The sequence below is a fragment of the Sulfurisoma sediminicola genome (assembly GCF_003865015.1).
GTDB lineage: Bacteria > Pseudomonadota > Gammaproteobacteria > Burkholderiales > Rhodocyclaceae > Sulfurisoma > Sulfurisoma sediminicola.
Genome location: NZ_BHVV01000003.1, coordinates 1 through 227,742, shown reverse-complemented (window position 1 = coordinate 227,742; position 227,742 = coordinate 1). Strand labels below are relative to the sequence as shown.

The 227,742-nt window shown below is 64.9% G+C and carries 214 protein-coding genes, 3 tRNA genes, 3 rRNA genes and 2 pseudogenes (1 of these 222 only partly in view); 85 read left to right on the top strand and 137 right to left on the bottom strand.

Going from position 1 to position 227,742, the window contains the following annotated elements; all coding sequences use genetic code 11:
• Together dxs and folE2 are read left to right on the top strand one after the other, a co-directional pair.
• Positions 1-571, top strand: the end of a protein-coding gene (gene dxs, locus EJE94_RS07445; RefSeq protein WP_121242417.1) for a 1-deoxy-D-xylulose-5-phosphate synthase. The gene continues 1,295 nt to the left of window position 1, outside the view; 571 of the gene's 1,866 nt are visible here — the last part of the coding sequence; its start codon lies off the left edge, out of view; it ends in the stop codon at positions 569-571.
• Positions 572-674: 103 nt separating this feature from the next.
• Positions 675-1,466 (top strand): GTP cyclohydrolase FolE2, encoded by a 792-nt coding sequence (gene folE2, locus EJE94_RS07440; RefSeq protein ID WP_121242806.1) that lies wholly within the window; start codon positions 675-677, stop codon positions 1,464-1,466.
• 124 nt (positions 1,467-1,590) lie between these two features.
• Here folE2 and rplS read toward each other — a convergent pair whose 3' ends face one another.
• The 6 genes from rplS to EJE94_RS07410 form a co-directional block, all read right to left on the bottom strand.
• Positions 1,591-1,959 (bottom strand): 50S ribosomal protein L19, encoded by a 369-nt coding sequence (gene rplS / locus EJE94_RS07435; protein WP_121242418.1) that lies wholly within the window; start codon positions 1,957-1,959, stop codon positions 1,591-1,593.
• Between the two features lie 18 nt (positions 1,960-1,977).
• On the bottom strand, positions 1,978-2,745 hold the full coding sequence (gene trmD, locus EJE94_RS07430; RefSeq protein WP_346252872.1) for a tRNA (guanosine(37)-N1)-methyltransferase TrmD: 768 nt from the start codon (positions 2,743-2,745) through the stop codon (positions 1,978-1,980).
• The gene (rimM, locus tag EJE94_RS07425) at positions 2,742-3,254 is read right to left on the bottom strand and encodes a ribosome maturation factor RimM (protein WP_121242419.1); all 513 of its coding nucleotides are present in this window, start codon (positions 3,252-3,254) and stop codon (positions 2,742-2,744) included. Before rimM ends, trmD begins: the two co-directional genes overlap by 4 nt.
• Complete coding sequence (gene rpsP, locus EJE94_RS07420; protein ID WP_121242420.1) at positions 3,254-3,508, bottom strand: 30S ribosomal protein S16; 255 nt, start codon at positions 3,506-3,508, stop codon at positions 3,254-3,256. Before rpsP ends, rimM begins: the two co-directional genes overlap by 1 nt.
• Positions 3,509-3,591: 83 nt before the next feature.
• A complete protein-coding gene (pyrF, locus tag EJE94_RS07415) occupies positions 3,592-4,314 on the bottom strand; it encodes an orotidine-5'-phosphate decarboxylase (RefSeq protein WP_121242421.1) in 723 nt (240 codons plus the stop codon).
• Positions 4,311-4,841, bottom strand: a complete 531-nt coding sequence (locus EJE94_RS07410; RefSeq protein ID WP_121242422.1) for a thioredoxin family protein — start codon at positions 4,839-4,841, stop codon at positions 4,311-4,313. Before EJE94_RS07410 ends, pyrF begins: the two co-directional genes overlap by 4 nt.
• A gap of 132 nt (positions 4,842-4,973) precedes the next feature.
• Between EJE94_RS07410 and EJE94_RS07405 the strand changes: the two genes are divergently transcribed.
• Positions 4,974-6,509: a cyclic-di-GMP receptor FimW-related protein gene (locus tag EJE94_RS07405; RefSeq protein WP_121242423.1), complete on the top strand. Its 1,536-nt coding sequence runs from the start codon at positions 4,974-4,976 to the stop codon at positions 6,507-6,509.
• Here EJE94_RS07405 and EJE94_RS07400 read toward each other — a convergent pair.
• On the bottom strand, positions 6,478-7,338 hold the full coding sequence (locus EJE94_RS07400) for a YihY family inner membrane protein (protein ID WP_121242424.1): 861 nt from the start codon (positions 7,336-7,338) through the stop codon (positions 6,478-6,480). The genes EJE94_RS07405 and EJE94_RS07400 overlap by 32 nt on opposite strands.
• A 40-nt stretch (positions 7,339-7,378) precedes the next feature.
• On the opposite strand from EJE94_RS07400, the gene EJE94_RS07395 reads away from it, so the two are divergent.
• Positions 7,379-7,780, top strand: a complete 402-nt coding sequence (locus tag EJE94_RS07395) for a DUF2069 domain-containing protein (RefSeq protein WP_243642555.1) — start codon at positions 7,379-7,381, stop codon at positions 7,778-7,780.
• Here the strand turns inward: EJE94_RS07395 and EJE94_RS07390 are convergent.
• From EJE94_RS07390 to EJE94_RS07365, 6 genes are all read right to left on the bottom strand, one after another.
• Positions 7,764-9,296 (bottom strand): 2-isopropylmalate synthase, encoded by a 1,533-nt coding sequence (locus EJE94_RS07390; protein WP_121242810.1) that lies wholly within the window; start codon positions 9,294-9,296, stop codon positions 7,764-7,766. The two genes, EJE94_RS07395 and EJE94_RS07390, sit on opposite strands and share 17 nt — an antisense overlap.
• A gap of 214 nt (positions 9,297-9,510) precedes the next feature.
• A complete protein-coding gene (gene pssA, locus EJE94_RS07385) occupies positions 9,511-10,278 on the bottom strand; it encodes a CDP-diacylglycerol--serine O-phosphatidyltransferase (protein WP_121242425.1) in 768 nt (255 codons plus the stop codon).
• Positions 10,279-10,330: 52 nt separating this feature from the next.
• Positions 10,331-10,975: a phosphatidylserine decarboxylase gene (locus EJE94_RS07380; RefSeq protein ID WP_243642554.1), complete on the bottom strand. Its 645-nt coding sequence runs from the start codon at positions 10,973-10,975 to the stop codon at positions 10,331-10,333.
• 1 nt (position 10,976) lies between these two features.
• The gene (ilvC, locus tag EJE94_RS07375) at positions 10,977-11,993 is read right to left on the bottom strand and encodes a ketol-acid reductoisomerase (protein ID WP_121242427.1); all 1,017 of its coding nucleotides are present in this window, start codon (positions 11,991-11,993) and stop codon (positions 10,977-10,979) included.
• 77 nt (positions 11,994-12,070) lie between these two features.
• On the bottom strand, positions 12,071-12,562 hold the full coding sequence (gene ilvN, locus EJE94_RS07370) for an acetolactate synthase small subunit (protein ID WP_121242428.1): 492 nt from the start codon (positions 12,560-12,562) through the stop codon (positions 12,071-12,073).
• A gap of 2 nt (positions 12,563-12,564) precedes the next feature.
• Positions 12,565-14,274, bottom strand: a complete 1,710-nt coding sequence (locus EJE94_RS07365; protein ID WP_121242429.1) for an acetolactate synthase 3 catalytic subunit — start codon at positions 14,272-14,274, stop codon at positions 12,565-12,567.
• A gap of 127 nt (positions 14,275-14,401) precedes the next feature.
• Between EJE94_RS07365 and EJE94_RS07360 the strand changes: the two genes are divergently transcribed.
• The 4 genes from EJE94_RS07360 to EJE94_RS07345 are packed head-to-tail and all read left to right on the top strand — an operon-like array spanning position 14,402 to position 16,360.
• On the top strand, positions 14,402-14,965 hold the full coding sequence (locus EJE94_RS07360) for an RNA polymerase sigma factor (protein WP_121242430.1): 564 nt from the start codon (positions 14,402-14,404) through the stop codon (positions 14,963-14,965).
• Between the two features lie 10 nt (positions 14,966-14,975).
• Complete coding sequence (locus EJE94_RS07355) at positions 14,976-15,359, top strand: DUF3619 family protein (RefSeq protein WP_121242431.1); 384 nt, start codon at positions 14,976-14,978, stop codon at positions 15,357-15,359.
• Positions 15,326-15,922: a DUF3106 domain-containing protein gene (locus EJE94_RS14940; protein ID WP_121242813.1), complete on the top strand. Its 597-nt coding sequence runs from the start codon at positions 15,326-15,328 to the stop codon at positions 15,920-15,922. The genes EJE94_RS07355 and EJE94_RS14940 overlap by 34 nt, the downstream gene beginning before the upstream one ends.
• A 9-nt stretch (positions 15,923-15,931) precedes the next feature.
• The gene (locus EJE94_RS07345; RefSeq protein WP_121242432.1) at positions 15,932-16,360 is read left to right on the top strand and encodes an RDD family protein; all 429 of its coding nucleotides are present in this window, start codon (positions 15,932-15,934) and stop codon (positions 16,358-16,360) included.
• A 16-nt stretch (positions 16,361-16,376) separates the two neighbouring features.
• Here the strand turns inward: EJE94_RS07345 and lptG are convergent, their stop codons facing one another.
• Together lptG and lptF are read right to left on the bottom strand one after the other, a co-directional pair.
• The gene (gene lptG / locus EJE94_RS07340; RefSeq protein ID WP_121242433.1) at positions 16,377-17,462 is read right to left on the bottom strand and encodes an LPS export ABC transporter permease LptG; all 1,086 of its coding nucleotides are present in this window, start codon (positions 17,460-17,462) and stop codon (positions 16,377-16,379) included.
• Entirely contained in the window at positions 17,462-18,595 is a 1,134-nt protein-coding gene (gene lptF / locus EJE94_RS07335) for an LPS export ABC transporter permease LptF (protein ID WP_243642552.1), read from the bottom strand. Before lptF ends, lptG begins: the two co-directional genes overlap by 1 nt.
• A gap of 57 nt (positions 18,596-18,652) precedes the next feature.
• Here lptF and EJE94_RS07330 point away from each other — a divergent pair, with 57 nt between their 5' ends.
• From EJE94_RS07330 to EJE94_RS07315, 4 genes are all read left to right on the top strand, one after another.
• Positions 18,653-20,149: a leucyl aminopeptidase gene (locus tag EJE94_RS07330; RefSeq protein WP_121242435.1), complete on the top strand. Its 1,497-nt coding sequence runs from the start codon at positions 18,653-18,655 to the stop codon at positions 20,147-20,149.
• A gap of 5 nt (positions 20,150-20,154) precedes the next feature.
• Positions 20,155-20,574, top strand: coding sequence for a DNA polymerase III subunit chi (locus EJE94_RS07325; protein WP_121242436.1), 420 nt, complete (start codon positions 20,155-20,157; stop codon positions 20,572-20,574).
• Positions 20,575-20,584: 10 nt separating this feature from the next.
• Entirely contained in the window at positions 20,585-20,989 is a 405-nt protein-coding gene (locus EJE94_RS07320; RefSeq protein WP_121242437.1) for a hypothetical protein, read from the top strand.
• A gap of 85 nt (positions 20,990-21,074) precedes the next feature.
• Entirely contained in the window at positions 21,075-23,873 is a 2,799-nt protein-coding gene (locus EJE94_RS07315; RefSeq protein WP_121242438.1) for a valine--tRNA ligase, read from the top strand.
• A 79-nt stretch (positions 23,874-23,952) separates the two neighbouring features.
• Here EJE94_RS07315 and EJE94_RS07310 read toward each other — a convergent pair whose 3' ends face one another.
• The 7 genes from EJE94_RS07310 to EJE94_RS07280 form a co-directional block, all read right to left on the bottom strand.
• Positions 23,953-24,825, bottom strand: coding sequence for a hypothetical protein (locus tag EJE94_RS07310; protein ID WP_243642551.1), 873 nt, complete (start codon positions 24,823-24,825; stop codon positions 23,953-23,955).
• 109 nt (positions 24,826-24,934) lie between these two features.
• Positions 24,935-26,404, bottom strand: a complete 1,470-nt coding sequence (locus EJE94_RS07305) for an OmpP1/FadL family transporter (protein WP_121242439.1) — start codon at positions 26,402-26,404, stop codon at positions 24,935-24,937.
• Between the two features lie 185 nt (positions 26,405-26,589).
• On the bottom strand, positions 26,590-27,192 hold the full coding sequence (dsrE2, locus tag EJE94_RS07300) for a sulfur carrier protein DsrE2 (protein ID WP_121242440.1): 603 nt from the start codon (positions 27,190-27,192) through the stop codon (positions 26,590-26,592).
• 165 nt (positions 27,193-27,357) lie between these two features.
• Positions 27,358-27,585: a sulfurtransferase TusA family protein gene (locus EJE94_RS07295; RefSeq protein WP_121242441.1), complete on the bottom strand. Its 228-nt coding sequence runs from the start codon at positions 27,583-27,585 to the stop codon at positions 27,358-27,360.
• Positions 27,586-27,749: 164 nt separating this feature from the next.
• Positions 27,750-28,733: a dimethyl sulfoxide reductase anchor subunit family protein gene (locus EJE94_RS07290; protein ID WP_121242443.1), complete on the bottom strand. Its 984-nt coding sequence runs from the start codon at positions 28,731-28,733 to the stop codon at positions 27,750-27,752.
• A gap of 11 nt (positions 28,734-28,744) precedes the next feature.
• Positions 28,745-29,476: a 4Fe-4S dicluster domain-containing protein gene (locus EJE94_RS07285; protein ID WP_121242445.1), complete on the bottom strand. Its 732-nt coding sequence runs from the start codon at positions 29,474-29,476 to the stop codon at positions 28,745-28,747.
• Positions 29,473-32,358, bottom strand: a complete 2,886-nt coding sequence (locus EJE94_RS07280) for a molybdopterin oxidoreductase family protein (RefSeq protein ID WP_121242447.1) — start codon at positions 32,356-32,358, stop codon at positions 29,473-29,475. The genes EJE94_RS07285 and EJE94_RS07280 overlap by 4 nt, the downstream gene beginning before the upstream one ends.
• Positions 32,359-32,491: 133 nt before the next feature.
• On the opposite strand from EJE94_RS07280, the gene EJE94_RS07275 reads away from it, so the two are divergent.
• From EJE94_RS07275 to EJE94_RS07235, 9 genes are all read left to right on the top strand, one after another.
• Positions 32,492-32,908, top strand: coding sequence for a hypothetical protein (locus EJE94_RS07275; RefSeq protein WP_121242449.1), 417 nt, complete (start codon positions 32,492-32,494; stop codon positions 32,906-32,908).
• Positions 32,905-33,111 carry a hypothetical protein gene (locus EJE94_RS07270; protein ID WP_121242451.1) on the top strand — a complete coding sequence of 69 codons (207 nt, stop codon included), beginning with the start codon at positions 32,905-32,907 and terminating at the stop codon, positions 33,109-33,111. Before EJE94_RS07275 ends, EJE94_RS07270 begins: the two co-directional genes overlap by 4 nt.
• The gene (locus tag EJE94_RS07265) at positions 33,108-33,623 is read left to right on the top strand and encodes a metallophosphoesterase family protein (RefSeq protein ID WP_121242453.1); all 516 of its coding nucleotides are present in this window, start codon (positions 33,108-33,110) and stop codon (positions 33,621-33,623) included. The genes EJE94_RS07270 and EJE94_RS07265 overlap by 4 nt, the downstream gene beginning before the upstream one ends.
• Before the next feature lie 203 nt (positions 33,624-33,826).
• Positions 33,827-35,125, top strand: coding sequence for a CoB--CoM heterodisulfide reductase iron-sulfur subunit A family protein (locus EJE94_RS07260; protein WP_121242455.1), 1,299 nt, complete (start codon positions 33,827-33,829; stop codon positions 35,123-35,125).
• Positions 35,126-35,127: 2 nt separating this feature from the next.
• Positions 35,128-37,377 carry a hydrogenase iron-sulfur subunit gene (locus tag EJE94_RS07255; protein ID WP_121242457.1) on the top strand — a complete coding sequence of 750 codons (2,250 nt, stop codon included), beginning with the start codon at positions 35,128-35,130 and terminating at the stop codon, positions 37,375-37,377.
• Between the two features lie 18 nt (positions 37,378-37,395).
• Positions 37,396-38,019, top strand: coding sequence for a 4Fe-4S dicluster domain-containing protein (locus tag EJE94_RS07250; protein ID WP_121242459.1), 624 nt, complete (start codon positions 37,396-37,398; stop codon positions 38,017-38,019).
• 20 nt (positions 38,020-38,039) lie between these two features.
• On the top strand, positions 38,040-38,939 hold the full coding sequence (locus EJE94_RS07245; RefSeq protein WP_121242461.1) for a CoB--CoM heterodisulfide reductase iron-sulfur subunit B family protein: 900 nt from the start codon (positions 38,040-38,042) through the stop codon (positions 38,937-38,939).
• 25 nt (positions 38,940-38,964) lie between these two features.
• Positions 38,965-39,597 (top strand): CBS domain-containing protein, encoded by a 633-nt coding sequence (locus EJE94_RS07240; protein WP_121242463.1) that lies wholly within the window; start codon positions 38,965-38,967, stop codon positions 39,595-39,597.
• A gap of 99 nt (positions 39,598-39,696) precedes the next feature.
• On the top strand, positions 39,697-40,902 hold the full coding sequence (locus EJE94_RS07235; RefSeq protein WP_121242465.1) for a methyltransferase domain-containing protein: 1,206 nt from the start codon (positions 39,697-39,699) through the stop codon (positions 40,900-40,902).
• Between the two features lie 118 nt (positions 40,903-41,020).
• On the opposite strand, the gene EJE94_RS07230 is transcribed toward EJE94_RS07235, so the two are convergent.
• The 5 genes from EJE94_RS07230 to aprB all read right to left on the bottom strand — a co-directional run bounded on the left by EJE94_RS07230 (position 41,021) and on the right by aprB (position 47,601).
• Positions 41,021-43,153: a nitric oxide reductase activation protein NorD gene (locus EJE94_RS07230; RefSeq protein WP_121242467.1), complete on the bottom strand. Its 2,133-nt coding sequence runs from the start codon at positions 43,151-43,153 to the stop codon at positions 41,021-41,023.
• On the bottom strand, positions 43,153-43,968 hold the full coding sequence (locus EJE94_RS07225; protein ID WP_121242469.1) for a CbbQ/NirQ/NorQ/GpvN family protein: 816 nt from the start codon (positions 43,966-43,968) through the stop codon (positions 43,153-43,155). The genes EJE94_RS07230 and EJE94_RS07225 overlap by 1 nt, the downstream gene beginning before the upstream one ends.
• A 9-nt stretch (positions 43,969-43,977) precedes the next feature.
• The gene (locus EJE94_RS07220) at positions 43,978-44,928 is read right to left on the bottom strand and encodes a YkgJ family cysteine cluster protein (RefSeq protein WP_121242471.1); all 951 of its coding nucleotides are present in this window, start codon (positions 44,926-44,928) and stop codon (positions 43,978-43,980) included.
• A 150-nt stretch (positions 44,929-45,078) separates the two neighbouring features.
• A complete protein-coding gene (gene aprA / locus EJE94_RS07215) occupies positions 45,079-47,106 on the bottom strand; it encodes an adenylyl-sulfate reductase subunit alpha (protein WP_121242473.1) in 2,028 nt (675 codons plus the stop codon).
• 21 nt (positions 47,107-47,127) lie between these two features.
• Positions 47,128-47,601 (bottom strand): adenylyl-sulfate reductase subunit beta, encoded by a 474-nt coding sequence (gene aprB / locus EJE94_RS07210; protein ID WP_121242475.1) that lies wholly within the window; start codon positions 47,599-47,601, stop codon positions 47,128-47,130.
• A 380-nt stretch (positions 47,602-47,981) separates the two neighbouring features.
• Between aprB and sat the strand changes: the two genes are divergently transcribed.
• Entirely contained in the window at positions 47,982-49,172 is a 1,191-nt protein-coding gene (sat, locus tag EJE94_RS07205) for a sulfate adenylyltransferase (protein WP_121242477.1), read from the top strand.
• Between the two features lie 48 nt (positions 49,173-49,220).
• Here sat and EJE94_RS07200 read toward each other — a convergent pair whose 3' ends face one another.
• A complete protein-coding gene (locus EJE94_RS07200; RefSeq protein WP_121242479.1) occupies positions 49,221-50,663 on the bottom strand; it encodes a beta-barrel assembly-enhancing protease in 1,443 nt (480 codons plus the stop codon).
• A 65-nt stretch (positions 50,664-50,728) separates the two neighbouring features.
• On the opposite strand from EJE94_RS07200, the gene moaC reads away from it, so the two are divergent.
• The 10 genes from moaC to galE all read left to right on the top strand — a co-directional run bounded on the left by moaC (position 50,729) and on the right by galE (position 59,952).
• A complete protein-coding gene (gene moaC / locus EJE94_RS07195) occupies positions 50,729-51,223 on the top strand; it encodes a cyclic pyranopterin monophosphate synthase MoaC (RefSeq protein ID WP_121242481.1) in 495 nt (164 codons plus the stop codon).
• A 106-nt stretch (positions 51,224-51,329) separates the two neighbouring features.
• Complete coding sequence (gene soxY / locus EJE94_RS07190) at positions 51,330-51,803, top strand: thiosulfate oxidation carrier protein SoxY (protein ID WP_121242483.1); 474 nt, start codon at positions 51,330-51,332, stop codon at positions 51,801-51,803.
• 48 nt (positions 51,804-51,851) lie between these two features.
• Positions 51,852-52,154 (top strand): thiosulfate oxidation carrier complex protein SoxZ, encoded by a 303-nt coding sequence (gene soxZ, locus EJE94_RS07185; protein WP_243642550.1) that lies wholly within the window; start codon positions 51,852-51,854, stop codon positions 52,152-52,154.
• 89 nt (positions 52,155-52,243) lie between these two features.
• Complete coding sequence (soxA, locus tag EJE94_RS07180; RefSeq protein WP_121242817.1) at positions 52,244-53,128, top strand: sulfur oxidation c-type cytochrome SoxA; 885 nt, start codon at positions 52,244-52,246, stop codon at positions 53,126-53,128.
• Positions 53,129-53,140: 12 nt separating this feature from the next.
• On the top strand, positions 53,141-53,755 hold the full coding sequence (gene soxX, locus EJE94_RS07175; RefSeq protein ID WP_121242487.1) for a sulfur oxidation c-type cytochrome SoxX: 615 nt from the start codon (positions 53,141-53,143) through the stop codon (positions 53,753-53,755).
• Positions 53,756-53,817: 62 nt separating this feature from the next.
• Positions 53,818-55,536, top strand: a complete 1,719-nt coding sequence (gene soxB, locus EJE94_RS07170; RefSeq protein ID WP_207855805.1) for a thiosulfohydrolase SoxB — start codon at positions 53,818-53,820, stop codon at positions 55,534-55,536.
• A gap of 129 nt (positions 55,537-55,665) precedes the next feature.
• The gene (locus tag EJE94_RS07165; RefSeq protein ID WP_121242491.1) at positions 55,666-56,928 is read left to right on the top strand and encodes an efflux RND transporter periplasmic adaptor subunit; all 1,263 of its coding nucleotides are present in this window, start codon (positions 55,666-55,668) and stop codon (positions 56,926-56,928) included.
• A 14-nt stretch (positions 56,929-56,942) separates the two neighbouring features.
• Positions 56,943-57,695 (top strand): ABC transporter ATP-binding protein, encoded by a 753-nt coding sequence (locus tag EJE94_RS07160; protein WP_370685658.1) that lies wholly within the window; start codon positions 56,943-56,945, stop codon positions 57,693-57,695.
• Positions 57,692-58,927 carry an ABC transporter permease gene (locus EJE94_RS07155; RefSeq protein ID WP_121242492.1) on the top strand — a complete coding sequence of 412 codons (1,236 nt, stop codon included), beginning with the start codon at positions 57,692-57,694 and terminating at the stop codon, positions 58,925-58,927. Before EJE94_RS07160 ends, EJE94_RS07155 begins: the two co-directional genes overlap by 4 nt.
• A 14-nt stretch (positions 58,928-58,941) precedes the next feature.
• Positions 58,942-59,952, top strand: coding sequence for a UDP-glucose 4-epimerase GalE (gene galE, locus EJE94_RS07150; protein WP_121242495.1), 1,011 nt, complete (start codon positions 58,942-58,944; stop codon positions 59,950-59,952).
• 50 nt (positions 59,953-60,002) lie between these two features.
• Here the strand turns inward: galE and EJE94_RS07145 are convergent, their stop codons facing one another.
• The 30 genes and pseudogenes from EJE94_RS07145 to paaN form a co-directional block, all read right to left on the bottom strand.
• Positions 60,003-61,706, bottom strand: a complete 1,704-nt coding sequence (locus tag EJE94_RS07145; RefSeq protein ID WP_124962413.1) for a hypothetical protein — start codon at positions 61,704-61,706, stop codon at positions 60,003-60,005.
• A gap of 8 nt (positions 61,707-61,714) precedes the next feature.
• Positions 61,715-62,665 (bottom strand): glycosyltransferase family 2 protein, encoded by a 951-nt coding sequence (locus tag EJE94_RS07140; RefSeq protein ID WP_165904777.1) that lies wholly within the window; start codon positions 62,663-62,665, stop codon positions 61,715-61,717.
• Between the two features lie 67 nt (positions 62,666-62,732).
• Positions 62,733-63,536 carry a methyltransferase domain-containing protein gene (locus EJE94_RS07135; protein WP_121242501.1) on the bottom strand — a complete coding sequence of 268 codons (804 nt, stop codon included), beginning with the start codon at positions 63,534-63,536 and terminating at the stop codon, positions 62,733-62,735.
• The gene (locus EJE94_RS07130) at positions 63,520-64,461 is read right to left on the bottom strand and encodes a glycosyltransferase family 2 protein (RefSeq protein ID WP_243642564.1); all 942 of its coding nucleotides are present in this window, start codon (positions 64,459-64,461) and stop codon (positions 63,520-63,522) included. Before EJE94_RS07130 ends, EJE94_RS07135 begins: the two co-directional genes overlap by 17 nt.
• Positions 64,461-65,195 carry a glycosyltransferase domain-containing protein gene (locus tag EJE94_RS07125; protein ID WP_165904775.1) on the bottom strand — a complete coding sequence of 245 codons (735 nt, stop codon included), beginning with the start codon at positions 65,193-65,195 and terminating at the stop codon, positions 64,461-64,463. The genes EJE94_RS07130 and EJE94_RS07125 overlap by 1 nt, the downstream gene beginning before the upstream one ends.
• Complete coding sequence (locus EJE94_RS07120) at positions 65,192-66,163, bottom strand: glycosyltransferase family 2 protein (RefSeq protein WP_121242507.1); 972 nt, start codon at positions 66,161-66,163, stop codon at positions 65,192-65,194. The genes EJE94_RS07125 and EJE94_RS07120 overlap by 4 nt, the downstream gene beginning before the upstream one ends.
• Positions 66,160-66,951, bottom strand: a complete 792-nt coding sequence (locus EJE94_RS07115) for a class I SAM-dependent methyltransferase (protein ID WP_207855804.1) — start codon at positions 66,949-66,951, stop codon at positions 66,160-66,162. Before EJE94_RS07115 ends, EJE94_RS07120 begins: the two co-directional genes overlap by 4 nt.
• Positions 66,952-67,124: 173 nt before the next feature.
• The gene (locus tag EJE94_RS07110; protein WP_165904773.1) at positions 67,125-68,378 is read right to left on the bottom strand and encodes a lipid II flippase MurJ; all 1,254 of its coding nucleotides are present in this window, start codon (positions 68,376-68,378) and stop codon (positions 67,125-67,127) included.
• 64 nt (positions 68,379-68,442) lie between these two features.
• Positions 68,443-69,591: a glycosyltransferase family 2 protein gene (locus tag EJE94_RS07105; RefSeq protein WP_121242513.1), complete on the bottom strand. Its 1,149-nt coding sequence runs from the start codon at positions 69,589-69,591 to the stop codon at positions 68,443-68,445.
• On the bottom strand, positions 69,588-71,147 hold the full coding sequence (locus EJE94_RS07100) for an NAD(P)/FAD-dependent oxidoreductase (protein ID WP_121242515.1): 1,560 nt from the start codon (positions 71,145-71,147) through the stop codon (positions 69,588-69,590). Before EJE94_RS07100 ends, EJE94_RS07105 begins: the two co-directional genes overlap by 4 nt.
• Before the next feature lie 6 nt (positions 71,148-71,153).
• Complete coding sequence (locus tag EJE94_RS07095) at positions 71,154-71,552, bottom strand: GtrA family protein (RefSeq protein ID WP_121242517.1); 399 nt, start codon at positions 71,550-71,552, stop codon at positions 71,154-71,156.
• Positions 71,553-71,562: 10 nt separating this feature from the next.
• Positions 71,563-72,459: an ABC transporter ATP-binding protein gene (locus EJE94_RS07090; protein WP_121242519.1), complete on the bottom strand. Its 897-nt coding sequence runs from the start codon at positions 72,457-72,459 to the stop codon at positions 71,563-71,565.
• Between the two features lies 1 nt (position 72,460).
• Positions 72,461-73,312, bottom strand: a complete 852-nt coding sequence (locus tag EJE94_RS07085; RefSeq protein ID WP_121242521.1) for a hypothetical protein — start codon at positions 73,310-73,312, stop codon at positions 72,461-72,463.
• A 6-nt stretch (positions 73,313-73,318) separates the two neighbouring features.
• Positions 73,319-74,119: an ABC transporter permease gene (locus tag EJE94_RS07080; protein WP_121242523.1), complete on the bottom strand. Its 801-nt coding sequence runs from the start codon at positions 74,117-74,119 to the stop codon at positions 73,319-73,321.
• A gap of 23 nt (positions 74,120-74,142) precedes the next feature.
• Positions 74,143-76,062: a hypothetical protein gene (locus EJE94_RS07075; protein WP_124962411.1), complete on the bottom strand. Its 1,920-nt coding sequence runs from the start codon at positions 76,060-76,062 to the stop codon at positions 74,143-74,145.
• Positions 76,063-76,179: 117 nt separating this feature from the next.
• A complete protein-coding gene (locus EJE94_RS07070; RefSeq protein WP_121242526.1) occupies positions 76,180-76,587 on the bottom strand; it encodes a hypothetical protein in 408 nt (135 codons plus the stop codon).
• A gap of 97 nt (positions 76,588-76,684) precedes the next feature.
• A pseudogene (locus EJE94_RS15020) lies at positions 76,685-76,781 on the bottom strand (prepilin-type N-terminal cleavage/methylation domain-containing protein); the annotation flags it as partial.
• A gap of 144 nt (positions 76,782-76,925) precedes the next feature.
• On the bottom strand, positions 76,926-78,962 hold the full coding sequence (locus EJE94_RS07060; RefSeq protein WP_121242530.1) for an O-linked N-acetylglucosamine transferase, SPINDLY family protein: 2,037 nt from the start codon (positions 78,960-78,962) through the stop codon (positions 76,926-76,928).
• 60 nt (positions 78,963-79,022) lie between these two features.
• The gene (locus tag EJE94_RS07055) at positions 79,023-80,642 is read right to left on the bottom strand and encodes an HD family phosphohydrolase (RefSeq protein ID WP_121242532.1); all 1,620 of its coding nucleotides are present in this window, start codon (positions 80,640-80,642) and stop codon (positions 79,023-79,025) included.
• 168 nt (positions 80,643-80,810) lie between these two features.
• On the bottom strand, positions 80,811-83,192 hold the full coding sequence (locus EJE94_RS07050; RefSeq protein ID WP_207855803.1) for a GspE/PulE family protein: 2,382 nt from the start codon (positions 83,190-83,192) through the stop codon (positions 80,811-80,813).
• Entirely contained in the window at positions 83,189-84,277 is a 1,089-nt protein-coding gene (locus EJE94_RS07045) for a cyclic nucleotide-binding domain-containing protein (RefSeq protein ID WP_121242536.1), read from the bottom strand. Before EJE94_RS07045 ends, EJE94_RS07050 begins: the two co-directional genes overlap by 4 nt.
• A 9-nt stretch (positions 84,278-84,286) precedes the next feature.
• Positions 84,287-85,054 (bottom strand): MBL fold metallo-hydrolase, encoded by a 768-nt coding sequence (locus tag EJE94_RS07040; RefSeq protein WP_121242538.1) that lies wholly within the window; start codon positions 85,052-85,054, stop codon positions 84,287-84,289.
• A gap of 36 nt (positions 85,055-85,090) precedes the next feature.
• On the bottom strand, positions 85,091-87,313 hold the full coding sequence (locus EJE94_RS07035; protein WP_121242540.1) for a CHASE2 domain-containing protein: 2,223 nt from the start codon (positions 87,311-87,313) through the stop codon (positions 85,091-85,093).
• A 60-nt stretch (positions 87,314-87,373) separates the two neighbouring features.
• Positions 87,374-88,144, bottom strand: a complete 771-nt coding sequence (locus EJE94_RS07030) for an FHA domain-containing protein (protein WP_243642549.1) — start codon at positions 88,142-88,144, stop codon at positions 87,374-87,376.
• Between the two features lie 23 nt (positions 88,145-88,167).
• Positions 88,168-88,998, bottom strand: coding sequence for a Stp1/IreP family PP2C-type Ser/Thr phosphatase (locus tag EJE94_RS07025; protein ID WP_207855802.1), 831 nt, complete (start codon positions 88,996-88,998; stop codon positions 88,168-88,170).
• 9 nt (positions 88,999-89,007) lie between these two features.
• Positions 89,008-91,590, bottom strand: a complete 2,583-nt coding sequence (locus EJE94_RS07020; RefSeq protein ID WP_121242542.1) for a CHASE2 domain-containing serine/threonine-protein kinase — start codon at positions 91,588-91,590, stop codon at positions 89,008-89,010.
• Positions 91,591-91,830: 240 nt separating this feature from the next.
• On the bottom strand, positions 91,831-92,784 hold the full coding sequence (locus EJE94_RS07015; protein WP_121242544.1) for an ornithine cyclodeaminase family protein: 954 nt from the start codon (positions 92,782-92,784) through the stop codon (positions 91,831-91,833).
• Between the two features lie 74 nt (positions 92,785-92,858).
• Complete coding sequence (sucD, locus tag EJE94_RS07010) at positions 92,859-93,746, bottom strand: succinate--CoA ligase subunit alpha (protein WP_121242546.1); 888 nt, start codon at positions 93,744-93,746, stop codon at positions 92,859-92,861.
• 12 nt (positions 93,747-93,758) lie between these two features.
• Positions 93,759-94,925, bottom strand: a complete 1,167-nt coding sequence (sucC, locus tag EJE94_RS07005) for an ADP-forming succinate--CoA ligase subunit beta (protein WP_121242548.1) — start codon at positions 94,923-94,925, stop codon at positions 93,759-93,761.
• 123 nt (positions 94,926-95,048) lie between these two features.
• Positions 95,049-96,722, bottom strand: coding sequence for a phenylacetic acid degradation protein PaaN (paaN, locus tag EJE94_RS07000; protein ID WP_121242550.1), 1,674 nt, complete (start codon positions 96,720-96,722; stop codon positions 95,049-95,051).
• Between the two features lie 140 nt (positions 96,723-96,862).
• Here paaN and paaI point away from each other — a divergent pair, with 140 nt between their 5' ends.
• The 7 genes from paaI to EJE94_RS06965 all read left to right on the top strand — a co-directional run bounded on the left by paaI (position 96,863) and on the right by EJE94_RS06965 (position 102,049).
• Positions 96,863-97,327 carry a hydroxyphenylacetyl-CoA thioesterase PaaI gene (gene paaI, locus EJE94_RS06995; RefSeq protein WP_121242552.1) on the top strand — a complete coding sequence of 155 codons (465 nt, stop codon included), beginning with the start codon at positions 96,863-96,865 and terminating at the stop codon, positions 97,325-97,327.
• A 4-nt stretch (positions 97,328-97,331) separates the two neighbouring features.
• Complete coding sequence (gene paaK / locus EJE94_RS06990; RefSeq protein ID WP_121242554.1) at positions 97,332-98,627, top strand: phenylacetate--CoA ligase PaaK; 1,296 nt, start codon at positions 97,332-97,334, stop codon at positions 98,625-98,627.
• 132 nt (positions 98,628-98,759) lie between these two features.
• On the top strand, positions 98,760-98,975 hold the full coding sequence (locus EJE94_RS06985) for a CopG family ribbon-helix-helix protein (protein ID WP_207855800.1): 216 nt from the start codon (positions 98,760-98,762) through the stop codon (positions 98,973-98,975).
• Positions 98,976-98,981: 6 nt separating this feature from the next.
• Complete coding sequence (locus EJE94_RS06980; protein ID WP_165904772.1) at positions 98,982-99,407, top strand: putative toxin-antitoxin system toxin component, PIN family; 426 nt, start codon at positions 98,982-98,984, stop codon at positions 99,405-99,407.
• Between the two features lie 14 nt (positions 99,408-99,421).
• Entirely contained in the window at positions 99,422-100,702 is a 1,281-nt protein-coding gene (gene paaK, locus EJE94_RS06975; RefSeq protein ID WP_121242558.1) for a phenylacetate--CoA ligase PaaK, read from the top strand.
• Between the two features lie 133 nt (positions 100,703-100,835).
• A complete protein-coding gene (locus EJE94_RS06970) occupies positions 100,836-101,063 on the top strand; it encodes a hypothetical protein (protein WP_121242560.1) in 228 nt (75 codons plus the stop codon).
• Entirely contained in the window at positions 101,060-102,049 is a 990-nt protein-coding gene (locus EJE94_RS06965; protein ID WP_121242562.1) for a serine/threonine protein kinase, read from the top strand. The genes EJE94_RS06970 and EJE94_RS06965 overlap by 4 nt, the downstream gene beginning before the upstream one ends.
• 67 nt (positions 102,050-102,116) lie before the next feature.
• Here the strand turns inward: EJE94_RS06965 and EJE94_RS06960 are convergent, their stop codons facing one another.
• Positions 102,117-102,320 carry a cold-shock protein gene (locus tag EJE94_RS06960; protein WP_121242564.1) on the bottom strand — a complete coding sequence of 68 codons (204 nt, stop codon included), beginning with the start codon at positions 102,318-102,320 and terminating at the stop codon, positions 102,117-102,119.
• Positions 102,321-102,551: 231 nt separating this feature from the next.
• Here EJE94_RS06960 and msrA point away from each other — a divergent pair, with 231 nt between their 5' ends.
• The gene (msrA, locus tag EJE94_RS06955; protein WP_121242566.1) at positions 102,552-103,100 is read left to right on the top strand and encodes a peptide-methionine (S)-S-oxide reductase MsrA; all 549 of its coding nucleotides are present in this window, start codon (positions 102,552-102,554) and stop codon (positions 103,098-103,100) included.
• 12 nt (positions 103,101-103,112) lie between these two features.
• On the opposite strand, the gene EJE94_RS06950 is transcribed toward msrA, so the two are convergent.
• The 3 genes from EJE94_RS06950 to EJE94_RS14935 form a co-directional block, all read right to left on the bottom strand.
• Positions 103,113-103,361 (bottom strand): hypothetical protein, encoded by a 249-nt coding sequence (locus EJE94_RS06950; RefSeq protein WP_121242568.1) that lies wholly within the window; start codon positions 103,359-103,361, stop codon positions 103,113-103,115.
• A 147-nt stretch (positions 103,362-103,508) separates the two neighbouring features.
• Entirely contained in the window at positions 103,509-104,537 is a 1,029-nt protein-coding gene (locus tag EJE94_RS06945) for a TRAP transporter substrate-binding protein (RefSeq protein ID WP_121242570.1), read from the bottom strand.
• A 32-nt stretch (positions 104,538-104,569) separates the two neighbouring features.
• The gene (locus tag EJE94_RS14935; protein WP_275540518.1) at positions 104,570-104,701 is read right to left on the bottom strand and encodes a hypothetical protein; all 132 of its coding nucleotides are present in this window, start codon (positions 104,699-104,701) and stop codon (positions 104,570-104,572) included.
• Between the two features lie 126 nt (positions 104,702-104,827).
• On the opposite strand from EJE94_RS14935, the gene EJE94_RS06940 reads away from it, so the two are divergent.
• A complete protein-coding gene (locus tag EJE94_RS06940) occupies positions 104,828-106,081 on the top strand; it encodes a hypothetical protein (RefSeq protein WP_121242572.1) in 1,254 nt (417 codons plus the stop codon).
• A gap of 16 nt (positions 106,082-106,097) precedes the next feature.
• Here EJE94_RS06940 and EJE94_RS06935 read toward each other — a convergent pair whose 3' ends face one another.
• Complete coding sequence (locus EJE94_RS06935) at positions 106,098-106,517, bottom strand: hypothetical protein (protein ID WP_121242574.1); 420 nt, start codon at positions 106,515-106,517, stop codon at positions 106,098-106,100.
• A gap of 10 nt (positions 106,518-106,527) precedes the next feature.
• Positions 106,528-107,298 carry a Nif3-like dinuclear metal center hexameric protein gene (locus EJE94_RS06930; protein ID WP_121242576.1) on the bottom strand — a complete coding sequence of 257 codons (771 nt, stop codon included), beginning with the start codon at positions 107,296-107,298 and terminating at the stop codon, positions 106,528-106,530.
• A gap of 53 nt (positions 107,299-107,351) precedes the next feature.
• Here EJE94_RS06930 and EJE94_RS06925 point away from each other — a divergent pair, with 53 nt between their 5' ends.
• Entirely contained in the window at positions 107,352-108,518 is a 1,167-nt protein-coding gene (locus EJE94_RS06925; protein ID WP_121242578.1) for a Do family serine endopeptidase, read from the top strand.
• 80 nt (positions 108,519-108,598) lie between these two features.
• On the opposite strand, the gene EJE94_RS06920 is transcribed toward EJE94_RS06925, so the two are convergent.
• From EJE94_RS06920 to EJE94_RS06900, 5 genes are all read right to left on the bottom strand, one after another.
• Complete coding sequence (locus EJE94_RS06920; protein WP_165904771.1) at positions 108,599-109,480, bottom strand: spore coat protein U domain-containing protein; 882 nt, start codon at positions 109,478-109,480, stop codon at positions 108,599-108,601.
• A complete protein-coding gene (locus EJE94_RS06915; protein ID WP_243642563.1) occupies positions 109,477-111,711 on the bottom strand; it encodes a fimbria/pilus outer membrane usher protein in 2,235 nt (744 codons plus the stop codon). Before EJE94_RS06915 ends, EJE94_RS06920 begins: the two co-directional genes overlap by 4 nt.
• Before the next feature lie 424 nt (positions 111,712-112,135).
• Positions 112,136-112,900, bottom strand: coding sequence for a fimbrial biogenesis chaperone (locus EJE94_RS06910; protein ID WP_121242584.1), 765 nt, complete (start codon positions 112,898-112,900; stop codon positions 112,136-112,138).
• A gap of 8 nt (positions 112,901-112,908) precedes the next feature.
• On the bottom strand, positions 112,909-113,349 hold the full coding sequence (locus EJE94_RS06905) for a hypothetical protein (RefSeq protein WP_124962409.1): 441 nt from the start codon (positions 113,347-113,349) through the stop codon (positions 112,909-112,911).
• A 65-nt stretch (positions 113,350-113,414) separates the two neighbouring features.
• Positions 113,415-113,921, bottom strand: coding sequence for a Csu type fimbrial protein (locus EJE94_RS06900; protein WP_121242588.1), 507 nt, complete (start codon positions 113,919-113,921; stop codon positions 113,415-113,417).
• Positions 113,922-114,275: 354 nt separating this feature from the next.
• Between EJE94_RS06900 and EJE94_RS06895 the strand changes: the two genes are divergently transcribed.
• From EJE94_RS06895 to EJE94_RS06875, 5 genes are all read left to right on the top strand, one after another.
• Complete coding sequence (locus EJE94_RS06895) at positions 114,276-114,758, top strand: spore coat protein U domain-containing protein (protein WP_121242590.1); 483 nt, start codon at positions 114,276-114,278, stop codon at positions 114,756-114,758.
• A 123-nt stretch (positions 114,759-114,881) separates the two neighbouring features.
• Positions 114,882-115,346 (top strand): spore coat protein U domain-containing protein, encoded by a 465-nt coding sequence (locus EJE94_RS06890; protein ID WP_165904770.1) that lies wholly within the window; start codon positions 114,882-114,884, stop codon positions 115,344-115,346.
• Between the two features lie 67 nt (positions 115,347-115,413).
• Complete coding sequence (locus EJE94_RS06885) at positions 115,414-116,175, top strand: fimbrial biogenesis chaperone (RefSeq protein WP_121242595.1); 762 nt, start codon at positions 115,414-115,416, stop codon at positions 116,173-116,175.
• A gap of 53 nt (positions 116,176-116,228) precedes the next feature.
• A complete protein-coding gene (locus tag EJE94_RS06880) occupies positions 116,229-118,763 on the top strand; it encodes a fimbria/pilus outer membrane usher protein (protein WP_124962408.1) in 2,535 nt (844 codons plus the stop codon).
• On the top strand, positions 118,741-119,226 hold the full coding sequence (locus EJE94_RS06875) for a Csu type fimbrial protein (protein ID WP_121242599.1): 486 nt from the start codon (positions 118,741-118,743) through the stop codon (positions 119,224-119,226). The genes EJE94_RS06880 and EJE94_RS06875 overlap by 23 nt, the downstream gene beginning before the upstream one ends.
• On the opposite strand, the gene tatC is transcribed toward EJE94_RS06875, so the two are convergent.
• The 10 genes from tatC to hisB all read right to left on the bottom strand — a co-directional run bounded on the left by tatC (position 119,223) and on the right by hisB (position 124,608).
• Positions 119,223-120,047: a twin-arginine translocase subunit TatC gene (tatC, locus tag EJE94_RS06870; protein WP_370685657.1), complete on the bottom strand. Its 825-nt coding sequence runs from the start codon at positions 120,045-120,047 to the stop codon at positions 119,223-119,225. The two genes, EJE94_RS06875 and tatC, sit on opposite strands and share 4 nt — an antisense overlap.
• Positions 120,047-120,463, bottom strand: coding sequence for a Sec-independent protein translocase protein TatB (tatB, locus tag EJE94_RS06865; protein ID WP_121242603.1), 417 nt, complete (start codon positions 120,461-120,463; stop codon positions 120,047-120,049). Before tatB ends, tatC begins: the two co-directional genes overlap by 1 nt.
• A 62-nt stretch (positions 120,464-120,525) precedes the next feature.
• Positions 120,526-120,753, bottom strand: coding sequence for a Sec-independent protein translocase subunit TatA (gene tatA, locus EJE94_RS06860; RefSeq protein WP_121242605.1), 228 nt, complete (start codon positions 120,751-120,753; stop codon positions 120,526-120,528).
• 2 nt (positions 120,754-120,755) lie between these two features.
• Positions 120,756-121,115: a histidine triad nucleotide-binding protein gene (locus EJE94_RS06855; protein WP_121242607.1), complete on the bottom strand. Its 360-nt coding sequence runs from the start codon at positions 121,113-121,115 to the stop codon at positions 120,756-120,758.
• Positions 121,112-121,438, bottom strand: a complete 327-nt coding sequence (locus EJE94_RS06850; protein WP_121242609.1) for a phosphoribosyl-ATP diphosphatase — start codon at positions 121,436-121,438, stop codon at positions 121,112-121,114. Before EJE94_RS06850 ends, EJE94_RS06855 begins: the two co-directional genes overlap by 4 nt.
• Positions 121,435-121,821, bottom strand: a complete 387-nt coding sequence (gene hisI / locus EJE94_RS06845) for a phosphoribosyl-AMP cyclohydrolase (protein WP_121242611.1) — start codon at positions 121,819-121,821, stop codon at positions 121,435-121,437. Before hisI ends, EJE94_RS06850 begins: the two co-directional genes overlap by 4 nt.
• Positions 121,818-122,576, bottom strand: a complete 759-nt coding sequence (gene hisF, locus EJE94_RS06840; protein WP_121242613.1) for an imidazole glycerol phosphate synthase subunit HisF — start codon at positions 122,574-122,576, stop codon at positions 121,818-121,820. Before hisF ends, hisI begins: the two co-directional genes overlap by 4 nt.
• A gap of 20 nt (positions 122,577-122,596) precedes the next feature.
• A complete protein-coding gene (hisA, locus tag EJE94_RS06835; protein WP_121242615.1) occupies positions 122,597-123,352 on the bottom strand; it encodes a 1-(5-phosphoribosyl)-5-[(5-phosphoribosylamino)methylideneamino]imidazole-4-carboxamide isomerase in 756 nt (251 codons plus the stop codon).
• A gap of 19 nt (positions 123,353-123,371) precedes the next feature.
• Positions 123,372-124,010, bottom strand: a complete 639-nt coding sequence (hisH, locus tag EJE94_RS06830) for an imidazole glycerol phosphate synthase subunit HisH (RefSeq protein ID WP_121242617.1) — start codon at positions 124,008-124,010, stop codon at positions 123,372-123,374.
• Between the two features lie 10 nt (positions 124,011-124,020).
• A complete protein-coding gene (gene hisB / locus EJE94_RS06825) occupies positions 124,021-124,608 on the bottom strand; it encodes an imidazoleglycerol-phosphate dehydratase HisB (protein ID WP_121242619.1) in 588 nt (195 codons plus the stop codon).
• Positions 124,609-124,684: 76 nt separating this feature from the next.
• On the opposite strand from hisB, the gene hisC reads away from it, so the two are divergent.
• Entirely contained in the window at positions 124,685-125,752 is a 1,068-nt protein-coding gene (gene hisC / locus EJE94_RS06820) for a histidinol-phosphate transaminase (RefSeq protein ID WP_121242621.1), read from the top strand.
• A gap of 3 nt (positions 125,753-125,755) precedes the next feature.
• Here the strand turns inward: hisC and EJE94_RS06815 are convergent, their stop codons facing one another.
• The 13 genes and pseudogenes from EJE94_RS06815 to EJE94_RS06755 all read right to left on the bottom strand — a co-directional run bounded on the left by EJE94_RS06815 (position 125,756) and on the right by EJE94_RS06755 (position 135,445).
• Positions 125,756-126,568 carry a CZB domain-containing protein gene (locus EJE94_RS06815; RefSeq protein WP_165904769.1) on the bottom strand — a complete coding sequence of 271 codons (813 nt, stop codon included), beginning with the start codon at positions 126,566-126,568 and terminating at the stop codon, positions 125,756-125,758.
• 115 nt (positions 126,569-126,683) lie between these two features.
• Entirely contained in the window at positions 126,684-127,982 is a 1,299-nt protein-coding gene (gene hisD / locus EJE94_RS06810; protein WP_121242625.1) for a histidinol dehydrogenase, read from the bottom strand.
• Positions 127,979-128,620, bottom strand: coding sequence for an ATP phosphoribosyltransferase (hisG, locus tag EJE94_RS06805; protein WP_121242627.1), 642 nt, complete (start codon positions 128,618-128,620; stop codon positions 127,979-127,981). The genes hisD and hisG overlap by 4 nt, the downstream gene beginning before the upstream one ends.
• 4 nt (positions 128,621-128,624) lie before the next feature.
• Positions 128,625-129,905 carry a UDP-N-acetylglucosamine 1-carboxyvinyltransferase gene (gene murA, locus EJE94_RS06800; protein WP_121242629.1) on the bottom strand — a complete coding sequence of 427 codons (1,281 nt, stop codon included), beginning with the start codon at positions 129,903-129,905 and terminating at the stop codon, positions 128,625-128,627.
• On the bottom strand, positions 129,898-130,140 hold the full coding sequence (locus tag EJE94_RS06795) for a BolA family protein (protein WP_121242631.1): 243 nt from the start codon (positions 130,138-130,140) through the stop codon (positions 129,898-129,900). Before EJE94_RS06795 ends, murA begins: the two co-directional genes overlap by 8 nt.
• A 2-nt stretch (positions 130,141-130,142) precedes the next feature.
• Positions 130,143-130,898 carry an ABC transporter permease gene (locus EJE94_RS06790; protein WP_121242633.1) on the bottom strand — a complete coding sequence of 252 codons (756 nt, stop codon included), beginning with the start codon at positions 130,896-130,898 and terminating at the stop codon, positions 130,143-130,145.
• 59 nt (positions 130,899-130,957) lie between these two features.
• Positions 130,958-131,626 (bottom strand): annotated as a pseudogene (locus EJE94_RS06785) (ABC transporter ATP-binding protein); the annotation flags it as partial.
• Between the two features lie 33 nt (positions 131,627-131,659).
• A complete protein-coding gene (locus tag EJE94_RS06780; protein WP_165904768.1) occupies positions 131,660-131,944 on the bottom strand; it encodes an STAS domain-containing protein in 285 nt (94 codons plus the stop codon).
• Between the two features lie 31 nt (positions 131,945-131,975).
• On the bottom strand, positions 131,976-132,593 hold the full coding sequence (locus EJE94_RS06775) for an MlaC/ttg2D family ABC transporter substrate-binding protein (protein ID WP_121242639.1): 618 nt from the start codon (positions 132,591-132,593) through the stop codon (positions 131,976-131,978).
• Positions 132,594-132,620: 27 nt separating this feature from the next.
• Positions 132,621-133,301, bottom strand: coding sequence for an MlaA family lipoprotein (locus EJE94_RS06770; RefSeq protein WP_243642548.1), 681 nt, complete (start codon positions 133,299-133,301; stop codon positions 132,621-132,623).
• Between the two features lie 49 nt (positions 133,302-133,350).
• Positions 133,351-133,830, bottom strand: a complete 480-nt coding sequence (mlaD, locus tag EJE94_RS06765; protein WP_121242643.1) for an outer membrane lipid asymmetry maintenance protein MlaD — start codon at positions 133,828-133,830, stop codon at positions 133,351-133,353.
• 2 nt (positions 133,831-133,832) lie between these two features.
• Entirely contained in the window at positions 133,833-134,621 is a 789-nt protein-coding gene (mlaE, locus tag EJE94_RS06760) for a lipid asymmetry maintenance ABC transporter permease subunit MlaE (RefSeq protein WP_121242827.1), read from the bottom strand.
• Positions 134,618-135,445, bottom strand: a complete 828-nt coding sequence (locus tag EJE94_RS06755; protein WP_121242645.1) for an ABC transporter ATP-binding protein — start codon at positions 135,443-135,445, stop codon at positions 134,618-134,620. The genes mlaE and EJE94_RS06755 overlap by 4 nt, the downstream gene beginning before the upstream one ends.
• A gap of 182 nt (positions 135,446-135,627) precedes the next feature.
• Here EJE94_RS06755 and EJE94_RS06750 point away from each other — a divergent pair, with 182 nt between their 5' ends.
• The 12 genes from EJE94_RS06750 to EJE94_RS06695 all read left to right on the top strand — a co-directional run bounded on the left by EJE94_RS06750 (position 135,628) and on the right by EJE94_RS06695 (position 153,579).
• A complete protein-coding gene (locus tag EJE94_RS06750; RefSeq protein WP_370685659.1) occupies positions 135,628-137,067 on the top strand; it encodes a sigma-54-dependent transcriptional regulator in 1,440 nt (479 codons plus the stop codon).
• Between the two features lie 43 nt (positions 137,068-137,110).
• Positions 137,111-138,607, top strand: a complete 1,497-nt coding sequence (locus EJE94_RS14930) for an ExeA family protein (protein WP_121242649.1) — start codon at positions 137,111-137,113, stop codon at positions 138,605-138,607.
• 85 nt (positions 138,608-138,692) lie between these two features.
• A complete protein-coding gene (gene mshL, locus EJE94_RS06740) occupies positions 138,693-140,561 on the top strand; it encodes a pilus (MSHA type) biogenesis protein MshL (protein WP_243642546.1) in 1,869 nt (622 codons plus the stop codon).
• Complete coding sequence (locus EJE94_RS06735; protein ID WP_121242651.1) at positions 140,558-141,928, top strand: tetratricopeptide repeat protein; 1,371 nt, start codon at positions 140,558-140,560, stop codon at positions 141,926-141,928. Before mshL ends, EJE94_RS06735 begins: the two co-directional genes overlap by 4 nt.
• A 96-nt stretch (positions 141,929-142,024) precedes the next feature.
• On the top strand, positions 142,025-143,737 hold the full coding sequence (locus tag EJE94_RS06730) for a GspE/PulE family protein (protein ID WP_121242653.1): 1,713 nt from the start codon (positions 142,025-142,027) through the stop codon (positions 143,735-143,737).
• A 91-nt stretch (positions 143,738-143,828) separates the two neighbouring features.
• Entirely contained in the window at positions 143,829-145,031 is a 1,203-nt protein-coding gene (locus EJE94_RS06725; protein WP_121242655.1) for a type II secretion system F family protein, read from the top strand.
• A 127-nt stretch (positions 145,032-145,158) separates the two neighbouring features.
• Positions 145,159-146,715, top strand: coding sequence for a hypothetical protein (locus tag EJE94_RS06720; RefSeq protein ID WP_121242657.1), 1,557 nt, complete (start codon positions 145,159-145,161; stop codon positions 146,713-146,715).
• On the top strand, positions 146,715-147,338 hold the full coding sequence (locus EJE94_RS06715; protein ID WP_121242659.1) for a hypothetical protein: 624 nt from the start codon (positions 146,715-146,717) through the stop codon (positions 147,336-147,338). The genes EJE94_RS06720 and EJE94_RS06715 overlap by 1 nt, the downstream gene beginning before the upstream one ends.
• An 11-nt stretch (positions 147,339-147,349) precedes the next feature.
• Entirely contained in the window at positions 147,350-147,793 is a 444-nt protein-coding gene (locus EJE94_RS06710) for a hypothetical protein (RefSeq protein ID WP_121242661.1), read from the top strand.
• A 10-nt stretch (positions 147,794-147,803) separates the two neighbouring features.
• Positions 147,804-151,472, top strand: a complete 3,669-nt coding sequence (locus EJE94_RS06705) for a hypothetical protein (protein WP_121242663.1) — start codon at positions 147,804-147,806, stop codon at positions 151,470-151,472.
• Positions 151,469-152,200 carry a type II secretion system protein gene (locus EJE94_RS06700; RefSeq protein ID WP_121242665.1) on the top strand — a complete coding sequence of 244 codons (732 nt, stop codon included), beginning with the start codon at positions 151,469-151,471 and terminating at the stop codon, positions 152,198-152,200. The genes EJE94_RS06705 and EJE94_RS06700 overlap by 4 nt, the downstream gene beginning before the upstream one ends.
• A gap of 59 nt (positions 152,201-152,259) precedes the next feature.
• Positions 152,260-153,579 (top strand): adenylate/guanylate cyclase domain-containing protein, encoded by a 1,320-nt coding sequence (locus EJE94_RS06695; protein WP_121242667.1) that lies wholly within the window; start codon positions 152,260-152,262, stop codon positions 153,577-153,579.
• A 19-nt stretch (positions 153,580-153,598) separates the two neighbouring features.
• Here EJE94_RS06695 and EJE94_RS06690 read toward each other — a convergent pair whose 3' ends face one another.
• Positions 153,599-155,329, bottom strand: coding sequence for an ATP-binding protein (locus tag EJE94_RS06690; RefSeq protein ID WP_121242669.1), 1,731 nt, complete (start codon positions 155,327-155,329; stop codon positions 153,599-153,601).
• Positions 155,330-155,492: 163 nt separating this feature from the next.
• Here EJE94_RS06690 and EJE94_RS06685 point away from each other — a divergent pair, with 163 nt between their 5' ends.
• From EJE94_RS06685 to EJE94_RS06645, 9 genes are all read left to right on the top strand, one after another.
• On the top strand, positions 155,493-156,179 hold the full coding sequence (locus EJE94_RS06685; protein ID WP_121242671.1) for a prepilin-type N-terminal cleavage/methylation domain-containing protein: 687 nt from the start codon (positions 155,493-155,495) through the stop codon (positions 156,177-156,179).
• A 58-nt stretch (positions 156,180-156,237) separates the two neighbouring features.
• On the top strand, positions 156,238-158,055 hold the full coding sequence (locus EJE94_RS06680; protein ID WP_121242673.1) for a hypothetical protein: 1,818 nt from the start codon (positions 156,238-156,240) through the stop codon (positions 158,053-158,055).
• 93 nt (positions 158,056-158,148) lie between these two features.
• The gene (locus EJE94_RS06675) at positions 158,149-159,144 is read left to right on the top strand and encodes a KpsF/GutQ family sugar-phosphate isomerase (protein WP_121242675.1); all 996 of its coding nucleotides are present in this window, start codon (positions 158,149-158,151) and stop codon (positions 159,142-159,144) included.
• Positions 159,144-159,683, top strand: a complete 540-nt coding sequence (locus EJE94_RS06670; protein ID WP_121242677.1) for a KdsC family phosphatase — start codon at positions 159,144-159,146, stop codon at positions 159,681-159,683. The genes EJE94_RS06675 and EJE94_RS06670 overlap by 1 nt, the downstream gene beginning before the upstream one ends.
• A gap of 7 nt (positions 159,684-159,690) precedes the next feature.
• Positions 159,691-160,266 (top strand): LPS export ABC transporter periplasmic protein LptC, encoded by a 576-nt coding sequence (gene lptC, locus EJE94_RS06665; RefSeq protein ID WP_121242679.1) that lies wholly within the window; start codon positions 159,691-159,693, stop codon positions 160,264-160,266.
• Entirely contained in the window at positions 160,263-160,889 is a 627-nt protein-coding gene (gene lptA, locus EJE94_RS06660; RefSeq protein ID WP_121242681.1) for a lipopolysaccharide transport periplasmic protein LptA, read from the top strand. Before lptC ends, lptA begins: the two co-directional genes overlap by 4 nt.
• A gap of 267 nt (positions 160,890-161,156) precedes the next feature.
• Positions 161,157-161,705: a phasin family protein gene (locus tag EJE94_RS06655; protein WP_121242683.1), complete on the top strand. Its 549-nt coding sequence runs from the start codon at positions 161,157-161,159 to the stop codon at positions 161,703-161,705.
• 561 nt (positions 161,706-162,266) lie between these two features.
• Positions 162,267-162,614 (top strand): type II toxin-antitoxin system RelE/ParE family toxin, encoded by a 348-nt coding sequence (locus EJE94_RS06650; RefSeq protein ID WP_121242685.1) that lies wholly within the window; start codon positions 162,267-162,269, stop codon positions 162,612-162,614.
• Positions 162,611-162,943 (top strand): helix-turn-helix domain-containing protein, encoded by a 333-nt coding sequence (locus EJE94_RS06645; protein WP_121242687.1) that lies wholly within the window; start codon positions 162,611-162,613, stop codon positions 162,941-162,943. The genes EJE94_RS06650 and EJE94_RS06645 overlap by 4 nt, the downstream gene beginning before the upstream one ends.
• Positions 162,944-163,200: 257 nt before the next feature.
• Here EJE94_RS06645 and EJE94_RS06640 read toward each other — a convergent pair whose 3' ends face one another.
• The 5 genes from EJE94_RS06640 to crcB all read right to left on the bottom strand — a co-directional run bounded on the left by EJE94_RS06640 (position 163,201) and on the right by crcB (position 169,373).
• Positions 163,201-163,713 carry a hypothetical protein gene (locus EJE94_RS06640; protein ID WP_121242691.1) on the bottom strand — a complete coding sequence of 171 codons (513 nt, stop codon included), beginning with the start codon at positions 163,711-163,713 and terminating at the stop codon, positions 163,201-163,203.
• A gap of 69 nt (positions 163,714-163,782) precedes the next feature.
• Positions 163,783-164,556, bottom strand: a complete 774-nt coding sequence (locus EJE94_RS06635; RefSeq protein ID WP_121242692.1) for a competence/damage-inducible protein A — start codon at positions 164,554-164,556, stop codon at positions 163,783-163,785.
• The gene (locus tag EJE94_RS06630; RefSeq protein ID WP_121242694.1) at positions 164,538-165,263 is read right to left on the bottom strand and encodes an EI24 domain-containing protein; all 726 of its coding nucleotides are present in this window, start codon (positions 165,261-165,263) and stop codon (positions 164,538-164,540) included. The genes EJE94_RS06635 and EJE94_RS06630 overlap by 19 nt, the downstream gene beginning before the upstream one ends.
• Entirely contained in the window at positions 165,256-168,993 is a 3,738-nt protein-coding gene (gene hrpA, locus EJE94_RS06625) for an ATP-dependent RNA helicase HrpA (protein ID WP_121242696.1), read from the bottom strand. Before hrpA ends, EJE94_RS06630 begins: the two co-directional genes overlap by 8 nt.
• Positions 168,990-169,373 carry a fluoride efflux transporter CrcB gene (gene crcB, locus EJE94_RS06620; RefSeq protein WP_121242831.1) on the bottom strand — a complete coding sequence of 128 codons (384 nt, stop codon included), beginning with the start codon at positions 169,371-169,373 and terminating at the stop codon, positions 168,990-168,992. The genes hrpA and crcB overlap by 4 nt, the downstream gene beginning before the upstream one ends.
• 100 nt (positions 169,374-169,473) lie before the next feature.
• Here crcB and EJE94_RS06615 point away from each other — a divergent pair, with 100 nt between their 5' ends.
• Entirely contained in the window at positions 169,474-170,070 is a 597-nt protein-coding gene (locus EJE94_RS06615; RefSeq protein ID WP_121242698.1) for an RT0821/Lpp0805 family surface protein, read from the top strand.
• Positions 170,071-170,159: 89 nt separating this feature from the next.
• The gene (locus tag EJE94_RS06610; RefSeq protein WP_121242700.1) at positions 170,160-171,917 is read left to right on the top strand and encodes a glutamine--tRNA ligase/YqeY domain fusion protein; all 1,758 of its coding nucleotides are present in this window, start codon (positions 170,160-170,162) and stop codon (positions 171,915-171,917) included.
• Positions 171,918-172,137: 220 nt separating this feature from the next.
• On the opposite strand, the gene EJE94_RS06605 is transcribed toward EJE94_RS06610, so the two are convergent.
• Both EJE94_RS06605 and EJE94_RS06600 read right to left on the bottom strand, forming a co-directional pair.
• A complete protein-coding gene (locus tag EJE94_RS06605) occupies positions 172,138-172,857 on the bottom strand; it encodes a hypothetical protein (RefSeq protein WP_121242702.1) in 720 nt (239 codons plus the stop codon).
• Positions 172,854-173,408: an RNA polymerase sigma factor gene (locus tag EJE94_RS06600; protein ID WP_121242704.1), complete on the bottom strand. Its 555-nt coding sequence runs from the start codon at positions 173,406-173,408 to the stop codon at positions 172,854-172,856. Before EJE94_RS06600 ends, EJE94_RS06605 begins: the two co-directional genes overlap by 4 nt.
• A 105-nt stretch (positions 173,409-173,513) precedes the next feature.
• On the opposite strand from EJE94_RS06600, the gene EJE94_RS06595 reads away from it, so the two are divergent.
• Entirely contained in the window at positions 173,514-173,933 is a 420-nt protein-coding gene (locus tag EJE94_RS06595) for a DsrE family protein (protein WP_121242706.1), read from the top strand.
• A gap of 49 nt (positions 173,934-173,982) precedes the next feature.
• Here EJE94_RS06595 and EJE94_RS06590 read toward each other — a convergent pair whose 3' ends face one another.
• Positions 173,983-175,185: a pyridoxal phosphate-dependent aminotransferase gene (locus EJE94_RS06590; RefSeq protein WP_275540517.1), complete on the bottom strand. Its 1,203-nt coding sequence runs from the start codon at positions 175,183-175,185 to the stop codon at positions 173,983-173,985.
• Positions 175,186-175,226: 41 nt separating this feature from the next.
• Here EJE94_RS06590 and EJE94_RS06585 point away from each other — a divergent pair, with 41 nt between their 5' ends.
• A complete protein-coding gene (locus tag EJE94_RS06585) occupies positions 175,227-176,183 on the top strand; it encodes an MBL fold metallo-hydrolase (RefSeq protein WP_121242708.1) in 957 nt (318 codons plus the stop codon).
• Positions 176,184-176,231: 48 nt separating this feature from the next.
• On the opposite strand, the gene EJE94_RS06580 is transcribed toward EJE94_RS06585, so the two are convergent.
• The 4 genes from EJE94_RS06580 to EJE94_RS06565 form a co-directional block, all read right to left on the bottom strand.
• On the bottom strand, positions 176,232-176,576 hold the full coding sequence (locus EJE94_RS06580; RefSeq protein ID WP_121242710.1) for an FKBP-type peptidyl-prolyl cis-trans isomerase: 345 nt from the start codon (positions 176,574-176,576) through the stop codon (positions 176,232-176,234).
• Between the two features lie 122 nt (positions 176,577-176,698).
• Entirely contained in the window at positions 176,699-177,550 is an 852-nt protein-coding gene (locus tag EJE94_RS06575) for an NAD(P)-dependent oxidoreductase (protein ID WP_121242712.1), read from the bottom strand.
• Positions 177,551-177,554: 4 nt separating this feature from the next.
• A complete protein-coding gene (locus EJE94_RS06570; protein ID WP_121242714.1) occupies positions 177,555-178,430 on the bottom strand; it encodes an NAD(P)-dependent oxidoreductase in 876 nt (291 codons plus the stop codon).
• A 23-nt stretch (positions 178,431-178,453) separates the two neighbouring features.
• The gene (locus EJE94_RS06565; RefSeq protein WP_121242716.1) at positions 178,454-179,050 is read right to left on the bottom strand and encodes a DUF4202 domain-containing protein; all 597 of its coding nucleotides are present in this window, start codon (positions 179,048-179,050) and stop codon (positions 178,454-178,456) included.
• 190 nt (positions 179,051-179,240) lie between these two features.
• Here EJE94_RS06565 and EJE94_RS06560 point away from each other — a divergent pair, with 190 nt between their 5' ends.
• The gene (locus EJE94_RS06560; protein WP_121242718.1) at positions 179,241-181,892 is read left to right on the top strand and encodes an ATP-binding protein; all 2,652 of its coding nucleotides are present in this window, start codon (positions 179,241-179,243) and stop codon (positions 181,890-181,892) included.
• Here the strand turns inward: EJE94_RS06560 and EJE94_RS06555 are convergent.
• The 9 genes from EJE94_RS06555 to EJE94_RS06515 all read right to left on the bottom strand — a co-directional run bounded on the left by EJE94_RS06555 (position 181,889) and on the right by EJE94_RS06515 (position 192,740).
• Positions 181,889-183,091 (bottom strand): PP2C family protein-serine/threonine phosphatase, encoded by a 1,203-nt coding sequence (locus EJE94_RS06555; RefSeq protein ID WP_121242720.1) that lies wholly within the window; start codon positions 183,089-183,091, stop codon positions 181,889-181,891. The genes EJE94_RS06560 and EJE94_RS06555 overlap by 4 nt on opposite strands.
• A 48-nt stretch (positions 183,092-183,139) precedes the next feature.
• Entirely contained in the window at positions 183,140-183,379 is a 240-nt protein-coding gene (locus tag EJE94_RS06550; RefSeq protein WP_121242722.1) for a YgaP family membrane protein, read from the bottom strand.
• Positions 183,376-186,621, bottom strand: coding sequence for an efflux RND transporter permease subunit (locus tag EJE94_RS06545; protein ID WP_121242724.1), 3,246 nt, complete (start codon positions 186,619-186,621; stop codon positions 183,376-183,378). The genes EJE94_RS06550 and EJE94_RS06545 overlap by 4 nt, the downstream gene beginning before the upstream one ends.
• A 14-nt stretch (positions 186,622-186,635) precedes the next feature.
• Positions 186,636-187,715 carry an efflux RND transporter periplasmic adaptor subunit gene (locus tag EJE94_RS06540; protein ID WP_243642545.1) on the bottom strand — a complete coding sequence of 360 codons (1,080 nt, stop codon included), beginning with the start codon at positions 187,713-187,715 and terminating at the stop codon, positions 186,636-186,638.
• A gap of 58 nt (positions 187,716-187,773) precedes the next feature.
• Positions 187,774-188,133, bottom strand: coding sequence for a sirohydrochlorin chelatase (locus tag EJE94_RS06535; RefSeq protein ID WP_121242726.1), 360 nt, complete (start codon positions 188,131-188,133; stop codon positions 187,774-187,776).
• A 110-nt stretch (positions 188,134-188,243) separates the two neighbouring features.
• The gene (locus EJE94_RS06530; protein ID WP_121242728.1) at positions 188,244-189,530 is read right to left on the bottom strand and encodes an MFS transporter; all 1,287 of its coding nucleotides are present in this window, start codon (positions 189,528-189,530) and stop codon (positions 188,244-188,246) included.
• 65 nt (positions 189,531-189,595) lie between these two features.
• Positions 189,596-190,948: a cation:proton antiporter gene (locus EJE94_RS06525; RefSeq protein WP_121242730.1), complete on the bottom strand. Its 1,353-nt coding sequence runs from the start codon at positions 190,946-190,948 to the stop codon at positions 189,596-189,598.
• A gap of 3 nt (positions 190,949-190,951) precedes the next feature.
• Positions 190,952-191,386: a hypothetical protein gene (locus EJE94_RS06520; protein WP_121242732.1), complete on the bottom strand. Its 435-nt coding sequence runs from the start codon at positions 191,384-191,386 to the stop codon at positions 190,952-190,954.
• A gap of 10 nt (positions 191,387-191,396) precedes the next feature.
• The gene (locus tag EJE94_RS06515; RefSeq protein WP_243642544.1) at positions 191,397-192,740 is read right to left on the bottom strand and encodes a citrate transporter; all 1,344 of its coding nucleotides are present in this window, start codon (positions 192,738-192,740) and stop codon (positions 191,397-191,399) included.
• A gap of 105 nt (positions 192,741-192,845) precedes the next feature.
• On the opposite strand from EJE94_RS06515, the gene EJE94_RS06510 reads away from it, so the two are divergent.
• Positions 192,846-193,340: a DUF3124 domain-containing protein gene (locus tag EJE94_RS06510; protein WP_121242734.1), complete on the top strand. Its 495-nt coding sequence runs from the start codon at positions 192,846-192,848 to the stop codon at positions 193,338-193,340.
• On the opposite strand, the gene EJE94_RS06505 is transcribed toward EJE94_RS06510, so the two are convergent.
• Positions 193,341-194,387, bottom strand: coding sequence for a potassium channel family protein (locus EJE94_RS06505; RefSeq protein WP_121242736.1), 1,047 nt, complete (start codon positions 194,385-194,387; stop codon positions 193,341-193,343).
• A gap of 64 nt (positions 194,388-194,451) precedes the next feature.
• On the bottom strand, positions 194,452-195,357 hold the full coding sequence (locus tag EJE94_RS06500) for an SCO family protein (RefSeq protein ID WP_243642543.1): 906 nt from the start codon (positions 195,355-195,357) through the stop codon (positions 194,452-194,454).
• Positions 195,358-195,478: 121 nt separating this feature from the next.
• Between EJE94_RS06500 and EJE94_RS06495 the strand changes: the two genes are divergently transcribed.
• The 3 genes from EJE94_RS06495 to EJE94_RS06485 all read left to right on the top strand — a co-directional run bounded on the left by EJE94_RS06495 (position 195,479) and on the right by EJE94_RS06485 (position 199,858).
• Complete coding sequence (locus tag EJE94_RS06495; protein ID WP_121242739.1) at positions 195,479-197,206, top strand: cation:proton antiporter; 1,728 nt, start codon at positions 195,479-195,481, stop codon at positions 197,204-197,206.
• Between the two features lie 151 nt (positions 197,207-197,357).
• Positions 197,358-198,554: a cyclic di-GMP phosphodiesterase gene (locus EJE94_RS06490; RefSeq protein WP_121242741.1), complete on the top strand. Its 1,197-nt coding sequence runs from the start codon at positions 197,358-197,360 to the stop codon at positions 198,552-198,554.
• Positions 198,551-199,858 carry an EAL domain-containing protein gene (locus tag EJE94_RS06485; protein ID WP_121242743.1) on the top strand — a complete coding sequence of 436 codons (1,308 nt, stop codon included), beginning with the start codon at positions 198,551-198,553 and terminating at the stop codon, positions 199,856-199,858. Before EJE94_RS06490 ends, EJE94_RS06485 begins: the two co-directional genes overlap by 4 nt.
• Before the next feature lie 42 nt (positions 199,859-199,900).
• Here EJE94_RS06485 and EJE94_RS06480 read toward each other — a convergent pair whose 3' ends face one another.
• From EJE94_RS06480 to EJE94_RS06460, 5 genes are read right to left on the bottom strand one after another with little or no spacing between them, the layout of a single operon-like run.
• Positions 199,901-200,557, bottom strand: a complete 657-nt coding sequence (locus tag EJE94_RS06480) for a LutC/YkgG family protein (protein WP_121242745.1) — start codon at positions 200,555-200,557, stop codon at positions 199,901-199,903.
• Entirely contained in the window at positions 200,554-201,504 is a 951-nt protein-coding gene (locus tag EJE94_RS06475) for a D-2-hydroxyacid dehydrogenase (RefSeq protein ID WP_121242747.1), read from the bottom strand. Before EJE94_RS06475 ends, EJE94_RS06480 begins: the two co-directional genes overlap by 4 nt.
• Positions 201,501-202,922 (bottom strand): LutB/LldF family L-lactate oxidation iron-sulfur protein, encoded by a 1,422-nt coding sequence (locus EJE94_RS06470; RefSeq protein ID WP_121242749.1) that lies wholly within the window; start codon positions 202,920-202,922, stop codon positions 201,501-201,503. The genes EJE94_RS06475 and EJE94_RS06470 overlap by 4 nt, the downstream gene beginning before the upstream one ends.
• Position 202,923: 1 nt before the next feature.
• Positions 202,924-203,334 carry a BLUF domain-containing protein gene (locus EJE94_RS06465; protein ID WP_121242750.1) on the bottom strand — a complete coding sequence of 137 codons (411 nt, stop codon included), beginning with the start codon at positions 203,332-203,334 and terminating at the stop codon, positions 202,924-202,926.
• A complete protein-coding gene (locus EJE94_RS06460; protein WP_243642562.1) occupies positions 203,331-204,047 on the bottom strand; it encodes a (Fe-S)-binding protein in 717 nt (238 codons plus the stop codon). Before EJE94_RS06460 ends, EJE94_RS06465 begins: the two co-directional genes overlap by 4 nt.
• 97 nt (positions 204,048-204,144) lie before the next feature.
• On the opposite strand from EJE94_RS06460, the gene EJE94_RS06455 reads away from it, so the two are divergent.
• Positions 204,145-204,936, top strand: a complete 792-nt coding sequence (locus tag EJE94_RS06455; RefSeq protein WP_243642542.1) for an IclR family transcriptional regulator — start codon at positions 204,145-204,147, stop codon at positions 204,934-204,936.
• Here EJE94_RS06455 and pbpG read toward each other — a convergent pair.
• The 3 genes from pbpG to EJE94_RS06440 all read right to left on the bottom strand — a co-directional run bounded on the left by pbpG (position 204,933) and on the right by EJE94_RS06440 (position 209,398).
• Positions 204,933-205,889 (bottom strand): D-alanyl-D-alanine endopeptidase, encoded by a 957-nt coding sequence (gene pbpG / locus EJE94_RS06450; protein ID WP_243642541.1) that lies wholly within the window; start codon positions 205,887-205,889, stop codon positions 204,933-204,935. The genes EJE94_RS06455 and pbpG overlap by 4 nt on opposite strands.
• Before the next feature lie 117 nt (positions 205,890-206,006).
• Positions 206,007-207,128, bottom strand: coding sequence for a patatin-like phospholipase family protein (locus tag EJE94_RS06445; protein ID WP_121242756.1), 1,122 nt, complete (start codon positions 207,126-207,128; stop codon positions 206,007-206,009).
• Complete coding sequence (locus tag EJE94_RS06440; RefSeq protein WP_121242758.1) at positions 207,128-209,398, bottom strand: NADP-dependent malic enzyme; 2,271 nt, start codon at positions 209,396-209,398, stop codon at positions 207,128-207,130. The genes EJE94_RS06445 and EJE94_RS06440 overlap by 1 nt, the downstream gene beginning before the upstream one ends.
• 175 nt (positions 209,399-209,573) lie before the next feature.
• On the opposite strand from EJE94_RS06440, the gene EJE94_RS06435 reads away from it, so the two are divergent.
• Positions 209,574-211,400 carry a phosphoenolpyruvate carboxykinase (GTP) gene (locus EJE94_RS06435; protein ID WP_121242760.1) on the top strand — a complete coding sequence of 609 codons (1,827 nt, stop codon included), beginning with the start codon at positions 209,574-209,576 and terminating at the stop codon, positions 211,398-211,400.
• A gap of 90 nt (positions 211,401-211,490) precedes the next feature.
• Positions 211,491-212,648 carry a pyridoxal phosphate-dependent aminotransferase gene (locus EJE94_RS06430; RefSeq protein ID WP_121242762.1) on the top strand — a complete coding sequence of 386 codons (1,158 nt, stop codon included), beginning with the start codon at positions 211,491-211,493 and terminating at the stop codon, positions 212,646-212,648.
• Between the two features lie 4 nt (positions 212,649-212,652).
• On the opposite strand, the gene EJE94_RS06425 is transcribed toward EJE94_RS06430, so the two are convergent.
• From EJE94_RS06425 to ispB, 8 genes are all read right to left on the bottom strand, one after another.
• Positions 212,653-213,099 (bottom strand): DUF302 domain-containing protein, encoded by a 447-nt coding sequence (locus tag EJE94_RS06425; RefSeq protein WP_121242764.1) that lies wholly within the window; start codon positions 213,097-213,099, stop codon positions 212,653-212,655.
• Between the two features lie 74 nt (positions 213,100-213,173).
• Entirely contained in the window at positions 213,174-213,791 is a 618-nt protein-coding gene (locus tag EJE94_RS06420; RefSeq protein ID WP_121242766.1) for a histone H1-like repetitive region-containing protein, read from the bottom strand.
• 553 nt (positions 213,792-214,344) lie between these two features.
• Positions 214,345-214,893 carry a 1,6-anhydro-N-acetylmuramyl-L-alanine amidase AmpD gene (gene ampD / locus EJE94_RS06415; RefSeq protein ID WP_121242768.1) on the bottom strand — a complete coding sequence of 183 codons (549 nt, stop codon included), beginning with the start codon at positions 214,891-214,893 and terminating at the stop codon, positions 214,345-214,347.
• The gene (locus tag EJE94_RS06410) at positions 214,886-216,247 is read right to left on the bottom strand and encodes a sigma-54-dependent transcriptional regulator (protein ID WP_121242770.1); all 1,362 of its coding nucleotides are present in this window, start codon (positions 216,245-216,247) and stop codon (positions 214,886-214,888) included. The genes ampD and EJE94_RS06410 overlap by 8 nt, the downstream gene beginning before the upstream one ends.
• Entirely contained in the window at positions 216,214-217,776 is a 1,563-nt protein-coding gene (locus tag EJE94_RS06405) for a sensor histidine kinase (protein WP_124962407.1), read from the bottom strand. The genes EJE94_RS06410 and EJE94_RS06405 overlap by 34 nt, the downstream gene beginning before the upstream one ends.
• A 54-nt stretch (positions 217,777-217,830) precedes the next feature.
• Positions 217,831-218,064 carry a PP0621 family protein gene (locus EJE94_RS06400; protein ID WP_121242774.1) on the bottom strand — a complete coding sequence of 78 codons (234 nt, stop codon included), beginning with the start codon at positions 218,062-218,064 and terminating at the stop codon, positions 217,831-217,833.
• Between the two features lie 81 nt (positions 218,065-218,145).
• A tRNA-Pro gene (locus EJE94_RS06395) sits at positions 218,146-218,222 on the bottom strand.
• A gap of 74 nt (positions 218,223-218,296) precedes the next feature.
• Positions 218,297-219,265: an octaprenyl diphosphate synthase gene (gene ispB / locus EJE94_RS06390; protein WP_121242776.1), complete on the bottom strand. Its 969-nt coding sequence runs from the start codon at positions 219,263-219,265 to the stop codon at positions 218,297-218,299.
• 167 nt (positions 219,266-219,432) lie between these two features.
• Between ispB and rplU the strand changes: the two genes are divergently transcribed.
• From rplU to proB, 4 genes are read left to right on the top strand one after another with little or no spacing between them, the layout of a single operon-like run.
• On the top strand, positions 219,433-219,744 hold the full coding sequence (rplU, locus tag EJE94_RS06385) for a 50S ribosomal protein L21 (protein WP_121242778.1): 312 nt from the start codon (positions 219,433-219,435) through the stop codon (positions 219,742-219,744).
• Positions 219,745-219,759: 15 nt separating this feature from the next.
• Positions 219,760-220,023: a 50S ribosomal protein L27 gene (rpmA, locus tag EJE94_RS06380; RefSeq protein WP_121242780.1), complete on the top strand. Its 264-nt coding sequence runs from the start codon at positions 219,760-219,762 to the stop codon at positions 220,021-220,023.
• Positions 220,024-220,083: 60 nt separating this feature from the next.
• The gene (gene cgtA / locus EJE94_RS06375; protein ID WP_121242782.1) at positions 220,084-221,121 is read left to right on the top strand and encodes an Obg family GTPase CgtA; all 1,038 of its coding nucleotides are present in this window, start codon (positions 220,084-220,086) and stop codon (positions 221,119-221,121) included.
• Positions 221,096-222,211: a glutamate 5-kinase gene (proB, locus tag EJE94_RS06370; protein ID WP_121242784.1), complete on the top strand. Its 1,116-nt coding sequence runs from the start codon at positions 221,096-221,098 to the stop codon at positions 222,209-222,211. Before cgtA ends, proB begins: the two co-directional genes overlap by 26 nt.
• A 91-nt stretch (positions 222,212-222,302) precedes the next feature.
• Here proB and rrf read toward each other — a convergent pair.
• The 5 genes from rrf to EJE94_RS06345 all read right to left on the bottom strand — a co-directional run bounded on the left by rrf (position 222,303) and on the right by EJE94_RS06345 (position 227,526).
• Positions 222,303-222,416: ribosomal RNA gene (gene rrf / locus EJE94_RS06365) — 5S ribosomal RNA — on the bottom strand.
• 110 nt (positions 222,417-222,526) lie between these two features.
• A 23S ribosomal RNA gene (locus EJE94_RS06360) occupies positions 222,527-225,407 on the bottom strand.
• 236 nt (positions 225,408-225,643) lie between these two features.
• Positions 225,644-225,719: transfer RNA gene (locus EJE94_RS06355), tRNA-Ala, on the bottom strand.
• Positions 225,720-225,853: 134 nt separating this feature from the next.
• A tRNA-Ile gene (locus tag EJE94_RS06350) sits at positions 225,854-225,930 on the bottom strand.
• 58 nt (positions 225,931-225,988) lie between these two features.
• Positions 225,989-227,526, bottom strand: a 16S ribosomal RNA gene (locus tag EJE94_RS06345).
• Together the 16S, 23S and 5S rRNA genes with 2 tRNA genes alongside form the textbook arrangement of a ribosomal RNA operon.
• Between the last annotated feature and the right edge of the window lie 216 nt (positions 227,527-227,742).

The following is a 227,742-nucleotide window of genomic DNA, read 5'->3' as shown; positions in this document are numbered from 1 at the left end:
TCTCTCCTACCTCACCTGCATCCCGAACATGGTGGTGATGGCCCCTGCCGACGAAGCGGAGTGCCGTCGCATGCTGACGACGGCCTACCGCATCGACGGCCCCGCGGCCGTACGCTACCCGCGCGGCCCGGGTCCCGGCGTGTCGCCGGTGCCGACTTTGGATTCGCTGCCCGTCGGCAAGGGCGAGATCCGCCGCCGCGGCAAGCGCGTGGCCATCCTCGCCTTCGGTACGCTGCTCGCGGCGGCGCTGGAGGCCGGCGAGCAGATCGACGCCACGGTCGCCAACATGCGCTTCATCAAGCCGCTGGACGCCGATCTGCTTCTCGAACTCGCCGATACCCATGAACTGCTGGTCAGCGTCGAGGAAAACGCCCTGATCGGCGGCGCCGGCGCCGAGGTCGCGCGTTGCCTCGAAGTGGCTGACAGCCAGACACGCTTGCTGCGGTTGGGCCTGCCGGACCGCTTCATCGAGCACGGCGAACAGGCGGCGATGCTGGCCCAGCTGGGCCTCGACGCCGCCGGCATCGTCCGTGGCATCATAGAAACCCCAAGGAAAAGTCGAAATAGTTGATTGATTTTGTCGGGATTGCTACTATCTGGGCTGACGACGTGACGGCAATGATCGCCACGCACCCCCAACCCCAGGAGCACAACCCGTGAACGCCAGAGACACCATGATCATTCCAGACGTCCAGAGCAGCGCCGATTCCCGCCAGTTGCCGATCAACAAGGTCGGCATCAAGTCCATCCGCCACCCGGTCAAGGTGCTCGACAAGAGCGGCGGCGTGCAGCACACCATCGCCAACTTCAACATGTACGTCGGCCTGCCCCACAACTTCAAGGGCACCCACATGTCGCGCTTCGTCGAGATACTCAACAGCCGCGAGAAGGAAATCTCGGTCGAGAGCTTCGAGGCGATGCTGCGCGAGATGGTCAAGAAGCTCGAGGCCGAGACCGGCATCATCGAGATGAGCTTTCCCTATTTCATCAACAAGGAAGCGCCGGTTTCCAAGGTCAAGAGCCTGATGGACTACGAGGTCACCTTCATCGGCGAGATCCGCGACGGCGGCGTCTACCGGCAGACCATGAAGGTGCAGGTGCCGGCGACCAGCCTCTGCCCCTGCTCGAAGAAGATCTCCGACTACGGCGCCCACAACCAGCGCTCGCACATCACCGTCACCGCCACCACCAACAGCTTCCTCTGGATCGAGGAGTTGGTGCAGATGGTCGAGGGACAGGCCTCCTGCGAGGTCTATGGCTTGCTCAAGCGGCCGGACGAGAAATACGTCACCGAGCGCGCCTACGACAACCCGAAATTCGTCGAGGACATGGTGCGCGACGTTGCCGGCGTGCTCAACGCCGAGCCGCGCATCGACGCCTACATGCTAGAGGCGGAGAACTTCGAATCCATCCACAACCACTCGGCCTACGCTGTGATCGAACGCGACAAGACGATCGGCGCCTGAGCGCCGCCAGGCTCGAAGTCCGCCTTCGCTCTGCGGTCCCACCCCGGCACCGCGAGTTCGAACGCTGAAAAAATACGGGGCTGCCGGTTTCCCGGCAGCCCCGCTCTGCTCACGCAGCGTCGGGTCAGGAAGCCGACTTGGCCGAGAGCTTTTCCTTGATGCGCGCCGACTTGCCCGAGCGGCTGCGCAGGTAGTAGAGCTTGGCGCGGCGGACGTCACCGCGGCGCTTGACTTCGATGCCGGCGATCAACGGCGAGTAGGTCTGGAAGGTGCGCTCGACGCCCTCGCCCGACGAGATCTTGCGCACGATGAAGCTGGAGTTGAGGCCGCGGTTGCGCTTGGCGATGACCACACCCTCGAAGGCCTGGACGCGCTTGCGCTCGCCTTCCACCACATTGACGTTGACGATCACCGTGTCTCCGGGGGCGAACTCGGGAAGGCTCTTGCCGAGGCGTTCGATTTCCTCTTTTTCGATCTGCTGAATCAGGTCCATGTCGTTTTTTCCTTTTATCTAGTTACGACCGCAGAGCTCTTCGGCTTCGATCTCGCCGAGGAGATGCTTTTCCTCCGCACTCAGCTGTCCGCTGTTGATGCGTTGCGCCAACAAGTCCGGGCGGCGCTCCCGGGTCCGCACCAGCGACATTTTCAGTCGCCAGCGGCGGATGTTCTCGTGGTGGCCGGAGAGCAAAACCTCCGGCACCGCTATTCCTTCATACACCTCGGGCCGCGTGTAGTGCGGGCAATCCAGCAGCCCGGCCACGAACGAATCCTCGACCGCCGAGGCGTCGTCGTTCAATGCGCCCGGCAATTGCCGCACGCAGGCATCGATCAACGCCATCGCCGCGATTTCGCCGCCCGAAAGGACGAAATCGCCGATCGAAACTTCCTCATCGACACAGCGCTCGATCAAACGCTCGTCGACCCCCTCGTAACGCCCGCAGAGCAGGATCGCCCCCGGCGTCGCCGCAATTTGGCGCACCCGCTCATGCGTGAGCTGCGCACCCTGCGGCGAGAGGTAAACCACCCTCGCGTCGTCGCCGCGCGCAAGCTTCGCCGCAGCGATCGTCTTCTCCAGCGGCCCCGGCAGCATCACCATGCCCGGGCCTCCGCCGTACGGCCGGTCGTCGACCGTGCGGTGGTTATCTTCCGTGCAGTCGCGCGGATTCCAGCATTCCAGCCGCCAGAGCCCACGTTCCTGCGCGCGCCGCGTGATGCCTGACTGCGTCAGCGCGGCGAACATCTCGGGAAACAGCGTGATCGCGTCAAAACGCAGCGTCACCAGTCAGCTTCCCAATCGACGCGGATGACCCGATTGGGCACATCCACCTCATTTACCACCTGCGCGACGAACGGCAGCAGACGCTCGCGTATCTCACTGCCCTCGCCTTCGCGCACCACCAGCACCTCGTTGGCGCCGGTTTCGATCAGCTCGGCCACCTGGCCGAGCCTCACACCCCGCGCGTTTACCACGTCAAGGCCGATCAGATCGGCCCAGTAATACTCGTCCTTCTGCGGCTTCGGCAACATCTCGCGCGGTACCGCGAAATAGCTGCCATCAAGCGCCTCGGCCGCGGTGCGATCGTCGACGCCCTTGAGCTTGGCGACCAGGCCCTTGCCATGTGGCTTGAGGACCTCAAGCTCATAACGGCGCCACTCCGTGCCGTCGGGGTCCTTGCCGAGCCACCAGGCCGGCATCGTTCGCCATGCGGCGGGATCGTCCCCCAGCGCGACCAGCTTGAGCCAGCCCTGCACGCCAAACGGGGCGATCACTCGCCCCAGGACGACCATCAAACGGCCGGTTTGGCGGCGATCTGCTTGACCAAACGAGCGGCGGTCGGCGACAGCTGGGCGCCAACGCCCTGCCAGTAAGCCAGACGCTCGGCATCGACCACGAGGCCCTTCTCGTTTTCGGCAGCCACCGGATTGTAGAAACCGATGCGCTCGACGAAGCGGCCGTCGCGGCGGTTACGCGAGTCGGTCACCACCATGTTGTAGAAAGGACGCTTTTTGGCGCCGCTGCGGGCAAGTCGAATGACGACCATGTGTCGTTCCCCAAGAATTCGGAAAAAGCTGGCGATTATAACGGTTTTCCGCAGGAAAACAATCGCTTCGACGATGGGCTCTGTCAGCCGAAGACGCCTGAGATGGTCGCCTGCACCGCCTCGGCGGCCGCACGTGGGTCCTGCGCCTGGCGGATGGGGCGACCGATCACGATGTAATCGGCGCCGTTGCGGAAGGCCTGGGCCACGTCGACAGTGCGCTTCTGGTCGTCCGCCGGCTTGTTCTCGACCGGACGTATCCCGGGCGTGACCACCAGCAGCTTCTGCCCGAGCTCGCGCCGGATCATCGGCGCCTCAAGGCCGGAGGACACGATGCCGTCCACCCCGGTCTGCAAGGCGCGGCGCGCGCGCGACAGGACCAGCTTGTCGACGTCGCAGGCGAAACCGAGGTCGTCGAGGTCGCCACGATCGAGGCTGGTCAGAACGGTCACGGCCAGGATCTTGAGCGCGCCCTTGTCGCGCACAGCTGCCTCCATGATCGCCTGGTTGCCGTGGACGGTGGCGAAGGTCGCGCCGCTGCCGGCCAGTGCGCGCACGGCGGAACGCACGGTCTCCGGCACATCGAAGAACTTGAGGTCGACGAATACCTGCTTGCCCTGCGCCGTCAGCCACTCGAGCAGTTCGAAATAGCCACCGGCCATGAACAGTTCGAGACCGATCTTGTAAAAAGTGGCGGCGTCGCCGAGCTGGCCGACCAGGTTGCGGGCCGCAGCGGCATCCGTCACGTCGAGCGCAACGATCAATCGGTCGCGCGGAGGAATGGGTTTGTCCGATAAAAATTCGTTCACGGTTTTCTGCCTTCGGATTGGGTGTTGCGGTAGAACTGCGTGAAGTCCTTCTTGCGCCAGTGGCCCTCGGCCACGAAGCGGCCGAGTTCCATGAATTCCCTCACATCGCGGGTGGCACCGACGTAGCGTGCCATTTCCCTGTCGTCGACGCCGACGAAGACGAAGGTCGGCGTGCCACGCACCCGCTGCGCCCGGGCGAATTCCTTTTCGGTGACACTGCGGCCGGCGAAGTCGGTCACGACGACGCTGCCGACGACATCGACGGAAAATATCGCAAAGTGCCGGCGGAAATAGTTCTGGACGTCGGCTCGGTTCAGAACCTGTTCCTTCATCCTGCGGCAATATGGGCATCCCTCGGCCTCGAACATCAACAGCACGCCAAGCTTGCCGCCTTTCGCTGCCGCCGCCAGCTCGCCCTTGAAGTCGCCGAGCGAGGGATCGAAGAACCCGCCCGCGTCGTCCGCCGCCGCAGCAAACGTCCAAGAGAGCATCGCCAGGAGTGCGAGCAGAACGAAGCGTCGAATCATCACTTGCGGGGCCTCCCGCATGAAATTTCCTGATGTTTGAGGCCTCGAATTCTACTAGAATCGAATGCGCTTCCCGCGGCGGGTGTCCGCCCCCGGACTCCCTGTCAGCAGTTGAACGCTAGCAATTGCTCGATGTCCCAAACGATCGACCCGACGGTTTCATCGCCTGCACTTGACAGCGCCCTCGCCTGGCTGGCACAGCCATCGGCAGAGGATCCGCTGCGCGACCTGGTGCCACTGCGCGGTCATCTTGCAGCCGTTGACGACATGGGTGTCGCGCCGCTGCAGCTGCTGCTCATCCTCGAGCTCTTCCAGCCGCGCGTCAACGCCGTCAATACTGCGCTCAAGCCGTTGCTGCGTGACGCTGCATTGCCGGTCGATCGCCGCCTGCGCACCATCGCGCAGGGATTGCTCGATGTCCATGGCCGCATCGCGGCCGCATACCGCAAGGTCATGCACGAGGCCGATGGCAAGCGCCTGCAAACCCTGCACCGCAATCCGACATCGCTGTGCGCGCTGGCACTCGGCAATCTCCTCCAGCAGATGGAAGTGGCGCTGCTGGTCTCCGCGGCGGCACCGCCCGACATGTGGCGGCATGCCCAGGCCGTCTATCACTGGACGATGGCGGCGGTACCGCACGACAGCACGTTGCCGGAAGGTGCGAATACCGTGCTGCGACAGTTCCAGACCATGCTGGCGCTGGCGGCGGCACAACCCGAGAGCTTCACACCGGCCGAGATCAATTTTCTTCTGACCTATCTGCGCGAGCATGCCAGCCAGGTGGAACTGGCCGATGCCCTGCCGACGACGGGCTCGAAGAAGACCTGGTACTGGGTGAACGAGGAGCGCGACTATGCGCCCTGCGCCGTCGTTCGCCGCTCCCCGCCGGAAGCCGCGCGCAACGTCTGCTTCTCCTGCCATGAACTTGGCCGCTCGGCGCTCGAACACGTGGAACTTCTCGAGGCCGGGGAGGCCCCGCAAGCGCTCGGCGTGGACGAGCGCGCCGCAGACCCGGCATTGCGTCAGGCGCTGCATCGCGCCGCCAGCCGCTGGATACTGCCACCGAAGCGACACACGACCCGCCGCGGCAGTACCAGTCGCGTCCAGGTCTGCACCGACCTGCCGGCCCTCTGGCGCTACCAGCGCGGCGCGGCCCCACCCGTCGCCAACGTGCTCGGAGTCACGGCCACCAACTGGATGATGCTCAACGAGAGTCCTGGCGGACTGGCGATCATGCATGTTTCCGGCGATATCCACGGCATCACTGCCGGCTCCGCGCTGGCGGTACAACCGACGGCGGATCAACCCTGGGGCCTCTACCTCGTACGCTGGGCCCGCAGCGACAACCCCGAACACCTCGAACTCGGGTTGGAACTGGTTGCCCCGGCTGCCGAAGCTGTGCGCCTGGTCCGCCACGGCAGCCGTGATGGCATGGCGGCCGAGGACGTCACGATCGAGGCTTTCCGCCTGCCGCCGCTGGCCGCTACGCAGCGCGGCGAAGCCCTGCTCGCCACCCCCGGGATTCACCGGAGCGGCACCTTTACCCTAGTCAGCGAGAACGCCGAGCGGATTCAACTCACCGACTGCACACCGGGTACATTGCTGTTGCAGACGGCGAGCGTCGAACTCTTCGAATTCACCCGCGATTTTTCGCCTGCGGGTCTCTAGCCCGCTTATCCGGCCCGGCGAAGACACGCGGCAATTCGGCCGTCACCAGTGCCCCCACCAGAATGATGCCCCACGATGCGGAAAGCCAGATCAGGAACACCGGCATCGCGGCGAAGGCCCCGTAGACGACCGTGTAGGTCGGCAGCTTCGCCACATAGAGGCTGAAGAGGCGCTGCATCAAGGTGAAGGCGGCAGCGGCGAGGAGGCCGCCGGTGATCGCATGCGCCGGGCGGATCGGGCGATTGGGGACGGCCCAATATACCAGCGCGAACAGTGCCGTCATGAATATGAAGGGCAGGAACTTGAAGACGAAGGTGTTGAGCCAGTTCGGCTCATCCACCAGTCCGAACGACACGCTGGCGATATAGGTGATGGCGACGAGGCTGCCGCCGAACACCAGCGGTCCCACCAGCAGCGCCACGAGGTGCATCGCCAGACGCCGGAAAAAGTGGCGCGCCGTCTTGATCTTCCATATGGCATTGAAGGCATGCTCGATGGTGAGCATCTGGATCAGCGCCGTGACGGCGAGGAACAGCCCGCCGATCAGGGTGACGCGTTCGGCACGATGCGCGAACTGGCTGACGTACTTGGCCACCACCGCGCCGGCCTTGTCCGGCAGCAGGTTGGTCAGCAGAAATTTCTCCAGTGCGGCGCCGAGTCCGCTGCCAAACGGCAGGTTGGATATGACGACCGCGCCGACTGCGAACATCGGAACCAGCCCGAGCAACGTCGCGAACGAGAGGGCGGCTGCCGTCTGTGCGCAGCGTTCCGAATGAAAGCGGCGCGCGACGTTGGCGACGAGGCGGAAGGGAGCAAGAATCAGGCGCATATAATCGACGGCATTCTATAGAAGGACGAAGGATGGACACGTGACCTCCGAGCACCGTAGCACCAGCGCCGACTTTTCGTCCCGGGCCAAGGTCGCCAACCTGTTCGCGACAATCAGTCTAATCGCGCTGACCGCGCTGTGCCTCGCCTGGGAATTGCGCCTCGCCCCGCTCAAGCCCGGTGGATCATGGCTGGTCCTCAAAACGCTGCCGTTGCTGGCGCCGCTGTTCGGCATCCTGCATGGCCGGCGCTACACCCACCAGTGGGCTTCGCTGCTCATCCTCGCCTACCTTGCGGAGGGCTTGGTGCGCGCGACGACCGACGCCGGCATGATGCGCGTGATGGCGGGACTCGAATCAGCGCTGGCGACGATCTTCTTCGTCGCCAGCGTCTATTTCGCCAGGATCACTCGACCTTCGGCACGATCTACAGCTGCGGATTGAGCTTCTCGCCCCCGGCGTGCAGCTTGTTCAGCGCATTGATGTAGGCTTTGGCCGAAGCCACCACGATGTCGGTGTCCGCCCCCTGCCCGTTCACGATGCGCCCGTCCTTCGACAGCCGCACCGTCACCTCGCCCTGCGCATCCGTACCCGTGGTGATGGCATTGACCGAATAGAGTAGCAGTTCGGCCCCACTGGGGATGACGTTCTCGATGGCCTTGAAGGTGGCATCGACCGGGCCGCTGCCGGACGATGCGCTCGGCCGTTCCTCGCCGCCGACCGACAGGACGAGTTTGGCCTGCGGTGCCTCGCCGGTTTCGGAATGGAACATCGACGAGACGAGACGGATATGCTCCGGCGGCATGCCGTCGTCGCTGACCAGCGCGAAAATGTCCTCGTCGAAAATCTCGCGCTTCTTGTCAGCAAGTTCCTTGAAACGGGCGAAGGCGGCGTTGAGCGCGTCTTCACTGGGCATATCGATGCCGAGTTCCTGCAGCCGCGTGCGGAAGGCGTTACGGCCGGAGAGCTTGCCGAGGGTCAGTCTGTTGGTGGTCCAGCCCACGTCCTCGGCGCGCATGATCTCGTAGGTTTCGCGGTGCTTGAGCACGCCGTCCTGATGGATACCCGACTCGTGGGCGAAGGCGTTGGCGCCGACCACGGCCTTGTTCGGCTGCACGGCATAACCGGTGATCTGCGACACCAGCTTCGAAGCCGGCACGATCTGCGTCGTGTCGATGCGCGTGTCGCAGCCGAAGAGATCGCTGCGCGTGCGCACGGCCATGACGATTTCCTCCATCGCCGCGTTGCCCGCGCGCTCGCCGAGGCCATTGATGGTGCATTCAACCTGGCGCGCGCCGTTCTGCACGGCAGCGAGCGAATTGGCCACCGCCATGCCCAGATCGTTGTGGCAGTGGGTGGACCAGATCGCCTTGTCGGAATTCGGCACACGCTCGCGCAAGGTCTTGAACAGGCCGCCCCATACCGAGGGCAGGTTGTAGCCGACGGTGTCGGGAATGTTGAGCGTGCGGGCACCGGCGTTGATAACCGCCTCGAGCACGCGGCAGAGGAAATCGACGTCCGAGCGGCCGCCGTCCTCGGGCGAGAATTCGACGTTGTCGGTGTATTGCCGCGCCCACTGCACGGCCTTCACCGCCTGCTCGAGCACCTGCTCCGGCTCCATGCGCAACTTCATCTTCATGTGGATGGGGCTGGTCGCGATGAAGGTATGGATGCGACCCGAGTTGGCCGGTTTGATCGCCTCGCCGGCACGGCGAATGTCGTTCTCGTTGGCGCGGGCGAGGCCGCAAACGGTTGAATCCTTGATCGCCTCGGCCACTGCCTTCACTGCTTCGAAATCGCCGACTGATGCCGCCGGAAAGCCGGCCTCGATCACGTCCACCCGCATGCGCTCGAGTTGGCGGGCGATGCGCACCTTCTCGTCCTTGGTCATCGAGGCGCCGGGGCTCTGCTCACCGTCGCGCAAGGTCGTGTCGAAAATCACCAAATGTTCTTTTGCCATCATCGTCTCCCGAGGGGATGGATACGGTTGTGCCTGCCGGGGGCTGGGGCCGCCCGGTGCGAAAAGCTCGAATTGTGGGGGTGTGTTTGCTAGCGCGCGCGGCGCAGCAGGGGCGAGGCCTTGGCGCGCAGCGCACGCATGGCCAAGAAGCCCGAGAGGAGCAGGAAGGCAGCGGAAGAGGCCGTCATCGCGATCATGGCTCGACTATATCAGACTATTCTGGACGCGCAAGCCTCTTGCGCCTATTGAGCCAATCGACAATAGCTATGACGTAGCCGGACAGGGCATAGGCGAGAAACAGGGCGAACAGAACGCCCGGGGGATAACTTGAGACCAGTGCGAAGCCGAGCGCCACCGCCGCGACCATGACGAAGGGCACGCTCTTCCTGAGGTTGATGTCCTTGCCCGACCAGTAGCGGATGTTGCTGACCATGGTCAGGCCGGCGAAGATCGTCAGCACGCAGGCATACCAGCGCACTTCCTCGCCGGTGAAACCCGCGTCAAGCGTCACCCAGACCAAGCCGGCGACCAATGCGGCGGCGGCCGGGCTCGGCATCCCCTGGAAATAGCGTTTGTCGACGACCTCGAGGTTGGTGTTGAACCGTGCCAGCCGCAATGCCGCGCCCGCGCAATAGATGAAGGCGGCGGCCCAACCGAGTTTGCCCATGCCGCGCAGCGCCCACTCGTAGATCACCAGCGCCGGAGCCGCGCCGAACGAAACCATGTCGGAGAGCGAGTCGTACTCGGCCCCGAAGGCGCTCTGCGTCCGCGTCAGCCGGGCGACGCGGCCATCGAGCCCATCGAGGACCATGGCGACGAAGATGGCCACCGCCGCCAGTTCAAAGCGCTGGTTCATGGCCTGGACGATGGCGAAAAAGCCGGCGAACAGCGCAGCCGTCGTCAGCAGATTCGGCAGGATGTAAATCCCGCGCCGGCGCAGTTCCGGATTCATCAGCGCCTTGCGGGGACGGGGTACCGGCATGGTCGAAGTGACAGGGATTGGCGACGGGGCTATTGTAGCCGCCCCGGCAGCGCTACGGCAGTTCGGCGAGAACGGTGCTGGTCGCGCTGACCTTGTCGCCGATGGCCACTTTGACGCGGACATCGGTCGGCAGATAGAGGTCGACACGGGAACCGAAGCGGATGAAGCCGTAGCGCTGGCCGCGCAACAACTGCGCGCCCGCCTCGACATAGCAGAGGATGCGCCGCGCGATCAGGCCGGCGACCTGGACGCAGGTGATGTCGTGCCCGGCCGTTGCGCGGATGTGCAGCGCGTTGCGCTCATTCTCGGTCGACGCCTTGTCCAAGTCCGCGTTGATGAACTTGCCGGGGTGGTACCAGCGCTGCTTCACCTCGCCATCGACCGGGCTGCGGTTCGAATGGACGTTGAAGACATTCATGAACACGCTGATCTTCAATGAATCGCGCTCGAGCCACGGATCGCGCACCGGCTCGATCGCGACGATGCGGCCGTCGGCAGGCGACAGTACGCTCTTCGCGTCTCCCGGCACCTCGCGCGGCGGATCGCGGAAGAACTGCAGGACGAACAGTGCGATCAGCCACAGCGGCAGAGCCCAAGCGAGCCCGGCCAGCACATGGACGAGCGCGGCAGCGACAACCGCACCGCCGAGGAAGGGCCAGCCTTCCTCGGCGATGATGGGGTGGGGATAGTCGCTCAAATCAGTTCTTCGACTTGTCGACCAGCGCCTTGGCATTGATCCACGGCATCATGTCGCGCAATTTGCCGCCGACCTGCTCGATCGAGTGCTCGGCCGTCAGGCGCCGGCGGGCGGTCATCTCGGGATAGTTGGTACGGCCCTCGAGGATGAAACGCTTGGCATACTCACCGTTCTGGATGTTGGCCAGGGCCTCCTTCATCGCGGCGCGGGCCTCGGGGCCGATGACGCGCGGGCCGGTGACGTACTCGCCATACTCCGCGTTGTTGGAGATCGAGTAATTCATGTTGGCGATGCCACCCTGGAAGATGAGATCGACGATCAGCTTTACCTCGTGCAGGCACTCGAAATAGGCCATCTCGGGCGCATAGCCGGCGTCGGTCAGCGTCTCGTAGCCGGCCTTGATCAACTCGACCAGACCGCCACAGAGGACGGCCTGTTCGCCGAAGAGGTCGGTCTCGGTTTCTTCGCGGAAACTGGTCTCGATCACACCGCCCTTGGTGCCGCCGTTGGCCGCAGCGTAGGACAAGGCAATATCCTTGGCCTTGCCCGACTTGTCCTGATAAACGGCGATCAGCGAAGGCACGCCGCCGCCGCGCAGGTACTCGGAACGCACGGTGTGGCCCGGACCCTTGGGCGCGATCATGATGACGTCGACGTCCTCGCGCGGCATCACCTGGTTGTAGTGGACATTGAAGCCATGGGCGAAAGCCAGCGCCGCGCCCTTCTTGAGGTTGGGCTCGACCTCGCCGTAATAAACCGCCGCGATGCTCTCGTCGGGCAGCAGGATCATGACGACGTCGGCGCCCTTGACCGCCTTGCCGACTTCCTCGACCTTGAGGCCGGCCTTTTGGGCCTTGGACCATGAGGCGCCGTCCTTGCGCAGGCCGACGGTGACCTTGACGCCGGAGTCCTTGAGGTTCTGGGCGTGGGCATGGCCCTGCGAGCCGTAGCCGACGATGGTGACCTTCTTGCCCTTGATCAGAGAGAGATCGGCGTCCTTGTCGTAATAGACTTTCATGGTGTTCCCCTATAGCGGTATTGGTATTCGGCGTGCCGCCAGCGCCGACTTTTCGGGCTGGCGGCAGAAAAGAAGAATCAGGCCTTGAGAATGCGGTCGCCGCGGCCGACGCCGCAGACGCCGGTACGCACGGTCTCGAGCACCAGCGAGCGGTCGATGGCTTCGAGGAAGGCGTCGAGCTTGGCACCGTTGCCGGTCAGTTCGATGACGTAGGACGACTCGGTGACGTCGATGATGCGGCCGCGGAAGATGTCCGCGACGCGCTTCATCTCCTCGCGGTCCTTGCCGGTGGCACGCACTTTCACGAGCATCAATTCACGCTCGATATGCGGCGCCTCGGACAGGTCGACCACCTTGACCACGTCGATCAGCTTGTTGAGCTGCTTGGTGATCTGTTCGATGACGTCGTCGGAGCCGACGCTGACGATGGTCATGCGCGAGAGCGAGGCATCCTCGGTAGGCGCCACGGTCAGCGACTCGATGTTGTAGCCGCGAGCGGAAAACAGGCCCGACACGCGCGACAGGGCGCCAGCTTCGTTTTCGATGAGGATGGAAATGATGTGGCGCATGATTACAGATCCTCCGCCAGAATCATTTCCGACAGGCCCTTGCCCGCCGCGATCATCGGGAACACGTTGGCCGTCTGGTCGGTGAGGAAATCAAGGAAGACGAGTTCATTCTTGTGCTTGCCGAAAGCCTCCTTCAGGGCACCTTCGACGTCCGCCGGCCTCTCGACGCGAATGCCGACGTGGCCGTAAGCCTCCGCCAATTTGACGAAATCGGGCAACGCATCGACGTAGGACTCGGAGTAGCGGTTGCCGTGGAACATCTGCTGCCACTGGCGCACCATGCCGAGGTAGCGGTTGTTGAGGTTGACGATCTTGATCGGCAGGCGATACTGCTTACAGGTCGACAGTTCCTGGATGCACATCTGGATCGAGGCTTCGCCGGTGACGCAGGCCACCGTGGCCTTGGGATTGGCGAAGCGCACGCCCATCGCGGCGGGGAGGCCGAAGCCCATGGTGCCGAGGCCACCGGAGTTGATCCAGCGCCGCGGCTTGTCGAACTTGTAGTACTGCGCCGCCCACATCTGGTGCTGACCGACATCCGACGTGACGAAAGCGTCGCCGCCGGTGACCTCGTAGAGCTTCTCGATCACGTACTGGGGCATGATGAGGTCGGTGCCCTGCTTGTACTGCAGCGAGTTCTTGCCGCGCCACTCGTCGATCTGCTTCCACCAGGCCGCGAGTCCCTTGGCGTCGGGCTTGCCGTCGGCCGCCTCGAGAAGTTTGATGATTTCGTCGAGCACGTCGGGCACGTTACCGACGATGGGCACGTCCACCTTCACCCGTTTGGAGATGGACGACGGATCGATGTCGATGTGGATGATCTTGCGCGGCACCTGGCCGAAATGCGCCGTATTGCCAATGACGCGGTCATCGAAGCGCGCGCCGATCGCCAGCAGCACGTCGCAGTGCTGCATCGCCATGTTGGCCTCGTAGGTGCCGTGCATGCCGAGCATGCCAAGGAAGTGGCGGTCGGTCGCCGGATAGGCACCGAGTCCCATCAGCGTCTGGGTAATCGGGAAGCCGAGCATGCGGGTGAGTTTGGTCAGCTTGTCGGCAGCGTCCGAAAGGATCACGCCGCCGCCGCTGTAGATCATCGGCCGCTTGGCCTCGAGCAGAAGCTGTACCGCCTTCTTGATCTGGCCGGAGTGCCCCTTCACCACCGGATTGTAGGAACGCATCGTGATCGACTTCGGGTAATGGAAGTCGCACTTGTGGGTGGTGATGTCCTTGGGAATATCCACCAGCACCGGCCCCGGGCGACCGGTCTTGGCCAGGTAAAAGGCCTTTTTCAGCGTAATGGCGAGATCCTTGACGTCCTTGACGAGAAAATTGTGCTTGACGCAGGGACGCGTGATGCCGACGGTGTCGGCCTCCTGGAAGGCATCCTGGCCGATATAGGCCGTCGGCACCTGCCCGGTAATGACGACCAGCGGGATCGAATCCATGTAGGCCGTGGCGATGCCGGTCACGGCGTTGGTCACGCCGGGACCCGAGGTCACCATGCATACGCCCACCTTCTGCGAGGAGCGCGAGTATGCATCGGCCGCGTGGACCGCCGCCTGTTCATGGCGAACCAGAATATGCTTGAACTGGTCCTGCTTGAACAACTCGTCGTAGATATACAACACCGAGCCGCCGGGATAGCCGAAAACGAATTCGACCTTTTCTTCCTGGAGGCACCTGATTACAATTTCTGCGCCAGTCAACTGCATGGTTATTTCCGCAAACAAAGGGCTCTGCCCGAAAACGCGTAACCATACTGGCTCGACCGTCTCAGGTCAAGGCGTTCGCAGCGCGTAAGCCGGGCGTAAGCCCTTATCGACACGAGGACTTCAGCCCCTGGCCACCCGCACGGAACTCTCCGATTTTCTCGCCGAAGTCGAGCGGCGCGCTTTCAAGCAGGCGGTTTACGCTGTCCGCGACGATGACGCGGCCTTGGACATCGTTCAGGACGCCATGATCAAGTTGGCCGACAAATACAGCGACAAGCCCTTGGGCGAGCTGCCGATGTTGTTCCAGCGCATCCTGCAGAACACCATCCGCGACTTCTACCGGCGGGCCAAGGTACGCTCGACCTGGACCACGCTGTTTTCCTCCCTGACCCCTGCGGACGACGAAGATGCCGACCCGTTGGAAACTTTGCAGCAAGAGGAAGGGTCGAAAACCAAGGAAACGCCGCACGGGCTCTTCGAGCAATCGCAAGTCCTTGGACTGATTGAGAAAGAGGTAGAAAAGCTGCCGCCGCGTCAACGCGAGGCCTTCCTGCTGCGTTATTGGGAGGAGTTGGACATCGCCGAAACCGCGGCGGCAATGGGGTGCTCGGAAGGCAGTGTGAAAACGCATTGCTCGCGGGCCGTTCATACATTGGCGGCCGCACTCAGGACCAAAGGTGTCACGTTATAGGCTTCGGATCATGAATCAGGAAACCGAATTCGGCTACAAGCTTCGCCAAGTCCTCAACCACGGGACAGAGAACCTCGACCGCGATATCACCCGGCGTTTGTATGCCGCGCGGTGCCATGCGCTCGAGCATCACCACGTTTCGGTGCGGGGCATGCAGTTGGCGGGGGTTGCCCACTTGTTCACGGACACCATGCTCGGCCATAGCCGTACGATTGTGGCGGTGCTTGCGCTCGTCGTCGGGGCAACCGGCACCTATGTCTGGAATCAATTTGAACAGGCGGCTGAAAACGAGGAGGTCGATAGCGCGTTGCTGTCGGACGACCTTCCCCCGGCCGCTTATCTCGACCACGGATTTCGCGCATGGCTAGAGCGTTCCTCGCCTTCATCTCAGTAACGCTCTGCCTGCTGCTGCCGCTTCCCGCTTCCGCGGTCGTTCCCCCGCTGTCCCAGCCCACTTGGGTGGAGCTGTCGCCGCAACAGAAGCAGATTCTCGCCCCGCTCGCGGGCGAATGGGACAAGCTAGAGCCGTGGCGCCGCAAGAAGTGGGTCGGCATCGCCCAACGTTATCCCGCCATGAAACCGGAGGAACAGGAGCGCATCCAGCGTCGCATGAAGGACTGGGTCAAGCTTTCGCCCGAGGAGCGCAAAGCCGTGCGCGAACAGTACAAGGATGTCCAGAAGGCCACACCGGAGCAAAAGGAAGCACTCAAGCAGAAGTGGCAGGAGTACAAGGAACTGCCCGAAGACGAGAAGACGCGCCTCAAGGCGGAAGCCGCAGCGAAACCGGTGTCCAAGGGCGCGGCCCGCAAACCCTTGGCACCGCGGGTACCGGCGCCAGCGACCGCGCCGTCTCGCGCCGCACCCGCACCCGCACCAACTGCGACCGGGGCGCCCACCAACCCCGCCGCAACCTCGGTACCGGCGCCGGAGCCCCCCGCTGCGGCGCCCGCGAAGTAGCCTGACACAATCCAGGCCGTGACCGCCGCTCCGTTGCCGGGCATCCGTAGACGACTCGCCAGCCTGCTCTACGAATCGCTGCTGTTGCTCGGCGTCTGGGCGGCGACTTTCATGCTGCCCCACCTTGCGTTGGGCCTGGCCTTCGGCGTCGCATTGCCTGGCCCTGCCCTGCTCCTGCACGTTTTCGCCGTATTCGGAATCTATTTCATCTGGTACTGGAACCACGGTGGCCAGACGCTGGCGATGCAGACATGGAAATTGCAGTTGCGCATGGCCGACGGCAGCAAGCCGCCGTTGTCGCGCCTACTGCTGCGTTATGCCGTGTCCTGGCCCAGCCTGCTGCTCTTCGGTGCTGGCCTGTTGTGGGCCTTCTTCGATCGCGAACGCCAGTTCCTGCACGACCGACTTGCGGGCACCCGCATCGAATTCAAACGCTGAGCCCGTCCGGCCCGGCTCAGCGGCGCTCCACCCACCAGATCAGACCCCAGGCGGCCAGCAGGAACATGGCACTCGGCGTTATCGCTGCAACTGCCGGAATCCAGCCGTTGATGACGCCCAGGCTGGCGAACAGGCCGTTCAATAAATGAAACGCGATGCCGAGCATGATGCCGGCAAACACCTTGACGCTGACCGCACCCATGCGATCCTGCATGTAGGCGAAAGGCAGCGCCAACACCATCATTACCAGCACGGCCAGCGGATAGACCAGTTTCTTCCACAGCGCGATCTCGTAGCGATCGGCCTTCTGCCGGTTCTCGCCGAGGTGTCGGATGTAGGAATAGAGACTGGCGATGGACATTCGCTCCGGAAACATCACCATCATCACCGTCAGGATATCGGGGGTCAGCGAGGAACGCCACAGCTGCTCCTGCGCCCGGGCAACGCGGGCGCGCTCCCCCTCGAACAGCGTCTGGACCACGTTGCCGAGCTGCCAGCTCTTCGGCGCCAGGTAGCGGCCCGTTTCGGCCTCGCTGATCGAGCGCAACTGGAAGGCCGAGTCGAACTCGTAGATTCTCACGCCGCGCAGGGTCGCATCGGGCAAGACCTCGCGCACGTTGACGAAGGAGTTTTCGTCTTTGACCCAAAGACCGGAGCGAAACTCCTGCGCGACTACTGACGACAGCGCCTGCAAACGCAGTTGTTGCGCCTGGCGCTCGGCTGGCGGGGCAATGAACTCGCCGAAGACGAAGGTGATCACGACCATCACGCCCCCGATCTTGACCAGCGCCCGCAGCAGGCCGCGCGTGGAAAGCCCGGAAGCCCTCAGCACGGTGATCTCGGAATGGCGGGCCAGCAGGGTCAGCGCGTAGAGCGTGCCGATCAGCACCGCTATGGGCAGAAGTTCGTACACCCGCACCGGCATGGTCAGGGCCACATAGGCGGCAAGATGCCAGAGGGTATAGCCGGCGCGGCCGACGCTGGGCAGTTCATGGAGGACGTCGAAGAAGCTGAACAGGCCGAGGAAGGCGACCAGGATCAGCGCCGTGGCCGCGTAGATCTCGCGCGCCAGGTAGCGTTCGAATACCCGGAATGACAGCATCAACGCCACAACCTTCCCCACGAGAACACCATCACGCGACGCGAGAACAGCAGAAGCAAGGCGAAGAACATGAACACATGAATCGCCCAGACGCCGACTCCGAAGCTGATCGTGCCCTGGATGACCCAAGCTTGGCTGACGCTGAGGAGATTGCTGTAGATCAGGTAGGTCAAGAGGGCGAACACCAGGTTGTTGGTGCGGCCGCCGCGCGGATTGGCGAAGGAGAGCGGGATCGCGAGCAGCGCCAGATTGAGGGCGGAAAGGGGGATGCCGACGCGCCACAACAGTTCGGCCAGATGGTCGGGCTGACGTTGCTGCAACAGCTCGAGAGTGGAAAGATGCTTGGGCGTCTTGGCGACGCCGCGCAACTCGCGCGACTCCGTGCGCACGGCATAGCGATCGAATTCCATCACCCGGTACTCGGTCGTTCCCGGGGTGCCCTCGTAACGCCTGCCTTTGCCGAGGACCAGGAAGCGGTCGCCATTGGCATGCGTCTCGCTGAACCCCTCGGCTGCGGCCATGACGCCGATACGGCCGTGCTGCACGGTGCTGATGAAAATGTTCCTGACCCGCCCATCCGCGCCAGCGCCACCCTCGACGAAAAAGACGCGCTCGGCGGTTCCGGACTCCTTGAACGCGCCCGGCGTAACCCGCGCGGCATCGTCGCGTTGATCCATCCGGGTTCGGTATTCGGCGCTCTTGTTCAACGCCCACGGCGCCAGAACCAGAGAAAACACCGCGATCACCGCGACCAGCGGCAGCGCAAAGCGCAACACCGGTCCGACCCAGGCGACCAGCGAAACGCCGCTCGACAGCCAAACGGCCATTTCCGAGTCACGATAGGCCCGTGATAGCGCCAGAAGCACAGAAATGAACAAGGTCAGCGACAGCAGGATCGAGAGGTAATTGAGGGCATTGAAGCCCATCAGCGCCACCACGGCCTCGGGAGCGACGCTGCCGCCCGCCGCATCGCCGAGGAGGCGAATCAGCTGGGTGGTGAGCAGAATGGCGAAGAGCGCGACAAATACCGCGACAGCGTTCTGGGTAAATTCGCGCTGGGCAGCGCGCCGGAAGATCATGCGGGCTTTGACGTTTGACAAAAAAACCGGAGATAATTGACCCGAGGCGTTCATGCCCCGGAAAACTAGGATTTCTCCGGATTTCAGACCATCCCAGCGAGGAAATGACCTGTGGAATTTAGCATAAAAAGCGGCAGCCCCGAGAAGCAGCGCAGCGCCTGCGTCGTCGTGGGCGTGTTCGAGCCGCGCAAGCTTTCCATTCCCGCCGAGCTCATCGACAATGCCGCCCGCCAACATCTCTCCGATCTACTCCGACGCGGTGACATGGAAGGCAAGGCCGGATCGACGCTGCTGCTGCACAACGTTCCGGGTACCGAGGCCGATCGGGTGCTGCTGGTCGGACTCGGCAAGGAAAAGGAATTCCGCGAGAAGGAATATCGCAGCGCGGTCGCCACTGCGATCAAGACCCTCAACGAAACAGGTGGCTTCGACGGCACCGTCTTTCTGACCGAACTGCCGGTGAAGAAGCGCGATGTCGCCTGGCGCGTACGGCAGGCAGTGATCGTCGCCCAGGAAACGCTCTATCGCTTCGACCGCCTCAAGTCGAAGAAGGACGACGTGCGCCGGCCACTGCGCAAGGTCACGTTCTGCGTCGAGCGCCGTTCCGAACTGGCTGCCGCCGAAACAGCCCTGCTGCAGGGCGATGCCATCGCCGCCGGCCAGGCGCTGATGAAGGATCTCGCCAACCTGCCCGCCAACTTCTGTACGCCGACCTATCTGGCCGAGCAGTCAATGAGCATGGCCGGCGAATTCGGCCTTGAGGCCGAGGTACTCGAGCGAGAAGACATGGAGAAGCTCGGCATGCACAGCCTGCTCTCGGTCGCGCGCGGCTCGCACCAGCCGCCGAAGTTCATCGTGTTGCGCTACAAGGGCGGCAAGGCCGAAGACAAGCCCGTTGTGCTCGTCGGCAAGGGCGTCACCTTCGATACCGGTGGCATTTCGCTCAAACCCGCACCCGAGATGGACGAGATGAAGTACGACATGTCCGGAGCCGCCAGCGTAATCGGCGCGATCAAGGCCGCCGCCATGATGAAGCTGCCGCTCAACGTCGTCGCCGTCGTTCCCGCCACCGAGAACATGCCTGGCGGCCAGGCCACCAGGCCCGGGGATGTCGTCACCTCGATGTCGGGTCAGACCATCGAGATTCTCAACACCGACGCCGAGGGCCGCCTGATCCTCTGCGACGCGCTGACCTACAGCGAGCGCTTCGAGCCCGACTGCGTCGTCGATGTGGCCACGCTTACCGGCGCCTGCGTCATCGCGCTCGGCCATGTGGTCACCGGTTTGTTCGCCAACGACGACGGCCTCGCCCGCGAATTGCTCGACGCCGGGCAGGAAGCCTACGACCGCGCCTGGCAGATGCCCCTGTGGGAAGACTATCAGGAGCAGCTGCACAGCAATTTCGCCGACATGGCCAATATCGGCGGCCGCCCCGGTGGCTCGATCACCGCTGCCTGTTTCCTGTCGCGCTTCACCAAGAAATATGACTGGGCTCACCTCGACATCGCCGGCACCGCCTGGCGTGGCGGCAAGAAGAAAGGCTCGACTGGCCGGCCGGTTCCCCTGCTCGCCCACTTCCTCATGGCACGTGCCGGCATCGGGGACTGACGCGCGTGACCAAGGTGCTCTTCCTCCACGGCGCATCTGATCGGCTTGCGGCAGCGGCACGCTGGCTGACCGAGGCGACGGTGACGCGCCGTACCGTGCTGGTCTATGCGCCCAGGGAGGAGACGGCCGAGCGTCTCGACCGTCTGTTGTGGACGCAGGCCGCGACGAGTTTCGTGGCGCACGCCCGCGCGGACTCGCCGCTGGCAGTGGAATCGCCCATCGTCATCACCTGCGACATCGGCGCCTTGCCCCACGACCAGGTGCTGTTGAATCTCGGCGACGAGGTGCCGCCCAATTTTGCCCGCTTCGAGGAACTGGTCGAAGTGGTCAGCGGCGACGACGAGGTGCGTCTATCGGCACGCGAACGCTTCAAGTTTTATCGCGAACGCGGCTATGCGCCGGAATCGCGCGACATCGGTGCCTGACATTGAAACCATGAGCGACAACGTCATCGACAAGGCCGATTCGCTGATGCGCCGCCACCGCCCCGTCCCCGCCGGTGATGCGGCAGCCACAGCGGCGAAGTCGGCAGATGTGGATGACCTGCCGGTTCTCACCGAGGTCGTCGCCTCGGCCGACGAGCCAGCACTGTCGCCCTCCATTCGCGATATCGAGGAACTGCTGCGCGAGCGGCTCGTCGCCGCGCTGCCACAGCAGCGCGAACTGTTGCGGCGGGAACTCGCGTCCTGGCTCGACGAGCAGCTGCCACAGCTGGTCATGCGCATCCTCGACGGCATCACCGACCAACTGGTCGCACAAATCAACACCCAGGCACGGATGACGCTGCTGCCCAAGCTACAGGCAGTGCTGGAAGCCGAGAACGAGAAGCCGGCTGACTAGGCGCTACGGAGTTGGCATCGCGGCCGAGGCGACTACGCCGGCGCTTATAATTCCGGGTTTCCCGCCTTCTTCCCCACGCCAACTCATGGAACTCGCCAAGAGCTTCGAACCCGCCGCCATCGAGCGGCGCTGGTACCCCGAATGGGAGGCACGCGGTTATTTCGCCGCCGGTCTCGACACCTCGAAGTCGGACAACTTCTGCATCCTGCTGCCGCCACCCAACGTCACCGGCACCCTGCACATGGGCCACGGCTTCAACCAGGCCATCATGGATGCCCTGACCCGTTATCACCGCATGCGTGGTGCCAACACCCTGTGGCAGCCGGGCACCGACCACGCCGGCATCGCCACCCAGATCGTGGTCGAGCGCCAGCTCGACGCCCAGGGCATCAGCCGCCACGACCTCGGTCGCGAGAAGTTCCTCGAAAAGGTCTGGGAATGGAAAGAATACTCCGGCGGTACCATCACCCGCCAGATGCGCCGGCTCGGCACCAGCCCGGACTGGACGCGCGAGCGCTTCACCATGGATGCCGGCCTGTCGAAGATCGTCACCGAAACCTTCGTCCGGCTCTATCGCGAAGACCTCATCTACCGCGGCAAGCGTCTCGTCAACTGGGATCCCAAGTTGCTCACCGCCGTCTCGGATCTCGAGGTCGTCAGCGAGGAAGAGGACGGCTCGATGTGGGAGATCCGCTATCCCTTCGCCGAGGGTGATGGCGCACTGATCGTCGCGACCACGCGACCGGAAACCCTGCTCGGCGACGTCGCCGTGGCGGTGAACCCCGAGGATGAACGTTACACCCATCTGGTCGGCAAGCATGTCCAACTTCCCCTGTGCGACCGGACGATTCCTGTCATCGCCGACAGTTACGTCGACCGTGAGTTCGGCACAGGCTGCGTCAAAATCACGCCCGCCCACGATTTCAACGATTGGCAGGTTGGCCATCGCCACAGCTTTGCGCCCATTTCCATCCTTACGCTCGACGCCCGCATCAACGAGCTCGGGCCCGAAAAATACCGTGGGATGGACCGCTACGACGCTCGCAAGGCCATCGTCGCCGACCTCGAGGCGCAGGGCCTCCTGGTGTCGACCAGACCGCACAAGCTGATGGTGCCGCGCGGCGACCGCACCGGCGCAGTCATCGAACCGATGCTGACCGATCAATGGTTCGTCGCCATGTCCAAGCCCTGCGCCGATGGCATGTCGATCGCCGGCAAGGCACTCGAATGCGTGGCCGCGGGCGAGATCAAGTTCGTGCCCGAGCAGTGGGTCAACACCTACAATCAATGGCTCAACAACATCCAGGACTGGTGCATCTCGCGGCAGCTCTGGTGGGGACACCAGATCCCTGCGTGGTATTCCGACGACGGCCGGGTCTATGTCGCCCACGACGAGGCGGAAGCCTACGCCCAGGCGCGCAACGACGGTTACACGGGCGGCCTCGAGCGGGACCCCGATGTGCTCGATACCTGGTACTCGTCCGCGCTATGGCCCTTCTCGACCCTCGACTGGACGCCCGAGTGGCCGGCAAAGTCGAACCCCGCACTCGACCTCTATTTGCCCTCTACAGTGTTGGTCACCGGCTTCGACATCATCTTCTTCTGGGTCGCCCGCATGGTGATGATGACCAAGCACATCACCGGCAAGATCCCTTTCAAGCACGTCTACGTCCACGGCCTGATCCGCGACGCCGAAGGCCAGAAGATGTCGAAGTCGAAAGGCAACGTTCTCGACCCGATCGACCTGATCGACGGCATCACGCTCGACGAACTGGTGAAGAAGCGCACCACGGGCCTGATGAATCCGAAGCAGGCCGAACAAATCGAGAAGCGCACGCGCAAGGAGCATCCGAACGGAATTCCCGGCTTCGGCACCGACGCGTTGCGTTTCACCTTTCTCTCGCTGGCCAGCCCCGGGCGCGACATCAAGTTCGACATGAGCCGCTGCGAGGGCTATCGCAACTTCTGCAACAAGCTATGGAACGCCACGCGCTTCGTGCTGATGAATTGCGAAGGCAAGGATGTCGGCCTCGACGATGCTGCCGATTTCGACTACAGCGACGCCGACCGCTGGATTGTCTCGCTGTTGCAGCGAGCCGAGGCCGAGGTCGCCAAGCACTACGCCGATTACCGCTTTGACCTGCTGGCCCGCGCGATCTACGAATTCGTCTGGGACGAGTACTGCGACTGGTATCTCGAACTGGCCAAGGTCAGCCTTCAGTCACCGAGTGAGGCGCGCCAGCGCGCAACGCGTCGCACGTTGGTGCGCGTGCTCGAGGCGACGCTGCGCCTGGCCCACCCCTTGATCCCGTTCATCACCGAGGAACTCTGGCAGTCGGTCAAGGGGCTCGCCGGGCAACAGGGCGAGTCGATCATGCAACAGCCTTATCCTGCAAGTGACGCGGCGCGGATCGACAGCGGCGCCGAAGCACGCATCCGGTTGCTCAAGGACTTGGTCAGCGCCTGCCGCAGCCTTCGCGGCGAGATGAACATGTCGCCGGCGCTGAAGGTACCGTTGATCGCTTCGGGCGATACGGCGACATTGCAGGCGATCGGACCCTATTTGGCTGCGTTGGCCAGAGTGAGCGAAGTCGTCGCGACGGATGTGCTGCCCGATTCCGAAGCGCCGGTGCAAATCGTCGGCCCGTTCCGCCTCATGCTCAAGGTCGAAATCGACATTGCCGCCGAGAAGGACAGGTTGGGGAAGGAGTTGGCGCGCATGGAAGCCGAAATCGCCAAGGCAGAGAAAAAACTCGCCACACCGAGCTTCGTCGAGCGTGCACCTGCCGCCGTGGTGGCGCAGGAAAGAGAGCGTCTCGCGGACTTTGCGGCAGTGCGCGAGAAGTTGGCAAGCCAGCTGGCGCGCCTGGAAGGAAGGGGCTAGCGAAAGCGGAGTTCGAGGAAACTCGGCGCTGGCGCCACGCCGCCCATGTGGCGGCGTGCGCACAGCGTCATCGGCGCGTTTACTTCACGCCGGCAACGTCTTCCATCATCTTTAGGGCCGTGTCCGGGTGGTCGCCGATGGACATGAACTGGCCCATGGTCAGCGACGGGAACGCCAGGGCGGTGCGGAAACGACCGTGCAGAGCCATGACCTTGCCGTCGACGATGAACACTTCCCACGGCAATGCGGCGATATGCTCGGCGCCGCCAACCTTGCCGATCCAACTGCCCTCGCCGTTAGTCTTGTCGTTCATGGCTACGCCGATGACGGCGATCTTCTTGTCTGCGTAGACCAGTTCATAGACCTTGCTCAGGTTGCCGGCCCCCTTGGCGAGGTTGTCGCGAACGGTCTTGAGCGCGGTGTCGAAGTTGCCCCAGTCCTTGACGGTCGAGCGGTCGTCGAAGCGCTCCATGCCGAACATGTACTTGTAGTTGGCCAGATCGTCGGCATCGACTTCACCACCAAAAGGCTTGCCCGCGCCGAACGCCTTTTCCAGCTTGCCGACCACGCCCTTGATGGCGCCCTCGGCCTTGCCGAAGCTCTTGCGCAGATAGGCGCGGCCCCAGTACTCGGGGTTGGCGTAGGACACCGTGCCGTCGGACTTGACGCCGACGCGGATCGGGATGGCGACGACGGCGGTGCCGCCGATGCCCTTCACGGCGTCGGTAAGGCCACTGTCGGTGACGACGATCACGCCGTGGCTGGGGATGCCCTGCGGCTGGTACTTGCCGACGACCGTGAAGCCGGCGCCGGTCAGCTTCTGCTCGGCTGCACTCATCGCGGCCTTGACGCCGCCGCCAGCGACCTTGGCGTCCGGATGAACGAAGGGTTGCAGCGCCCAGGCGGACATGGCGGCGAGCATCAGAACAGCACCCGAAATTAGTCGTTTCATGGAGTCTCCTTTGTTTTAGTGAACGATGATTTTCTTATAAAGCATCAGGCTAAAAAAATCGGCGACGCACAATGCGTCGCCGATTCTAGCGTCAATTGCAGTTCCCGGATTAGAACTTGTTGCTGTACATCAGCTGCCAGTTGGTCTGGCCGTGGCTGGTGGAAATCGCCGGGATCGGCGCTGCGGTGAAGGGAGCCGTGGCGGCCGCCTTGCCCGGGTTGGTGGCACTGACTTCCGGCGCAATGGTGAGCGAGAAATCGATTGCCGAAGACTTGCTCAAGCCATAACCAGCGCCGAACGTGTAGTGATTCGTGACCGTCGCGGGGAACAGCGGGTTCAGGTTGCCATCCGGGATCGGATTGTCGGCGAGGTTCGCACCAATGCGGAGGGTAAGAGCTTCGTCGAACTTGTAGGAGGCGCCGAACTGGAATACGTTCTGGTCGTCCCAGTTCTGGTTGAGACCGAAGTCGATGAACTGGCCGCCCGAGTCGAAGCGCATGGCGAACTTCTGCATCACCTTCGACCACTGAATGTTCTTGTAGTCGGCGGCGAGGAGCCACTTGTCGCTCGCCTGGTAGGACATGCCCACCGCGATGGTTTCCGGCCACTGGAAGTTGATCACGCGCATGTTGCCGCGCATGGACATCTGCTTCGAAGCGGTGCCGGGGCAAACGGCCGCCGAGCACTGGAGGGTCATGGTGGCACTGCCGGCCATGTCGTCCAGCTGGGTGCGTGCGTGATAGACGGCACCGACAGCCATCTGCGGGGTCGCCTGCCACTGGAAGCCGATGTTGCCGGCCCAGCCATTGGTCGTCAGCTCCTGCTGGAACTTGTTGGTACCCTCGGAGGCCGAGATGTGGGCATAGTCCAAGCCGGCAGCAGCCAAGGGGCCAAGGCTGGCGAGCATGGACGAGTTGCCGTTCACGTAACCGATGGCGCGCTTGTTGGCGTTGTTCATGTTGCCCGCCATGGCGGCAAACATGTTGCCGTCAACCGTCATCATGACATCGAGGCCACCCCAGACGTAGTCGATCGAGCCGCCGACACGGAAATTCGGAGAAAAATCGTAGGACAGCGGAAGCAGGAGGCGGCCGAACCCGAGTTCGGAGCGCTGCTCCTGGTTGGTCGGGCCAAAAAGCGCGCCGAGCGAGCTGAAGCCGCCCGAGCTGAGCACAGAGGTCCGCCCCCATTCGGTACCCATGCCGCCTTGGGACATCATGCCGGCGCCCCAGGTCAGGTTGCCGTCCTTGCGCACATAGCCGATCGCAGGCATGTAGTAGGCGTTGCCCGACGAATCGGAACTACCGAAGCTGCCCATGCCGGGGACGCTCACACCGACGCCGACATTGGGATGAAGGCCGCCGATCGCGATGTCGAAACGCTGGGTGCCGCTCTTCATCAGACCCAGGGTCGAGGGGTTGTTGATCATTGCGGCCGTGCCGTTGTCGTAGGCCATCGAGGCGCCGCCCATGCCGGTGGCGATCGGGCCGTAGCCTTCCATGTTCATGCCGTTGGTTGCAAAGGCCGGGGCCGCGAGGCCGGCGACAGTCAGCATTGCAGCGATCTTCTTGAGCTTCATATTTCTCCTCCCGCGACGCAGGGTTCGTTGGATCAATGGGTTACAAACCAAACCTAAACTAACAACTCAGTCCCGATTTCTGGACTGAGGGACTGTCCGAACTATAGTGGGGCAGTGGTCCGCCCGGCAACAGGAAAAGCGCCCCGTGATGGGGCGCTTTTGATTCATGTTGCAAAGAAACAACATCAGATGAAGAGCGTGACGTCGGCCTTCTGCGCCACCGGCAGGAAAGAGGCGGCACCGACGTAGTCCATGCCGTCGACGAAGTCCTCGTGATTGAAGCCGAAGAGCTCAACGGTCATCTGGCAGACGACGAACTTGACGCCGGCCTCCTGCGACAGTTCGCGCAGTTCCTCGATCTTGGCAACGCCGTTGTTGGCGATGGTCTGCTGCATCAACTTGGTGGCGACGGTTTCGAAGCCGGGGATGCCGGCCTGGATGACGTTGGGGATGTTCCAGTTGATGCTCTTAAACCAGTCCGGACCGAAGGGCATTTTCATCGGCATGCCGGGATTACCCAGCGGGCTGACCTTGAGGTCGGAAACATCCTTCTTGACCAGCTGCAGCCCGTAGAAGGTGAAAAAGATGGTGACATCCCAGCCCAGCGCGGCTGCGGTCGAGGCAAGGATGAAGGGCGGATAGGCCCAGTCCAGGGTGCCCTTGGTGGCGATGATGGCCAACGAGGGGGTCTTGGAGTCCTCGAGTTCCTGCAATTTCTGCGGCAGGATTTCGTCGAGGCGCTGGCGGATCAGATCGTCGATGACGGCAACTTCGGGGGTGGCGCCCATGGTGTCCTCCTTAGACATTCAGATTGACGCGGCTGTTGTGGAAATCGCCCGTCACGCGGTATTGCGGTATTGCAGGAAAATCCCGACGTTCGGGCGGATTATTCTTGGATCCCGATCGTGCGGCACGCTGGCCCGTGCCGTCAGACCCGGGCCAGCGAGGGAAAATTACTTGCGCTTGATGAAAAACTCGAATTCCTTGTTGTTCTCGGCGCTGGAGAGAAGCTCGTTGCCGGTCTGCTTGGCGAACGCCTGGAAATCCTTGACCGAACCCGGATCGGTCGCCAGGATGCGCAGGATCTGGCCGGGCGTCAGCTCGGCCAGGGCCTTCTTGGCGCGCAGAATGGGCAGCGGGCAGTTGAGGCCGCGGGCGTCGAGTTCTTTGTCGAAATTCATTTCGTTTCCTCGCAGAGTGTGTTGTGGGTGAAGGGTAAAACGAACCGTTGTTAGCGGCGCCGAGCCAAGCCGGCGCCCGGAAATTAAGTACGCGATGATATTCCGACGCGGCCAACCTTAGCAACCATCATCGCTGTTGCAATGCAGCAGTCGAGGCGGCCGAATCAACCGATGGCTTGGTAGTAGAGATTCTGCGGATGATTGGCTTGGGCAAAGAAGAACCAGCGCTCCGCCATCAGCCCCAGATACTGCACCACGAAGGCAATGAGCATCAGGCCCAGCGCGCCGACGCCGGTGAGGGCCGTGGCCAGGAGCAGCGCCGGAACGACAAAGGCCAGCAAGAGGAATATCCACTTGATCGAACGGAGGAAGCCGACGCTCTTGCCATGAAAGAATTCGCGGGTGTTGAAGGAACTGCCCATGAAGCCCTGTGCCTTCTGCACGATCTTGGGATGCTTGATGCCGATGGCCGACTGCAATGTCGACTTGGGCTTCAGGCGGGCATTGCGGACCAGCGACGCTGCGCGACTGACCAGGCCAAGCAGGGTGATGATGGCCGCCCAACCGGCGAAGAAGCGCACCAGATCGGGCGCGGCAGCGGCGGCGAAGACGGTCGCCAGCGTGAAGCCCGAGGCCCCGCCGAGCAGGATGTAGTTGATGACCGTCAGCGATGAATGCCATTCGCGCAGGAAACGCAGGCAGGCGTAGATCATGCCGGTGCAGACATAGAGCGCAAACGCCAGCACCCAACCGACAGCACCGATCACCACCGTGAGATCGATGGCGATGCCGCCGGGCAGCGTCGCCACCACCGGCTTGAAGTCGAACAGGTGCGCGATGCCGTAGAGAAACACTGTGCCCATGAAGGCCGGCAACACGATCACTTCGCGCGACAGCCACGATGTGCGCCATTGCGTCGCAGACCGCCATGCGCGCTCGGGTCGACCGAGATGGAAGAACGAAGCCACCAGGCCGCCGATCAGGAACAGCAGGGCGATGAGGCTGCCATGAGCGTAGAAGGCATGGCCATCCTGCTTCGGCAGCAAATCGAACAGGGCATAGGACTGGGCGGTGAACAGCGCCAGGAACAGGCCCTGACCGACACCGATGAGAGTAGTGAGGAAGATGACAGAGAATGCTGGATGCATGAAAACCTCGATTACCAGGAGGTGACGTCGTCGAGCGAGGGCTCGGACTTGCTCGGCTTGGGCAGCAGGCCGTCGATCTTGAGCGGGTTGTCGGCACGCTCGATTTCGTCGTGACGCAGGCGCAGCTTGGTCTTGCGCCGCGGCAGGTAGTGGTTGGCCGGGCTGGTGCCCCACTCCGGCATCAGCTGGTAGCCGCCGGCTTCGCGGATGGCGTGGCTGACCTCCGATTCCGGGTCATGGATATCGCCGTAGAGGCGAGCACTGGTCGGGCAGGCGCGCACGCAAGCCGGGCGACGCTCCTCCTCGGTCATGTTGGGATCGTAGATGCGATCGACGCAGAGAGTGCATTTCTTCATCACCTTCTGCGACTCGTCGAACTCGCGCACGCCGTAGGGGCAGGCCCAGGAGCAGTACTTGCAACCGATGCACTTGTCGTAATCGACGAGAACGATGCCGTCCTCCTTGCGCTTGTATGACGCACCCGTCGGGCACACCGGCACGCAGGGCGGATCTTCGCAATGGAGACAGGACTTCGGAAAATGAATGGTTTCGGTGTTGGGAAATTCGCCGACCTCGAAGGTCTGCACGCGGTTGAAGAAGGTGCCGGTCGGATCCTTGCCGTAGGGGTTCTGGTCGACCATGGGGCCGGCATCGCCGGATGTGTTCCATTCCTTGCAGTTGGTGACGCAGGCCTGGCAGCCGACGCAGACGTTGAGGTCGATTACTAGGGCGAGCTGAGTCATTTGTTTTTCCCCGCGAAGAAATTCCAGACGCTCTTGCGCTCGGGCTGGCCGGGATAGGGCTTCATGGTTTCAAACTGCGGCGAAGTCTGCTCGGGCTCGCCCGCCTCGGCCTTGTAGATGCGGACGCGCACGTCGTACCACGCCGCCTGGCCCGTGATCGGGTCGGAGTTGGACAACTTGCCCGGACCGGCCTTGTCGACGCTTGCCGGCAGCTCCTCCGAGATCACGTGATTGAGCAGGAAGCCGCGCTGCGACTCGTTGGCATCCGGCGTCAGGTTCCAGGCACCGGCCGCCTTGCCGATGGCGTTCCAGGTCCATACCGTGCCCGGCTCGACGGCCTCGGAATGTTTGGCCATGCAGCGCACCTTGCCCCATTGCGATTCGACCCAGATCCAGTCGCCGTCCGCGATTCCTGCGACGCGCGCCGTGTGGGTGTTCACGTACAGATAGTTGTGGGTGTGGATCTGCCGCAGCCAGGCATTCTGCGAGTCCCACGAGTGGTACATCGCCATCGGCCGCTGGGTCACTGCGCACAGCGGGTACTTGTGCTTGTCGGATGCCTGCGACTCCAGCGTCTCGTAGTAGAAGGGCAGCGGATCGAAATAGGTCTCGATGCGTTTCTTCAGGTGTTCCGGGGGCTTGCGCGTGGGGCCTTTGCCCTGCGCGGCCGTGCGGAACTTCTGCAGAACCTCGGAATAGATGTGGATCAGGATCGGTTCGGCGTAGCGGGTGACCCGGTTGCGCTGCGACCATTCGAGATAGCCCTTGTTCCAGTTGCGCATGTACTGGTAGCTCTTGGGCAGTTCGTAGTGGAAGACGCAGTCGTTCTTGGCGTACATCTCCCACTGGTTCGGGTTTGGCTCGCCACGCAGCATCTTCTCGCCGCCCTTGCCCCGCCAACCGGCAAGGAAGCCGATGCCCGAGCCCGGCTCGGTCTCGTAATTGACGATGAAGTCCGGGTAGTCGCGGTACTTGCGGCTGCCATCCTTGTTCACGAACACCGGCAGCTTGAGGCGCGCGCCGATCTCGATCAGCACTTCCTGGAACGGCTTGCACTCGCCGGTCGGCGGCACCACCGGGATGCGCACGGAATCGACCGGGCCGTCGAACTCGGAAATCGGTCGGTCGAGAATCGACATGACGTCGTGGCGCTCGAGATAGGTCGTGTCCGGCAGCACCAGGTCGGCGAAGGCCGTCATCTCGGACTGGAAGGCGTCGCAGACGACGAGGAAGGGAATCTTGTATTCGCCATCCTCACCCTTGTCGTTGAGCATCTTGCGGACCTCGACGGCGTTCATCGTGGAATTCCACGACATGTTGGCCATGAAGATCAGCAGCGTGTCGATGCTGTAGGGGTCGCCGCGCCAGGCGTTGGTGATGACGTTGTGCATCAGACCGTGCACCGACAGCGGATACTCCCAGGAGAAGCCCTTGTCGATGCGCACCGGCTGACCCTGCTCGTCGACGAAGAGGTCGTCGGGATCGGACGGCCAGCCCAGCGCCAGGCCATCGAGCGGGTGATTCGGCTTGACCGCCAGCGGGGTGTTCGGCGTGCGGGCACAGGGCGGAATCGGACGCGGGAACGGCACCTTGTGGCGGAAGCCGCCCGGGCGGTCGATGGTGCCGAGCAGTGACATCAGGATGGCCAGCGCGCGGATGGTCTGGAAACCGTTGGAATGCGCCGCCAGGCCGCGCATGGCGTGAAATGAAACGGGGTTGCCGGTCACGGTATCGTGCTCGTTGCCCCAGGAGTCGGTCCAGTTGATCGGCAGTTCGATGCGCTGGTCGCGGGCGGTGACGCCCATCTCTCGCGCCAGGCGACGGATGGTGTCGGCCGGGATGCCGGTGATGCCGGCGGCCCAATCCGCCGTGTAGTTCTCGACGCGCTCCTTCAGCAGCTGGAACGCAGGCTTGACCGGCGTACCGTCGCGCAGCGTGAACTCGCCGAAGAGATAGGGGTCGGCACCGGCCTGATGGGTGACGACAGCCTTGTCGGTATTGCGGTCCCACCAGAGCTTGTCCTGCGGGTCGTAGCAGGCCTCCTCTTCCGGCACCTCGGTGCGCAGGAACATGCCGAACTCGTCGCTGTCCTCATTGACGTTGATCAGTTGACCGGAGTTGGAATACTTGACCAGGAAGTCGCGGTCGTAGAGGCCGAGCGCGATGATCTCGTGAATGATCGCCAGCAGCAGCGCGCCGTCGGTGCCGGGACGGATGGGCACCCATTCGTCGGCGATGGCCGAGTAGCCGGTACGCACCGGGTTGATCGAAATGAAGCGGCCGCCGTCACGCTTGAACTTGCCCAACGCCATCTTGAGCGGATTGGAATGATGGTCTTCGGCGGTGCCGATCATCACGAAGAGTTTCGATCGATCCAGATCGGGCCCGCCGAACTCCCAGAAGGAACCGCCGATGGTGTAGATCATGCCGGCGGCCATATTGACCGAGCAGAAGCCGCCATGCGCGGCGTAGTTGGGCGTGCCGAACTGGCGGGCGAACAGGCCGGTGAGCGCCTGCATCTGGTCGCGGCCGGTAAACAGCGCGAATTTCTTCGGGTCGGTGGCGCGGATCTTGGCCAGGCGCTCGGAGAGAATGGTGAAGGCCTCCTCCCAGCTGATCGGCTCGAACTCGCCGAGGCCGCGCTCGGCGCCGGCCTTTCGCCGCAGCGGCCGCGTCAGTCGGGCCGGCGAATACTGCTTCATGATGCCCGAGCTGCCCTTGGCGCAGATCACGCCCTTGTTGAGCGGATGGTTCGGGTTGCCATCGATGTAGCGAACCTGCCCATCGCGAAGATGGACGCGCACGCCGCAACGGCAGGCGCACATGTAGCAGGTGGTGTTCTTGATCTCCGTAACCGGAGCTGGTGCGGGGGAGGCTTGCATGGGCGACGGGCAAACGGTAAATTAGAACCTAGCGATATTCTTACAAAATTTGATCCAGATCAACAAGCGGAAAGTTTTTATTTTCGGATAAGCTTCCCCATCCCTTTCCGCAAACAAGGTTAGAGGCCAACCCATGAACACAACCATCCCCGACTTCACGGAGCGGGAAAAACAACTGGTCAAACAGTGTCTGCGGGAACGCTACGGCCAGGACATACCCATTGAGGTTGCCGATGCCGAACTGATGCTCGACCAGCTCACCGAGGCGCTCGACACCTGCCCGACCGTGATCTGGGATCAACGCGGCGCCCACTTCGTCGTATTTAAGACCGGCGATAGCCGTTTCCGCTGCCAGTTCTATTACACCGAAGCCCAGCAGTTCGGCACCGGCAAGGACGAGTACGACAACCTGGGCGACTGCGTGATCACCCTGCTGCAGGTGCAATCCGACCACGAACGCGAAAAGGCCGGCATGCGTTCGGGCATGAACGCCGTCGATTTCAGCAAGGCCAACGACGGCGAGGAATACTTCGGCCCGCTGATCGTATGACCCTCGACCGCGCCCGCGAACTGCTCGCCCGCCAGGTGAGCTTCGGCGGCGGCTACCAGCGCAACGGCGCCCGCCTGGTGCTGGCCGAAGTTGCGCACGAACACGGCCAGGCCGCGGTGGATCGGCTGATCATCGAACTCGGCCTCGACAGCGTTTTCGGTTTCGCCGTTGGCGAGCACTTCACCATCCCCGGACAAAAATGAAAATCTGTATCGTCTCCGACAGCCACGATCGCGCGCAGCACTTGTCGGCCGCCGTCGCCGACGCCAAGGCGCAAGGTGCCGAAGCCGTGATCCATTGCGGCGACATCATCGGCGGCAACACCTTGCGTGCCTCGCTCAAGCTCGGCCTGCCGATGCACGTGGTCCATGGCAACAACCTCGGCGATCCCGTCGCTATCGGGCGGCTGGCCTGCAACTCCGACGACCTGCTGCACTATCACGGCCACGACGCCGGCATTACCCTGGGCGGGCGGCGCATCTTCATCACGCACTATCCTCACCTAGGCCGCGGCATGGCCTGCACCGGCGATTACGACGTCGTCTGTTGCGGTCACAGCCACGAAGCGCTGATCACCCAGGAGCCCAACATCCTCGGCGGCAAGACCTGGCTGGTGAATCCGGGCACCGTCGCCGGCATCGCCGGCGCGCCGGCGACATGGATACTCGGCGACCTCGACTCCCTGAGCTTCGAACTCTGCCGCACGCCGACCTGAGCGGAAACAAAGCGGCGCTGGCGCCACGGCGCACTGCATCAGGCGCCGCCAACCCCGCAAAACGCTCAAATTTGCGAGCCCTATCCGGCGATAGGAATTTTTTTCCAAAAAACTTGATTTCGGCCGGTTTGCCCACAGAAGGCCGAGAGTAGAATCGACGCGTTCAATCCGAACACCCGAACACTCTTCATCGGAGGCTCGATGTGACGGCTTCAATCGCTACAGGCCAGACGATCCTCGTCGTCGGCGGCGGCATCTCCGGCATGACCGCTGCCCTGGAGGCCGCTGAATGCGGCAAACAGGTCATCCTGGTCGAAAAGACCCCCACGCTCGGCGGCCGCACTGCCCAGCTCTATCGCTACTTCCCCAAGATGTGCCACCCGACTTGCGGGCTGGAGATCAATCTCAAGCGCATCAAGGGCAACCCCAACGTGCGCGTGATGACCATGACCGAGGTCACGGCCGTCGCCGGTAGTCGCGGCAACTACGCCGTGACGCTGAAGGTCGCGCCACGCTACGTCAACGAAAACTGCACGGCCTGCGGCGACTGCGGCAAGGCGGTGACCAGCGAGGTGGCGGACACGTACAACTACGGCGACGGCAAGACGGGCGCCAAGGTCAAGGCGGCCTACCTGCCACACGCCATGGCCTACCCGCAGCGCTACGTCATCGACCCGTCGATCGCCGGCACCGCCGAGGGCGAAGCCGCCAAGGCTGCCTGCAAGTACGGCGCGGTCGACCTCGGCATGAAGGATGAGAACGTCCAGCTCAACGTCGGCGCCGTGGTCTGGGCGACCGGCTGGCGTCCCTATGACGCCAACAAGATCCAGCCCTACGGCTACGACCGCTACGCCAACGTGATCACCAGCGTCGAGTTCGAGCGTCTGGCCGATCCCCATGGCCCCACCGGCGGCAAGATCCTGCGTCCCGGCGACGGCAAGGAAGCCAAGGACATCGCCTTCATCCAGTGCGCCGGCTCGCGCGACGAGAACCACCTGCGCCACTGCTCGCGCATCTGCTGCATGGCCTCGCTTAAGCAGACCCAGTACGTGCGCGAAGCCTACGGCGACGCGGGCAAGTCGACGATCTACTACATCGACATCCGCGCCATCGACCGCTTCGAGGATTTCTACCAGATGGTGCAGAAGGACGCGACCGTCAGCTTCGTCAAGTCCAAGGTCGCCCGCATCGCCGAGAACAAGGAAAACGGCAACCCGGTGCTGCATGGCGTCGATACCGAGGGCTACCATCGCTACGCCACCGAGCACGACCTCGTCGTGCTGGCCGTCGGCATGGAGCCGGAAGTCACCGGCGTCAAACTGCCTGACGACATCGTCCTCGACTCCTCGAACTTCATCGAGGGTTCCAAGGACGGCGGCATGATCGGCGCCGGCGCGGCCTCCAGCCCGCTCGACGTCAACCGCGCGGTGCAAAGCGCCACGGCGGCCAGTCTCAAGGCTATCCAAGTGATCCATAAAACTGCTTCGACGGAGGCCGCGTAATCATGGCCGACATTAAATACGCTGCATACATCTGCTCCGGCTGCGGCATCGGCGACAAGATGAACGTCGCCGGCCTGGAGAAGGTCGCCAAGACCGAAGGCAAGATGGCGGTGATCAAGAATCACCCCTTCCTCTGCAACGCCGAGGGCGTGCAGATGATCAGGGACGACATCGCCAACGATGGCGTCACCCACCTGTGCATCGCCGCCTGCTCGCGCCGCTCCAAGGCCGAGGCCTTCAGCTTCCCCACCGTCGCCGTCTCCCGCGCCAACCTGCGCGAGGGCGTGCTCTGGGTCGTGGCCGAAGGCGCCGACCATGACGAGGTCCGCCAGGAAATGGCCGAGGACTACGTCCGCATGGGCTGCGCCGAAGTCAAGAAGATGAAGCTGCCCGAGGGCAACCCCAACAAGGGCGACGCCCAGAACAAGCGCATCATGGTCGTCGGCGGCGGCATGTCCGGCATGACCGCGGCGCTGGCCGCGGCCGAAGCCGGCTACGAGGCCGTGCTGGTCGAGAAGACCGGCGCGCTCGGTGGTTTCGCATCCAAGCTGTGGAAGCGCGTGCCCTTCAGCAGCCCCTACGCCGAGCCCCAGGCCACCGGCGTCGAGGAGATGGTCGCCAAGGTCACCGGCAACGCCAAAATCAAGGTGCATCTGAACACGACGGTCGCCGAGACCGGCGGCGCGCCGGGCCGCTTCACCGTCAAACTGGCGCAGGAATCGGGCGCCGTCAGCGATGAAACCGTCGGCGCCATCGTCCAGGCCAGCGGCTTCACTCCCTACGACATGGCCAAACTGCCCGAACTCGGCGGCGGCCAGGCCAACGTGGTCGACCAGGCCGGGCTCGAAGCTCTGGCCAAGACGGCCAACGGCGGTGCCATCAAGCGTGCCGACGGCAAGGAAGTCAAGTCCGTGGTGTTCGTGCAATGCGCCGGCCAGCGCGACGAGACAGGTACCCACCTCTCCTACTGCTCCGGCCACTGCTGCGCCACCAGCATCAAGCAGGCGATGTACTTCAAGGACGCCAACCCCGACGTCGACACCGTGGTCATGTACACCGACCTGCGCGTGCCGGGTATGGGCGAGGACTTCTACCGCAGCGCCCAGCAGAAGGGCGTGATCTTCACCAAGGGCAAGGCCTCCAAAGTCAGCGGCGGCGATTCCTGCAAGGTCGACTTCACGGACCTGATCCTTGATGAGCAGACCTCGATCGATGCCGACCTGGTGGTGCTCGCCACCGGCCAGGTGGCCAACGCCGGCGTCAATCTCGATGCCTGGACCGAGGTCAACACCGCGGCCGAGGGCGGCAACGAGGAGGCCAAGGTCCAGCGTACCGAGATGAAGACGATTTCCGTCCTCAACCTCAACTATCGCCAGGGTCCGGACGTGCCGCAGTTCAAGCATGGCTTCGCCGACTCGCACTTCATCTGCTTCCCCTACGAGACGCGCCGCACCGGCATCTACGCCGCCGGCCCGACCCGGCGTCCGATGGACATGCTGCAGGCGACCGAAGACGCCACCGGCGCCGCGCTGAAGGCGATCCAGGCCGTCGAGAACGCTTCGCAGGGCCGCGCCGCGCATCCGCGCGCCTGGGACCTGTCGTTCCCGAGCGCACGTCTCGAAGGCTGCACCCAGTGCAAGCGCTGCACGGTGGAATGCCCGTTCGGTGCCATTGACGAGGATGAGAAGCGCTTCCCGGTCTTCAACGAGCAACGCTGCCGCCGTTGCGGCACCTGCATGGGCGCCTGCCCGGTACGCGTGATTTCCTTCGAGAACTATTCGTGCGACACCGTCGGCATGCAGATCAAGGCCGTCAATGTGCCGGACGAGGACGAGGAGAAGCCGCGCATCCTGGTGCTGGCCTGCGAGAACGACGCCTACCCGGCGCTCGACATGGCCGGCGTGCAGCGTCTGACCTACTCGGCCTACGTCCGCGCCATCCCCGTGCGCTGCCTCGGCTCGGTCAACACCATCTGGATCACCGATGCCCTCAACGGCGGCTACGACGGCGTGATGATGATGGGCTGCAAGAAGGGCGACGATTACCAGTGCCACTTCGTCAAGGGCTCGGAGATGGCCTCCTACCGCATGAGCAAGATCGGCGACACCCTGAAGCAGATGGGCATCGAGTCCGAGCGCGTGGTGACGCACGAAGTTGCCATCACCGACAATGCGCGCGTGGCCAAACTGATCGACGATTATGTCGCCGAACTCGACAAGCTCGGCCCCTCGCCCATGAAGGGCTTTGGCTAAGAAGGAGCGGATGACAATATGAGCAACGCAAACCAACAAGCCGTCGCGCGCTACAAGAACAACTTCCTCAAGGAAGTCGAGGAGCGCGTCGAAGAGGGGCACTGGGTCAAGATGTGCATGCAGTGCGGCGTCTGCGCGGGCTCCTGCCCGCTCGGCCCCGCCTGGGAGCATACGCCGCAGAAGATCTTCATGATGATCCGCGCCGGCAAGCGCGACGAAGTCCTGCAATCCGACTCGATGTGGATGTGCACCTCGTGCTACAACTGCATCGCCCGTTGCCCGCGCAAGCTGCCGATCACCCACATCATGCATGGCTTGGCCAACTACGCGCACCGCCTCGGCATCGCTCCCAAGGGCCAGCCGACGCGCGAGTTCGCCGTGATGTTCTGGAAAAACCTGACCAAGCGCGGCCGCACCAATGAGCTGATGCTGACCCTGTCGCTCTACTTCGCCAACGGCATCGGCCCCGGCATCCAGACGGCGATGAACATGCAGAAGATCGGTCTCGGCATGGTGCTTGCCGGACGCTTGAACCCGATGGAGATCTTCGGCGGCCATAGCGTCAAGGACCTCAAAGGCTTCCACGCCGTGCTGGCCAAGGCGAAGGAAATCGAAGACCGCAAGAAGGGCTTTGCCGCCTAAGACCCGACGGAGAGAGAGAAATGGCGAAAAAGGAATATGCGTTCTACCCCGGTTGCTCGTCGCAGGCCAAGTCCTCCGCCGCCAACTACCTGACCTCGGTCACCGCGATGTGCGACAAGCTCGACATCAAGCTGACCGAGATTCCCGACTGGAACTGCTGCGGCGCTTCCATCGGCTACGCCGAGGGCGGCGAACTGCCGCGGCTGGCGATCAACGCCCGCAACTTCGCCCTGGCCGAGCAGCACCTGCCGGGCCAGGACATCGTCGCCACCTGTGCCGCCTGCTGGCTCGGCGCGCGCGAGTCCAAGGAGCGTCTTGACCACACCGCGCAGTTGATGCAGGAAACCAACGAGGCGCTCGCCGCCGCCGGCCTCAAGTACGAAGGCAAGGTCAAGGTGCGCCACATGGTCGAAGTGCTGATCGAGGACCTCGGCTACGACGCCATCAAGGCCCCCGTGGTCAAGCCGCTCGAGGGTCTCAAGATCGCCGGCTACGTCGGCTGCCAGACCAACCGCCCCTTCGGCATCGACGGCGAATCCTTCGAAAATCCGAAGTATCTCGACAAGTTCATCGAGGTGCTGGGCGGCGAACCGCTCGAAAAATACGAGCAGAAGGTGGCCTGCTGCGGCGGCGCCCTCGCCTTCTCCGAGCCGGAGAAGTCGCAGAAGCAGATCCGCGACATCGTCGAGTCGGCGCTGGACCACAAGGCCGAGCTGATCGTCACGCCCTGCCCGCTGTGCCAGGCCAACGTCGAGGTCTACCAGTCCGAGATCAACCGCAAGCACGGTACCAACTTCGCCGTGCCGGTGGTGTATTACTCGCAGCTGATGGCCGTCGCCTACGGCAGCAGCGCCAAGGACGCCGGCCTCAATGGCCAGCTGATCCGCACCGAAGCGCTCGAAAAGATCGCCAACAAGTAAGCCTGCCCGCCAGCGGAGAGACACCATGGAAAAGTCCGCCTACAAGGCGCTGCCGATGCAGATCATCAAGGAGGGCACCAGCTACCTGCCCCCCGGCGGCGGCGTGCCGCGCCTGATCAAAATGGACTCGCCCGCAGTCGCCGTCATGACCGACCTGTGCCAGGTGCCTGCAGCCACCATCCGCCCGGATGCGACCGCTGCCCAGGCCACCCAGGCGATGATCGCCCGCGGCGTGCGCCTGCTGCTCGTCGTCGATGCCGCCGGCTTCGTCGAAGGTGTGATCACCGCCCGCGATACCATGGGCGAGAAGCCGGTCAAGATGCTCGAGGAAAAGGGCGGCAAGCACGCCGAATTGAACGTTGCCGATCTCATGACACCGCGCGAAAAGATCGAGGCGATCGACATGACCAATGTGCTCAAGTCGATGGTCGGCCACATCGTCACCACCCTGCGCGACTCGGCCCGCCAGCACGCACTGATCGTCGATCGCGACCCGATCACCGGCGAGCAGCGCATCCGTGGCATCTTCTCCGCCACGCAGATCGCCCGCCAACTCGGCATTTCGATCCAGACCTTCGAGGTCAGCAGCACCTTCGCCGCGATCGAATCCGGCGGCGCGCGCTGGGAGTTCGGCAAGCAGGTCGTCTCAAAGAACTGAGCGACAAACGCGATTGCTCGATGACGATGGCGCCTGCGGGCGCCATCTTTTTTCCACCCGTCTTAATCCGCATGCACACCACCGCCACGGAATGCCCCGATGACCCGGCGCATTGACCTCGAGCTCGCGGTGCGCTGGCAGGACCGCCGTGCGCACTATCGCGACCGCCGCATCTTCCATGGCATCGATCCTTCAAACATCCGGATTGGCGAGAGTTCCTTGCACTCCCAACCTAGTCTCGGTGCAGCTGCCACCGTCGCCGAAGGCATGCTGCTCGGCCCCGCCGATGCTCGACTTCGCATCGCGACGGCACGCAGCGACTGGCCGATCGCCCTGGGCGGGCAGCGCATCGAGCCGCGCCCGGGGCGCTGGTTTCCCCGTCTTGTCCTCGCCGGCCGCCAGGATTTCAGCGCGGGAGACCGCGCTCCGATGCGCGTCATCGACGCCGACGCGCAGACCGTCACCGTCGATCTCAACCCGCCGTTGGCCGGCCTGCCCCTGGCAATCGACGCGACGGTGCTATCGTCAGCATCGTCGCAGCCCGCTGCGGCAGCCGGCGACCTCCTGCCGCAGTTGCTGGCCAACGGCCCCGGCATGCAGGCAGTGCTGGCCGGGGGCGCGGCAACCTCGCCGCTGGGCGAGGACTTCGCCCGCAGCGATGAAGGCAGCGACGGCGACTTCTATGCCGCCCCGCGCTTCGTCGACCACCTCGATGCGACGGCCCTGGAACATATGCGCATACTGCATCGGCGCTTCCTTGCACCCGGCATGCGCGTGCTCGATCTCATGGCGAGCTGCAATTCGCACCTGCCGGATGACGCCACCGACATCGGCGTATCCGTATCCGGGCTGGGCATGAACGCCGACGAACTGGCACGAAATCCGAGGCTGGCACAACACGTCGTGCAGGATCTCAATGCCAATCCGACCCTGCCCTTCGCCGCGGCGGAATTCGACACCGTGCTCTGCGCTCTCTCGGTCGAATATCTGGTGCAGCCACTGGCTGTCTTCGATGAGGTCGCGCGGGTGCTCAAGCCGGGGGGTATCTTCCTCGCGAGTTTCTCGGAGCGCTGGTTTCCGCCCAAGGCCATCCGCCTGTGGAGCGAGTTGCATCCGTTCGAGCGCATCGGCCTCGTGCTCGAGTATTTCTCGCGCAGCGGGAAATTTTCCGATCTACACGCCGAATCGCTGCGCGGCCTGCCGCGCCCCCCGGATGACAAGTACTACCGCATGACGAAGCTGTCCGACCCGATCTACGCCGTTTGGGGAAAAGTGCCGCCTACGGCGTCCAACCAGTCAGGCTAGGCAAGCAATGACTTTGCCGACTAACGTCGGCGCGTTGTCGGCGTTGATGAAGCAACTGCGCTACAAGGCGGTCGAGCAAGAAATGCTCTCCTCGCGATAGCGGATGGCGGCACGGCGATCACACCGTGAGCCGGCGGTAGATGTCGGCCACCTTGTACGGCAGGCGCGCCACATCATCGACCACGGTGTAGCGCGCCGCGCCGTAGAGGTGCGGCAGGTAGTCGCGGGCTTCTTGGTCGAGGGTGATACAGAACGGCCGGATGCCGGCGCGGGTGGCTTCGAGCAGCGCGCGCCGTGTGTCCTCGATGCCGTACTTGCCGCGGTAGTTGTCGTGGTAGTCGTCGGGCTTGCCGTCCGACAGCGTGATCAGCAGGCGCGTCTTCGCCTCGACCTCGAGCAGCAGCTCGGTGGCATGGCGGATGGCGAAACCCATGCGCGTGTAGTCCTGCGGCCGCACGCCGGAGATGCGGCCACGCACCGTCTCGTCGTAGGGTTCGTCGAAGCGCTTGATGCGGAAAATCTCGCACTTCTTGCGCGTCATGCCGGAAAAGCCGTAGATGGCATAGCGGTCGCCCAGGGCCTCGAAGGCCTCGCACAGCAGGATCAACGCCGCGCGCTCGGCCTCGTTGATCCAGCCCTGGGTCGAGCCGCTCATGTCGATCAGGAACAGCGCGGCGATGTCGCGCTCCGATCGGTGCAGACGCGACAGCACGCGATCGTTCCATTCCTGTCCGGCGTGATGCTCGGCGATGCTCTCGACCAGCGCATCGAAGTCGACGTCGTCGCCCTCGGTCTGGCGCTTGTCGCGGCGGTCGGCATCGCGCATGGCCTCGAAGGTACGGCGCAGCTGGCGCGCATGCCCGGCATAGCGGCGCAGCACACCGGCGACGAACTCGTCATCCACCGCTGCCACGTCCTTCTCGCGCACAACGCACCAGTTCTTGCGATAGTGCTGGCGGCCGTAGTCCCACTCGGGGAAGAACATCGCGCCCTCCTCATGGTAGGTGCCCTTCCACACCTCGTCGGGGTCTTTCTGCTCGGGCTGGATCAGGCTCGGGTCATACTCGCCTGGGCCGGCGGGTTGCAGGTATTCCGGCGGAATCTCGCCGAGGTCGAGCTGGATCGATGTCAGCAGCTGGCGGATGTCCTCCGGGATCGGCACCGGCGCAGCATCGATGGTCATCTCGAAGCGCGGCAGCTCCATCACCTCGCTTTCCAGTGCCTTGAGTGCAATCTCCGGCGCCAGCGCACCGTCGCGTGGCGCCTGCTGACGTTCCTCGAGCAGGGTGTCGAGCTTCACCCGTAGCAGCATCTTCTCGCGCTCGATACGGGCGGCCATCAGCTCCGCCACCCTTTCGGGGAAGAGTTGCCCCTGCCACGGCGGCACGGCAGGCTCATCGGCATAGGCGCTGGCCAGGAGGTTCAGGGTGTCTTCGACCGTGCTCGCCGGCGCCGCCAGCCGTACCGCGTAGTCCAGCCAGGCCGTGTTCGGCGTCCCGCCAGCGCGCCCCGAAGGAAGTACCCCTGGGGTGCCGACTTTCATGCGGCGCATTTCGCGCGCCAGGCCGGGCAACTCGCGACCGATGCATGCCTCGAGGCGCAGGGTCTCCAGGGAATGGAACACCCGCTGCGCCCGCGCCGGGTCGGGAAAACGGGCACAGTGTGCAAGGACGTCGGCGCGGAAGGTGCCGAAGCGGGTCTGTGCCCAGAGTAGCGTGACCATCGCCTTCGCCAGCTGGAAATTGTCGGAGGCGCTTTCCATCTCGGCGACCACCGGCGGCAGGTACAGCGTCTCGCCGTCGGTCCACGTCGCGTCGCCCTGTTCCAGACGCAGCGCCCGACCGGCGAGGCCGCAAACGAAGCTGCGCAAGATGCCGGCAATGTCGTCGAAAACCGCGCCAGCCGCATGCTCGCGGCCAAGGCGGACGAAGCGCTGCGGGTCACGCAGCACCTCGAGCGCGGCCTTGAGTCCGTCGCGGTCGCAGGCGTCCATCGCCTGCATGATCCACGCTTCGACCGTGCGGGCATCCATGTGGGCGAGCATGGCCGGCACATGGCGCGCCACCATGTGCGCGACATGCACATTGACCGTCGCCGTGCGCTTGACCCAGTCCAGCGCGAACTCGCGCTGCCGCCGCGGCAGCGCGGCGATCGACTCGGCGAGCGGTGCAACCGGGTGGCGCGTGAATTCGGCCTCAAGCCAGCGTTCGAGCAGCGGCTCGATGTCTTGTGCCGTTTCCGGCGTCAACATTAGAAGATCGAGGAAGACATCTCGTGCACCGCCGCCAGCATCTCCGGCTCGTCGGTGACGGCCTGGGCGATGGCGGCGCGGCAGGCGGCCACCGGCGGCACCCCGTCGACGATGAGCTTGCCGGCATGCACCAGCAGGCGGGTCGAGGCCCCTTCATCGAGGCCGCTGCCCTTGAGATTGCGCGTCATCGCGGCGAACTTCACCAGCTTGGCGGCGACATCGGCACCGATGCCGGTCTCGCGGCTGACGATGGCCGCTTCCAATTCCGCATCGGGATAATCGAACTCGAAGGCGACGAAGCGCTGCCGCGTGCTCTGCTTCAGTTCCTTCAGCACGCTCTGGTAGCCCGGGTTGTAGGAGATCACCAGCATGAAGCCCGCGGGGGCATGCACCAGCTCACCGCGTTTTTCGATCGGCAGCACGCGGCGCGAGTCGGCCAGCGGATGGATCACCACCATGGTGTCCTTGCGCGCCTCGACCACTTCGTCGAGATAGCAGATGGCGCCGGCGCGCACGGCAGCCGCGAGCGGGCCGTCCATCCACACCGTCTGGCCGCCGACGATCAGGTAGCGGCCGACCAGGTCGGCGGCGGTGAGGTCGTCATGGCAGGCCACGGTAACCAGCGGCCGCTTGAGCTTCCACGCCATGTACTCGACGAAGCGCGTCTTGCCGCACCCGGTCGGGCCCTTGAGCAGTACGGGCAGGCGGTTGCGCCAGGCCGACTCGAACAGCGGCACCTCGTCGCCGACGGCGTGGTAGTAGGGCTCCTCGTCCAGGATCGCCAGTTGCGGCGAAATCAACTCGACGTCTTGCATGAGGGAACCTCAGTCGCGCGCGCAGCTGGCGCCGTCGTCGTCGCAGACGCCAAGGCCGGAATCTTCCTCGTTGAAGCCTTCCCGGGCCATTTCCTCGTCGAGCTTGGCGCGCTTCTCGGCGGCCTCGCGTTCGATCTCGATCTGGCGCGCCTTCCAGCTTTCCAGCCGTTCCTTGGCAGCTTCCTCGTTGAGCGCGATGCTCTGTTCGCCGAACAGCACCTGCCTGAGAAAGCGGAAGGAAAACTGCAACAACTCGACGTCGTCGGCGAGGATCAGCGTCCGCTCATCATCGGTCATCGCGAACAGCCTGGAAAAAGCCTCGCTTTCGACAAAGCTGTGAAAGGTGTCGATGTCGTAGCTGGCCATGAAGAAAAGCTGTCGGCTCTTGAGCGAAGGCGTGCCGATGGTGGGGCCGGAGGATTTCTTCTTCAGCACCAGTTGGCGCCAGCCGCGGGCCAACTCGTCGTATTCCGGCAGGCCCTGTTCCTTGCGGTAGTCGTCGACGCTGATGCTGCGCGCAACCTCGTGGCCCTTGCAGTGATCTTCCTTGACGATGGCATAGGACTGGCGATCGACATATTCGTCCTGGCGGCGCATCGACAGCAGGGCCACCGGGTAGTAGCGGCAGGCAGTCGGACGATCGGCGTAGACGCCGCAGCCCTCGGGCTGCATGAAGCGGCAGGCGGTACCGTTTTCGATGGGACGCAGCTTGACGCCGGCCATGCCATCCTTTTCCATCTCATAGGGCACGGTGTAGTCGCGCAGGAACTCGGTGGAACTGATGCCGAGGTGCTTCTTGAGGCGGACGATGTCGTAGGGCGTCAGCGAGATGTCGATGTTGGAACAACAGGCGTTCCAGCAGGAAATGCCCTTGTGGCAGGAAAACTGGATCGTGTGGTCGCCGTCGACCATGGTCGGGACGACGGGGCTTTGCGGAAACGGAACGTCGGGCTGGGACATCTCACACCTCTTTGAATCGGTCTGGTTTGCGAAGGACACCTCGCAGCTTACGCTTGAGGTCACCCCTTTGAAAACAAGGCCATCGCCATCGTGAAAAGAAAAACCGGACGCCCCTGCAAGAGGGACGTCCGGTCAGATGCTGCTGGCAGCTTAGTGCGGCGCGGCAGCCTTGAACAGCTTCGACTTGTCGATAAGATCGACGTGGGCACGCTTGAAGCAGGTCCACTTCTTCGACTTCTTGTCGTAGATCGAGTTCACGAAGCAGTGCCAGTTCTTCTCATCGACGAAGTTCTTGTCGGTGCGATAGTAGAAGCCGGGGTAACGGCTCTCTTCGCGGAACTGGATGTGCTTCATGTGGGCTTCGGCCGTCAGGATGCGATGGTAGTTTTCCCAGGCGCGCAGCAACTCGTGCAGATCCTTCGCACGCATCTTCTGGGCGTCTTCCTTCAGCATCTCGAGCTTCTCTTCCGCAACAGCCAACATCTTGTCGTTGGTGTTGTAGTAGGTGGCGCAACCGGCAACGTACTCGTCCATGATCTTCTGCAGGCGGAACTGCAGCATCTTCGGCGTGATGTAGTTGGGGTTGACGTCGATGGCGGTCGTGTAGTCCTTGAACTCGAGGAAGGTGCGGGCCGGCTTCCAGATCGCGTCGGCGATCTGTTCGGTCGTCTCGTCGAACTCCAGCTTGAGATCCGGGTTGTCGAGGCAGTACTTGACCATGGCCTTGGCAGCCAGACGACCTTCGGTATGCGAACCGGAGGAGAACTTGTGACCGGAAGCGCCCACGCCGTCACCGGCGGTGAACAGACCCTTGACGGTGGTCATGGAGCGGTAGCCCCAGTTCCAGCCCTTCGGCAGGTGAGCGGGCACGCCAGCTTCGGTCTCGTCGGTGGGGGCACCGACGTCGGTCGGGCCGGACACCCAGATGCCGCAGCAGCCGGAGTGCGAGCCGAGCAGGTAGGGCTCGGTCGGCATCAGCTCGGACATCTTCTTCTCGGGCTCGATGTTCTCGCCGACCCAGACGCCGCACTGACCGATACACATGTCGAGGAAGTCTTCCCAGGCCTCAGCTTCGAGGTGCTTGACCTCTTTCGGCGACAGGGTCTCGCGCAGCTTGGCCAGCGCGGTGACGGTGTCCATCCAGATCGGGCCGCGGCCTTCCTTCATCTCCTTGAGCATCAGGTGGTTGCGCAGGCAGGAAGCGGGAACGGCGGCCTGCCCGTAGGGCGGGTAGTCGTTCAGCATGTCCTTGTTCTTGGCCATGTAGTCTTCGCCGTAGGCGTTGGCGGCCTTGGCTTTGAACAGCAGGAACCAGGCACCGACCGGGCCGTAACCGTCCTTGAAGCGGGCGGGAACGAAACGGTTTTCCATCATGGTCATCTCGGCGCCGGCTTCGGCAGCCATGGCGTATGTCGAACCGGCGTTCCACACCGGGTACCAGGCACGGCCCGTGCCTTCACCAACGGAACGCGGACGGAAGATGTTTACGCAACCGCCGGCGGCCAGCATGATGGCCTTGGCCTTGTAGATGTAGATCTTGTTCTCGCGCACCGAGAAACCGGCGGCGCCCGCGATTCGGGTGGGATCGTTCTTGTCGTTGATCAGATGCACGACGAAGACACGCTCCTGGATGCGGTCGAGGCCGAGCGCCTTCTTGGCGGCTTCGGCGACGATCCACTTGTAGGATTCGCCATTGATCATGATCTGCCACTTGCCCGAACGCACCGGCTGACCACCGTCCTTCAGCGCGGGCAGGCCTTCCTTGATGGCATCGGCGCCGTCGTGGCGAACACCGGCGGCATCGGTTTTCCAGATGGGCAGGCCCCACTCTTCGAACAGATGGACGGAGTCATCGACGTTGCGGCCGACATCGTAGGCCAGGTCGTCACGGGTGATGCCCATCAGGTCGTTGGAGACCATGCGGGCGTAGTCGGCGGGGTCCTGCTTGTCGCCGATGTAGGTGTTGATGGCGGAGAGGCCCATCGCCACGGCGCCGGAACGGTCCAGCGCGGCCTTGTCGACCAGCTTGATCTTAAGGTCCTTGCCGGTCTCGGCCTTGACGGCCTCGGCCCAGCGCATGATTTCATAAGCCGTTCCGCAGCAGGCCATGCCGCCGCCGACCAGCAGGATGTCCAGTTCTTCCTGGACGACTTCCGGTTTGTCAAAAGTACCAGCCATTTTTTATTCCTCGATCAAAGATTACTTGCGGATCAGTTCGGCGGGGTTGCCGGCACGGAAACCACCCATGACTTCCTTGGTGAAGACGCCGTCGATGTTCAGGTCGGCGAGCTTCGGCATCGGCTTGCCGCCGAACGGATCGATGGAGCCCTCGGGGGTGGTGCGGATCGGGAACTTGAACCGCTTGATGTTGCCGTTGCGGAACTTGATGGTCCACATGATGGAATCGGAACCGCGCATCGGCTGCACCGAGCCGCCCAGCGGCACGACGTCAGCGTAGTGACGGCATTCGATGGCGCCCTGCGGGCAGATCTTGACGCAGGAATAGCACTCCCAGCACTGCTCCGGCTCCTGGTTGAAGGCCTTCATGGCGTGGCCGGTATCGGAACCGTCCTTGTCGAGCTTCATCAGGTCGTGCGGGCAGATGTACATGCAGGCGGTCTTGTCTTGACCCTTGCAGCCATCGCACTTCTCGGTACGAACAAAGGTAGGCATTACTTACTCTCCTTGCTAGCTAACAATCCGCTGTTCTTGTTTTTCAGCGGTCCATTCAGACCCGAACCCAACCTTGGCCGGCGGCGTATCGCGAATCCGCTTCCGGCGGGAACGGTGGCTTTGACTACATCATGAAACAGAGTGAGGCTATCACCTTACTCGCAACAGGATAATCCCGATTTTTGATTGGTGAATAAGGCGCACCAATTGTTTTTTGCGGAATGTTTGATCGAGATCAAATGGCTGGTTTTTTCCGCACTTTGCCCTTGACAACGCCAATTAGACATTGACACCCCCGAAGAAGAATATTTGATCGAAACGCCATTGGGCTTGTTGTATTTTGCCGGCTTCGAAGCCAAACATCGACGGGAGGATCAAGAATGATTAAGCCACACGGTTCCGAGCAGCTGAATCCGCTGTTCGTGTATGACGTAGCCGAGCATCAGGCGCTGACGCATAAGGCGGCGTCGCTGCCCTCGATGCTGCTTTCCTCTGCCGCCGCCGCCAACGCGGTGATGATGGGGTCGGGTTACTTCAACCCGCTGACCGGATACATGAATCTGGCCGACGCCCTTAGCACCGCGGAACACATGAAGACTACCAGCGGCCTCTTCTGGCCCGTGCCGGTCCTGAACCTGACCAAGGACATCAGCGCCATCAAGGGCCACAAGCACATTGCGTTGCGCGACCCCAACGTCGAGGGGAACCCAATCCTGGCGGTCATGGACGTGGAAGCGATCGAGGAAGCCAGCGAAGAGCAGATGCGCCTCATGACCGAGAAGGTCTATCGCACGACGGATCCGGAGCATCCCGGCGTGGCGGCCTTCAACTCCGCCGGTCGCTACTTGGTTTCCGGCCCGATCAAGGTCTTGAGCTTCAGCTATTTCCAGACCGAATTTCCGGATACCTTCCGCACCGCGGTCGAGATCCGCAACGAAATCGCCGAACGCGGATGGAAAAAAGTGGTCGCGTTCCAGACCCGCAATCCGATGCACCGCGCGCACGAAGAGCTCTGCCACATGGCCATGGAGCGCCTCGGCACCGACGGCCTGGTCATCCACATGCTGCTCGGCAAGCTGAAGAAAGGCGATATCCCGGCGCCGGTGCGCGATTCCTGCATCCGCAAGATGGTCGAGTTGTACTTCAAGCCCAACAGCGCGATGGTGACCGGCTACGGCTTCGACATGCTTTATGCCGGGCCGCGCGAGGCCGTCCTGCATGCCGTGTTCCGCCAGAACATGGGTGCCACGCACTTCATCATCGGCCGCGACCACGCGGGCGTGGGCGACTACTATGGTCCCTTCGACGCGCAAGCCATCTTCGACGATGTGCCCAAAGGCGCGCTGAAGATCGAGATGTTCATGGCCGACAATACCGCCTGGTCGAAGAAGCTCGGTCGCGTGGTGATGATGCGCGAAGCTCCGGGCCACACCAAGGAAGACTTCATCACGCTGTCCGGCACCAAGGTGCGCGAGATGCTCGGCCGCGGCGAAGCGCCTCCGCCGGAGTTTTCCCGCCCCGAGGTTGCAAAGATCCTCTCGGACTACTATCAGAGCCAGGATAAGGCCTGATGTGCATATCGGCTGCGGCATCCCCGCCGCAGCCGGCACAGCACGAACCTAGCGGCGGCGCATTTCCTCGGCCTGCTGGCGCTTGAGTTCGCGCAGGCGCGCGTCGATCTGCGCCTGGTCGTAGAAATCGCCGTCCCGTGCCTGTTGCGCGAATTGCAGCTGTTCGATGGCGGCGAGCAGCTGGCCGTTGGCGACATAGACCTCGGCCTGGGTGCGGTGCTGGCGCGCGACCTTGCCCAGCAAGGCATAGGTCTTCGCCAGCAGGCCGAGCATCCGGGTGTCGGAGGGATAGAGCTGGACATCGGCAACGCCGAGTTGCTGCGCCTCGTCCAGCCGCCCGGCGCCGAGCAAGGTCTCCATCAACGCGTAGGACACGGCGCGCTCCTGCGGATAGCGCTGCGCCGCGGCACGCAAGAGGCGAAAGGCGCCGTCGGCGTCTCCCTGCTGCCGACGCAACTCGGCGGCGAGCGTCTCGACCATCGGTGACGCCGCCTTGAAGCGGCGCGCCTGTCCCAGCTCACGCTCGGCCCCGGCCCAGTCCTTCAAGCGGGTCAGTGCCACCGCATAGCCGTAATAGGCGGCCGGCTCGGAGCTGAACTTGCGCTCCTTGACCAGGCTGGCGAAGTGGGTGACCGCTTCGCGCGCATCATCCTCCTGCGCTTTCAACTTGGCGCGCACCAGAAGGAAGTCGAGCGAGTCGGGAACCTGTCGGTAGGGCCGCTGCGAAATGCGGTTGCCCATATCGGCGATGCGCTCGGTCGTCAGCGGATGGGTGCGCAGGTAGACCGGCGCGTTGTTCTCGTAGAGCCGGCCGAAATTCTGCAGTCGCTCGAAGAAGCTGCCCATGCCGCGGATGTCGTAACCCGAATTTTCGAGCAGATTGATACCGAGGCGGTCGGCCTCGCGCTCGAAGTCGCGCGAGTAATTGAGCTGGCTCTGCAACCCCGCGGCCTGGCCCGCCATCATTGCCCCGGTGGCAAGCTCGCTGTTGCTACGCGCCGCGAGAACGGCGACGGCCAACGCCAGCATTGACACTAGCTGCGCCTGGCTCTGCTTGCCCACCATGCGGGCAAGATGATGCTGGGTGACATGGGAGATTTCGTGCGCAATCACCGATGCCAGCTCCGATTCGGACTGCGCCGCGGCGATCAGGCCGGTATGGACACCGATGTAACCGCCGGGCATGGCGAAGGCGTTGAGGGTGGAATCGCGCAGCACGAAGAACTGGAAATCCTGCCGCGCCTCACCGCTGTGCGCCACTAGGCGCATGCCGAGACGGTTGAGGTAGCCCGTAATCTCGGGATCATCGAGATAACTTGCCTCGCGCAGGCGGATGTCGCGAAAGATCGATGCACCGATCTGCTTTTCGGCCTGTGGTGACAGATCGACCTGAGCGACGTCCCCGAGGTCCGGCAAGCCCTCGGCAACCGCAGCGGGTGCCAGGGCCAGCATCGCGGCGGCGAGTGGTGGAATAAGCCAAGGAAGGCGCATGGCGGCTATGATAGCGTTTCGGGCCGGAAGTTCGCCGGTCGCCAAACACGGGGATTTGTAAGCGCATGTCACAAGCTGCCCTGACCCACTTCGACAAGGCTGGCCAGGCACACATGGTCGACGTCGGCGCCAAGGCCGAGACGGAACGTGTCGCCCGTGCCGCCGGCACCATCCGCATGCAGCCGGCGACCCTGGCTTTGATCAAGGCCGGCGACGCCAGGAAGGGCGACGTGCTCGGCATCGCCCGCGTCGCGGCCATCCAGGGCGCCAAACGCACCTCCGAGCTGATCCCGCTCTGCCACCCGCTGCCACTGACCCGCGTCGCCGCCGAGTTCGTCATCGACGACGCCAACAACAGCGTGACCTGCGAGGTTACGGCACAAACCGTAGGCCGCACCGGCGTCGAAATGGAGGCGCTCACCGCCGTCTCGGTCGCGCTGCTGACCATCTACGACATGCTCAAGGCCGTCGACCGCGGCATGGTCGTCGGCGAACTCCGCCTGCTCGAAAAAATGGGAGGCAAATCAGGCCATTGGCGTGCCGCCAGAGCCGACATTTGAGGTGTCGACTGGATTTTTTCATATCGTAGGGAATAATCCCCTACGTTGCTGCGTCTTACGCTACAACCATTTGCATTGATGAATGAATTTCAACCCAGGAGGAACGATGAACATTCTGCGTAGAACCGTGCTCAAGGGCGCCAGTGCCAGCGGCGTGCTGGCTGCCGCGCTCACCGCCGGCCTGCTCAAGCCCACCCAGGTGCTAGCCATGGAGTGGAACAAGGCCGCCTTCGAAGCCAAGGACACCCCCGCCGCCATGAAGGCCGTCGGCGCCGCCTCCACCGCCGAAAGCAAGGACCTCAAGCTCAACGCGCCCGACATCGCCGAGAACGGCGCCGTGGTGCCGGTCGATGTCACCAGCAACATTCCCAACACCATTTCGATCGCTGTCTTCATCGACAAGAATCCGTATCCCCTCTCGGCGGCCTTCAACTTCGCCAACGGCGCCATGGCCGACGTTGCATTACGCCTGAAGATGGGCCAGACCTCCATCGTGCGCGCCGTGGCCAAGACCTCCGACGGCAAGTACTTCACGGCCAGCAAGGAAGTCAAGGTCACCGCCGGCGGCTGCGGCGGCTGAGCGAACCCTCACGAATTCGAAAAGGAAAGAGACGCTATGGGAAGCCCAATGAAAGTTCGCGCCCAGATGAAGGGCGATTTTGCCGACATCAAGATCCTCATGAGCCACCCGATGGAAACGGGCCAGCGCAAGGATCCGAAAACCAACCAGACGATCCCCGCAGTGTTCATCCAGCAGTTCACCGTGGAAGTCGGCGGCAAGGTCGTGGTGCAGAGCGAGACCGGCACCTCGATTTCGACCAACCCGGTGTTCGGCTTCAAGGTCAAGGGCGCCAAGGCCGGCGACAAGGTCGTGGTCAAGTGGCAGGACAACAAAGGCGATTCGCGTACCGACGAAGCCACCGTCGCCTGATTCAACGCTGTACCAGAGGGACGGAGCCGCGACTCCGTCCCGATAACAAAATCAGGCGGGACACCAAGCCCGCCCCAATGGAGGAAGGAATGAGACAAGCGCTCGTTGCGGCCGCGGCATTCGCCCTGGCCATCAGCCCCGCAATCGCCCAGGACAAGCCGGCAGCCGCCGCCAAGCCCGCAGCTTCCAAGAAAGCCGCCAAGCCCTCCGCCGCCCCGGTCGAGGAAAAGGACGCGGCCACCCTCGAGTTCGAGAAGTTTCGCGCCAAGATGATCGAGGAAGGCAATCCGGCCGAACTGTTCGAGGCCCAGGGCGAGGAAATGTGGAAGACGAAGCGCGGCCCCAACAACGTCTCGCTCGCCGAGAGCTGCGACCTCGGTCTCGGCGTCGGCGTCGTCAAGGGTGCCTACGTGCAGATGCCGCGCTATTTCGCCGACGCCGGCAAGGTGATGGATGCCGAGCGCCGCATCGTCTGGTGCATGGTCGAGAAGCAGGGCTTCAAGGAGGCTGACCTCCACGCCAAACCCTTTGCCTCCGGTACCTATACGCCGGAACAGACCTCGCTGGTCACCTACGTCGCCGCCAACTCGAAAGACATGAAATTCGCCGTACCGATGAAGGATCCCCACGTCAAGGACGTCTACGAGGTCGGCAAGGAAGTGGTCAAGCACCGCGCCGGTCCCTACGACTTCTCCTGCAACACCTGCCACGGTGCCGATGGCAAGCGCATCCGTATGCAGCAGCTGCCCAACATCTCGACGCAGAAGGGGGCAGCAATGGCCGTCCTCGGCTGGCCCGGCTATCGCATGACCGGCAATGTCATGCTCACCCACCAGTGGCGCATGGGTGACTGTTTCCGCCAGCAGCGCTTCCCTGAGCCGAAATACGCTTCGGACACCGTCACCGCCCTGCTGACCTACATGACCGCCAACGCCAACGGGGTGACCTACACCGGCCCGGGCATCAAGCGCTAACAGGGAGACAACATGAAAACTACCGCACGCAATTCGCTGGTGGCGATGGCCATGATTGCCGCCGCGCCCGCAGCATTCTCCGATTCCGACCATCGCGCCAAGGCGCTGGTCATGATGAAGCAGGATTTCGTCACCAAGGGCCAGGCCACGGCCGACCGCATTTTCGAGGACGGACTCCAGGCCATCTGCAACCGTACCGGCAACCAGCCGCCGGCCGACATCACCAAGCGCCTCGAGGCCGACCAGATGGCAGGCGTGAAGTATCCCGCCGACGGCAAACTGATGGGCGACTGGAAGGAAGGCGAGAAGATCGCCCAGTCCGGTCGTGGCTTCACCTGGACCGACGAGCCGGGACTCCCGGTAGGTGGCAACTGCTACAACTGCCACCAGATCGCGCCGAAGGAGACGTCGTTCGGCACCGTAGGCCCCAGCCTGTTCCATTTCGGCAAGCTGCGTGGCAATACGGCGGACATGCAGAAGTACGTCTACAGCAAGATCTACAATGCCAAGTCCTACAACGTCTGCTCCGAGATGCCGCGCTTCGGCCATGTCGGCGCACTCAGGCCGGAGCAGATCCGCCATCTGGTAGCGTTGCTGCTCGATCCCGAGTCGCCGGTCAACAAGTAACACGCCGTCCGACAGGAAGCCTGGCCGCGGCCAGGCTTTTTTGACCCCAAGGAGTCCGTTCCATGTCCTCGATGAACCGCCGCGAATTCCTGCAGATTCTCGCCGCCGCATCCGCCGCCGGCTTCGCCCTGAACTCGCGCGACCTGCTCGCCGCGCAGGGCGCCGACAAGTTCTACGACCTGCCGCGCTACGGCAACGTGCATTTCCTGCATTTCACCGATTGCCATGCGCAGTTGCTGCCGATCCATTTCCGCGAGCCGAACGTCAATCTCGGCTTCGGCAGTGCGGTCGGCAAGGCGCCGCATCTCGTCGGCGAGCACCTGCTCAAGGCCTTCAACATCAAGCCGGGCAGCAGCGAGGCGCATGCCTTCACCTACCTCGACTTCGAGCAGGCGGCCAAGACCTATGGCAAGGTCGGCGGCTTCGCCCACCTCGCCACTCTGGTGAAGCAGGTCCGCGCCGGCCGTCCCGGCGCGCTGCTGCTCGACGGCGGCGACACATGGCAGGGCTCGGCCACGGCGCTATGGACCAAGGGCCAGGACATGGTCGATGCCTGCAGGCTGCTCGGCGTCGACCTGATGGCCGGCCACTGGGAGTTCACGCTGGGCCACGAGCGCGTCAAGGAGATCGTCGAGAAGGACTTCAAGGGGAAGATCGAGTTCCTCGCCCAGAACATCAAGACCACCGACTTCGGCGACCCGGTGTTCTCGCCCTATTCCCTGCGCGAGATGAACGGCGTCAAGGTGGCGGTGATCGGCCAGGCCTTCCCCTACACGCCGATCGCCAACCCGCGCTGGATGGTGCCGGACTGGACCTTCGGCATCCAGGACGAGAACATGCAGAAGGTCGTCAACGAGGCGAGGGCCAAGGGCGCGCAGGTCGTCGTCGTTCTCTCCCATAACGGCATGGATGTCGACCTCAAGATGGCTTCGCGCGTCACCGGCATCGACGCCATCATGGGCGGCCACACCCATGACGGCGTGCCCCAGCCGGTGCAGATAAAGAACGCCAAGGGCGTTACGTTGGTGACCAACGCCGGCTCCAACGGCAAGTTCCTCGGCGTGCTCGATTTCGACGTCAAGGGCGGCAAGGTCTCCGGCTTCAAGTACCGCCTGCTCCCGGTGTTCGCCAACCTCCTGCCGGCTGATGCCGAGATGGCCGCGCTGATCGACAAGGTGCGCGCACCCTACAAGGCCAAGCTTGACGAGAAGCTCGCCGTCTCCGAGGGCCTGCTCTACCGCCGCGGCAACTTCAACGGCTCCTGGGACCAGCTGATCCTCGACGCGATGATGGAGGTGCGCGGCGCCGAGATCGGCTTCTCGCCCGGCTTCCGTTGGGGCACCACCATCCTGCCGGGGCAGGCCATCACCTTCGAGCACCTGATGGACCAGACCGCCATCACCTACCCGACCTCGACGCTCTCCGAACTCACCGGCGACCAGATCAAGGGCGTCCTCGAGGATGTCGGCGACAACCTGTTCAATCCCGACCCCTACTACCAGCAGGGCGGGGACATGGTGCGCGTCGGCGGCCTGACCTACGCCTGCAACCCCAACGCCAAAGCCGGCAGCCGCATCAGCGACATGCGCCTCAACGGCCGGCTGCTCGACGCCACGCGGAAATACAAGGTCGCCGGCTGGGCGCCGGTCGGCGAAGGCGTCAGTGGCGAGCCGATCTGGGACGTTGTCGGGAAGTGGCTGCGCGACAAGAAGGTCGTGACACCGCGCCAGCTCAACCAGCCCACGCTCATCGGCCTGGAGAAGAACCCAGGCCTGGCCTGAGCGCCGCTGCGCCGCGCCGCCAGCGCCGTCCCAAGGGATACCGCTCCGCACAAATTTTTCCGGTGGCACGGCAACACGCCGTTACAGCTTCGTCCGCGTCACCCTATGGCCATCCGCTAGAATGGCCGCATGAATCGACGCAACCTCGTCATCGGACTCGCAGGCGTGCTGGTGCTCGGCGGCGGCCTCGTCGCCTGGAAGTGGCTGGGACCGAGCGCGGATGCAGCTCCCTACAAATTCGCCAAGGTCGAACGCGGTGCGCTGACGGCGGCAGTCGCCGCCACCGGCACGCTCAACCCGGTGGTCTCGGTTCAGGTCGGCTCGCAGGTCTCCGGGCAAATAAAGGAAATACTCGTCGATTTCAACTCGACGGTGAAGGAAGGGCAACTGATCGCCCGCATCGACCCGGAAACCTTCCAGCAAAAAGTGCGTCAGGCCGAGGCCGACATCGACGCCGCGCGCGCGGCCGTCAACGTCCAGCGTGCCCAGCAACTCCAGGCCAAGGTCAATCAGATGGAGGCCGAGCGCGATTTCGAGCGCAAAAAGACTCTGGTCGAGAAGAGCTTCATCTCGCCGGCCGAGCGCGACAAGGCGCAGACCACGCTCGATGCCGCCAAGGCCCAGGCGCAGGTGGCCGAGGCCCAGGCCAAGAACAGCGAGGCGCTGGTACGGCAGCGAGAGGCGCAGCTGGCACAGGCCAAGGTCGACCTCGATCGCACCGCGATCCGCTCGCCCGTGGACGGCATCGTCGTCAAGCGCAGCGTCGATACCGGGCAGACCGTCGCGGCGAGCCTGCAAGCGCCCGAGCTGTTCATCATCGCCAAGAATCTCACCGACATGCAGGTCGAGACCTCGATCGACGAGGCCGACGTCGGCCGCGTGCGCCTCGGCCAGAAGGCCACCTTCACCGTCGACGCCTTCCCCGGCCGCAATTTCGAAGGCGAAGTGATGCAGGTACGCAAGGCGGCGCAGGTCGTTTCCAACGTCGTCACTTATACGGTCATCGTCTCGGCCGCCAATCCGCAGCTCAATTTGCTGCCCGGCATGACCGCCAACGTGCGCATCGTCACCGCCCAGAAGGACGCGGTGCTCAAGGTGTCCAATGCGGCGCTGCGTTTCAAGCCACCGCAGAATGCCGAGGAGGCCAAAGCCGGCAACGCAAAGCCGGAACGCGCCGGCAAGGGCTCCGGCGAGCCGGGCAAGGGACGCAGCGGCAAGCTCTGGTTGCCGGGCAGCAATGACCAGCCCAAGGCCGTCGAGGTACGACTCGGCATCACCGACGGCACCGCCACCGAGCTGCTCTCCGAGGAAGTTGCCGAAGGGGCGCAGGTGATCGTCGGCGGCGGGCCGACGACGAAGGCGGCGACGCCGCCCGGCATGCGCCTGTTCTGACCGGAGATCGCGCCATGTCCCCGGCTTCCGGCGCGCCGCTGATCCGCACCGCCGGTCTCGCCAAGGAATACCGCATGGGCAGCACCACCGTGCACGCCCTGCGCGGCATTTCGCTCGAAATCGCCGCCGGCGAATTCGTCGCCGTGATGGGCCCGTCCGGCTCGGGCAAATCCACCTTCATGAACCTCCTCGGCTGCCTCGACCATCCGAGCGGCGGCGAATACTGGCTCGGTGGCGAGGAGGTCTCGCGCCTCAGCGCCGACCAACTCGCCGCCGTCCGCAACCGCAAGATCGGCTTCGTCTTCCAGCACTTCAACCTGCTCGCGCGCACCAGCGCCGTCGACAATGTCGCCCTGCCCCTGCTCTATGCAGGCATCCACGGCGCCGATCGTCACCAGCGGGCCGCCCACAGGCTGCGCCAGGTCGGCCTCGGCGACCGGCTCGACCACCAGTCGACGCAGCTTTCCGGCGGCCAGCAGCAGCGCGTCGCCATCGCCCGTGCCCTCGTCAACGACCCGATGCTGGTCCTTGCCGACGAACCGACCGGCGCGCTCGACTCGCGCACCAGCGTCGAGATCATGGCCCTGCTGCAGGCGCTCAACCGCGAAGGCATCACCATCGTCCTCGTCACCCATGAGCACGATGTTGCCGCGGCCGCCTCGCGCATCGTGAGCTTCCGCGACGGCCACGTCGTGGAGGATCGCACCAACGATGCCGTCGACGCTGCGGCGACGCTGGCCGCCCTGCCAGTCGTGGAGACCGCATGAATTTCCGCGCAACCCTGCGCATCGCCCTGGCCGCGCTGCGCGTGAACAAGATGCGCTCGGCGCTGACCATGCTCGGCATCATCATCGGCGTGGCGGCGGTGATCGTCATGATCGCCGTCGGCAACGGCGCCCAGGCGCGTGTCGAGGACCAGATCCGCAGTCTCGGCTCCAACATCATCATGGTCTTCTCGGGTGCACCGCTCTCGGGCGGCGCCCGCGGCAGCGCCGGCAGCCAGCAGACCATCACCGAGGACGACGCCTACGCCATCGGCCGCGAACTCGAGGAAATCGCAGCGGCCGCGCCCAGCCTGCGCGGCAGCGGTCAGGTCGTCGCCGGCAACGCCAACTGGTCGACCAGCTTCTTCGGCATCACGCCGGACTACCTTGACGCACGCGAGTGGCCGATCGGCGAGGGGCGGGGCTTCGAGCAGGCGGAAATGAACAGCGCCGCCAAGGTCGCCCTGATCGGGCAGACCGTGGCGAAGAACCTGTTCGGCGACGCCACGCCGCTGGACCAGGTGATCCGCGTGCGCAAGGTGCCACTGACGGTGATCGGCATCCTCGACAAGAAGGGCCAGAACATGATGGGGCAGGACCAGGACGACGTGATCCTGATGCCCATCTCGACCGCGCGCAAGCGCGTCCTCGGCGCTTCGGCCATGGCAAAGTCCCGCAGCGTCGGCTCCATCACCGTCAAAATCCGCCAGGGCACCGACATGAAGGCGGCCGAGGAGAAAATGCGCGACCTGCTGCGCCAGCGCCACCGCCTGCAGCCGGGCCAGGACGACGACTTCTTCGTGCGCAACCTCTCGGAAATCCTCCAGGCGCAGGAGGCCTCATCGAAAGTGCTGGCGATGCTGCTCGCGGCCGTCGCCTCGGTCAGCCTGCTGGTCGGCGGCATCGGTATCATGAACATCATGCTGGTCTCGGTCACCGAGCGCACCCGCGAGATCGGCCTGCGCATGGCCGTCGGCGCCCGCGGCCGCGACATCCTCTCGCAGTTCCTGGTCGAGGCCGTCACCCTCTCGCTGATCGGCGGCATCGTCGGCATCATCCTCGGCGTCGGCGGCTCCTTCCTCGTCGGCGAACTGGCCGGCTGGCGCACCGAGTTGTCGGTCGCAGCGATCGGCCTGGCCGTGGGCTTCGCCGCGGCGGTCGGCATCTTCTTCGGCTACTACCCGGCGCGCAAGGCGTCGTCCCTTCTTCCCATCGAGGCATTGCGCTACGAATAAGGCGACGTGACGACATGAAAATTCTTGTTACCGGCGGCGCCGGCTTCATCGGCTCGCATGCCTGCACGACGCTCGCCGAGGCCGGCCACGATCTGATCATCGTCGACAACCTCAGCAACAGTCGGGCGGACGTCGTGGACCGCCTCAAGGCCCTGACCGGTCGGGACATCGCGTTCCGCGAGGGTGACATTCGCGACGGAGCCCTGCTCGATCGCATCCTTGCCGACCAGGCGATTGAGGCCGTCATGCACTTCGCCGGACTCAAGGCGGTCGGCGAGTCCGTCTCCCGGCCGCTGGCCTATTACGACAACAATGTTCGCGGCACGCTCGAACTGCTCGGCGCCATGCGTCGCGCGGATGTACGGACCCTCGTGTTCTCCTCGTCGGCCACCGTCTATGGCGATCCGGCGGAAGTTCCGGTCACGGAGAACTCCCCGCGCTCCGCCACCAGCCCCTATGCGCGCAGCAAGCTCTTCATCGAAGATACGCTTTCCGACCTGCATGCCGCCGAGCCGGATTGGCGCATTGCATGCCTGCGCTACTTCAATCCGGTCGGGGCACACGAAAGCGGTCTGATCGGCGAGTCGCCCCAAGGCATTCCAAACAACCTGATGCCCTATGTCGCGCAAGTCGCGGCCGGGATGCGCCCGTACGTCAGCGTCTTTGGCGGCGATTATCCGACGCCCGACGGGACCGGCGTCCGCGACTACATCCATGTCATGGACCTCGCCGAAGGCCATCTGGCCGCGCTCAACTACCTCGGTCGCGAAGGCGGTCTGGTCACGGTCAATCTCGGTACCGGGCGCGGATACTCGGTTCTCGAGGTGATCGGCACCTTCGCCGCGGCAAGCACCAGGCCGGTTCCGCATCGCATGGTTGCCCGCCGGCCGGGCGATGTTGCCCGTTATTGGGCAACTGCGGATCTGGCACAACGCCTGCTCGGCTGGCAGGCACGACGCGACCTGCATACCATGTGCGCCGATGCCTGGCGCTGGCAACAGACCGTTCTGGCCAACGCATCTTAGTCAAGCCGCGGCGACTGGGGAGCCGCCGAGGCCACGTATCAGACGTCCGATCAGCAGGGTGACGGCTTCGATGTGGTAACCGATGGCTGCCGGGACTTGTCGCCGGGAACAGCGAACGTCCAGCCATGCCAGCCATCCGCATAAATGCAGCCGCCGGGAAGAAGCTTTTCCGCCACATCGATATCGACGTCCTTGCCGCGACTGGCGAACACCCAGGGCTGCGTCCGTAGCCACGGATCGTTCTGGACGAGGTCACGCGAATAGTATCCCTTGCCGACAAACACGATGGCCGGGCGGTCTTTCGGGTATGGCGGCAGTTGCGCCAGGTGATCGTTCATGAACGTGCCTATCTGCCAGGCGCGCAATCCGGTCGCCAGCAGCAGGCTCAACAAAGCCGCCTTGGCGACCAGCGGCAACAATGTTGCGTCGCGATTGCCTTGCGCTGGAGTGCTGCACATCCATGCGGCCGCGAGCACCGGCAGCACGCCGAAGGCCGAATGGCTATAGCGATCGCCCCAACCGTGTCCTTGCGTGACCGGCACGAGGAAATAGCCGAGAATCGTCAGCAGCAGGGATGCGCCCATCAGTTTCAGCAGCGGATTCCGCAAGCGATTCGCCGCCAGCACGGCCATGAAAAGGAGGAACGGCGCACTCCACAGCCAGAGCTTCACCAGGCTCGCGAGCCTCCGGCTCAGAGTGATCTCGTCGGGGAAGTGGAATGGACGCGTGAGCCCGATCGCCACCCGTACGAGCCATGGCCATTGCTCGGCCTGGGCCCCTGACGTCACGGTCGCCTGACCAAGCTGTCGCAGCGCGCCGAGGGTGGCGATCCAGCCCACGCCGAGCAGCAGCAGCAAGGGCATATAGCCGAGCGCGAGAAGCAGCGCGTTTCGCATCCCGCCGTCGCGACGAAATACCAGCCAGGCGAGCCATGGCAGGGAAAACAGGAGATGGGGGTAGGGATTGTGAAGGACGAGGGCGAAGGAGCCGACGACCCCGGCCAGGAAGACTCGTCCCGGCGACGGACGAAGCAGCAGCCAGACGAAGATCAGGTTGAACAGCAGGTGGGCCGGCATCGAATAGAAGGAAATGCCGTTGAGGGTGAACGCCGGCGACGCGAGCGCCAGGAGAATGGCCCAGCCGCGGGCGCTCTCCTGTCCCACGACCTCGCGTGCCAACTGGCCGGCCAACAACACGGACGCGGCGACGATCAGCGGGTTGCAGGCCCAGGGAATTCCCAGCCAGACGAAAGGGGCGAGCAGCAGCGCGAATCCCGGCCAGTAGGCCGACGCCAGATCTCCGGTCACACGGTTCACGGCAAAGAAGTGCCCCTGGAATTCGTCCGGAAGCACCCAGTCCATCAACTGCGGTGGCACGCGGCCGGCGAGGCTGCCGTTGGCGAATACCGCGGCCTGGAACGATGCCGCGTATTCATCCATCGACAGCGGATGGCTGTGATACAGATAGCGGCTTCCAATGCTCAGAAGAAGCCAGACCATTCCCGCGATCAGCCAGTGGTAGCGGGCCACTGCCAGCGCAATCGCGGTTGGATCGAGGGCGACGCGCTTCGACAGCGGCAGCAGCGCAAGCAGAAAAAGCAGCCCGATGGCCCCTGCCAGGTCGTGGCGATACAGCAAGCGATGGAATATCGGCCCGTCCGGCTCCGCGAACCAGTAGATGTAGGCCATCGCGGCCAGCGTGATGATGACGCTGGCCCGCAGAAAATCGCGACAGCCGTGTTCAGCAACCGACATCGCGCCGCCTACTCGAGCCGTCCCTGTCGCCCGGCCAGCCCGTCCAGCAGACCGCGCAACATGTACCGAATGTTCGCCATGCGCGACGGGACGAAGACAGCATGGAAGGCAAACCTCAGCAGCAGACGGAATCCGTCGACCAGTTTCCAGTTCAGGGCAATCCAGGGCTGGCGATAAAGCCAGAGCGGGTTGCGTATCTGATAGTAGTGCCGCAGCGGACTGTGCAGCGGCACGGACAGGCCGAGGAAATTCATGCGCCGGTCTCCCAGTGAATGACTGAGGCGCGCCGCCGGGACGCCGTACGACGCGAAGCCCTTCCACCGCGCGCGCAGACCCCACTCGATGTCGACATAGTCTATGAACATCGGGCCTGCCATCGGGCCGATGGCGGCCCAACTCTCCCGGGAAATCAGCGAACCCGAGGTGATCAGGAAGTCTGCTTCGACAGGTGTCGACGGCGTCGGCGCTTCGACCCGACGCAACCACAAGCCCTTGGTCGCCACGAACGGGGAAACATGGCCGGACCGCGGATCGAGGTACCGGGGCCCCACGGTCGCCACGCGGCGACCCTGACTCTCCAGGCGACGGCATGCGGACATCAACTGCGTTGTCATGTCCTCCGCCGGCAGGCTGTCCTGGTCGAACAACATCACGTGGGACGCGCCGGACGCGAACGCCGCCTCGATGCCACGGTTCAGGGCGTCAGCAACCCCACGGTTCCCGCCCATATCGAGACAACGGGCAAAACCTGGGGGAAGCTCGAGAAGGCACGCGTTGGCCACGCCATCGGAACCGTTGTCCGCGACCACCAATCCGTCGACTTGCGGCAGCAGGGAATCGACCAGGCGACGCAAGGCCACCGGATCCGGATGGAAGGTGACGATGATCGCCACGACGCGATCGTCCGGGCGCTCATGCGCGACATCGCAGGCCGTGGCGGAATGCGGGGGCGTGGCCACGATGCCTACTCAGCAAAAAGCTCGAAGCGTCTGCCGGGCCGGATCGACGCCATTGCAGCGATCCGCATCAGAGCTTGCGCAATGCCGCATGCATGTCCAGCCGGTCGGCATCGAAATGCACCAGTTGGTACGACAACCTGCCGGCGAAAAAGTCCAGGAACTGTCGGAACGAATCCGCCGTGAAGGTATGTGCATGGATGCTTCCCTGCTGCCGCCAACACGACTCGATGTGGGCATCGGAGGTATCCCGCACCAGCCCGTCCTCCCCATTCGTATTGACTATGTAGTCCCGGTAATGATCCATGGTGATCGACGCGGCATCGCTTTCGAACTCGTCGACGAAATGCTCGAGCGGGGTGACCTCGCGCCGACGGTCGAAGCAGAAGCGCTTGTCGGGAACGATCATGTAGACGATGCCCCCCGGACGCACGATCCTGAGCCATTCCTCGATCTGGCGCGGCGGATTGCAGGTGTGCTCGAGGACATGGCTGCTCACCACGAAATCGAATGCATTGTCGTCGATGAACGGATACCGGCTGCCGGGGGCGACCAGATGTACCTGCCCGATATGCGACACCCGCTCGTCGTTCCGGTAGATCTCGCGCAGCTCTGTCGTCTTCCGCACATCGAGATACAGGACACTGGCGACGAGTGGCAAGCGCTTGTGCAGGGACCCGATCTCGACTCCGGTCCCCCGGCAAAGCTGCACCGCCTTCCCGGCGAAGTACAGGCTGTGCCGGCCTACCGGGGAACGGCGCGACCTCGTCCCCGCATCGCCGAACAGGCGTTCCGACAGCAGAACGCGGCCATAGCGAACATGGGCCGCGGCAAGGCGGCCCGCAAAACGAAAGATGTCAGATAGCGTCATCATGTCCTGGCCTTGCCAATCTTCCGAGCGATGCTGCGACGAGCAGCCCAAGGTACCCAAGCGTGCTCTGGTGGAACACGCCGGAACGAATCAGCTCGACGCCGCGCCGCAGGCCGCGCGCCTTGCGCATCGCGCGGAAGCGGGCCAGCGTGGCCCGGGCCGCGTCACCGAGCTGGCTTTCCATGCCGCTCAACGCCACCAGATTCTCGTCCAGCCAGCCGCCATAGGTCCCGTCCGCAAGCAATTTCGAGCGATGCCGCCAAGCCCGCCACCCACCCCAGGGGCCCAGCGCATTTTCACCGTGCAGGCGGTAGCTTACACGCGGCACCGGATCGAATCGCACCTCGCCGCCACAGCCGGCGACGAGCAGGTACGCCCACCAATCGTGAAAGGGCACCCCGACCGCACCCGCCCCGGCGACGAGCCTGCGGGCGGCCTCGTTGAACACCATCGTGTTGCCGCTGGCGATGTTCTGAACCAGCGCGTTGCGGAAATCGGGCGGTCGCCGCCAATCCGGGGATGCGCCGAGGCGGGTTCCGTTCTCATCCACCAGTGCCGTTCGCGAACAATAGAGGGCCGGGCGATCGCCCGCAACGGTCGCCAGCCAGCCCACCGCGTGCGACAGCTTGTCGTCATGCCACACGTCGTCCTGGTCGCAGAACGCCCAGAATGACGCATCGAATCCGGGGTTCTCCAGCATGGAAAGAAAGTTGCGTGCGAAACCCAGACGTGGGCCGGCACGAACCTCCACCCTTCCCGGCCACGCCGCCGCGAAGGAATTCAGAATTTCGAGCGTGGCATCGACGGAACCGTCGTCGGACGCGAGCAGGCGCCAGTCGGCGCCGCTCTGACGGGCAACCGAATCCAGCTGCTCGCCCAGAAAGCGCGCGCCGTTGCACGTGCCGAGGACCACGCCGACGCGCGGCATCACCGCCCCAGCTCCATCAGCAGGCGATTGAAGATGCGCAGGAACCATTGTCGCGCCGGCACCGACCGATGCTTGTGGAGCGGCGTCATGGCGAAATGCTCCCGGTCGAATCGCGCGTCGCTGCGCCCGAGGTCGACGACATCGACCCCCTGCTTCCACAGCGCATAGGGCAGGGAGAGCTGGTCCCGACGTATGCCCGAGCGGTATTCGCTCCACCACAGCTCCATGGCGGCGATCAGCGTCGGATCGTGATGCCGCCGCATCAGCACGTTCGCCTCGACCAGCGCGACCGCGGGCGGCAATCCCTCCGCCGCGTAGCGGCGCATCAGGCGGCGGAAGCGCCAGAGGAAATCGTAGCCGAGCAGGGCGCACTCGTCCGCCTCGTCCGCCAGGCGGCTGCGGAAGGGATGCCGGTACATCGCCAGGCATCCCCGACGCAAGGCATCCTCGGCAAGCGCCACGATGCCGTCGAGGGCACGGACATTGGCGTCCACATAGACACTGGCGTCGTGATCCGGAAAGAGGCGATGCGGATGCATCTTGACGTAGCGGCTGGCAAGGCTGCCGTCATCCTGGAACTCGGGCAACGGCCGCAGCTGCCACCGCTTGGCATCCGCCAACGGCTGGTCGGTGAAGCAGAAATAGTCGGCCCCCGCTTCCGCAACCGCCGGCTGCAGCAAATCGTCGTAGTTGCCGGCGATGCAGGTGTAGATGGCGATCCGCCGCTGCGTCATCGCGGCCTCCGCGAGCGCGGCGCCACCGCGGCGATGCCGAGGCGCAGCAGGCAGCGCGGATCGAGCAGCAGGCGCCATGCCGTCGGCCGCTGCTCGCGCCACAGCACGGCGAGATACCGCCAGGCCGCCCCTGCTCCCGCACTGGCAAGCACGTCCGAAAAGCCGAGATAGGCGAAATAGGACATCGTCAGTGCCTGCACCCTCGCCGCCTCACTGCGGGGCAATCCCGCCTGCACCGCCTCCACGAAGATGGCCGGCCAGATCTGCAGATTGCTTGCGCGCGCACGCCAGTCGGCCACGCGGCTGGCGTTGGCCTCCCCGGCACGCCAGGCACCGACGATCCTGTCGACGAAGGCCACACGCCCATGTAAGGCAAGGCGGTAGAGCGATTCCCAGTCGCCGCTGATCAGGTCCATCCGGTAAAAGCCCAGTTCCATTGCCGGGGCCCGGCGATAGAGGGTCGTCATGTGCGGCAAGTGATACGAAACCGCCGGGAGGCCGCGCACGAGGTCGAGGCCATCCAGCCAGGGTGCCTCGGGAATTCGGGTCACGTCCACGATGAGGCCGTTCCGCTCGACCGTGCGGCGGGCCGAGACCATGACGACGGCGCTGTCGGACAGCGCGACCGCCATCGCGGCGCTCACGAACCCGGGATCGGTGTAGCGATCGTCTCCATCGAGATTGACCACCCACTCGCCCGTTGCCAAATCGTAGAGCGTGTTGCGGTAGTTGGCGACGCGGCCGAGATTCTCGCGGTTGCGGTGGTAGCGCAGACGCGGATTGCTGCGCCCCGCCACCACCTCGCACGTGTTGTCGGGCGAGGCATCGTCGGCGACGATCACTTCCAGGTTCGGATAGTCCTGCGCCAGGGCACTATCGATCGCCTGGAGCACCATGTCGGCCTGACCATAGGTAGGGATCATGATCGTGACCTTCGGCCAATCCCTGCCCGGCGTACCCGTACTCATGAGCCCTTGCCGTCCCTTCTCGCCAGGACCGTCATGCGTCCGGTCTGCCCCATGGCGGCGAGCAGCCACGCGATGGGATAAAGGATCAATGCCCACCGGCCGGCACGTTGCGGATAGCTGCGAAACATCCTGCTCAGGGCGAGTGGCGCCCCCCAGTCCTCCAACTTGTGGCCGATGCTTCCCATCAGATTGTTCAGCACCCGCTGGTGGTAGACATGTTCGACCCGCCATCCGCTCCGTTCCAGGAGCATCGTTATCGTCCGGGGCGTGAAATGGTACAGATGAGTTGGCAATTGAAGGGCGTAGCCGGCGCCCTTGAACAAGCGGAACTCCAGGGCCCCGGCATCGGGCAAGGATATCGCGAGCCAGCCCCCCGGGCGTGTCCAGCGGGCGAGCGTACCCAGGGTATTCATTGGATCATGAAGATGTTCGACGACCATCCAGCCGGCAATCAGATCGTAAGCGTGGGCCGGTTCCGGCGCCGCCGCGACCGTTCCGGCGAAGACGTCGTAGCCGGCGCCGCGGGCCGCCGCTGCGGCGGCGGGCGAGAATTCGATGCCACTTACCGTCCAGCCGACCGAGGCCATCTGCGCCAGAAACGACCCGCTGGCGCAGCCAACTTCCAGCATGCGCCCGGGTGGCAGGTCGGGTACCACATTGGTATTGAACCGGAATATGCGACGCAGCAACGGGTCAAGCACCTTCTGCCGGCGCGTCGGCACCTGGCTGCCGCCCGGAATCCGGCTGCCGATGTAGGGGCCGTAGTCATCGGGATAGTAGGCGCCCATCGCCTCCGCAGTAGGACGGGGGTCGGTCCGGATCAGTCCGCAATTGCGGCACCGGACGACCGGGAATTCACCCGGAACTCCGTGCAGCCGATCGCGCCCGACAAACAGCAATTCGTCGTCCGGCGGACAGCCGAACGGACATGGCCGGGATTCAGTCGTGCAATGCATCCCGGCTATCGCGTCCCGACCTTGTTGCGCAACCTGGCTGGAAGCAATCCGGCCAGAAAAAGGGTATTGACGGCGAAATAGCCGCTTGCAGCCAGTGCGACCCCGATGGCGCCGAATGACTGGAAGGCGAAATACTTGACTGCGACGAACAACGTGAAGCTTGCCATGCTCAGATAGGTCGGTGTCCTGGTATCGCCCAGTGCATAGTAGGCCCCTGCCACGAGCACGCCAACACAGCCGAACAGCAGGACTCCGCCCGAAGCCACCATGAGTTGCCACAGCGTAGCGATATCGCCCGCCGATGTCTTGCCGTGGCCGAGCAGCAATGCCAAAGCGGGCTGGCCGGCGATCAACAGCAGGATGTAGCAGGCGCCACCCACCAGGGCGAGAATCGCCAGCCGGCGGCGATACAGCCCGACAAAACCCGGCATATCTCCGCGCTTGGCGCATACGGCGAGATCGGGTATCGCCGTATTGCCCCATACCTTGCCGAAAAGGCCCGCTGCCGCGCCGTGGAACTGCTGCGCCAGGGCGAACAAGGTCATGTCGCCGGCACCGGCCATGGAGAGAAGATAGCGGTCGATCACGACATCGCTCTTGTGGTAGATGTTCCCCGCCAGAAGGGGCCTGATCCGCTTCCAGGCTTGGGACGCATTGCGGGCGGCCGAGCCCATTTGCCGAGGACGCCCGAGCGCGGGCAGCAACAGGAGCATCTGGAAAAGCGCGGTCAGTGTGACCGTCCACGCTGCGGCCACGATGCCGTGAATCGGCAGCGAGAAATAGAGGATCCCGGCGGAAGTCCCGACGACGAGCAGGGTGATGGCTTCGACCCGAACGAACTGGCCGCGCGCATAACACACCGCGACGAGAACCGAATTCATCGCCGCGAATGCCATGGAAAAAACCTGGATGCGGGCGAGGTCCGCGCAAAAACGGGCAGCGTCTGCGGAAAAGCCCGGGAACAGCCACCCTGCCCAGGAATCCGCCGTCAGGCTCAACAACGCTGCGGCAGCCAAAAAAATGGCACCGACGGCAAGTAGCAGAAACCAGCCATCGCTGCTCTGCTGCTCTCCGGACTCGCCGGCCAGCATCGGCACCAGAACGCTACCCAATACGGCCGAAGCCATGCCGGCCAGCATCTGCGGCAGCGTCGCCGCCGCCATGAAGGCATCGGTGGCGCTGCCCGGGCCGATTCGCGCGAGAACGACCAGCTGCACGAGGAAGGCCGCCGCCAAGTTCAGCGCCGCCAGCGGCAGCAACAGTCCCCCCGCCCCAGGCATCTTTGCTACTGAACGACGGCCCATCGCGCCCGGCACGAAATATTCACTTTCCTTCGTCGCGAATCATGTTGAACAGGAACGCCGCGAAAACGACATTGATTCCGAGCACCATGAAGGTCGAGGCGACAAAGGCGGAATGCACCGTATCCGACATGTCGCCGAAGCGACGGGAGACCCATTCGGAAAATATCCACGCGTCGACTATCAGTCCGCAAAAGAACATGGCTCCCCCAAGGACGATACCCCGCTCCAGCGTGAATTGCTGCAGCAAGCGTCCGAACAGCGATTCCGGACGTATCGGATTTCGCTTCGCATTGACCAGGCGAGCCACCAGGCCGAAGGCCGTGACATTCGTTCCGAGCAGGGCCAGGAGGCTGGCCAGCGCCAGGAAATGGATGCCCAGCCGAAAGCCGCCGCCGATGGTCGCCGGGCCGGTTGCGAGCAGCATCATGCCGGCCACTCCAAGCACCGACATGATCATCCCGGGGGCGAGGTAAAGGACGTCGGGTGCATAGGTCAGCATGAAGCGCAGATGCCGCCAGCCATCGCGGAATGAGCGCAGGTGCGGCGGACGATCGCGCTTGTCGGGATACAGGCGGGTCGGGATCTCGGCGATGCGCAGGCCGGCATGGGCGGCATTGACCACCATCTCCGTGGCGAACTCCATGCCCGAGGTGCGCGGCTGGATGCGCTCAAAGGCATCGCGCCGGAAAGCGCGCATGCCGCAATGGAAGTCGCCGATCGGGATGCGATACATCCATCGCGCGAGGGTCGAGAGCACGGGGTTGCCGAAATAGCGGTGCAGCGGCGGCATCGCTCCCGGCTCGATGCCGCCCTTGAAGCGATTGCCCATGACCAGGTCGTAGCCCGCATCGACCTGGCGCACGAAATCCCCGAGCGCCGCCCAGTCGTAGGAATCGTCCGCATCGGCCATGACCACGATACGACCGCGCGCCGCCGCGATCCCCGCCGTCAGGGCCGCACCGTAGCCCTTGCGCGCCTCGTGCACGACGCGGGCGCCGAGCGCCGCGGCGATCTCGACCGAGCGGTCGGTCGAGCCGTTGTCGGCGACGACGACCTCGCCGACGATGCCCAGGGCGCGGAACGCCCCCTGCGCCTTCTCGATGCAGGCGCCGAGGGTGCGTTCCTCGTTGAGGCAGGGCATCACGGCCGATACGGCGATTTCGCTCATCGCGGCGCCTTCGCCTCCTCGTGATATTCGTCGTCGATGTTGACGGCCCAGAGCGCCGCCTTGTCCCGGCTGCCGGCGAGGATATGCTCCACCGCCAGCCGCGCGGTCAGCATCGAGTGGTCCTGGTTGTTGTAGCGGTGCATGCCGTTGCGCCCGACGAGCCAGAGATTGTCGAGCCCGTCGAGCCACTGTCGCACACGCGGGAACTGTTCGTAAGCGCCGAAATAGGCCGGGTAGGTCTTCGGCACGCGGATCACCGTGCCGTCGAGTACATCGACGCTGTCAATCATGCCGATCTTCTCCAGTTCGCCCGCGGCGAAACGCAGCATTTCCGCATCGGGCCGGCACCAGAGGTCATCACCCTCCTGGCAGAAATACTCGAGGCCGAGCCAGATGCGATCGGCATCCGCGACCAGGTCGGGGCTCCAGTTGTTGAATACCTGCAACCGGCCGATGCGGACATCGGGTTCCTGCACGTAGATCCAGTTGTCCGGGGGCATGTGGTTCGGATTCACGCTGCGCGCCTGGTGGTTGGTCTTCATGCGCGACACCAACAGCCCGACGGTGATGAAATCGCGGTAGGGCAATGCCGCCGCGATGGCGGCGACATCCGCCGGCGCCGCGGGTTGCATGCCGGCGACGAGATCCTTGACCGGCATGGTCGAGATCACATGTTCCGCGGCAAGCTCCAGCGTCTCGCCATTCTCGTGAGCCGCGACGACGGCCGCCACCCGGTTCGAGTCGTGGCGGACACCGACGACCCGCCAGCCGAAGCGGATCTCGCCGCCCTGCTCGGCGACCCGCCGCGCCACCTCCTGCCATAGCTGTCCGGGCCCGAGCCGCGGATAGAGGAAATGCTCGATGAGGCTGGTCCGCGTTTCGCGGTGCTGCCTGCCCTTGCGCAACGCGTGGCGGATGGCCTCGACGACCGACAGCCCCTTGATGCGCTGAGCCCCCCACTCGGCGCTGATTTGCGCGCAGGGCACGCCCCAGACCTTCTCCGTGTAGTCCCGGAAGAAGGTCCGGTACAACTCGGCACCGAAGCGATTGACCAGAAAGTCCTCCAGCGTCCGTTCCGGCGTTCGGCGGAACGCCAGCGCCCACGCATAGCTCAGCCCGATGCGCGCAAGGCGCACGAGGCCGAGATTGCGCAGCGTATTGCCATTGATCTTGATCGGATAGTCGAAATACTTGCGCAGGAAATAGATGCGCGAAAGGCGGTTGCGCACCAGCATGACCAGTCCGTCCGCACGCGCCGCCGTGTCGCCAGCGCTGACTTTTCTGCGCTTGCCCTGATAGGCGATCTCGACCTCGCCGTCGGCCGCCGGCGGCAGGATCTCGCGCCACCAGTCCATCACCCAGTCCGACTTGGAAAAGAAACGGTGGCCGCCGATGTCCATGCGGTTGCCCTTGTACTCCACGGTACGGGAAATCCCGCCCACATCCCGTGAAGCCTCCAGCACCAGCGGCCGCATGCGGCCGTCGCGTACCAGTTCCAGCGCTGCAGTCAGGCCGGCCGGACCGGCGCCGATGATGACGACCAGGGGCTTGTCCACGACCGCCTACGTCCTGAACAGCGCGAACTTGCGCGCCGCGTAATTGAAGACGAAGGTCGCGACTGCGGCGGCGGCCTTGCCGATCAGCAGGGCCACGCCGAGAAAATCGACCATGAGGAATATCACCAGATTGTTCAAGCCGAGGCCGATGGCGCCGATCAGGACATAGGCGATGAATTCGGTGCGCGGTCGTCGCGCGAAGCGGCGCTGCGCGAACGCCCAGCGCGTCGCCAGGTAATAGCTGACCGCGGCGCCGACCACGAAACCGAGCGTCGCAGCCCACAGGTAATGAACGAACCAGGCCGCGACCATCAGCACACCGACGTCCGTCGCCAGGGCGATGAGGCTGACGGCGAAGTAGCGACCGAACTCCGCCACCGGCGGGCGATACGCGCTTGCCTGCATCGTCTCGGCCTCAGGCACCCTTCACCACGTGCAGGAAGGCCGCCTCGAGCGACAGCGCGGGCTTGACCTCGATCAGCGTGTGCCCGGCGGCCTCCAGCGTGCGCAGGGTTTCCCAGAGCGCGGGACGCGCGATCTCGACCGTCCAGCGGCCGCCCGGCTCCGCCTGCAGCCCGTCCAGCGCGAGCGCCGGGCCCTCCGTGCGCACCAGCACGCGCTCGTCCTCGCCGACCAGCTCGCCCGGCGTGCGCACCGCGCGCAGCTCGCCCTTGTGGATCAGGCCGAAGCGGTCCGCCAGGCGCTCGACATCGTGCAGGACGTGCGAGGTGAGAAAAATCGATCCGCCCTGCTGGCGGTACTCGGAAAGGATGTCGACGACCTCGCGACGCCCGATCGGATCCAGCCCGGACAGGGGCTCGTCGAGAATCAGCAGGCGCGGCTCGACGGCCAGCGCGTGGGCCAGCGCCGTGCGCTGCGCCATGCCCTTGGAAAATCCGCGCACCACCTTGTTCGCCACGTCGGCCAGCCCCAGGCGATCGAGCCACTTCATGCAATGGGCGCGGGCATCGGCAGGCTTGTGTCGATGCAGCTCGAGGCCCATGGACAGGATCTCGAACGGCGTCAGGTAGTCGGGCAGGCTCGGGTTCTCCGGGACATAGCCGAGGCCGCGCCGCGACTCGGGCGCACCGACATCGACGCCGAACAGCCGGGCCACCCCGCCGCTCGGCGACATCACGCCGGTGAGAATCTTGATCGTCGTGCTCTTCCCCGCGCCGTTGGGGCCGATGAAGCCGAAGGTCTCGCCGGCCTCGACGGTGAGCGTGACCCCCTTCAGGGCCTCGAAGGACGGCGACGCCCAGGTGCGCGAATAGGTCTTCTTTAGATCGGTGATGGAAATCGCGGCGGTCATTTCAGTGTTGTCCTTCGGGCGCCGGGGGCGGCGCGTTGCCCAGCACGACCTGGCCGTTTGCGTCGATGGCAAAGCCGAGACCGAACGGGTCCTGCGGAATTTGCGCCACCACGCCTGACGCCGCCAGCGCCTGCAGGGCCGCGGGCGGGCGACCGAAGCGCTGGCGGTAATCGGCGGCGGCGGCGCGCAGATCCTTCAGCATGCGCAGGCGGGTGACGCGCATTTCGAGATAGCGGCGGAAATCCCTGCGGCTGGCCTGCTTCGCCAGACCTTCGACGACGCGGATGGCGAGATCGAGATCCCCGGCCTTGTCCAGCCAGATCGCCGCGAGGTTTTGCATCTGCACGCGCTCGTCCCCCTCGGGCAGGTATTCCGCGGCCTCGCGCAGCCAGGCCGAGGCGCCGATCGCGTCGCCCCGAAAGTGCATCTGGTTGAAGGCGTAGTAGAAGGCGGGCTGATAGTCGAAACGGCGGGCCACCGTCGACCGGGCGAGAATCGCCTGCGCCGCGTCGACCTCGCCGGCCCAGGGCAGGATCGCCGCCGCGACGTAGTAGTTGTCCTCGTGCGCCGGGTTCAGCCAAGCGACGTCCTGCTGCACCTTGGCGAGGATTCCGAACTCCTCGGGTTTCATGTTGAAGCTGTTAACCCAGATGGCACGGATGGCCGCGATGTTCGCTGCAAGGAAACGGTCTCCCGCGGCCATCGCCACCTGGACGAATAAGGGCAACGCGACCTGCATTTCGACATTCACGATCTGTCGCGGCATGACCTTGAGCCGCTGCGCGGATGCAACGAACAGGGCCGCGGCGACGAGCGCCACGAGCAAGAGTTTCCCGTTGGCCGCGAGCTTCATCGCCGTCTATTCGAACTCGCGGCGGTTGAATGCGATTACCGCCAACGTCACCAGCAAGGCGACGTAGGCCAGCGCGACGATCGCCGCACCCGCCATCGCCGCCGCATCGGGCGCCACGCCGTACATCGGCCAGGCGCGCCAGTCCAGCCGCGACAGGTCCGGCAACAGCCAATGGATCTTGTCCACAACCGGCGCCAGCCGCATGATCTCCGCGTCGCCTTCGGCTCCCCGCGAGAGATACTCGGCGACGGCGCCGAGGCTCTTGCCGGCGACGGCGAACGCCAGTCCCAGCGCCAGCGGCAGCATCGGCACCGTTGAGAGGCTGGCGATCCAGAGCGCGAACGCCGTGACCACCGCCGCATCGGCCCAGAGCCCGAGGATGGTCAACCAGTAGGGCCCGCCCGGCGCAACGGCGAAAGCCTGTTCATAGCGGCCTCCGGCGTTGAGCACGACGACCCAGAGCAGCATGCCCAGCATCAGGGCCGCGAGGGCGAGCATGCCGAGCACCGCGAGATAGCGGCCGACCAGGTATTGGCCGCGCGCCACCGGATAGGTCAAGGCGAAAAGAACCGAGCGGCGCTGGATCTCGTGGGCCACCAGTTCCTGCACCCAGAAAAGCGCGAACAGCACCAGCGAGAAGCGTATGCCGGAGAGGCCGACGTCGAGGGCGACCGTCTTCGGCTGGCGCGGCGAAAACGCCGCGGAAAGGTAGGCGACCGCAACCAGCAGGACGCCGAACACCAGCACCGCCTGGATGCCGCGGCTGCGCAGGCCGGCGCGCAATGCGGAAAGCAAGAACGACAACATCGCTATCTTCCCCAGTTCACAGATTACCCCGCTGCCTTGGTCGAAAAAGTCGGCGCCTGCGGGACGGCGCGCAACCCGGCACAAGAGTATAGCCAAGCGCCCTGCGACTCCCCGGTCGAAATCGGGCGCAGCACCGGCTGTGCGAGCGGCCTCGGGGAAATCACCCAGTCGAGGGCCGGGTCCTCGCACGCGAAGAGCATGCCGGGACCGGTGAGATTGATCGGCCGCATGTAGCTTTCGTGCAGGTTGCCCTTTTCGTCGAGCCTTTCCCCGGTAAGCCGGCGGTAGCGATTCAGCAGATCCGACTGTTCCGCCGCCGACAGGGGCCACGATTCGGCCAGCGAAGCGATGGCGAGGCGCTGCCTGCGCCGCAGCAGTTCGAAGGTCTTCTCGCGCGAGAAGATGCCGCCGATCGCTTGGTCCGAGCTGCCGTAATTGGCCGTTCCCAATTCGTGCCAGACGCGCTCGGGTATGGCGTCCGGCCACAGCACGACCTCGCCGCGACGTATCGCACCGCCGAACAGCGGTGCAGCCTGGGAGGCTTCCCGCCCCTCCCATGCGCTGTAGCTGTCGCGGCGCTGGTCCCAATGCGCCGCGGCGAACACGAACAGTGTCGCGCTGCCGGCCAGCAGCAGGCCCGGCGCCAATGCCGAGGTCGCGAGCCAGGCGAGGAACAGCGCGCCGACACCCAATCCCCCTGCCAACAGGAAGCCGTCGAGCAGCGGCACGCCGCTCTGGAAATCCCGTGCGATGCCCCCGCCCAGAATCGTCAGGTCCTGGACATAGCCGGGAACCACGGCAACGAACAGTCCAAGGAGGAGAATCGGTGCGAAGCGGCGCGCGCGCGCGTCGATCCGGCGGGCGATGATCGCCGTGCGCTCGGCCAGCGGCGGATGGAGCAAGGCGCAGCTCGCGAACAGGGCGTAGCCGGCCCAGTCGGTCAGGATGTAAAGCAGCAGGCCGCCGATCGCCCACCAGATTCGATGCGGTCCACGCCACGCATGACCCAGCAGCTGCGCCAGCGCGAAGACCCCGAGGAAGACCGCGACCCACATCGCCCGCCAGGGCTGCGCCTGGACGATGAGTATCGCCGGGTAATAGTAGGACGCGATCTGCGCCAGCAGGAACCCCGACGCCCCGATGACCGCGCCGAGGCCGTACCAGCGGCCTACGGGCTGCGCTGCGAGCCGCCCGGCCCACAGCAGCAGCGACAGCCAGGCGAGAATCGCGTCGATGCGCGCGGTTCCCGCCGTGCCGACGAACAGGTCGCGGCTCGAGTGGCGGGCGATACTCTCCCAGGCCGGGTCCATGCGCTGCATCTGGCTCGCGCCGGCCCAGTTGAGCGCCAACGGCAACAGCGCGGCGGCGAGAACCAACAGGAGGATCGTTCGATCGGCCAGCCTGTGCGCAACGACGAAAACGAGCGGCCAGATACCGAGCAGGGGATGCAGCGCCGTGGCCGCCAGGGCGGCGAGGACCGCGCTGCGAAAATGTCCGTGCATGGCCAGGCCCAGCGAAAGCGCTCCCAACGGGAGGGCGATGCTGCGCGCGGTCGGGAAGCCTTCGTTGAGAACGAAGGTCGCGGCGTTCGGCGAGTAATTGAGGGAAAGGATCGCGCAGCACAGCAGCGCAAACGCTTGCAGCCGCCGGTCGTCGAGAACGGCGCGCGCAACTGTGGCCGCGGCGGCCACCCACAGCACCCCGCCGAGGGCGGATATCGCCAGCGCCGCATTGGCCAGCCCGATGCGGCTCGCCAGCAGGCCATAGAGCGGCGTGAAGGCGGAGTAGCGGTCTTGCGAGCCGAACAGGAAGAAGGGATCGCGGGCATAGGCTTCCGGGGAAAGCCAGTGAGCGACGAGGAGGGAATAGACCCGGGCGTCGTGCTCGACCATGCCGACGTAGGGATGGCTGATGCACCAGAGGCCCGCCGCGAGCAGGAGCACGGCCCCATTCGCCAAGTATGCGCGACGCGCGGCGGAATGCATCATGGTCCCGATTTTTCGGCTCCCCAAACGAAAAGCGCGCCCGCAGGCGCGCCTTCCGTTACGACAGTTCCCGAATTACATCGAGGAAGCGGCCGTCGCAGCGGTCTGTGCGTCGGACTGAGCGCACGGCGTGGTGGATTGGCCGCAGGCCAGGTGCAGCACCACGGCGCCGCCGTTGCTGCTGCCCTTGTAGCTCTGGTTACCCTTGGCCGAGGAGGCGCCGACCGTAAACACCGTGCCGGAGCGGTTCTGGAAGGTCACGAAGGTATTGGACGAGCACTGCACCGCAAAGCCGGTCTTGAGGAACGAGCCGGTCGTGGTGTAGGGCGAGCCGGGGCCGCCGGCGACGTTGTATTTGGCGGCGGTAGCGCCGGTGCAGACGTCACGGTTGGTGGCGCCCGGCGCCGGATCGGTGATATCCCCGGCCATGGCGGAAGTGGAGGCGACCAGCGCCAGCGCAGCGAAAGTAGCAAATTTTTTCATGTCTCAGCTCCTTAGCTTTGCGAGTTGGCGATGGCAGAGGTCAGGACGTTGCGCGCATCGGATTGCGCCGCCTTGTTCTCGGCTTTCTTGGTGTACTCGCTGAATTGCGGGATGGCGATCGCAGCGAGGATGCCGATGATCGCGACCACGATCATCAGCTCGATAAGGGTGAAACCCTTTTGCAGTGATTTCATCTGAAATTCTCCTTTGAATGAAGCCCGCCTATAGGCAGCCGGCTCGAACAGTAAAGCAAGTCTCAAGCCAGGGTGGCATCCCCGATATACGGGCGCTGTGGCATGCAAGAAGTGACAAAAATTGTCACTCTGGTGCAATTAGCGTCAATAGCCGCCCACGCTGATCGGGGCAGCCGACCGATCGCGACGGGCATTCCACATCGCCCGCAGCAAACGCTCGAAGTCCCTGGCGAAACGCCGGGTATCGAACAAGGCGCTGTTGGAACGTGCGCCCTGCAGTCTTTCCCGCAGTTCGGCCAGGCGATCGGGCGATTTCGCCAACCCGTCCGCCAGGGCCAGATATTCCTCCGCCGAGCCGACCACCAGTTCCGGCAGCCCGACCGCCCGCACCAGGCCGGCGGCCACCCGACTGGCGAAGGTGGGCCCGGCCCATGCGACCAAGGGCACCCCGGCCCAGAGCATGTCGCTTGCCGTGGTGTGGCCCCCATAGGGGAAGGTATCCAGGGCAAGATCGGCGAGGCCGAGCCGGTCCCAATGCCGTTCCAGCGGCGCCCAGGGAGCGAAGACGATGCGCGCGGCGGTGATGCCCTGGGCCGCCGCTTCGCGGCGCAGGCTTTCCTGCGCCGACTCGTCCTGAAAGCCGATCCAGAGCAGCGCGGCAGGATGCCGTCGCAACAACTCGCACCACAGGCGGAAGACCTGCGGCGTGATCTTCGTGCTCTGATTGAAGGAGGCGAAGACGAAGGCTTCCTCCGGCAGGCCTGCTTCCGCGCGAACGGGCCGGGGCCGCGGTGACTCCACCCGGCTGCTTGGCTGGTAGCTGTGCGGCAGCAGGGCCAGCCGTTCCGTGTAGTCCGCGGCACGTTCGGGGGGCGTGACCCAGGTGTCCGATATCAGGTAGTCGACGCAACCCGACAATCCCAGCGTACCTGGGAATCCCAGCCAGTGCGCGATGACGGGCGCAGGGCGATAGGCCGTGATGGCCATGCGGGACTGGCTGGTCCAACCCGCCATGTCGACGAGCACGTCGATGCCGTCATCGAATATCGCCCGCGCGGCGTCGGCGAACGAGAGGTGGTCGATGTCGCGGAACACGTCGAAGGCATTCTTCAGTCGCTGGCGCAGCGGGCCCGGATCGTCGGTTCCGTAGGCGTAGCCGTAGACGCTGAAGGCCGCACGATCGAAGGCCTCGAAGACCCCGACCGCGAGTTCGCTCACCGCATGGGCGCGAAAATCGGCCGAGAGAAAGCCGACGCGCAAGGGACGTGTCGCCGCCACGCCGGCGTCTGCTGAGTTATCGCAAAGCGGCCGCGGCAAGGCCCCGCCGAAGACGTTCGCCAGATAGGCCCGGCCGTAATTCTCGGCGCAGCGTCGCTGCGTTGCCGGGCTGATGTCCTCCACGTGCGTCAAAAAGAACGGTTCCGGTCCCGGCTCGACGCCACGCCCCACCAGGCCCGTCAGGACGGCGGGCAGTGCCTCGTCCGCGGTCCAGTCGCAGATCGCCCTCTGCGCGCGAAACATCAGCGGCAGCAGCAGGTCGCGCTCGCCGGGTTCGGCGTCGCTGTTGTCCAGCGCCGGGCGCATGCAATGAACGGCATCGGCGAAGCGTCGCAGTTCCAGCAAAGCGGTGATGAAATTGGTGAACACCTGTAGCGACTCCGGGCTGTTGCCCACCGCCACCGAAAACGCCTCGAGCGCCGTTTCCTTCTCGCCGGCGCGCAGCAGCGCGGCCCCGAGGGTATTGAACGCCTGCGGATGCCCGGGGTCTGTCGCAGCCGCCTGCCGCGCCGCCGCGATCGCTTCCTCGAGCATGCCGCGCTTCAGCAGGGCGTTGGCGAGATTGGCGAGGGGGTCGGCCTGGCCCGGCGCGATGCGCAGGGCACGCCTGAACTGTTCGATGGCCTCGTCGTGACGCCCGAGGTCGGACAGCACGATGCCGAGGTTGTTCCACATCTCGGCATCACCCGGGTGATGGGCGGTGCCCTGCCGCAGCAGGAGCAGCGCATCGCGCTGCTTGCCTTGGCCGATGAGGAACGCCGATCGCGCCTTGATGCCGACCGGATGCGCCCGATCCCGTTTCAGCAGTCGCGTCGCGGGTGCGTCAAGGGCGGCCAGATCGCCCCTGGCCATATGGGAAAGGATCGCGGCGACATCTGGATCCGTGGCACCCCGGTGCTTCATCTCACGCCCCACAGACTGCGGCAGCGCCCGTCGCCGTGGTGGCAGCGCCGACCTTTTCGCTCAATCGGGTGTGGCGACATCCGCCATATCGATCTGTGCGCCATCGAGAAAGCGTGCCGCGTACTTGCCGAAGACGCCCTGGCGCACGAAGACATCGAACAAGTCGGGATCGATGTGCCCGTTCTTCCTGAAATTCTCCATGATGGACATCGCCTGCGACAGCTTCATGCCGTGCTTGTACGGCCGGTCGCGCGCGGTCAGTGCCTCGAAAATGTCTGCGATGCCCATCATCCGTGCCTGCAGCGACATCTGCTCGCGCGTCAGTCCCTTCGGGTAGCCCTTGCCGTCCATGCGCTCATGATGGCCGCCGGCGTACTCGGGCACGTTCTGCAGGTGCTTGGGCCAAGGCAGCTGTTCGAGCATCTTGATCGTCGCGACGATGTGGTAATTGATGATCTCGCGCTCCTTCTGCGTCAGCGTGCCGGCGCGAATGCTGAGGTTCTCGATCTCGTCGGCGGTGAGGAAATCCGCCTCGACGCCTTCGACGTTGCGCCACTTGTGTTGCCGGCCGATGTCGCGCACGCGCTGCTGATCGGCCTCGGACATGGCTTCGACGCCGACATTCGACTTGCGCAGGAATTCGCGTTCATCCTGCAACGCGGTCAGTTCCGCCTGGTAACGGCCGCGGATCGCCTCCTCGGCGGCGGTATCGCGCCTTTCACGCAGGGCCAGTTGCTGGCGCAGCGCATCGATCTCGGCATCGCGCTTGAGCACCTCGAAACGGGTATCGACCAGATAGATGCGATCGAACAGCGTCTGCAGCTTGGTGGCCTTGTCGACGACATGCACCGGCGTGGTGACCTTGCCGCAATCATGCAACATGCCCGCGATCTTCAGCTCGTAGCGGTCCTTGTCGGTCATCTGGAAGTCCGCCAGCGGGCCGTCGGTGGTGGCATTGACGGCCTCGGCGATCATCATCGTCAGTTCGGGCACGCGCTGGCAGTGCCCGCCCGTGTAGGGCGACTTCTCGTCGATGGCGAGGTTGATGAGGTTGATGAAGGATTCGAACAGGGTTTCCAGCTGGGAGATCAACTGGCGGTTGGTCAGCGCGATCGCCGCCTGCGAGGCGAGCGATTCGGCCAGGCGCTGGTCGGCGGCGGAGAACGGTACGACCTTGCCGCTCTCCTGGTGTATGGCATTGATGAGCTGGAGAACGCCGATGATCTCGTTCTCGTGGTTCTTCAGCGGCACCGTCAGGAACGACTGCGAGCGATAGCCGGTGCGCTGGTCGAACTTGCGGGTACCGGAGAAATCGAACCCCGCCTCGGTGTAGGCGTCGGCGACATTCACCGTCGCGTCGTGGAGAGCGGCGTAGGCGGCGACGAGGAAATTGTTCGGTTTGCCCGCCTCGTCGTGGAGGGGCAGATCGGGAAATGTGATCGGCTTGCCGGTCGTACCGCCCAGCGCGATGTTCAGCGAATCCGTGCGCACGATCTCGAAGCGCAGCGCCTGGCCGTCTTCGGTAATGCGGTAGAGCGTGCCGCCGTCGGCGTGGGTGATGGTCTTGGCGGCGACCAGGATGTTCTCGAGCAGCCGATTGATGTCGCGCTCCTTGGAGAGAGCGGCGCCAATGGCGTTGAGCTGCTCGAGTCGGCGGAACAGGTCTTCGACCGAATCCATCTCAACCTCGCGGTACAGTCCGGCCGCAGGGCCGCCCCAAGGCCGGACGGCACGCGGCGAAGCCGCAATCCGTCCCGGCACCAGCACGAAGTGCCCCGTGACAGTTGAGCACAACGAGGACGCAGGCTCCCCCTCGCGAGAGGGGGCCGGGGGGAGCGGGCCGCATTGTCATTTGATGCAGACTGCGCGCACCTGCTTGAGATCGGTGACGCCCTGCAACACCTTTTCCATCCCGTCCATTTTCAGCGTCAGCATGCCGTCCTGCAGCGCCTGGGCGAAGAGCTGCGACACCCTGGCGTGCTCCTGTATCAGCTTCTTCGTCGGTTCGGTGCCGACCATCAGCTCGTGCAAGCCGACCCGGCCCTTGTAGCCGGACCCGCCGCAAGTGTCGCAGCCCTTGGCCCGGGGAAACTGCAGCTTGCCGTCCTTGCCGTAATCCTTGACCAGTCGCTGGTAGGTCGCCTCCATGGCCGCCCGCTGGTCCTTCTTGAAGTTGTCCGTATTCACCAGCTCGGAGCAGTATTCGGTCATGAACAACCGCACTTCGTCGGCATCCGGCGAGTAGAACTCCTTGCACTTGCACAGGCGCTTGGCCAGGCGCTGGGCCAGGATGCCGAGCAGGGCATCGGAAAAGTTGAAGGGATCCATGCCCATGTCGAGCAGGCGGATGATGGATTCCGGCGCGCTGTTGGTGTGCAACGTGGCGAACACGAGGTGGCCGGTGAGCGAGGCCTCGATGCCGATGCCGGTGGTTTCGGCGTCGCGCATCTCGCCGACCATGATGATGTCCGGATCGGCACGAAGGAAGGCCTTCATCACCATGGGGAAGTCCAGTCCGGCCTTCTTGTTGACCTGCACCTGGCGCAGGCCCTTCTGGGTGATTTCGACCGGGTCTTCCGCGGTCCAGATCTTGGTGTCGGGCGTGTTGAGGAAGCCGAGCACCGAGTGCAGCGTCGTCGTCTTGCCCGAGCCGGTCGGGCCACAGACGAAGAACAGGCCATAGGGCTTGGAGATGCATTCCTTGAGCTTGGTCAGGTTGATCGGCAGCACGCCGAGCTTGTCGATCGGAATCGGCTCGCCGCCCGCCAGGATGCGCATCACGATGTCCTCGACGCCGCCGGTAGTCGGGATGGTGGCAACGCGCAGCTCGATGTCGAGCGGGCCGAACTTCTTGAACTTGATCTTGCCGTCCTGCGGCTTGCGCCGCTCGGCGATATCGAGGTCGCACATGATCTTGAGGCGGGCGGCGATGGCGGCGCGGTAACTGGCGGGAATCTCGATGTACTTGGCGAGCGAGCCGTCCTTGCGGAAGCGGATCGAGACCTTGTCCTTGCCGATGCCGGGCTCGATGTGGATGTCGGAGGCGCCCTGCTGATAGGCGTCGACGATCACCTTGTTCACCAGTTTGACCAGTTCGTTGTCCGCTGCGGCGGAGACGTCCTCGGCGAGGCCCTCGCCCGACTCTTCACCCTGATCCAGCGTTGACAGGAGGTCGCCGACCGATGTGTCGTCGGTAAACGGCGTCGCCCCGCCGCCGCCGAAGAAGAGATCCATCGTCTGCCTGAACTCGCGGATGGTGGTCACGCGGTAGGCGATCTTGGCGCGGGAGAAAACGTTGTTGACGACGCGAGAACCCTTGACCTGCTCGGGATCCATGCACAACACCATGATCCCTTCGGAAGTCTCCTCGACCGGAAGCCACTGGTTCTGCTCGACATACTCGCGCCGCAGGTTCTTCATCAGATCCACGGGCTTGATGCGGTCATTGCGGAACGGCTCGTAGGGTACGCCGAAGAACTTGGACAGCGCGGCGCCGATCTTGTCGGGCTGCACCTGCATCTCGGTGATGAGAATCTCCTCGACGTCTACGTTCTTGCGCCGCGCCGTGCGGGTCGCCAGTTCGAGTTCCGGCGCGGCGATGATCGCATCCAGCACCAGATGGTCGTACTTGGACTTGGCCACCTGCGCCGGCTTGTTGCGCTGGCTGAAGGCGATCGCCAGCGTTTCGCAGAGGCCCTTGATGCCTTCCTCGGCCACCGCGGCGAAGGGCACGCCGGCCTTGTTGTTGATGATCTGGGCGACGCCCATGAGTTCGCCGTTCTGGAGATCGACGATCGGCGCCACCAGCATCTGCTTGGTGCGGTAACCGGTGCGTTTGTCCACTTCCTGCAGGAAGCGCAATTGCGGGTGGATCGCCTTGAGCTCGCCGTCGTCATAGACGTCGCGAATGTTGACGATCTTGCGCGCCAGCGCGACGTGCCCGGCGATGCTCTGGTCGGCGATCGGCAGCTTCAGGTCCTTGAAGGAATTGAGGCCGGTCTTGACCTTGGAAACGATCGAGGCCTTGTCCTCGCCGATGGAATAGATGGTCAGGCGATCGGCATTGAACAGGCTGCAGACGTCCTGCGACAGCTCCAGCATGATCTCGTCGACGTTCGACGTCGCGTGGATCTTGTTGGTGACGGTCTGCAGGTTCTTGAAGAAGGCCAGGCGGCTGCCGACATCGGAGAGGCCGCCCGGATCCTGTGGCGAGGACATTGTGGTGCTCATGTCAAACCCTTGTTGGAAGTGCTTGTGCCGCTGGCAAGCAGCGCTTTGAGGCCGCCTTCGAGCAGATGGGCATGCAGGCTGCGCTGTGACAGCAGGAAGGCGGCGGCAGAACTGCGCCGCCCGGTCTGGCAATAGACGATGTACTCCCTGGACGGATCGAGTCCGGCGGCGGCTTGGCGGATCTCGTTGACCGGAACATTGATGGCGCCGGCCAGGCCATCGCACTTGTACTCGGCCGGGAAGCGTACGTCGATCCATTGGGCGCCGGCAGCAATTCGCTGCTGCGCCTCTGTCGGCGACAGCCGTTGCAGCAACGGCTCGCGCAACAACTCCATGAAGTCGGCCTTGTCCAGGCGCAACAGCACGCCATCGGTCCTCATCGCCACCGTCGCATTGCGCACCGTGTCGGCAACGAGCGCCTCCTCGCCGAAGGAATCGCCCGCGCGCAATTCGGCCAGCTCGACGCGGGCGCCCGCCACTTCGCGCGTGACCGTGCAGCGGCCGCGTTCGATCAGGTAGTAGTAGTCGCCGGGGTCGCCCTGGCGGATGATCTGCTGGCTGCGCTTGACCGGGATGCGCTGAAAACGACCCAGCAGACGCTCGATGTTGGCCGGCGGCATCGACGCGAACACGCCCTGCGTCAGGCTCTGCACCGTGAACATGCCGGACATGGTGCGCCAGTTGGCAGCCTCGCCTTCGGCGACTTGCTGGCCGGAAGCGGCGATCTGGTCCCACGTCATCATGATGTCGACGAGATCTTCGTCGAAACGCAGCATTTCCACATCGGTGATCGCCTTGGTCGCTACCGGCACCAGCCGCCCGCGGCCGATGGGAAAGAGGGCGTCGCCCCAGCCGCCGACGATGACCTGGATCGCGCCGTCATCGAATTCCAGCTTGAGTTCGCCCTTGACCAGGTAGACCACCTGGCCCTGCCAGTCGCGCAACTGGAACGGGTCGAGGTTGCGCGTCACCCGTTCGCGATGGCAATGCGGTGCCAGCCCACGCAGGCTGTCGGCGCCGAGGGCCGCCAGCGGCTGCAGCCGGGCAAGGGTCGGAACGACAGTGTCGCTGCTGTTCGCACCCATCCGCCGGACCTAGAGTTCGAACACCTGATTGTTCTGCAGCATGCGCGGACGCAGCTCGCCCACGCCGTCCTCGATCTCCTGCATGGTCAGTTCGATCTGTCCCGGCTTGAGATGGGTGATGTAGATCTCGACGTCACGCTGCAGATAGGCCAGTTCCTCGACCAGCATGCTGGGGCACAGGTGCTTGGAGGTCATCGCCAGCCGCCGCTCGCGATTGGAGAAGGCGGTTTCGATGATCAGGTGGCGCAGGTTGTCGATCTTGTTGACGGCGGCCCAGAGTTCCGGACAGGGACCGGTGTCGCCCGAAAAAGCCAGGCTGGCAGTCCCCGAATCGAGCTGGTAGCCCACGGCGGGAACGGTGTGATTGGCCGGCAGGGCAGTGATGCGGCGCCCCTCGAGATCGACCGTCTCGCCCATCGCCAGGTTCTCGTAGCGCATGAAGGGCTTCGTCGGATTCGGAATCTCGCAGAAATCCGGCCATATCGCCCAGTTGAAGATGTGGGCCCGCATGATTTCGATGGTGGCGTCAGTCGCATGCACCGTCAGCGGCCGGTTGCGCATGTCGCCGACGGTGTCGATCAGCAGCGGCAGGCTGGCGATGTGGTCCAGGTGGCTGTGGGTCAGGAACACATGGTCGATCTGCGCCAGCTCGGCGATCGACAGGTCGGCAACGCCGGTGCCGGCGTCGATCAGGATGTCGTTGTCGACCAGTATCGAGGTCGTGCGCAGGTGGCGGCCGCCGATGCCGCCGCTGCAGCCCAGGATGCGAACCTTCATACCCCAGCCCTCATGCGCTCGCCTTCATCCACGTCATCACTTGGTCTCGAATGTCGTCACGCCGTCCCAGCCCTCGCCCGGGGGCTCCTTGCGGCAATGGGCGACACGCTTGGCGTAGAGATCATACAGGTAACACTGGTGGATGCGCGACAGGTTGAGCAGCATGACCTCGGCCTGGTCCCAGTCCTGGGAACGATAGGCCCGCAGGGCCTGGTTCCACAGCTTGAGTTCCTCCAGATCCTCCTTGGCAACCTGGCCCTCGAGACCGAGCGGCTCGTAGATGCCGACCGGCTCGGCCTTGCCCTTGACCCGCACCCGGTCGAGCTCGCGATAGACGAAGTCTTTCTTGGTCAGCTCGCGGGTACCCTCGCCGACGATGATGCCGACGCCGTACTGCTTGGTGATGCCTTCCAGCCGGGAGCCGAGGTTCACCGCGTCGCCCATCACCGTGTAGGCCTTGCGCACCGGCGAGCCCATGTCGCCGACGGTCATGGTGCCGGTGTTGACGCCGACGCCGATCTTCAGTTCGGGCCAACCCTTGGCCAGCAACTCGGGATTGAGGTCGTGCAGCGCCCGCTGCATTTCCATCGCCGTGATCACGGCGTTCCTGGCATGTTCGGCGTCGCCCACCGGCGCACCCCAGAAAGCCATGATGGCGTCGCCGATGTACTTGTCGAGCGTGCCGCGGCGCTTGCGGATGACCTCGGTCATCGAACCGAGGTAGAGGTTCATCAGGGTCGCCAACTGGTCCGGCTGCAGCCCTTCCGAGATCGTCGTGAAGCCGCGAATGTCGGAGAACAGCACCGTCAGTTCGGCCTTGCGGCCGTCCATGGTGTAACCCTCGGGGTTCTTCGCCATCTCGTCGACCAGTTCGGGCGGCACATACTGGCCGAACAGCTCGGTGAACTGGCGCTTGGCCTTCGATTCGACGAAATAGCCCCAGGACATGTTCAATGCGTAGAGCAGCATCACCAGCAGCAGGCCGGTGGCCAGCGGCAGGACCATGTTGCCGACGTGCCAGAAGGCAAGGTTCACCGAGAGCAAGAACAGCAGCACGATCAGGGCGACGATGCTGGCGCGGAAGGGCGAAAGCAGGGGCAGCAGGAAAGTCATCACCGCACCGGCGAGCAGTACCAGCACGACATCGGCGCCAAGCACATAGGCCGGACGGTACTTGACGGCGCCATCGAGCATGCCCGAGATCAGGTTGGCGTGGACCTCGACGCCGGGGTAGGTTGCACCGACCGGCGTGGCGCGCAGGTCCATCAGGCCGGGCGCCGTGGTGCCCATCAGCACGATCTTGCCCTGCAGCTGCTCGGCGGGAATGCGATCGGCGAGCACATCGGCCGCTGAAATGTACCGGTAGCTGCCCTGGAAGCCGCGGTAGGGGACCAAGGCCGCGACGTTGGCGTCGACCGGGACGCGCAGCGTACCGCGCGCGGTCGGCAATTCCAGCCATTCGAGGCCGGCATAGCTCTTGTCGCTACCCTCGGCATAGCCCGGCACGACCGGCGGGAAACCGAGCAGCGCCCGCACCATCGCCAGCGACAATGACTCGTAGTACGCACCGTTGTATTCGGCCAGCACCGGCACCCGGCGCGACATGCCATCGAAGTCCACCAGCGGGTTGAAGTGGCCACCGCTGGCGGCATTCTTCTGGAACTCCGGCAGGTTGCCCCCGTAGTTCGTCCAGCTGGTGAAGGCGATGTTGCGTCCGGCGAACGTTCCCGCCGGCAGGGTCGGCGGCGGCAAGGCGCCGGAGCTGGTGCCGCCCTCCTTGCTCGAGAGGTAGTAACCGAGGACGATGGCACGCTTCTTCAGCGACGCGGCGAAAAGCGCATCGTAGTCCAGCGTCGGCCGCAGTTCCTTCAGCACCCCCTGAATCGCGGCCGCCTCGCGCCCGTCCTTCTTCGCCAGCGACTCCAGCACCGGCAGGCCGGAACTGGCATCGCGTTCGGCAAAGACGATGTCGAATCCGAGCAGCGCGATGCCGTTGCGGTCGAACAGCTTGTTCATCAGCGTCGCCATGCGCTCGCGATTCCATGGCCAGCGCCCGACCTCGGCCAGGGCTTTCTCGTCGATGTCGAGGATGACCAAGCGGTCGTCGACATTGCGCGGCATGGTCAGCCGCACCTTGGTGTCGTAGATGATCGCGTCGAAGTGCTCGATGACGCCGATGCGATAGATGCCGGCCGCGTGGCCGAGCAGCACGGCCAGCACCAGCAATCCGAGCAGGAAGCGGGGCAGATTCTGTTTCATCGGGGACATGCCGGTCTGAGGCCGCTGCAGAAAGTCGGCGCTGGCGGAACGCCGCCGGCGTCAGGTCTTGATGAAGAACTGCATCTTGACCCCGGCCAGTTCGACCACGTCGTTGTCCTGGAGCTTGTGGGCTTCGACGCCGATGGCCTTGCCGTCGACGATGGGGAAGTTTGCGCCTTCGACATGGGTGATGAAATAGCCCTGCGGCCGGCGGGCGATCACCGCCACCTGCACGCCGGGCTTGCCCAGCGTCGTCAGGGTCTTGGTCAGTTCGAGCTCCTTGCCGGCATTGGCGCCGGAAAGAACCTGGATCGAGCCGAGCGGCAGTGATGGCTGAGCTACCGGCACAACCGTGGCGGCGGCTGCTGCGGCTGCGGCGGATGCGACGGCCGGTGCCGTCGGCGGATGCGCCTCCGCCATGCCGACCTGGGTGTCGCCCGCGCCCTTCGGAGCCGGGTGCTCCGCAGCCTTGCCCATCATCCCCGGGCGCATGATCATAGTCTTCTCGAAGTCGGCCGCCGGTGCCTGGTGCGCCACCTCGTTGATGTACTTGAGGCGGTATTTGCCGAGCTCGATGGTGTCCCCGTTCTGCAGGAAGTGCTTCTTCACCGATTGGCCATTGACGAAGGTGCCGTTGGTGCTGCCGAGGTCTTCGAGGAAGGAGTCGTTGAGCATGGTGACAATGACGGCATGCTCGCCGGAGATGGCGAGATTGTCGATCTGGATGTCGTTGTGCGCCTTGCGCCCGATGGTCATCCGCTCCTTGCTGAGCTGAATTTCCTTGAGCACCAGGCCATCCATGCTGAGTATGAGTTTCGCCTTGTCAGTCATCGCGATCTTCCTTCATAACTACGTCATTTTAACCATGCCAGCAACCGCGCCAACCAGGAAGCTATCCCGCGCGGCACGCCGAAGTCCCCGGCCACCTTGACGAGAATCACCGATACGTTGTCGCGGCCGCCGTTGTCGTTGGCCATCTGGATCAATTGCGTGGCACAGAGCTCGAGGTTGGCCGCCAGCGCGGAAAGCGTCATGCCGATCTCGCCGTCATCGACCATGTCGTTGAGTCCGTCGGAACAGAGCAGGTAGACGTCGCCGACCCGGACCTCGTAGTCGCGGATCTCGGGTTCGACCGTCGGATCGACGCCGAGCGCGCGGGTCACCAGATTCTTGTTCTGCGAATGCTTGGCCTCCTCCGGCGTGAGCATGCCGCTGTCGATCTGCTCCTGCAGCAGCGAATGGTCGCGGGTGATCTGCTGAAACTCCTCGCCGCGCAGTCGATAGAGCCGCGAGTCGCCGATATGGGCCACCGTGAGACTGTTGTCGTGGAACACCGCCGCGACCAGCGTGGTGCCCATGCCGGCGTATTGCGGCTGGCTCAGCGCCGCCTGGTAGATGGCGCCGTTGGCGCGGGCGATCTCGGCCTCGAGTGCGGCATGCGCCCACAGCTTGCCGCCAGCCACTCTTTCATGCGGCGGGCGCTGGGCGAAGGCCTTGTCCAGTTCGGTACCGAGCACGGTCGTGGCCATGCCGCTCGCCACCTCGCCGGCGTTGTAGCCGCCCATGCCGTCGGCCAGCACGACGAAGCCGCGCTGCGGGTTGGCGAAGACCGCGTCCTCGTTCTGCGAACGCACCATCCCCGGGTCGGTGCGGGCGACGATCTTGAGGGCCTGGGAGATGTCCATGAGCTTGGCCTAGATGGCGATATCCACGGCGGACGCAGTGGCAGAGGCACCGCCGGCGCCGCCGACCAGAGCGAGGCAGGCATGCAGATCCTTGGCCATTTCCCCGCCGGTCTGGTAGCGCTGCTCCGGGTCCTTGACCAGGGCGCGGTTGATGATGGCGACGAGGCAGTCGGGCACGTCGGGCCGGATGGTACGGATGTCGGGCGCGGAATCGTTGGTGATCTTGAACATCAGCTGGGCCATCGACTCGCCCTCGAACGGCAGCTTGCCGCAGGCCATCTGGTAGAGGGTGACGCCGAGCGAGAACAGGTCGGAGCGACCGTCGATCTTCTTGCCGGCCAGTTGCTCGGGCGACATGTAGCTCGGCGTGCCCAGGACCATGCCGGTCTTGGTCTTGGAGGAGTCGGTGATGCGGGCGATGCCGAAGTCGGTGACCTTGACCTGGTCCGATTCCGGCTCGTACATGAAGTTGGCCGGCTTGATGTCGCGATGCACGACCTGGTTGGCGTGGGCGTACGACAGCGCCTCGGCGACGCGGGCGACGATGCTCATCGCCTTGGGCAGCGGCAGCAGGTTGGCCGGCTTGGTGAAGGGCACCAGGTCCTTGCCCTTGAGGAACTCCATCGCGATGTAGGCGAGGTCGTGTTCCTCGCCGGCGTCGTACATCTGCACGATGTACGGATGGTTGAGGCGGCCGGCGGTCTCGGCCTCGCGGAAGAAGCGCTCCTTGACGTCCTTCAGCTCGTCCGCGTCGAACTCCTGCGACAGCGCCATGGTCTTGATGGCGACGACGCGGTTGATCTTCGGATCGCGACCGAGGTAGACGACGCCCATGGCACCCTTGCCCAGCTCCTTCTCGATCTGGTAGCGTCCCAGCATCGGCTTCTCGGTGCCTTCGACCATCATCATGGTGCCGCCGGGATGGGCCGTGGCGCCGCCGAGGATCACCGTTTCCGACATCTGCTTGGCGCGGTTGAGGCGCTGCTCGAGATCCTTGAACTTGGGGTTGAAGCCGGCCATGTAACGGAACACCGCCTCGGCCTTGTTGAACTGGCGCTTGCGCTCGAAATCGAGTCCAAGGTTGTACATGTTCTCCATCAGTTGCTCGTCGAGCGGGCACTTGCGGAACTTGTCGAAGGCCATGTCGAGCTGCCCCTGGCCCTGGAACGCGAGGCCCAGCATGCGGTTCGATTCGGCCGATTCGAGGTCCGACTTCTCCTTGCCGCGCTCGGTGACGACGAAGCGCTTGATCGTCAGCAGCAGGTGGCCGACCAGCAGCAGCGTCGCCGGCACCATCAGCTGCAGCCACATCAGCCGGGTCGTCATCAGACCGAAGTGGGCACCGATCAACAGCGCCAGCAACAGCAGGGTGACGCCGGCGGCCATGCCCGCCGACAGGCGCGGCAGCAGCGCGATCAGGTAGACCGCGACGAGCAGGAACACGCCGCTCTCGGCCCAGAAGCCCCAGCTCGGCGCGACGAAGAAATGTTCGGAAAGAATCGAAGATACGGCGTGCGCTTCCATCAGCACCGAGGGCATGCCCGGCGACACCGGCGTGACGAACAGGCTGCTGGCCCCCGCCGCCGTGGCGCCGATGAGCACGATCTTGTCGCGGTACTTGTCGAGCGGAATCTTGCCGCTCTTGACGTCGAAGAAGGAGTCGACGGCGAAGGCCGGCTGGCCCGGCGCCTTGTCCTGGTAGTAGAAGGTCATCATGCGCGCCATGCCGTCGGTACCGATGCGCAGCCGCCCGAGTTTGACCGCTTCGCCCGGGACGACCTGGATGTCGGCGGGCTTCAGGTTGAGGCTTTTCGCCGCGACCATCAGCGACAACGCCGGGTAGGTCTGGTCGAAGTGAGTCAGCACCAGGGGCTCGGTGCGGATCGCGCCGTCGACATCGGGCGTCACGTTGAGGTGGCCGACGCCCGCGGCGACCTTGCCCAGCGGCTCGATCACCAGCGCATCGGCATTCACGGTCGGGAAGCCACTGCCGGCCGGCGCGCCGATCCCGTCCTTCCTGACGAATTCAGGCAGCTCGCGGTCGGGGCGACCCTGCGGCTGGCCGAGGCGGAAGGAGATGGGCAGCACGACGTTGCCGGCCTGCGCGAAAGCCGCGGCGAGACGGCGATCGGTGTTAAGTTTCTTTTCCGCCTCGAACAGCAGCCCCGCCATCTGCGCCAGCAGCGGGTTCTGCGCAGCGAGTTCCTCCGGCGTGGCGGTCGACGGCAGACCGCCGGCCTGGGTATAGAGCTCGGTCAGCTTGTTGATGTAGGCGAGGCCCGGATCGAGCTGCGGCTCGGAGAACAGAATCACCGGGGCGATGACCTTCGCCTTGGCGGCGGCGAGCTTCTCCACCATGTCCGCCATCACGTCGCGCGACCACGGCCAGCGGCCGATGTTGGCGAGGCTCTGCTCGTCAATGGCGATGACCGCGACGCGATCGGACGGCGCGCGCGAGGTCATCCCCATGCCGAGATCGTAGGCCTTGCGTTCCAGGCTCTGCAGCAGTTCGCCGCCGGCAAAGCCCAGCACGACCAGGCTCACGACGAGGCCGAAGAACCAGTCAGTCTTCAGGAAATTGGCCTTGCTCAACGACGGGACTCCCCCTGTCCTTTCGACATCCGAGCCACCCTGTTTCGGAACAACTACTTAATAAAACAGGATCATAAGGTCAATTCTTACAGCCAAACCTCAACTACGTCAAATGATTTCTGCTCCCGAAGGGCCGCCCCGACGGAGCAGACGCCCCCTGCGGGGGCAGCGTCCACGAGGGATACCGCCGCCGGCGCGGCGCCGGCGACATAAACACAGTGAGCGTGAAGGCCATATTGCTCAATACGGCAATTCGCTGCCGAGGCCGTTCTGTCGGGCCAGCGCCACGAGCCGGACGGCCAGCGCGAGGTCCTGGATCGCCATGCCCTGCGATTCGAACAGGGTGATCTGGCTCGGATCACTGCGGCCGGAACGCGTACCCGTCAGCAGTTCGCCGAGTTCCACCAGTTGTCCCTCCTGCAGCCGGCCCTTTTCCAGCGCCGGCAGCAGGTCGCCGGCCTCGCGCAGCGCCGTGGCCCGGCCATCGACGCAAACGACACCGGCACGGCGTACCGTCTTCTCGTCGATTTCATGACGAATCAATGAATTGGAACCGGCCGCCGTGACATGAGCGCCCTCCTCCAGCCAGTCGCCGTCGAAGACGGGGTGCGAGGAACTGGTGATGGTGACGACGATGTCGCTGCCGCGCACGGCCTCCTCGGCGTTGGCGGCAGGAGCGACCTCGACGCCGAAGCGGCGCGAAAAGTCGGCGGCTCCGGCACGGCGCCGTTCCTCGTCCCGGCAATAGAGCTTGACCCGTTCGATCGGCCGCAGCCGGCACAAGGCCGCGATCTGGCTCTGCGCCTGCCAGCCGGCGCCGAATACCCCGACCGTGGCGGACTCGGGCCGCGCCAGGCAGCGCGCGGCGAGACCACCCGCGGCCCCCGTGCGCATCATGCCGAGGGCGTCGGCAGCAAGGACGGCGAGCGGCCGCCCGTCGGCGGCGTCGAACAGGTGGACCAGAAAGCGGTTGGCCTCCCGGCTCGTGGTGTAGGCCTTGTAGCCTGTCACCCCCTCCTCGAGCAGTGCCCCCTGCAGGATGTGCAGTGTCGACGTCGCCGTCCGCGTCCGCTGGCGCGGCATGTCGATGGCGCGGCCCGCCGCATGCGCACGGTGCGCCGACTCGACGGCTTCGAGCGCCAGGTCCATGGTCAGGAGTTTCCCGACCTCGGCTTCGTTCAGATAGAGCGCCATGCAAGGATTCTAAGGGCAAAAGCGACGATGCCGGCTCGCGCCGGCATCGTCTTGCCACGCATCGAAACCGGCTGCTACAACACCGTTCGCAACAGCTTGCCCATCTCGGCGGGATTCTTTGTCGTCCGGATGCCGCATGCCTCCATGACGGCGAGCTTTTCCTGCGCCGTGCCCTTGCCGCCGGAGATGATGGCGCCGGCGTGGCCCATGCGCTTGCCGGCCGGCGCGGTGACGCCGGCGATGAAGCCGACGACGGGCTTCTTGTTGCGGCATTCCTTCGAATACCACTCGGCCGCGGCCTCCTCGTCGGAGCCGCCGATCTCACCAATCATGATCACGGCATCGGTGTCGGGATCGTTCATGAACAGCTCGAGCACGTCCTTGTGCTTGAGACCGTTCACCGGGTCGCCGCCGATGCCGACGGCCGTGCTCTGGCCGAGGTCGAGGTCGGACAGCTGGCCGACGGCCTCGTAGGTCAGCGTACCGGAGCGCGACACCACGCCGATGCGGCCCTTCTTGTGGATGTGGCCGGGCATGATGCCGATCTTGATCTCGTCCGGCGTGATGATGCCCGGGCAGTTGGGGCCGCAGAGGATGGTCTTGCGGCCTTCCTTCTTCATGCGGTCCTTCACCGCGACCATGTCGCGCACCGGAATGCCCTCGGTGATGCAGATCACCAGGTCGAGGTCGGCCTCGACCGCCTCCCAGATCGCGGCGGCGGCGAACGGCGGCGGCACGTAGATGACGGAGGCGTTGACGCCCTGCTGCTGCTTCGCCTCCTTGACGGTGGCATAGATCGGGATGTCCTCGAAGCTCTCGCCCGCCTTCTTCGGATTGACGCCGGCGACGAAGCAGTTCGCGCCGTTGGCGTAGTCCTTGCACATCTTGGTGTGGAACTGGCCGGTCTTGCCGGTGATGCCCTGGGTGACGACCCGGGTGTCCTTGTTGATCAGGATGCTCATGGTCTGGGTTCCTTACTTGCCGGCAACGGCGGTGACGATCTTCTGGGCGGCGTCCGCCATGTCGCTGGCGGTGATGATAGGCAGGCCGGATTCCTTGAGGATCTGCTTGCCGAGATCCTCGTTGGTGCCGCGCATGCGCACCACCAGCGGCACGCTGAGATGGGTTTCCCTGGCCGCGGCGACGACGCCGTTGGCAATGGTGTCGCAGCGCATGATGCCGCCGAAGATGTTGACCAGGATGCCCTTGACCTTGGGGTTCGCCAGCATCAGCTTGAAGGCTTCGGTCACTTTCTCGGTGGTGGCGCCGCCGCCGACGTCGAGGAAGTTGGCCGGCTCGGCGCCGAAGAGCTTGATGGTGTCCATGGTCGCCATCGCCAGGCCGGCGCCATTCACCAGACAGCCGATGTTGCCGTCGAGCGAAATGTAGGAGAGGTCGAACTTCGAGGCCTCGATCTCGGCCGGATCCTCCTCGTCGAGGTCGCGCATGGCGACGATGTCCTCGTGGCGGAACAGGGCGTTGGAGTCGAAGTTCATCTTGGCGTCGAGCGCGACGACGCGGCCGTCGCCGGTGACGATCAGGGGGTTGATCTCGGCCAGGCTGGCATCGGTCTCCCAGAAGGCCTTGTAGAGGCCCTGCAGCACGGCGCGGCCCTGCACCACGCTGGCCTCGGGTATGCCGATCTGCCGGCAGACGGTGCCGGCCTCGGCATCGGTCAGACCGGCGACCGGATCGACGAAAACCTTGTGGATCTTCTCCGGTGTCTTCGCCGCGACTTCCTCGATGTCCATGCCGCCTTCGGAGGACGCCATCAGGCAGACCTTCTGCGTCACGCGGTCGATGACCATGCCGACATAGAGTTCGGCCTTGATGTCGGCGCCCTCCTCAATCAGCAGGCGCCGCACCTTCTGCCCCTCGGGGCCGGTCTGGTGGGTCTTGAGCTGCATGCCGAGGATCTGCCCGGCGTAGCCCTTCACCTCGTCGAGCGACTTGGCGACCTTGACGCCGCCGCCCTTGCCGCGGCCGCCGGCATGGATCTGGGCCTTCACCACCCAGACCTTGCCACCGAGGTTCTCGGCGGCCTTGACGGCCTCATCGACGGAAAAGCACGGCACGCCGCGCGGGGTGGCCACGCCGAATTTCCGCAGGATTTCCTTGCCCTGATACTCATGGATCTTCATCGGTTTTCCTCTTGGGGTTCAGCCTGTCGGAGGCCGCGGATCGTTACCCGCCGAGCGGGTGCGCACTGCGGCCAGCCATAACTTGTAATTATGGCCAGCAAACATTTACTGATTACTTACGCACTAGCCGGCATCGCGGCGCGTTTCGAGCACGTAGAAGCGATTGGTGACGAAGGCCGCATCGACCAGCGAGGCCGTGGCCGCCGGATTGGCGCCGGTGCCGAAGTAATCGGAGAACGCCGCCGACTGCGTCAGGGAAAGTCCGCCGGTGAGGTTGAAGGACAGAGCCACCGCGGCGCGCATCGCCGTTTCCTCCGCCAGTTGCTGCATCACCGGATTGGTCGAATAGACCGCGAAAGTGACGCCCCCTTTTTCGCGCATGGCGCGCTCGGCGACGGCGAGACTTTCCGAGTTCGTCGCCGTCTCGACGACGAAGCTGATCGGGCCGAAGCGCTCCTCCATGAAGACATGGTGGTCGGAGATCTCGGCGCGCAGCAGCAACGGCGTATGCACGCGCGCATCCGGCCAGTGCGGATGCTGCAGCGGGGAGGAATCGCGCAGGATCTGCCCCGACTCGTTGCCGAATTCGCGCATGGCGTCGATGCAGGCAACGGTCGCCGCGCCCTGGATGGCGCCGAGCACCTCGACGGCACGGGCGCTGTCCTCGACCAGCGTACCGATCGCCAGCGCGAGGTCGCGGCCGAACTGGTGGGCGTCGTGCGTGCCTTCCGGCGTCGTGATGCCCTCGCTCGAGACAAGGATCACCTGCGGCGCCATCGAGGTCTGCCCCGAATGCAGCGACAGCGTCACGGCGAGATTGCGCAGCATGCCCTTGTAGTCGTCGGTCGATTCGACGACGACGCAATTGACGCCCGCCTTGTGGGTGAACACCTTGGCCTGGCGGGCGTTGTCCTCGAACCACTCTGCGTACTCCGTGCGCCCGGCGCAATCGACCAGGCGGATGTCGGGGTTGACGGCCAAGTCCTTGGCCATCGGCGTGCCGGAGTCGTCGACGAGCAGGCTGACGAGATTGGCATCGAAGCCCGCATCCTTGAGCGTCTGTCGCGCCAGCGCCACGGTGATCGCCATCGGCAGGATCGCGCTCGGGTGCGGCTTGACGATCACCGCGTTGCCCGTGGCCAGGCTGGCGAACAGCGCCGGGTAGGCGTTCCAGGTCGGCGACGTGGCACAGGCGAGCAGCAGTGCGATTCCGCGCGGAGCCACGGTGTAGCGTTTCTCCACCACCAGCGGCGGATGGGCGCCCTGCGGCTTCTCCCAGACCACCGTCTCGGGCACGTTCTTCATTTCGCTCCATGCCTGCGCCAGCGCCTCGAGGCCGCGATCCTGCGCGTGGGGACCGCCGGTCTGGAAGGCCATCATCAGGCTCTGCCCGGTGGTATGCATGACCGCATGCGCGATTTCCATGGTGCGCGCGTTGAGCCGCTCGAGGATCTCGGCGCAGACCGCGGCGCGCAGGTCGGGACCTGCGCGCACCCAGGTCGGCATCGCGCCCTTGGCCGCAGCGATGAGCGCGTCGGGCGCGCAGCGCGGAAAGCTGATGTCGAGGTTGAGGCCGTAGGGCGACGGCTCGGCGATCACCCGCCCCATGACGCCCGGCTGGTCGAGATAGAAGGCCGCATCGAGGTAGGCCATGAATGCCTGGCGCCCCTCCTCGATCGCGTTCTCGCCGTAAGTCTTCGGGTTCTCCGAATAAGCGCTCCAGTAGGTCCGGCGACGCACGGCTTCCACCGCACGCTGCAGCAGGGACTGGTGCTTCTCGAACAGCGGATGTGCCATCGGTCAGATCTCCCGGGATGCTCGCCCCGCGCCTCGCTGCGGAGCGCCGCCCCTGCGATAATGCGGCGGCCGCCCATTCTAACCCCATGTCTTTTGCGGACACCACGCCTTCCCACGCCCTCTGCCCGGAGCAGCCAACGATGACATCGCCGACCCCCGAAGAAACCGCGCGCCGTTGCGCCGAGATCATGTGGCCCGAGGACCACGCCGCCCAGGGCCTGGGCATCGAGATCCTCGCTGTCGGCCCCGGCTCGGCCCGGGTGACGATGAGCGTGCGCCAGGACATGGTCAACGTCCATGGCACCTGCCATGGCGGCTTCATCTTCGCCGTGGCCGACACGGCCTTCGCCTACGCCTGCAACAGCCAGAATCACCGCACCGTAGCCTCGGGCGTCGACATCAGTTTCGTCGCACCGGCCCACCTCGGCGACAAGCTGACCGCCCACGGACACGCCCGCCAGCAGGGCGGGCGCAGCGGCGTGTACGACATCGAAGTGGAGAACCAGGACGGAAAGCTCGTCGCCCTCTTCCGCGGCCGCGCCGCCCGGATCAAAGGACATTTCTTCGAAATGCCGGATAATCCGGGGTCGCCAGAAGGGAGATAACAAAGTGGCTCAGGCCTACCAACCCATCGAAACCGCCAGCCGCGACGAGATCGCGGCGCTGCAGCTCGAGCGCCTGCGCCAGACGCTGCGCCACACCTATGCGAACGTGGCGCACTACCGCGCCAAGTTCGACGCCGCCGGCGCCCACCCCGACGACCTGAAGACGCTGGCCGACCTGGCGAAGTTTCCCTTCACCACCAAGCAGGACCTGCGCGAGAACTACCCCTTCGGCATGTTCGCGGTGCCCCGCGAAAAAGTGGTGCGCGTGCATGCCTCCTCCGGCACCACCGGCAAACCCACCGTCGTCGGCTACACGCAGAACGACATCGACACATGGGCCACGCTCATGGCCCGCTCGATCCACGCCGCCGGCGGCCGGCCGGGCGACAAGGTGCACGTGTCCTACGGCTATGGCCTGTTCACCGGCGGGCTCGGCGCCCACTACGGCGCCGAGCGGCTCGGCTGCACGGTCATCCCCTTCGGCGGCGGCCAGACCGAACGCCAGGTGCAGCTGATCCTCGACTTCGAGCCCGACATCATCATGGTCACGCCGTCCTACGTGCTGGCCATCGCCGACGAATTCCAGCGCCAGGGTCTCGACGCGACGAAAAGCTCGCTCAGGCTCGGCATCCACGGCGCCGAGCCGTGGACCAACGAGATGCGCACCGAGATCGAACGCCGCTTCGGCATGCAGGCCGTCGACATCTACGGCCTGTCGGAAGTCATGGGCCCCGGCGTGGCGCAGGAATGCGTCGAGAGCAAGGACGGCCCGGTGATCTGGGAAGACCACTTCTACCCCGAGATCATCGATCCGAACACCGGCGAAGTGCTGCCCGACGGCGAACTCGGCGAACTGGTGTTCACCTCGCTGACCAAGGAAGCGCTGCCCATCATCCGCTACCGCACGCGCGACCTGACGCGCCTGCTGCCGCCGACCTCGCGCTCGATGCGCCGCATCGCCAAGATCACCGGTCGTTCCGACGACATGCTGATCATCCGCGGCGTCAATGTCTTCCCGTCGCAGATCGAGGAGCAGATCCTCAAGATGGCCAAGCTGTCGCCGCATTACCAGCTGGAAGTCAGCCGCGAAGGACATCTCGACACCATGACCGTGAATGTCGAGATCAAGCCCGAATTCGCCACCGCCACCGCCGCCGAGAAGGAATACGTGGCGCACGAACTGCAGCACCACATCAAGTCCTATATCGGCATCAGCACCCGCGTGGACATCAAGGCCGTCGGCGACATCGAGCGCTCGCTCGGCAAGGCCAGGCGGGTCATCGACAAGCGGCCGAAGTAAGCAGGAAAAGTCGGCACCCCAAGGGTACTTCCTGCGGGGCGCGTTGGCGGGACGGCGATCACGGGACAGCCGAAAGTCAACTAGGCTCACGTGTGCTACGATGTAATACATTTTCACGACCCGAGACCGATCATGGCCACCCTGACGATGCGCATCGACGAGCCGATGGAAGCCGAACTGGCGCGCTTGGCCGAGGCGACCCACCGGACCAAGAGCGATCTGGCCCGCGAGATGCTGCGCCGCCAGCTTGCCATTCGCCGTTTCCAGGCACTGCGCGCCCAAGCCCTGCCCCATGCCGAAGCGGCCGGCTACCTCACCGACGAGGACGTGTTCAGCAGCGTTTCGTAATACATCGTGAAGGTTTTTCTGGATACCAACGTGCTGGCCAGCGCCCTGGCCACGCGGGGCTTGTGCGCCGAGTTGTTCGAATTCGTTCTGGCCGAGCATGAACTCGTCGCCAGTGCCGAACTGCTGGCGGAACTGGAACGGATACTGACTGCCAAGCTCCGGATTCCTGCCGCCGTGACGGCCGGCTTCATCAGCCTGATCGCCGAGTCGAGCGAGGTCGTGCGTGAGCCCGGCCCCATCCCCGACGGCATCCCCGATCCCGACGATGCCCCCCTGATCGCCGCCGCGCTCGCCGGCGGCGCCAAATGCTTCGTCACCGGCGACAAGGCCCTGCTCGACCTCGGCGCCGTCGCGGCCATGCCGATCCTGTCGCCGCGGCAGTTCTGGGAACGTACCCGGCTGGGCCAATTGCCTATCACCCACAATTCATGAGCCAAGGCTCGTCCATGGAAGCCATCGAAACCGCCAGCCGCGACGAGATCGCCGCGCTGCAGCTCGAACGCCTGCAGAAATCGCTGCGCCACGCCTACGCCAACGTCGCCCACACCCGGGCGAAGTTCGATGCCGCCGGCGTCCACCCGGACGATCTGAAGTCGCTGGCCGACCTGGCGAAATTCCCCTTCACCACCAAGTCCGACCTGCGCGACACCTACCCCTTCGGCATGTTCGCGGTGCCGATGGACGACGTGGTGCGCGTGCATGCCTCCTCCGGCACCACCGGCAAGCCCACGGTGGTCGGCTACACCCGGAACGACATCGACACCTGGGCCGGCATCGTCGCGCGCTCCATCCGCGCCGCCGGCGGCACCAGGAAGGACATCATCCACGTCACCCACGGCTACGGCCTGTTCACCGGCGGGCTCGGCGTGCATTACGGTGCCGAGCGCGTCGGCTGCACCGTGGTACCCGTCTCCGGCGGCCAGACCGAACGCCAGGTGCAGCTGATCCAGGACTTCAAGCCGACCATGATCGTCGGCACGCCCTCCTACGTGCTCAACATCGTCGATGAGTTCGAGCGTCAGGGCCTCGACCCGGCCAAGAGCAGCCTGCAGCGCGGCATGTTCGGCGCCGAGCCCTGGGGCGAGGAAATGCGCCGCGAGTTGGAGACGCGGTTGGGCATCGCCGCGATGGACCTCTACGGACTGTCCGAAGTCATCGGCCCCGGCGTGGCCTGCGAATGCATCGAGAGCCGCGACGGCCCGACCATCTGGGAAGACCATTTCTACCCGGAGATCATCGACCCCGAGACCGGCAAGGTGCTGCCCGACGGCGCACAGGGCGAACTGGTGTTCACCTCGCTGACCAAGGAGGCGCTGCCCATCGTGCGCTACCGCACGCGCGACCTCACCCGCCTGCTGCCGCCGAGTGCGCGGTCTTTCCGCCGCATCGGCAAGATCACCGGCCGCTCCGACGACATGTTGATCATCCGCGGCGTCAACCTGTTCCCCTCGCAGATCGAGGAGTTCATCCTCAAGACGCCGAAGCTGTCGCCGCATTACGTGCTCGAAGTCTCGCGCCGCGGCCACATGGACGACCTGGCGGTGCGGGTCGAGATCAAGCCCGAGTTCGCCGCCTCCGCAGCGGATCGCGAGGCCGCCGCCCGCGAACTACAGCACCACATCAAATCCTACATCGGCATCAACACCAAGGTCGAGGTCGCCGACGTCGGCGCCGTCGAACGCTCGACCGGCAAGGCGAAGCGCGTCATCGATCTAAGAACCAAATGAGAGCCCCCCACGCTCGCCCCCCAAGGGGACTTCCTTCGGGGCGCAAAAGCGGCTCGCTGCCCCCCACAGGGGGGCGCATGCCTCCTTGCCCTCCAACTCGGCGAGGGTCCCGGGGCGGCCCTGCGGAGGAAGCATGAAACCCCACCACTGGCCCTGGACCTTCCTCGCCTTCACGGCGCTGGGCATCGTCGCCACCCTCGTCGGCGTCGCCGCCCTCGCCGGCCTGATGGCGGGTGTGCACCCGATCTTCAACGACGGCACCGCAGCCGGGCTGGCGCTGATCGTCACGGCCATCGCGCTGTTCCTCACCGGCGCCTTTCCGCTGGTGCTGCGGCGCCTGGCCGAACGCGAAGGCGCGTGAGCGACCACCCGTACCAGCGGCTGACGCCCGATCTCGCGCTCGACGCGCTGGACAGCGTCGGCCTGCATGGCGACGGGCGGCTGCTGGCGCTCAACAGCTTCGAGAATCGCGTCTTTCAGTTCGGCATCGAGGACGCCCAGCCCGTCGTGGCCAAGTTCTACCGGCCGCAGCGCTGGTCCGATGCCGCCATCCTCGAGGAGCACGCCTTCGCCGCGGAACTCGCCACGAGAGAGATCCCTGCGGTGCCGCCGCTGCGGCTGAACGGCGCGACGCTGCACCATCATTCCGGTTTCCGCTTCGCCGTCTTTCCGCGCCAGGGCGGGCGGCCGCCGGAACTCGACCAGCCCGGCGTGCTCGAATGGCTGGGGCGCTTCCTCGGCCGCATCCACGCGGTCGGCGGCATCGAATCTTTCCACGACCGGCCGGCACTCGACATCACCAGCTTCGGCGAGGAACCGCGCGACTGGCTGCTCGCCCACGATTTCATTCCGTTCGAACTGCGCGACGTCTGGGCCGGAGTCGCCGCCCAGGCGCTGGACGGCGTACGACAGTGCTTCGAGCGCGCGGGCACGGTGCGCCCTCTGCGCCTGCACGGCGACTGCCACATGGGCAACGTGCTGTGGACCGAAGATGGAAAAACGCGCGGCCCCCATTTCGTCGATTTCGACGACGCCCGCATGGGGCCGGCGGTGCAGGACATCTGGATGCTGCTCTCGGGCGACCGCTCCGAGCGCACCCGCCAGCTCCACGACATTCTTGCCGGCTACGAGGACTTCGCCGAGTTCGACACGCGCGAACTCCATCTGATCGAAGGGCTGCGCACCCTGCGGCTGCTCCACTACTCGGCCTGGATCGCGCGACGCTGGAGCGATCCGGCCTTCCCCCTCGCCTTCCCCTGGTTCGACAAGCCGCGCTACTGGGAGGAACGCATCCTCGAACTGCGCGAGCAGATCGCGCTGATGGACGAGCCGCCGCTGCCGGCATAACGGCACCTGCCACAGACGAAAAAAAACCGCAGCCGAGGCTGCGGTTTCTTCTGGCGATGCGCCGAAATTACATCGGCTTGATCGCGGAGGCCTGTTTGCCCTTCGGGCCCATCTTCACCTCGAAGCTGACTTTCTGACCTTCCTGCAGGGACTTGAAGCCGCTGCCCTGAATTTCGGAGAAGTGGGCGAAGAGATCGTCGCTGCCATCTTCCGGGGTGATGAAGCCGAAGCCTTTAGCGTCGTTGAACCACTTGACGGTACCAGTTGCCATTGTGCTTTCCTTAAAAAAATATAAATCGGGCCGGGGCCCTGAATGCAAGCGAGAAAGGTAGATGGGACTGGTAAAACCGAAACCCTGAGGGCACGAACTACCGGACAACGACTGCCTGAATCGAATGCCCCGCCACCTTATGTCAAAGCCGGCCTCATGCCAAGGAATATTTTGCAGGCGGAGCCGCCCCGCCTATCATTGCCGCTCCCGACGCAACACAGGAATACCATCATGCAAGACTCTTCCCCGGCCGCGACGGCGACCCTCGGCGGCGGCTGCTTCTGGTGCCTGGAGGCGGCTCTGCGCCAGCTTGACGGCGTCGATTCGGTGATCTCGGGGTATTGCGGCGGCCACACGGCCGATCCCGACTATCGCTCGGTCTGCGACGGCCGCACCGGCCACGTCGAGGTCGTGCAAATCGCCTTCGACCCGGCCAGGATCGACTACCGGACCCTGCTCGAAGCCTTCTTCGCCATCCACGACCCGACCACGCCCGACCGCCAGGGCAACGACGTCGGCAGCCAGTACCGTTCGGCCATCTTCACCCACTCGGACGAGCAGGAGCGCATCGCCCGCGAATTGATCGCCGAACTCGATGCCGCGAAAATCTGGCCCGACCCCATCGTCACCACCGTGGCGCCGGCGCCGACTTTCTGGCCGGCCGAGGACTACCACCAGGACTACCTCGCCAACAATCCCCGCCAGCCCTACTGCGTCGCCGTGGTCGCCCCCAAGGCGGCCAAGCTGCGCGAGAAGTTCCGCGCCCGGCTGAAGCCGTGATCGTTGGGACCCTCAGGCTTCGCCGATGACGTCGAGCAGCTCCTCGACCGAATAGCTGCCGCCGTCGGCGAACTCGACGGCCTCGACGCTGCCGCCCATGGCGCCGTACATCGCGACCAGCGCGTCGCTGCAGGTGATCAGCAGGTATTGGCCGCATTCGCTGCGCGCGACCGCCAGGTCGCCGGGCCCGATGCCCGAGGCCAGGCGCACGGTGTCGCCGTCCTCGATGATCTCCGCCGTGTCGTCTGCGGTGTGGCTCATTGCGCTGCCCTCCTTGGCTTTGCCGCGCCATGCGCTGCGGCTGTGTCGCCGCGAATTTTCATGCGGTCATGGCGTCGGAGCGGATGCTAGCGCACTACATGTCCGATGTATATTCGACGAAAGTCATAGATGGGCAGGGCCCCCGCCTCACTTGCGGCTGTGGCGGGCGATCGCCTCGCGCGCGGCATCGAGCAGGGCCTTGCCGTTATGGCCGCGCTTGCCCACGTCGGCGACCCACTCGTCGTCGAGGCGGTCGGTGGCCTGCTTCCATTTCTCCAGTTCGGCGGCCGGGATGACGTTGATCTGGTTGCCGCGTTCCTGCACCAGCTTCCGCGACACCGGCGCGGCCTCGTCGTAAAGGCGGCCGGCGGTGGCCGAGAGGCCGATGCCGCTGTTGGCATCTACGATCTTCTTCAGGTCCGCAGGCAGGGATTCGTACTTCGCCTTGTTCATCGCCACCATGAACACCGAGGTGTAGAGGCCGGGCACTTTGGGGTCGGTCTCGGAGGCGAAGCGCGTCACCTCGTGCACCTTGATCGAGGGCACCACCTCGTAGGGCAGCAGCGCGCCGTCGATCACGCCCTTCGAGAGCGACTCGGTGACCTGCGGCACGGGCATGCCGACGGGAATGGCGCCGAGCGCGGCGAGCATCTTGTTGGTGATGCGCGTCGGCGCCCGCAGCTTGAGCCCCTTGAGGTCGGCGAGCTGGGTCACCGGCCGTTTGGCGAGGAAAAAGTAGCCCGGTTCGTGCACATGGAAGGCGAGCGGCTTGACGTCCTTGAACTCGGCGGCGGCATAGGTCTGGGCGTAGTCCCAGACCGCGCGGCTGGTGGCCTCGGCCGTGGTCATCATGAAGGGCAGCTCGAACACCTCGATCAGCGGAAAGCGGCCCGCCGTGTAGCCGAGCAGGGTCCATATCACGTCGGCGACGCCGTCCCGGGCCTGGTCGTAGAGCTGCCCCGGCGTGCCGCCGAGCTGCATCGAGGGATAGATCTGGCACTTGAGGCGTCCGCCCGAGTCCTTCGCCAGCTTGTCGCACCAGGGGCCGAGGATCTTCGCATGGGCCGTCGAGTTCGTCGGCAGGAAGTGGTGGACGCGGAGGATGATCTCCTCGGCAAAACTCGGCGCCGGCAGCACGGCGAGGGCGACAAGCAGGGAGGCAAGGAGACGTTTCATCGCAGGGTGGGATGGATCGAAAGGGCCGGATTCTAGACGATGCTCGCCTGCAGCCCGTCGAGGCCGGCGATGCGGCCGACGCAGACTATGCGGCGAACCGGGAAGCCGCCATCGCTGCCGACGACCGGCAGCAGGCGCCTGGTGAAGGAAAAGGCGGGGAGCATGGCGTTCTTCGGCCTTTCAAACGCGCGGCGCGCGGCTAGACTCCGCCAGTCTGCGGCAACTTTATCCTGCGCAACCTTCCAAATCGGCGAACCAGTGTACCGGGAACATCGTTGAAGCCCACTCTCATGCCACGCGCGGCCGGCCGGCGGAAGGCCGGCGGCGCCGCCAGTCCGGCGCGCGTACTGCTGACCGCCTGCGCCCTGATGTTGTGCCCGCCGCTGGCGGCGCACGCGACGACGCGCGAGCAGCCGCTGCGCCTGGACCCCGCGCTGACCTCCCCGGCCGAAGACTTCCCGCCGGACGAACGCGCGCTGCTACGGGTCGAGTACCAGGCGGCCCAGGCCCGGGCGGCCGAGGCGGACGTCCTCGGCGACATCCTCCTCCGGGTGCGCAACATCAACGGCATGATCAACGACATCCACGGCATCGTTGCGGCCTGGCCCATCGCCGGCGCGCCGTCGGCTGCTGCGCCCACCCGGAGTGAAGCCGTCGCCAGGGCCGCCCCCCTGCAGGCGGATGACGACATGTCTGCAACCGTTCCCGAGATGACCGTGCGGGCGCTGATGGCGGCGGTCATCGTCTTCCTTTTCTGGCTCCTCGGCAGACGCCATTTCGCGGAGCGGCGCCGCCTCGCGGCGTTGGCAGCGCCAAGTCCCGCCGCGACACCCACGGTGATCCCCGAGGACGAAGCGGCAGTCGCGCTGCCGCCGCCCGCGCGGAGGTCCCGCCAGACGGGTCAGGAGGCAGACCCCGGACATCCCCTGGCCGCGGCCGCCGCCGTGCAGGCCCAACCCGCTGTGCCCGCGCCGCCGGCAGCGGCAGTCGCCGCGGACCCCGCACCCGACCAGACCGTGGTGCTGGACGCGCTCGAATTCGAGCTCCCCGACATCCCCTCACCGCCGGCGGCGGCGAACGAAGCATCCGCGCCGAATGTCGCCGCCGGCGCCGACCAATCGATCGAACTCGCCGAGATCATGGTGTCGATGGGGCTGGCCCAGGGTGCCGCCGACGCGCTGACCGAGCGCATCCGCGTCAATCCCAAGCGCGCGCTCTACCACTGGCTCAAGCTGCTCGAGGTCTACCGCCGCTCGCAGATGAAGGAGGACTTCGAACGCACCGCGCAGGAGCTGCGCCAGACCTTCAACGTCCAGCCCGCAGGCTGGGGCGGCGCCACCGGCAGCTTTTCCATCGAGGACTTTCCCCACCTTTCCGCCAGGCTGCAGGAGCTGTGGCCGACGCCCGCATGCGGCGAATTCCTCGCCCACCTGCTCGAGGACAACCGCGGCGGCCAGCGCAACGGCCTGCCGCAGTGCGTGGCCGAGGAAATCCTGATGCTGGAGCAGATGCTCGCTACCGAAGCGGTCGCGCGCGCCGCCTGAGCGCCGAAGGCCCGCCTCAGACCTTCTTGCAGAGCCGAGGCTCTTCGGGACCGGCAAGGCTCCGCGCCACCGCCGTGACGAGGTCGTGGATCTCCTCGACCGAAAAAGCCTGCAGCAGCCGGTTGGCGAGCCCGGGCTCGAGGCGGATGGTCCGCACGCTGCCGTCGTCGAGTGCCACCGAGACGCCCGCGACGCGGTTGTCGAGCCAGCCGGCTTCCTCCGCCGCCTCGCCCGACTGCTCTTCCATCAGTTCGTCGTAACGGGCTTCGAGCACGTCGAGCGCCTCCTCCGCCACGTCGTCGGCTATCGTCACCAGCAAGGCGGGCACTTCGTCGTCCGCCGCGGGATCGGTGGCCAGGGCGCAGCTCACGCCCAGCTCGGCCGCACGGGCGAGAAAGTCGTCGCGCAGCCGCTCGCTGAAAAATACATAGTCCATGGAATGCCTTCTAGACGGGGTTGTCGAGTTCGAAGTACTCGCAGCTCAGGCCGCAATTTTCCGCCAGATGCCGGCCCAGCGCCTGCACGCCGTAGCGCTCGGTCGCATGGTGGCCGGCCGCGATGTAGGGCACGCCCGATTCGCGCGCCAGATGCACGGTCTGCTCCGAGATCTCGCCGCTGACATAGACGTCGGCGCCGGCCAGGATCGCCTGCTCGAAATAGCCCTGGGCGCCGCCGCTGCACCAGGCCACGCGCTGGACAGGCCGCGTCGCGTCGCCGACCAGCAGCGCCTCGCGCCCCAGCGTGCGGCCGATGTGCGCTGCCAGCTCGCCGGAAGAACTTATGCGAAGCGGTATCCCTTGGGACGGCTGTAGCGACACGCCGAGAAAGCCGATGTCCTGCTCGGCGAATCGTCCCGTCGTTTCCCAGCCCAGCAGCCGCCCGAGCTGCGCGTTGTTGCCGAGTTCGGCATGGGCGTCGAGCGGCAGGTGGTAGGCGAACAGGCTGATGTCATGTGCCAGCAGCGCCGCCATGCGCCGCTTGCGGAAACCGGTGATGCGGCCGTCCTCGCCGCGCCAGAACCAGCCGTGATGCACCAGCACCGCATCGACGTCGCGGCGTACCGCCTCGTCGATCAGCGCCTGGCTCGCGGTGACGCCGCAGAGCACGCGCCGCACCTCGCCGCGACCTTCCACTTGCAGGCCGTTTGGGCAATAATCCCGGAAGCGCGCGGCTTCCAGCAGGGTATCGAGGGTGCCGCGCAATTCTTCGCGATCCATGAATTCTCCTTCCGGCAACGCCGGCCCCCTAGTTTAGGCCCGCCGACTTCGACATGCGCCGCATTTGGCTGATTTTCGCCCAGACCGTCACGATCTGCGTCGCCGCGCTGTTCGTGGTGCAGACGCTCAAGCCCGAATGGCTGGCGCCTGCGGGCGTTTCACCGGGCAGCGCCAGCCTCGGCGGCGTGGCGGTGCGCGAGGCGCCGGTCGCCGCCGAGTCGCGGGCCGCCGGGTCCTACGCCGACGCGGCGAAGCGGGCCGTCCCGGCGGTGGTGCATATCTTCACCAGCCAGGAAATCAAGGCGCCGCGGCATCCCTTCCTCAACGACCCCTTCTTCCGCCATTTCTTCGGCGACCGCTTCGGCGAGCAGACGCAGCGCCGCTCGGGCCTGGGCAGCGGCGTGGTCGTCTCGGCCGAGGGCTACATCCTCACCAACTACCATGTGATCGAGGGCGCCGACGAGATCGAGGTCGCCCTCAACGACGGGCGCAAGTTCAAGGCCAAGGCCATCGGCACCGACCCCGAATCCGACCTCGCCGTGCTCAAGATCGCCGCCGACAGCAAGCTGCCGGCGATCACCTTCGCCGCCGCCGACAACCTGCGCGTCGGCGATGTCGTGCTGGCCATCGGCAATCCCTTCGGCGTGGGCCAGACCGTGACCTCGGGCATCGTCTCAGCGCTGGGCCGCACCCACCTCGGCATCAACACCTTCGAAAACTTCATCCAGACCGACGCCGCCATCAACCCCGGCAACTCGGGCGGCGCGCTGGTCGACGCCAGCGGCAACCTCGTCGGCATCAACACCGCGATCTACTCCCAGAGCGGCGGTTCCATGGGCATCGGCTTCGCCATCCCGGTCTCGCTGGTCAGGAGCGTGATGGAGCAGATCATCAAGACCGGCACGGTGACGCGCGGCTGGGTCGGCGTCGAGGTGCAGGAAGTGACGCCGGAGCTGGCCGAGTCCTTCCGCCTGCCCTCGACCTCCGGCGCCCTCATCGCCGGCGTGATGCGCGGCAGCCCCGCCGACAAGGCCGGCGTCAAGCCCGGCGACCTGCTGCTCGCCATCGACGGCAAGCCGGTGACCGACGCCCAGGTCATGCTCGGCCTCATCGCCGCGCTGGCGCCGGGACAGGAGGCGCGCTTCAACCTGCGCCGCGACGGCAAGGAAGTCGCACTGGCGATCACCATCGGCAAACGGCCGACGCCGCCGCGGGAATAAGCCCCGCTGCCGCGCCGCCAGCGGCGCGGCGCCTCGACGGACCCGGCTCCCCAGAACTCCCGGGGATCGCGGCGGGTCAGTCAATAAGTGACGTAAATCGTGTGCATCTGCGTGCCGGAGCAACTGCCCGAGGAGCATTTCCCTGCCTGTCCGGCAGGCATGCTGACGTTGATGGTGTAGCCCTGCGCACCCCCGTTGCCCCGCTTCGATACCTTCCCCGCCGTGCCATCGATATTGAGGCTGTATTGCAGATTGCTCACGGGGCTGACCGCGATGTAGACGTCGAGCGACAGCTCATAGGGGAGGTTGTTGGTGCAAGTGGCACTGCCGAGGGTACTGCCGGTGGCGGGAGCCGGCTGGAAGGCCGTGTAGTTGATGGTCAAGGGGCTCGGGGCCGGCGCTGCGATGGTGCAGGAGGCCGGGACCGTGATGGAAACGGCGAATGTCCCGGTGGGCGAGAGGTTGTTAGTATTCGTGTTGTTGCGCACCCGCATGCTCACCGTGTCGGTATAGGTTCCCGCAACCGCCGCCTGCCCGGCCGGAACGCAACCCCAGAAGTTGACCGAAATGGGCTGGGCGACGCCAACCACCGCCGCCAGGTTGATTGTCATGAAATCTCCGACCACGAGGCTCGTCCACAGGGACGTGCACGTGCTGTTCTTGTGGCCGTCGTAATTGAGGTAGTTCCCCGTGGCGCCCAGACGCGCCCGGTTCTGCACGCCCAAGGCGTTTGCGCCGTTGTTGGCGCGCAGCAGCACGGTAAGCGGATCGCCACCGACGCTGCGGGTGCAGCTGAAGGTGACCGTCCCCTGGGTGATGTTGAGCAGCGTGCCGGTCGCACCGGCGTAGGCCGTCGTGAATCCGCCCGATGTCGGCACCGTGCAGGTAATGACGGCTTGTGCGGCGCAAGCCGCGCACATCAGCGCGAGCGCCGCCAGCAGCCTGATGGTGTAGGACCTCATCGTTTGACTCCCTTGCAGGGCAGCGGACCTATGCGTGGAATATTGTCCCGCGTCCCTTCCGGCAGGACAACCTCCATTTCGCATTGCTGATCCTTCCATTTGAGCCGCAGCCGGTTGTTTGGTTGCAGACCGGTCACGAATGCCTCGCCGCGCCGGGCCACGTAGAACTCTTGCTTGTCGCCCTCGATCGCCACGATGGACCCGGCCGGAGCCACGTCGCCGTCGTCGAGGACGATCCGCAGCAGGGCACCGCGCCCTCCGCGCACCGGAAATTTGACCTTGACGACGGTGCGCCAGGCCGGTACCACGAGTTCCTCGATCGAATCGAGTTCGGCGCTGACCGGCAGGTCCTGGGGATCGAGGCGCACGGAATTGCGCTGGTAGGGCGAGAGTTGGGGAACCAGCGCCACGCCGTCGGCATCGGTATGGGTCATCACGGTGCTGCCCAGCCCGACGCCGACGCCGCCGTAACCGGGCACTTCGACCAGCGCGAGGCTCTGGTTCGAGCGCTGGGTCGCGAACAGGTGGCCGTCCGTGAGGACGAGGCCGCCACTGCCGTACAGGCGCTGCACATTAATGTCAGGCGACATGCTGAAGTCGCCGCCGATCTGGCCGTAGCGGCCAAAGTAGTTGAGCCCGGCCTCCTCGTGCGAGCGGTTCTGCTGCCGTCCGGCAAGGACGCGCCAGCCAAGCCCGCTGTCCTGCGTCGGGGACTGCGTGGCGGCCAGATAGTAGTCGGTGGTCTGTTTGCTGCCCTTGTTCGCCGACGCGGTAACGATTCGGCCGTTGTCCAGCGGGAACATCAGCGTCAGTCCCGCGGATGTGCCGCTGAAGTGACCCCATGAACGGCTGGCGTTGACCATCAGTTGACCATGCTCGGCGACCTGCACCGTGTAGTTGGCGCTCGCGGTGTCGATATGGGTGGCGTCGAACAGCCTCGACGAAGCGTAACCCAAGCCGAAATTGCCCAGGCGGTCGGTGCTATAGGTCCAGTTGGCGGCGACCTGCCGCCACGTCGGCGTCACGTCGATCTCCTCGCCGAAGGGCCGCCACTCGGCCGTCGCGCCGATCGCCTGAAGGTAGATGCTGCTGCGCAGGCCCTGGCGCTCCAGCCCCAGCTGCCATTGGCGGCCGTGCCCGAGACTCTTGACATAGCTGTCGGCGATCGCGGCGCTGGCGAGCATCTGTCCGGGAACGGCCGCGGCGCCCCCAATTTCGAAGAAACGCTGCTTCGACGTGGCCTCGGCCACCCCCTCCAGCGAAAGGCCGTCGGTGATGCCCCGTCGCCAGATGCCCCGGGCGAAGCCGGCACCGTAGTCGTTGCTTACGCTGCCCAGGCCACGCCTGACCTTGCCGGCTTCGACGCTCCAGTCGTTCAGGCCGGGTGCCAGCAGCTTGTTGCTGGTAAAGAACGACCTGGTGATCACCGATTCGCGCCCGAGCAGATCGCGCACCACCATCCGGGCCTCGCCCCCGCCCGACAACACCGGGAAATTGTCGATGGCGAAGGGCCCTGTCGGCACCTGCGAGGTCTGGCGCAGGACATCGTTGATGTACAGGTCGACTGTCGACGGAACCACCGACATGCCGCTGAGGATGGGCTGGGGATTGGTGATGAAGCCCGGCGTCAGGCCGAAGTTGGTGCCGAACTGGACGCCGCCGAAGTAGACGCTGCGTCCCATCAGCCCCGCCCGAGTTGCCGTGTCGCCGACCTTGAGCGTCTTGTTTTCGCCGGCGAAGTCCTTGGTCAGGGTCGTTTCGAGGCGCAGGAAGCGCTCCTGATTGTTCTGGACCACATTGTTGTTCTGGACCAGCATGCTGCTGGTGAGGATCCCGAGCTCCGAGGAAAACCCGAGTTCCCCGACCATGCCCGCGCTTTCCAGCGTCGGCGCGGACTTTGCCTCCGTGCGCTGATAATTGACGTCGTAATTGAAAAACACCGTCGGCTCCGCCGGGGTGATGGAAAGGGTCGTCGCAGGCTTGAGCATCAGGCGCGTGGCGGCAAATGCCTCGGGGGAAAACATCAGCTCCAGCGACTGGCTGGCGAAGTCCACCCGGGACTTGTATCCGGGAACCGCGTTCATGGGCAGGTACTCCTGGCCCCTGAATGTGATGGCCTGGGCCTGTGGGTCAACTTGTACGCGCCACTCCTCGAAGGCATCGCGCGGCGCATACAGCGCACCGGCACGCTCGACCAGCACCCAGGTGCCACTCTTGGTCCCATTGACCACGACTTCCAAGGGCAGTATGCGATCCGCCCCCTTGACGGAACCGCCTGACGCGGGCTTGGACGCCTCCTTCGGAGCGGCGCCGCCAGCGGCCGGAGGCGCCGCAGCGGGCGCCTTGGCTGGAGCCGCCGGGGCTGGCGCCGGCGCTGCAGGAACCCGGGGCTCGGGGTAGACGACGTCGGGAATGCCCGGCACCGGCTTTGGGTCGTAGGATCTCGGAACCGCCGCGGACGGTTGGGCGCAGACCGGCCGGGGCGGCAGCCAAGCGAGCAGCATCCCAAGCAGGGCTGCGGCAGTCGGACGAAGGAAGGAGAACCGCGTCATGGCGATCGGCACGAACCCGCCGTGGCGCCGGGATCAGGAAGGAACTGTCGGCACCACAGCGCAGGAACGGATGCCTCGCGGATGAAACGAAGAACGCAAAGCACTACTCGCCGATGGTTATCGCGTAGCTCTCGGTCGTTCCGTCGGCCAGCGACACCACCAGCGTCGCCTTGCCGGCCGGAATCTTCCCTTCCTTCCTTTTCAGGTCGAAGCTGCGCTTGATCTCAGGCAGGATGTAGCCGCCGGCGTCGTCGCTCGCGAGCTTCTCCCCGGCGTCATTGTTGAGCTGCAGGGTCGTCGGATGCACGTGGGCGTTCCCCGAGTTTTCGCAGGTGGCCCTGACCGCGTTGGCCGCGATGCGCTCCGCAGTGCAGCCGAGCTTGCCCTTGGCGCCGGGCGGCGTGATGAAGACCGGCATGGACATCGCCATGGCGATCTGCAGGAACATGTCATTGCCCTTTGCCGCCCTGGCTTCGGGGACTTCGCGCAGGATCATCCGATAGGTGAGCTGTTCGGTCGGGTTGGCCATCGCCCCAAGCCTTGCAAGCCGCACCACCTGGCGCGCCCGCGGGCCCAGCTTGATGATCGGGGGGGACAGCAGCAGGTCTTCGGTAGCGGTCAGCTGGTCCTGGCCGCCTGGCGCCTGCTTCCAGAGATAGAGGTCGGCCTGCATGACGATTTCCTCGTCGCCTTCGTTGGTGATGGTCACGGCGACCGCCCGGTCCTTGGGGTTCATGAAAATGCGCACGGGCGTGACGGTGAACATCCCGGCGCTTGCCGGCATGGCGAAGCCAAAAACAAGAAGCCCGAACAGGCCGGGCATCAGGAATTCGCTGAGGCGCAGGTGCATTCTTTTTACGAGTGTCATCGACGTGGTCACCAACCCATTAACATTTCGAGGTAGTCGCGATCCGCAAGGTTGATGATACGCCAGGTCGTTACGGTTCCAACGCCGGTATAGACATAGATTCCTCCCGGAATTTGCATTCCGGGCAGCACATACTCGCTCACGTGCAGAAATCGATAGGCACCGCCGTGTATCGGCAGGAAACGCCCCTGGGCGCCCGGCGGCCGGATGTCGACGACCGCCCCCGTTGCGCAGACCACGGTGACTACCGCGCCGAAAGTGGTGGTGTCCGGCCCCCGGGTGCAAAAGGCGGACTCCGCGACGGGAGGTACGACGCCGGTGATGAGGGTGGAGGTTACGTTGAACCCGCGGCTCCCAGGGGCAGCAGCCGCATCCAACGCGGCCGCGCAAAATGCAACGGCCAGCATCATGCGTGCGATGAAGCTGGCCGTTCCCATCATGATCGCCAACACCCTCACGTCATGCGAACTCTCTCGAGCCGCGAAAATCGATCGGCGACACCGGGCTGGGTCGATCAGAAGTTCAGCGTCAGGGTACGCGTCTGGGTACCGGCGCAGGAACCAACCCCGCAGGTACCAGCCTGGTTGGCGGTGATCGAGCCGTTGATCGTATAGGTGAAGGTATCGCCACCGCCGATGATAGCGGTGGTGGCATCGGCTCCGCCGGCCACGGCACCCTTCACGGTGGTCAGGGTGTATTGCAGCCGGTTGGTCATGACGCCGGTCCCCGAGGGGGTCACGGCCAGAGCGCTGCTGGTCGCATCCGCGGCGGTGTCAAACTCAGCGAGCACACCCGCCAGCGTACGCGTACAAGTGATCAGGGCGGACGTCGAACCCACCACCGCAGCAGTAAATGCTGTGTAGGCGGGGAAGGCCAGATCGGCGATTGCACCGACCGTACAGGCCGAATTCAGGGTCGCAGTGACATTGAAGTTGGCCGAGCCGACCGCGGCGGATGCGCTCGGAACCATCATCCCCTGCGCCGCGAATGCCGTAGCGATGGCGAACATCAAGCGTTTCATTTCATGCTCCTTTCGGAAAGCTGACATTGAAAAGTTCTTCTACGAAAGCGATATTACCCTGCGACCCGGCGAATTCAAGGGAATTCTTGGCCCGAATGCAAGAAATATCACAAACATGTGGCTTCGCCGCCATGCCGCGGTGGCCACCCTTGATCCACGCGGGTCCAACCCCAACTCGCGGGCATGGAGTGCCCGACAAGTCCCGCAATATCAAGGCGACCGTGAAAAATTACCGCTCCCGAACGGAACCACGGAGGCATAATGACGACTAACCAAAGTAATAGAGCGAGTCATCGAGCGATGACTTGGCGGAACCCGGAATTCAGCACTTCGTATCCTTGAAAGGAGCAAAAAATGAAATTCAGCAAACTTATTCTCGTCGGCGCCCTCGGTGCCGCAGGCGTGCTCGGTAACGGCGTCGCGCTCGCAGCCGACACCGCGGCGATCACCGTTTCGGCGGCCGTGCTCGGTACTTGCAAGTTCGTCGCGCCCAAGACCGGCGCCTTGGCATTCGGCAACCTTGACCCCTCGGTCGGCGGCAACGTCAACGGCACGGCGACGAACCCGTCGTTCTGGTGCACCAAGGGTGCGAGCTATACCATCAGCGACGACTTCGGCGTCAACGAGGCCGTGGCCGGCGTCGCTCCCCGCCGCATGAAGCACGCGACCTTGGCCGAGTACATCCCCTATACCTTCACCTATACGGCGACCGGCACCGGCGCGGGTCCCGGAACGCCGGCGACGCTTAACCTCGCCGGCCAGGTGCTTGGGACCGACTACGCCAACGTCAGCGCCGGCAACTACGGCGACACCGTCACGCTGTCAATCACCCCGTAATCAGCGTCGCGCATGTGGGTTCGGCCGCCTGAGCGCTTCGCGTTCTGGCGGCTTTCCCGTGTTATGGGTCCTGCTTTCATCACCATCCGCCGCCGCCGACCCCGATTCCGGAGTCGGGGGCTTTTGCTCGCGCTGGGCCTGATAGGCATCGGTGCGAATGCGCTGGCCGCCGACACCGCCACCGTTGTGGTCGGGGCGACGGTGCTTTCCAAGAGCAACTGCAAGTTCAACGCCCCGGGAACGGCGACGCTCGCCTTCGGCAACGTCGACCCCGCGAGCGGCTCGCCCGCCACGGCCAGCACCAGCTTGGTCCTGCGCTGCGGCGGCGCCGCGGCGTCGGCGACATTCAACCTCACCCACGACAGCGGCCAGTGGGAGACCGCCCCGAACGCCAACCGCATGAAGCATGCGACCGCCAGCCCGGCCGAATACATGGCCTACACGCTCACCCTGACGCCGCAGTCGGCCACCATACCGAAGAACACGGATCAAACGATCACCATCGACGGCAGCATCGCGCCGGCGGACTTCCAGAACGCGTCGATGGGCTCGTATGCGGACTCCGTTGTGATCACCCTGAATCCCTGACAGAATCTCCGTTGCGGCGCAGCGGGATCGCACCTGACCACCGGGGCCGCCTGACGAGGAATAATCGATGCTTCCAATCAACGAGCGATTCACGCGCCTCCTCGGCGCGCTGGTTTTCGCCATGGCCATGCTGCCGCTGCCGGCCACGGCCGTCGGCTTCGCCGTGTCCCCGATCCTTGTCGAACTCGATCGCAACGCCAAGAGCGGTGCCATCACCGTATCAAACGATGACGATAGCGAATCGCTGCGGGTCCAGATCAAGCTGTTCGAGTGGACCCAGGGAGCCAGCGCCAAGGACGAATACCGCGAAAGCGAGGACCTGCTTTTCTTCCCGCGCCTGCTGGCGCTGGAGAAGGCCGAACAGAAACTGGTGCGCGTCGGCCTGCGGGTCCCGGCCGCGACGCAGGAAAAGGCCTACCGCCTGTTCGTCGAGGAACTGCCGGCGCCACCGCCGCCTGGCGGGGTGCCCGGCGCCCGTGTCGCGATCTCCGTGCGCTTCGGGGTGCCGATCTTCGTCAGGCCGGTGAAGGAGGAACTGCGCGGCGAGATCGAGAAGATCGAACTGGCGAAGGGCGTGCTTCGTGTCGCCGTGCGCAACGGCGGCAATGTGCATTTCACCATCAAGTCGATCACCGCGTCCTCCGGCGAAGTCTTCTCCAAGGAAGCCGCCGGCTGGTACCTCCTCGCCGGAGCCGCACGCGAGCACACAGTCGAACTGCCGGCCGATGCGTGCGCAAAGCTGAAGCGGCTCGACGTCGTCGTCAAGACCGAACCGCCGCTCGAACTCAAGGGAAGCCTCGACGTCACCGCATCGATGTGCAGACCTTGAGGAAACGGCGACCAGTCCGCAGTGGACTGGCCGCGGGAAAGCGAAAATGGGGCTTGGCGGCGGCCGGAATTGCCTGCGCCCTGCCTCAACTGGGGGTGGCCGCCGCCGACGAACCGGGACTTGTGCTGCAGGCCGCGGAATGGAAAAGCGCCGGCGCGGCGGTCCGACCGCCTGCGCCCACAACTCCCGCCACCTCGGTAGACGACTCCGGCCTTGCCCTTAGGCTTGCCTGGAGCCTCGAAGTCCCGGCCGCCATCTCGGCGACGGCGCCGGTCGCCCCGGCTATTCATCCCGCCCCGCCGGCCGGCCAGCTCCTGATCGCCGAAATCAGCCTCAACGGCGTGCGCAAGGGCGAGTTCACGGTGATGGCGCAGCCGGACGGCGACTTTCTGGTCGCCGCGGACGACCTCAAGGCCATGGGGGTGTTGCCGCCCTATGGCAACCCGGTCGAAGTCGAGGGGGCGCCACACCACTCGCTGCGCGCGCTGAAGGCGAGCGAGTTGCGTTTCGACGAGGCGAAGCTGGCGCTTTTCGCGGTGCTGCCGGCCGAGCGCTTCCCGCGCAAGGCGCTTGACCTGCTGCCGGGACGCCCGGAAAGGGTGCTCGAGCCGAACGACAACAGCGTGTTCTTCAACTACCGCGCCCTTTCCATCGGCGACAATGCAGGCGGTCCGCGAGTCGGCACGCTCACCACCGAACTCGGTGCGCGCTACGGCAACTTCCTGCTGCAATCGTCCTCCGGCCACGCCCGCGGCGGTGGTTCCACCCAGGACATCCGCTACAACACGAACGTAATCCACGACGACCGGCGCACGCTGCAGCGCTGGGTGCTCGGCGACTTCACTGCCGCATCGGGCGAGATGGGCGCCATCCTCAATCTCGGCGGAATCAGCTTTTCCAAAAGCTACCAGATCGATCCCTATCTGATCCGCCAGCCGATGGCCGGCCTTATCGGCAACGTCCTCGCGCCGTCGCAAGCGGAGATCTACATCGATGGCGTCCGGGTCCGTACCGAGACGCTGGCGCCGGGCCAGTTCGAGCTGCGCAACGTCAATTACTACGGCGGCCGACGCGACGTCTCGGTCGTCATCCGCGACCGCTTCGGGCGCGAACAGCAGGTCGTCCATCCCTTCTATTACACCAACGAGAACCTGCGCGAGGGGCTGCAGGAATACAGCTACAACTACGGCGCCCAGCGGCAGAACATCGGTACCAAGAGCAACGACTATGGCAGCGGAGCGTTCTCGGCGTTCCACCGCTATGGCGTCAGCGACAGCCTGACGATCGGCGGCCGCGGCGAAGCGGAGTCCGGCCGTTACAACCTCGGTCCGACGGCAGCCTTGCGCTCGGACCGTTGGGGCGTGGTGTCGGGCGGCGCATCGTGGGGGCGCAATCCCTCCGGCAGCGGCTGGGCCGGCGTAGGGCGCTATACCTTCGAGGCGAGGGATTTCAACGCCCGGATGGAGCTGCGAAAATACTCGCCAAATTACGAGATCATCGGCCAGACGGCCGCTTCGGATCGCCCGAAATCGGACGCGAGCGCCAGCGTCAGCTACGGCGTGCCGTGGTTCGGGACATTGGGCGTCGGCTGGCAGCAGCGCCTGCAGTATCAGGGCCGTGACGAGCGTTCGACGACCCTGGCGTATTCGCGCAACCTCTTCGGCTCGCTAAGCTTCTCGGCTGCGGTCAGCCGGGTGGCCGGTGGCTTCGGGGTTTCGGACTCGACCGACGTCTTCGTCGCCCTGATCTACACGCCGAAGCCGGACTTCACGGCGAACTACCTCCACGACAAGCGCGCGGCGCGAACCAGCGACATCGTTCAGTTCGGCAACAACACGCCGCTCGGCGAGGGCTTCGGCTACCGCGTCGTCGGCGAGCGCAGCGACGTGGGCACCGGCGACAGCCGCCGCTTCTCGCCGTCGCTGCAATACAACGGCCCCCATGGCGAATACACGGCCGACCTGACCTCCGTGACCACCCCCGGAGGCAGCTCGCGGCAGCTGTACCAACTTGGCATCGGCGGCGGCATCGCCTACGTCGGCGACACTCTGGCCTTCTCGCGACCCGTCACCGACAGCTTCGGCATCGCCAAGGTCGGCGAGGTCGAGGGCGTCCGTGTGTATCAAAATTCGCAGATCATGGGCCGCACCGATGCCAAGGGTACGGTGTTCCTGCCCAACCTCGGTTCCTATATCGTGAACCAGGTATCGATCGAGGACCGCGACGTGCCCATCGAGTATGCGATCGCCGACAAGGAACTCAATATCTCGCCGCCGCTGCGCAGCGGCTCGGTGATCCGCTTCGACGTCAGGCGCGTTCAGGTACTCACCGGCAGGCTGCGCACGACCCTTGCAGGCGCCGCGCAGGCGGTGGAATATCTCGACGTGATCATCAGCGTCGACGGCAAGGAAGTGCTCATGCCGACCGGCCGGGGCGGCGAGTTCTACATAGAGAACCTGAAACCGGGACGGCATGCGGCGCGCTTCGACATCGGACGACGCACCTGCAGCTTCGATCTCACCGTGCCGGAGTCGAAGGAAATGATGATCGACCTGGGAGAACTGAATGTCTGTCACATCGGGAATTAGGGCCGCGCTCGCCGCCGCGCTTACGCTGCTGCCGGGCTTGGCGTCCGCCGCCTCGAGCTGCACGATGGCCATCAGCCCCGTCGCATTCGGCGGCTACGACGTCTTCAGCGCCACCGCCCGCGACAGCAGCGGGACGATCTTGGTGACCTGCGCGCGTGCCGGCGGCCCAAATCCGACGGTCACCATCGCCATCGGCCCGGGGATGTATGGCGGCTCCACCTCGACGCGGAAGATGAAGCAGGGCAGCGGCAGCGATCTGCTCTCCTACAACCTTTTCCAGGACGCGGCCAGGACCGTGCTTTGGGGACAGATCGTCGGAACGGACGCCTTCCGGCAGGGTCTGTCGGTGCCGAACAACGGCTCGGCCCAGCTTTCGGTGACGGTCTACGGCCGCATTCCGGCCGGACAGAACGTCAACGTCGGCACCTACTCCGACAGCGTAGTGGTATCGGTGCTGCCCTAGGCGCTTCGGTTACGTTCCGAGTCCTCGACCGCCCGGTCGAGCTCGCGTTCCATCTCCCCGTCCGACGGCGGGCGATAGTCGTTCGCCGGCTCAGGAACGCCGGCGGCGGTCGGCTTGGCGACGAAGCGCGACAGCAGCAGGCCAAGCTCGAACAGCAGCCACATCGGCATGGCCAGCATGAACTGCGAGACCACGTCGGGCGGCGTCACGACGGCGGCGACGACGAAGGCGCCGACGATGACATAGGGCCGCGCCTCCTTCAGCTTCTCGACCGTCACGGCGCCGAACTTGACCAGCAGGATGACGATCACCGGCACCTCGAAGGTGATGCCGAAGGCGAGGAACATGGTCATCACGAAGGACAGGTACTGCTCGATGTCCGGCGCCGGCGTGATGCTGGCCGGCGCGAACTCCGCGATGAACCTGAACACCGTGTTGAAGACGAAGAAATAGGCGAAGGCGATGCCGGAGATGAAAAGGAAGGTGGTCCCGATCACCAGCGGCAGCGCGAACTTCTTCTCGTGGGCGTAGAGGCCCGGCGCGACGAAGCACCAGAGCTGGTAGAGCACCACCGGCAGGGCGATGATGAAGGCGGCGAGCAGCGTGACCTTGATCGGCACCATGAAGGGCGTGATCACGCCGGTGGCGATCATCTTGGTGCCCGGCGGCAGCGTGGCGATCATCGGCAAGGCCAGCAGGTCATAGACCTTGCCGGCCCAGGGCATGAGGCAGAGGAAGACGACGAGGATGGCCGCAAGCGACTTCAGCAGCCGGTCGCGCAGCTCGATCAGGTGGGAGATGAAGGTTTCCTGGGCGTCCATCAGGCGGCGGGCTTGTCGGCGGTCGGCGTCGGCTCGGACAACGTCGGCTCCGGCGACGCCCCGAAGGAAGTCCCGTTGGGCGACACGGCGAGCATCTCGTTCTGGGGCGCGGCGCCGGCCTTCTCCTCGATGCCCTGGGCGATCGAGGCGTTGAGGTCGGATTCGACCGAACTCATCTGCTCATTGACCTGCTTTTCCATGTCGCGCGCCTGCGAAGCGACCTGTTCCTGCAGTTTTTTCAGTTCCTCGAGCTGCATCTCGCGGCTGATGTCCGACTTGACGTCGTTCACGTAACGCTGCAAGCGGCCGAGCAGGTGGCCGACCGTGCGGGCGACCGTCGGCAGCCGCTGCGGGCCGATGACGATCAGTGCCACGAGGCCGATGACGATGAGTTCGGAAAAGCCGACGTCGAACATGGGAACAATTCAAAAAAGAAGAGCGGGGCCGGCCCGCTCGTCGTTGCGTCCAAGGGCCTGGCTCAAACCTTTTCTTTCTTGGCCTCGCCCTCGATGGTGTGGCCGACCTGCTGTGCCGGCTCGGACGGCTTGGCCGCCGCGTCGCCGGCCGTGCCTTCCTTCATGCCCTCCTTGAAGCCCTTGACGGCGCCGCCGAGGTCGGAGCCGATGTTGCGCAGCTTCTTGGTGCCGAAGACCAGCATCACGATCACCAGAACGATCAGCCAGTGCCAAATACTGAAGGATCCCATGCCTAAGCTCCTGTTTTCTTGACGATCATCGGCCCGAGCCGGTCGGGGCCACCGATGATATGGACGTGCAGATGATACACCTCCTGCCCGCCCACCCGGCCGGTGTTGATGATGGTGCGAAAGCCGTCGGTGGCGCCCTGCGCGCGGGCGAGTTCGCCGGCCTTGGCGAGGATCTTGCCGAGCACGGCCTGGTGCGACTGGTCGGCCTCGTAGAGCGAGGCGATGTGCTGCTTGGGCACGACCATGAAATGCACCGGCGCGGCCGGGTTGATGTCGTGGAAGGCGAAGATGTCGTCGTCCTCGTACACCTTCTTGCAGGGAATCTGCCCGGCGATGATCTTGCAGAAGATGCAATCACTCATTTGGTGCCCCGGGATTTCTTTTCGTCGATGCCCGAGATGCCTTCGCGGCGGCGGAACTCCATCATCACGTCGTCGACGCCGATGCCGAAGTGGGTCATCAGCACCAGGGTATGGAACCAGACGTCGCAGACCTCGCGTACCAGGTGCAGGCGGTCGCCGTCCTTGGCCGCCATGATGACCTCGGCCGCTTCCTCCGCCACCTTCTTGCAGATGGCGTCGGTGCCCTTGGCGTAGAGGCTGGCGACGTAGGACGAGTCGGGCGCGGCGTCCTTGCGCGCGATCAGCGTCTCCTGCACGCGGTGGATGACTTCGAGGTCAATCATTTGTAGATCTCCTTGGGGTCCTTCAGCACCGGCTCGACATCCTTCCAATGCCCGTCCTCGAGCTTGTTGAAGAAGCAGCTGCGCCGCCCGGTATGGCAGGCGATGCCGCCCACCTGCTCGATCTTCAGCAGGATCACGTCGTTGTCGCAGTCGGTGCGCAATTCCACCACCTTCTGGAAGTGGCCGGATTCCTCGCCCTTGTGCCAGAGCTTGCGCCGCGAACGCGACCAGTACACGGCCTGGCCGAGTTGCGCGGTCTTTTCCAGCGCCTCGCGGTTCATCCAGGCGAACATCAGAACCTCGCCGGTCTTCGCGTCCTGGGCGATGGCGGGGACGAGGCCCTGCTCGTCCCACTTCACCTCATTGAGCCACCTGCTGCTCAAAGCCTGACCTCGATGCCGCGCGAACGCATGAATTCCTTGGCCTGCTTCACCGTGTATTCGCCGTAGTGGAAGATGCTCGCGGCCAGCACCGCGTCGGCCTTGCCCTCGGTGACACCGTCGGCCAGGTGCTGCAGGTTGCCGACGCCGCCGCTGGCGATGACCGGAATGCCCACGGCTTCGGATACGCCACGGGTCAGCGCCAGGTCGAAGCCGTTCTTGGTGCCGTCGCGATCCATGCTGGTGAGCAGGATTTCGCCGGCGCCGAGGGACTCGACTTTCCGCGCCCACTCGATGGCGTCGATGTGGGTGTTGTTGCGGCCGCCGTGGGTGAACACCTCCCACTTGCCGGGAGAGGTCTGCTTGGCATCGATGGCGACGACGATGCACTGCGAGCCGACCTTGGCCGAGGCTTCGGCGACGAGGTCCGGGTTCTGCACCGCGGCGGTGTTCATGCTGACCTTGTCGGCACCGGCGTTGAGCAGCCGGCGCACGTCCTCGACCTTGCGCACGCCGCCGCCGACCGTCAGCGGAATGAACACCTGCTCGGCGCACGCCTCGACGATGTGCAGGATGATGTCGCGCTCGTCGGAGCTGGCGGTGATGTCGAGGAAGGTGATCTCGTCGGCACCCTGTTCATCGTAGCGGCGGGCGATCTCTACCGGGTCGCCGGCGTCGCGCAGGGAGACGAAATTGACGCCCTTGACCACGCGGCCGGCCTTGACGTCGAGACAGGGAATGATGCGCTTGGCGAGCATGGGATCAGGTCGCCAAGCGCCTATTTCTTCGCGCCCTTGCCGGCGCATTTGTCAGCTTCGGCCTGGGCCTTCTTGAAGTCGAGCCTGCCTTCGTAGATGGCGCGGCCGGTGATCGCGCCCATGATGCCCTCGTCGGCGACCGCGCACAGCGCCTTGACGTCGTCGACGCTGGCGATGCCGCCGGAGGCGATGACGGGGATCTTCAGCGCCTGCGCCAGCTTGACGGTGGCGTCGACATTGACGCCGGAGAGCATGCCGTCGCGGCCGATGTCGGTGTAGATCACGGCTTCGACGCCGTAGTCCTCGAACTTCTTCGCCAGGTCGATGACGTCGTGGCCGGTCATCTTCGACCAGCCGTCGACGGCCACCTTGCCGTCCTTGGCGTCGAGGCCGACGATGATGTGGCCGGGAAAGGCGGTGCAGGCGTCATGCAGAAAACCGGGGTTCTTCACCGCGGCCGTGCCGATGATGACGTAGCTGATGCCGTCGTCGAGGCAGCGCTCGATGGTGTCGAGGTCGCGGATGCCGCCACCGAGTTGCACCGGAATCTCCTCGCCGACTTCCTGCAGGATCGCCTTGATCGCCGGCTCGTTCTTGGGCTTGCCGGCGAAGGCGCCGTTGAGGTCGACGAGGTGCAGCCGGCGCGCGCCCTGATTTATCCAGTGGCGCGCCATTTCGGCAGGATTCTCGGAGAAGACGGTGGCCCCGTCCATCACGCCCTGCTTGAGGCGGACGCACTGGCCATCCTTGAGATCGATCGCGGGTATCAGCAGCATGGTGGGAACTCGTCGGGAATCAGGGATTCCAGCTCATGAAGTTGCCGAGGAGCCGCAGGCCGGATTCGGCGCTTTTCTCGGGGTGGAACTGGACGGCGAAGATGTTATCCCGCGCCACCGCACTGGTAAAGGGGATGCCGTAGACGGTGGAGCCGGCGATCACGTCGGGCTGGGCCGGTTCGACATAGTAGCTGTGCACGAAGTAGAAGCGGCTGCCGTTGCCGATGCCGTTCCACATCGCGTGCGGTTCGGCCTGCTCGACCTCGTTCCAGCCCATGTGCGGCACCTTGAGGCGGCTGCCGTCGGTGGACACCATCGCCTCGTGCGGAAAGCGCCGCACCTTCCCATTGATCACGCCGAGGCCGGGCACGTCGCCCTCCTCGCTGTGCTCGAACAGCATCTGCAGGCCGATGCAGATGCCGAGGAAAGGCTTGTTCGCCGCGGCGTCGATCACCGCCTGGCGCAGGCCGCGCTCGTTCAGTTCCCGCATGCAGTCGGGCATCGCCCCCTGGCCGGGCACGACGACGCGGGCCGCCTGAGCGACCTGCGCCGGATCGGCGGTGACGAGGACCTGCGCGTGGGGGGCGACATGCTCGATCGCCTTGGCGACCGAACGCAGGTTACCCATGCCGTAATCGACGACAGCTACGGTAGTCATGGCGCAGGAATCAGAGACTGCCCTTGGTCGAGGGGATCGCACCGGCCGCGCGCGGGTCGGCATCGACCGCCATGCGCAAGGCGCGGCCGAAGGCCTTGAATACCGTCTCGGCCTGGTGGTGGGCATTGTCGCCGCGCAGGTTGTCGATATGCACCGTCGCGTTGGCGTGATTGACCAGGCCCTGGAAGAACTCGCGCACGAGGTCGACATCGAACTCGCCGACGCTGCCGCGCACGAAATCGACGTTGAAGGTCAGCCCGGGACGGCCCGAGAGATCGATGACCACGCGCGACAGCGCCTCGTCGAGCGGAACGTAGGCATGGCCGTAGCGGACGAGGCCCTTCTTGTCGCCCCAGGCCTGCGCCAGCGCCTGGCCGAAGGTGATGCCGACGTCCTCGACGGTATGGTGGGCGTCGATGTGCAGGTCGCCCTGCGCCTCGACCTCGAGGTCGAGCATGCCGTGGCGCGCGATTTGGTCGAGCATGTGGTCGAAGAAGCCGACGCCGGTGGCGAGCCTGGACTTGCCGCTGCCGTCGAGATCGACCTTGACCCGGATGCGGGTCTCGAGGGTGTTGCGTTGGACTTCGGCGCTGCGCATCGCAGTAGGCTTCATGGTTGAATCGAGAGCGCATGATACCATTTCACGCCTACCGCAAAGCCACCCTGCCGCAGTCATGAGCCGATTCTGGAGCACCGTCGTCAAGGGTCTCACGCCCTACGTTCCGGGCGAGCAACCCAAGCTCGCCAACCTGGTCAAGCTCAACACCAACGAGAATCCCTACGGGCCGTCGCCCAAGGCATTGGAAGCGTTGCGCGGAGAGATCAACGACGGGCTGCGGCTCTACCCCGACCCCAATGCCGACCGCCTCAAGTCGGCCGTGGCCAGCTTCTTCGGCGACATCGAGCCGCGCAACGTCTTCGTCGGCAACGGCTCCGACGAGGTGCTGGCCCACGTCTTCCTCGCCCTGCTCAAGCACGACAAGCCGATCCTCTTCCCCGACATCAGCTACAGCTTCTATCCGGTCTATTGCGGCCTCTATGGTGTCGCGTACCAGACGGTGCCGCTCGACGATGCCTTCGCCATCCGCGTCGGCGACTATGCGAAGCCCAATGGCGGCATCATCTTCCCCAACCCCAACGCCCCGACCGGGCGCGCGCTGCCCCTGGCCGACATCGCCCGGCTGCTCGATGCCAATCCTGATTCCGTGGTGGTGATCGACGAGGCCTACGTGGACTTCGGCGCCGAATCGGCCGTGGCGCTGGTCAGGCGTTACCCGAACCTGCTGGTGGTGCAGACTTTCTCCAAGTCGCGCTCGCTCGCCGGCCTGCGCGTCGGCTTCGCCGTCGGCCATGCCGACCTCATCGAGGCGCTGGAGCGGGTAAAGAACAGCTTCAACTCCTACCCGCTCGACCGCCTCGCCATCGCCGGTGCGGTGGCCGCGCTCGAAGACCGCGAGTGGTTCGACCGCACGCGCCAGGCGGTCATACGCAGTCGCACGAAACTGGTGGCCGATCTGGAAGCCCTGGGTTTCGAAGTCCTGCCCTCGGGTGCCAACTTCGTCTTCGCCCGCCACCCGCAGCACGATGCCGAAAAGTCGGCCCTGGCGCTACGGCAACGCTCGATCATCGTGCGCCACTTCAAGCAGCCGAGGATCGACCAGTTCCTGCGCATCACCGTCGGCACCGACGAGCAATGCGCGGCGCTGGTCGGCGCGCTGCGGGATATTACGGCATCGCGCTGAGCCTCAGCCCGCGGCCTTCTGCCGCTCGAAGAGGTCGACGATGGCCGCGGCCACCTGATCCGAGGCATCGGGGTAGGCCCCTTCCTCGAGCATGTGCAGCGCCGCAGCCTTGTTGTCCTTCTGGGCCGTGGCCAGCACCTCGCCGGCGCAGCGATGGAAATGGGCGTGGCGTGACTTGATCACCGCGAACGCCGGCAGGTGGCCGAAGCGCTCGCCGCCGATGCCGTTGATCCAGTGACCGAGGGTGCATTGGTCGTCGCGCGACACGACCTCGACCTTGAGGTCTTCCTTGCTTTCGCCGTTGATGTAGGCCTGCAGCCGCTTCTTCCACATCAGGTGGGCATCGATGGCTTCCTTGCCGTCGGAGGCGATCATGAACATCCGCGCCAACAGCATCTTGACCCGTTCGGATGCCTTCAGGTAATCGCCGCCGTGCAACAGCGAGGTAGCCGTTGCCTTGTCGCCGGCCTGCGCCGCCGTCAGCACGCTGCCGGCACAGCGATGGAAATTGGCATGGTGCGCCTTCATGTCGAAGAAGGTTTCCGAGAAACCATACTTCTCGCCGCCCTTGTCGTAGATCCATTTGCCGAGCGGACACTGGTCGTCGCGGGACACGACCTCGACCTTCAGATCCTCGGTGCTGGTGCCGTTGATGTAGGTTTCCAGTCGGGTCTTCCACTTCAGATGGGCGTCGATGGCCGTCTTGAAGTTCAGTCCACCCACCTCGGCACCCTTTTCGTCGCCGGGTGCGACAGGAGCTGCAGCCGACTTGCCGTCCCCCTGAACAATGCTTTTGAACCAGTCGAACATGCCCATGATCATCCTCCTCCTCAGGAAGTGGCAGAGAACTGCAACATAGCGGATAAAAACCCGCGGAACCTTGACCTTGATCAGTTGACAGGCTCGCCGCGATACGGCAAACGCCTATGACTCAAGTCTTGAGGCGCAGCTCCGCCGCGCGCGCATGCGCCGTCAGCCCCTCGCCATGCGCCAGCGTCGCCGCGATCGGTCCCAGCGCCTGCGCGCCGGCCTCCGAGACCTCGATCAGGCTCGAGCGCTTCTGGAAGTCGTAGACGCCGAGCGGACTGGAGAAGCGCGCGCTGCGCGAGGTCGGCAACACGTGGTTGGGCCCGGCGCAGTAGTCGCCGAGCGACTCGGAAGTGTAATGGCCCATGAAGATCGCGCCGGCGTGGCGGATCTTGTCGACCAGCGCGCGCGGATTCTCGACCGAAAGCTCGAGGTGCTCGGGCGCGATGCGGTTGGCGATGACGCAGGCCTCGTCGAGGTCGGTCACGTGAATCAGCGCACCGCGACCTTCGATCGACGCGGCGATGACGTCCTTCCTCGGCATGGTCGGCAGCAGTTTCTCGATGCTCGCGGCGACGCGGTCGAGATAGCCGGCGTCGGGACAGAGCAGGATGGACTGCGCCAGCTCGTCGTGCTCGGCCTGGGCGAAGAGGTCGATCGCCGTCCACTCCGGGTCACCCGAGCCGTCGGAAATGACCAGCACTTCCGAAGGGCCGGCCACCATGTCGATGCCGACGGTGCCGAAGACGCGGCGCTTGGCGCTGGCGACATAGGCATTGCCGGGACCGACGATCTTGTCCACCTGCGGGATCGTCCGGGTACCGTAGGCCAGCGCGGCCACGGCCTGCGCCCCGCCGATGGTGAATACGCGGTCGACGCCGACCAGGTGCGCAGCAGCCAGCACCAGCGCATTTTTTTCTCCACGGGGCGTCGGTACCACCATGATGAGTTCGCGGACCCCGGCGACCTTGGCCGGCATCGCGTTCATCAGCACCGAACTCGGGTAGGCGGCCTTGCCCCCGGGAACGTAAAGACCGACGCGGTCGAGCGGCGTGACCTTCTGGCCCAGCCGCGTGCCGTCGGCTTCGGTGTATTCCCATGACTCGAGCTTCTGCCGCTCGTGGTAGCTCTTCACGCGGGCGGCAGCCTGTTCGAGCGCGGTGCGCTGCGCGGCGGGCAAACCGTCGAAGGCCGCCTTGAGTTCGTCCTTGGGCAGTTCCAGCTGCGCCATGGTCGCCGCCTCGAGCTTGTCGAAGCGGCGGGTGTAGTCGAGCACGGCGACATCGCCCTGCTTGCGCACGCTGGCGAGGATTTCGGCGACGGTCTTCTCGATGGCCTCGTCGGTCGAGTTGTCGAAGGCGAGCAGCGCATCGAGCGTGGCCAGGAATTCGGGATCGCGGGTGGACAGGCGGCGAATGTTCATTTGACCGCTCCGGCGAAGGCGTCGATGACCGGCTGCAGCAGATCGCGCTTGAGCTTGAGCGCGGCCTGGTTGACCACCAGGCGGGAAGAGATCGGCATGATGTCCTCGACCTCGACGAGATTGTTGGCCTTCAAGGTTCCGCCCGACGAGACGAGGTCTACGATGGCCTCGGCCAGGCCGGCCAGCGGCGCCAGCTCCATCGATCCGTAGAGCTTGATCAGGTCGACATGCACGCCCTTGGCGGCGAAGTGCTCGCGTGCGGTGTTGATGTACTTGGTGGCGACGCGCAGCCGTGCGCCGCGGCGCACCGCGGCGGCGTAGTCGAAGCCGGCCGGCGCGGCGACGCACATGCGGCACTTGGCGATCTTGAGGTCGAGCGGCTGGTAGAGGCCGGCGCCGCCGTGCTCGAGCAGCACGTCCTTGCCGGCGATGCCGAGGTCGGCCGCGCCGTACTGCACGTAGGTCGGCACGTCGGAGGCGCGCACGATGACGACGCGCACGTCGGGTCGATTGGTGCCTATGATCAGCTTGCGCGAGGACTCCGGGTTCTCGCTCGGCACGATGCCGGCGGCCGCCAGCAGCGGCAGGGTTTCCTCGAAGATGCGGCCCTTGGAGAGCGCTATGGTGATTCCATTCATGGGGCTATTTTACCCGCCGGACTTTCGCGCCGAGCGCGGCGAGCTTCTGCTCCAGGTTCTCGTAGCCTCGATCGAGGTGGTAGATGCGCTCGATCAGCGTCTCGCCCTGCGCGACGAGGCCGGCGATGACCAGGCTGGCCGAGGCACGCAGGTCGGTGGCCATCACGGTGGCGCCGTCGAGCTTGGGCTTGCCCGTGACGAAGGCGGTGTTGCCGTCGATCTTGATGTCGGCGCCGAGGCGGATCAGCTCAACCGCGTGCATGAACCGGTTCTCGAAAATCGTCTCGCGGATCACCGCGGTGCCCTCGGCCACCGCATTGAGCGCCATGAACTGGGCCTGCATGTCGGTGGGAAACGCCGGGTAGGGGGAGGTGCGGATCGACACCGCCGTCGGCCGCGCCGGCGCCTTGAGGGTGATGGCCTCGCGCTCGATGCCGATGTCGCAGCCGGCATCCATCAGCTTGTCGATCACCGCATCGAGGTAGGCCGACGAGGTCCGCGTCAGCCGGATCTGCCCGCCGGCGGCGGCCGCCGCGCAGAGATAGGTGCCGGTCTCGATGCGGTCGGGCATGATGCGGTGGGTGGCGCCGTGCAGGCGCTCGACGCCGCGGATGCGGATCACGTCGGTGCCGGCGCCGGAGATCTGCGCGCCCATGGCGACGAGGCAGTTGGCCAGATCGACCACCTCGGGCTCGCGCGCGGCGTTCTCGATCACCGTTTCGCCGTCGGCCAGGCACGCCGCCATCATCAGGTTCTCGGTGCCGGTGACGGTGACCATGTCGGTGAATAGCCGCGCGCCCTTGAGTCGCGCCGCTTTGGCATGGACGTAGCCATGCTCGACCGCGACCTCGGCGCCCATCGCGGTGAGGCCCTTGATGTGCTGATCGACCGGCCGCGCGCCGATGGCGCAACCGCCGGGCAGCGAAACCCTGGCCTCGCCGGCGCGCGCCACCAGCGGCCCCAGCACCAGCACCGAGGCGCGCATGGTCTTGACCAGCTCGTAGGGCGCGACGGGATTGTCGAGACCCGAGGCATCCAGGATCACCGTCTCGCCAGCGCCGTCCCCGGGGATACCGCTACGCATAACTTTTTCGACTTTGACGCCCATCTGCACCAGCAGCTTGAGCATGGTGTCGATGTCGTTGAGCGCCGGCACATTGGTCAGCGTCAGCGGCTCCTTCGTCAGCAGCGCGGCGCAGAGCAGCGGCAACGCCGCGTTCTTCGCCCCGGAAATGGCGACTTCGCCGGACAGCGGCCGGCCGCCTTCGATCAGCAGCTTATCCACGGGCGGCCGCCTCTTCCGGGGTCAGGCACTGCATCGACAGCGCGTGCAGCACGCCGCTGTCGAAGTGCTCCTTGAGCACCTTGTTCACGCGCTGCTGCCGCTGCACGCGATTGAGGCCGGCGAATTCCCGGCTGACGATGACGGCCTGGAAGTGCTGGCCGTCGCCATCGACGCTCAATTGTTCGCAGGGCAGGCCGGCGGCGATCCACTCCTGAATTTCTTGCGGGTCCAGCATGGTCACATCCTCAGTTTGTAGCCGCGACGCAGCAACTCCAGCGTCACCGCGGCGAGAAGTACGAAGCATACCCCGACCACCGCCAGGCTCTGCCACGGCGACACGTCGGACAAGGCGAAAAATCCGTAGCGGAAGCCGTCGATCATGTAAAAGACCGGGTTCCAATGCGACACCTGCTGCCAGAACGGCGGCAGGGAGTGGATGGAATAGAACACGCCGGAAAGGAAGGTCAGCGGCATGATCAGGAAATTCTGGAAGGCGGCGAGCTGGTCGAACTTGTCGGACCAGATGCCGGCGATGACGCCGAGCGTGCCGAGCACCGCGCCGCCGAGCACGGCGAAGACGAGTATCCACAGCGGCGCCTCCAGCCGCGCGCCGGTGAAGCCGAGCGTCACCAGGAACACGCCGAGTCCGACCAGCAGGCCGCGCAGCGCCGCGGCGCCGACGTAGGCCGCCCAGAAGGCGCGATAGGAAATCGGCGCCAGCAGCATGAAGACGACGCTGCCGGTGACCTTGGACTGGATCAGCGACGACGAGGAATTGGCGAAGGCGTTCTGCAATATCGACATCATCACCAGCCCGGGCACGAGGAAAGCCGTGTAGGGGACGTTGTCGTAGATGCGCACGTGGTCCTCGAGCACATGGGAGAAGATCAGCAGGTAGAGCAAGGCGGTGACCACCGGCGCGGCGACGGTCTGGAAGCCGACCTTCCAGAAGCGCAGGATTTCCTTCTGGAGAAGCGTGAGAAAGCCAATCATGCGGCTTCCTTCATCACGCGCATGAAGGCGTCTTCGAGATTGGTTGTGCCGTCGCCGAAGCGCCGCAGCAGGTTCCCCGTGCTGTCGAGCGCGACGATGCGGCCGGCCTTCATCATGGCGATGCGTCCGCACTGCGTCTCGGCCTCTTCCAGGTAGTGCGTCGTCAGGACGATGCTGTGGCCCTCGCCGTTGAGCCGGCGGATGAAGCGCCACAGGCCCTGGCGCAGTTCGACATCGACGCCGGCGGTCGGCTCGTCGAGCACGATCACCGGCGGCTTGTGTACCAGGGCCTGCGCCACCAGCACGCGGCGCTTCATGCCGCCCGAGAGCGAGCGCATGTTGGCTTCGGCCTTGCCCGCGAGGTCGAGGTTGGCGAGGATCTCGTCGATCCAGTCATCGTTGCGGCGGATGCCGTAGTAGCCGGACTGGATGCGCAGGGTCTGGCGCACCGAAAAGAAGGGATCGAACACCAGTTCCTGCGGCACCACGCCGAGCTTGAGCCGGGCCTGGCGGTAATCGGCCTGGACATCGTGACCCATCACTTCGAGGCGCCCGCTGTCGGGCCGCACCAGCCCCGCCAGTGCCGAGATCAGCGTGGTCTTGCCGGCGCCATTGGGGCCGAGCAGGCCAAAGAACTCGCCCTGCGCCACTTCGAGGTCGATGCCGGCCAGCGCCCGGGTCGTACCGAAGCGCTTGGTGACGCCGGCAATGCGGAGAGCGGGAACCATGGAACGGGAAAACGCGGAGAAGCAGCGGCGCCGTCAGGCGAGCGGCAACTGGTCGGCCACGCCATAGACCTCGGCGAGGCTGATGAAATCCTCCGGCGGATTGGCGACGCGGATGACCTTGCCCTGCGCCTTGGCGGCGCGCAGCCAGCCGAAGACCACGGCGAGACCCGAGGAGTCTACGTCGGTGACGGCGGACAGATCGACGAGATCGAGTCCGTCCGCAATCAGCGCGTTGCCCTCGTTCAGCAGGTTCGTCGCCATCGGCAGGGTCATCGCCCCGTCCACGGCAATGCGATCGCCGGCGCTGCTTATCGCCATGAGCATACCCGCGGCATTGCGGCAGACACACTCATTTCTTCGGGACGGTGGCCTCACCCGTCTTGTTCTTTTTCTGCAGGGTCGCGATCAGGCCATCGATGCCGCCCTGCCGCACCTGAGTCGAAAACTCGCTGCGATAGTTGGTGACGAGGCTGACGCCGCCGACCTCGATGTCGTAGACCTTCCAGCCGTTGGGCTGCTTCTCGAGGTAGTAGTCGAGATCGATCGGCTTGGCGCCGGGCTGGTTGATCAGGGTGCGGACCTTGACGTCGGTCTCCGCCGGCTGCATCTTGAACGGCTTGAAATCGACGGTCTGGTTCTTGTACTCCGTCAGCGCCTTCGAATAGGTGCGCACCAGCAGGGTCCTGAATTCGGCGGTCAGCGTCTTCTGCTGTTCCGGCGAAGCCTGGCGCCAGTCGCGCGCGACCGCCAGCTGGGTCATGCGGGTGAAATTGAAATGCGGCAGCACCTTGGCATCGACCAGATCGATCGCCTTCCTGGTGCTGCCCGACTGGATTTCCTTGTCCTTGCGGACGATGTCGAGCACCTCGTTGGTGACGTTCTTGATGAGGACGTCGGGCGCCAGTTCCTGCGCCAGCGCGCCGGCATTGAGGCACAGCGCGGCGATGATGCCCAGCAACCACTTCATGGGGGATTCATTAGGGTTCTTCACGGCTTAAAAGTCTTCCTTCTCGCGCGGCGGATTGCCGTCATAAATCACGTTGCGGCGACGCTGTAGATAGCCGTCCCGTACATAGGCGTATTTGTCGAGCGCGGCCTCCTCGATCACCTTGTCGGCCGGCAGAAATTGCGCGCGGTGGCTGATGAAGCGCAGCGCGATCAGGCTGTTGCGCGCGGGCACGTCGTGGACGACGGCGACCACGGGATCGGCATACCAGTCGAGGAACATGCCGAAACTGTCGCGCACCGTGCGCGAGCCGAAAACGGGCCAATAGACGTAGGCGCCCGGCCCCATGCCCCAGCGGCCGAAGGTCTGGCCGAAATCCTCGTCATGCTTCTCGAGGCCGATCTGGGTGGCGACGTCGAACAGGCCGAAGATGCCGACGGTGCTGTTGAGGAGGACGCGGCCGAAGTCGGAGAAACCGTCCTTGCCCTTGCCCTGCAGCAGGTTATTGACGCCGATGACGGCATCGTCGAGGTTGCCGAAGACGTTGGCGACGCCGGTTTTCACAGGTGACGGCAGCACCACGTCGTAGCCGGTGGCGACCGGCTTGAAGATCACCTTGTCGAGACCCTCGTTGACGCCGAACATGGCGCGGTTGAAGCCTTCGATCGGGTCCTTGGGATTGCCGGAGGTGGCGCAGCCGCCGAGCAGCAGGGCGACGACCGCCAGCACCGGAAGCAGTGAAACTCGCCTTCTCAGCAGATTCTCCACGCCATCCACCTCACTTCTTCTCGCCGCCGCCATTGTCCTCGGCCGCCTTATTGAACATGAACTGACTGATCAGCTTCTCCAGCACGACGGCCGACTGCGTCTTCTTCACCATCGCACCGTCCTTGAACATTTCCGTGTCGCCGCCGACCTCGAAGCCGATGTACTGCTCGCCGAGCAGGCCGGAGGTGTTGATGGTCAGGATGGTGTCGCGCGGAAACTTGTAGCGGCTGTCGATGTTCATCGCCACCACCGCGCGGTACGACTCCGCATCGAAGCCGATGTCCGCAACCCGCCCGACGACGACCCCCGCGCTTTTCACCGGCGCCCGAACCTTGAGCCCGCCGATGTTATCAAATTCGGCCTGCAGCCGGTACGTCTCGCCCGTGCTGGAGGCGGCCAGGTTGCCGACCTTCAGGGCAAGGAAAAGCAGCGAGGCGAGGCCGATGGCGACGAAGACTCCGACCCAGAGATCGATGGTGGCACGGTTCATGGTTAGCCCCGGAACATGAAAGCGGTAAGAATGAAATCGGCGAAGAGGATGGCGAGCGAGGAAGTCACCACCGTGCGCGTGGTGGCGCCGGAGACGCCCTCGGCCGTCGGGTCGGAGTCGTAGCCCTCGAATACGGCGATCCAGCTGACGATAACGCCGAAGACGAAGCTCTTGATGACGCCGTTGACGATGTCCTCGCGGAAATCGACCGAGGCCTGCATCTGCGACCAGAAGGAGCCGGCATCGACACCGATCAGTTGCACGCCGACCAGGTAGCCGCCGAAGATGCCCATGGCCGAGAACAGCGCGGCCAGCAGCGGCATCGAGATCACCCCGGCCCAGAAGCGCGGCGCGACGACGCGGGCGATCGGATTGACGGCCATCATTTCCATGGCCGAGAGCTGCTCGGTCGCCTTCATCAGGCCGATCTCGGCGGTGATCGCCGAACCGGCGCGGCTGGCGAAGAGCAGCGCCGACACCACGGGACCGAGTTCGCGCACCAGCGACAGCGCGACCAGGATGCCCAGCGCCTCGGTCGAACCGTAGCGCTGCAGCGTGTCGTAGCCCTGCAAGCCCAGCACCATGCCGACGAAAAGGCCCGACACCAGGATGATGATCAGCGACAGCACCCCGGTGAAATAGATCTCGCGGATGGTCAGGTGGAAGCGCTTCAGCGCCGTGCCCGAGTGCAGCAGGGTGGCGAAGAGGAAGCGGGCGGCGAAGCCGAGGCGCCAGATCCGCTTGGTCACGCGGTGGCCGAGGGCTTCGAGAATGCGGCGCAGGGCGTTCACCACCACACCTGCTTCCTGCCCGGACCCGAGAGCATCTCCTCGCCGTAGGGGCGCGTCGTCGGGTAATGGAAATTCACCGGGCCGTCGGGTTCGCCCCAGACGAACTGGTGCACATAGGGCTCGGTCGAGTGCTTGATTTGCTCGGCGGTGCCCTCGGCGACGATCTTGCCGGCGGAGACGAAATAGACGTAATCGACGATCTTCAGCGACTCCTGCACGTCGTGGGTCACCACGATGGAACTGGTGCCGAGCGCATCGTTGAGCTTGCGGATCAGCTCGCCGACGATGGACAGCGAGATCGGGTCGAGGCCGGCGAAAGGCTCGTCGTACATGATGAGCATGGGGTCGAGCGCGATGGCCCGCGCCAGCGCCACGCGCCGCGCCATGCCGCCCGACAGTTCGGAGGGCATCAGGCGGGCGGCGCCGCGCAGGCCCACGGCATGGAGCTTCATCATCACCATGTCGTGGATCAACTCTTCCGGCAGGTCGGTGTGCTCGCGCATCTGGAAGGCGATGTTGTCGTAGACCGACATGTCGGTGAACAGCGCGCCGAACTGGAACAGCATGCCCATGCGCCGGCGCAGTTCGTAGAGGCCGTCGGAATCGAGTTCATGTACCACCTGGCCGTCGACCTCCACCTTGCCCGACGAGGGCTTGAGCTGGCCGCCGATGAGGCGCAGCGTCGTGGTCTTGCCGCAGCCGGACAGTCCCATGATCGCGACGACCTTGCCGCGCGGGATGACCATGTTGATCCCGGTCAGGATCGGTCGCCGGTCGTAGGCAAAGTTGACGTCGGTCAAGCGGATGAGCGGGTTGTCGTCCATATCTTGCTTTTTTTGGCCGCGCGATTCTAGCAGAAGGGCCGGGCCGGCCCTCCGCGGCCACGCCATTGGCATGACCGCGGGACGGGAAGGCGCAAGGCGATATGCGCACCGTTGTCGTCCTGTATCATGCCGCAGACCGCGTAACGAACATTCCCCGCCCCGTGAGCGACGCCCCAGGCACCCTGCCAGCCCAAAGCCCTACGCTGCTGATCGTCGACGACGACCCGCTGATCGTCGATTCGCTCAGGTACTTCCTCGGCAAGGAGTTCGCCATCGTCTCCGCGGACACGCGGGGCGAAGCGCTGAAGGCCCTCGAACAGCGCGAAGACCTGCCGGTCGCCGCCCTGATCGACCTCGGCCTGCCGCCCACCCCTCACCGGCCGGACGAAGGTTTCGCCCTGATCGCCGAACTGCTGGCACGCGTTCCCGACATCCGCATCGTCGTGCTTTCCGGCCAGAACGATGCCGCCAATGCCCGGCACGCACGCGTGCTCGGCGCCGCCGACTTCGTCGCCAAGCCGGCCGAGCCGCAACACCTGCTGGCTCTGCTCAAGCAGTTGCTGGCCGTCGGCCGGGAAGCCGTTCCTGCAACGGCCGCCACGGCCGATGCCCTGCTGATCGGGCAAAGCGCCCCGATGCAGAAGCTGCGCCTGCAACTGCGCCAGTATGCCAACGCCCCCTTCCCCGTGCTGATCGAGGGCGAATCGGGTAGCGGCAAGGAACTCGTCGCCAATGCCCTCCATCACCTGTCGGAGCGCGCCCGTCGGCCCTATTTCGCCCTCAACTGCGCCGCCATCGCACCTTCTCTGGTCGAGCCGACGCTGTTCGGCCATGCCAAGGGGGCATTCACCGGCGCCGCGGGCGCACGTGCCGGCTATTTCGAGGATGCTGCCGACGGCACGCTGTTCCTCGACGAGATCGGCGAACTGCCGCTCGACCTGCAGCCCAAGCTGCTGCGCGTGCTCGAGAACGGCGAATATCAGCGCGTCGGCGAAACCCAGTCGCGCACGTCGCGTACGCGCGTCATCGCCGCGACCAACCGCGACCTCAAGAAGGAAGTACGCGAGGGCCGCTTCCGCGCCGACCTCTATCACCGGCTGTCGGTGTTCACCGTCAGCGTGCCGCCGGTGCGCGAGCTCGGCGACGACCGCCTGCTGCTGCTCGAGCATTTCAGCCACGAGTTCGCCCGCCTGTTCGCCACCCAACCCTTCAGCCTCGCCGAGGACGCTCGCCAGCGCTGGCTCGACTACGCATTTCCCGGCAACGTCCGCGAGCTGCGCAACATCGTCATCCGCCTGACGACCAAGCATCCGGCGGAACGCATCGGACTGTACGAACTCGAGGACGAACTCGACGAGGGCGGCGCGCAGACCGGGTCGTCCCCGCCGGGGCTGCCCGCGGACCCGGCCGCCTTCGAAAGGCTGGCGCTGGACCATCTCCGCGATCAGGGACACCAGGGAGACTTCAGCCTCGATCGCCTGTTGCGGCAGTGGGAACGGGCCTACATCAATGCCGCACAACAGCTGGCGCAAGGCAACCTGAGCCATGCGGCCAAAATTCTGGGCGTGAACCGGACGACGCTCTACAATCGCATCGAGACACTTTCGCGCACGGACTCCTGACCCTGCCGCCCGACCACCCAACGCACGCTTAGGACCGGCCACCATGTACCTCGAGCACTTCGGTCTTTCCGAAGTCCCGTTCCGCATCACACCGCACACCGACTTCTTCTTCGCCGGCGCCAACCGTGGCGCGACGCTGGAAGCGCTGATGTATGCGATCACCCACGACGAGGGCATCGTCAAGGTCAGCGGCGAAGTCGGCAGCGGCAAGACCATGCTCTGCCGCGTGCTGATGGAGCGCCTGCCGGCTCACGTCTCCATCGTCTACCTGGCCAATCCCTCGCTCGCGCGCGACGACATCCTCTATGCCATCGCCGACGAACTCGAGCTCGAAATCCCGGAACACACGCGGCTGGCGACGATGCTGCGCATCCTCCAGGACCACCTGATCGAGCTCTACGCCGAGGACCGCCAGGTTGTGGTGCTGATCGACGAGGCCCATGCCATGCCGGCCGAGACGCTCGAGGAAATCCGCTTGCTGTCGAACCTCGAATCGAATCGCCACAAGCTGATGCAGCTGGTCCTGTTCGGCCAGCCCGAACTCAACGAGGTACTGAGCCGCCCCGACATGCGCCAGCTCAAGGAGCGCATCACCCACAACTTCGCCCTCGAGCCGCTGGTGCGCGAGGACATCGCCGAGTATCTCGACTTCCGCATGCGGGCTGCCGGCTACAAGGGCCCCAGCATCTTCGCCCCGGCCGCGATCCGCGAAATCGCCAGGGCCTCGCTGGGACTGACGCGACGCGTCAATATCCTCGCCGACAAGGCCCTGCTCGCCGCCTACAGCCAGAACACCCACCAGATCACCGCCCGGCACGTGAAGGCGGCCGTCGCCGATTCCGAATTCGGCACCATGCCGCGCGCCGACCGGACGGCCTGGATCGCCGCTGCTGCGACCGTGGTGCTGGTGGTCGCCGGCGCGGGCGTGTTCTGGAGCCAACAGGGTGCGCCGCCGACCCCGGTCGCCATCCCGCCTGCCCCTGCTCCTGCCGCTGCACCTATTCCTGCCGCTGCTCCTGCACCGACACCGACTGCCGTCGCCCCTCCTGCGGCACCAGCCGCTCCGGCAGCGCCCCAATCCGCGCCGACGATGGCGAGCCCCTCGAATCCCGTGACAGCCGCGCCGACGAACGCCGCAAGTCAGCCGCCGGCACTCTCGGCGGCGCCAGCCGCCCCACCCGTTCCGCCTGTCCCGCCCGCGCCGGTGGCCTGGCAGAAGCTGCCGCAGGCGGTGCAAAAACGCCTCGCCGAGCATCGATCATGGTTCGAGAAGACGCCGAACGACCGCTGGTTCATCCAACTACTCGGCACCGACAGTTCCCAGGCACGGCGGATCGAGGCCCTGCTCGCACGCGCCGACGCCCTGCTCGACCCGGCGCAGGTTCGCGTCTACTTCGTGCCCCTGCACGGCAGCGAGCGCATGGGCGTCATTTACGGCGATTTCCCGAGCCGTGCCGCGGCCGTGGAAGCCCTCAAGACCCTGCCGACCGAATTGCGGCCGTATCAACCCTATCCGCGCCAGGTGGTCAAGCTTCGATAAAAGGGAATAAACTGCAAAAATTCATAAAGTTGCCAAGGGTTTTTGACGTGATATGATCAAACCGTTCCGCTCAGGGAAGGCGGCGATGTCCCATTCGATGCTCCATGCGATGCCAAGTCTGACCCGCACCATGGCCGCTGCCGGCATGCTGGCCGCCGCCACGCTCGCCACCCTTTCCGGCTGTACCAACGCCCCGGTGCAACCGCCGTCGAGCGGTCATCTGCGCGCCGAGGACGTGCGCCCCGCGTCGAGCAACATCCCCGCGCCGGTACAAAACAGCGTCAGCCTGTCCAAGCCCAAGGCCGCCCCCAAGGTCGAGACCTACAGCGTGGTGGTGAAGGACATACGGGTACAGGAACTGCTCTTCGCGCTGGCCCGCGATGCCAAGCTCAACGTCGACATCCACCCCGGCCTGGTCGGCACCGTCACCCTCAACGCCATCGACCAGACCCTGCAGCAACTGCTCAGCCGCATCGCCAAGCAGGTCGACATGCGTTGGGAGATCGACGGCCCCAACCTCATCGTCATGCCGGATTCGCCCTTCCTGCGCAATTACAAGGTCGATTACGTCAACATGTCGCGCGACCTCACCGGCACGGTGACGATCAACACCCAGATCGCATCGACCAGCACCGCAGCGACGACCGGTGGCGCCGCGACCGCGGGGGGCGGCAACACCTCGGCGACAACGGTCAACAGCAAGGCACAGAACCACTTCTGGGAATCGCTCGAGAAGAACGTCAAGGACCTGCTGCGCGAAACCGACAAGACCCTGCCCGAGGGGTCGAGCGAGACCGTCGTCGAACGCACGGACCAGCAGAGCACCACCGGTACCGGGGCCGCTGCGGCCGCCGGCGGCCGCAGCGCCACTGCGCAGTCCTCGATCGCCGGCAGCCCCAACCCGGCAGCGCTGCAGCAGCAGGGCACGACGGTCGTGCGCCGCACCACCTTCCGTGAGGCCGCCTCGGTGATCATTAATCCGGAGGCCGGCATCGTCGTCGTACGCGCCACGGGGCGTCAGCACGAGAAGGTGCAGGAATACCTCGACCAGGTGATCAACAGTTCGCGTCGTCAGGTCATGATCGAGGCAACCATCGCCGAGGTCCGACTGAGCGACGAATACCAGCACGGCATCAACTGGCGGCGCCTGCGTACCGGCAGCGCAGGCTTCGCCATGGGCCAGGCCCTGGGTGGATCGTTTACCGATATCGGCGAGACCGGCAAGGCCTTCGTGCTCAACTACGTCGCGCCCGGCCTCAACATCGCGGCCACACTGAAGTTCCTCGAGACCTTCGGCAACGTCAAAGTGCTGTCGAGTCCCAAGATCAGCGTACTCAACAACCAGACCGCGATGCTCAAGGTGGTCGAGAACATCGTCTATTTCACGGTCAAGTCGGACACGACGACACCCGGTGGAAGCTCCCCGTCGCTGACGACGGTCACGACGACGCCGAACTCGGTGTCCGTCGGCCTGGTTATGAGCGTCACGCCCCAGGTCGGCGACGCCGAAGACATCCTCCTCAACATCCGCCCGACGATTTCCCGCGTCACCGGCTACAAGCAGGATCCGAATCCGAGCATTCCGGCCAGCATCCCCAACTCCGTGCCGGAAATCCAGACCCGCGAAATGGAATCCATGGTTCGGCTCGCCAACGGCGAAATCGCCGTCATGGGCGGGTTGATGTACGACGAGCTCAACAACACCACAGATGCCGTGCCCTTCCTCTCAAAGCTGCCGGCACTGGGAACCCTGTTTACCGGTCGCAACGACAAGACCGTCAAGGGCGAACTCGTCGTCCTGCTCAAGCCGACCATCATTCGCGACCCGAGCCTGGCCGGCGACTACCGTAGCCAGACCGGACAGGTGCCCAACAAGGACTATTTCGCCAACAACCCCGGCCCGCCGCAACCCTATATCGACGTCAGATCAGGTCAAGGGGAGCCAGCGCGGTGAGCCTGCTGATGGACGCCCTGAAGAAGGCGGAACAGGCCAAGCAGTCGGGCGATCCGCCGGCCGGGGCTGGCGAGGAGTTGCGTCTCGAACCTATTGACGCCGCCACTCCGGCGACCGCGGAGGCGCCTGCCGAACCGCAGTCCGGCGGCAAGCAGCTGCCGGAACTGCCGGCGCAGCTCGAAGTGCTAGACGCCGACTTCATCGCACACGCCGCCTCCGCCCCCCCGGAGAAACGACCGAGCAAGCCCGCCGCCGAAGCGCCGCAGCCGCAGCCGCGGCCGGCGCCGCAGCCCGCCGCCGCGCCACAACCCGTAGCAGCCGCGCCGGCCGCCGCGCGTCCCGGCCCGCCACCTCGCACTGCCGCCCCGGCCGATAACGAGCGCAAGGCGGCGCAGCAGGTCTTCACCGCCAAACAGCCGGAACGCAGCCGCAAGGGATTCGCCATCGCCGTCGGTGGCGCTACGGTGGTCGGCATAGCCGCCATTGGCGGCTATTTCTGGTGGCAACTTCAACCCAAGTCGGGACTTGCCGGCAAAGCACCGACGCAGGCTTCCCCGGCACCCCAGCCATCCCAGATCGCCGCTGCGCCGCCGGCCGCGCCGATGGCGCCGGCCGCCGCTCCTGCCCTTCCCGCACCCGCGGCGAGCACCTCGGCCGCAGCGAAGGTCGCGGCCCGGAGCGACGACGAGGCGGACGAGGCGCCGCCGCCGCGGCGTGCGGGGCCGACCCGCGCCGCCCCTGCCGCAGCGCCGGCCGACCCGGCCAGCCCGGTGCGCATCACCCGATCGCAGTTGAAGGTCAACCCGTCGCTGGCCCAGGGTTTCGAAGCCCTCAACGCCGGCGATCTCGCGACGGCCCAGGCCGAGTACGAACGCGTGCTGCGCAGCGAACCGCGCAACAGCGACGCCCTGCACGGCCTCGCGGCCATCGCCCTGCGCCAGCATAATGTGGCAAAGGCCGAGGACTACTGGCTCAAGGCTCTCGAGGCCGACCCGAAGGATGCACGCGCCCAGGCTGCCCTGATCAATTCGGGTGCGCGCGGCGGCGCGGATCCGCAGGCGCAGGAGTCGCGGCTGAAAACCCTGATCGCGGCCCAACCCGAAATCGCGGCCCTGCATTTCGCCCTGGGCAACATCCTTGCCCGGCAGGCCCGCTGGAACGAGTCGCAGCAGGCCTACTTCAGAGCCTACAGCATCGAGCCCGAGAACCCGGACTATGCCTTCAATCTCGCCGTCAGTCTCGACCAGTTGCGCCAGCCTCGCCTCGCCGCGCAGTACTACAACCAGGCGCTGGCGACCGCGGCACAGCGTCCGGCCGGCTTCGACAAGGCCCTGGTCGCAAGCCGCCTGCGCGAGTTGCAGCCCTGACCCGCTGCGGCCGTCGCGACGTGCGCGGCGACCTGTGCCGAACATCACGAACAGCCCCTTGCCGCCGCTGGCGCTATATCCGACAATGGCGCTGAGATGAACAGCCCGCAGCCGCTCCCCTCCCGCCGCCCGATCGGCCAGGTCCTGATCGCGCAGGGCGTGATTTCCGAAGACCAGTTGCGCATCGCGCTGCTGGAGCAGATGAAATCCAACCAGCCGGTGGGCAGACTGCTGGTCAGCTTGGGTTTCGTTTCGGAAGCGACGCTGCGCGAGGCGCTGGGCGAATCCCTCGGGCAGAAGTCGATCGACCTCGCCCACGCCACGGTCGATGCCGACGCCCTGCGGCTGGTGCCGCGCGAGCTGGCGATGCGCCACCATCTGCTGCCGCTCGACTACCGCCCCGCCGAGCAGCGTCTGACCATCGCCATCGCGGATCACAACGACATCGTCGCGCTGGACAAGTTGCGCGCGCTGTTCACGCACGATGTGCTGATCGAGTCGCTGCTTGCCGGCGAGTCCGAGATTGCCCGCGCCATCGACCAGTACTACGGCCACGAGCTGTCGATCGACGGCATCCTGCACGAGATCGAGACGGGCGAGATCGACTACCGCACGCTGGCGGCCACGCTCGACGAATACAGCCAGCCGGTGGTGCGCCTCGTCGACGCCCTGCTCACCGATGCCGTCAAGCGCGAGGCCTCGGACATCCACTTCGAGCCCGAAGCCAACTTCCTGCGCATCCGCTACCGCATCGACGGCATCCTGCGGCAGATCCGCGCCCTGCACAAGTCCTACTGGCCGGCGATGGCGGTGCGCCTCAAGGTGATGAGCAGCATGAACATCGCCGAAATGCGCGCGCCGCAGGACGGCCGCATCTCGCTGACCATCAGCGGCCGCCAGGTCGACTTCCGCGTCGCCGCCCAGCCCACGATCCACGGCGAGAACCTGGTGCTGCGCATCCTCGACCGCCAGCGGGGCATCGTGCCGCTCGACCAGATTGGCCTCGACGACGAGCAGCTGTCGATGCTCAAGCTGATGATCGGCCGGCCCGAGGGCATCATCCTCGTCACCGGCCCCACCGGCAGCGGCAAGACCACCACGCTCTACTCGGTGCTCAACCACATCAACGAGGAAGGCGTAAACATCATGACCCTGGAGGATCCGGTCGAGTATCCGATGGCCATGATCCGCCAGACCTCGGTGGCCGAGGCGGCCAAGCTCGACTTCGCCAACGGCATCCGCTCGATGATGCGCCAGGATCCCGACATCATCCTCGTCGGCGAGGTGCGCGACGCCGAGACGGCCGAGATGGCCTTCCGCGCCGCCATGACCGGCCACCAGGTCTATTCGACGCTGCACACCAACTCGGCGCTCGGCGCGATCCCCCGCCTGCTGGACATCGGCATCCTGCCCGACATCATGGCCGGCAACATCATCGGCGTCGTCGCCCAGCGCCTGGTGCGGCGGCTCTGTCCGCACTGCCGCAAGCCCTACACCGCCGAGCCGCACGAGCGACGCCTGCTCTCCGCCGAGCAGATCCGCCCGCCACCGATTCTCTATCGCCCCGCCGGCTGCGAGCGCTGCGAGTACCAGGGCTACCGGGGCCGCCTCGCGATCATGGAGATCCTGCGCATGGATGCCGACATCGACGAGCTCATCGCCCGTCGCGCCACGGCGCGCGAAATCCGCAACGCCGCCCTGACCAAGGGCTTCCGCCCGCTGGCCGAGGACGGCTTGCGCCGCGTGCTCGATGGATCAACCTCGATCGAGGAAGTCGCCCGCGTCGTCGACCTGACCGAACGGATGTAATGTTGGCCCCCCACGCTCGCAAAGTCGGCTCGCTGCCCCCCACGGGGGGGCGCATGCCCTCTTGGGGCGGCCCGGCGAGGTCATAGGCATAGTGGCTCTCTACGCCTACAAGGCCATGAACGACGCCGGCCGCGTGGTCTTCGGCCGCATCGACGCGATCAACCCGATCGACCTCGAGATGCGCCTGAAACGCATGGGGCTCGACTTCATCAACGGCAACCCGGTCTCGCAGGGCAGCGCCCTCTTCGCCGCCAAGGTGCCGCGCCGCGAGCTGATCAACTTCTGCTTCCACCTCGAGCAGCTCGTGCGAGCCGGCGTGCCGATCGTCGAGGGCATGACCGACCTGCGCGACAGCATGACCCACCCGCAGTTCCGCGAGACGATCGCCAGCATGATCGAGAGCATCGAAGGCGGCGACACCCTGTCGCAGGCTATGGGCGACTACCCACGGGTCTTCGACGGCGTTTTCCAGAGCCTGATCCGTGCCGGCGAGGACACCGGCAATCTGCCGGACGTGCTCAAGAGCCTGCTCGAGGGCCTCAAGTGGCAGGACGAACTCGCCGCCCATACCAAGAAGCTCATCATGTACCCGGCCTTCCTCGGCACCGTGGTGCTTGGTGTGACGTTTTTCATGATGATCTACCTGGTGCCGAAGATGGCCGGCTTCATCAAAAACATGGGGCAGCAGCTACCGCTGCAGACCAAGGTGCTGATCGCGACCTCCGAGTTCTTCGTCAACTACTGGTACGTCGTGATCGGCCTGCCCATCTTCGTCGCCGTCGCCATCGCTGCCGCGGTGCATACCAACCCCCGGGCACGCTATCGCTGGGACGGCATCAAGCTGCGGATTCCGCTGATCGGCGACATCCTGCGCAAGATCATCCTCTCCCGCTTCGCCGGCCTGTTCGCGATGATGTACGGCTCGGGCATCACCGTGCTCGAATCGATCCGCGCCACCGAGACCGCCGTGGGCAACCTCGTCATCAAGGAGGGCCTTGAGCGCGTCGGCGGCATGATCGGGGACGGCCAGAGCATCACCGAGGCCTTCCGCAACGTCGGGCTGTTCCCGCCGCTGGTCATCCGCATGCTGCGCGTCGGCGAGAATACCGGCTCCCTCGATACCGCGCTGCTCAACGTCAGCTATTTCTACAACCGCGACGTCAAGGAATCGATCGAGCGCGTCCAGGCGATGATCGAACCGATGATGACCATGGTGGTCGGCATCATTCTCGGCTGGATCATGCTGGCGGTCCTCGGCCCGATCTACGACGTCATCACCAAGCTCAAGACCTGATGATGGCCCCCCACGCTCGCAGATCCGGCTTATATCCCCCGCAGCATCGGGGACGGTATCCCTTGCGGACGCTGCCCCCCACGGGGGGGCGCGGGTCCTCTTGGGGCGGCCCGGCGAGGACCTGACCATGGCCGCCCGCCGCCTGCTCTTTCTCGACGCAACGAGCCTGACGGCCTACCGCTGGGCCAGCGGCCACCTGTCGCCCGAAGCCGAGTTCGCGCCGAATGCCGGCGGCTTCGAAGCTTTCGGCGAATACGTCGCCAAGGCCCGCCGCAGCCTCTTCTACCTGCTCGTTGATTTCGCCGAGGAGGGATTCCAGGTCGAGGAGGTTCCCTACGTCCAGGGCAAGGACCGCACAGCGCTGATCCAACGCAAGCTCTCCCAATATTTCTACGGCACGCCCTACGCCGCGGCCGTGTCGCTCGGCCGCAGGAAGGACGGGCGCCGCGACGAGCGCATGCTTTTCACGGCCCTCACCCGCCCGCCCCAGATCGAGCCCTGGCTCACCGTCCTGCGCCAGGCCGAGGGGCGCCTCGCCGGCCTTTTCAGCGTGCCCATGGTACTAGCCGGCATGCCGCTGCTGCTCGGGGCACCGGCGCAGCGCTACATGGTGCTGTCGACGACCCGCGCCGGCGTGCGCCAGACGCTGATCGACAACGGCCGGGTCACCTTCTCGCGCCTGACGCCGCTGGTCACCGGCACCACAGAGGAAATGGCGCTGACCTGCGCCGCCGAGGCCGAAAGGATGTACCAGTACGTGACCGGCCAGCGCCTGATCGGGCGCGCCGACCAGATGACCACCCACGTGCTGGTACACCCCGCGCAAGCCGCGGTCTTCCGCGAGAACTGCATCGACACAGATACGATCCACTTCCAGTTCATCGACCTGCTCGATGCCTCGTCGCGGCTGGGACTCAAGACGCCGCCGCAGAGCGCCCTGGCGGAAGCGCTATTCCTGCACGTGCTGGCACACAAGCCGCCGCGCGAGCAGTTCGCGCCCGCCGAGGATCGCCACTTCTTCCGGCTCGCCCAGATACGGTTCGGATTGCGCGCCACCGGCGCGACGATCTTCACGGCCTGCCTTCTGTTCGCGGGACGCCACGCGATCGAATACCAGGCGATCGGCGCCCGCAACGCAGAGACCGCCGCGATGACCGCAGTCGAGCGTGGCCGTTATGACGCGATCCTCCAGGCCTTGCCGAAAATCCCGCTCTCCAACGACGCGCTGCGGGCACTGACCGGCCGCTACGAACGCATCCTGCGACAGGCGCACGGGCCGGAGCCGATGTATGTCGCCATCAGCCAGGCCCTGCAGGAATCGCCGCGTGTCGAATTGACGCGGCTCGACTGGGCGCTCGGCGGCCGGGCCGGCGCCGCGACGCTGCAGGGAACCGCGCCGGTCGCACCGGGTTCCGGCACCGTGCCGTCGCCGACTTCACCCGCCGACCTCTTCGAATCCGTCGAGCTCCACGCCCAGCTGCCCCTCGCCCTGGCCACCGATCCACGCGCCCAGCGGGCGGCCGTCGACGTCTTCGTCGAACACCTGCGCGCGCGCAATCTCGGCGTTCAGGTGCTCAAGCATTCCTTCGAGGCCGATTCGGCCAAGTCGATCAAGAGCAGCGGCGACGGCATGGCGCAAGTCCAGGCCCCACAGTTCTCGCTGCGCATCGGGAGGCGAATCTGATGAGTGCCGGCGCCTTCTCGAAAGCCGACTTCCGGCGCATCCAATGGAGCGTCGTGATCCTGGTGATCCTCGCCCTGCTCGGCGCCGCCGTCGTCTTCGGCGCCTTGCAGTTGACCAAGGCGGCCCAGGCCGAGGCGCGCAAGGTGGAGGCCGAGCGCGGCGACATCCGCAACAAGCTCGCCCGCGCCCGCGACGAGGAACAGGATATCCGCGCCAGGATCGCCCGCTACCAGGAGCTCGTCGAGCGCGGCTACGTCACGGAGGAACAGCGCCTCGACTGGATCGAGCGCATCGCCCAGATCAAGGCCGCGCGCAAGCTGATCGACGTACAGTACGAGCTGATGCCGCAGAAACCGGTTGAGGCGGGACTGCTGCCTGAAGGCAATTCAGGTGGTGGTTACGAGTTCATGTCGAGCGCCATGAAGTTGCAGATGCAGCTGCTGCACGAGGACGATCTGCTCGGCTTCCTCACCGATCTTCGTGCCCGGGTCCGCGCCCTGATCGTCGTGCGCCAGTGCGCGGTCGAACGCATCCCGCGCGGCGCAACCAGCGAGCGCGGCGTGCAGGCGCAGCTCAAGGCCGACTGCGAGATCGACTGGATCACCTTGCGGGAGAAAAGGTGAAACCGCAGCGCATGTCCCTCCCGCTCCTGCTCGCTCTCCTCGCGGTTAGCGGCACCGCGGCCGCGCAGAATGGCGGCAGTGGCGGCACAACGCTCGGCCGCCTCTTCTTCACCCCAGAAAAGCGCGCCACCCTCGAACGCCAGCGCCAGCTCAACATCCAGGAGACACAGACGCTCGAGGGCGCCACCATGAGCCTCGACGGCGTCGTCGTCCGCTCCTCTGGCAAGCGCACCGTCTGGATCAACAGGCGTGCCCAGAACGATCGGGCCGCCCCCGCCGGCGTCACCGCTGAGCTCGGGTCGCGCCAACCCGGCCAGGCAGTGCTGCAGGCCGGCGAAGAAACGCCGGCCAGGCTCAAGGTCGGCGAGGCAATCAATCGCGCCACGCGGGAATCGAGCGGCGGCCTGGCGCAGGGGCAGATCAGCGTTCATCGCGCTCCCCCGGCCAAGCCCTAGGAAGTCGGTGATGATGGCCGGAGACCAGCGTCGCCGGCAGCGCGGATTCGCGCTGGCGATCTTCCTCGTTCTCCTCGTACTCGGCATCGTCTTCGCCACGGTCAGCCAACTCGAGATCGCCTCACGCCCACTGGCGCGCAGCGAGGCCACGCTTAAGGTATTGAATCAGGCCAAGGAAGCGCTGATCGGCTACGCGGCGACCTACCGGGATACGCATCCCAACGACGTCTTCGGCTATCTGCCCTGTCCCGACACCGACGGCGATGGTAGTGCTGATGCGCTGCAGGCTGATTGTGGCGGGACCGACGGCAAGGCCGTCGTTGGGCTATTGCCGTACAGGACACTCGGCTTGCCCGACCTACGTGATGACTCGGGAACTTGCCTTTGGTATGCGGTATCGGGCAGGTACAAGGCATCGTCTGACGGCACCTCGCTTCCAAAACCGCTGAATTGGGACACCCAGGGACAGTTCGCCATCGCCGGAACGGCCGTGACGCCCGACAGCGGCGATGGTGGTGGCGCCGCGGTGATCTTCGCCGCCGGCCCGCCCCTCGCCGGCCAAAGCCGCACTCCCGCCGCCAATCGCTGCGGCGTGACGCCAAGCGAGGTCGCAGCCTACCTCGACGGTGGCAATGCCTTCACCCCCGGTACCGCGGTGATCACCCTGACCCCGGGAACTGCCGGCAGCACTACCAGCAACGACCACATCGTGGCCGTAACCCCGGCCGACATCTTCGACCGCGTGATCAAACGCGCCGATTTCGGCAATCCGGCCACGGCGATTCCGGCTGGCCAGATCAACACCCTCGCCAACGAGGCGAAGTCGGTCATCGAAGCCCGCATGCAGACCGACATCACCTCAAATGCCGGCGCCGCCAACGCGAGCCTGCCGACCAATGTCGGTAGTTACACCCCCCAGTTCTCCGGCAAGTACATCGGCGATGCCCCGGCCGGGATCGTCACCGGGACTTACGCGGGCTACTACACGAACTGGTCGGAGCAATTCCGTCTCGTCACCTGCTCCAGCGTCGACGCACCCTGCCTGCTAGTGAATAGCGGCACCGCCAACTGCCGCGGCGCGCTCGCCTTCGCCGGGCGGACGACGACGGGGCAGCCGCGCACCAGCGCGCAGAAGATCCCGGGGACGGCTACGCTCGGCAACTACTTCGAAAGCGCTCTCGGGCTGCTCAATAGTGCGGCCACAGCATTCACAGGCAACGAGGCCTATGCTCCGGCGACGCCGAGCGCCGACTTCGTCAGTTGTCTCTTCCCCGGCGGCTTCGCCTCCCTGGCCCGCGATGCCACGAGCTTCGCCGCGGGTACGGTAGCCTCGTCGGGCGGCGGCAGCACCGTGGCATCGGTCACCACCAGCGGCACGCCAACGATCAATCTCGGCAGCGCAACGGGCTATGCGCGTGCGGGCGCCGTCTGGTATCCGACGGCGCTGCCTCTCGATACCAGCTCGCAAAGCGCCAATCAATCGAACACCGGCTTTCAGGAAGGCAAGCTGCGGATCTATTTCAAGTACCGAATCAATACGCTCGGCCCCGGCTTCACGCTCGCGCTGGCGGACGCCGCTACCAACGATCCGACCAGCATCGACCCGTTGATGTCCGGCGCCTCCTCGAGCACGCGCCTCGGCTACGCCGGAGCGCCGGTTTCGGGAACGGCGACAGTCGGCGCGACGACAGTTGCCGTCACGGGAAGGTCCTGGTCGTCGTTCAGCGGACTCGCAACCATCACGACAGCGACGGCGCACGGCTTCTCGGCCGGTCAGAGCGTCACGGTCACCGGCGTTTCCCCGCGCGGCTACGAAGTGACGAACGAAGCGATCGTGTCGATTCTGAGCAGCACCCGGTTCACCTACGCACTTGCCAACAACCCCGGGCCCCTCGTCGCTGGCATCCGGCCGCCCAAGCTCGCCCTCGAATTCGACACGCAGTGCAATTCGACACGCAACGACCCTCCCTCGGGCTGTTCGGGCTCGCCTCACCACTACGCCTTCGACTACTGGGGTTCCGCCGCCGACAACAACCCGGCGCCGTCCAGTACCACGCAGGACGGCAGCGACGACGTCACCCACAACACCGGCGTCGCCGGCGACGGCAGCCAGCCGCTCAACCCGCGCAGCCTGAGCATCACCGCCGCGACGGCGACGCCGACGGCCAATGTCGCCGCGGCCCGCTGGGCGGGCGGCACTTCCACCATTACGACGACTGCCGCCCACGGCTTCGCCACTGGCCAGAGCGTGGTCATCTCCGACGTCAGCCCGCTGGGCTACAAAGGGACTCGCACGGTGACCGCCACCGATGCCACGCACTTCACTTTCGCCCTCGCCTCGGACCCCGGCGACTACCCGCATGTCGCCACCTTCTCGGCCGCCAACTGGTCGAGCGCCGGTGGTGGCACGGCCACCGTCACCACCTCGGCGGCACATGGCCTCGGCAGCGGGCAGGTTGTGACGCTCAGCGGAGTTTCGCCGACCCAATGGAACGGCACCCATTCGGTCACCGTTACCGACGCAACGCATTTCACCTTCGCGCTCAGCGCCGACCCGGGCACATACGTTTCGGGTGGCATGGTGGCATCACCCCTGCGCACGATCGCCGGCGCGTCATGGTCGGGATCGTACGGCGGCACGGCGACGATCACGACAGCAGCGGCGCATGGCCTCGTGAGCGGCCAGTTCGTTACCATCTCCGGAGTTTCGCCAGCCGGCTACAACGGCGTCTATGGCGTCACCGTCAGTGATGCGACGCATTTCACTTTCCGCCTTACCACAGACCCGGGCTTCTATTCATCGGGGGGCGTCCTCGCGCTCGCACCGCTCGTGCAGGCGATCGGCGGCGCCGCGTGGTCCAGCGGCCAAGCCAGCTTCACCACAAGGGCCCCACACTATCTGGCAACGGGACAGACAGTCGTCATTTCGGGCATGACGCCCGCGGGATACAACGGCACCCACACCGTCGCGGTAACGGATGCGACGCATTTCACCATTCCGCTCGCCACCAATCCCGGGGCCTATAGTGCAGGCGGCAGCGTGAAATTCGGCGGCGGCGGCATGACCAGCACGGTCATCGCCGCTGGCGCGACCAGTACCACCATCGACAGCGCGAGCTGGTCGCGGGCCACGGCGACCGCCACCGTGGTCACCACAGCCGCCCATGGCCTGGTCGTCGGCCAGCAGGTCAATATTGCCGGCGTCTATCCGACCGCCTACAACGGTACCGTCACGGTCACCTCGGCGACGACCACCGCGCCCTATCAGTTCACCTACGCCCTGGCTGGCGACCCAGGCGGCAGCTTCTCCGGAAGCGTCTTCCCGCGGCCGGGCATCGCCACAACCAACATGCCGACAGGAACCGACATTCATGTGCGCCTCGATCTCCGGCGGAGCTATGATGCGGCCACACGCCAGTCGACGCTGAACATGAAAGCCTATATCGGCAACCCCACGGACTTCTTCTGCCTCACCGCCGATTTCCAGAATCTGGCCCGCGACCTGCCGGAGCTCTGCGCTCCGCCTGCGGCCACCATCGAACAGAACGGCATCGTCATCAACGATGTCGCCGGTCCCGCGTTTGCCAATGTTTACGTCGGCTTCACCAACGCGCGCGGCGCCAATGCCAGCGACGACCAGAGCATTTCGATCACCAACGTGATGTTCCGCACCCAATGACGCCCCGGGCACTTTCTTCTCAGGACGGCTTCACCCTGATGGAACTCACCGTGGTTCTGGTCATCGTCGCGCTGCTGATCGGCGGCCTGATGGTTCCCTTGAGCACGCAGCAAGACATCAAGGGGCGGCAGGATACGGAGAAGGCCCTGAGCGAAATCCGCGAAGCCCTGATCGGCTTCGCCGTCGTCAACGGCCGCCTGCCCTGCCCGGCGACCGCCACCATCCCCAGCGGAACTGCCGGCGCCGGCGTCGAAGTGACGACGGGCAGTGGCTCCACGCTCGCCTGCACCAGCGCCGGCGGCATACTGCCGTGGGCCACGCTCGGAGTTCCGGAGACTGATGCCTGGGGCAACCGCTACACCTACCGCGTCACGCTCAATTTCGCCCGCGGCATCCCCCAGACGACCTTCGGCTGCACACCGGCCTCCGACCCGGTCAACGCGGCATTCGCACTATGCACCCCCGGCGACATCTCGGTTCTCACAAAGGCCAGCGGCGGTGCAATCGTTTCCAGCGCCGTCCCGGCAGTCGTCGTGTCACATGGCAAGCTCGCGTCTGGGGCCTACACTTCCTCGGGCAGTCTGATTTCCGGGGCCGCCGGCGACGAGGCGGAAAATGCCGATGCCGATGCCACCTTCGTCAGCTCATTCGCCATCGACGACCAGGTAATCTGGCTGTCGCCCAATCTGCTGATGAACCGCATGATCGCCGCCGGCAAGCTGCCTTGACCGTCCCCCGCGTTCTTGAGACACTGCCAGCCGAGCTAAACGCCATAGCCGTTCCCCCCATGAGCCGCATCCCTGATCCCCCGATCAACGACACCTTCATCGAACGGCTGCGCAGCGCCGGGATCGAGGCCAGTGACCCTTTCGAGCTCAGGCTGAACAAGGCATTGCTGATGCTGGCCACCGGCCTGATCAGCGTCACCTCCATGCTGTGGCTGACCATCTACTGGGTGCTGGGACCGCAACTCTCTTCCACCCTGCCCTTCGTTTTCCAGCTGCTGCTGGTGGCGAATATGTTGCTCTACATCGGGACGCGGAACTTCAACTTCTTCCGTATCACCCAGACCGCGCTGTTCCTGTTCATGCCCTTCGTCGTGCAGTGGACCATCGGCAACTTCATTACGGCCAGCGGCATCTCGCTCTGGGGCCTGCTGGCGCCGGTCGGCGCCGTGCTGTTCTTCGGCGTGGGCGAATCCGTGGCCTGGTTCTTCGCCTGGTGCTTCATGATCGCGCTCTCCGGCATGTTCGACTTCCTGCTGGCCGATGCCGCGTCCGCCACCCTGGCGGTGCCGGTCCGCACCAGCGTGGTCTTTTTCGCCCTCAACTTCATCGCGGTGTCGACCATCGTCTATAGCCTGCTGCACTACTCCATCCAGGAGAAGCAGAAGATCCAGGCCAAGTTCGACGACGCCCACCGGCTGCTCGAGATCGAGCAGCAGCGCGCCGAGCGCCTGCTGCTCAACATCCTGCCGGAGCCCGTCGCCACCCGCCTCAAAAACTCGGACCAGACCATCGCCGACGGTTACGCCGACGTCTCGGTGATGTTCGCCGACATCGTCAATTTCACCCAGGTCGCCGCCAACATGGCGCCGAACCAGGTGTTCGCGATGCTCAACCGCATCTTCTCGGCCTTCGACGATCTCGCCGGCCAGCACGGGCTGGAAAAGATCAAGACCATCGGCGATGCCTACATGGTCGCCGGCGGACTTAACGACGATGCGGCGGACTACACCGCGGCCATCGGCGACATGGCCATTTCCATGCGCGAGCTGCTGCACCGCGACTTCATGGTCAACCAGGCCCACCTCGAAATTCGCATCGGCATCGGCACCGGCCCGGTGGTGGCAGGCGTCGTCGGCAAGAAGAAGTTCATCTACGACCTCTGGGGCGACACGGTCAACATCGCCAGCCGCATTACCGCCGAGGGCGTGCCGGGCATGATCCAGTGCGACACCGTGACCTATCACCGCCTGCAGCATCTGTTCGATTTCCACGAACCGCAGACGATCTACCTCAAGGGCAAGGGCAACATGACGGTCTATCGCCTGATCGGCCGCAAGCTAGACGCTGCGACGGAAGCGGAAACCGAAACCGGCGCCTGAGCTGGACGACCGCCCTGGCTCAGGCCTTGGCAGCGCCGGCCGGGGCAAGACGGAAGCAGACCTGTCCCGGGAGATTGCTGTGCAGTTCCAGCCGGTAGCCAGCCTTGGCCGCCAGGCGCCCGACCTGGAAGACGCCGATGCCGAGACCATTCGCGGACTTGACCGGCTCGCTCCCCAGCCGCTCGGCAAGCTCTGGCGGCACCGGTGTGCCGCCGTCGCACACCAACAGCGTCAGGCCATCGGCCGTCGCCATCAGCGTCACCCCGATGGGGATGTCGGTTTGCAGCTGTCGCTTTTCCAAGGCGTTCTGCAACAGGTTCTCGGCAGCCGCGGCGAACAGGGTGACCGGCAGGCTCTTCCCGCTCAGGTCGCCGTCGCTGAGGAAGCCGATATCGCGCCCGGCATACGCGTCCTGCAGTTCCCGCCACCACGCCTCGGCCTGCGTGAGGGCGCCGAGGTCGCCGAGCGGACGCCCCAGCTTTTCGAGGGTTTGGCGCAGGCGCTGGGCGATGGCCGGCAATTGCCGCCGTATCAGTCCCTGGAATTCCGGCGACGCCACCGCACCCTCGCTCTCGACCGCGGCGCAAAGCGCGTTCAGGGACTGCAGGATGTTCTTGACGTCATGGGTCAGGCGCGACCCCGTCTCGTAGATTGCCTGCAGGTAACCGAGTTCGCGCAGCTTGCTCTCCCGCAGGCGGGCGAGATAGAACTCGTTGAGCAGCTGCAACAGGATGTTGAACTGCCAGATGATCGCCGGCGTGAGTGGGTGGCCGGTATAGATGACGAAATCGACCCCGCTCTGATGGAAACGCACGAGATGTCCTTCGCGCCGCCCCACGGTGGCGCCACCGACCGCGGCAGCCCAGGTGATGCCGTTGATCCACACCACCTCTTCCAGCAACTGCCCGCATGCCCAGTCGAGGAATTCGTTGGGCTCGGCCTCGCCGGCGGGATAGGAAGCGAGCGATTCCACCCACAGCTCGAAGGGCAGGCTGGCCGACAGCAGATAGCGCGATATGAACAGACCCAGGCCCGAAAAGCTGCCGCGGGGGTTCCACGACCAGCCGAGAAACAGCAACACCGCGCCCATCGCCAGCAGCACCGCAAGCAGCGAGGCGACATAGTCGAGACCCGTGAGCAGCATGGCCGCCACGCTGCCGAGCACCAGCACCGCCAGCAGCAGGAAGACGAAAACGCTGTAGGCGAAGTCGATCATTTCCGGCCGGTCCTGCACGTCGCGTTCGCTCGGAAGCGCCAGCATGAGGACGAAGATCACGGGCAGGCCGAAGCGCGCCAACCGGTCCAGGGGAAGGCTGATCACCGCGCTGGTCGGCAACAGGTCCGGCAACAGGAACATGAGCAGGGCCACGATCAGGTAGGCCAGCGCCGCCAGATGGAAAAGGCGGTTCCAGCGGCTGCCGAGGACGAACACCTTGCCGCCGATGATGCCGGCCAGAAGCATCGTCCAAAGCATCATCAGGGCGGTACCCTGCATGAAAACGGTGGCCGCGACCATGGCCAGAACCATCACCAGATGCCATGCGGTCAGGCGTTGCTCGGTGCGAACGAACGGCTGCCAGAGGAAGAACAGGCCGATGTGGATGACCATCAGTACCCTGTCCATCACGCTCCCCACCCCTTCGAGCAGGGTCAGGTGCAGCAGGACCAGCATCGCCAGCAGGATGCCCCGCCGACGCGGTGCCAGCCAGGCGATCAGGCGAGCATCAGAAGTGTCGACCGACAGTCCCATCAGAAGAGGTTTAAGTGTCGAATAATCGACATATTCGTCGAAAAACAGACGGGGCAAGGCTTCGCAGCCGGGTTTTGGGGGGCCAAAAGCAACTTTCAGGTCTTTTGGAAAGCTGGCATCGTAGTTGCTTAAGGCTAGACACAGTCTTTAAAGGAGACCGCAAATGTACCGCAAACAACAAGGTTTTACGCTGGTCGAGATCGCCATCGTCCTGGTCATCATCGGCCTGCTGCTCGGCGGCGTGCTCAAGGGTCAGGAACTGATCAACAGCGCGAAGGTGAAGAACTTCGCCCAGGATTTCCGCAATGTACCGCTATTCATCTACGGCTATCAGGATAAGTACAAGGCGCTGCCGGGCGACGACGCCGGTGTGACCGGTTTGGCTGCCGGCCGCTTCGGTACCAGCGGCAACACCTGCACCCCGGATGCCGCGAGCCATTGCGCCAAAGGCAACGGTGTCATCGATGGCGTGTGGACGGCCAACTCGGTGACCGACGAGAGCTTCGTTTTCTGGCAGCACATTCGCCTCGCCGGCTTCGCCGCCGGCCCGACCTCCACTGCCGATGCGACCTACATTCCGCGCAACGCAGACGGCGGTCTGATGGGAATCGAAAGCGGTTCCGCCGCAACCGGGGGAGCGTATATCAGCGGCCTGACGCCGACCTACCTCGTCTGCTCGACGGGCATCCTTGGCAAGTACGCCAAGCAACTCGACACGACGCTGGATGACGGTAACACGGCAACCGGTTCGATGCGCGTCGTCGCACTGACTCACGCCCGTGGCAGCGCCGCTCTGGCAACGTCAGCGGTCGACGACTCGACCTCCTTCATCGTCTGCATGGGCCTGTGACTGCGTAACGCTCCGCTCCGAAAAGCCCGCCTCGGCGGGCTTTTTTTCGGCCTGAAAAATGATGCCGCAGTACATTCGCAATGTCGCCGGGGCCTTGACGCTGCTGGCGTTCTGGCTGCTGACCCATCGCTACTTCGGCATCCACCACGATGGTATTTTTTATGCCGTCCAGTCCATCGCGCGGGACAACCCCGCTGCATTTCGCGGCGACCTGTTTTTCGCGTTCGGCTCGCAGGACGATTACACCCTCTTCAGCCTGCCCTACGCCCGGCTTGCCGAGGGCTTGGGGTTAGGCCAGGCGACCTTGCTGCTCCTGGTAGCCGCACACTTGGCCTGGACACTTACGGCGGTCGTCATCGCCCGGCAGTGGCTGCACGGTACCGCGCTGTGGCTCGGCCTGGCACTGGTCTTTTCGCTGCCGCGGCAGTTCGGCTCGATGGAGATTTTTCACTATGCCGAGGGCTTTCTGACCGCGCGCAGCTGGGCCGAGCCATTGGTGCTCCTGGCCGTAGCCGCAAGTCTTGGAAATCGGCCATGGCTGGCATTGACCGCGACCGTCGGCGCTTGCCTGATCCATCCGATCATCGCGCTGGCCGCAGTGATGTTTGTCACGGCTTTCCACTCGCAACCGGGCTGGCGCACCGTCGTGCTTGTCGTCGTCGGCACGGCGGTGCTGGCGCTTTTGCTGCCTCCCGCGTTCCTCATGGATGACGAGTGGATGGAGCTGGTGCGTCGCCGCGCACCTTTCGTTCTGCTCGACACATGGGAATGGGGCGAACTGCTCGAGCCGTTGACCTGGATCGGAATTTTGCTGGTGGCAGCGATCGGCGCGGAACCCCATGTCCGCCGCGTCTGCCGCGCCCTCGCGCTGGCCGGAGCGGCAAGCCTCTATTTGGCGGCACTCGGTACGGCGACGCATGCCGCATTGCTGATCCAGTCCCAGCCGTGGCGCGTCCTCTGGCTGTTGAAGGTTGTAGGACTACTGGCGCTGACCGGTATTTTTGCGCAGCGCTGGCGAAGGTCCGCAGCCGACCGCTGGCTCCTGGCCGGTCTCGCAGCTGCGGCGATGACGGCAAACACCCTGGGCGGCCCGGCAGCGCTGATTCTGGCCGGAATCGCCAGGAGTGCCTGGCGGGATGAAACGCCGCCGACACTTCCCCGCTGGCTTCCCGCCGCTGGCGGATTGGCCCTTGCAGTCATCATGCTCGAATCGGTGTTGGCGCTGCTGCAACAGTTCGGCCTGGTCGGCTATCGCCTGGCGGCAATTGCCCAAGAAATGCCCCGGGGTGATCTCGCGGCTTTTCTTGAAGGTCCCTTGGCACTGTTGCTGCCGGCAACGCTGTGGCTGCTGTTGCGCCTGGCCGATCGCCGACCGCAGGCCGCGGCACTGCTGGCCGCGGGGCTCCTGGTGCTTGCGGCGCCGGGCTGGTACCGGGCCCGCGATCCCTTGCAGCAGCTACTGTTCGCCCGTTCGCCCGAGCGGCCATTCGCCGGCGCCTTGGCACCGACCGCTACCGTGCTGTGGCAGGACAATTTTCTCTACACCTGGTTTCTCCTGCGCCAGGGCAACTACGCATCCTTGCAGCAAAGCGTCGGTGTCGTCTTTTCGCGGCAGACGGCTGTGGAGGCGCAGCGCCGACTGGGCCGCGTCGCAACCTTGACAGAAGCTACCAAGGCAACGGCCGGCATATTGCCTCCAGCCTGGCAGGGACACGAGGCCGCCGTGAGGCAAGCTCTGATTGCGCTTTGCCGCGACCCCGTTCTGGACTCGGTCGTTCTGCGGCAAAGGCTCGGGGACGACGAAGCGCCGCGCTGGCAGGATCCGGTAACCGATACGCCGTGGTTTCTCCACCGCTGCCGCGACTACCGGAGCTGACTCGCCGGAAGCAATCGGCGGCGCAACGACATTTCCTCCGCACAATGCCCGCTTCGGCGGGCTTTGTTTTTGCGGTTGTTATAATCTGGCACCATGTCCCGCGCCCAATCCACGCCCTCGTCCGCGGGCCATTCGATCGAACTGGCCCGCCGCGTTCTGCACATCGAGGCCGATGCCATCACGGCGCTCGCCCGACGCATCGACGGCGCCTTCGAACGCGCGCTCGCCCTGATCCTCGCCAGCCGCGGCCGCGTCATCGTCAGCGGCATCGGCAAGTCGGGCCATGTTGCGCGCAAGATCGCGGCGACCATGGCCAGCACCGGCACCCCGGCCTACTTCGTCCATGCCGCCGAAGCCGTGCATGGCGACCTCGGCATGATCACGCACGACGACGTGCTGATCGCGATCTCCAATTCCGGCAGCAACGACGAGCTGCTCACCATCGTGCCGCTGGTGAAGCGCCAGGGTGGCAAGCTGATCGCGATCACCGGCAATCCCGATTCGCCGCTGGCACGCGAGGCCGACGTCCATCTCGACGCCTCGGTGGCCGAGGAGGCCTGCCCGCTCAACCTCGCCCCCACCGCGAGCACCACCGCCGCGCTGGCGCTCGGCGACGCGCTCGCGGTCGCCCTGCTCGACGCCCGCGGCTTCGACGCCGAGGATTTCGCCCGCTCCCACCCGGGCGGCGCGCTGGGCAGGAAGCTGCTGACCCATGTGCGCGACGTGATGCGCAGCGGCGATGCCATGCCGGTGGTGAACGAAGCCGCGACGCTGGCCGAGGCGCTTCTGGAGATGACGCGGGCCGGCATGGGCATGGTGCTCATCGTCGATGCCGCGCGGCACGTGGTCGGCATTTTCACCGACGGCGACCTGCGCCGCGCGATCGAGCGCGTCGGCGACCTGCGCGCCGCCGCGGTGGCCGAGGTCATGACCAGGCAGCCGCATGCCATCGCGCCCGAACGGCTCGCCGTCGAGGCCGTGGAGATGATGGAACGCTTCAAGACCTACGTCCTGCCCGTCACCGCGGCCGACGGTACGCTGGCCGGGGCCCTCAACCTGCACGACCTGTTCCGCGCCAAGGTGGTCTGATGTCGGATAGCGCCCTTTCCCGCGCCAGGAACGTCCGCCTCATGGGCTTCGACGTCGATGGCGTGCTCACCGACGGGCGCCTCTACTTTTCCGCGGAAGGCGACGTGATGAAGGCCTTCCACAGCCGCGACGGGCTCGGCATGAAGCTGCTCGCCAATGCCGGCATCCGTCTGGCCATCATCACCGGCCGCAAGTCGGCGCTGGTGGAGCGCCGTGCCGAGAACCTCGGCATCGACCTCGTCTTCCAGGGGGTCGAGGACAAGCGCGCGGTGATGGCCGAGCTGCTGGCACGCGAGGGCTTGGATTTCGCCCAGGCGGGCTACATGGGCGACGACATCGTCGATCTCGCCATCATGGGCGCCTGCGGCTTCGCCGCCACCGTGCCCGACGCCCATGCGCTGGTGAAGCAGCAGGCGCATTACGTCGCCGGCCAGCCCGCCGGCCTCGGTGCAGCGCGCGAGGTGTGCGAACTGATCCTGCGCGCCCAGGGCAAGTTCGACGCGGTCCTGGCACCGCACCTCGGCGGCAAACCGGCCTAGGCCCCCGATGAAGCACACCGGCTCCCTTTTTCCGCTGCTTCTGGTCGGGGTGCTGGCAGCACTCACTTTCTGGCTGCAGACCATCAGCGAGGGGCCGGCAGGCGACCGCAGCGGCCGCCACCGCCATGACCCGGACTTCATCATCGACAGCTTCTCGGTGCGCAGCTTCGGTTCCGCCGGCACGCTGCAAAACACGCTGAGCGCGACGCGCATGCTGCACTACCCGGACGACGACACGACCACGGTGATCGCGCCGCGCGTGATTTTCCACGCGACGCCGCCGACCCAGCTATCGGCCGAACAGGCGCTGGTGTCGAAGGACGCCAAGCAGGTCCGCCTGGAAAAGAATGTCCGCCTGGTGCGCGGCGCCGAAAGTGGCGGCCTGCCGATCGAAGCCAGCACCGAGCGCCTCGACGTCGTGCCGGACCTCGAAACCGCCAGCACGGATACCCCGGTGACCATCACCCAGGGCCGCAGCGTCGTCACCGGCAGCGGGCTGATCGCCGACAACAAGACCAGACAGACCACGCTGCTCGGGCCGGTGCGCGGGGTCATCCATCGCGACGCAGGAAAGACGCCATGACGAATTCGAATGTTCCCGTGCGCCGTTGGGCGCCCGCCCTGTGTCTCGCGTTACTGTGGGCGGCCGGCCCGGCCCTGGCCGAGCGTGCCGACCGCGACAAGCCGGTCAACCTCGAAGCCGACCGCATCACCGTCGACGACATCCAGAAGGTCCAGGTGTTCGAGGGCAACGTGCAGCTGGTGCAGGGCACGCTGGTGATCCGCACCGATCGCCTGGTGGTGAAGCAGGACACCGAAGGCTTCCAGCAGGGCACGGCCTACGGCGGCGCCAACGGCCTCGCCCGCTTCCGCCAGAAGCGCGAAGGCAAGGACGAGTTCATCGAGGGTGAGGCCGAGCGCATCGAGTACGAGAGCAAGGCGGAGAAGGCGCAGTTCTTCGTCCGCGCCATGGTCCGAAGCGGCCTCGACGAAGTGCGCGGCCAGTACATCTCCTACGACGGCAAGACCGAACGCTACCTCGTCACCAGCGGCCCCGACGGCACCAGCGCCGCCACCGCCGGCAAACCCGACCGCGTGCGGGCCGTGATTCAGTCCAAATCAGCCAAGGGCACCCCGCCGCCGCCCAAGGGCGTCGAAATCCCCCTCGCTCCCGCCCCCGCGATCGCCAATCCGCGCGACGAATAAGGCCGGAATGATCGCTGCAGCGCCGCAGCGATGGCGACTTTCGTCGTTCAGGCACCGCTCCGGCACTCGAAAACAATCTATATAACGTTGTTTTTACAGTGTTTATTTTCTCACACAAATATATTGTGCATTGCAGCAAAAAGTTCTTGACTTCCGGTTCCTCGCCCCTATAATTCAAATTGTGATGCACTGCAACAAAGCGCTTCGGTGACACAGTCCTCCGGCGCGCAGTGGTAATAAATCAACTTTGACCATTAGGAGAGAACCATGTACACGACCCCCGAGCAACTGAGCAGCGCCAACAAAGCCAACGTCGAAACCCTGCTGACGATCGCCAACACCGCCTTCGCCAGCGCCGAGCGCCTCGCCGCCCTCAACCTCAACACCGCCCGCGTCCTCCTCGAGGATGCCGTCGGCAACGCCAAGGCCCTGATGGCCGCCAAGGATCCGCAGGAACTGATCGCCATGCAGAGCACGCTGGCCCAGCCCTCGCTCGAGAAGGCCGTCGCCTATTCGCGCAGCGTTTATGAAATCGCCACCCAGACCCAGGAAGAGCTGGGCAAGGTGTTCGAAGGCCAGTTCGCCGAACTGAACAAGAACGTGTCGACCGCGCTGGACAAGGCCGCCAAGAACGCCCCGGCCGGCTCCGATGTCGCCGTCGCCGCCGTCAAGTCCGCGATCGCCGCCGCCAACTCGGCCTACGACAGCATGACCAAGGCCGCCAAGCAGGTCGCCGAGATGACCGAAGCCAACGTCGCCGCCGCGACCAGCGCCACCGTCAAGGCTGTCGGCTCCAAGGCCAAGAAAGCCGCCTAATTTGGCTGCCTGAGTCTCACCCGCTCCTCCTCCCCGGCTTCGGCCGGGACTGCCCCGACCGGACCTCCTCCCCGGCCGGGGCTTTTATTTTGGCGCCGCCATTATGTCTCTGATGCACAACCTTAGATTGATCAATGGGTTGTGTACCAGGGCCACCAAGCCAAGTAGTGCTCGACCAACATTACTTAACTAACGTGACCATCTCTCTTACTGCAATGTTTAGCGCAGTGAGCTATGCGGGTATGATGGTCTGACTTTCCGGTGCATTGGCACCAAAGACGGCGAGCTACAGCCAGTCCATCCCGGACAAACGAAGCCCATGCGCCCTGGTTTCTTATCAGGTCGCAAGCAAAATATTCAGGCGAATACCTGAATTTGATCAGGTAGCGCACTGTTTCTACTGGCTGTCCGGCCGACAGCCCAAAAAGGTTCGATGATGTATCAATCCGTCGCGGGAAAGCGCCACCTTTTCCGTCCGGGGGACAGGTGCGCTCCGCATTTCAATAAAGGAGAAAAGGCTTGCGGCGTGTATAAAATTTGATACACTAGCAAGGAAAATTCATGGAAGAGAAACCGATTGACTGGCGAGGGTCTTCGTTGCGAGACATCAAGGATGACGGCATCTTCACACCTAATGCCCGCAAGGAGGCCGGACACCAACTCAGTCAGGTCCAGGCAGGACTTGAACCTGATGAGTGGAAGCCGTTTGACGTGGTTGGAGCGGGAACAAAGGAAATCCGCATCAATCTCGACGATGGCTGGTTCCGCGTGATGTACGTCGCCAAGTTTCCGGAAGCAGTTTATGTGTTGCACTGCTTCAAGAAGAAGACGACTTCGACCAGCAAACACGACAAGGATATTGCGGCTGCTCGCTACAAGGCCGTTATCCAGGAAAGGAGTAAGAAATGAGCATCGAGACCAAATCTATGCACATTACCCCTGTCGGCGGCAACGTGTTCGCTGACTTGGGGTTCGAACCGGAAGAAGCGGCAGCGCTGCAGGCTGAGTCGCAACGAATCATCTCCGAGAAGCTGGCCATCAAGGATTCCTTGATGACCGAACTGGCGAGATGGATTGAAGCAAAGAAGCTCAAGCAAGCTGAAGCGGCGGAGATTCTTGGCGTAACACGTCCGCGTGTTTCCGACGTAATCAACAAGAAAGCCATTAAATTCACCATTGATGCCTTGGTGGACATGCTGGCACGGACAGGCAAGCACGTTCAGTTGTCTGTTCAATAACTCCTCCCCCGGCAGCGCTGCTGTCGGGGGTTTTCCGTTTCTAGCATCGGCATCTATCACCGCATCACGCCGAAATACATGCTGGACTACGCGACTGAGATGGCGTGGCGGGAGGATGTCCGGCGTACCGATACGCGGAGTCAGATGGCGATGCTGCTGGGGCGAGTCTGCGGTGCCGGACTGTCAGCCGACTGGTTCAACTACTGCCGGGGAAACAAACGCAAGGCGGAGCTGCTGTTTCGCGCTCCAGCGCCGGCCTAGAGGCCTTCCCAGAGCCAGAGTCCTTCCGCGTTCTTTGATGTATCGTGCAGGCGCTGAATTGCGCCTCGGCGGGCGAGCGTGCGCAGCGTCTCAACGACACGACGACGGGTGGCTTCCCGCTCGGCGGGAATAGCGAACGGCATCCCAAAGGCGCGAACCATTGCCATGACGACCTGCCGCGTCGTGACGGGCCTCGCAGCTTCCTTCAGGGTTTTGATCATCTCCGCCCTGAATTCTCCGTAGCGGAAGGGGCCGAGGCGCGGGCACGCCCGAATCGGGCGGATCAGGGCCGCATCAAAGGCTGCGCGCTTCACGATCTCTGCGTCCAGCGTCTTCAGCTTCTCTTCGATGCCCCGACGGTGCTCCCTGATGGCGCGTAGTGCACTCACGGCAGCCTTGATCTTCTCCCGTGCGGCGGCTTCCTGCTGCTCGACAACCTTCAGGTCACCGGCACGGTAAGCCCGTTCGCGGACAAGCCTAGAGAGAGGACTGCCAAGATGATTCGCCATACCCCATTTCACATGACATCCAGCCTCCTGTCATGTGCATCAGAGACATAATGGCGTTTGGCGCTTCCCTTATTTGTCGCCGAGTTCGCAACCGCGCCGCTCGAGCTCGGCACGCATCGCCGCGAATGCCGCCGCCGCCAGTTCCGGCGTGCCGCGCACGCCGAGCTCGATATGCCGCCGCACCGTCTCGCTGCCGAACGACGGCAGGCTGAACACCGCCACGCCGGCAAACTCGCTTTCGATGCGACGCATCAGGTCGAGCAGCTGGCCCTCCAGCCCATCCCAGACGATGAGGGCGAACTCCGCCTCGGTCTTCTGGCGGAAGAACTCGGGGTAGTGCGTGTCGAGCACCCACTCGAGCATCGGCCACGCCATTTGCGGGAATCCCGGAAGGAAGTGGTGGTGGCCAAAGGAAAACCCGGGGATGCGGTTGAACGGATTCGGGACGATGCGGCTGCCGAGCGGGAAAGTGCCGAGTTCGAGCCGCGCCGGCGTCACCTCCTGGCTCATCTCGGCCATGCGCGCACGGATCTCCCGTTCCGCCTCGGGATGCAGTTCGAGCGCGACGCCGGCCGCGGCTGCGGCCGCCTGCCGGGTGTGGTCGTCGGGCGTGACGCCGATGCCGCCGAAGCTGAACACGACGTCGCCGCCTGACATCGTCCGCCGCAGCGTATCCGCCAGTCGTGCCCGGTCGTCACCCAGATATTCCACCCAGTCGAGATGCAGGCCGCGCGCCGCCATGATCTCGATGGCGCGGACGAAGTGCTTGTCCTGCCGCTTGCCGCGCATGATCTCGTCGCCGATGATGATCGCGCCCCAACCGGTCACGACGCTTCGATCCATACGCCCTCCGCGCGCCGCAGGCCGCGCAGGCGACCGAGGCAAAGATGAACGAAAACGAGCCCGGTCCATGCCGGCACCAGCAGATTCGCCAAAGGAACGTGCAGCGCCGCCGCGGAGACGAGGCCCGCCAGCATCAAGTCGCCGCGATGGCCGGCGACGATGCGCCTGCGCTCGGCCGGCAGCGCATGCTCCACCAGGGCATCGAAACGGAACGTACGCTGATTGAGCCACGCGGTCCAGCCCAGCGGCAGCACCAGCAGCATGCCCGGGATCAGCAGCAGCGGCAGCATGACGAGCCAGCCGACGACATAGACCAGTCCCGCCGCCAGCGTGTTGCCGAGGCTGGCCCAGAACGCGCCCTCGCCGTGGCGCGCGAGATCCGGATAGTCGCGCGCGGCGACGATCGCCATCATCCGCGGCAGCGCGTAGCCGGCGAGCAGCAGCAGCGTCGTGCCGTAAATCAGCGGCGCGAAGACCAGGAACAGCGCGATGTGCGCAAGCCACGCGCCCATCCACGCCAGCCACGCCCAGTCCGGCAGATTGGCGAGGATCCACGCGCTGGCCGGCTGCCAGACCCAGACGGCGACGCCGCTCCACAGCGCGAAGGCGAGAAGCGGCGGCCACAGCGCCTGCCGCAGGATGTCGCCGCGGCCGAGGTCGCGCGTGGCCAGGCCGCAGGCGGCCAGCACGCTCACGACGTCAGCCATGGTGGCGGCCCTCCCACATCTTCTGCAGGCGCTTGACCGACACCGGCGACGGCGTGCGCAACTCCTGCGCGAACAATGCCACGCGCAGCTCCTCGAGCAGCCAGCGAAACTCTTCGTGGAAGGGGTCGGCGACGCCCGATTTGAGCTGCTGCCCGCGCTCGCGCTCGAAGGGCCTCGCCAGCGAGGCCCAGTCGGCCAGCAGCCGCGCGTCGCGCGCGGCATCGGCCCGGGCCTTGTCCAGGCGCAGCGCGGCCGCCTTCAGGTAACGCGGGTAGTGCTGCAACCGCTCGAACGGCGTGGCGGTGATGAAGCCCTTCTTCAGCAGTTCGGCCAGTTGGGCGGCGATGTCGGCACAGATCGCCGGGAACGCCTTCTGCATCGACGCGAGCTTCTTCTGCAGCGTCGCCTGCTCGCCGAGTATCGTGCCGACCAGGCGCACGATTTCCTGCGCCACCAGCAAGATCCGTCCCCTTGCCGCCTCGCGCCGGGCGGCGAACGCCGCCGCGTCTGTCGGCCACGGCTCCATCAGGCAGGTGCGCTCGAGCGTCGCCACGACCAGCGCCTCCTTCAGTTCCTTCTCGGTGCCGAAAGGCATGAAGGCGAGCGCCATGTCGCGCAGGGTCGGCAGCTTCTCGATCGCCTTCACCTGTTCCTTCAGGCTCAGCGCGAACAGGCGTGCCAGCCCCCTGAGATGAGCGGCCATGGCCTTCTCTTCGCTGTCCATGGCGCGCAGGGCCACCGAATCGCCCTCGTCGACCAGCGCGGGAAAGCCGATCGCCGTCCCGCCACCGCCGACTTTTATCTCCAGCAACTCCGGCAGTGATCCGAAGCTCCAGTCCTTCAGCCCTGACAGTTCCCCCGGTGCGGCACCTGTTGTTTTGACCTCCGCCTGGGTGAAGGCCTTGGCTACGCGATCGCCGAAATGGGCGCGCAGCTCGGCGAGGTTGCGCGAAATCGCCAGCGTCCCGCCATGCTCGTCGAGCAGGCGGAAGTTCAGCAGCAGATGCGGCCGCAGCTCGCCGGGACGCAAGGCGTCGAGCGGCAGCTTCAGCGCGATCTTCTCCTCGACGGCACGGGTCAGCGCCTTGACCAGGGTTTCATCCTTGTCGTGCGCGCTCTCGCAGAACTCCTCGGCGAAGCCGTCGAGCGGCTGCACGCGATGGCGGTATTTCTGCGGTAGCGTCTTGAGGAGCGCGACGACTTTCTCCTTGAGCAGCCCGGGAACCAGCCATTCGAGACGCGTCGGCGGCACCTGGTTCAACGCCGCCAGAGGCAGCGACAGCGTCACGCCGTCGTCGGCCGCGCCGGGATCGTGGCGGTACGCCAGCTTGAATGCCTGGCCACGATGTTCGAGCGCGGGCGGAAAGGCGTCGGTGGTGATGCCGGCCGCCTCGTGGCGCATCAGCTGCTCGCGCTCGAGGAACAACAGCTTCGGCTCGTTCTGCTCGGTCTCGCGCCGCCACTGTTCGAAGGCGGCGAGCGTAATGATGCCCGCGGGAATTTTCGCATCGTAGAAAGCGAACACCAGTTCGTCGTCCACCAGCACGTCGGGCCGCCGCGACTTGTGCTCGAGGTGCTCGATCTCGCGCTTGAGCTTCTGGTTGTGCTGGAGGAAGCGCCACTTCTTCAGCCAGTCCTCGTTGACGTCGCCTTCGACCAACGCGGCGCGGATCAGGATCTCGCGCGCGAGCTTCGGGTCGGTCGGCCCGTAATGCACGCGGCGCTTGGCTTGCAGCAGCAGGCCGTGCAGCGTCAAGCGCTCCCAAGCCACCACCTGCCCCGGCCCCTTTTCCCAGTGCGGCTCGTAGACGTGGCGGCGGATCAGGTGGGCTCCGACGCTCTCCAGCCATTCGGGCTCGACCTTGGCGATGCAGCGCGCGAACAGGCGCGAGGTCTCGACCAGCTCGGCCGCGACGATCCAGCGCCCGGCCTTCTTCACCAGGCTCGAGCCCGGATGAATGAAGAACTTGATGCCGCGGGCGCCGAGGTAATGCGGCTCGGCTTCGTGCTTCAGCCCGATGTGGCCGAGCAGGCCGGCAAGCAAGGCACGGTGGATCGCCTCGTAGCTCGCCGGCTGCTGGTTTTCCTTCCACGAGTGCTCGTGGCAGAGCGTCATCAGCTGACCATGGACGTCGCGCCACTCGCGCAGCCGCAGCCACGACACGAAATTCTGCCGGCACCACTGGCGCTGCTTGTTCGAGCTCTCGTGCTTCCACACCTCGTCGGCCGCATGCCAGAGCTTGAGGTAGGAAAGGAACTCGGAACGCTCGTCCTTCCACTTGGCGTGGGCCTGGTCGGCGGCGGCGGCCGCATCCGCAGGGCGGTCGCGCGGGTCCTGCGCCGAAAGCGCCGAGGCGATGATCACCATTTCGGCCAGGCAGCCCTCCTGCCGCGCCGCGAGGATCATGCGGCCGATCTTCGGGTCGAGCGGCAGCTTGGCCAGCTCGCGGCCGGCCGGCGTCAGGGCCTTCGTGGCCTCGTCGATCGCACCGAGTTCGGCCAGCAACTGGTAGCCGTCGGTGATCATCCGCGGCAGCGGCGCCTCGAGGAAGGGGAAGTCCTCGACGTCGCCGAGGTGCAGCGACTTCATGCGCAGGATCACGCCGGCCAGCGACGAGCGCAGGATCTCCGGCTCGGTGTAGGGCGCACGCTTGCCGAAATCGTCTTCGGCATAGAGGCGGAAGCAGACGCCGGCCGACACGCGGCCACAGCGGCCGGCGCGCTGCTTCGCCGCCGCCTGCGCCACCGGCTCGACCTGCAGCTGCTCCACCTTGTTGCGATGCGAGTAGCGCTTGACCCGCGCCACCCCGGAGTCCACGACGTAGCGGATGCCCGGCACGGTCAGCGAGGTCTCGGCGACGTTGGTCGCCAGCACCACGCGGCGGCCCTGGTGCGGCGAGAAGACGCGGCTTTGTTCCTGCGCCGACTGGCGCGCGAACAGCGGCAGGATCTCCAGCCCCGGCGGGTGGTGCTTGCGCAGCGCCTCGGCCGCCTCGCGGATCTCGCGCTCGCCCGGCAGGAACACCAGCACGTCGCCCGGCCCCTCGCGGTGCGCCTCGCTGACCGCGTCGACGATGGCCTCGTTCAGATCGCGGTCGTCGTCCTCGCCGAAGGGCCGGTAGCGGGTCTCGATCGGATAGAGCCGGCCCGAGACCTCGATCACCGGCACGCCGCCAAAGTGCTTGGAGAAACGCTCGGCGTCGAGCGTGGCCGAGGTGACGATCACCTTCAGATCGGGGCGCTTCGGAAGCAACTGCCGCAGGTAGCCGAGCAGGAAGTCGATGTTGAGGCTGCGCTCGTGGGCCTCGTCGATGAGGATGGTGTCGTACTGGCGCAGCAGCGGATCAGTCTGGGTCTCGGCCAGCAGGATGCCGTCGGTCATCAGCTTGATGTAGCTCTCGGGCGTGGTACGGTCGGTGAAGCGGATCTTGTAGCCGACATATTTGCCGAGCTCGGACTTGAGTTCCTGCGCGATGCGACTGGCCGTTGCGCGCGCGGCAATGCGGCGCGGCTGGGTGTGGCCGATCAGGCCGTTGCTGCCGCGACCGAGTTCGAGGCAGATCTTGGGCAGCTGCGTGGTCTTGCCCGAACCGGTTTCGCCGCAGACGACGATGACCTGGTGCGCCCGGATCGCCTCGGCGATCTCGGCGCGGCGAACATTGACCGGCAGCGCCTCGTCATAGGCGATGGCCGGCCGTGCGGCCAGCCGCGCTGCGGGATCGAACCTCATTTGTTCAGCTGCAGGATGGTGAAGATGCCGAGCCCCGTCATCAGCAGCGAGCCGAACAGGTGCAGCGTCGCGGCGCCGGCGGCCCAGCCGAACTGCGCCGTGCGGATCAGCGCCACCACTTCGGCGGAGAAGGTGGAGAAGGTGGTGAGACCACCGAGGAAGCCGGTGATCAGGAACAGCTTCAGTTCGGCCGGCAGCTCGACGTTGATGTGGAATACCGTCACGGCGACGCCGACGAGGTAGCCACCGATCAGGTTGGCGGCCAGCGTCCCCAGCGGCATGGTCGGAAACAGCGGATTGAGCCAGACGCCCAGGCCCCAGCGCAGCCACGCCCCCAACATCGCCCCCAATCCCACCGCCATCAGGCCAGCGCCCGTCATCATCCGTCCCGGTTCTTTTTTACGAAGCGTGCATTGTACTGTCCCCATCCAGCGTGGCTCGCGCGTTAGCATCCATGACGTCACTCAAAGGAGACCGTTCATGGCACGTTGCGCCGCATCCTGCGTTTCTTCCGCCGTCGTCGCCCTGCTCGCCGGCCTCGTGGCGGCCACCGCGCTGGCCGATCCGCCGTCGCAGGCCCCGGCCCATGGCTGGCGCAAGAAGCACGACCCCTATTACCAGGGCTATAGCGGCAAGAAATGGGAGCGCGACTACGGAATCCTCGAGGGCCGCTGCGACGCCAAGTCGCTGGGCGAGACCCTGGGCAAGTCGGTCGGCGGCAGCGCCGGAGCCAAGGTCGGCAGCGGCGAGGTACGGGATGTCGCCATCCTCGCCGGGGAGGTCCTCGGCGAGGCGATCGGCAGGCAGGTGTTCAAGGGCTACGACATCAAGGACGTCGCGGGCACCGACCGCGCCTGCCTGGCGCAGGCCCTCGAACTCGCCAAGGACGGCCAGCGCGTCGCCTGGACCAACCCCGTCAGCAACGCGCGCTACCAGTTGAGGCCGCAGCGCGCCTATCAGCGCGACGGCCGGCAGTGCCGCGAGTTCAGCCTCGACATCGACAGCGGCGGGCGCCGCCAAGCGACCACCCGCACCGCCTGCTCCACCGCCGCGGGCGCCTGGGAAATGCGCCGCTGACATCTCCTGCCGACGACGGCGACTCGACGCCGCCGTCGGTGCCATACGGCGCTGTAAAATGGCGGCCTCCCCTCACGCAGCCCGCCGCCATGGCCGAAACCGAAAAGCCCGCAGCCTCCAACTTCATCCGCAGCATCGTCGAAGCCGACCTCGCCGCCGGCAAGTATGCCGGGCGCAAATGGTCGGGCAAGCCCGGCCCCGCCGACCAGCAAAAAGTCGGCGCTGGCGATACGGCGGCAATCAGGACGCGTTTCCCGCCCGAGCCAAACGGCTACCTCCATTTCGGTCACGCCAAGTCGATCTGCCTCAACTTCGGCCTCGCCCTCGATTACAACGGTGCCTGCCACCTGCGCTTCGACGACACCAACCCGGAGAAGGAAGAGCAGGAATACGTCGATGCCATCGTCGACGCCGTGCATTGGCTCGGCTTCGAATGGGGCGACAACCGCTACTTCGCCTCGGATTACTTCCAGTGGATGTACGACTTCGCCGAGAAGCTGATCGAGGCCGGCCACGCCTACGTCGATTCGCAGAGCGCCGAGGAGATGCGCGCCAGCCGTGGCACCCTGACCGAGCCCGGCAAGAACTCGCCCTACCGCGTCCGCACGCCGGCGGAGAACCTCGCCCTCTTCCGCTCCATGCGTGCCGGCGAGTTCGCCGACGGCGCCCACGTGCTGCGGGCGAAGATCGACATGGCCTCGGGCAACATCAACCTGCGCGATCCCGCGATCTACCGCATCCGCCACGCCACGCACCACAACACCGGCGATACCTGGTGCATCTACCCGATGTACACCTACGCCCATCCGATCGAGGACGCGCTGGAGAACATCACCCACTCGATCTGCACCCTCGAGTTCGCCGACCAGCGGCCGTTCTACGACTGGCTGCTGCAGCGCCTGGCCGAGCTGGGCTGCGTGAACACCCCGCTGCCGCAGCAGATCGAGTTCGCCCGCCTCAACCTCACCTACGTCGTGCTGTCCAAGCGCAAGCTGATCCAGCTGGTCGAGGAGAAGCACGTCGCCGGCTGGGACGACCCGCGCCTGCCAACGCTGGTCGGCGCGCGCCGCCGCGGCTTCACCCCCGAGGGCTTCCGCCGCTTCGCCGAGATGATCGGCGTGGCCAAGTCCGATTCGCTGATCGACATGAGCGTGCTCGAGGGCTGCATGCGCGACCACCTCGGCGAAACCGCACCGCGCCGCGTGGCGGTGCTCGACCCGCTCCGGCTCGTCATCGACAACTACCCGGCCGGGCAGGAAGAATGGTGCGAAGCGCCCAACCACCCGCAGAAACCCGAGTGGGGAAAACGCCCCATGCCGTTCTCGGGCGAGCTGTGGATCGAGCGCGAGGACTTCATGGAGACGCCGGCCAAGGGCTACTTCCGCCTCTTCCCCGGCAACAGCGTGCGCCTGCGCTACGGCTACGTCGTCAAGTGCATCGGTGCCGACCGCGATGCATCCGGCAATGTCGTCGCCGTGCATTGCGAGTACATGCCCGACTCGAAGAGCGGCACGCCGGGTGCCGACAACTACAAGGTCAAGGGCAACATCCACTGGGTTTCGGCGAAACATGCCTATGCCGCCGAGGTGCGTCTCTACGACCGCCTTTTCGCCGTGGCCACGCCGGGCTCGGGCGAGCGCGACTTCCTCGACGACATCAATCCGCAATCGATGACGGTCATAACTGCCCAGCTCGAACCGGCCCTGAAGGATGCCAAAGCCGAGGAGCGCTTCCAGTTCGAGCGCCACGGCTACTTCGTCGCCGACCGCGTCGACTCGAAACCCGGCGCGCCGGTGTTCAACCGCACGGTGACGCTGAAGGATTCCTGGGCAGCAGGAAAAGCCTGACACGGCTCCGCGACGCCTCGTAAAGGACGAGCGGCTTTGCACTTCCTTCGGTCGCAGCGAGCTGGAAAGTCACCTCACCCGAGAGGGTCGAGGCGGGGTTTCGCAAGGCACTGCCTTGCGCCGCCGAAACGGGCGAGCAGTGCAATGCGAGCCTTGGAGGAGGCCGGGAGGGGGCGGGCCCTAATTCGCCCGGGCCAACGGCCCCGGGCTTACCTTCGCGTCAGACGCGCAGATAAGCCCAGCCCTGGTCCATGCGGCGGACGATTTCGTCGAGGGCCGAATCGGCCGTCGCCACGCCCGGCAACAGGCGGATATCGTCGCCCTGCCCCTGCAGCCGGTTGAGGCCCTGGCCGCAGGCGACCAGAGACAACTCCGGAAATTCGGCCTGCAGTTGCGCCAGACTGTCGGCGAAAGGCGTGGTCTTGACGCGCAGCAGGTTGAGACCGCTGCCGTTGGCGAGAATCTCGAGTTCCATGCGCTGGCCGCGATCATGCGCCGCCTTGAGCATGCCGCGCACCTCGTCGAGCGTATTCTCGAAGCGGGCGCGGTCGGGGTCGCCGACGTGCAGCACCAACCGCCGGGCATCGCCGTGGGCTTTGACCTGGGCCATGCGCTGCCAGACACCGCGCTCCTCACCATGCCCCTGCAGCGCGTGGCCCTGCCAGCCGACGGCGGCGCCGACGACGAGCAACAGGCCTGCCGCCAGCGCCTGCGGCCAGCGTCCGCCGCCGAAGCGGCTGCGTTTCGGTGTGGCGGCGAACCGGGCCGGCTCATAGGCATTGCGCACCTGATCGCGCAGCCCGCGCAGTTCGCAGGCCTCGCGCTTCAGCCGATCGTCGGCGTCGATCGCGGCGAGCACACGCGAGGACGATGCGGCATCGAGTTCGCCGTCGATGAAGGCATTGAGTTCCTCGAAGGAAATGCTCTGGTCGTCGCTCATTTGACGCTCCTCAGCACGGGCGCCGCGGCGCGTTCGCGCGCCGCCTGCAGGCGGACCTTCAGTGCCTGGCGCGCCCGGCACAGGCGGCTCATCACCGTGCCGACGGGAATCTCGAGGACTTCCGCGACCTCGGCATAGGAAAACTCCTCGAGATCGACCAAGGTCAGCACCTGGCGCTGCCCGACCGGCAGGGCGGCGATCTCGTCGCGCACCCGCCTGACCAGCTGGTTGCATTCGGCGCTGCGCTCGGGCGAACGATCTTCCTCGGCATAGAGGCTTTCCTCGAGATCGGCGATGTCGTCGGTCGGCTTGAGCCGACGCAAGTGGTCGCGCCAGCAATTGGCGAGGATCGCCGCCAGCCAGGCCGGCAGGCGCCCGGGATCGCGCAGCTGGCTCGCGCGCTCGAGCGCCTTGATCAGGGTTTCCTGAACCAGGTCCTCGGCGAGGCTGCCGTCATGGCACCAGGAGTAGGCGATACGGTAGAGGCGGCGGCGCTGCTGCTCGAACTGGCCACGCTCGGGACGCTTGGAGAAGAGGTTCAGGATTTCCATGTGGGTTAAGACGCGACGGGGTGGCGAATTATTCCCTAAATTTCAGGAATAAAGCATTCAGCTTTGCCGTCATAAGGACACCCCCATCCCAATGGAGCAATCCCGATGAAGACCGCCACCGCTTCCCGCATGCTCGTCGCAGCCGTCCTGAGTGCCGTCGCCCTGGCCGGCGTTGCTGCGCCGCAAAACCGCGTGGTGCTGCAAGTCAGCGACGCCGATTCCGCCAGCTGGAACCAGACGATCAACGTGGCCCGGAACATTCAGACTGCCTACGGCAAGGACAATGTCGCCGTCGAGATGGTGATTTTCGGCAATGGCATCGGCCTGGCGACCTTCGACTCTCCGCTGGCCGAGCGCCTCAACGAGTCGATAGCCGCCGGCGTCGAGGTCGCGGTGTGCGAAAACACCATGAAGGCGCGCAAGCTCAAGCGCGAGGACATGAACACCAAGGCCGCCTTCGTGCCTGCCGGGGTCGTCGAACTGATCAAGAAGCAGCAGGAGGGCTGGACCTACATCCGGCCCTGATCGGGCAAGAAAGGCGCCGGGGCGACGGCGCTGCGACCGCGTTTCCCCTTCACGTCCGGCCCACCGTCCGCAGCCGTGCGCCGGCGGCGGCGAGGGTCTCTTCGTGCTTGGCGAAGCAGAAGCGCACGATGCGATGGTCCTCGCCGGACGGGGAAAACACCGAGATCGGGATCGCGGCCACCCCATGTTCGACGGTCAGCCAGCGGGCGAACTCGGTGTCCGGCATGTCGCTGATGCCGTCATAACGCGCCAGCTGGAAATAGGTGCCGCGGCAGGATAGCGCGACGAAGCGCGAGCCCTCGAGCTCGCGGCGGAAGAAATCGCGCTTGGCCTGGTAGAAGCCGGCGAGGTCCGTGGCGAACCGCGGTTGCTCGCGCATGAAGTCGGCCAGCGCCAGCTGCATCGGATGATTGACGGCGAACACCACGTACTGGTGCGCCTTGCGGAACTCGGCCATCAGCTCGCGCGGCGCCAGGCAGTAGGCGATCTTCCAGCCGGTGATGTGGTAGGTCTTGCCGAAGCTCGAGACGGCGATGCTGCGTTGGCGCAAGCCCGGGTGGCGCATCACGCTCTCGTGGCGCCGGCCGTCGTACACCATGTGCTCGTACACCTCGTCGGCGACGACGATGATGCCCGTCTCCCGAGTCAGCCGTTCCAGCGCGGCCAGGTCGGCCGCCTCCCACACCGCGCCGCTTGGATTGTGCGGGGTGTTGATGACGATCATGCGCGTCTTCGGCGTGATCAGCGCCGCGACTTCGTCCCAGTCGGGGCGGTAGTCCGGATGGCGCAGCGTCGCGAACACGGGGTGGCCGCCGTTGAGCTCGATCGCCGGCACGTAGGAATCGTAGACCGGGGCGAACACGATCACCTCGTCGCCGGGACGGACGAAGGCTGCAATGGCGGTGTAGATCGCCTGGGTGGCGCCCGCCGTGACGGTGATCCCGCCCTCGACGTCGTATGCGGCACCATAGAGCGTCGCGACCTTTTGCGCGATGGCCTCGCGCAGGCTGGCCGCGCCGGCCATCGGCGCGTACTGGTTGGCCCCGGCCGCCATGTGGTGCACGACCAGTTCAGGCAGACGGGTCGGCGGCGCGAAATCGGGGAAGCCCTGCGACAGGTTGATCGCGCCGTGCTCCGCGGCGAGACGCGACATCACGGTGAAGATCGTCGTCCCCACGGCGGGCAGCTTCGAAGGCGGCACGGGCAGCGGCATGGCGCGGCCATTGTGCATCATGCCGCCGGCGGGTGCCACGCCTATAATCGGGCCATCGCCACGTCCCTACGGAGCCCGCCTTGCTCGTCCGCTTCTGGGGAACCCGCGGCTCGGTGCCGGTATCGGTCACGCACGCCGACATCCGCGCCAAGCTGATCGCCGCGCTCGCCGGAGCTGCGGGGCGCGACCTGTCGGAACGAGGACTGATCGAGGCCTACGTCGACGGCGAACTCGGCTTCGACGTCGCCGGCACCTTCGGCGGCCACAGCAGCTGCGTGCAGATCGAAGGCGCCGACGAGGCGGTGATCTGCGACATGGGCAGCGGCGCCCGGCCCCTGGCGGGGCATCTGCTCGCCCGGGCCGGGGGCAAGCCGCGCACCTATCACGTCTTCATGTCCCACCTGCACTGGGACCACATCATGGGCTTCCCCTTCTTCACGCCCGTGTACATCCCCGGCAACCGCATCGTCATCCACGGCTGCCACGCGGAACTCGAACTGGCCTTCCGCCGCCAGCAGGCCGCACCCTGCTTCCCGGTCGGCTTCGACCAGCTCGCCGCCACCATCGAGTTCGACGTGATGACGCCGGGACGCCGCTACGACATCGCCGGGCTCGCGGTCACCGCCAAGAAGCAGCGCCACGCCGGCGACTCCTACGGCTGGCGCTTCGAGCGCGATGGCCGCAGCTTCGTCTACACGACGGACTCCGAGCATGCGCTCGGCGACGCAGGCGAGCGCGATGCCTTCGTCGACTTCTTCCGCGGCGCCGACCTCGTGGCCTTCGATGCCATGTACTCGCTGGCCGATGCCATCTCGGTCAAGGCCGACTGGGGCCACTCGAGCAACATCGTCGGCGTCGAGCTCTGCCAACTCGCCGGCACCCGCCGCCTCTGCCTGTTCCACCACGAACCGGCCCACGACGACGCGCAGATCGCGCGGACCCTGGCCGAGACGCGCCGCTTCGAGGAAATCACCCGCGAGGACCGTCAACCGCTCGACGTCAGCGCTGCCTACGACGGACTCGAGATCGCGCTGTGAGACGTGGGCGCACGGTCGCCGTTCGCCCGGCCGCCGTCAGCTGGGGAATCAGTCGATTTGGAGCAGCTCCACCTCGAAAACGAGGGTCGCGTTCGGCGGGATGACGCCGCCGGCGCCGCGCGCGCCGTAACCCAGTTGCGGCGGGATGGTCAGTTTGCGCGTGCCGCCGACCTTCATCCCCTGCACCCCTTCGTCCCAACCGGCGATGACATGGCGCGCGCCGAGCGGGAAGTCGAAGGGATCGCCGCGATCCTTGCTCGAGTCGAACTTGGTGCCGTCGGTGAGCCAGCCGGTGTAATGCACGGTGACGTGCTGGCCGGCGGCGGCAGCGGCGCCGCTGCCTTCGGAGAGATCCTCGATGACGAGGCCGGTGGACGTGGTGATGGCAGGCATGGGGGGTTCCTTTCAGAGGGTGAAGTCGGGCTCGGGGCCGCGGCCGTCGAGCGCGAAGGGGTTGAAAAGTTGTTCGGTCTGGTCCGGCGGCTGGGGCGCCGCGCCGCCTTTCGGATCGTTCGTCACGATTCGAGCACCTCCAGCAGGCGGGCCGTGTCGCTACCGCCCCAGCCGCGCCCCATCAAGGCGTTGAGCAGCTGGCCGACCTGCGCCGCCACCGCCAGCGGCGCGCCGAGCCGGGCCGCCTCGTCGAGCAGAAGCGCGAAATCCTTGTGGTGCAGGCGCGCTTCGACACCGGCGGCGAAATCGCGCCGCACCATGCGACCGCCGAAGACATCGAGCACGCGCGAGCCGGCCGAGCCGCCGAGCATGGCCTCGCGCACCTTGCCGAAGTCGACGCCCGAGGCCTGCGCCAGCCGCGCCGCCTCGGCGCAGGCGGCGATGGCCGACACCATCACCATCTGGTTGCAAGCCTTGGCCACCTGCCCGGCACCCGCGGCGCCGACATGGACGACGGTCTGGCCGAGGACGCGGAAGAGCGGCTCAAGCCGCGGCGCCAGCAGGGGGGCGCCGCCCCACATTATGGCGAGCGTCGCGTTCCGCGCGCCGACGCCGCCGCCCGAGACCGGCGCATCGACGAAATGCACGCCGCGTTCGGCATGGCGCGCGGCGATGTCCCGCGCCGCGGACGGCGCGATGGTGGAGAAGTCGACGTGGATGGCATCGCGCGCAAGGCTGTCGCGCATCGCGGCCGCGAGGGTCGCGACATCGGTGCTGGCGGTGACGTTGGTGCACACGATCTCGCTCGCCCGCGCCACGGCCGCGGGCGACTCGCAGCGCACGGCGCCCTGCGCCAGCAGAAAGTCGGCGACGCCGGGACGGCGGCTCCAGACGTGGAGCGTGTGCCCGGCCCGCTGCAGGTGCTCCGCCATGGGCCGCCCCATGGTGCCGAAACCGATGAAGCCGATGTTCATACGATCATTCCGGGGAGCTGATCTTTTCGAGCAGCTTGAGCGCGGCGACCGAATCCTCCTCGCCCATGCCCGCGCCGACGATGGCGTTGAAGAGCTGCGCCGTGGCCGCCGCCGCGGGCAGCATGAGGCCGAGGCGGTGCGCTTCCTCCATCACGATGCGCAGGTCCTTCTGGTGCATCCAGGCCTTGAAGCCGGGCTTGAAGTTGCGGTCGAGCATGCGGCTCCCGTGGTTCTCGAGAATGCGCGAATAGGCGAAGCCGCCGAGCAGCGCCTCGCGCACGCGGGCCGGATCGACGCCGCTCTTCGCGGCGAAGTTGAAGGCCTCGGCCACGGCGGCCACCCCCACCCCCGTGAGGATCTGGTTGCAGGCCTTGGCCACCTGGCCCGCGCCGCTGCCGCCGATCAGCGTCACCGACTTGCCGAGCTTCTCGAACAGCGGCCTGATCCGCTCGAACACCTCGGGCTTGCCTCCGACCATGATGGTGAGCGCCGCGTTGATCGCGCCGATCTCGCCGCCCGAGACCGGCGCGTCGAGGAAGTCGATGCCGCGCTCGGCCAGCCGAACCCCGATCGCACGCGCAGCGTTGGGATTGATGGTCGACATGTCGACGACGATGCAACCGGGCCGCGCACCCGCGACGATGCCATCCGCGCCGAGGCAGACGGCCTCGACGTCGGCAGCATCCGCCACCATGGTGAATACGACGTCGGCGTGCTGCGCCACCGCGGCGGCGCTGGCATGGGTGCATGCGCCGACATCCTTGAAGGGCGCGAGCGATGCGGCGCGGCGCGCCCACAGGTGCAGCGCATGGCCGGCGGCTGCCAGGTGCAGCGCCATGGGGCGGCCCATGAGGCCGAGACCGATGAAACCGACGTTCATGGCGGACTCCCCCGGCGCTGCCGTCAGGCGCCCGTCACCGCCTTGGTGATCAGCGGCACCAGCGGCTCGGGCAGCTTGAGCTTGCCCGACAGGGCGAACGCATGGGCGTCGTCCGACATCTTCTTCCAGGTCTTGCGGATGATGTCGAGCCACTTCTCCTCGGAGTAATCCCCGTGCTGGCCGGCAAAGCCGAGCATGTAGTACTCGATGAACACGAGGTCGGTGACGTCCTCGAGCAGCTGCGTTTCCGGATTGACCTTGATGCCGCGCTTGCCGACGGCGGCCTTGACGCGCTCGATCATCGCCTCGTCGTAGCCGGCCTGCTGCATCAGCTCGCCGGCGGTCTCCGCATGGAACTTGTAGAGGCCGGTGCGCCACGCGTAGTAGCCTTCCTTGGTCATCGGGTAGCTGCTGCGCGGCACCTTCCAGCGCTGGATGTGCTGGGCGCGCACCGCGAGCCGCACCGCCTCGGGGGCGGCGGGAGCGAAGCGGCCGAGCATCTCGGTCATGCGCTGGGCGTAGAGCAGTTCCTTGGGCTGGCCCTGATCCTGGTTCGGATCTTCGGCGTTGGCGGCGTCGAACAGGGCGATGGCGCGCTGAAAGCGATCGGTATCGGTCATGACGGGACTCCTGAAAAGGCGGCGGCACCGCCCCCGCAAGGGACGGCGCAGACGAAGACACAGAGGCTAAACGAAGTCTTGCGATTATAGCGAGAGGCCGGCCATGCAGCCGCCGCCACGCGGCCGTGCCGCTATACTGGCGCATCCTTCACGGCACCGAAGGGCCATGAAGGACAAAGGATAAGCTGGCGTGATTTCCAAGGTTTGGATCGTGGTGTTGTGCATCGCCATCGAGGCGGCCGTGGTGTTTTTCCTGCACCTCACGCGCGAGGACAAGGAAAGCCAGCACTTCGAGCATTACCGCACGGTGGCGGAAACCGCCTACCGCTCGGCCATCCAGATGTACGGCCTGGCGATGGACATCGCCTTCCACGAGGTCATCGATCGGCCGGAGGTGCGGGAGCTGCTGGCCCGCGGTGGCGGCGGCGACGGCGGTGAGCAGAGCCAGGCGCGCAGCCAGCTCTACCGTCACCTCTATCCGGCCTACCAGAAGCTGCGCGAGCGCAACCTGCGCCAGCTTCATTTCCACCTGCCCGACGGCCGCAGCTTCCTGCGCTTCCACCAGCCCGACCGCTTCGGCGACCCGCTGTTCGAAGCGCGGCCCTCGGTGCGCATCGCCAACACCGAGAAGCGCTTCGTACAGGGCTTCGAATCCGGCAAGGTGGTTTCCGGCTTCCGCTACGTCTATCCGATGGCCATCGACGGTCGCCATATCGGCAGCGTCGAGACCAGCGTCACCTTCAAGGCCATCCGCGATGCGATGACGCGCCTCGACACCTCGCGCGAGTATGCCTTCATCCTGCGCAAGGCCGACGTCGCACCCAAGCTCTTCGCCGGCCAGGAACGGCTCTATGCGCCGTCCAGCATCGATGCGGACTTCCTCGTCGAGGATCCGGGGCTCAAGCTGCCCGACAGCGCGCCGCCGGCGAGCACGGCGGCCGAGGCGCTGAACCGCCAACTGCACGACATGGCCGCCGTGCGCAAGGGTCTGGCCCGCGCCGCGGCCTTCACCGTGCGAGTCGATCTGCCGGGCGAAGGCCCCTGGGCGGTGTCCTTCGTGCCGATCAGCGATGTCAGCGACCGCAACGCCGGCTACGTCGTCGCCTACGCCCGCGCGCCCTTCGCCACCCTGCTGCACGACGATTTCGTCGTCAGCGTGGCGATATCGACGCTGTTTCTCGCTGCCGTCCTGATCCTGCTGCTCCGTGCCCAGGCGGGAACCCTTGCGCTGGAGCGGGAACACCGCCGTCTCGAGGCCATCACCGACACCATGGCCGACGGCCTCTACGTCATGGATACGCGCGGTGTGATCACCCTGATCAATCCGGCAGCCTGCGAGTTGCTCGGCCTCGACCGCCAAGCCTCGCTCGGCCACATGGCCCACGACCTGTTCCATTCACATGCCGTCAATGGCCGTCTTCCGCTCGCACGCTGCCCGATCTACCAGAACGTCCAGGCCGGCCACAGCTACCAGGGCGAGGAATGGTTCAACCACAGCACGGGGCGCCCCATTCCGGTCGAGGTGGCCTCGACACCGCTGCTCGAGAACGGCGCCATGATCGGATCGGTCACCGCCTTTCGCGACATCACCGCGCGCAAGGAAGTCGAGAAGGTGCTGCGCGACGCCAAGCAGGGTGCCGAGGAGGCCAGCCGCATCAAGGGCGAGTTCCTCGCCAACATGAGCCACGAGATCCGCACGCCGATGAACGGGATCATCGGCCTGACCGATGTCGTCCTCGACACGCCGCTGACCGACGACCAGCGCGACTACCTGCAACTGGTCAGGCGCTCGGCCGACAACCTGCTGACCATCATCAACGACATCCTCGACTTTTCCAAGATCGAGGCCGGCCGCCTGGAGATCGAGGACGTCCCCTTCGACCTGCATGTGATCGTCTACGACACCGTGCGCAGCCTCGGCTTCCCCGCCAGCGCGAAGGGCCTGGCCTTGCACTGCGCCTTCGCGCCGAACCTGCCCCGGCTATGGCGCGGCGACCCGGTGCGCATCCACCAGATCCTGTTCAACCTGGTCGGCAACGCCCTCAAGTTCACGACGCACGGCGAGGTCGTCGTCAGCGCCGCCGAAGATGCGGACAGCCGGCTCCACCTCACCGTCAGCGACACCGGCATCGGCATCGCCCCCGAGCACGTCGGCCGCATCTTCGAGCCCTTCCTGCAGGCCGACGGCTCGGTGACGCGGCGCTTCGGCGGCACCGGCCTCGGCCTCTCCATCACACGCCGCCTGGTCGAGCTGATGGGTGGCTGCATCTGGGTCGACAGCACGCCCGGCGTCGGCAGCCGCTTCCACGTCACGCTGGACCTGCCGCAGCACCAGGAGATAGTCGGCTCCGGCGACGCCCCGCAAGAAGTCCGACCGAAGGAAGGGCAAAGCCCCTTGGGTGAAACGGCGGCGCAGGGCGCGGCCACACCTGTCGCGCCCGGGACGGCACCCGTCCGCCCGTTCGACCTCCTGCTGGCCGAGGACAACCCCGTCAACCAGCGCCTGGCACAAGCCGTGCTCGAAAAGATGGGCCATCGCGTCGCGCTCGCCAGGAACGGCCGCGAGGCCTGCGCGGCCTGGCGCGACGGCCGTTTCGATCTCATCCTGATGGATGTGCAGATGCCCGAGATGGACGGCATCGAGGCGGCGCAACTGATCCGCGCCGAGGAAGCCGCCGCCGGCCGCCGCCGCACGCCGATCCTGGCGGTCACCGCCAACGCCATGGCAGGCGACCGCGAAATCCTGATTGCCGCAGGAATGGACGACTACATTTCGAAACCCTACAAGGTGGAGACGCTGCGCGAGGCGGTGAGCCGGCTCGCGACCCCGGCGGAGGTTTAAGCCGCCGGGCGGGTGGTGTTGTCTGCAGCGGCAGGACCCGTGACCAGCAGCAGGGTGACGTCGTCGTGCGGCTCGGCTTCGCCCAGGTGCAGCAGCAGTGATGTCTGCACGGCGGCGAGGCGCCGCCCGGGAGGGGCGGCCGCCAGTGTGGCCTGCAGCCGGGCCATGCCGAAGGGCTCGCCCGCGGCATTGGTGGCTTCGATCAGCCCGTCCGAGAGCAGGACGAACTCGCTGCCGGGCGCCATATCGATGCACTCGACCTGCGACATCTCGTCGTCGAAGGCGACGATGCCGAGCGGTACCCGCTGCGAGTCGAGCACACGTGCCACCGTGCCGTCGGCCGCGAGCAGCAGTACCGGCGGCAGGCCGCCGACCCAGACCTCGGCCCGGCCACTGCGCTCGTCGATGACGAGCAGGGCCGCGGCGACGAAGCGCGAGGGCGGCAGGGTCTGGCAGAGCTGGTCGTTGATGCGAGCCACGATTTCCGGCAGCGTCATGCCCCGGCCGACCATCTCGTAGAACAGGGTGAGCAGCGGCAGCGTGCTGATCGACGCGGCCAGTCCGTGGCCGGTGGCGTCGGCCAGCATCACGAAGAGCTCGCCCGTTGCCGCGCGCGCGGCCGCGATGACGTCACCGGAAACCCCGGCCGCCGGTGCGATCCAGGACGCCAGCGCAGGGTCGGAAAGGCCCGGCCGCTTCAGCTGCCGCGAGAGGATGTCGGCGGCCAGCGCGTTCTCCGCTTCCTGGTGATCGCGATAGGCCTGCAGCCGGAGGCGGGCATCGGCCAGGCGCCGGTTACCCTCGATGGCACGTCCCAGCGAGCGCATCTTGGCCTGCAGCACGACGAAATTGATCGGCTTGGAGAGGTAGTCGTCGCCGCCGGCATTGAGGCCGGCGACGAGGTTTTCGTCCTTGTCCAGCGCGGAGAGGAAAACCACCGGCACCCAGCGGTCGCCGCAGACCGCCTTGATCCACCGCGTGGCCTCGTAGCCGTCCATGACCGGCATCATCACGTCCATCAGCACGAGGTCGAAGCTGTCACGCTGGAATTTCTTGACGGCCTGGGCGCCATCCTCGGCCAGCACGACGTCGTGCCCGAGCTTCTTGAGGAAGGCAGCGACGATCTGGCGGTTGGTGGCAGTGTCGTCCACCACCAGCACCTTGAGGGGAATTTTCGACGCCACGACCTGGTTGCTCATGGCGTCGGATTATAACTTTGGTACGACAGGACCCCTCGCCCGCCGGTATCAGCCGCAGCGGCCGGTTGTGCAGTTCGGGTCCTGCGTCGGCACGCCGAGCTTTTCGAGGATGGTATCCATCGGGCAGAACCTGGTGAAGCCGCTCTGGAACAGGTTGGCGCCGACGAACAGGGTGAACCACAGCCACGACAGCTTGCCGAGATCCACCTGGCCCATGACGTGGGCGAGGATCAGCGACAGCATGATGAAAAAGCCGGCGACGATGCGGACGATGCGATTGACGGTCATGCGTGCTCTCCTTGAGAAAGATTGGACTGGATGCGGTTCTTCATGGCCGCGTAATACAACACCGGGATCACCACCAGCGTCAGCACGGTGGAGACGAGAATGCCGAAGATCAGGCTGATGGCCAGCCCCGAGAAGATCGGGTCGTCGAGGATGAACAGGGCGCCGAGCATGGCGGCCAGCCCGGTCAGCGCGATCGGCTTGGCGCGGATCGCCGCCGACTCGATGACCGCCTCGGCGAAGTCCATGCCGCCGGCGACCTGATCGTTGATGAAGTCGACGAGCAGGATGGAGTTGCGCACAATGATGCCGGCCAGTGCGATCATGCCGATCATCGAGGTCGCCGTGAATTGCGCGCCGAGCAGGGCGTGACCGGGCATCACGCCGATGATGGTGAGCGGGATCGGTGCCATGATGATCAGCGGCACCAGATAGGACTTGAACTGCGCCACCACCAGCAGGTAGATCAGCACCAGGCCCACCGCGTAGGCGATGCCCATGTCGCGGAAGGTCTCGTAGGTGACCTGCCACTCGCCGTCCCACTTTATGGTGTAGCCGGCATAGGGATCCCTCGGCTGGGTGATGAAGTGTTCGCCGAGGGTGCCGCCCTGGAGCAGGGGCAGGTCCTTCAGCTTCGAGCGGATTTCGAACATGCCGTAGAGCGGGGAGTCGAGCTTGCCGCCCATGTCGCCGAAGACATAGACCACCGGCAGCAGGTCCTTGTGGTAGACGACCTTTTCGCGCAGATCCTTCTTCACCTCGACCAGTTCGGAGATCGGCACCATCTTGCCGCCATAGGCGGCCATCGCGCGCACCTTGAGCTTGAGCAACTGGTCGAGCGAGTCCTGCCGCTCGGCCGGCAGGGTGATGCGTACGGGGATCTCGTACTTGGCGTCGGCGCCATGCACCGGCGTCACGTCCTCGCCGGTCAGCCCCATGCGCACGGTCTCGACGATGTCCTTCTGCGCCACGCCGAGCTGGGCGGCCTTGGCCTGGTTCACGCGCAGCACCATCTTGTCGGCGGCCTCGTCGACCGAGTCGTCCACGTCGTAGATGTCGGCGCTGCTTTCGAAGGCCTGGCGCACCTTCTTCGCCACCTCGACCTGGCCCGCATACTCGGGGCCGTATACCTCGGCGACGATCGGCGACATCACCGGCGGTCCCGGCGGCACTTCCACGATCTTGGCGTTGCCGCCCGCCTTCGCGGCGATCTCGACGACGGTCTTGCGCACGCCGACGGCAACCTCGTGGCTCTGGCGGTGGCGATGCTTCTTGTCGACCAGATTGACCTGGATGTCGCCCATCTCCGGATTGCTGCGCAGGTAGTACTGGCGCACCAGGCCGTTGAAGTTGATCGGGCTGGCGGCGCCGGCGTAGGCCTGGTAATCCTTCACCTCCTCGACCGTCGCGAGGTAGGCGGAGATCTCGCGCAGCACCCGCGCGGTGTCCTCCAGCGGCGTGCCCACCGGCATGTCGAGCACGACCTGGAATTCGCTCTTGTTGTCGAAGGGCAGCATCTTCAGCACCACCAGCTTGAATACGCCGAGCGAGACCGAGGCGAAGATGGCCAGCACGATGCCTATCCACAGCTTGCGCCGCGCCGCGCGGCCGGTGCGCTCGTCGAGGAAGCGCGGCAAGACACGGTGGAACAGCGTCATCAGCTTCGCCGTGGTCCCGTCCTCGGCGCCATGACCATGTTCCGCCGGCTTCATCAGCTTCAGCGCCAGCCAGGGCGTGATGACGAAGGCGATGGCCAGCGAGATGAACATGCCCATCGAGGCGTTGATCGGGATCGGGCTCATGTAGGGGCCCATGAGGCCCGAGACGAAGGCCATCGGCAGCAGCGCGGCGATGACGGTGAAGGTGGCGAGGATGGTGGGTCCGCCGACCTCGTCGACCGCGCCGGGGATGATTTCGTAGAGCTTCCTCTCCGGATAGAGGGTGTGCCAGCGGTGGATGTTCTCGACCACGACGATGGCGTCGTCGACCAGGATGCCGATGGAGAAGATGAGCGCGAACAGCGAAACGCGGTTGAGGGTGAAGCCCCAGGCCCAGGAGGCGAAGAGGGTGGCGGCCAGCGTCAGCGTCACGGCCACGCCGACGATGACCGCTTCCCGCCTGCCCAGCGCGAACAGCACCAGCAGCACGACGAAGGCCGTCGCGAAGACCAGCTTGCCGATCAGCTTCTGCGCCTTGTCGGTAGCCGTCTCGCCGTAGTTGCGCGTCACCGAGAAATCGACGCCCTCTGGAATCACCGTGCCCTTGAGCGCATTGGCGCGGGCGATGACCTGACTGGCGACGTCGGCGGCATTGACGCCGGGCTTCTTCGAGATCGACAGTGTAACGGCCGGCGATTCGTAGCCGGCGCGATGCTCGCCCTGGGTGCCGGCGTCCTTGCCCAGGCCATGCCAGACGTAGCGCTTGGCGATGTCGGGACCGTCCTCGATCTTCGCGACGTCGGCCATGAACACCGGCTTGCCGTCATACACGCCGACCACCAGGCGCTTGACGTCGGCGGCCGACTCGATGAAGGTGCCTGTCTGCACCATGATCTCGCGGTTGCCGGTGACGAGGCTGCCCGCGGGCTGCGAGGCGTTGGACACCTGCAAGGCATTCTTGAGATCCTGCGCCGTGACGCCGTGGGCGCTCATGCGGTCGGAATTCATGGTGACGCGGATCACGTGGCCGGGCCCGCCGATGGTGGCGACGTCGCGGGTGCCGGGAATGCGCTTCAAGTCGATCTCGGCGGCACGCGCCACCTGCTGCAGGTCGAAGCCGGATTTGCTGGGATCGTCGCTCCAGAAAGTCAGGGTGACGATGGGCACGTCGTCGATGCCCTTGGGCTTGACGATGGCCGGCAGCACGCCGAGATTGGGCGAGAGCCAGTCGCTGTTGGCGTTGATGGTGTCGTAGAGGCGCACCAGCGCCTGGATCGGGTCCTCCCCGACCAGGTACTGCACGGTGATCACGGCCATGCCGGGACGGGACATCGAATAGACGTGTTCGATGCCGGCGATGCGGGACAAGACCTGTTCCGCCGGTCGGGCGACGAGCTGCTCGACGTCGCGTGCCGACGCTCCCGGGAAGGGGATGAAGACGTTGGCCATGGTGACGTTGATCTGCGGCTCTTCCTCGCGCGGCGTGACCAGCGTGGCGAAGATGCCGAGCAGCATGGCGATCAACGCCAAGAGCGGCGTCATCGAGTTGCGCAGGAACAGCGCGGCAATGCGTCCGGAGATGCCCATGACTCAGCCCCCGGTTATTTGGCGGTCGCTGCGGACTGCTTCAGCGCGATGCCGGCCTTGACCGGATCGAGCACGACCTTGTCGCCGGGCCTGATGCCGGAAAGCACCTCGAGGCGGCCGCCGGCGACGGCTTCGCCGAGCCGCACCTGGCGCAGGTGCGGCGTGTTCTTGTCGTCGACGACGTAAACGCCCGTCACCTCGCCGCGGCGCAGCACCGCGCCCGGCGGCACGGTCAGCTTGGCGCCCTGGCCCGCGACGAAATGGGCGCGCGCGGCCATGCCGGGAATGACCCCCGCCAGATTTTCGGGCAGGTAGAGGCGCGCGGTGATGGTGTGGGAGCGGGGATCAGCGGCAGGCAGGATCTCGACCCGCGTGGCGTCGACCCATAGTCCGGACTCGGGAAACTCCACCCTGGCCTTGCCCGCCTTGCGGATTTCGGCAAGCTTGAACTGCGGCACGCTGGCGATCACGCGCATGCCCTTGGGGTCGAAGACCGTGATCAGCGGCTTGCCCGGGGCCGCCATTTCGCCGAGTTCCGTGTGGCGCTCGCTCACGATGCCGGCGATCGGCGCCGTCACCAGCGCGTGGGACAGCGTCGCGCCGCTGGCACCGGCGGCAGCCTGCGCCGCCTTGTAGGCGGCCTCGGCCTGATCCAGCGCCGCCTGGCTCATGAACTTCTGCGCGACGAGGTTCCGGGTGCGCTCGTATTGGGCCTTGGCCTGCACCAATTGCGCCTGGGCCGCGGCGGCATTCTCGCCGGCCTCGCGGGCATCGATGCGCATCAGCGGCTGCCCCAGTGTGACCTGCGCGCCGGCATCGGCACGCACCTCCACCACCCGGCCCTGCACCTGTGCCGCGACCGTCGCCTGGCGCACGGCCTCGACCACGGCCTCGGCCGCATAGCTCAGATCCACCTCGCGCTGCTGGGCCACTTCGGTCTCCAGGCCGGCAGGAGCAGCCGGGGCCGCATGGGCTGTGGCCGTCTTGTCGGCCGGGGCCTGCGCCATGACGCCGGCAGCGGCCAGGCCGACGCCGGCGAGCAGCGCGATCAGCAGCTGGCTGCGGCGGAAGGAAGGAAGGGTCGGAATATTCATGGCGTATTAGTATATGCTTATATTCGAAAATATCAAGCCATCACCCCTGCCGCCAAGCTCAATTCAAGGCATATTGTGCCATTGCATCAATGACATAGTCAGCCTCCCCGACGGGCGCAGAAATGTCGACGCTCAGGTTCGGGTGGCGATCGAGGGCCGAGCCGACCATCAGCGGCAGGTCTTTCTTGATATGGCTGCCGGCCGCCATGAAGATCGGCACGATGGTGATTTCGGTCGCCCCCTTGCCGGCGAGGCTGTCGATCGCCTCGTCCAGCGTCGGCCGCATCAGTTCGAGGAAGCCGAGTTCGATCAGGACGCCGGGCTGCTGGCGCTCCATCGAGGCACGGATGCGGTGGAAGGGCTGGGCCCAGTCGGGGTTGCGGGCGCCATGGCCGAACAGGATGATGCCCTTGCTCATTTATCCTTCTCCTCGCTTGGTTTGCGGCCCCGCCCCGGCGGAACGGAAAAATGGCCAGATTCAGGACATTGAGCCCGCCACCTCCTGTTTCAAGTCATTCTGCCACCGAATCAGTCGTTCTCCTGCCAGATGTTGCGGCAGTGGGTCTCGCGGATGCGCCAGGCGGCGAGCGCGCCGAACCAGGCCGCCGCGGCGAGCAGGGTGAAGCCCCAGCGATAGTCGTCGAGGACGTAGAGGCGCACGCCCTCGGCCATCGCCCCCGACCAGCGCCTGTCCATGACCCAGCCGACCGCCGGCTGCAGCAGCGCGCCGGCGAGAAAGCCTCCCATATTGGTGACCGAGGTGGACATCCCCGACAGCGCCGGCGGATTGACCTCCTTGGCACAGGCCCAGCTCAGGGTGAAGCTCGCGGTCGTCAGCCCCATCAGCGCGAACAGGGCGTAGCTGACGGCCGGCGGCGGCACGATGCCCGACAGCCAGAACAGCCAGATCAGTCCGAGTAGATGCGAGCTCAGGATGATCACCGGCTTCCGGCGACGCAGGCGGTCCGAGAGCGAGCCGACGAGGAGGCAGCCGACGGCGAAGCCGGCGAAATACAGCGACAGGTGTGCCGTCGCGGTCGCCCGGCTCATACCCATGCCCTGCACCAGGAAGGGCGTCGCCCAGAGCCCGCCGAAGGCGAAGAAGCTGCCGGAAACACCGAAGTTCAGCGCCGCAGCGGGCCAGGTGGCGCGGTTCTTCAGCACGCGCAGCAGCCCGCCGAAGATCACCGTGCGATCGAAGGTCGGAGCGGTCGCGTGGACGGTTCCTCCGTTTCCCGGCCGATCACGCACCAGCAGCCAGCACAGCACGCCGAGTATCAGCGACACGATGCCGACGCCGACGAAGACCCCGCGCCAGCCCGTGGCCTGCGCCAGCGCCGACAGCGGAGCCCCCGCGAGCACCGAGCCGAGGTTGCCGACCAGCATCGACAAGCCGACGACCGTGGCGAAGCGATGCTCCTCGAACCAGACGGCGATGATCTTGAGCATGGCGATGAAGGTCACCGACACGCCGAGGCCGATCAGCGTTCGTCCCATCAACGCGCCGTCAAGCGTGCCCGCCATGCCGAACAGCACGCTGCCGCCCCCGGCGACCAGGCCGCCCAGCGCCAGAATCCGGCGCGGCCCCAGGGTGTCGACCAGTATTCCGGTCGGCACCTGCATGACCGTGTAGACGTAGAAGTAAGTGGCCGCCAACACGCCGAGCGAAGCCGCGGATGTCTGGAAGGCGGCGGCGAGATCCTGCGCGATGCCGGCCGGGGCGAAACGCTGGAAGAAGGAAAGGACGTAGGCGCAGACCACGACCGCCAGCATCAGCAGGCGGCGGCGTCTATGCTCGGGCGTAAAGATGGACATCGGCCGATTCTAGTCGTCGCCGTTTGCACACAACTTACGCCGGCGTGCCACCGGTGCCGATTTTTTCAATCCTGGCGCCGCAGCAGCAGCGTCAGCACCGGCGGCGTGACCAGCGTCGTGAGGATCACCATGATGACGATGACCGAAAACATCGCCTCGCCCATCACGCCGAGCTGCTTGCCGACCATGGCGAAAATCAGGCCGACCTCGCCGCGCGGCACCATCCCCCAGCCGACGACCCAGCGCCCGACCGGCCCGGCGAAATAGCCGGCGACGAGCTTGCCGACAACGGCCGCGGCGGTCACCCCCAGCGCCACGGCGACGATGGCCGGATCGGCGAGGGTGCGCAGGTCGACCTGCATGCCGGTCAGCACGAAGAACACCGGGACGAAGAAATAGCCGATCGGCTCGATCATCAGTTCGTGCTGGTGGCCGGTGTGCTTGATCAATATCGGGCGCAGTTTCTCGGCAAGATCCTTGTCGCCGGCAGGCAACAGCGGCTCGATCTCGCGCACGATCAGCGGCCGGTCGAAGTCCTTGAGGAACAGCGGCTCGAACAGCAGGCCGGCGGCGAAGGCCCCGATGATCGGCGCGAGGCCGATCGCATGCGCCAGCCAGGCGAGCGCCAGACCGGTAGCGAGAACCTGGGCGAACAGCATCGAGGGGCCGGCATCGAGGCGCGCCAGCCAGCGCGAGGAGTGCGGCGCGATCATGCGCCCGATCCAGATGCTGCCGGCGAGGAAGCCAACCGCCTTGGCGATGATGCCGCCAACCTCGCCGAGGCTGACCGAGCCGGCCTGCACCAGGCTCGACACCACGGCGAGAATCACCAGGCCGAGCACGTCGTCGATCACCGCCGCACCAAGCACGATGCGCGCCGCCGGCGTGCCGAGCCTGCCGAGGTCGCGGAAGACGCGGCCGGTGATGCCGACGGACGTGGCGGCAAGCGTCGCGCCGAGGAAGAGATAGGTGTTCTGCGAAGCCCCCGGCAACAGCAACGGCCCGACGACGAAGGCACCGAGAGCGAAGGGAACCACGATGCCGACGCTGCCGACGGCGAAGGCGCGGCCGCCGACCTTGACGAGGTCGGCCAGGCGCGTCTCGAGGCCGATCTGCAGCAGCAGCACGACCACGCCGAGCTCGGCGAGGAAGGCAATGATCGGATCCTTCGCGATGGTGTCGAAAAGGCCGACGCCCAGGAGCGAGAGATTGCCGAGCAGCACGCCGAGGAGCAGTTCGCCGAGCACCGCGGGAAAGCCGATGCGCTGGGCCAGCGGCGCGAACAGCCGCGCGCTCATCAGGATCAGCGCGAGCCACAGCAGGTTCTCGCCGACGGCGCCGCCGCCTGCCGCGAGCGCCGGCAGCGCAAGGCTCAGGGCTGCCGCGCCGATCAGCCAGGGCCGAGCACGTGCGAACATGGGCTAGCGGCCCGTGACCGAGTAGGCCATGGCGGCCATCGCCGCCGCGTGGGTCATGCCGGCAACCTGACGGCGGACCTTGATGTAGTCGGCGAGCGTTTCCTGCATCGCCTTGCCGGCGCGGCCGTGGGTCGCCACCGCCTCGAGCATTTCCTGCGCCGTGGCGCGGGACTTAGTGAGGTCGAAGAAATAGCGCGCCGAACGCTCGCAGGCCGCGGCGACCGCTCGCTCGCTCTCGCCGCTGTTCTTCACGGCCTTGTCGAGCCAGCCGCGTACCTTGGCCACTCGCGCATCGTTGGCGGCGACATCCTCGCGCGTCGACTGAACGACGATCTGGCGAGCCATGTCCTCGCCGTCGACGCTCGCGACATGCGCCTTCTGCGCCACGGCCGGCCCGGGGAAGAGGAGAACGGCGGCGATCAGGGTCAGAAACCTCATGGCGGGCCTTTCAATGGACGGAAGAAGTCGGCGCCGGCGCCACGGCGGCCGGGGTGGCGTTGAGTCCCTTGTTGAGCGGCTCGGGATGCCAGCCGGTGATGAATACGAGGCACATGAACCCGACGACGTAGGCCAGCGCGACGTGCCAGCCGTGGCGCAGCCACTGGCCGACGGACTTCGCCTCGGGATACATGTTGGACAGCGCCACGCCGGCCGACGAGCCGAACCAGAGCATCGAGCCCCCATAGCCGACGCCGAAGGCGAGGAAGCCCCAGTCGTAACCGTCCTGCTTGATCGCCAACGCGGTGAGCGGGATGTTGTCGAACACCGCGGAGACGAAACCCAGGCCGAATGCCGTCTGCCATGATGCGGCGGGCAGCTTCTCCACCGGCATCATCGACGCCGTGGTGACGAGGAAGAGCAGGAAGAAGGTGCCCTTGAGCGATTCACCCAGCACTTCCCAGTCATGGCGACGCACCGGGATGGTGACGAGGATCGCCGCCCACACGGCGACGCCGATGAAGGGGAAACGGTCGGCCGTCTCGGGCATTTTCATATTCACGAAAATGTTGGTGGCCATGGCGAAGACGAGGATCAGCGCCACGATGAAAATACGTCCCCAGTCGACGCGGGTGTGTTCGTGGGCATTCTTGAGGATGGGCGAGTAGGCATGCTGCTGCTTCGCCGCGACGTAGCCGGAAATCGCCAGCGCCACGGTGGAGGCGATAATCGCCTCGAAAACACTGGCCGGGCTCACGCCGGCGATCCACATCATGGTGGTCGTCGTGTCGCCGACCACGGAGAAAGCGCCGCCGGCATTCGACGCCGCGACGATGGCGGCGAGATAGCCGATATGCACCTTCGCCTTGAACAGCTGGTGAGCCATCGCACCGCCGATCAGTGCCGCCGCGATGTTGTCGAGAAAGCTCGAAATCACCCAGACCATCGCCAGCAACAGGAAAGCGCCCCGCCAGTCGTCGGGCAGGAATTTTGGCAGGATCACCGGCACATGGCTCTTCTCGAAGTGACGAGCAAGAATCGCGAAGCCCATCAGCAGGCAGAACAGGTTGGCCAGCGTCACCCATTCGTGCCCGAGGTGCCCAATGAACCCGCCGACGCCGACGCCCGTCTTGAAGCCCGTCACGGCGATCTTGTAGAGCGCCACTACCGTCACGCCGGTCAGCGCGACGTAGAAGGTCTGGTTGTGGAACAAGGCGACACCGAGCAGCGTGAGCGCGAAGAGGATGAATTCGATCGGGACGCCGGCGACCGCCGGTCCGTCAGCCGCCAAGGCGGACCCGGCGGACAAAAGCAGGATGAAGGGAACGGCTAGCCGCCGCAGAAGGGGGTTCATGACAGGCGTCCTAGAAAATGTTGCGATGCGGCGATTGTAGCAAGCGACGTGTCGTCGCCGGCGAACGGGTATCATCGCCGCAGGAACAACCGACGGGATGAAACGATGAGGCTACGCCGCCTGAAAGCGATTCTCTGCGCCCTGACGCTGGCCGGCGCGGCCAAGTTCGCACTCGCCCAGGAAGCGCCGCCGCTGTCGACCGGTCAGACGCTCTACCTGCCGATCTACTCGCATCTCTACCACGGCGAGGTCAATCCCAAGACCGGCAAGCCCTCGGAGACCCTGGTATCGACCCACGTCAGCATCCGCAACATCGACATGAAGGCGACGCTGAAGATCACCAGCGCCCGCTACTACGACACCGACGGCAAGCTGCTGCGCGAATACCTGCCGGCGCCACGGACGATACCACCACTGGGGACCTACGAATTGTTCGTGCCGCGCTCGGACTCCTCGGGCGGCTCTGGCGCCAACTTCATCATCGACTGGAGCGCCGAGCGCCCCATCAATGCGCCGCTGGTCGAAGCGCTGCACGCCGACATCCGCGAGGCGCGCACCCTGCTGTTCGTCACCACCGGCCGTCCCATCCAGACGCGCTGATCAGTTTCCGTCCATGAGGTAAAGCGCCGATTCGAGTTCGAAGCGGCCGTGCGGCGAGGTCATGGCGATCAGGGTATGGCCGGCCTGCAGCAGGAAATCGCCCGGCGGATTGAACACCCAGTCGCCGCGCGTGCGCACCGCCACCAGCACGTAGGTGGCGCCCTTGAGGTTGAGCGTGCCCAGCGTCTTCGCCGTGAAGCTCGCCGGCACGATGACCTCCTCGACGCGCAGCTTGTGTTCCGAACGCAGCATCTCGTCGAGGAAGGAAACCACGTGCGGCCGGATCATGGCCGAGGCGATGCGCATGCCGCCGGTGAAATTGGGCGAGACGATGGCATCGGCACCGGCCTTGCGCATCTTCTCCACATTGCGCATCTCATTGCAACGGGCGACGACGCGCGCGCCGGGCGACAGCTGCTTCGCGGTGAGAGCGATCATCAGGTTGCGGCTGTCGTCGCCGGTGATGGCGAAAACACCCTTCGCCTCGCGAATGTTCGCTTCGAGGAGGACGTCGTCGTCCACGGCATCGCCGTGGATGTAAAGCAGACCCGCCTTCTTTTCCGCATACGATTCGAGCAGATCGAGCTGTTCGTCGATGGCGATGTAGTGGCGGTTGGTCGCCTCGAGTTCCTGGGCGACGTTGCGACCGACCCGGCCGAAGCCGCAGAGGATGTAATGGCCGTGTACCTTTTTCATCATCTTTTCCATGCGCCGTCTCCGCAACGACTTGTCGAAATCACTTGCCAGAACGATGGCCGTCACGCTCGAAAAGAAATAGGTCATCACCGCAACGCCGGCGAAGGCGATCACCATGGTGAAGATCTGCGCATCCGGCCGGCGCCAGATTTCCACCCCCGCGCCGTAGCCGATGGTGGCTACCATCAGGAAGGTCATGTAGAGCGCGTCGAGCCAGCCGGTCTCGGCGCCTCCCAAATACTTATAGCCGACGGTGCCTACACCCATCACCGCGGCAAAGGCTGCCAGCGCGATGGCGATGGACAGCCGCGCGCGGCGGAAGACTTCCTGGGTGTTGCCGTCGTCGATCATGCAAGTTCGCTTCAGCGGGGTCCGGTGATTCTACCCGCCGGAACGCCCGGAGCCGGCCCCGGAATCAACGCTGCAGTGGCGGCGCCTTGGCCATGAACTCGCGGATGCGCGCGACGACGTCGGCCACCGGCGTGGCATAGGCGAACTTGGTGATGAACTCGCCACCGGGACCGAGCAGGTACATGCCGGCCGAATGGTCGACCGCATACTGCATCGGCGCGGCGCCAGGCTCCTTGACCTTCTCGTAGCGCACCTTGAAGTTGTCGGCGGCGCGACGCACCAGTTCGGGCGAGGCGGTCGCGCCGAGGATGCGCTTGTCAAAGAACGCGGTGTAGCTCCTCAACACGTCGAGGGTGTCGCGCTCGGGGTCGACCGAGACGAAGATCGGCTGCAGGCGGCTGGCGTCGTCGCCGAGCAGCTTGAGCACTTCGGCCATCTCGATCAGCGTGGTCGGGCAGATGTCGGGGCAGAAGGTGTAGCCGAAGGCGATCAACTGGAAGCGGCCACGAAACTCGCTGTCCATGATGGCGCGGCCATTGACGTCCTGCAACAGGTACTTCGGGTTGACGCCGACATCGGGTGCCGTGGTTTCGGTGATGGCCTGATGGCTGGGAGCGGCCGGCAGCGCGCGCGCGGCCGTCTCGAGCTGCACCGCCAGCGTCGCGCGGCCCGGACACTCGCCTTTCTTCACCGACTGGGCGAGGAAGCCATCGTTGGATGCCTGCTCGAAGATCTCGCCATACTCGCGCGTCTTGGGCACGCGCATGACCATCAGCGACTTGGCGCGGGCGATCGTGTCCTTGTGGCCGCAGGCGAGCGCGATGCCGTTGATGATGCCCACTTCCTTGACGGCCACCATGATGGCCGCCGGGTCCGGCGCCTTGGGCATAGCGGCAGAAACCGCCGCCCCGCCGGCGCCGGCGTTTCCGGCGATGAGGAAGGCGAACGCTAACAAGGGGAGGTGGCGCATGGGGCAAACTCCTGAAATGACCAACGGACGGCAGGGGCAATCATTATAGGGAGCCTCGCGGTATAGTTTGCTTGAGCCAAATCATGATCGACGCCACTCCGTCCGCGGACGTATCCGCCTGATGCACTCCCAGCTGCTTTCCCTTCTGCTGCTGCTCACTGCCGCCGTCGGCGCGGTGGCCGTGATGCGCCGCTTCAAGCTGCCGTCCATGCTCGGCTACCTCGCCATCGGCATGGTATTGGGACCGCACGGCGCGCAGATGATCGGCGAAAGCGACGAGGTAGAGACCTTCGCCGAGTTCGGCGTGGTCTTCCTGATGTTCTCGATCGGCCTCGAATTCAGCCTGCAGCGGCTCAAGGCCATGCACACGCTGGTGTTCGGCTACGGCTCGGCGCAGATGTTGCTCACCGCCGCCGGCGCGATGCTCGTCACCTGGTACGGCTACGGCCAGGACTGGAAATCCGGCCTCTCCGTCGGCCTGGCGGTGGCGATGTCCTCGACGGCGATCGTCGCCAAGATGCTGTCGGAACGCTTCGAGCTGCATTCGCGCTCGGGGCGGCTGACCATGGGCGTGCTCCTGTTCCAGGACATCGCGGTGGTGCCCTGCCTGATCCTGCTGCCGGCCCTGGCGCAGCCGGAGGGCAACCTGCTGCGCCAGCTTGGCCTCGCCTCGCTGCAGGCGGCTGCCTTGCTGGTCGTCCTGATCTGGGTCGGTCAGAAGCTGATGAAACGCCTGTTCGACGCCGTCGCCCACTACCGTTCAGAGGAACTGTTCGTGCTGGCCACGTTGTGGATCGTCGTCGGCCTCGCCTACGCCACCGGCCAGGCCGGCCTGTCGCTGGCGCTGGGGGCCTTCATCGGCGGCATGCTGATCTCCGAAACCGTCTATCGTCATCAGGTCGAGGCCGACATCCGGCCGTTTCGCGACATGCTGCTCGGCCTGTTCTTCGTCACCGTCGGCATGCTGCTCGACGTCGGCTTCGTCCTCGAGCATTTCTGGCGCCTGCTGCTGGCGGTGGTGCTATTGGTCGTCGGCAAGGGCGTCGTGGTGTTGCTCATCACGCTGGCTGCGCGCTCGACGGTCGACACCGCCCTGCGCACCTCGGCACAACTGGCGCAGGCCGGCGAGTTCGGCCTGGTGTTGATCCAGCTCGCCTACGCCCAGAAGCTGATCGCCGCCGACGTGTTCCAGGTGACGCTGGCGGCAATGCTGATCTCGATGTTCATCGCGCCTTTCCTGATCGAGCGCGTGGCACGGCTCGGCGGTGAAATGGCGCGTGGCGACTGGGCGCACAAGGCCAAGGCGATCTACGAAGTGGCCACCAGCGCCTTCGGCATGGAGGACCATGTGATCCTCTGCGGCTACGGCCGCACCGGCGAGCAGATCGGCAAGTTCCTCGGCGCGGAGAAAATTCCCTTCCTCGCCCTCGACGTCGACCCCACCGCGGTCAAGCGCGCGATCCCCGAAGGCGGCAAGGTCGTGTTCGGCGGCGCCGACCGCATCGAAGTGCTGAAGGCGGCGGGCCTGATGCGGGCCCAGGCGATGGTCATCGCCTACCCCGACACCCTCTCTGCCGAGCGCGTGCTGCGGCTGGTGCGGAGCCACCGCGAGGACATGCCCATCATCGTGCGCGCGGCCGACGAAAGCGACATTGACAAGCTCAAGCGCGCCGGTGCCACCGAAGTCATTCCGGAGGTGCTGGAAGGCAGCCTGATGATCGCGGCCGAGACGCTGACCCAGCTCGGCGTGCCGGTCGAGCGCGCCATCGAGCGCGTGCGCCTGGTGCGTGAGGCGCGCTACGCCAGCATGCGCGAGTTCTACCACGGCAGCGGCGAGCACAAGCCCTGAGCGGGCAGCGGCGGGGCAGGCCGGCGAGATGTTCGGCGAGGGCCAGCTGTCGCCCCCGTTCAAGGCCGAGCGTCCCCGGAATTCGGAGTAAGCTTCAAGCTTGTGCAGCGGCGGAAATTCTTTGCTTCCGGTCAGACATTCACGTATCCATATGGAACTCCGGCAAATCCCTGTCGAAGAACTGACCTTCGGGATGTACATCTCCAAGCTCGACCGACCGTGGACGGAAACGCCTTTCGCGTTCCAGGGCTTTGTTCTGAAAAGCGACAAGCAGCGCGACGCCCTGAAAAAATACTGCAAACACGTTTTCATCGACCTGGAGAAAGAGGATCGACCGGATGTTGGCAAGGTCACGGCGCAGGACCTGGCAAAGATCCGCGGCACGACGGTCTACAAGGAGGCGGCGAGCGTCGAAGTCGAGTTGCCCAAGGCCCGGAACGCCTATGTGAGCACGACAGTGGTAATGCGGGAACTTTCGCGCGCCGTCGAGATCGGCAACGCGATCGACAGTTCCCGGTCGCATGAGGCGGCCACGCAGATTGCCGAGAGCGTCGTACGCAATCCGGATGCGATGGCCCTGCTGACCAAGCTGCAGGAGAACAGTGGCGCGACCCTCAGTCGGGCCGTGGGAATTTCGGTCATGATGGCCATCTTCGGGCGCTTCCTCCAGCTGCCGGTGGAGCAAATTCACGTCCTCGGCATGCTGGGACTGCTCCAGGACGTGGGCAAGCTCAAGCTGCCCGCCGATCTCGCCGCGCGCGGACCCATCAACCCCGAGGAAACCGAACTCTACCGGACGCACGTGAACCACTCGTTCCGGATTCTCGGCAGCACGCCCGGTCTCCCCCCGGAACTTCCCGGGCTCGCGTCTCTCCATCACGAGCGCTTCGACGGCAGCGGCTATCCGCGCGGACTGCGCGGCGATGCGATTGCCATGCCCGGCTTGATCGCGGGAATCGTCGATACATACGACACGCTCACGGCACCTAGGCCATTCGGGGAAAGCCTGTCCCCGGGAAACGCGCTCAGCATCCTGCTGAAGGAGCGCGGGAAGCAGTTTCACCCCGCGCTGGTCGAACAGTTCATCCAGTGCATGGGCGTTTTCCCGGTAGGCAGCGTGGTCGAGTTGAATAGCGGCGAAATTGCCATAGTCATCGCCCAGAACATGGTACGTCGCATGCAACCGCGCATCATGGTCGTGCAGGATGCCAAGGGCAACCGGCTCCTGCCCTACAAGATGCTCGACCTGATGAAGGATCCCAAGGTCCGGCCCAACGAGCCCTACCGGATCCAGCGCACCCTGGAATACGACGCCGTCAAGCTCGACCCGCGAGAGCTTTTCCTATGAGCGCGATGGACCCCTCCGAGCCGGCGACGACCTCGGACGGCACCTTTTCCTCCAGCGCAATTCCGTTTCTGGAGGCGCTGCGCGGCAAGATTGAAAACAGGGCAGCTGATGGCGGGAACCTGGCCGTTCTCCTCATCGAATGCGGCGTGATCGGCCGCATCGACGCCGTATGGGGCTACCACGTCGGCGACGCCGTGCGCGACCGGGTGATTTCATTGCTGCGCAGCGACGTACTCCGGCCGGACGATCTTGTCGCTGTGATGGGCCGGGATGATTTCGCCTGCGTCCTGTCTGCAATCGAGGATCCTGCCGTGGCGTTGCTGGCGGCGAAGAAATCGCTGCGCGCGCTGGATGCGCCGTTCTGGATCGGCGACGAGGAAATCTATGCCAGTCCCGCGATCGGGATCGGGATGTACCCCGCGCACGGAGATCAGCCCGAAATCCTGCTGCAGCGGGCCAAGAGCGCCTGCGCCCTCGCGCGCGACCTGCCCGGCCGCATCGCCGACTACGGGGCAGACCGGGACAATTCGGCGACATCGAAGCTCGTGTACGAGAACCGGCTGCGTACGGCTGTCCTGGAGGATGCGCTCGATATGGTTTTTCAGCCGCAGTACGATCTGCGCCTGGGCCAGATCATGGGTGCCGAAGGACTGCTGTGCTGGCGTGATCCCGCGCTCGGCATGGCTGCCGCGGAGCACGCCTTCGCGGCAGCGGAATCCGCCGAGAAAGTCACCGATCTGGTCTCGCTGATATTGAACCGGGCGCTGCGAATCGTCTCGGAATTCCGCTATAGCGCCGGACTGGACTTGCGCATCGGCATCAAGCTCCCGGCGCGCGCACTACGGAACACGGAGATTGTCGACGTTGTCGGGCGCGCGCTCGGCACCTGGAGCCGGCGGCCAGGCACGCTGATTCTGGAGATAGGCGAAACGGCCTTGCTGGGCAAGGAGGCGGTGGCAAGGGAGACGCTCGGTCGACTGAAGGAGCTTGGCTTGAAACTGTCGATCGACGATCCTGGCATGGCGTTGTCATCGCTGTTCTGGCTCGCAACCATGCCATTCCAGGAAATCAAGATCGATGTTTCGGCCTCACGCGACTTGGCCGGCGCGCCGAAATCCGCGCACATCATCCAGTCGATCATCGAACTCGCTCATCACCTGCGGCTTGACGTCGTGGCCGTCGGCGTCGCCGACGACGCGACGGCGGCCCGGCTCAAGGAACTCGGCTGTGACCTCATGCAGGCCGACTACAAGGGTCCGGCGTTGGACCCCGAACAGTTCGTCGAGCGTTTCGGGTTCGGCTAACGCTGGCGCCGACCAAACCTGGAATCGCCGGAACCCGGCCTGTTACTGGCCGTGCGCGATCACGACATGTACGCGATACGGACCGTGCGCACCGAGCACGATGGTCTGCTCGATGTCGCCCGTGCGCGAGGGGCCGGAGATGAAATTGACCGCACGGGGCATCTGTCCGAACTCGGATCGTGCCGCGGACCAGGCTTCTTCCATGCCGTCCACAATGGCCGTCGCAGGCACCACGGCGATGTGGGTTTCCGGCAACAGGCTCACCGTGGCCGGCGTCGCCCGGCCGGTGCAAAGCATCAGCGTGCCGGTCTCGGCGATCGCACGGAAACAGCCGGTGATGCCGACCAGATCGTGATCGATGGCGCCACGCGCCTCGACCTCCACACCCGCGCCTCGCCAGTCGAGTCCGGCGAGGTCCGGCACGCAGACGGCCCGAGCCGGCAGCTTATGTTCGGCGAGATAGGCGGCGACGGCACGCGGCACATCGGCCAGGCAGGCGACCTGATCGACGGTGCTGGCCAATGCCTCGGATCGCGCCCGGAAGGCCGCGACTAGGTCGGCATCGGTCCGCGGGCGCGGACCGGCGGATTTCGCGGCCAGCGCGACGTCCATGGCGGTCTGAGCCGGGGCGACGTTCGCCGGGCTGCGGCCGAGGCGCTCGCGGATGCGGCCGAGTATCAGATCCCTTGAGTCGTTCATGCCAGACGGTTCCTCGGTTCGCCGCGGACGAAGGCCTCAATATTGTCGATGAGCTGATCGGCCAGGGCCTGCATGGCAGGGTCGGAAGCCCAGGCGACGTGCGGCAGCAAGATGAAGTTGGGGAGATCCAGTTCGAGCAGGGGGTTGCCCGCCACCGGCGGTTCCTGCGACAGCACGTCGAAGCCGGCGCCGGCGATCCAGCCCTCCTGCAGCGCGTGCGCCAACGCCGCCTCGTCGACGATGCCGCCACGCGCGGCGTTGATGAGCAGGGCGTCACGCTTCATCGCCCGCAGTTCGGCTTCGCCGATCATCGCCCGCGTCTGCGCGGTCAGCGGACAATGCAGCGAGATCACGTCGGCCTCGGCGAGGAGTCGTTCGAAAGGGACGTAGCCATCGCGCACGATGCTCGCGCCCTTGCGTTCTCCCCACAGCACCCTCATGCCGAAGGCCGCAGCGAGCCGCGCCACGCCCTGGCCGAGGGAGCCGCGGCCGATAAGGCCCAGGGTCGAACCGTTGAGATCGCGGATCGGATGGTCGAAGAAGCAGAACATCTTCGCCTGCTGCCAGCGCCCGGCGAGCACGTCGGCGCGGTAGGCCAGGAGCTGGCGGCGCAGCGCCAGCATCAGCATCATCACGTGCTCGGGCACGGTGGTGGCGGCGTAGCCGCGGATGTTGGAGACGACGACGCCGTGGCTGCGGCACCAGTCGAGGTCGATGTTGTCGGTGCCGGTGGCGGCGGCCGCGACCATGCGCAGCTGCGGCAACTGCGCGAGGATCTCGCCGCCGAGTTTCACCTTGTTGGTGATGGCGATGGTGGCTTCACGCAGGCGCGGCAGGAGCTCGTCGGACGTGGTCAGCGGGTACTCCTCCCAGACATGGGGGAAGGCCGGCCTGCGCACCGTGGCGCGGATCGAGTCGCGCTCCAGGAAGACGATGCGATGGTTCATGAACGCTTCCGCCGCGCGTACATCTCGCGGAAGGTGCGCCCCTGCGGCGCGGGGAAATCGCGGCCCGCCGTCCATTCGGGCGCGGCGCCGAGCACGGCAATGCTCTTCCCGCCGCCTGCCAGCCAGTTGAGGTAGCGCACGGCGAACTTCGTCCCGAGGGCATAGAGCGCCGGCCGCGTCGCGACCCAGGCCCAGGCCTTCAGCGCAAGGCGCTCGCTCAGCGGCCGCAGCTTCTTCTCGACCTGTTTCTCGCGCAACGTGCGCAGCAAATCGGGCAGCGGGATCTTCACCGGGCAGACAACGCCGCACTGGTTGCACAGCGTGGCCGCATGCGGCAGGTCGAGGGCGTTTTCCATGCCCATGTAGAGCGGGGTCAGCACCGAGCCCATCGGGCCGGGATAGACCCAGCCGTAGGCGTGGCCGCCGATGGTCTGGTAAACGGGGCAGTGGTTCATGCAGGCGCCGCAGCGGATGCAGCGCAGCATGTCATTGAACTCCGAAGCCAGCAGGTCGGAGCGGCCGTTGTCGACGAGCACGAAGTACATGTTCTCGGGGCCGTCGAGATCGCCCTCGCCTTTCATGCCGGTCAGCAGCGAGACGTAGTTGGAAATCGGCTGGCCCGTGGCCGAGCGGATCAGCAGGCGCAGCAGCAGCGAGAGGTCCTCCAGCGTCGGGATCACCTTCTCGATGCCGGTGATGACGACATGGACCTTGGGCACCGTGGTCACCATGCGGCCGTTGCCCTCGTTGGTGACCAGCGCCACCGAGCCGGTCTCGGCGACGAGGAAGTTGCCGCCGGAGATACCCATGTCGGCCGAGAGGAAGTGGCTGCGCAGCACCTCGCGCGCCTCGCGCGTCATCTCGCCGATGTCGGTGAGGCGCGGCTTCTTGTGCACCCGGGCGAAGAGGTCGGCGATCTCCTCCTTCGACTTGTGCACCACCGGCGCGATGATGTGCGAGGGCGGCTCGTTGTCGTTGATCTGCAGGATGTATTCGCCCAGATCCGTTTCGACCGGCTGGATGCCGGCGGCCTCGAGCGCCTGATTCAACCCGGCCTCCTCGGACAGCATGGACTTGGACTTGGTCGCCTTCTTCACGCCGTGCCGTTTCGCGATGTCGACGATCAGGCGGCAGGCCTCTGCACCGTCCCTGGCCCACAGCACCTTGGCACCTCGGGCCGTGGCATTGACCTCGAACTTTTCCAGCCAGAGGTCGAGATCGGCGAGTACCCTGTTGCGCAGCTCCATGCCGGCTTCGCGCAACGCCTCGAAATCGCCGCCCTGTGCCAAAAACTCGGCGATGGCGTCACGGCGCTTGTCGACGAACTTGCCCTTGGCCTTTTTCAGGTTGGATTGCACGCCGGCATCGGCAAGCTGCGCCACCGCGCGGGCCTTGAAGTGCATGGACTTGATTTCCAACTCAACCCTCTCCCTGGCCGTAGTGCTGCAGCAGGGCCATGCCCTCGCGCGCGGGGGGCAGGCCTTTGCCGGGAATGCCGGTCAGCCAGTCCGGCAGGTCTTCGCACTCCACGCCCGACAGGTTGCGGAAGCCCATGCTCCAGTCGGAGAATTCGCGACGCGTGATCGGCGCGCGTTCGAGGCAAAGCAGGTGGGCATGACTCGGGTCGCGACAAATCCGTTCGAACAGATCGTCCACTTCGCGCGCGTCGCCCTCCAGCACCTGTAGAAAGTTGCCCTCGGCGTAAATTAGCATGCCGGTCAGGCCGTGCTCGACGTTGAAAGTCCTGGCCTGCTCGACCAGCGCGGCGAGGGCTTCGTCGCTCATGGGCGGCGTCGCCGAACTGATGTAGACGAGGCGAATCAGATTCATTGCTGCTTGCCGCCTTCGCCGGCGAGTACCTCGGCCACATGCAGCACCGGGGTCTCGTCGCCCATACGCCGCAGCTTGCCCTCGATGTTGAGCAGGCAGCCAAGATCGCCGCCGACGATGGCGTCGGCACCGCTGGTGCGGATGCAGTCGCACTTGCGCTCGGCGATCGCCGCCGAGACCGCGCCGAACTTGACCGAGAAGGTGCCGCCGAAGCCGCAGCACTCCTCGGCGCCATCCATTTCCTTGAGCGTGACGCCGCGAAGCTTCGCCAGCAGCGCCCGCGGCTGGCTTTTTATGCCGAGGCTGCGCAGGCCGGTGCAGGAGTCATGATAGGTGATGGTCCCGGAGAAGTCCGACGGCAGCGCGTCGCTCTTCGCCACATTCACCAGAAAGTCGGTGAGTTCAAACACGCGGCTGGCCAGCGCCACGGCGCGGCCATGCCATTCAGGGTCGGCGACGAACAGGCCGGGATACTCGTTGCGGATCTGGTCGGCGCATGAACCGGATGGAGCGACGACGTACTCATAGGCCTCGAACTCCGCGATCACCTTTTTCGCCAGCATCATAGCGGCGGCACGATCGCCCGAGTTGAAGCCCGGCTGGCCGCAGCAGGTCTGACTTTCCGGCACGGCGACCTCGCAGCCGGCCGCTTCGAGCAGACGAATCGCGGCAAAACCGATGCGCGGCCGCATCAGGTCCACGAGACAGGTCACGAACAAGGCTACACGCACACCGCTACCCTCCAAACCGGCATTGCGCCTTTGATTTCACGCTATAGTAGCGTGGATTCCGCATTGTGAAACCGTCATCTTGCCGCGCTCTTACAGCCCTCCCGCACCCGCCGCCGTCAAAGGTCCGATCCAGGTCATCGAGCGCATGATGACGCTGCTCGACGTATTGTCGCACCATCCCGATCCGGTCAGCCTCAAGCAACTGGCGCTCGACAGCGGCCTGCATCCCTCGACGGCCCACCGCATACTCTCGGCCATGGCGGCCAGCGGTTTCGTCGAACGCGGCGACCCCGGCAGCTATCGCCTCGGAATGCGCCTGCTCGAACTGGGCAACCTGGTGAAGGAACGCCTCGGCGTGCGCGAAACGGCGCTGCCGCTAATGCGCGAACTGCATGCGAAGATCGGCGAGAGCGTGAATTTGGGGGTGCGCCAGGGCGACGAGATCGTCTACGTCGAGCGCACCTCGAGCGGCCGTTCCTCGGTACGCGTCGTCCATCTCGTCGGCGCCCAGGCGCCGCTGCATGTCACCGCCGTCGGCAAGCTCTATCTGGCACAGGGGACTCCGAGCGAAGTGAAGGACTATGCCCATCGCACGGGCCTGCCCGGCTTCACCGCAACCTCGCTGATCACGCTGCCGGCGCTGGAACAGGAGCTCGCCCGCGTGCGCCGCGAGAGCGTCGCTTACGACAACGAGGAAATCGAGATGGGGCTGCGCTGCGTCGCCGCCCCGATTCGCGACGACAGCGGCGAACTGGTGGCAGGGCTTTCGGTGTCGGCGCCGGCCGAGCGTTACGACCCGGCCTGGGTCCCGCTGATTCGCGCGGCCGCGGATGCAATATCCGCCGGCCTCGGCTACGCCGCGGGACGCTAGCCGGAGATCGGGCGCGTCGGCAGCGCGGCGCTCTCGATCCAGCGCTTGATGCGGTTGGCGTCGCCGATGCGGGTCATCTTGCCCCAGGAGTCGAGCAACACGATGATGGTCGGCTTGTTGTTGAGCCAGGCCTGCATCACCAGGCACTTGCCGGCCTCGTTGATGTAACCGGTCTTCGACAGGCCGATCTCCCAAGCCGGGCTCTTCACCAGGCTGTTGGTGTTGTTGAACTGCTGCGTGCGTCCGGCCACGACCATTTGGTCGCCCGGCGTGGTCGAGAACTCGCGGATGAGGGGATAGCGATGGGCGGCGTCCACCATTTTCACCAGGTCGCGCGCGCTGGATACGTTGGCGGCAGTGAGTCCGGTCGGGTCCTCGAAGCGCGACTCGCCCATGCCCAGGGCCTGTGCCTTCTGGTTCATGGCGGCGACGAAGGCATCGCGGCCGCCGGGATAATGGCGCGACAGCGCCGAGGCCGCGCGATTTTCCGAAGACATCAGGGCCAGCCTGAGCATTTCCTCGCGCGAGAGCTGCGTACCGACCTTGAGGCGCGAGCGCGTGCCCTTGAGCACATCGACGTCGTCATCGCTGACGGTAAGGATTTCATTGAGGTCGGGCTTGGCATCGAGCGCCACCATGGCAGTCATCAGCTTGGTGATGGAGGCGATGGGCAGCACGGCCTGGGCGTTCTTTTCGTACAGCACGGCGCCGGTGGCCTGGTCGAGCACCAGCGCGGAGGCCGATTGCACGGACAGGTTCTTGGCATCCTCGAGCGAGGCGATGGCCTTGTGATTGCGGGTGGCATGCGACCTGGCCGCAGGCTTGGCCTTGATGGTCACATGCTTTTTCGCCGCAACGGTCTTCTTCTTGCTTGCGGCTTCAGCTGCAACCGGCGCGGCGGCCAGCGTAGCCAGGCCGGCGACCGCGAACAGCGCGATGATCGCTCTTCTCATGAGTTCCCTCATATAGGACTGTCCTCGACAACGGCCGGAGTGTAACACTCCATCACGGCATTGCAAGCACGAATAGCGGCACTATTCGTTAAGAATAAACGAGTTGCCGCACAAATTTCAGGTGATGTCGAGGAAAAGCCGAACTTCGTCGGCTCGTGCCAGGGTGTCGCGATAACCCAACTCCATCAGGGCTTGGGTGTAGGGTGGCTCGAACAAGAGATAGCTCGCCAGCGCGCCGCCGTCGCGGCGGTTCGCCCCGATGCCCGAAAGCAGGGCCCGAACCGATCGGGGCAGCGCGCCGACATGTTCCGCCGCAAGGTGGTCAAGGCGGATCGAGGGCGCCAGCGACAACACCTGCAGCGGTCGCAGCGCCGCATCGACGCTGCCGCGGCTTTCGGCCGGGATCAACTGCAGAACGCGATTGACGTGTTCCGCGTGCTCGAGGTCCGCCGTCAGCGCATCGACGTACATCCCCGACAGCGTCTGCCCGGCAATCCGTGCTGGCGATGGGTAGGCATCCCCGGGCTCGCGCTCGTCCCCTTCGTCCGACATCCGTCCCTCGCCGATGACCAGGATCCGGTCCGCGCCGAGATGAATGGCCGGCGACAGCGGCGTCGGCTGGCGCAAGGCGCCGTCACCGAAGAATTCGCGGTTCATCCTGACGGCGGGGAAGATGAAGGGCATGGCGCTCGACGCCATCAGGTGTTCGACGCCGAGCAGGACATGGGCACCGACGCGCTGGCCGAGGTTCCAGGGTTCGAGATCGGCGCGCCCCTGAAAGAAGCTGACGCTCTGCCCCGAGGCGTAGCCCGAGCAGGTAACCACCAGTGCCAGCAGGGCGTGGGCGGCAACGGCCGGCTCCAACTGGTCGAAGTTCACGGCCTGTCCGAGCAGGCGACGCAGCGGCGCATTGTCGAAGAGCGAGCGCGAACTGCGGCGGAACAGCCAGCGCGCACCCGCCGTCATCATGCTCAGGTGGTCGGCGCGGAAGACATCGCCGGCATGGATATTCCACCAGAGTTCGGCCAGGTAATTGACGCCGGCACCGAAGTCGCCGGCACGGACCGCCATCACCGCCGCGTTGATGGAACCTGCGGAGGCACCGCAATAGATGGGGAAGGGATTGTGCGCAGGATCCGGCAGCAACTCGCGCACGGCCTTGAGCACGCCGACCTCGTAGGCGGCGCGCGCTCCTCCCCCGCCGAGAATCAGTGCCGTCCTGGGGCGGTGTCTGATCATCAACGTACCTGTTGCGCCTCGACCGAAAGCAGCGCCGTCATGTTGACGATGCGCCGCACGGTCGCGGTCGGAGTCAGGATATGAACCGGCCGCGCCGCGCCGAGCAATAGCGGGCCGACCGTCAAACCATCCCCCGCGGCGGTCTTGAGCAGGTTGAAGGAGATGTTGGCGGCGTCGAGCGTCGGCATCACCAGCAGGTTGGCCTGGCCGGAGAGCTTGGCGTTGGGGAAGACCTGGCGGCGGATGTCGGGGTCGAGCGCGGCATCGCCGTGCATCTCGCCGTCGACCTCGATGCCGGGCGCCTTTTCCTGCAGGATGACCAGAGCCTCGCGCATTTTCTTCGCGGTCGGCGTTTCGTGGGTACCGAAGCTCGAGTGCGAGACCAGCGCCACCTTCGGCGTCATGCCAAACCGTCGCACTTCCTCCGCCGCCAGCATGGTCATCTCGGCCAGTTGCGCGGCGCTCGGGTCGTAATTGACGTAGGTGTCACCGATGAATACCGTGCGCTTGGGCAGGATCAGCATGTTCATGGCGTAGAAATGCTCGATGCCGGGCTTGCGGCCGATGACGTCGGCGATATAGCGCAGGTGCAGCGAGTGAGTGCCGAAGGTGCCGCAGAGCATGCCGTCGGCGTAGTTGTGGCGCAGCAGCATGGCGCCGATCAGCGTGGTGCGGCGACGCATCTCACGCTTTGCGTACTCGACGCCGATGCCCTTGCGGCACATCAGGTTGTAGTAGTCCTGCCACAGGTCCTTGTAGCGCGGATCGGAGTCCGGGTTGACCAGTTCGAAGTGCTCGCCGGCACGAACGCGCAAGCCTTGGCGGGCGATCTGCCTTTCGACCACGTCGGGGCGGCCGATCAGGATGGGCCGGGCCAGCCCCTCGTCCACCACCGTCTGCACCGCGCGCAGCATGCGCTCGTCCTCGCCCTCGCAGAAGACGATGCGCGCCGGCTTGTTCTTGGCGGCGGCGAACACCGGCTTCATGGCGAAGCCCGAGTGATAGACGAATTCGTTGAGCTGCTGGCGATAGGCGTCCATGTCGGCGATGGGGCGCGTCGCCACGCCCGAGTCCATCGCCGCCTGCGCCACCGCCGGCGACACCTTGAGGATCAGCCGCGGGTCGAAGGGCTTGGGGATCAGGTACTCGGGGCCGAAGGCCAGTTCCTCGGTGCCGTAGGCGGCGGTGACCACCTCGGACTGTTCGGCATGCGCAAGCTCGGCGATCGCCTTCACCGCGGCGATTTTCATCGCCTCGTTGATGGTGGTGGCGCCGACGTCGAGCGCGCCGCGGAACATGAAGGGGAAGCAGAGCACGTTGTTGACCTGGTTCGGGTAGTCCGAACGGCCGGTGCCGATGATGCAGTCGGGCCGCACCGCCTTGGCATCCTCGGGCAGGATCTCGGGGTCGGGATTGGCCATGGCCAGGATCAGCGGATCCTTGGCCATGGTCTTGACCATCTCGGGCTTCAACACGCCCTTGGCCGAGAGGCCGAGGAAGACGTCGGCACCGGGCATCGCCTCGCCCAGCGTGCGGGCCTCTGTCGCCTGGGCGTAGCGCGCCTTGGACGGATCGAGCTTGTCGCGGCCGGTGTGGATCACACCCTTGGAGTCGCAGGCAGTAACATTCTTGCGATCGAGGCCGACGCTGACCAGCAGGTCGAGGCAGGCGATGGCCGCCGCGCCGGCGCCGGAGCAGACCAGCTTGACGTTCTCGATGCTCTTGCCGACCACGCGCAGGCCGTTCAGCACCGCCGCCGCGGTGATGATGGCGGTGCCGTGTTGGTCGTCGTGGAAGACGGGGATCTTCATCCGCTCGCGCAGTTTGCCCTCGACGTAGAAGCACTCGGGCGCCTTGATGTCCTCGAGGTTGATGCCGCCGAAGGTCGGTTCCAGCGAGGCGATGATCTCGACCAGCTTGTCCGGGTCGTGTTCGTTGATCTCGATGTCGAAGACGTCGATGCCGGCGAACTTCTTGAACAGCACCCCCTTGCCTTCCATCACCGGCTTGCCGGCCAGCGGCCCGATGTCGCCGAGGCCCAGCACCGCGGTGCCGTTGGAAATGACCGCGACCAGGTTGCCGCGCGAGGTGTAGAGCGCGGCGGTGGCGGGGTCGCGCACGATCTCGTCGCAGGCGGCGGCGACGCCTGGCGAGTAAGCCAGGGAAAGGTCGGTCTGGTTTGTCAGCGCCTTGGTCGGCGTGACGGATATCTTGCCCGGCCTGGGCAGGCGATGGTATTCGAGCGCAAGGGCGCGGGTGCGGTCGTCCATGGAGGTACCTCCGAGAAGTTGCGTGACGATTGTATAGCGGCGGGTCGGATGCAAACGGTCAGGCCGCGGTCAGGTCGAGTGTGGCATAATTTTTTTGTGGATGGCAAAACTTAATTTTATTTACGCATCGCCATTTTCGCCGGCCACGCACCCAATTTCGAGTGGAGAGAATTCAATGAGTCAGCAAGGCATCAATGCACCGGATTACGCCAGGCACGAAGGGCTCAAGGCTTGGGTGGCAGAAGTCGCGGCACTCACCGAGCCCGACCGCATCGTCTGGTGCGACGGTTCGCAGGAGGAATACGACCGGCTCTGCGCCGAGATGGTCGCCGCCGGCACCTTCGTCAAGCTCAATCAGGCGAAGCGCCCGAACTCCTACCTGGCCTGTTCCGATCCGTCGGATGTCGCCCGCGTCGAGGACCGAACCTACATCTGCTCGGCGAAACAGGAAGATGCCGGCCCCACCAACAACTGGGAAGATCCGGCCAGGATGAAGGAGACGCTCAGGGGACTGTTCAAGGGCTCGATGCGCGGCCGCACGCTCTACGTCATTCCCTTCAGCATGGGACCGCTCGGTTCTCCCATCGCCCAGATCGGCGTCGAGATTTCCGACTCGCCCTATGTCGTGGTCAACATGCGCACCATGACGCGCATGGGCAAGGCGGTCCATGACGTGCTGGGCAGCGACGGTTTCTTCGTGCCCTGCCTGCACACGGTGGGCGCGCCGCTGGCGGCCGGCGAGAAGGATGTGAAGTGGCCGTGCAACCCGACCACCAAGTACATCGTGCATTTCCCCGAGACGCGCGAAATCTGGTCCTACGGCTCCGGCTACGGCGGCAACGCGCTGCTCGGCAAGAAGTGCCTGGCGCTGCGCATCGCCTCGACCATGGCGCGCGACGAGGGCTGGCTGGCCGAGCACATGCTGATCCTCGGCGTCGAATCGCCGCAGGGCGAGAAGACCTACGTCGCCGCGGCCTTTCCCTCGGCCTGCGGCAAGACCAACTTCGCCATGCTGATCCCGCCCGAGTCCTTCAACGGCTGGAAGATCTATACCGTCGGCGACGACATCGCCTGGATCAAGCCCGGCCCCGACGGCAAGTTCTACGCCATCAATCCCGAGGCCGGCTTCTTCGGCGTGGCGCCGGGCACGTCCGAGAAGACCAATTACAACGCGATGGCGACGCTCAAGGAAAACATCATCTACACCAACGTCGCGCTGACCGACGACGGCGACATCTGGTGGGAAGGCATGAGCAAGGAGCCGCCGGCGCACGCCATCGACTGGCAGGGCAAGGACTGGACCCCGGCCGACGGCAAGGCCGGGCGCAAGGCGGCGCACCCGAACTCGCGCTTCACCGCGCCGGCCAGCCAGTGCCCGTCGGTCGACCCCGCCTGGGAAGACCCCGCCGGCGTGCCGATCTCGGCTTTCATCTTCGGCGGCCGCCGCGCCACCACCGTGCCACTGGTCTACGAGGCCTTCAACTGGAACTTCGGCGTCTACATGGCTTCGACGCTGGGCTCGGAGACCACCGCGGCCGCGTTCGGCCAGCAGGGCGTCGTGCGCCGCGATCCCTTCGCCATGCTGCCCTTCTGCGGCTACCACATGGGCGACTATTTCAACCACTGGCTGCGCATGGGCCATGTCGTCGAGCACACGCCGAAGATTTTCTGCGTGAACTGGTTCCGCATGAACGAGAAGGGCGAGTTCATGTGGCCGGGCTTCGGCGAGAACATGCGCGTGCTGAAGTGGATCGTCGACCGCGTGCACGGTCGCGTGCCGGCGCGCGAAACCGCGCTGGGCTGGATGCCGCGCTTCGAGGACATCGACTGGACCGGCCTGCCCATCACCCAGGCGGAGTTCGACCTGCTGACCCTGTTCGATGCCGATGCCTGGAAGCAGGAGCTGGCGCTGCACAAGGAGTGGTTCGACAAGATGGGCGAGAAGCTGCCTAAGCAGCTGGCGCTGAAGCGGGAGTTGTTCGAGCTCGCCTTGATCGACTGAAAAAGTCGGCGCTGGCGGCACGGTGATACCGCCGCACCGCTAGAATGGAACGGCCATCTGCAAGGGTGGCCGTTTGCTTTCGGAGACCCCATGAACGTCGCCACCCGCATGGCCGAAATCGAGCCCTTCCACGTCATGGAACTGATGGCCAAGGCCAAGGCGCTGGAAGCGCAGGGCCGCAGCATCATTCATATGGAGGTCGGCGAACCCGACTTCCCGACGCCACAGCCGATCATCGACGCGGCGCAGCGCTTCATCGCCGGCGGCCAGGTTTTCTACACTCATGCGCTCGGGCTGCCGCAACTGCGCGAAGCCATCGCCGGCTTCTATGCGACACGCTACGGCGTGGCGGTCGACCCGGCGCGAATCGTCGTCACCGCCGGTGCCTCCGGCTCATTGCTGCTGGCGCTGGGCGCCCTGGTCAGCCCCGGCGACGAATGGCTGCTAACCGACCCCGGCTACCCCTGCAACCGCCATTTCGTGCGGCTGCTCGAAGGTGTCCCCCGCGCGATTCCCGTCGATGCGACCACCGCCTTTCAGCCCACGGTGGAAAAAGTCGGCGCTGGCTGGACGGCGATGACGAAGGGCTTGTTGCTGGCTTCGCCCAACAACCCGACGGGCACCATGATCGATCAGCCGCGGCTGACCGAACTATGGCGGACGGTCAGCGAACGCGGTGGCACGCTGATCGTCGACGAGATCTACCACGGGCTGACTTATGGCACCGACGCGCACACAGCGCTGGAAATCGCCGACGACATCATCGTCATCAACAGTTTCTCGAAATATTTCGGCATGACCGGCTGGCGGCTCGGCTGGCTGGTGCTGCCACCGAGCATGGTCCGCGACGTCGAGAAACTGGCGCAGAACATTTTCATCTCGCCGTCAGCACCTGCCCAGCACGCGGCCCTGGCGGCGTTTTCCCCGGAGACGACGATCATTCTCGAGGCGCGCCGCGCGGAATTCCGCGCTCGTCGCGACTTGCTGCTGCCGGGATTGCGGGAACTCGGCTTTCGCGTCGATGCGGAACCGCAGGGCGCTTTCTACATTTACGCCGACATCGGCACGCTGGGCGAAGACAGCCATGCCCTGGCGGGACGGCTCATCGAGGAGGCCGGCGTGGCGGCAACGCCGGGACTGGATTTCGGTACCAACGCGCCGCAGCGCCACATGCGCTTCGCCTACACCGTCGGCACGGACAAACTTTCCGAGGGTTTGGCGCGGATGCGGAGCCTGTTCGACGTGTAGCGGGCTACTTGCCTGCGGCCTCGGCGACCAGTTCGCGCAACAACGCTTCGACGGCTTTGGGTCCAGCCATCGGCTTGCGATAGGCGAGGAACACCGTGCCGGGCTTGCCGGGCAGCGTATAGACGGACACGACGAAGGGGCAATTCACGATGTTGGCCGGGTCGGCTTCCATCATCTGCCTTGATACGCGGGCACTACAGAATTCGAACGACTCGGCCTGGTCGTAGATCCGCCTGGCGGCGCCGATATCCTTGCCGGTGCGCTCCAGCATGCTGCCGATGTGACCGGTGTAGTTGATCACCAACCCCTTGCCTTCGATGGCGAAGACGACCGCGTCGCGGACCTCCTCGAAACGGCCCTGCACCGGCGTGACGACGGCCTCGCTGGCGGCCTGGGCCTGTACCGCCGGCAGGACGACGAGCGCGACCAGGACGGACAACGTGCGCAGCATCGGAGCCCCCTGAAAAAGAAAAGGATGGTGACTGTACGCGACAGCCACCATCCTGAATGACCGAAGCGTCTCGATCAGGACGGGCGCGAGCCGGTAGGGAAGGGCCAAGCAGCCGCGGGATTGAGCGACGACTTGAGGCCGGGCGCAGCGGCGGTCGACGGAGCCGGAGCCGATGCGGCAGGCTTCTTCGCCGGAGCAGCCTTCTTGGCAGCAGGCTTCTTCGCCGGAGCGGCCTTCTTGGCAGCAGGCTTCTTCGCCGGAGCAGCCTTCTTCGCAGCAGGCTTCTTCGCCGGAGCGGCCTTCTTCGCAGCAGGCTTCTTCGCGGCGGGCTTCTTCGCCGGAGCGGCCTTCTTGACAGCAGGCTTCTTCGCGGCGACCTTCTTCGGCGCAGCTTTCTTGGCAGCGGGCTTGGCAGCCGCTTTCTTCACTGCCGGCTTCTTGGCAGCGGGCTTCTTCGCCGGAGCGGCCTTCTTGGCAGCGGGCTTGGCGGCCGCTTTCTTCACTGCCGGCTTCTTGGCAGCGGGCTTCTTCGCCGGAGCAGCCTTCTTGGCAGCGGGCTTGGCAGCAGCCTTCTTCACAGCGGGCTTCTTAGCTGCGGGCTTCTTCGCCGGAGCAGCTTTCTTAGCAGCGGGCTTCTTCGCCGGAGCAGCTTTCTTAGCAGCCGGCTTCTTGGCTTTCTTCACTTCGGCCATGTTGAACCTCCTTCACAAATTAACAAGAAAGAACCACCAGTTACTGCAACCCGTCTGGGCTAGCACGGATTATTCAACGCCTTCAAGCAATTGAAAGCGTTGAATTCCTTGCGTTTCTCCGCCTATATCGCTGCGGAAAAACGTTGATCGAGTTGCCGGGCCCCAGTGCTGCCCGCGCGTTTCGTCAATGTGCATAGACAAGGCTCCCTCGGCGCGCGCGATCGCCACGAGCCGAGGAAACTGGAGAGTCGGGAGTGAAGAGAAGGGACGGGGTAAGCCGTGAAATCGAGAAAGCAAGGGACGCGCGCGGTAGATCGGAAAAGGGCTGCAGCTTGTGCTCGCCATCGATCTGCATCAACGTCTCCTGTTCCTTTGCATGACGGATTCGTTAGTTATGTCAGCGCTTCGATTTCGCATCGACCTACTAGATCTAGTAGGTGATCCCTGAATTGCGACTAATTCTAGTGTTGACATTTTCCTGCTGCAAGATTTTTTTGCAAATGATCGATGCATTGTCGCGATCGCGTTGCATCGATGCCACGCCGCCGTCGATCTAGTCGTCCATCAACTCGCGAAGAAGGCACCAATCGAATTGCGGTCCCGGGTCGGTCTTGCGGCCCGGTGCAATGTCGGCATGGGCGACAATGGCTTCGATCGGATGCTGCTCGTGCAGCAGCCTGACCAGGGTAGCGAGACGCTCGTATTGGCTCGCGGTGAAGTGCTGATCGTCTGCACCTTCGACTTCGATGCCGATGGTGAAATCGTTGCAGTGCTCGCGGCCGCGCCAGCACGAGACGCCGGCGTGCCAGGCCCGCCGCGAGGTCGCGACGAACTGAATCAACTCGCCCTCGCGGCGCACAAGGAAGTGCGCGGAAACGCGCAGATGATGCACTTCGCGGAAATACGGATCGGCGTCGGGATCGAGACGATTGGTGAAGAGTTGTTCGATCGCCTCGCCGCCGAACTGTCCCGGCGGCAGGCTGATCGAGTGAATTACGATCAGGCGGGCGCGTTCGCCGTCGGGGCGCGCATCCTGATTCGGGGAGACGACTCGGCGAGCGTCGGCGAACCAGCCGTCGGCGTCGATCAATCCTTCAGTCATTCAAGCCCAGACGCTGCATTCGATATCGCAGGGAACGAAAGGTGATGCCGAGCAGGCGGGCGGCCGCAGTACGATTGAAGCGGGTCTTTTCGAGCGCATCGAGTATGGCCTGTCGTTCCATTGCATCGAGGTAATCCTGTAGCGAGGCCTGACCCGGCTGCGGGCTTTCGACAGCCAGCGTCGATTCGGTGGCCAGACCGAGATCCGCGACGTCGATGCGATCGTCGACCAGCAGGGCCATCGCCCTTTCAAGGGTATTCTCCAATTCCCGGACATTGCCGGGAAAGGGATAGGCCTCGAGCGCCCGCCGCGCCGCCGCTGTCATATCCGGCAGCTTGCCACCTGCTGCCTTCGCCAGGCGCCCAAGGACGTGGTCGGTGAGCAGGGGAATATCCTCGCGGCACTCGCGCAGCGCGGGCATGCGAATTTCGATGACATTGAGCCTGTAGAACAGGTCCTGCCGGAACGCGCCCTGCTCGACGAGTGCCCTGAGGTTCTGGTGGGTGGCGCAGATGATGCGAACATCGACTGCCTCCTCCGTCGTCGCCCCCACCTTGCGCACGCGCTTTTCCTGGATGGCCCGCAGCAGCTTGACCTGCATGGTCAGCGGCAGATCGGCGACCTCGTCGAGAAAGAGAGTGCCGCCATCGGCGGCCTGGAAGAATCCCGACCTGTCGCTGTCGGCACCGGTGAATGCCCCTTTGCGGTAGCCGAAAAACTCGCTCTCGACCAAATTCCCCGGAATGGCGCCGCAGTTCACGGGCACAAACGGGCGTTCCGCGCGCGAACTGCGCTCGTGAATCAGGCGCGCCGCCAGCTCTTTGCCGCTGCCAGACTCGCCCGATATGTACACGGGAGCTTGGCTACGTCCTACTCGGTCGATCAGGTGTCGCACCTGCTCGACCGCAGGGGACGCGCCAAGCAGTTGATGCGCTTCGCCGCCACCACCGTGTGAGACCCCACTCGGTAGATCCAGTGCTGAACGGACCAGTACACGCAGTTGCTCGAGGGATACCGGCTTCGACAGATAGTCGAAAGCACCGGCCTTCAGCGCCGCTACCGCATTACCCATGCTGCCATGGGCCGTAATGACGGCCACCGGGAGTTCCGGGCACTGCTCGCCGACATACCTTACCAGTTCGAGGCCGTCGCCATCAGGCAATCGCATGTCCGTCAGGCAAATCTGATATTCCCCTGCTGCAAGCAGGCGCTTGGCCTCGGCCAGGGTCGCGGCGCTGTCGGCCGCGAGCCCCATGCGGGCCAGGGTCATGTCCAGCAGTTCGCGAATGTCGGCCTCGTCGTCGACAACGAGGGCCCGTATCAGCTCACTGCGGTTTCTGCGTGGGTTCGACATGCCTCGGTACCAAACGAAATTCTGAAGTGCGCTCCAGGACCGTCATCGAGCAGATCCAACTGGGCGCCGTTTGCCTCGCATAGTTCCCGGGCGATGTACAAGCCAAGCCCCGTGCCACTGCCGTGAGTCGTAAAGAACGGTTCGAACACTTGCCCCCTTTGCTCGGGCGCGATGCCGGGACCGTCGTCCATAATATGCAATTCCACGGGCCTTGCCGAGTCTCGTGGCGAAACCTCGAGACAGACCGCGCCGTCGGCGGACGAGGCATGGCGCATCGCGTTGGCGAGCAGGTTCCAGAGAATGCGGTGCAGATGGCTGCGGTCGAAGCAGATTTCCACTTGTTCCGGTGTGGCCAGAGCAATGCGCCGCCCGGCTTCCGGATCGGATACCGCGTATTCATCGACAAAAGCCGCGAGAAAGCCGTTCAGCGAAAATTGCTCGGGCTGGGCACGGTCGCGACGCCCCAGTTCCATCACCTCCGCCACCAGGCGGTTGAGCCGCTGGGTGTTGTCGCCGATGATCCGCGCCAGGCGGCGCTCGGTGTCGTTCTGGGTATCTTCGGCGAGCAGCTCGGCGGCATGGCTGATCGATGAGAGCGGATTGCGGATTTCGTGCGCCATGTTGGCTGTCAGGCGGCCGAGCGCGGCAAGCTTCAACTGGCGGGCCTGTGCCTCCACCCGTCCCATGTCCTCGAGGTAGATCAGCGTGGATCCGCCGGCGCCCGAGGCGCGGCAACGGGCTCTGACCAGACGGCCACTTTGCGGCGAACGCAGATTAGTCTCAGACCGGCCGGTGCGTGATCGCCAGGCCACGAAGTGCTCAGCCAACTGGGGTGACAAGGACGCCAGGTAGAGGTCGTTCCCATCGCCCGCATCGAGCAATATGGCCGCTTGCGGATTGTGCTGGCGGACCCTGCCATTGGCATCCACGACCAGCACACCATCCTGCATGTCGCGGATGACCGCCTCGCTGATGCGCAGTTGATGCGCCAGTTCGATGCCCCGTTGCCTGGCCAGAGCTTCCTGGGCAATGATGCCACGCCCCAGCAGGCGAGCAGATATAGCCGTGGCAAAGAAGCCGACGCTGGTCAGGCCGACACGAAAGAACGCGCTGGTTTCCCCCTCGAGATTCAAGACGCGGTAACCCTGCTCGAAGAGAACGGCGACCGTTGCGAGCGACGCGTGGAACAGGGTCATGCGGCCCTGCCCAACCAATCCGGCTCCAGCCAGCACAACAAAAATCATCACCGAAACGCCGCTCTGGCTGCCGCCGCTCGCATGCATCATGAGCGTAAGGGCCACGATGTCGGTTGCCACTTGGGCAGAGAGCTGAATATTGAATGCTCGCCGCCAACGCAATACGGTCATCCAGAAAAGAGTCGCCGCGGCCAGATAGACGATGCTGACCCACTGAAACAGCAGCGGGTTCTGTTCGCCGATATTGAGGGTGCCCCCCCCAAGGTATTGGCGACCAGAAAGAACGCCGCAACGAGCAGTCGGTAGAAGGCGAAATACTGAACGGGACGCCAATAGGTGTCGAGTTCGGTTTCGTTGGCTGCCGATGTTGGCTCAGGTGGCGTCAAGCTAGCCAAGCTGCCGATGCTCCTCGCAGCAGTAATGGCGCCCTTCAATCGTTACGGCCTCGCTCAACGGCAAATTGATGCCGCAATGGGCGCACACGACAAAGGGCTCCGCGAACGACTCGCGCGCGGCGCTATGCTCAGGCCTTTGCCGGTCGGCGGCACGACGGCCCTTCCTCGCCCGCAACAGAACGTAGAGGACAGCGACGACAAGGAGTAGAAGGATGACTTTGCTCATGGCCACGGTAAGCGCTTCGAGTGCCGAAGCTTACCGCGCCGCCGGTTCCCCGGGGGGGATCTAAACGCGACCACAAGAATTTGGTCGGGGTGAGAGGATTCGAACCTCCGACTCCTGCGTCCCGAACGCAGTACTCTACCAGGCTGAGCTACACCCCGATTGCCTTGTCGCGCAGTTGCTTACCCTGACGCAAGCCCAGTGCAGATTGCTGAATCACCCGCGAAGACGGCGCTCAGAACCGTCGCGCAACTGCAAAGGCCGCTAATTCTAGCAGACTGTCTTTGAATTTTGAAGGCGGCAATGATGCAAGTGCGGTGATCGCCCGTTCCGCCTCGGACTGGGCATGTTGGCGCGCGACATCGAGTGCGCCACTCGCCCGCACGGCCGCAAGCACCTGCGGAAAGCTGTCGCGACCACCTGACTCGATGGCATGTCTGACAGAGGCGGCCTGCTCCGGCGTGCCATTGCGCATCACATGGATCAAGGGGAGCGTCGGCTTGCCTTCAGCCAAGTCGTCGCCCAGATGTTTGCCAGTCTCGGCCTCGTCTCCCGAGTAGTCGAGGACATCGTCGATCAGTTGGAACGCGGTGCCCAGATGCATGCCATAGGCCGCCAAGCCATCCTCGACTTCGCCAGGGACGCCCCCCAGAATGCCTCCGAGCCGAGTCGCCGCCTCGAAGAGCTTCGCAGTCTTGTAGCGAATCACCTGCAGATAGCTCGGCACGTCGATGTCCGCATTGTGGCAGTTCATCAACTGCAGGACCTCGCCCTCGGCAATGACGTTGGTGGCGTCCGCGAGCACTTCCATGATCCGCATGCTGCCGACGGAAACCATCATCTGGAATGCACGCGAATAGAGGAAATCGCCGACCAGCACGCTCGCCGCATTGCCGAACAGCGCATTGGCGGTGTCCCGCCCGCGACGCAGATTCGATTCATCGACCACATCGTCGTGCAACAGCGTGGCCGTATGGATGAATTCCACTACCGCCGCCAGTTCATGGTGATGCGTCCCGCGATAACCGACCGCCCCCGCAGCCAATAGCAGCAAGGCGGGGCGCAGGCGCTTGCCGCCGGCAGCGATGATGTACTCGGCCACCTGACGCACCAGGACGACATCGGAATGAAGCCGCGCACGGATCACCGCATCGACGGCTTTCATGTCGTCGGCGATCAGGGAATAGCTGGGTGGGAGTGTCACGACCGAACTCGGGAAAAGCGGCGGATGCTATTGGCTGGCTGGGGTTACGTCAACTAAGGGCAGGGGCCGAGCCGAAGCCACATTGGAGCAGAAAAACTGGACTTTGACAGTTCGCTCCGAGTCGATATAATGCGTGGTTTTCCGAAACAAGTCTAGCGGAGTCCATCATGTATGCGGTCATAAAAACCGGCGGCAAACAGTATCGCGTCGTTGCCGGCGAAAAAATCAAAGTAGAACAGATACCGGCAGACGTGGGCGCTGAAATCACTCTCGATCAGATCCTGATGATCGGCGAAGGCGAGGCGGTCAAGGTTGGTACGCCGATAGTTGCCGGCGCCAAGATCACGGCTCGGGTGATAGCGCACGGTCGGCACCCCAAGGTGAAGATTTTCAAGATGCGTCGGCGCAAGCATTACCAGAAGCATCAAGGTCATCGCCAGAACTACACCGAGCTTGAGATCGGTAGCATCTCGGCCTAATCAGGAGTCTTCACCATGGCACACAAGAAAGCTGGCGGCAGCTCACGCAACGGCCGCGACTCAGAAGCCAAACGACTGGGCGTCAAACGCTACGGCGGGCAACTTGTTCCCGCGGGCAGCATCATCGTTCGTCAGCGCGGCACCCGCTTCCACGCCGGCGAGAACGTCGGCATGGGCAAGGATCACACCCTTTTCGCCAAAGTCACCGGCACGATCGAGTTCTCGATCAAGGGGGCTGAAAAGCGGAAGATGGTGCGCGTCGTTCCCGCAGCCGCCTGAACGACTCTTCCCCTGACAGAAGCCCTATCGCCCCGATAGGGCTTTTGCTTTTCTGCAGCCATGAAATTTTTCGACGAGGCAAAGATTGAAGTCATCGCCGGTGACGGCGGGAATGGCGTCGCCTCGTTTCGGCGCGAAAAGTTCATCCCCTTCGGCGGACCGGATGGTGGTGACGGCGGACGCGGCGGCAGCATCTGGGCTATTGCCGACCGCAATCTCAACACCCTGATCGACTTCCGCTATACGCGGGTCTTTCGCGCCCAAAAGGGCGAGAACGGACGCGGCTCGGATTGCTACGGGAAGGGTGGCGACGATATGGAGCTTCGCGTCCCGGTCGGTACGGTGGTCACCGACCTGGCGACCGGTGAAGCCATCGCCGATCTCGATCATGATGGCAAGCGAGCCCTGATCGCCCAAGGTGGTCAGGGCGGCCTCGGCAATTTGCACTTCAAGTCGAGCACCAACCGCGCACCCAGACAGTGCACTCCCGGGAAACCCGGCGACCACCGCGAGTTGAGACTCGAACTCAGGGTGCTGGCCGACGTCGGCCTGCTCGGCCTTCCCAATGCCGGCAAGTCCACCTTCATTCGGGCCGTATCGGCCGCCAAGCCGAAGGTGGCGGACTATCCGTTCACGACGCTTCATCCCAACCTCGGCGTGGTTCGCGTCGATCACGAACGAAGTTTCGTCATTGCCGACATTCCCGGGCTGATCGAAGGTGCCGCTGAAGGCGCCGGGCTTGGCCATCGCTTTCTCAAGCATCTGCAAAGGACCGGGCTGTTGCTTCACCTCGTCGATATCGCGCCCTTCGATCCAGGCTGCGATCCGACAAAGGATGCCAAGGCGATTTTGAAGGAACTGCGCAAGTACGACCAAGCCCTTTACGACAAGCCCCGCTGGCTGGTCATCAACAAGATCGACCTCGTGCCAGAGGAGGAGCGCCAGGCGCGAGTGGGGGCACTGCTGCGCAGCTACAAGCCGGAACGTCACTTCATTACCGCCGCCGTCAGCGGCGAGGGTTGCCGCGAGGTGACGTACGCCGTGATGGATTTCCTCGAACAACATAGGCGTCATGAGATCTCGGATAGCGCAGGCTAAGCGCTTGGTCGTCAAGGTGGGCAGCGCCCTCGTCACCCGCAACGGTGAAGGACTGGCTCACGATTTCATCGGTGATTGCGCGCGGCAGATTGCAACGCTCCATAAGGAGGGTCGCGAGGTACTGCTCGTATCGTCCGGTGCCATCGCAGCCGGCATGCAACGGCTGGGATGGCAGACACGCCCCCATGCGATGCACGACCTGCAAGCCGCCGCCGCCGTTGGCCAGATGGGTTTGGCGCAGGCGTATGACACCACATTCGTGCAACACGGTTTACAGGCCGCGCAAGTCCTCCTTACCCATGAGGATCTCGCCGACCGTACCCGATACCTGAACGCTCGCTCGACGCTCCAGGCACTTTTGCAGCTCGGCGTCGTCCCGATCATCAACGAGAACGATACGGTCGTCACCGACGAGATCAAATTCGGCGACAACGACACCTTGGGTGCCCTAGTGGCCAATCTCATCGAGGCCGATGCACTGGTGATCCTCACCGACCAGAAAGGCTTGTATAGCGCCGACCCGCGCGTCGATCCGAGCGCCACCTTGATCAGCGAGGGGCGGGCCGACGATCGAAGCTTCGAAACCATGGCCGGCGGTGCGGGTAGCGGAATCAGCAAAGGTGGCATGATCACCAAGGTTCGAGCAGCACAACGCGCAGCGCGGAGCGGCGCCCATACCGTGATCGCCAGTGGACGCGAAAGCGATTCACTGATTTCCGCCGCCAATGGCGTCAACATCGGCACCTTGCTCTATGCCGTCGACTCGCCGCTGACGGCCCGCAAACAGTGGCTTGCGGATCATCTCCAACTCGCCGGCCAACTGACGCTCGACGACGGCGCAGTCACTGCACTGAGAGCCGGTCGCAGCCTCCTTGCCATCGGCGTGAGAAGCGTCGAGGGAGACTTCGAACGGGGCTCCGCGGTGCGCTGCTGCACCCCGGAAGGAAACGAAGTAGCACGTGGTCTCATCAACTATTCTAGCTCCGAGGCTCGCCGCATCGCCGGTCATCCGACGCAGGATATCGAATCGCTGCTCGGCTATGTCGACGGTACCGAACTGATTCACCGCGACAATCTCGTATTGCCGTAACCGCTCCGCGGCATGCCCAGCCGCGATCCTCAGAACACAAATGACAACGCCCCGCCTGAAAATTCAGACGGGGCGTTGTGCTTCGTGGGGAGTCTGGTGCTGACCTACTTTCGCCGGAGGTTAACCGACTATCATTGGCGCGGAGGTGTTTCACGGTCCTGTTCGGGAAGGGAAGGGGTGGTTCCGCCTCGCTATGGGCACCAGACTGAAAGGGAAGCGGCCTGGGTTTTGTGGTCCGGGCCGCGTAATTGGAAGAAGTAAATTGGGTGGTGATTGGCGCGTGTTGCACCCGAGTTGAATGTAACTCAAGGTTATAGGGTCAAGCCGCACGGGCAATTAGTATCGGTTAGCTCAACGCATTACTGCGCTTCCACACCCGACCTATCAACGTCGTGGTCTTCGACGACCCTTCAGGGGGATCGAGTCCCCGGGATATCTCATCTTGAGGCGAGTTTCCCGCTTAGATGCTTTCAGCGGTTATCTCTTCCGTATTTAGCTACCCGGCGATGCGACTGGCGTCACAACCGGTCCACCAGAGATACGTCCACTCCGGTCCTCTCGTACTAGGAGCAGCCCCTCTCAAATATCCAGCGCCCACGGCAGATAGGGACCAAACTGTCTCACGACGTTTTGAACCCAGCTCACGTACCACTTTAAATGGCGAACAGCCATACCCTTGGGACCGGCTACAGCCCCAGGATGTGATGAGCCGACATCGAGGTGCCAAACTCCGCCGTCGATATGAACTCTTGGGCGGAATCAGCCTGTTATCCCCAGAGTACCTTTTATCCGTTGAGCGATGGCCCTTCCATACAGAACCACCGGATCACTATGACCTGCTTTCGCACCTGCTCGACTTGTGGGTCTCGCAGTCAAGCCTTCTTTTGCCATTGCACTATCAGTACGATGTCCGACCGTACCTAGAAGACCTTCGTACTCCTCCGTTACTCTTTAGGAGGAGACCGCCCCAGTCAAACTGCCTGCCATGCACGGTCCCCGACCCCGATTCAGGGGCCCAGGTTAGAACCTCAACGACACCAGGGTGGTATTTCAAGGTTGGCTCCGCGCGATCTAGCGACCACGCCTCACAGCCTCCCACCTATCCTACACAAGTCCCGTCAAAGTCCAATGCAAAGCTACAGTAAAGGTTCATGGGGTCTTTCCGTCTAGCCGCGGGGAGATTGCATCTTCACAAACACTTCAACTTCGCTGAGTCCCAAGAGGAGACAGTGTGGCCATCGTTACGCCATTCGTGCAGGTCGGAACTTACCCGACAAGGAATTTCGCTACCTTAGGACCGTTATAGTTACGGCCGCCGTTTACTGGGGCTTCGATCAAGAGCTTGCACCCCATCACTTAACCTTCCAGCACCGGGCAGGCGTCACACCCTATACGTCGGCTTTCGCCTTTGCAGAGTGCTGTGTTTTTGTTAAACAGTCGCAGCCACCGATTCTCTGCGGCCCCATCGCCCTTCGGATGTTCTCCTACAAGCTACCGGGGCATACCTTCTCCCGAAGTTACGGTATCAATTTGCCGAGTTCCTTCTCCTGGGTTCTCTCAAGCGCCTTAGAATTTTCATCCTGCCCACCTGTGTCGGTTTGCGGTACGGTCGTCACAGACTGAAGCTTAGAGGCTTTTCCTGGAAGCAGGGTATCACTCACTTCGATCTCAAAGAGACCTCGTCATCACGCCTCAGCTAAGCCGTCCGGATTTGCCTAGACAGCACGCCTACACGCTTAAACCGGGACGTCCAACACCCGGCTGAGCTAACCTTCTCCGTCCCCCCATCGCATCTGTGATCGGTACGGGAATATTGACCCGTTTCCCATCGACTACGCCTTTCGGCCTCGCCTTAGGGGCCGACTCACCCTGCGCCGATGAACGTTGCGCAGGAAACCTTGGGCTTTCGGCGAGGGTGCTTTTCACACCCTTTATCGCTACTCATGTCAGCATTCGCACTTCTGATATCTCCAGCATCCTTCTCAAGACACCTTCACAGACCTACAGAACGCTCCCCTACCACGCACATTACTGTGCATCCGCAGCTTCGGTTATTGGCTTGAGCCCCGTTACATCTTCCGCGCAGGACGACTCGATCAGTGAGCTATTACGCTTTCTTTAAAGGATGGCTGCTTCTAAGCCAACCTCCTGACTGTCTATGCCTTCCCACTTCGTTTTCCACTTAGCCAATCATTGGGGACCTTAGCTGGCGGTCTGGGTTGTTTCCCTCTTGACGATGGACGTTAGCACCCACCGTCTGTCTCCCGCATATCACTTTCCGGTATTCGGAGTTTGCTATGGCGGAGTAGATCTTAATGACCCCTCCAACCATTACAGTGCTCTACCCCCGGAAGTGTCCATGCGAGGCACTACCTAAATAGTTTTCGGGGAGAACCAGCTATTTCCAGATTTGTTTAGCCTTTCACCCCTATCCACAGCTCATCCCCTAACTTTTCAACGTTAGTGGGTTCGGACCTCCAGTGGGTGTTACCCCACCTTCATCCTGGCCATGGATAGATCATCTGGTTTCGGGTCTACGCCCAGCAACTAATTCGCCCTTATCAGACTCGGTTTCCCTACGCCTCCCCTATTCGGTTAAGCTCGCTACTGAACGTAAGTCGCTGACCCATTATACAAAAGGTACGCAGTCACCCTTGCGGGCTCCCACTGTTTGTATGCATGCGGTTTCAGGATCTATTTCACTCCCCTCCCGGGGTTCTTTTCGCCTTTCCCTCACGGTACTGGTTCACTATCGGTCGATCACGAGTATTTAGCCTTGGAGGATGGTCCCCCCATCTTCAGACAGGATTTCACGTGTCCCGCCCTACTTGTCGCAAGCTCAGTTCCGCTGCCAGGTTTTCGCGTACGGGGCTATCACCCACTACGGCCAGCCTTTCCAGACTGTTCCACTAACGCGGCAGTTAAATCTTGCAGGCTCTTCCCCGTTCGCTCGCCACTACTTGGGGAATCTCGGTTGATTTCTTTTCCTTGAGCTACTTAGATGTTTCAGTTCGCTCAGTTCGCCTCCTCTGGCCTATGTATTCAGCCAGGGATACCCTTGCGGGTGGGTTTCCCCATTCGGACATCTACGGATCAAAGCTTGTTTGCGAGCTCCCCGTAGCTTTTCGCACGCTACAACGTCCTTCATCGCCTGTGATCGCCAAGGCATCCACCACATGCACTTAGTCGCTTGACCCTATAACGTTGAGCCCTGGATCCCTCCAGGTCACGCTACAGGCACAACTCGCGCTTGTTTCAATTCCATCGCTGGTTCAAAGGATGGAATCGAGAATTTGCAATCACTACCCATGTCCGATCCAATTCCTCAGATCGAACACCTTTACTTCTTCCTAGTTTTTAAAGATCCAAACAGCCTTCGGTAAAAACCGATATCAAAGCAAACCTTTGATATCGACTCTCTCTCGCAGGGGATGGTGGAGGATGACGGGATCGAACCGACGACCCCCTGCTTGCAAAGCAGGTGCTCTCCCAGCTGAGCTAATCCCCCCTCAAGCTTCGATAATCATCGCATCCCATCGTTGCTCCAGCACTTGCATAGCCCAGCTATGCGGCGTGCCTTCGCGCCTCGGTCTGCTCGATTCTCGAACCTTGCGTCGTGCCCGGCTCGAGTCAGCTCATGCGTGGTGGGTCTGGTTGGGTTCGAACCAACGACCCCCGCCTTATCAAGACGGTGCTCTAACCAGCTGAGCTACAGACCCGCTGTTCAGGGTTAAACAACCGATAGGTTGTAGGTGCTCACAGAGCCTTGTGCTCTAGAAAGGAGGTGATCCAGCCGCAGGTTCCCCTACGGCTACCTTGTTACGACTTCACCCCAGTCATGAATCCCACCGTGGTAAGCGCCCCCCTTGCGGTTAGGCTACCTACTTCTGGTGAAACCCACTCCCATGGTGTGACGGGCGGTGTGTACAAGACCCGGGAACGTATTCACCGTGGCATGCTGATCCACGATTACTAGCGATTCCGACTTCACGGAGTCGAGTTGCAGACTCCGATCCGGACTACGATCGGCTTTCTGGGATTGGCTCCACCTCGCGGCTTGGCAACCCTCTGTACCGACCATTGTATGACGTGTGAAGCCCTACCCATAAGGGCCATGAGGACTTGACGTCATCCCCACCTTCCTCCGGTTTGTCACCGGCAGTCTCATTAGAGTGCCCAACTAAATGATGGCAACTAATGACAAGGGTTGCGCTCGTTGCGGGACTTAACCCAACATCTCACGACACGAGCTGACGACAGCCATGCAGCACCTGTGTCCAGGCTCCCTTTCGGGCACCAAGGTATCTCTACCAAGTTCCTGGCATGTCAAGGGTAGGTAAGGTTTTTCGCGTTGCATCGAATTAATCCACATCATCCACCGCTTGTGCGGGTCCCCGTCAATTCCTTTGAGTTTTAATCTTGCGACCGTACTCCCCAGGCGGCGAACTTCACGCGTTAGCTGCGGTACTAAGAAAGTCTCCTTCCCCAACACCTAGTTCGCATCGTTTAGGGCGTGGACTACCAGGGTATCTAATCCTGTTTGCTACCCACGCTTTCGTGCATGAGCGTCAGTGTTGACCCAGGGGGCTGCCTTCGCCATCGGTGTTCCTCCACATCTCTACGCATTTCACTGCTACACGTGGAATTCCACCCCCCTCTGCCACACTCGAGTCCTACAGTCACAAACGCAGTTCCCAGGTTAAGCCCGGGGATTTCACATCTGTCTTATAGAACCGCCTGCGCACGCTTTACGCCCAGTAATTCCGATTAACGCTCGCACCCTACGTATTACCGCGGCTGCTGGCACGTAGTTAGCCGGTGCTTCTTCTTCAGGTACCGTCATTAGCTCAGGGTATTAACCCAAACCGTTTCGTTCCTGCCGAAAGAGCTTTACAACCCGAAGGCCTTCTTCACTCACGCGGAATGGCTGGATCAGGGTTGCCCCCATTGTCCAAAATTCCCCACTGCTGCCTCCCGTAGGAGTCTGGACCGTGTCTCAGTTCCAGTGTGGCTGATCATCCTCTCAGACCAGCTACGGATCGTCGCCTTGGTAGGCCTTTACCCTACCAACTAGCTAATCCGGCATCGGCCGCTCCATTCGCGCAAGGTCTTGCGATCCCCTGCTTTCTCCCTCAGGACTTATGCGGTATTAGCTATCCTTTCGGATAGTTATCCCCCACAAATGGGTACGTTCCGATGCATTACTCACCCGTTCGCCGCTCGCCGCCAGGGTTGCCCCCGCGCTGCCGCTCGACTTGCATGTGTAAAGCATTCCGCCAGCGTTCAATCTGAGCCAGGATCAAACTCTTCAGTTCAATCTTGTCAAAACTCACTCAAACGAATATCAGAGGTCAGACTTGCATCTAACCTTTACTGTATATCTCGTGTAAGTGCTTGCTTCTATACTCTTAGCTTCAGCAGCAGCGTAACCCCTAAGGGTCGGAATTCCTCCCAGCTTGCCCCTTCGATCTCGGGAACAAACCCCACCACCGCCTCCAGCCCCACAAGCACCTACACCTATCGGCTGTTTG

Coding starts and splice junctions, on each gene's coding strand:
- folE2 (WP_121242806.1), top strand. CDS start 675: ATGATCATTCCAGACGTCCAGAGCAGCGCCGATTCCCGCCAGTTGCCG.
- rplS (WP_121242418.1), bottom strand. CDS start 1,959: ATGGACCTGATTCAGCAGATCGAAAAAGAGGAAATCGAACGCCTCGGC.
- rimM (WP_121242419.1), bottom strand. CDS start 3,254: ATGGTCGTCCTGGGGCGAGTGATCGCCCCGTTTGGCGTGCAGGGCTGG.
- rpsP (WP_121242420.1), bottom strand. CDS start 3,508: ATGGTCGTCATTCGACTTGCCCGCAGCGGCGCCAAAAAGCGTCCTTTC.
- EJE94_RS07410 (WP_121242422.1), bottom strand. CDS start 4,841: ATGATTCGACGCTTCGTTCTGCTCGCACTCCTGGCGATGCTCTCTTGG.
- EJE94_RS07405 (WP_121242423.1), top strand. CDS start 4,974: ATGTCCCAAACGATCGACCCGACGGTTTCATCGCCTGCACTTGACAGC.
- EJE94_RS07400 (WP_121242424.1), bottom strand. CDS start 7,338: ATGCGCCTGATTCTTGCTCCCTTCCGCCTCGTCGCCAACGTCGCGCGC.
- EJE94_RS07390 (WP_121242810.1), bottom strand. CDS start 9,296: ATGGCAAAAGAACATTTGGTGATTTTCGACACGACCTTGCGCGACGGT.
- pssA (WP_121242425.1), bottom strand. CDS start 10,278: ATGCCGGTACCCCGTCCCCGCAAGGCGCTGATGAATCCGGAACTGCGC.
- ilvC (WP_121242427.1), bottom strand. CDS start 11,993: ATGAAAGTCTATTACGACAAGGACGCCGATCTCTCTCTGATCAAGGGC.
- ilvN (WP_121242428.1), bottom strand. CDS start 12,562: ATGCGCCACATCATTTCCATCCTCATCGAAAACGAAGCTGGCGCCCTG.
- EJE94_RS07365 (WP_121242429.1), bottom strand. CDS start 14,274: ATGCAGTTGACTGGCGCAGAAATTGTAATCAGGTGCCTCCAGGAAGAA.
- EJE94_RS07355 (WP_121242431.1), top strand. CDS start 14,976: ATGAATCAGGAAACCGAATTCGGCTACAAGCTTCGCCAAGTCCTCAAC.
- EJE94_RS14940 (WP_121242813.1), top strand. CDS start 15,326: ATGGCTAGAGCGTTCCTCGCCTTCATCTCAGTAACGCTCTGCCTGCTG.
- lptG (WP_121242433.1), bottom strand. CDS start 17,462: ATGCTGTCATTCCGGGTATTCGAACGCTACCTGGCGCGCGAGATCTAC.
- lptF (WP_243642552.1), bottom strand. CDS start 18,595: ATGAACGCCTCGGGTCAATTATCTCCGGTTTTTTTGTCAAACGTCAAA.
- EJE94_RS07320 (WP_121242437.1), top strand. CDS start 20,585: ATGAGCGACAACGTCATCGACAAGGCCGATTCGCTGATGCGCCGCCAC.
- EJE94_RS07315 (WP_121242438.1), top strand. CDS start 21,075: ATGGAACTCGCCAAGAGCTTCGAACCCGCCGCCATCGAGCGGCGCTGG.
- EJE94_RS07310 (WP_243642551.1), bottom strand. CDS start 24,825: ATGAAACGACTAATTTCGGGTGCTGTTCTGATGCTCGCCGCCATGTCC.
- EJE94_RS07305 (WP_121242439.1), bottom strand. CDS start 26,404: ATGAAGCTCAAGAAGATCGCTGCAATGCTGACTGTCGCCGGCCTCGCG.
- dsrE2 (WP_121242440.1), bottom strand. CDS start 27,192: ATGGGCGCCACCCCCGAAGTTGCCGTCATCGACGATCTGATCCGCCAG.
- EJE94_RS07295 (WP_121242441.1), bottom strand. CDS start 27,585: ATGAATTTCGACAAAGAACTCGACGCCCGCGGCCTCAACTGCCCGCTG.
- EJE94_RS07290 (WP_121242443.1), bottom strand. CDS start 28,733: ATGCATCCAGCATTCTCTGTCATCTTCCTCACTACTCTCATCGGTGTC.
- EJE94_RS07285 (WP_121242445.1), bottom strand. CDS start 29,476: ATGACTCAGCTCGCCCTAGTAATCGACCTCAACGTCTGCGTCGGCTGC.
- EJE94_RS07280 (WP_121242447.1), bottom strand. CDS start 32,358: ATGCAAGCCTCCCCCGCACCAGCTCCGGTTACGGAGATCAAGAACACC.
- EJE94_RS07275 (WP_121242449.1), top strand. CDS start 32,492: ATGAACACAACCATCCCCGACTTCACGGAGCGGGAAAAACAACTGGTC.
- EJE94_RS07270 (WP_121242451.1), top strand. CDS start 32,905: ATGACCCTCGACCGCGCCCGCGAACTGCTCGCCCGCCAGGTGAGCTTC.
- EJE94_RS07265 (WP_121242453.1), top strand. CDS start 33,108: ATGAAAATCTGTATCGTCTCCGACAGCCACGATCGCGCGCAGCACTTG.
- EJE94_RS07255 (WP_121242457.1), top strand. CDS start 35,128: ATGGCCGACATTAAATACGCTGCATACATCTGCTCCGGCTGCGGCATC.
- EJE94_RS07250 (WP_121242459.1), top strand. CDS start 37,396: ATGAGCAACGCAAACCAACAAGCCGTCGCGCGCTACAAGAACAACTTC.
- EJE94_RS07245 (WP_121242461.1), top strand. CDS start 38,040: ATGGCGAAAAAGGAATATGCGTTCTACCCCGGTTGCTCGTCGCAGGCC.
- EJE94_RS07240 (WP_121242463.1), top strand. CDS start 38,965: ATGGAAAAGTCCGCCTACAAGGCGCTGCCGATGCAGATCATCAAGGAG.
- EJE94_RS07235 (WP_121242465.1), top strand. CDS start 39,697: ATGACCCGGCGCATTGACCTCGAGCTCGCGGTGCGCTGGCAGGACCGC.
- EJE94_RS07230 (WP_121242467.1), bottom strand. CDS start 43,153: ATGTTGACGCCGGAAACGGCACAAGACATCGAGCCGCTGCTCGAACGC.
- EJE94_RS07225 (WP_121242469.1), bottom strand. CDS start 43,968: ATGCAAGACGTCGAGTTGATTTCGCCGCAACTGGCGATCCTGGACGAG.
- EJE94_RS07220 (WP_121242471.1), bottom strand. CDS start 44,928: ATGTCCCAGCCCGACGTTCCGTTTCCGCAAAGCCCCGTCGTCCCGACC.
- aprA (WP_121242473.1), bottom strand. CDS start 47,106: ATGGCTGGTACTTTTGACAAACCGGAAGTCGTCCAGGAAGAACTGGAC.
- aprB (WP_121242475.1), bottom strand. CDS start 47,601: ATGCCTACCTTTGTTCGTACCGAGAAGTGCGATGGCTGCAAGGGTCAA.
- sat (WP_121242477.1), top strand. CDS start 47,982: ATGATTAAGCCACACGGTTCCGAGCAGCTGAATCCGCTGTTCGTGTAT.
- EJE94_RS07200 (WP_121242479.1), bottom strand. CDS start 50,663: ATGCGCCTTCCTTGGCTTATTCCACCACTCGCCGCCGCGATGCTGGCC.
- moaC (WP_121242481.1), top strand. CDS start 50,729: ATGTCACAAGCTGCCCTGACCCACTTCGACAAGGCTGGCCAGGCACAC.
- soxY (WP_121242483.1), top strand. CDS start 51,330: ATGAACATTCTGCGTAGAACCGTGCTCAAGGGCGCCAGTGCCAGCGGC.
- soxZ (WP_243642550.1), top strand. CDS start 51,852: ATGAAAGTTCGCGCCCAGATGAAGGGCGATTTTGCCGACATCAAGATC.
- soxA (WP_121242817.1), top strand. CDS start 52,244: ATGAGACAAGCGCTCGTTGCGGCCGCGGCATTCGCCCTGGCCATCAGC.
- soxX (WP_121242487.1), top strand. CDS start 53,141: ATGAAAACTACCGCACGCAATTCGCTGGTGGCGATGGCCATGATTGCC.
- soxB (WP_207855805.1), top strand. CDS start 53,818: ATGTCCTCGATGAACCGCCGCGAATTCCTGCAGATTCTCGCCGCCGCA.
- EJE94_RS07165 (WP_121242491.1), top strand. CDS start 55,666: ATGAATCGACGCAACCTCGTCATCGGACTCGCAGGCGTGCTGGTGCTC.
- EJE94_RS07160 (WP_370685658.1), top strand. CDS start 56,943: ATGTCCCCGGCTTCCGGCGCGCCGCTGATCCGCACCGCCGGTCTCGCC.
- EJE94_RS07155 (WP_121242492.1), top strand. CDS start 57,692: ATGAATTTCCGCGCAACCCTGCGCATCGCCCTGGCCGCGCTGCGCGTG.
- galE (WP_121242495.1), top strand. CDS start 58,942: ATGAAAATTCTTGTTACCGGCGGCGCCGGCTTCATCGGCTCGCATGCC.
- EJE94_RS07145 (WP_124962413.1), bottom strand. CDS start 61,706: ATGTCGGTTGCTGAACACGGCTGTCGCGATTTTCTGCGGGCCAGCGTC.
- EJE94_RS07135 (WP_121242501.1), bottom strand. CDS start 63,536: ATGATGACGCTATCTGACATCTTTCGTTTTGCGGGCCGCCTTGCCGCG.
- EJE94_RS07130 (WP_243642564.1), bottom strand. CDS start 64,461: ATGCCGCGCGTCGGCGTGGTCCTCGGCACGTGCAACGGCGCGCGCTTT.
- EJE94_RS07125 (WP_165904775.1), bottom strand. CDS start 65,195: ATGACGCAGCGGCGGATCGCCATCTACACCTGCATCGCCGGCAACTAC.
- EJE94_RS07120 (WP_121242507.1), bottom strand. CDS start 66,163: ATGAGTACGGGTACGCCGGGCAGGGATTGGCCGAAGGTCACGATCATG.
- EJE94_RS07115 (WP_207855804.1), bottom strand. CDS start 66,951: ATGGGCGCCTACTATCCCGATGACTACGGCCCCTACATCGGCAGCCGG.
- EJE94_RS07105 (WP_121242513.1), bottom strand. CDS start 69,591: ATGAGCGAAATCGCCGTATCGGCCGTGATGCCCTGCCTCAACGAGGAA.
- EJE94_RS07095 (WP_121242517.1), bottom strand. CDS start 71,552: ATGCAGGCAAGCGCGTATCGCCCGCCGGTGGCGGAGTTCGGTCGCTAC.
- EJE94_RS07090 (WP_121242519.1), bottom strand. CDS start 72,459: ATGACCGCCGCGATTTCCATCACCGATCTAAAGAAGACCTATTCGCGC.
- EJE94_RS07085 (WP_121242521.1), bottom strand. CDS start 73,312: ATGAAGCTCGCGGCCAACGGGAAACTCTTGCTCGTGGCGCTCGTCGCC.
- EJE94_RS07080 (WP_121242523.1), bottom strand. CDS start 74,119: ATGTTGTCGTTCTTGCTTTCCGCATTGCGCGCCGGCCTGCGCAGCCGC.
- EJE94_RS07070 (WP_121242526.1), bottom strand. CDS start 76,587: ATGAAAAAATTTGCTACTTTCGCTGCGCTGGCGCTGGTCGCCTCCACT.
- EJE94_RS07060 (WP_121242530.1), bottom strand. CDS start 78,962: ATGAAGCACCGGGGTGCCACGGATCCAGATGTCGCCGCGATCCTTTCC.
- EJE94_RS07055 (WP_121242532.1), bottom strand. CDS start 80,642: ATGGATTCGGTCGAAGACCTGTTCCGCCGACTCGAGCAGCTCAACGCC.
- EJE94_RS07050 (WP_207855803.1), bottom strand. CDS start 83,192: ATGAGCACCACAATGTCCTCGCCACAGGATCCGGGCGGCCTCTCCGAT.
- EJE94_RS07045 (WP_121242536.1), bottom strand. CDS start 84,277: ATGGGTGCGAACAGCAGCGACACTGTCGTTCCGACCCTTGCCCGGCTG.
- EJE94_RS07040 (WP_121242538.1), bottom strand. CDS start 85,054: ATGAAGGTTCGCATCCTGGGCTGCAGCGGCGGCATCGGCGGCCGCCAC.
- EJE94_RS07035 (WP_121242540.1), bottom strand. CDS start 87,313: ATGAAACAGAATCTGCCCCGCTTCCTGCTCGGATTGCTGGTGCTGGCC.
- EJE94_RS07030 (WP_243642549.1), bottom strand. CDS start 88,144: ATGACTGACAAGGCGAAACTCATACTCAGCATGGATGGCCTGGTGCTC.
- EJE94_RS07025 (WP_207855802.1), bottom strand. CDS start 88,998: ATGGACATCTCCCAGGCCCTCAAGATCGTCGCCCGCACCGACCCGGGG.
- EJE94_RS07015 (WP_121242544.1), bottom strand. CDS start 92,784: ATGGCGCTCTATCTGAACGAAGCCGAGGTCGGGAAACTCCTGACCATG.
- sucD (WP_121242546.1), bottom strand. CDS start 93,746: ATGAGCATCCTGATCAACAAGGACACCCGGGTCGTCACCCAGGGCATC.
- sucC (WP_121242548.1), bottom strand. CDS start 94,925: ATGAAGATCCATGAGTATCAGGGCAAGGAAATCCTGCGGAAATTCGGC.
- paaN (WP_121242550.1), bottom strand. CDS start 96,722: ATGGCACATCCGCTGTTCGAGAAGCACCAGTCCCTGCTGCAGCGTGCG.
- paaI (WP_121242552.1), top strand. CDS start 96,863: ATGACATCGCCGACCCCCGAAGAAACCGCGCGCCGTTGCGCCGAGATC.
- EJE94_RS06985 (WP_207855800.1), top strand. CDS start 98,760: ATGGCCACCCTGACGATGCGCATCGACGAGCCGATGGAAGCCGAACTG.
- paaK (WP_121242558.1), top strand. CDS start 99,422: ATGGAAGCCATCGAAACCGCCAGCCGCGACGAGATCGCCGCGCTGCAG.
- EJE94_RS06970 (WP_121242560.1), top strand. CDS start 100,836: ATGAAACCCCACCACTGGCCCTGGACCTTCCTCGCCTTCACGGCGCTG.
- EJE94_RS06960 (WP_121242564.1), bottom strand. CDS start 102,320: ATGGCAACTGGTACCGTCAAGTGGTTCAACGACGCTAAAGGCTTCGGC.
- msrA (WP_121242566.1), top strand. CDS start 102,552: ATGCAAGACTCTTCCCCGGCCGCGACGGCGACCCTCGGCGGCGGCTGC.
- EJE94_RS06950 (WP_121242568.1), bottom strand. CDS start 103,361: ATGAGCCACACCGCAGACGACACGGCGGAGATCATCGAGGACGGCGAC.
- EJE94_RS06945 (WP_121242570.1), bottom strand. CDS start 104,537: ATGAAACGTCTCCTTGCCTCCCTGCTTGTCGCCCTCGCCGTGCTGCCG.
- EJE94_RS14935 (WP_275540518.1), bottom strand. CDS start 104,701: ATGCTCCCCGCCTTTTCCTTCACCAGGCGCCTGCTGCCGGTCGTCGGC.
- EJE94_RS06940 (WP_121242572.1), top strand. CDS start 104,828: ATGCCACGCGCGGCCGGCCGGCGGAAGGCCGGCGGCGCCGCCAGTCCG.
- EJE94_RS06935 (WP_121242574.1), bottom strand. CDS start 106,517: ATGGACTATGTATTTTTCAGCGAGCGGCTGCGCGACGACTTTCTCGCC.
- EJE94_RS06930 (WP_121242576.1), bottom strand. CDS start 107,298: ATGGATCGCGAAGAATTGCGCGGCACCCTCGATACCCTGCTGGAAGCC.
- EJE94_RS06925 (WP_121242578.1), top strand. CDS start 107,352: ATGCGCCGCATTTGGCTGATTTTCGCCCAGACCGTCACGATCTGCGTC.
- EJE94_RS06920 (WP_165904771.1), bottom strand. CDS start 109,480: ATGAGGTCCTACACCATCAGGCTGCTGGCGGCGCTCGCGCTGATGTGC.
- EJE94_RS06910 (WP_121242584.1), bottom strand. CDS start 112,900: ATGACACTCGTAAAAAGAATGCACCTGCGCCTCAGCGAATTCCTGATG.
- EJE94_RS06900 (WP_121242588.1), bottom strand. CDS start 113,921: ATGAAACGCTTGATGTTCGCCATCGCTACGGCATTCGCGGCGCAGGGG.
- EJE94_RS06895 (WP_121242590.1), top strand. CDS start 114,276: ATGAAATTCAGCAAACTTATTCTCGTCGGCGCCCTCGGTGCCGCAGGC.
- EJE94_RS06885 (WP_121242595.1), top strand. CDS start 115,414: ATGCTTCCAATCAACGAGCGATTCACGCGCCTCCTCGGCGCGCTGGTT.
- EJE94_RS06875 (WP_121242599.1), top strand. CDS start 118,741: ATGTCTGTCACATCGGGAATTAGGGCCGCGCTCGCCGCCGCGCTTACG.
- tatC (WP_370685657.1), bottom strand. CDS start 120,047: ATGGACGCCCAGGAAACCTTCATCTCCCACCTGATCGAGCTGCGCGAC.
- tatB (WP_121242603.1), bottom strand. CDS start 120,463: ATGTTCGACGTCGGCTTTTCCGAACTCATCGTCATCGGCCTCGTGGCA.
- tatA (WP_121242605.1), bottom strand. CDS start 120,753: ATGGGATCCTTCAGTATTTGGCACTGGCTGATCGTTCTGGTGATCGTG.
- EJE94_RS06855 (WP_121242607.1), bottom strand. CDS start 121,115: ATGAGTGATTGCATCTTCTGCAAGATCATCGCCGGGCAGATTCCCTGC.
- EJE94_RS06850 (WP_121242609.1), bottom strand. CDS start 121,438: ATGATTGACCTCGAAGTCATCCACCGCGTGCAGGAGACGCTGATCGCG.
- hisF (WP_121242613.1), bottom strand. CDS start 122,576: ATGCTCGCCAAGCGCATCATTCCCTGTCTCGACGTCAAGGCCGGCCGC.
- hisA (WP_121242615.1), bottom strand. CDS start 123,352: ATGCTGCTGATACCCGCGATCGATCTCAAGGATGGCCAGTGCGTCCGC.
- hisH (WP_121242617.1), bottom strand. CDS start 124,010: ATGACTACCGTAGCTGTCGTCGATTACGGCATGGGTAACCTGCGTTCG.
- hisB (WP_121242619.1), bottom strand. CDS start 124,608: ATGCGCAGCGCCGAAGTCCAACGCAACACCCTCGAGACCCGCATCCGG.
- hisC (WP_121242621.1), top strand. CDS start 124,685: ATGAGCCGATTCTGGAGCACCGTCGTCAAGGGTCTCACGCCCTACGTT.
- EJE94_RS06815 (WP_165904769.1), bottom strand. CDS start 126,568: ATGGGCATGTTCGACTGGTTCAAAAGCATTGTTCAGGGGGACGGCAAG.
- hisD (WP_121242625.1), bottom strand. CDS start 127,982: ATGAACATTCGCCGCCTGTCCACCCGCGATCCCGAATTCCTGGCCACG.
- hisG (WP_121242627.1), bottom strand. CDS start 128,620: ATGAATGGAATCACCATAGCGCTCTCCAAGGGCCGCATCTTCGAGGAA.
- EJE94_RS06795 (WP_121242631.1), bottom strand. CDS start 130,140: ATGCTGGACCCGCAAGAAATTCAGGAGTGGATCGCCGCCGGCCTGCCC.
- EJE94_RS06790 (WP_121242633.1), bottom strand. CDS start 130,898: ATGATTGGCTTTCTCACGCTTCTCCAGAAGGAAATCCTGCGCTTCTGG.
- EJE94_RS06780 (WP_165904768.1), bottom strand. CDS start 131,944: ATGGCGATAAGCAGCGCCGGCGATCGCATTGCCGTGGACGGGGCGATG.
- EJE94_RS06775 (WP_121242639.1), bottom strand. CDS start 132,593: ATGAAGTGGTTGCTGGGCATCATCGCCGCGCTGTGCCTCAATGCCGGC.
- mlaD (WP_121242643.1), bottom strand. CDS start 133,830: ATGAACCGTGCCACCATCGATCTCTGGGTCGGAGTCTTCGTCGCCATC.
- EJE94_RS06755 (WP_121242645.1), bottom strand. CDS start 135,445: ATGGACGACAACCCGCTCATCCGCTTGACCGACGTCAACTTTGCCTAC.
- EJE94_RS14930 (WP_121242649.1), top strand. CDS start 137,111: ATGTACCTCGAGCACTTCGGTCTTTCCGAAGTCCCGTTCCGCATCACA.
- mshL (WP_243642546.1), top strand. CDS start 138,693: ATGTCCCATTCGATGCTCCATGCGATGCCAAGTCTGACCCGCACCATG.
- EJE94_RS06730 (WP_121242653.1), top strand. CDS start 142,025: ATGAACAGCCCGCAGCCGCTCCCCTCCCGCCGCCCGATCGGCCAGGTC.
- EJE94_RS06720 (WP_121242657.1), top strand. CDS start 145,159: ATGGCCGCCCGCCGCCTGCTCTTTCTCGACGCAACGAGCCTGACGGCC.
- EJE94_RS06715 (WP_121242659.1), top strand. CDS start 146,715: ATGAGTGCCGGCGCCTTCTCGAAAGCCGACTTCCGGCGCATCCAATGG.
- EJE94_RS06710 (WP_121242661.1), top strand. CDS start 147,350: ATGTCCCTCCCGCTCCTGCTCGCTCTCCTCGCGGTTAGCGGCACCGCG.
- EJE94_RS06705 (WP_121242663.1), top strand. CDS start 147,804: ATGATGGCCGGAGACCAGCGTCGCCGGCAGCGCGGATTCGCGCTGGCG.
- EJE94_RS06700 (WP_121242665.1), top strand. CDS start 151,469: ATGACGCCCCGGGCACTTTCTTCTCAGGACGGCTTCACCCTGATGGAA.
- EJE94_RS06695 (WP_121242667.1), top strand. CDS start 152,260: ATGAGCCGCATCCCTGATCCCCCGATCAACGACACCTTCATCGAACGG.
- EJE94_RS06690 (WP_121242669.1), bottom strand. CDS start 155,329: ATGGGACTGTCGGTCGACACTTCTGATGCTCGCCTGATCGCCTGGCTG.
- EJE94_RS06685 (WP_121242671.1), top strand. CDS start 155,493: ATGTACCGCAAACAACAAGGTTTTACGCTGGTCGAGATCGCCATCGTC.
- EJE94_RS06680 (WP_121242673.1), top strand. CDS start 156,238: ATGATGCCGCAGTACATTCGCAATGTCGCCGGGGCCTTGACGCTGCTG.
- EJE94_RS06675 (WP_121242675.1), top strand. CDS start 158,149: ATGTCCCGCGCCCAATCCACGCCCTCGTCCGCGGGCCATTCGATCGAA.
- EJE94_RS06670 (WP_121242677.1), top strand. CDS start 159,144: ATGTCGGATAGCGCCCTTTCCCGCGCCAGGAACGTCCGCCTCATGGGC.
- lptC (WP_121242679.1), top strand. CDS start 159,691: ATGAAGCACACCGGCTCCCTTTTTCCGCTGCTTCTGGTCGGGGTGCTG.
- lptA (WP_121242681.1), top strand. CDS start 160,263: ATGACGAATTCGAATGTTCCCGTGCGCCGTTGGGCGCCCGCCCTGTGT.
- EJE94_RS06655 (WP_121242683.1), top strand. CDS start 161,157: ATGTACACGACCCCCGAGCAACTGAGCAGCGCCAACAAAGCCAACGTC.
- EJE94_RS06650 (WP_121242685.1), top strand. CDS start 162,267: ATGGAAGAGAAACCGATTGACTGGCGAGGGTCTTCGTTGCGAGACATC.
- EJE94_RS06645 (WP_121242687.1), top strand. CDS start 162,611: ATGAGCATCGAGACCAAATCTATGCACATTACCCCTGTCGGCGGCAAC.
- EJE94_RS06640 (WP_121242691.1), bottom strand. CDS start 163,713: ATGGCGAATCATCTTGGCAGTCCTCTCTCTAGGCTTGTCCGCGAACGG.
- EJE94_RS06635 (WP_121242692.1), bottom strand. CDS start 164,556: ATGGATCGAAGCGTCGTGACCGGTTGGGGCGCGATCATCATCGGCGAC.
- EJE94_RS06630 (WP_121242694.1), bottom strand. CDS start 165,263: ATGGCTGACGTCGTGAGCGTGCTGGCCGCCTGCGGCCTGGCCACGCGC.
- hrpA (WP_121242696.1), bottom strand. CDS start 168,993: ATGAGGTTCGATCCCGCAGCGCGGCTGGCCGCACGGCCGGCCATCGCC.
- crcB (WP_121242831.1), bottom strand. CDS start 169,373: ATGACGGGCGCTGGCCTGATGGCGGTGGGATTGGGGGCGATGTTGGGG.
- EJE94_RS06615 (WP_121242698.1), top strand. CDS start 169,474: ATGGCACGTTGCGCCGCATCCTGCGTTTCTTCCGCCGTCGTCGCCCTG.
- EJE94_RS06610 (WP_121242700.1), top strand. CDS start 170,160: ATGGCCGAAACCGAAAAGCCCGCAGCCTCCAACTTCATCCGCAGCATC.
- EJE94_RS06605 (WP_121242702.1), bottom strand. CDS start 172,857: ATGAGCGACGACCAGAGCATTTCCTTCGAGGAACTCAATGCCTTCATC.
- EJE94_RS06600 (WP_121242704.1), bottom strand. CDS start 173,408: ATGGAAATCCTGAACCTCTTCTCCAAGCGTCCCGAGCGTGGCCAGTTC.
- EJE94_RS06595 (WP_121242706.1), top strand. CDS start 173,514: ATGAAGACCGCCACCGCTTCCCGCATGCTCGTCGCAGCCGTCCTGAGT.
- EJE94_RS06580 (WP_121242710.1), bottom strand. CDS start 176,576: ATGCCTGCCATCACCACGTCCACCGGCCTCGTCATCGAGGATCTCTCC.
- EJE94_RS06575 (WP_121242712.1), bottom strand. CDS start 177,550: ATGAACATCGGCTTCATCGGTTTCGGCACCATGGGGCGGCCCATGGCG.
- EJE94_RS06570 (WP_121242714.1), bottom strand. CDS start 178,430: ATGAACGTCGGTTTCATCGGTCTCGGCCTCATGGGCCGCCCCATGGCG.
- EJE94_RS06565 (WP_121242716.1), bottom strand. CDS start 179,050: ATGACCGATACCGATCGCTTTCAGCGCGCCATCGCCCTGTTCGACGCC.
- EJE94_RS06555 (WP_121242720.1), bottom strand. CDS start 183,091: ATGAGCAACCAGGTCGTGGCGTCGAAAATTCCCCTCAAGGTGCTGGTG.
- EJE94_RS06550 (WP_121242722.1), bottom strand. CDS start 183,379: ATGACCGTCAATCGCATCGTCCGCATCGTCGCCGGCTTTTTCATCATG.
- EJE94_RS06545 (WP_121242724.1), bottom strand. CDS start 186,621: ATGGGCATCTCCGGACGCATTGCCGCGCTGTTCCTGCGCAACTCGATG.
- EJE94_RS06540 (WP_243642545.1), bottom strand. CDS start 187,715: ATGAATATTCCGACCCTTCCTTCCTTCCGCCGCAGCCAGCTGCTGATC.
- EJE94_RS06535 (WP_121242726.1), bottom strand. CDS start 188,133: ATGAGCAAGGGCATCATCCTGTTCGGCCATGGCGCCCGCAACCCCGAC.
- EJE94_RS06530 (WP_121242728.1), bottom strand. CDS start 189,530: ATGTCCATCTTTACGCCCGAGCATAGACGCCGCCGCCTGCTGATGCTG.
- EJE94_RS06525 (WP_121242730.1), bottom strand. CDS start 190,948: ATGTTCGCACGTGCTCGGCCCTGGCTGATCGGCGCGGCAGCCCTGAGC.
- EJE94_RS06520 (WP_121242732.1), bottom strand. CDS start 191,386: ATGAGGTTTCTGACCCTGATCGCCGCCGTTCTCCTCTTCCCCGGGCCG.
- EJE94_RS06515 (WP_243642544.1), bottom strand. CDS start 192,740: ATGAACCCCCTTCTGCGGCGGCTAGCCGTTCCCTTCATCCTGCTTTTG.
- EJE94_RS06510 (WP_121242734.1), top strand. CDS start 192,846: ATGAGGCTACGCCGCCTGAAAGCGATTCTCTGCGCCCTGACGCTGGCC.
- EJE94_RS06505 (WP_121242736.1), bottom strand. CDS start 194,387: ATGATCGACGACGGCAACACCCAGGAAGTCTTCCGCCGCGCGCGGCTG.
- EJE94_RS06500 (WP_243642543.1), bottom strand. CDS start 195,357: ATGCGCCACCTCCCCTTGTTAGCGTTCGCCTTCCTCATCGCCGGAAAC.
- EJE94_RS06495 (WP_121242739.1), top strand. CDS start 195,479: ATGCACTCCCAGCTGCTTTCCCTTCTGCTGCTGCTCACTGCCGCCGTC.
- EJE94_RS06490 (WP_121242741.1), top strand. CDS start 197,358: ATGGAACTCCGGCAAATCCCTGTCGAAGAACTGACCTTCGGGATGTAC.
- EJE94_RS06485 (WP_121242743.1), top strand. CDS start 198,551: ATGAGCGCGATGGACCCCTCCGAGCCGGCGACGACCTCGGACGGCACC.
- EJE94_RS06480 (WP_121242745.1), bottom strand. CDS start 200,557: ATGAACGACTCAAGGGATCTGATACTCGGCCGCATCCGCGAGCGCCTC.
- EJE94_RS06475 (WP_121242747.1), bottom strand. CDS start 201,504: ATGAACCATCGCATCGTCTTCCTGGAGCGCGACTCGATCCGCGCCACG.
- EJE94_RS06465 (WP_121242750.1), bottom strand. CDS start 203,334: ATGAATCTGATTCGCCTCGTCTACATCAGTTCGGCGACGCCGCCCATG.
- pbpG (WP_243642541.1), bottom strand. CDS start 205,889: ATGAGAAGAGCGATCATCGCGCTGTTCGCGGTCGCCGGCCTGGCTACG.
- EJE94_RS06445 (WP_121242756.1), bottom strand. CDS start 207,128: ATGATCAGACACCGCCCCAGGACGGCACTGATTCTCGGCGGGGGAGGA.
- EJE94_RS06440 (WP_121242758.1), bottom strand. CDS start 209,398: ATGGACGACCGCACCCGCGCCCTTGCGCTCGAATACCATCGCCTGCCC.
- EJE94_RS06435 (WP_121242760.1), top strand. CDS start 209,574: ATGAGTCAGCAAGGCATCAATGCACCGGATTACGCCAGGCACGAAGGG.
- EJE94_RS06430 (WP_121242762.1), top strand. CDS start 211,491: ATGAACGTCGCCACCCGCATGGCCGAAATCGAGCCCTTCCACGTCATG.
- EJE94_RS06425 (WP_121242764.1), bottom strand. CDS start 213,099: ATGCTGCGCACGTTGTCCGTCCTGGTCGCGCTCGTCGTCCTGCCGGCG.
- EJE94_RS06420 (WP_121242766.1), bottom strand. CDS start 213,791: ATGGCCGAAGTGAAGAAAGCCAAGAAGCCGGCTGCTAAGAAAGCTGCT.
- ampD (WP_121242768.1), bottom strand. CDS start 214,893: ATGACTGAAGGATTGATCGACGCCGACGGCTGGTTCGCCGACGCTCGC.
- EJE94_RS06410 (WP_121242770.1), bottom strand. CDS start 216,247: ATGTCGAACCCACGCAGAAACCGCAGTGAGCTGATACGGGCCCTCGTT.
- EJE94_RS06400 (WP_121242774.1), bottom strand. CDS start 218,064: ATGAGCAAAGTCATCCTTCTACTCCTTGTCGTCGCTGTCCTCTACGTT.
- rplU (WP_121242778.1), top strand. CDS start 219,433: ATGTATGCGGTCATAAAAACCGGCGGCAAACAGTATCGCGTCGTTGCC.
- rpmA (WP_121242780.1), top strand. CDS start 219,760: ATGGCACACAAGAAAGCTGGCGGCAGCTCACGCAACGGCCGCGACTCA.
- cgtA (WP_121242782.1), top strand. CDS start 220,084: ATGAAATTTTTCGACGAGGCAAAGATTGAAGTCATCGCCGGTGACGGC.
- proB (WP_121242784.1), top strand. CDS start 221,096: ATGAGATCTCGGATAGCGCAGGCTAAGCGCTTGGTCGTCAAGGTGGGC.